This window comes from Bradyrhizobium sp. CCBAU 11357, from assembly GCF_028128865.1.
Taxonomy (GTDB): Bacteria; Pseudomonadota; Alphaproteobacteria; order Rhizobiales; family Xanthobacteraceae; genus Bradyrhizobium.
The window spans coordinates 56,745-221,703 of sequence record NZ_LBJW01000101.1 but is presented as its reverse complement, the minus strand read 5'-3'; the positions used below and the strand labels follow the sequence as shown (position 1 = coordinate 221,703).

At 60.6% G+C, this 164,959-nt stretch carries 133 protein-coding genes and 3 pseudogenes (1 of these 136 running past the window's edge); 79 read left to right on the top strand and 57 right to left on the bottom strand.

The window, feature by feature from the left end:
- Positions 1–204: 204 nt before the first annotated feature.
- Entirely contained in the window at positions 205–861 is a 657-nt protein-coding gene (locus XI05_RS19820; RefSeq protein WP_271504888.1) for a ParA family protein, read from the bottom strand.
- Positions 862–1,125: 264 nt separating this feature from the next.
- Here XI05_RS19820 and XI05_RS19815 point away from each other — a divergent pair, with 264 nt between their 5' ends.
- Positions 1,126–2,568, top strand: a complete 1,443-nt coding sequence (locus XI05_RS19815) for an exopolysaccharide biosynthesis polyprenyl glycosylphosphotransferase (RefSeq protein ID WP_271504886.1) — start codon at positions 1,126–1,128, stop codon at positions 2,566–2,568.
- Positions 2,569–2,951: 383 nt separating this feature from the next.
- Entirely contained in the window at positions 2,952–4,484 is a 1,533-nt protein-coding gene (locus XI05_RS19810) for a calcium-binding protein (protein ID WP_271504883.1), read from the top strand.
- Positions 4,485–4,622: 138 nt separating this feature from the next.
- On the opposite strand, the gene XI05_RS19805 is transcribed toward XI05_RS19810, so the two are convergent.
- From XI05_RS19805 to XI05_RS19790, 4 genes are all read right to left on the bottom strand, one after another.
- Positions 4,623–5,231, bottom strand: a complete 609-nt coding sequence (locus tag XI05_RS19805; protein WP_271504881.1) for a class I SAM-dependent methyltransferase — start codon at positions 5,229–5,231, stop codon at positions 4,623–4,625.
- A gap of 142 nt (positions 5,232–5,373) precedes the next feature.
- Positions 5,374–7,764 (bottom strand): glycosyltransferase family 2 protein, encoded by a 2,391-nt coding sequence (locus tag XI05_RS19800; RefSeq protein ID WP_271504879.1) that lies wholly within the window; start codon positions 7,762–7,764, stop codon positions 5,374–5,376.
- Positions 7,758–10,313 carry a glycosyltransferase family 2 protein gene (locus tag XI05_RS19795; RefSeq protein WP_271504877.1) on the bottom strand — a complete coding sequence of 852 codons (2,556 nt, stop codon included), beginning with the start codon at positions 10,311–10,313 and terminating at the stop codon, positions 7,758–7,760. The genes XI05_RS19800 and XI05_RS19795 overlap by 7 nt, the downstream gene beginning before the upstream one ends.
- Positions 10,314–10,318: 5 nt before the next feature.
- Positions 10,319–11,584, bottom strand: coding sequence for a glycosyltransferase (locus tag XI05_RS19790; RefSeq protein ID WP_271504875.1), 1,266 nt, complete (start codon positions 11,582–11,584; stop codon positions 10,319–10,321).
- A gap of 162 nt (positions 11,585–11,746) precedes the next feature.
- Here XI05_RS19790 and XI05_RS19785 point away from each other — a divergent pair, with 162 nt between their 5' ends.
- From XI05_RS19785 to XI05_RS19755, 7 genes are all read left to right on the top strand, one after another.
- A complete protein-coding gene (locus XI05_RS19785; RefSeq protein WP_271504873.1) occupies positions 11,747–12,658 on the top strand; it encodes a hypothetical protein in 912 nt (303 codons plus the stop codon).
- A gap of 290 nt (positions 12,659–12,948) precedes the next feature.
- A complete protein-coding gene (locus XI05_RS19780; RefSeq protein WP_271504871.1) occupies positions 12,949–15,198 on the top strand; it encodes a peptidase domain-containing ABC transporter in 2,250 nt (749 codons plus the stop codon).
- Entirely contained in the window at positions 15,188–16,537 is a 1,350-nt protein-coding gene (locus tag XI05_RS19775) for an HlyD family type I secretion periplasmic adaptor subunit (protein ID WP_271504869.1), read from the top strand. Before XI05_RS19780 ends, XI05_RS19775 begins: the two co-directional genes overlap by 11 nt.
- Positions 16,534–18,615 carry a tetratricopeptide repeat protein gene (locus XI05_RS19770; protein ID WP_271504867.1) on the top strand — a complete coding sequence of 694 codons (2,082 nt, stop codon included), beginning with the start codon at positions 16,534–16,536 and terminating at the stop codon, positions 18,613–18,615. Before XI05_RS19775 ends, XI05_RS19770 begins: the two co-directional genes overlap by 4 nt.
- Before the next feature lie 315 nt (positions 18,616–18,930).
- On the top strand, positions 18,931–22,761 hold the full coding sequence (locus tag XI05_RS19765; protein ID WP_271504865.1) for a glycoside hydrolase family 99-like domain-containing protein: 3,831 nt from the start codon (positions 18,931–18,933) through the stop codon (positions 22,759–22,761).
- 60 nt (positions 22,762–22,821) lie between these two features.
- The gene (locus tag XI05_RS19760; RefSeq protein WP_271504863.1) at positions 22,822–23,238 is read left to right on the top strand and encodes a hypothetical protein; all 417 of its coding nucleotides are present in this window, start codon (positions 22,822–22,824) and stop codon (positions 23,236–23,238) included.
- Positions 23,239–23,459: 221 nt separating this feature from the next.
- The gene (locus tag XI05_RS19755) at positions 23,460–24,713 is read left to right on the top strand and encodes a glycosyltransferase family 2 protein (protein WP_271504861.1); all 1,254 of its coding nucleotides are present in this window, start codon (positions 23,460–23,462) and stop codon (positions 24,711–24,713) included.
- A 144-nt stretch (positions 24,714–24,857) separates the two neighbouring features.
- Here XI05_RS19755 and XI05_RS19750 read toward each other — a convergent pair whose 3' ends face one another.
- The 4 genes from XI05_RS19750 to rfbA all read right to left on the bottom strand — a co-directional run bounded on the left by XI05_RS19750 (position 24,858) and on the right by rfbA (position 29,151).
- Positions 24,858–26,003, bottom strand: coding sequence for a hypothetical protein (locus XI05_RS19750; RefSeq protein ID WP_271504858.1), 1,146 nt, complete (start codon positions 26,001–26,003; stop codon positions 24,858–24,860).
- Positions 26,004–26,037: 34 nt separating this feature from the next.
- Positions 26,038–27,006, bottom strand: coding sequence for an NAD-dependent epimerase (locus tag XI05_RS19745; RefSeq protein ID WP_271504856.1), 969 nt, complete (start codon positions 27,004–27,006; stop codon positions 26,038–26,040).
- 180 nt (positions 27,007–27,186) lie between these two features.
- Positions 27,187–28,254: a dTDP-glucose 4,6-dehydratase gene (gene rfbB / locus XI05_RS19740; protein WP_271504854.1), complete on the bottom strand. Its 1,068-nt coding sequence runs from the start codon at positions 28,252–28,254 to the stop codon at positions 27,187–27,189.
- A 21-nt stretch (positions 28,255–28,275) separates the two neighbouring features.
- A complete protein-coding gene (gene rfbA, locus XI05_RS19735; protein WP_271504852.1) occupies positions 28,276–29,151 on the bottom strand; it encodes a glucose-1-phosphate thymidylyltransferase RfbA in 876 nt (291 codons plus the stop codon).
- 112 nt (positions 29,152–29,263) lie between these two features.
- Between rfbA and rfbC the strand changes: the two genes are divergently transcribed.
- The 3 genes from rfbC (at position 29,264) to XI05_RS19720 (ending at position 31,463) form a co-directional block, all read left to right on the top strand.
- Positions 29,264–29,818: a dTDP-4-dehydrorhamnose 3,5-epimerase gene (gene rfbC, locus XI05_RS19730; RefSeq protein WP_271504850.1), complete on the top strand. Its 555-nt coding sequence runs from the start codon at positions 29,264–29,266 to the stop codon at positions 29,816–29,818.
- A complete protein-coding gene (gene rfbD / locus XI05_RS19725) occupies positions 29,818–30,738 on the top strand; it encodes a dTDP-4-dehydrorhamnose reductase (RefSeq protein WP_271504849.1) in 921 nt (306 codons plus the stop codon). The genes rfbC and rfbD overlap by 1 nt, the downstream gene beginning before the upstream one ends.
- A gap of 347 nt (positions 30,739–31,085) precedes the next feature.
- A complete protein-coding gene (locus XI05_RS19720) occupies positions 31,086–31,463 on the top strand; it encodes a hypothetical protein (RefSeq protein ID WP_271504848.1) in 378 nt (125 codons plus the stop codon).
- A gap of 121 nt (positions 31,464–31,584) precedes the next feature.
- Here XI05_RS19720 and XI05_RS19715 read toward each other — a convergent pair whose 3' ends face one another.
- From XI05_RS19715 to XI05_RS19705, 3 genes are all read right to left on the bottom strand, one after another.
- A complete protein-coding gene (locus XI05_RS19715) occupies positions 31,585–32,631 on the bottom strand; it encodes an acyltransferase family protein (RefSeq protein WP_271504845.1) in 1,047 nt (348 codons plus the stop codon).
- 431 nt (positions 32,632–33,062) lie between these two features.
- Positions 33,063–34,409, bottom strand: coding sequence for an oligosaccharide repeat unit polymerase (locus XI05_RS19710; RefSeq protein WP_271504842.1), 1,347 nt, complete (start codon positions 34,407–34,409; stop codon positions 33,063–33,065).
- 51 nt (positions 34,410–34,460) lie between these two features.
- Positions 34,461–35,786, bottom strand: a complete 1,326-nt coding sequence (locus tag XI05_RS19705; protein WP_271504839.1) for an endo-1,3-alpha-glucanase family glycosylhydrolase — start codon at positions 35,784–35,786, stop codon at positions 34,461–34,463.
- Positions 35,787–35,935: 149 nt separating this feature from the next.
- Between XI05_RS19705 and XI05_RS19700 the strand changes: the two genes are divergently transcribed.
- Positions 35,936–37,039: a glycosyltransferase family 4 protein gene (locus XI05_RS19700; protein WP_271504836.1), complete on the top strand. Its 1,104-nt coding sequence runs from the start codon at positions 35,936–35,938 to the stop codon at positions 37,037–37,039.
- On the opposite strand, the gene XI05_RS19695 is transcribed toward XI05_RS19700, so the two are convergent.
- Positions 36,988–38,241, bottom strand: coding sequence for a glycosyltransferase family 4 protein (locus XI05_RS19695; protein ID WP_271504834.1), 1,254 nt, complete (start codon positions 38,239–38,241; stop codon positions 36,988–36,990). The two genes, XI05_RS19700 and XI05_RS19695, sit on opposite strands and share 52 nt — an antisense overlap.
- Positions 38,234–39,484 (bottom strand): WcaI family glycosyltransferase, encoded by a 1,251-nt coding sequence (locus tag XI05_RS19690; protein ID WP_271504828.1) that lies wholly within the window; start codon positions 39,482–39,484, stop codon positions 38,234–38,236. Before XI05_RS19690 ends, XI05_RS19695 begins: the two co-directional genes overlap by 8 nt.
- Positions 39,485–39,672: 188 nt before the next feature.
- Here XI05_RS19690 and XI05_RS19685 point away from each other — a divergent pair, with 188 nt between their 5' ends.
- Positions 39,673–40,284, top strand: coding sequence for a WcaF family extracellular polysaccharide biosynthesis acetyltransferase (locus tag XI05_RS19685; RefSeq protein ID WP_271504825.1), 612 nt, complete (start codon positions 39,673–39,675; stop codon positions 40,282–40,284).
- A gap of 17 nt (positions 40,285–40,301) precedes the next feature.
- Here XI05_RS19685 and XI05_RS19680 read toward each other — a convergent pair whose 3' ends face one another.
- Positions 40,302–41,624 (bottom strand): hypothetical protein, encoded by a 1,323-nt coding sequence (locus XI05_RS19680; protein WP_271504788.1) that lies wholly within the window; start codon positions 41,622–41,624, stop codon positions 40,302–40,304.
- Positions 41,625–41,875: 251 nt separating this feature from the next.
- Between XI05_RS19680 and XI05_RS19675 the strand changes: the two genes are divergently transcribed.
- The 3 genes from XI05_RS19675 (at position 41,876) to fcl (XI05_RS19665) (ending at position 44,851) form a co-directional block, all read left to right on the top strand.
- Positions 41,876–42,466: an FkbM family methyltransferase gene (locus tag XI05_RS19675; protein WP_271504786.1), complete on the top strand. Its 591-nt coding sequence runs from the start codon at positions 41,876–41,878 to the stop codon at positions 42,464–42,466.
- 392 nt (positions 42,467–42,858) lie between these two features.
- Positions 42,859–43,929, top strand: a complete 1,071-nt coding sequence (gene gmd, locus XI05_RS19670; protein WP_271504783.1) for a GDP-mannose 4,6-dehydratase — start codon at positions 42,859–42,861, stop codon at positions 43,927–43,929.
- Positions 43,910–44,851: a GDP-L-fucose synthase gene (gene fcl, locus XI05_RS19665; protein WP_271504780.1), complete on the top strand. Its 942-nt coding sequence runs from the start codon at positions 43,910–43,912 to the stop codon at positions 44,849–44,851. Before gmd (XI05_RS19670) ends, fcl (XI05_RS19665) begins: the two co-directional genes overlap by 20 nt.
- A 214-nt stretch (positions 44,852–45,065) precedes the next feature.
- Here the strand turns inward: fcl (XI05_RS19665) and XI05_RS19660 are convergent, their stop codons facing one another.
- From XI05_RS19660 to XI05_RS19650, 3 genes are read right to left on the bottom strand one after another with little or no spacing between them, the layout of a single operon-like run.
- A complete protein-coding gene (locus tag XI05_RS19660) occupies positions 45,066–45,638 on the bottom strand; it encodes a hypothetical protein (RefSeq protein WP_271504777.1) in 573 nt (190 codons plus the stop codon).
- Positions 45,635–46,771 carry an ERF family protein gene (locus XI05_RS19655; protein ID WP_271504773.1) on the bottom strand — a complete coding sequence of 379 codons (1,137 nt, stop codon included), beginning with the start codon at positions 46,769–46,771 and terminating at the stop codon, positions 45,635–45,637. Before XI05_RS19655 ends, XI05_RS19660 begins: the two co-directional genes overlap by 4 nt.
- Positions 46,755–47,615 carry a YqaJ viral recombinase family protein gene (locus XI05_RS19650; protein WP_271504771.1) on the bottom strand — a complete coding sequence of 287 codons (861 nt, stop codon included), beginning with the start codon at positions 47,613–47,615 and terminating at the stop codon, positions 46,755–46,757. Before XI05_RS19650 ends, XI05_RS19655 begins: the two co-directional genes overlap by 17 nt.
- Before the next feature lie 240 nt (positions 47,616–47,855).
- On the opposite strand from XI05_RS19650, the gene XI05_RS19645 reads away from it, so the two are divergent.
- Together XI05_RS19645 and XI05_RS19640 are read left to right on the top strand one after the other, a co-directional pair.
- Positions 47,856–48,251 (top strand): hypothetical protein, encoded by a 396-nt coding sequence (locus tag XI05_RS19645; protein WP_271504766.1) that lies wholly within the window; start codon positions 47,856–47,858, stop codon positions 48,249–48,251.
- Positions 48,252–48,313: 62 nt separating this feature from the next.
- Entirely contained in the window at positions 48,314–48,568 is a 255-nt protein-coding gene (locus XI05_RS19640; RefSeq protein WP_271504764.1) for a hypothetical protein, read from the top strand.
- Between the two features lie 90 nt (positions 48,569–48,658).
- Here the strand turns inward: XI05_RS19640 and XI05_RS19635 are convergent, their stop codons facing one another.
- The 4 genes from XI05_RS19635 to XI05_RS19620 form a co-directional block, all read right to left on the bottom strand.
- Positions 48,659–49,084: a DUF5681 domain-containing protein gene (locus XI05_RS19635; RefSeq protein ID WP_271504761.1), complete on the bottom strand. Its 426-nt coding sequence runs from the start codon at positions 49,082–49,084 to the stop codon at positions 48,659–48,661.
- On the bottom strand, positions 49,081–50,403 hold the full coding sequence (locus tag XI05_RS19630) for a DNA modification methylase (RefSeq protein ID WP_271504756.1): 1,323 nt from the start codon (positions 50,401–50,403) through the stop codon (positions 49,081–49,083). Before XI05_RS19630 ends, XI05_RS19635 begins: the two co-directional genes overlap by 4 nt.
- 302 nt (positions 50,404–50,705) lie before the next feature.
- Positions 50,706–51,332, bottom strand: a complete 627-nt coding sequence (locus tag XI05_RS19625) for a hypothetical protein (RefSeq protein ID WP_271504753.1) — start codon at positions 51,330–51,332, stop codon at positions 50,706–50,708.
- Between the two features lie 327 nt (positions 51,333–51,659).
- Positions 51,660–51,836, bottom strand: a complete 177-nt coding sequence (locus XI05_RS19620; RefSeq protein WP_271504752.1) for a hypothetical protein — start codon at positions 51,834–51,836, stop codon at positions 51,660–51,662.
- Positions 51,837–52,885: 1,049 nt separating this feature from the next.
- Here XI05_RS19620 and XI05_RS19615 point away from each other — a divergent pair.
- The 10 genes and pseudogenes from XI05_RS19615 (at position 52,886) to XI05_RS19570 (ending at position 62,106) form a co-directional block, all read left to right on the top strand.
- Positions 52,886–53,134 (top strand): PilZ domain-containing protein, encoded by a 249-nt coding sequence (locus XI05_RS19615; RefSeq protein WP_271504750.1) that lies wholly within the window; start codon positions 52,886–52,888, stop codon positions 53,132–53,134.
- A gap of 528 nt (positions 53,135–53,662) precedes the next feature.
- Positions 53,663–54,016 carry a hypothetical protein gene (locus XI05_RS19610; RefSeq protein WP_271504747.1) on the top strand — a complete coding sequence of 118 codons (354 nt, stop codon included), beginning with the start codon at positions 53,663–53,665 and terminating at the stop codon, positions 54,014–54,016.
- A 647-nt stretch (positions 54,017–54,663) separates the two neighbouring features.
- Positions 54,664–54,888 (top strand): hypothetical protein, encoded by a 225-nt coding sequence (locus XI05_RS19605; protein ID WP_271504744.1) that lies wholly within the window; start codon positions 54,664–54,666, stop codon positions 54,886–54,888.
- A gap of 204 nt (positions 54,889–55,092) precedes the next feature.
- Positions 55,093–55,335: a hypothetical protein gene (locus tag XI05_RS19600; RefSeq protein WP_271504742.1), complete on the top strand. Its 243-nt coding sequence runs from the start codon at positions 55,093–55,095 to the stop codon at positions 55,333–55,335.
- A gap of 178 nt (positions 55,336–55,513) precedes the next feature.
- The gene (locus XI05_RS19595) at positions 55,514–55,933 is read left to right on the top strand and encodes a hypothetical protein (RefSeq protein ID WP_271504740.1); all 420 of its coding nucleotides are present in this window, start codon (positions 55,514–55,516) and stop codon (positions 55,931–55,933) included.
- A gap of 534 nt (positions 55,934–56,467) precedes the next feature.
- Positions 56,468–59,473: a CHAT domain-containing protein gene (locus XI05_RS19590; protein ID WP_271504737.1), complete on the top strand. Its 3,006-nt coding sequence runs from the start codon at positions 56,468–56,470 to the stop codon at positions 59,471–59,473.
- Between the two features lie 181 nt (positions 59,474–59,654).
- A pseudogene (locus XI05_RS39820) lies at positions 59,655–59,729 on the top strand (hypothetical protein); the annotation flags it as partial.
- Positions 59,704–59,937, top strand: coding sequence for a cytochrome P450 (locus XI05_RS19585; protein WP_333939953.1), 234 nt, complete (start codon positions 59,704–59,706; stop codon positions 59,935–59,937). The pseudogene XI05_RS39820 and the gene XI05_RS19585, both read left to right, overlap by 26 nt.
- Positions 59,938–60,091: 154 nt before the next feature.
- Positions 60,092–60,382, top strand: coding sequence for a histidine kinase (locus XI05_RS19580; protein WP_271504733.1), 291 nt, complete (start codon positions 60,092–60,094; stop codon positions 60,380–60,382).
- A gap of 1,409 nt (positions 60,383–61,791) precedes the next feature.
- On the top strand, positions 61,792–62,106 hold the full coding sequence (locus XI05_RS19570; RefSeq protein WP_271504727.1) for a PilZ domain-containing protein: 315 nt from the start codon (positions 61,792–61,794) through the stop codon (positions 62,104–62,106).
- A gap of 622 nt (positions 62,107–62,728) precedes the next feature.
- Here the strand turns inward: XI05_RS19570 and XI05_RS19560 are convergent.
- Both XI05_RS19560 and XI05_RS19555 read right to left on the bottom strand, forming a co-directional pair.
- Entirely contained in the window at positions 62,729–62,893 is a 165-nt protein-coding gene (locus tag XI05_RS19560; protein WP_271504721.1) for a hypothetical protein, read from the bottom strand.
- 2,365 nt (positions 62,894–65,258) lie between these two features.
- A complete protein-coding gene (locus tag XI05_RS19555; protein ID WP_271504718.1) occupies positions 65,259–65,471 on the bottom strand; it encodes a hypothetical protein in 213 nt (70 codons plus the stop codon).
- A gap of 84 nt (positions 65,472–65,555) precedes the next feature.
- Between XI05_RS19555 and XI05_RS19550 the strand changes: the two genes are divergently transcribed.
- From XI05_RS19550 to XI05_RS19535, 4 genes are all read left to right on the top strand, one after another.
- Positions 65,556–65,756 carry a hypothetical protein gene (locus XI05_RS19550; RefSeq protein WP_271504715.1) on the top strand — a complete coding sequence of 67 codons (201 nt, stop codon included), beginning with the start codon at positions 65,556–65,558 and terminating at the stop codon, positions 65,754–65,756.
- Positions 65,757–66,111: 355 nt separating this feature from the next.
- On the top strand, positions 66,112–66,399 hold the full coding sequence (locus tag XI05_RS19545; protein ID WP_271504712.1) for a hypothetical protein: 288 nt from the start codon (positions 66,112–66,114) through the stop codon (positions 66,397–66,399).
- A gap of 1,996 nt (positions 66,400–68,395) precedes the next feature.
- A complete protein-coding gene (locus tag XI05_RS19540) occupies positions 68,396–68,524 on the top strand; it encodes a hypothetical protein (protein ID WP_271504709.1) in 129 nt (42 codons plus the stop codon).
- Positions 68,525–68,858: 334 nt separating this feature from the next.
- A complete protein-coding gene (locus tag XI05_RS19535) occupies positions 68,859–69,293 on the top strand; it encodes an adenylate/guanylate cyclase domain-containing protein (RefSeq protein ID WP_271504707.1) in 435 nt (144 codons plus the stop codon).
- A gap of 113 nt (positions 69,294–69,406) precedes the next feature.
- On the opposite strand, the pseudogene XI05_RS19530 reads toward XI05_RS19535, so the two are convergent.
- A pseudogene (locus XI05_RS19530) lies at positions 69,407–69,580 on the bottom strand (transposase); the annotation flags it as partial.
- Positions 69,581–72,186: 2,606 nt separating this feature from the next.
- On the opposite strand from XI05_RS19530, the gene XI05_RS19515 reads away from it, so the two are divergent.
- Positions 72,187–72,342: a hypothetical protein gene (locus XI05_RS19515; protein WP_271504703.1), complete on the top strand. Its 156-nt coding sequence runs from the start codon at positions 72,187–72,189 to the stop codon at positions 72,340–72,342.
- A 36-nt stretch (positions 72,343–72,378) separates the two neighbouring features.
- Here the strand turns inward: XI05_RS19515 and XI05_RS19510 are convergent, their stop codons facing one another.
- The 3 genes from XI05_RS19510 to XI05_RS19500 form a co-directional block, all read right to left on the bottom strand.
- Entirely contained in the window at positions 72,379–72,534 is a 156-nt protein-coding gene (locus tag XI05_RS19510; protein WP_271504701.1) for a hypothetical protein, read from the bottom strand.
- A gap of 1,510 nt (positions 72,535–74,044) precedes the next feature.
- Entirely contained in the window at positions 74,045–74,932 is an 888-nt protein-coding gene (locus XI05_RS19505) for a hypothetical protein (protein WP_271504698.1), read from the bottom strand.
- Between the two features lie 720 nt (positions 74,933–75,652).
- Positions 75,653–76,216: a hypothetical protein gene (locus XI05_RS19500; protein ID WP_271504696.1), complete on the bottom strand. Its 564-nt coding sequence runs from the start codon at positions 76,214–76,216 to the stop codon at positions 75,653–75,655.
- 320 nt (positions 76,217–76,536) lie between these two features.
- Between XI05_RS19500 and XI05_RS19495 the strand changes: the two genes are divergently transcribed.
- A complete protein-coding gene (locus tag XI05_RS19495; protein WP_271504693.1) occupies positions 76,537–76,815 on the top strand; it encodes a hypothetical protein in 279 nt (92 codons plus the stop codon).
- A gap of 75 nt (positions 76,816–76,890) precedes the next feature.
- On the opposite strand, the gene XI05_RS19490 is transcribed toward XI05_RS19495, so the two are convergent.
- A complete protein-coding gene (locus XI05_RS19490) occupies positions 76,891–77,628 on the bottom strand; it encodes a metallophosphoesterase (RefSeq protein WP_271504690.1) in 738 nt (245 codons plus the stop codon).
- A gap of 577 nt (positions 77,629–78,205) precedes the next feature.
- Between XI05_RS19490 and XI05_RS19485 the strand changes: the two genes are divergently transcribed.
- Positions 78,206–79,633, top strand: a complete 1,428-nt coding sequence (locus tag XI05_RS19485; protein ID WP_271504688.1) for an undecaprenyl-phosphate glucose phosphotransferase — start codon at positions 78,206–78,208, stop codon at positions 79,631–79,633.
- A gap of 688 nt (positions 79,634–80,321) precedes the next feature.
- On the opposite strand, the gene XI05_RS19480 is transcribed toward XI05_RS19485, so the two are convergent.
- From XI05_RS19480 to XI05_RS19460, 5 genes are all read right to left on the bottom strand, one after another.
- Entirely contained in the window at positions 80,322–80,993 is a 672-nt protein-coding gene (locus XI05_RS19480) for a hypothetical protein (protein WP_271504685.1), read from the bottom strand.
- A 10-nt stretch (positions 80,994–81,003) separates the two neighbouring features.
- Positions 81,004–82,335: a hypothetical protein gene (locus tag XI05_RS19475; protein WP_271504682.1), complete on the bottom strand. Its 1,332-nt coding sequence runs from the start codon at positions 82,333–82,335 to the stop codon at positions 81,004–81,006.
- Between the two features lie 217 nt (positions 82,336–82,552).
- Entirely contained in the window at positions 82,553–83,200 is a 648-nt protein-coding gene (locus tag XI05_RS19470) for a hypothetical protein (protein WP_271504680.1), read from the bottom strand.
- Between the two features lie 68 nt (positions 83,201–83,268).
- Positions 83,269–85,683, bottom strand: coding sequence for a polysaccharide biosynthesis tyrosine autokinase (locus XI05_RS19465; protein WP_271504677.1), 2,415 nt, complete (start codon positions 85,681–85,683; stop codon positions 83,269–83,271).
- A gap of 647 nt (positions 85,684–86,330) precedes the next feature.
- Complete coding sequence (locus XI05_RS19460) at positions 86,331–87,314, bottom strand: NAD-dependent epimerase/dehydratase family protein (RefSeq protein WP_271504674.1); 984 nt, start codon at positions 87,312–87,314, stop codon at positions 86,331–86,333.
- Positions 87,315–87,398: 84 nt separating this feature from the next.
- Here XI05_RS19460 and XI05_RS19455 point away from each other — a divergent pair, with 84 nt between their 5' ends.
- Positions 87,399–87,569 (top strand): hypothetical protein, encoded by a 171-nt coding sequence (locus tag XI05_RS19455; RefSeq protein WP_271504671.1) that lies wholly within the window; start codon positions 87,399–87,401, stop codon positions 87,567–87,569.
- 138 nt (positions 87,570–87,707) lie between these two features.
- Here XI05_RS19455 and XI05_RS19450 read toward each other — a convergent pair whose 3' ends face one another.
- Positions 87,708–87,986, bottom strand: coding sequence for a hypothetical protein (locus XI05_RS19450; RefSeq protein ID WP_271504670.1), 279 nt, complete (start codon positions 87,984–87,986; stop codon positions 87,708–87,710).
- A 468-nt stretch (positions 87,987–88,454) separates the two neighbouring features.
- On the opposite strand from XI05_RS19450, the gene XI05_RS19445 reads away from it, so the two are divergent.
- On the top strand, positions 88,455–89,525 hold the full coding sequence (locus XI05_RS19445; RefSeq protein ID WP_271504667.1) for a glycosyltransferase family 2 protein: 1,071 nt from the start codon (positions 88,455–88,457) through the stop codon (positions 89,523–89,525).
- 25 nt (positions 89,526–89,550) lie between these two features.
- Here the strand turns inward: XI05_RS19445 and XI05_RS19440 are convergent, their stop codons facing one another.
- Complete coding sequence (locus tag XI05_RS19440; protein WP_271504664.1) at positions 89,551–90,831, bottom strand: hypothetical protein; 1,281 nt, start codon at positions 90,829–90,831, stop codon at positions 89,551–89,553.
- Positions 90,832–90,969: 138 nt separating this feature from the next.
- On the opposite strand from XI05_RS19440, the gene XI05_RS19435 reads away from it, so the two are divergent.
- The 6 genes from XI05_RS19435 to fcl (XI05_RS19410) all read left to right on the top strand — a co-directional run bounded on the left by XI05_RS19435 (position 90,970) and on the right by fcl (XI05_RS19410) (position 98,511).
- Positions 90,970–92,163, top strand: coding sequence for an acyltransferase family protein (locus tag XI05_RS19435; protein WP_271504661.1), 1,194 nt, complete (start codon positions 90,970–90,972; stop codon positions 92,161–92,163).
- Positions 92,164–92,304: 141 nt separating this feature from the next.
- Positions 92,305–93,648, top strand: a complete 1,344-nt coding sequence (locus tag XI05_RS19430; protein ID WP_271504659.1) for a glycoside hydrolase family 16 protein — start codon at positions 92,305–92,307, stop codon at positions 93,646–93,648.
- 177 nt (positions 93,649–93,825) lie between these two features.
- A complete protein-coding gene (locus XI05_RS19425) occupies positions 93,826–94,926 on the top strand; it encodes a glycosyltransferase family 61 protein (RefSeq protein ID WP_260372248.1) in 1,101 nt (366 codons plus the stop codon).
- Between the two features lie 13 nt (positions 94,927–94,939).
- On the top strand, positions 94,940–96,499 hold the full coding sequence (locus XI05_RS19420) for a lipopolysaccharide biosynthesis protein (protein WP_271504657.1): 1,560 nt from the start codon (positions 94,940–94,942) through the stop codon (positions 96,497–96,499).
- On the top strand, positions 96,492–97,574 hold the full coding sequence (gmd, locus tag XI05_RS19415; protein ID WP_271504654.1) for a GDP-mannose 4,6-dehydratase: 1,083 nt from the start codon (positions 96,492–96,494) through the stop codon (positions 97,572–97,574). The genes XI05_RS19420 and gmd (XI05_RS19415) overlap by 8 nt, the downstream gene beginning before the upstream one ends.
- Positions 97,555–98,511: a GDP-L-fucose synthase gene (gene fcl, locus XI05_RS19410; RefSeq protein WP_271504650.1), complete on the top strand. Its 957-nt coding sequence runs from the start codon at positions 97,555–97,557 to the stop codon at positions 98,509–98,511. Before gmd (XI05_RS19415) ends, fcl (XI05_RS19410) begins: the two co-directional genes overlap by 20 nt.
- A gap of 92 nt (positions 98,512–98,603) precedes the next feature.
- Here the strand turns inward: fcl (XI05_RS19410) and XI05_RS19405 are convergent, their stop codons facing one another.
- Positions 98,604–99,404, bottom strand: coding sequence for an FkbM family methyltransferase (locus XI05_RS19405; protein ID WP_271504648.1), 801 nt, complete (start codon positions 99,402–99,404; stop codon positions 98,604–98,606).
- 434 nt (positions 99,405–99,838) lie between these two features.
- On the opposite strand from XI05_RS19405, the gene XI05_RS19400 reads away from it, so the two are divergent.
- Positions 99,839–100,966, top strand: coding sequence for a polysaccharide pyruvyl transferase family protein (locus XI05_RS19400; protein WP_271504645.1), 1,128 nt, complete (start codon positions 99,839–99,841; stop codon positions 100,964–100,966).
- Positions 100,967–100,976: 10 nt separating this feature from the next.
- On the opposite strand, the gene XI05_RS19395 is transcribed toward XI05_RS19400, so the two are convergent.
- A complete protein-coding gene (locus XI05_RS19395; RefSeq protein WP_271504643.1) occupies positions 100,977–102,629 on the bottom strand; it encodes a putative Ig domain-containing protein in 1,653 nt (550 codons plus the stop codon).
- 287 nt (positions 102,630–102,916) lie between these two features.
- Between XI05_RS19395 and XI05_RS19390 the strand changes: the two genes are divergently transcribed.
- On the top strand, positions 102,917–103,735 hold the full coding sequence (locus XI05_RS19390) for a glycosyltransferase family 25 protein (RefSeq protein WP_271504640.1): 819 nt from the start codon (positions 102,917–102,919) through the stop codon (positions 103,733–103,735).
- A 63-nt stretch (positions 103,736–103,798) separates the two neighbouring features.
- Here XI05_RS19390 and XI05_RS19385 read toward each other — a convergent pair whose 3' ends face one another.
- A complete protein-coding gene (locus XI05_RS19385) occupies positions 103,799–104,848 on the bottom strand; it encodes a glycosyltransferase family 2 protein (protein WP_271504638.1) in 1,050 nt (349 codons plus the stop codon).
- A 108-nt stretch (positions 104,849–104,956) separates the two neighbouring features.
- On the opposite strand from XI05_RS19385, the gene XI05_RS19380 reads away from it, so the two are divergent.
- Positions 104,957–106,153: a glycosyltransferase gene (locus XI05_RS19380; protein WP_271504635.1), complete on the top strand. Its 1,197-nt coding sequence runs from the start codon at positions 104,957–104,959 to the stop codon at positions 106,151–106,153.
- Here XI05_RS19380 and XI05_RS19375 read toward each other — a convergent pair.
- Positions 106,142–107,140: a glycosyltransferase family 2 protein gene (locus XI05_RS19375; RefSeq protein ID WP_271504633.1), complete on the bottom strand. Its 999-nt coding sequence runs from the start codon at positions 107,138–107,140 to the stop codon at positions 106,142–106,144. The genes XI05_RS19380 and XI05_RS19375 overlap by 12 nt on opposite strands.
- Before the next feature lie 249 nt (positions 107,141–107,389).
- On the opposite strand from XI05_RS19375, the gene XI05_RS19370 reads away from it, so the two are divergent.
- From XI05_RS19370 to XI05_RS19340, 7 genes are all read left to right on the top strand, one after another.
- The gene (locus tag XI05_RS19370) at positions 107,390–107,776 is read left to right on the top strand and encodes a hypothetical protein (protein ID WP_271504630.1); all 387 of its coding nucleotides are present in this window, start codon (positions 107,390–107,392) and stop codon (positions 107,774–107,776) included.
- A gap of 289 nt (positions 107,777–108,065) precedes the next feature.
- Entirely contained in the window at positions 108,066–109,049 is a 984-nt protein-coding gene (gene galE / locus XI05_RS19365) for a UDP-glucose 4-epimerase GalE (RefSeq protein WP_271504627.1), read from the top strand.
- A 54-nt stretch (positions 109,050–109,103) separates the two neighbouring features.
- Complete coding sequence (locus XI05_RS19360; protein ID WP_271504624.1) at positions 109,104–110,222, top strand: glycosyltransferase family 2 protein; 1,119 nt, start codon at positions 109,104–109,106, stop codon at positions 110,220–110,222.
- Positions 110,219–113,149, top strand: coding sequence for a trifunctional glycosyltransferase/class I SAM-dependent methyltransferase/polysaccharide deacetylase (locus XI05_RS19355; RefSeq protein ID WP_271504621.1), 2,931 nt, complete (start codon positions 110,219–110,221; stop codon positions 113,147–113,149). Before XI05_RS19360 ends, XI05_RS19355 begins: the two co-directional genes overlap by 4 nt.
- Positions 113,146–114,141 (top strand): glycosyltransferase family 2 protein, encoded by a 996-nt coding sequence (locus XI05_RS19350; protein ID WP_271504618.1) that lies wholly within the window; start codon positions 113,146–113,148, stop codon positions 114,139–114,141. Before XI05_RS19355 ends, XI05_RS19350 begins: the two co-directional genes overlap by 4 nt.
- A 50-nt stretch (positions 114,142–114,191) precedes the next feature.
- Positions 114,192–115,985, top strand: a complete 1,794-nt coding sequence (locus XI05_RS19345) for an ABC transporter ATP-binding protein (RefSeq protein ID WP_271504615.1) — start codon at positions 114,192–114,194, stop codon at positions 115,983–115,985.
- A 219-nt stretch (positions 115,986–116,204) separates the two neighbouring features.
- Positions 116,205–121,442 carry an Ig-like domain-containing protein gene (locus tag XI05_RS19340; RefSeq protein ID WP_271504612.1) on the top strand — a complete coding sequence of 1,746 codons (5,238 nt, stop codon included), beginning with the start codon at positions 116,205–116,207 and terminating at the stop codon, positions 121,440–121,442.
- Here the strand turns inward: XI05_RS19340 and XI05_RS19335 are convergent.
- Positions 121,429–122,961 (bottom strand): lipopolysaccharide biosynthesis protein, encoded by a 1,533-nt coding sequence (locus XI05_RS19335; protein WP_271504610.1) that lies wholly within the window; start codon positions 122,959–122,961, stop codon positions 121,429–121,431. The two genes, XI05_RS19340 and XI05_RS19335, sit on opposite strands and share 14 nt — an antisense overlap.
- Before the next feature lie 341 nt (positions 122,962–123,302).
- On the opposite strand from XI05_RS19335, the gene XI05_RS19330 reads away from it, so the two are divergent.
- Complete coding sequence (locus tag XI05_RS19330) at positions 123,303–124,943, top strand: hypothetical protein (RefSeq protein ID WP_271504607.1); 1,641 nt, start codon at positions 123,303–123,305, stop codon at positions 124,941–124,943.
- Positions 124,933–125,391 carry a thiol-disulfide oxidoreductase DCC family protein gene (locus tag XI05_RS19325; protein ID WP_271504604.1) on the top strand — a complete coding sequence of 153 codons (459 nt, stop codon included), beginning with the start codon at positions 124,933–124,935 and terminating at the stop codon, positions 125,389–125,391. The genes XI05_RS19330 and XI05_RS19325 overlap by 11 nt, the downstream gene beginning before the upstream one ends.
- A 52-nt stretch (positions 125,392–125,443) precedes the next feature.
- Here the strand turns inward: XI05_RS19325 and XI05_RS19320 are convergent, their stop codons facing one another.
- From XI05_RS19320 to XI05_RS19310, 3 genes are all read right to left on the bottom strand, one after another.
- On the bottom strand, positions 125,444–126,601 hold the full coding sequence (locus XI05_RS19320) for a glycosyltransferase family 2 protein (RefSeq protein ID WP_271504600.1): 1,158 nt from the start codon (positions 126,599–126,601) through the stop codon (positions 125,444–125,446).
- Positions 126,602–127,174: 573 nt separating this feature from the next.
- Positions 127,175–127,465, bottom strand: coding sequence for a hypothetical protein (locus tag XI05_RS19315; protein ID WP_220004001.1), 291 nt, complete (start codon positions 127,463–127,465; stop codon positions 127,175–127,177).
- A 306-nt stretch (positions 127,466–127,771) separates the two neighbouring features.
- Entirely contained in the window at positions 127,772–128,182 is a 411-nt protein-coding gene (locus XI05_RS19310; RefSeq protein ID WP_271504597.1) for a hypothetical protein, read from the bottom strand.
- Between the two features lie 340 nt (positions 128,183–128,522).
- Here XI05_RS19310 and XI05_RS19305 point away from each other — a divergent pair, with 340 nt between their 5' ends.
- From XI05_RS19305 to XI05_RS19295, 3 genes and pseudogenes are all read left to right on the top strand, one after another.
- The gene (locus tag XI05_RS19305) at positions 128,523–129,740 is read left to right on the top strand and encodes an acyltransferase family protein (RefSeq protein ID WP_271504594.1); all 1,218 of its coding nucleotides are present in this window, start codon (positions 128,523–128,525) and stop codon (positions 129,738–129,740) included.
- A gap of 520 nt (positions 129,741–130,260) precedes the next feature.
- A pseudogene (locus tag XI05_RS19300) lies at positions 130,261–130,440 on the top strand (UDP-glucose 6-dehydrogenase); the annotation flags it as partial.
- A 162-nt stretch (positions 130,441–130,602) separates the two neighbouring features.
- On the top strand, positions 130,603–131,490 hold the full coding sequence (locus tag XI05_RS19295) for an aldose 1-epimerase family protein (protein ID WP_271504591.1): 888 nt from the start codon (positions 130,603–130,605) through the stop codon (positions 131,488–131,490).
- A 24-nt stretch (positions 131,491–131,514) separates the two neighbouring features.
- Here XI05_RS19295 and XI05_RS19290 read toward each other — a convergent pair whose 3' ends face one another.
- A complete protein-coding gene (locus XI05_RS19290; RefSeq protein ID WP_271504589.1) occupies positions 131,515–132,363 on the bottom strand; it encodes an MBL fold metallo-hydrolase in 849 nt (282 codons plus the stop codon).
- 248 nt (positions 132,364–132,611) lie between these two features.
- On the opposite strand from XI05_RS19290, the gene XI05_RS19285 reads away from it, so the two are divergent.
- Positions 132,612–133,427, top strand: coding sequence for a response regulator transcription factor (locus XI05_RS19285; RefSeq protein WP_271504587.1), 816 nt, complete (start codon positions 132,612–132,614; stop codon positions 133,425–133,427).
- Between the two features lie 68 nt (positions 133,428–133,495).
- Here XI05_RS19285 and XI05_RS19280 read toward each other — a convergent pair whose 3' ends face one another.
- A complete protein-coding gene (locus tag XI05_RS19280) occupies positions 133,496–134,254 on the bottom strand; it encodes a lytic transglycosylase domain-containing protein (RefSeq protein WP_442869297.1) in 759 nt (252 codons plus the stop codon).
- A 49-nt stretch (positions 134,255–134,303) separates the two neighbouring features.
- On the bottom strand, positions 134,304–135,440 hold the full coding sequence (locus tag XI05_RS19275) for an alpha/beta hydrolase family protein (protein WP_271504582.1): 1,137 nt from the start codon (positions 135,438–135,440) through the stop codon (positions 134,304–134,306).
- Between the two features lie 161 nt (positions 135,441–135,601).
- Here XI05_RS19275 and pgm point away from each other — a divergent pair, with 161 nt between their 5' ends.
- From pgm to XI05_RS19255, 4 genes are all read left to right on the top strand, one after another.
- Complete coding sequence (gene pgm, locus XI05_RS19270) at positions 135,602–137,248, top strand: phosphoglucomutase (alpha-D-glucose-1,6-bisphosphate-dependent) (protein ID WP_271504579.1); 1,647 nt, start codon at positions 135,602–135,604, stop codon at positions 137,246–137,248.
- 314 nt (positions 137,249–137,562) lie between these two features.
- Positions 137,563–138,612 carry an aromatic ring-hydroxylating dioxygenase subunit alpha gene (locus XI05_RS19265; protein WP_271504576.1) on the top strand — a complete coding sequence of 350 codons (1,050 nt, stop codon included), beginning with the start codon at positions 137,563–137,565 and terminating at the stop codon, positions 138,610–138,612.
- A 3-nt stretch (positions 138,613–138,615) separates the two neighbouring features.
- Entirely contained in the window at positions 138,616–139,368 is a 753-nt protein-coding gene (locus XI05_RS19260) for a GntR family transcriptional regulator (RefSeq protein WP_172785821.1), read from the top strand.
- Between the two features lie 11 nt (positions 139,369–139,379).
- Positions 139,380–140,360, top strand: coding sequence for a PDR/VanB family oxidoreductase (locus tag XI05_RS19255; protein ID WP_271504572.1), 981 nt, complete (start codon positions 139,380–139,382; stop codon positions 140,358–140,360).
- A gap of 208 nt (positions 140,361–140,568) precedes the next feature.
- Here XI05_RS19255 and XI05_RS19250 read toward each other — a convergent pair whose 3' ends face one another.
- The 3 genes from XI05_RS19250 to XI05_RS19240 all read right to left on the bottom strand — a co-directional run bounded on the left by XI05_RS19250 (position 140,569) and on the right by XI05_RS19240 (position 144,189).
- Positions 140,569–142,530, bottom strand: coding sequence for a putative bifunctional diguanylate cyclase/phosphodiesterase (locus XI05_RS19250; protein WP_271504569.1), 1,962 nt, complete (start codon positions 142,528–142,530; stop codon positions 140,569–140,571).
- A gap of 171 nt (positions 142,531–142,701) precedes the next feature.
- Positions 142,702–143,562, bottom strand: coding sequence for a DMT family transporter (locus XI05_RS19245; RefSeq protein ID WP_271504566.1), 861 nt, complete (start codon positions 143,560–143,562; stop codon positions 142,702–142,704).
- A gap of 66 nt (positions 143,563–143,628) precedes the next feature.
- A complete protein-coding gene (locus tag XI05_RS19240) occupies positions 143,629–144,189 on the bottom strand; it encodes a TetR/AcrR family transcriptional regulator (RefSeq protein WP_271504564.1) in 561 nt (186 codons plus the stop codon).
- Between the two features lie 297 nt (positions 144,190–144,486).
- Here XI05_RS19240 and XI05_RS19235 point away from each other — a divergent pair, with 297 nt between their 5' ends.
- Positions 144,487–145,431 carry a hypothetical protein gene (locus XI05_RS19235; RefSeq protein ID WP_271504559.1) on the top strand — a complete coding sequence of 315 codons (945 nt, stop codon included), beginning with the start codon at positions 144,487–144,489 and terminating at the stop codon, positions 145,429–145,431.
- An 11-nt stretch (positions 145,432–145,442) separates the two neighbouring features.
- On the opposite strand, the gene XI05_RS19230 is transcribed toward XI05_RS19235, so the two are convergent.
- Complete coding sequence (locus XI05_RS19230) at positions 145,443–145,808, bottom strand: nuclear transport factor 2 family protein (RefSeq protein WP_271504556.1); 366 nt, start codon at positions 145,806–145,808, stop codon at positions 145,443–145,445.
- Between the two features lie 282 nt (positions 145,809–146,090).
- On the opposite strand from XI05_RS19230, the gene XI05_RS19225 reads away from it, so the two are divergent.
- From XI05_RS19225 to hemC, 3 genes are all read left to right on the top strand, one after another.
- Positions 146,091–146,681 carry a TetR/AcrR family transcriptional regulator gene (locus XI05_RS19225; protein WP_271504553.1) on the top strand — a complete coding sequence of 197 codons (591 nt, stop codon included), beginning with the start codon at positions 146,091–146,093 and terminating at the stop codon, positions 146,679–146,681.
- A gap of 253 nt (positions 146,682–146,934) precedes the next feature.
- A complete protein-coding gene (locus tag XI05_RS19220) occupies positions 146,935–148,560 on the top strand; it encodes a GMC family oxidoreductase (protein WP_271504550.1) in 1,626 nt (541 codons plus the stop codon).
- A 24-nt stretch (positions 148,561–148,584) separates the two neighbouring features.
- Complete coding sequence (gene hemC / locus XI05_RS19215; protein WP_271504547.1) at positions 148,585–149,565, top strand: hydroxymethylbilane synthase; 981 nt, start codon at positions 148,585–148,587, stop codon at positions 149,563–149,565.
- A gap of 168 nt (positions 149,566–149,733) precedes the next feature.
- Here the strand turns inward: hemC and hemE are convergent, their stop codons facing one another.
- On the bottom strand, positions 149,734–150,768 hold the full coding sequence (gene hemE / locus XI05_RS19210) for a uroporphyrinogen decarboxylase (protein WP_271504543.1): 1,035 nt from the start codon (positions 150,766–150,768) through the stop codon (positions 149,734–149,736).
- Between the two features lie 106 nt (positions 150,769–150,874).
- Here hemE and XI05_RS19205 point away from each other — a divergent pair, with 106 nt between their 5' ends.
- Entirely contained in the window at positions 150,875–151,090 is a 216-nt protein-coding gene (locus XI05_RS19205; RefSeq protein WP_271504540.1) for a hypothetical protein, read from the top strand.
- A 176-nt stretch (positions 151,091–151,266) separates the two neighbouring features.
- Positions 151,267–153,168 (top strand): diguanylate cyclase, encoded by a 1,902-nt coding sequence (locus XI05_RS19200; RefSeq protein WP_271504537.1) that lies wholly within the window; start codon positions 151,267–151,269, stop codon positions 153,166–153,168.
- 5 nt (positions 153,169–153,173) lie between these two features.
- Here the strand turns inward: XI05_RS19200 and XI05_RS19195 are convergent, their stop codons facing one another.
- Positions 153,174–153,392 carry a SlyX family protein gene (locus XI05_RS19195; protein WP_197955420.1) on the bottom strand — a complete coding sequence of 73 codons (219 nt, stop codon included), beginning with the start codon at positions 153,390–153,392 and terminating at the stop codon, positions 153,174–153,176.
- Positions 153,382–154,140, bottom strand: a complete 759-nt coding sequence (trhO, locus tag XI05_RS19190; RefSeq protein ID WP_271504535.1) for an oxygen-dependent tRNA uridine(34) hydroxylase TrhO — start codon at positions 154,138–154,140, stop codon at positions 153,382–153,384. The genes XI05_RS19195 and trhO overlap by 11 nt, the downstream gene beginning before the upstream one ends.
- Before the next feature lie 195 nt (positions 154,141–154,335).
- On the opposite strand from trhO, the gene ggt reads away from it, so the two are divergent.
- The 5 genes from ggt to XI05_RS19165 all read left to right on the top strand — a co-directional run bounded on the left by ggt (position 154,336) and on the right by XI05_RS19165 (position 160,546).
- Positions 154,336–155,922, top strand: a complete 1,587-nt coding sequence (ggt, locus tag XI05_RS19185) for a gamma-glutamyltransferase (protein WP_271504532.1) — start codon at positions 154,336–154,338, stop codon at positions 155,920–155,922.
- Between the two features lie 168 nt (positions 155,923–156,090).
- Positions 156,091–156,705, top strand: coding sequence for a (2Fe-2S)-binding protein (locus XI05_RS19180; protein WP_271504530.1), 615 nt, complete (start codon positions 156,091–156,093; stop codon positions 156,703–156,705).
- A 4-nt stretch (positions 156,706–156,709) separates the two neighbouring features.
- Positions 156,710–157,726 (top strand): FAD binding domain-containing protein, encoded by a 1,017-nt coding sequence (locus tag XI05_RS19175; protein ID WP_271504527.1) that lies wholly within the window; start codon positions 156,710–156,712, stop codon positions 157,724–157,726.
- A gap of 2 nt (positions 157,727–157,728) precedes the next feature.
- Complete coding sequence (locus tag XI05_RS19170) at positions 157,729–160,020, top strand: xanthine dehydrogenase family protein molybdopterin-binding subunit (protein ID WP_271504525.1); 2,292 nt, start codon at positions 157,729–157,731, stop codon at positions 160,018–160,020.
- Between the two features lie 61 nt (positions 160,021–160,081).
- Entirely contained in the window at positions 160,082–160,546 is a 465-nt protein-coding gene (locus XI05_RS19165) for an FKBP-type peptidyl-prolyl cis-trans isomerase (protein WP_036013901.1), read from the top strand.
- A gap of 57 nt (positions 160,547–160,603) precedes the next feature.
- On the opposite strand, the gene XI05_RS19160 is transcribed toward XI05_RS19165, so the two are convergent.
- A complete protein-coding gene (locus XI05_RS19160; RefSeq protein WP_036013900.1) occupies positions 160,604–160,822 on the bottom strand; it encodes a CsbD family protein in 219 nt (72 codons plus the stop codon).
- A 128-nt stretch (positions 160,823–160,950) separates the two neighbouring features.
- On the opposite strand from XI05_RS19160, the gene XI05_RS19155 reads away from it, so the two are divergent.
- The 3 genes from XI05_RS19155 to XI05_RS19145 all read left to right on the top strand — a co-directional run bounded on the left by XI05_RS19155 (position 160,951) and on the right by XI05_RS19145 (position 162,544).
- Complete coding sequence (locus XI05_RS19155) at positions 160,951–161,469, top strand: cupin domain-containing protein (protein ID WP_128262978.1); 519 nt, start codon at positions 160,951–160,953, stop codon at positions 161,467–161,469.
- A gap of 126 nt (positions 161,470–161,595) precedes the next feature.
- Complete coding sequence (locus XI05_RS19150; RefSeq protein ID WP_271504522.1) at positions 161,596–162,024, top strand: VOC family protein; 429 nt, start codon at positions 161,596–161,598, stop codon at positions 162,022–162,024.
- A 31-nt stretch (positions 162,025–162,055) separates the two neighbouring features.
- Positions 162,056–162,544 (top strand): VOC family protein, encoded by a 489-nt coding sequence (locus tag XI05_RS19145; protein ID WP_271504519.1) that lies wholly within the window; start codon positions 162,056–162,058, stop codon positions 162,542–162,544.
- Positions 162,545–162,685: 141 nt separating this feature from the next.
- Here the strand turns inward: XI05_RS19145 and XI05_RS19140 are convergent, their stop codons facing one another.
- Together XI05_RS19140 and XI05_RS19135 are read right to left on the bottom strand one after the other, a co-directional pair.
- Positions 162,686–163,816, bottom strand: coding sequence for a hypothetical protein (locus tag XI05_RS19140; RefSeq protein ID WP_271504515.1), 1,131 nt, complete (start codon positions 163,814–163,816; stop codon positions 162,686–162,688).
- Positions 163,817–163,818: 2 nt separating this feature from the next.
- On the bottom strand, positions 163,819–164,520 hold the full coding sequence (locus tag XI05_RS19135; protein ID WP_271504512.1) for a FecR family protein: 702 nt from the start codon (positions 164,518–164,520) through the stop codon (positions 163,819–163,821).
- Positions 164,521–164,720: 200 nt separating this feature from the next.
- On the opposite strand from XI05_RS19135, the gene XI05_RS19130 reads away from it, so the two are divergent.
- On the top strand, positions 164,721–164,959 hold the beginning of the coding sequence (locus XI05_RS19130; protein ID WP_271504510.1) for a phospholipid carrier-dependent glycosyltransferase. Its footprint extends 1,042 nt past the window's final position; 239 of the gene's 1,281 nt are visible here — the first part of the coding sequence; its start codon is at positions 164,721–164,723; its stop codon lies beyond the right edge, outside the window.

Below are 164,959 nucleotides of genomic sequence, written 5' to 3'. Positions count from 1 at the left end.
CCGCTCGGATGAACTCGATCAAGCGGCAAGAGACTTGGGCGGTCGCTCGCGTGTGCCGGTGTTCCGCGCGCGTTCTTGCAATTGATCGAGGATGGGAATGACTTCGCTCCAAGTATCCGAAGACAGTATTTTGATTTATCAGCGGTTTCACGAGTGAGATTATCGCTGTTGCTAAGAGCTGTTATCTTCCTACCAAAATAATAATTAAGTTGTCGGCAGATGGGAGGCGTCCATCGTTTGTCGGACTGCCTCAAGCACAGGCTCGCTCAGTCCGGCAAGCTCCGTCGAGATAGCGTAACCTCGGGGTAGTGTGCCAGCCGAGAAAGCGCGAACGTACGCGAGTCGCGAAGCGATTGGACCACAGACTGTCTCCCCCAGTTCGCCCAGCGCCTCCACGATTTGCTGGCCTTCTAAAGTTCGGGGATCGACCCGATTGGGAACGAGAAAGGTCGGGACGTCGGCGCCACGTTTTCCGCGCGCGAAGGCGATGGCCGAAATCGTTTCCTCTGTGGCACTCAGGTCGAGACCCGAGGGTGTACAGGGCAAGACAACAATGTCGGCGACCGCGACCGCAGCGCCAACCGCGTATTCGTGCGGCGGCGTGTCGATAATGGTGACGCTCCCCGGCGATGAGCCGATAAGCTTGGCCCAGCGGGCTGCCTCACCATAACGCAGCGGTACCTCGGAGACTCGGAAGGGAAGCCGTCCAGGCGCGGCCCATTCCGCGGCGGATCGCTGTGGATCGGCATCGATAACATCCACAAAGATGCCGCGCCGATGCAAATCGCCTGCCAAGCTTATGGCAATGGTCGTTTTGCCCGCCCCACCTTTGCGTTGGACGACTGAAATTACCGAGCGCATATGGCTTTTCTCTATGCGAGCAGAGCGCTCTTTCCGCCGATCGTTTCCCATCAATCTAACGAATGATGTTCTCATTCAAGTCCCGGCAAATTGTGCGGGAGTTTTGCCGAATCAGTGTTGCATTCTTGCCTGCTCTAGGGGCTCGGGGCGACGCCGGCGCGGCGCCCGGTGCCGCATCCCAGCAAACGACTCGCCAAACGTTAAAGTTGTCTCTATAAGGCCATCTTAATTTTTTCTAAATCTGGTTACAGTTGAGTCATTCTTGTGGCTGACATTACCGACTTTCGGCTGTCCCGCGAAGCAGGGCGTGGGGCCACGGTCTGCGGGCTTCGGCTTGGCTTTCCGGGTTATTTAGTTGGTCCTGCAGTATTTTTCGTCGATCTTTGCCTGTTGGTCCTTGCGAGTCTGGCCTCCGCGGTCGGCTATCATCGCATTATGCTGCAGGAGGTCGGGGACCTCACGACCTTCATCGGTCTGGCCTGTGCCGTAGCTTTCTATCTCTCGATATTTCTGGCCTACCGCGGCAATTATTCCGTGAGGCGGCTGATGCAGCCCGCCTTCCAGTGTCGCCAGCTCACGTTAGCATGGATCGCGGTCTTCCTCATGCTCGTTACGCTGGCGTTTCTGCTGAAGGTTGGCCCCAATCTCTCCCGTGGGGCGACCGTCGTATTCTTCCTGACTGGCTGGAGTGTGCTGGTCGGCTGGCGCGCTTTGCTCGGCGCCCGGTTGCGCCAAGCTCGCGCCATGCGCGTGATCGCGCCGCGGCAGGTGGTGGTCGTCAGTGATCGCTGCGTCGAAGAGGCGCGCAGCTACCTGCAGGATCTCGCCTTTCACGATTACGAGGTTGCGCAGTTTCGGATCATCCCGACGTCAGAAGACTTCGACGAATTCGGCCGCGAACTGATCGATGTCGCACGCCCGGAGCATCGGATCGACAGCTTCTTTCTCTTGATGGACTGGGGCAGGCCCGATCAGATCGACCGCTTTGCGGAAATCCTGCGTGCTGCGCCACTACCGGTCCGTCTATTTCCCGATCCCAAGGTCTCGCGTTTTCTTGGCCGGCATGAATTGTCTGTCGGAGGGGTCTGGGCGACCGAGATCCAGCGCGCTCCGCTGAGCCTCGAGGAGCGCCTTGCGAAGCGCGCGTTCGACATCGTTGTCTGCGCCGTGCTGCTCATTCTGGCATTGCCACTGCTGCTGGTGGCTGCGCTGCTTGTCAAGCTCGGCTCAAAAGGTCCGGTGTTGTTTACGCAAGCCCGCACTGGCTTTAGCGGAGTACCGTTCAGAATATTCAAGTTTCGCACTCTCACCACGATGGAGGACGGTCGGGTGGTGAAGCAGGTCTCGCGCAATGACGATCGCCTGACTCATGTGGGGCGTTGGTTGCGACGGACCAGCATCGACGAGCTGCCGCAGTTGATCAACATTCTTCGCGGGGAGATGTCGCTGGTGGGGCCACGGCCGCATGCTGCGGCGCATACGGATTATTACGGACAGCTGATCGCAAATTACGCTTATCGGCATCACGTCAAGCCTGGGCTGACGGGCTGGGCGCAGGTCAACGGATTTCGCGGCGAGACCACGCTCTCGCAGATGAAGGCGCGAGTCGATCACGACCTCTGGTACATCGACAATTGGAGCCTGTGGCTCGACGTCAAAATTCTGCTCAAGACCTGCATCGTCCTGCTGGGATCCTCCGCCTATTGAATGTGGCCAGTTGTTGGTAATTCTAAGTGATTCAACCAAGGGATGCGTCTGCGGCATGCTGAATAGTAAAAGTTCCGTAAAACTCCTTGTTCACCATCCGGCTAAAAAAGCATGCTCACAGATCGGGCGAGTCGCCCACCGGGGCGGCACGACTTGGTAGCAAGCATAATTAAAAGGCTGAAACTAAGAGGAAATTTTTGAGATCGCGATGCACAATTCTAGCGATTGACTCCAATACCTCGCGCCGGCTATCTAACCAATAATTAAGCATAGCTCGTGATCCGCCTCCTTTTTAGACCAGGAGGCGCCGGCGAGGGCGAGTGGCGATTTTGTGGAAATGAACCGAGGGTTGTTGCGACCTCCGGTTTTGAAGGGGCAGTTACATGTCTACTTATGACTATACCGAAACTCAGTTTAACGCGCTCATTGGGCCTCATGTCGATTCAACGACGCTTACCGAAATTGACAATTATCTGATTTCGAAGGGATTCTTTCCCACCGCGAGCGATACAATTCGAGTTCAGGGGCTGAACGGCTATCAGCCCGTCGATCCGACGGCGAATGTCCTCATCGAGGGTGACTCGCCTGCTGGCCTGACGACGGACGCCAACGATGCGCTGATCGTGGTCGAGCCCGGCGGGAGCCTTGTGGTCCGCGGCACGCAGGACGTCGGCATTGTGATTGCCGATGGTGGTCCCGCCAAGGTCACGCTGCTCGACAGCGGCAACGATGTGGTGTGGGGCAGCTCAGGCAACGATACGATCACCGCAGGCGCTGGCAACGACACGATCTACGGCGGCGAGGGCAACAACTTCTTGATCGCCGGAACTGGCAACAGCTCCATTTACGGCGGCTCCGGCGACGATGTGTTCTATAACGGCAACGGCGGCAGCAACCATTTCATCGGAGGCGGTGGCAACGACACGTTCTATGGTGGTTCCGGTAACGATACGCTTGAGGCTACCGGGAATGGCCACAACGTGCTCTATGCAGGTAGCGGCAGCCAGACCCTGATCGCGGGCAATGGCGGCGATACCTTGTGGGGCGGTGCTGGCAATGATTCGATGGTTGGCGGCACGGGTGACGACCTGATCGTTTCGCTCGGGTCGGGCAGCAACACCCTGATCTCGGGCGGTGGCAACGATATCCTGCAATCTGCTGGCACTGGCAACGATCTGCTGGTTGGCGGCTCCGGCAACAGCACCCTCACTGCTGGCGCCGGCAACGACACCCTGACCGGCGGTACGGGCAGCGAGCTGCTGACGTCGACGGCCGGTGGCAACACCACGATGACCGGTGGCGGCGGCAATGACACGTTCTACGCCTCGGGCTCCGGCAATGTGTCGATGACCGGTGGCAGCGGCAACGATACCATGTATGCCGGCGGTAGCGGCAACGACACGCTGGTGGCCGGCTCTGGCGCCACCTTGATCTATGCGGGCGACAGCTCAGGTACGGATACGTTTACGCTCAATGGCAACGACACGCTGTTCGGCGGATCTGGCATTGATGTCGTCAACATCAGCGGCTCGGGTAACCAGGCCAATTTGGATGGCGCTTCGGTGGCAATTGCGACCGTCACCGGAGGCGGTGCAAACACAATTTGGGCCGGTTCTGGCAGCGATACGATCGATGCCTCCGCATCCTCGGGCAGCAACCTCTTCATCACCGGTTCGGGAACTGCTTCGATCGCTGGTGGCTCGGGCAACGATCAGTTCGAGGTTACGTCGATCACCAACAGCACGATCGATGGCGGCTCGGGCAGCAACGTCGCCTTCATGGATGGCCTGAATTCGACCGATGTGTCGATCAACACGACGGCCGGCGTCACCACCGTAACTTATGGCGGCAACACGATGACCTTCACCAACGTGCAGGACCTCATCTTCAACGACACCGACTACAAGCCGAGCTGAGCCCTCTCGCGAGATGCTGGCAACGAGCGCCCCCGATTTCGGGGGCGTTTTTGTTTTTTCTAGCGTGCTCTTCGCTCGTCGGCAGTCGCAGGCGCCGGCGAACTCAATGCCTGTTCGCTTGGCAGATCGTCCGTCGACCTACTCGCTGAAGTCGAGCCCGCCGTTGCGCAACTCCCCGAGGATCTGAGGCTTGTCGGCCTGTGGCATCAAGGCTAGCGCATAGAAGTCGTAGCAATTGCCCTTGATCAGCAGCACCTCGTCGAAGCGCGCTTCCAACAGCAGTCGTGCCATCCGTTCTTCGGTAAAGCCCGTATTGTGGGCCATGAAATGGTTGCCCCTCTCGATCGATGCGGCGTGCCCGTAAATCATGTCGAGGGCTGTGATGGGACCGAGCGGGGATTCGTAAGCGACTTCCTCGCCGCGCCCCTGGGCAACCAGGGCGGCGATCGGCTCCAGATCCGGCGAGGTGATGAGGGCGAAGCCGTCAGGCTTGAGCACGCGGACGATTCCGCGTAGCGCCGCGCGGACGTCGTGCGGATAAAGATGTTCAAGGCTATGCGAGCAGTAGACCGCGTCAAAGCTTTTGTCGGCAACCTGACTGAGATCCTCGAGCGAGCCCACGATGTCCGGGGCTACCCGTGGATCGACGTCCATTCGCACTTCTTGCCAGCCACCGGTGCGGAAGCTGCGCTGCAGGCGCTCAGGATTGACCGGGCCGCTGCCAGCGTTGAGAACTTTCTTTACCATTGCATCAACCTACGAAATGAATGACTTCTGCAGCCATTCGCTCATTTACAAACACCTGCTGTTCCCCCGAAGTGCTCGGCGCCGCAAATCCATACCGCCTGCTGCGGCTAGAGAAGGTTGGGTTAAATTTCAATGACATCGTTCAGAATCCGGGGGGGAGTTCAACAGCCGAAGGTGGATGGTTGACGCGCGGGCCCCATCCTCGCGGCGGCCAAGCCAGGGCTGAAAACGGTACCGCGTCCAGCGAGAGGTTAGGGTTGTAATAGGGGTCCTCGAGAAGATGTTCGCCCCATTTGTTGCGGAGGTTGCGGAGCTCGCGCTCGAAGCGCGAGGCCTTGTCGCCGGCCTGATCGCGCCCACGGCTCGCCGATTCATGATGATAAAGTCGCGCAGTTGGCGTCCATACAACGCGCTTGCCTCGGCTGCGTAAGGTCAAGCAGTAGTCGACGTCATTGAAGTTGACAGGAAAGCGCACCTCATCGAGCCCGCCCGCATCGAGGTAGTCGCTGCGCCGCGTCAACAGACAAGCCGCTGTGACGGATCCGCATTCGCGCGCAACTTTCAACATGTCGCCATAGCCAGGATCGCTGGCGAGCCGGTCGTTGCCGATGTGTTGTGCGGCGAAACTCGCACCGAGCGTGACGCCGGCGTGCTGGATCATGCCGCTGGGCCACAGCAGCAGCGCGCCGACGGCTCCCACGTCCGGCTCTGCAAGTCGGCCCTGCATCTCAGCTAGCCAAACGGTGTCCGTCGCCCTGATATCGTTGTTCAGCAACAGCACGTCGTCGCTGTCGCAGGCCTCCACCGCGAGATTGTTGAGCCGCGCGAAGTTGAAGGCACCGGGGACAGTGAGCACATCCGTTCCGCTGCGCTTTAATGTTTCGAGATAATCGAGCATGTCGGCGTCACTCGAGTCGTTGTCGACGACTAGAACACGCGCTCGCGATTTGGTCAGCGCCGGCGCGATGCTGGAAAGGCACGTTGCCAGCAAGTCCTTGCGGTCACGGACAGGGATGATGACGGTGAGCGTGCGTGGATAGGGCTTCCTAGCCACGGCGGCTGCCGGCAAGAGCGCTCCGCGCTGAGCCTTCGTCTCTGCGGCAATGCCGCGCGCCATTAGATGGGTGAGGCTTGCCTTGGCTAGCAGATGGCTGTGCGCAACCACATCCAGCGGTGGCATGCGCCCGAGCGGGATTGGGACATGGACAACTTGTTCGTTGCGCGGCGCGCTATTGTCGTCGAATTGGCTGTTGAATAGACGATAGAGATTCGTTGGTCTTGCCGCGAGCGCGGCCAGTACCGTTGCGCGGTCCATGGCAAAGAACTGCGCGCAATAACCTTGCTCAAGCATCCGTTCGTAGTCGAAGGCGGGGAGGGCCAGCGGCCATGGACGAGCATCCTCGCCAGAGACCTCCAGATCGGAATAGATGACGCGGGCTCGCGGGATAGCTGCAAAGCCCTGAGCTAGCCCTTGCAGCGCAAGCTGGTTGAAGACGGTGCCGGCAGGGGCGAACACCACGACCTCCGCGTCGCTTCCATCGTGAGCGAGAAAGTCGCGCAGCTCGTCGGGATCAAAGCTTCCCGGTCCATCCAGCGCCGGCAGAGCGGCCGCGACCCAGTTGTCGTGCTGTTGCTCGTCGAGGCTTTCCAGTGAGATCTCTTCATTGCCTCCTGCGATAAGCACCACGGCCGTGGGACGATCGACGGTCACAATCGGAGAATGCGACTGAGCCCTTTCATCCCAACGCTTGCGCCAGTCTTCATAGCTTGTAAAGGGAGCAGACGCCGGCAGCAGCCGGTCGAGCATCTGACCGCGCAGGCGCTCAGACTCTGTGTCACCGAAGCTTGCGAAGAACTGTTCGAGCGCATCTGGAAAAGCCACGAACGTCACCGGCGCGACTGTCAATTGCCATTCATCCTCGGTGATGAAGTGGACGCGGCGAACGCGCCCATCCGCGTAATCCGTCGGCAAGTGAAGGTCGAAGGCCTTGACCAGATTGGCATTGTCGATGCCGCCGATATGGCTGAAGCCGCTGGCGCGCGCTTCTGCGATCGGCTCGCCGTCGACGACAGCGCGTACTATCGGCGATTCCGTTGCCGGGCAACGCACCCACCCGCGAAATCGCAAGCCCCCCATCCATTCGGCCGCGCCAAGGTTGCGGCTATCAGTTACCTCTGCGGCTTCATTGAGCTCAAGCGAAGCGCCGATCGGGCCGAGACCGTTGGCAAGGCGAGCTTCGGCAACGCGGCTGTCGCTGACAAGTTCCGGTGTCAAAGCGAATGAGAAGCCGTAGCAGGCATCGCCGATGCCCTTTGCGGCGAGCTCAGGAACGTAAGATTCCGCGCGGGCAAGTCGGACAGGCAGCCCATCGAGCAGGAGTTCGACCACGAATCGGCGGGTCACGTCCTGCGGATCATAGACGAATCCGGAGAAAGCGGTCTCCTCGTTGCGCGCGAATTCGTGGCGCAGCTCCCCGGGAGATGGGGACGACGCGCCGGCGCTGACGCGGGCGGAACGGCGCATTTTCACCATGGGCTTGCCATCCAGCCGAAAAGATCTTCTGCCGTGGCAGCGACGTCATTCGTGGGAGCCAGTGGTAAGTCGGCCTCATGCGCGCCGATATTGCCGAACGACCAGTCGAAGAAGGCCAGCGGAACGCCGACCTCGCTCAACGCCGCTTCGATCATTGGATGACCAAACAAGGGAGCGCGTCGGGCAATCAAAAGCCTATCCAATCGATGAAGTGCCGCCACGCCACCCAACTCGTCGACCGAGAGGCGTCCGGTGACCGTCACACCGCCGAGCGCCATCAGCGCCAAGTCATCAAGCGTTTCGCCCAACACGACAATTCTCGCGTCCGGGCGACGCTGCCGCACGCAACGCACAACGTCGCGCAAGAAGGCGAAGTCTCCGGTGCCGTGCCCAATGGGAAGCAGGCCGAGCGCCGTCCCCCGCGAGGCGACGGCTTTCGGCCGCGTAGGGCTGCGGTTGTCTGAACGGCCGACGAGCCGTACCCTGTGGACGAGATCTGAGGGGAGATGGCGGCGCAAGAAGGCCTCGGCAGCCATATCGGGCGCGAGAATGCAGCTCTCGCGGGACAGCAGATCGAGCCAGCTCTCGCCCGTATTGGACCTGCAATTGCAGGTCTCACCACTCAGCAGCTCCGGGCAGAGGCGGCCCTTCTCATCAAAACCGCCGCCGCGGCAAAGCAATCCGCCATCCGTCACGAGGACATCGAACGCCGCACTGCCATCAATCAGATCCCGCACAAATGCCGCCGGTATGTTAGCCGGATCGGCGAGTACAACGCGCGAGGGACCGCTCGCGATGATGGTCTCGGTGAGTGCCGCTTGATCGGCCGGAAGCTTGAAATCGAGTGATTGCGGAAAGTCGTCGCCGGCATCGCGCAATGCGAGCGTCGTGCCATTTTTGTTGAAGAGGGCAAGAAGCGCCGGTTCAGTGGCGCAGCCTGCGAACTGCTTTGCCACGTCCGCTGCGGCGCCCGGGCCGGATAATACGATTGTCCTTGGCTGGCCGGCGATGAGTTCGCGTTCGATGGCGCCGCGGCTTGACTTCAGCGGATCGAGTGCTTTGAAGGTCGCGCTCTCGCTGCGATAATCGGGGAAGCGAAGGCGCAGCCTTGCGAGGTTGAGCACCACCAGCGCGCGTTTTTCAGCCCTGAAGGACGCCGAGCCGGCATGTCCGACATAGACCGAAGGTGCGCAAACGTTGCGAAAGCCGTGCTGGCGTGCGCGCAGACAAAGATCCACGTCCTCAAGATAGCCGCGATGGTAATGGTCGGATAGTCCCCCGACCGCATCGAGACATTGACGGGTGATATACAGGCAAAAGCCGATGCCATCGGGCATATCGACAACGCGCCCGGCATTGACGCGCGCAGCGATTGCATCGAGATGCGCGACCCTTTCGATGGGGGGCAATGGATTGGCGGTAAAAGCGAGTGGCAGGCTGGTGGCTTCGCCATTGTTCGACAGCGGCGTCACCGTGCCGATGTCGGGAGCCGAGTAGGCCGCCTCGTTCAGCCGCAGGGCAAACCCCTTGGGCACCACCGTGTCGGCGTTGAGCAGGATCACGTCACCGCAAGGCGTAGCGTGCAGCGCACGATTGACGGCACCGATGAAGCCAAGATTGTGGGAGTTGCGGATCAAGTGCACGTTGGGCGCGGTTGCAACGGAATCTAGCAACGCAGCGATGCGCTCGTCCGGCGTTGCATCGTCAACCAGCACGACCATGATCCGATCGTGGTCGTGGACGGCCTGCATCAGGCATTCAAGACAACGGCGGGTCGCTTCGAAATCATCGTAGATTGGAACGATGATGGTGATGTCGGCGGCTGGGCTTCTCGTCCGGCCGATGAGATTTCCTTTAGCTATCGCCCCATGCGCTGCCCGACTGGTGGCAAGCGGCGCTGGAAACGCACTTCGCGCGAGGGCGCGCCGGCCTAGCTTCAGGCTCACGACGCGACGTGTCGTCGAGGGCGGAAACACGACGCTGAAACTTGCTGCATGCTCGGCCTTTGCGGCGAGGGCATGCTGCGGATCGCTCTTGATGGAATGGCTGACCGCTCCCGCATCAGCCTCGATCCGCAGGCTCATCTGTCCGCGGCCCTGCCAAACCGCCCAGCCGGTGAGGCCGTCGCCGACACGATGAATCGCACCGAGCGCAGTCTCGCCCTGACCTTGCAGATGCGTCACCGCTTCGCCGAGCAGGGCCATGTCGCGGTCAAGCTCGATCAGACGCCGCGCAGCAGCGGTGCGATTTTCAACGTCGCCCCATTGCATCAAGCGCCGATTGGCGGCGAGGTCGTCCGGGGCGAGTTCGAGCGCCTTGCTGATGTCCTTGAGTGCAGCGGCCGGAAAGCCGCATCGATGGGCGATCTCGGCGCGCAACGTGTAGTGGCGCGCCTGGGCCACTGGAAGAATTCGACAGCGCCGGTCGGCGAGGTGAAAGGCCTCCTCGAGTTCACCGCGGTCAAGGCTTGCAATGGCGGCCCGCTCCAGAGCAGCGGGATGTTGCTCCGGATCGAGGAGAGCTGCAGTTCGTTCGAGCACGGCGCCCATCGGCTCTAGCGCTTGCGGCTCGCCGCGGCCCTTTTCGCTCGTACGGCACGGCCAGGGGCTGCGATCCTGTAAAAGTCGATAAGGCGCGGCAGACAAACCGTATCGAGGTCGTAACGGCTGACCACGGTCTCCCGTGCGGCACGCCGCATTCCCGCGAAACGGCGCGGATTGGCCAAGGCTTCGATGACGCGCTGGGATAGCTGCTCGATGTCGAAGAAGGGCACGAGAATGCCGTTGCTGCCGTCTATGATCTCGCGCAGCGGCGTTGTGTCCGAGCCGATCATCAGGCAGCCAGCGCTCATCGCTTCCAGCAGCGACCAGGAGAGAACGAAGGGGTAGGTGAAATAGACGTGGGCACTTGAGATCTGCAGCGCCTGCAAGAAGCCGGCGCGATCCAGATCGTCGGTGAAATGAATGCGGCTGTTATCGACCTTGCCTTCGATCTCGCGGAGGAAATAGGAGCGCCAGCTATGGCCTTCCGGCGGGGATAGACCGTAAGGCGTGCCGGAGCCACCAACGATCAAAATCTGGGCCTTTGGCCGGGCCTTCATGATCGCCGGCAGGGCCCGCAGGAAGCAATGGAAGCCGCGCAATGGCTCGTGGCTGCGGGTGGCGAAGGTGACGACTTCATCCGCCTTCGTGAGCACCTTGCCAGAGCGCAGCGTCAGCGCCGCATCGTCGCGCGGGCGGATCGCCTCGGTGTCGACGCCTTCGTGGATCACTTCGATCTTGCTCTGGAAGACGTCTGGGTAGGTGGAGCGCTGCCAGAGGGTCGGCGAGAGGCCGACGTCCGCATCGTCAAGCGCCAGCAGTGTTGCGGCGTTCTTCAGGTGAATGCGGATATGACCGTCGACGCCCATGTCGGGGAACTCGGGATCGAAACCAACGTCCTGGCCATTCGCCCGGTAGTAGAATTCGCAATAGGCGATGATCCGCGCCTCCGGAAATAATGGCCGCAGGGGGAGCATTTCGCCCCAGCCGGGATGGGCAACGACAAGGTCCGGAACGAATCCCTGCTGCTTCAGATTGGAGGCCGAATAGAGCACCTGCTCGGCACGGCGGCACTCCGCCTCAAAGCGTCGTGCAAACGGATGTGCCGCTGCCAGTTCCCCATCGGGGATCATGTACTTCTTCAAGGAAACACCTGGCAGGGTGCGTGCGGTCGGCGACCCGATCGCCGCCATCTGGATGTCGTCGCGGCCGGAGAGCGCTTTACACAGCGGCAGAAACTGCGCAGGAAAATTATTATGAACAAAGAGAATTTTCTGCATGGGTCCTTCGTGGCAGCGCCGATCGCCCAGTCCTAGCACTGGAATCGCCCCCGTGCAGAGTTGACACAATTTAACGCTAAAAATCGACAACGTCTGGTCGGTATATTGCCTTAAACGCTACGCCTTCGCTATGATGTGGCGAATTTCTGGGGGCCTATCTCAATGAAATCGACATCGCTGCAGAAGACGCTTGATCTGCAGAAGGGCTTGTTTTTGATCCGTTATGATTCGGCGGAGGACGCTGCGCTGCCGCCCAAGGTTAGTCTGTCCGTGGATCCGCAAAACTCCGGCTCGGTTGAATTCCTGTTGCCTCCTGAGGTTGAGGAACCGGTGCTCTGGTCGCCGGGCGCCAATGTCGTCGTTCGATTATCGGCACCCGCTCGCCTTCAAGTTGAGCTGAGCGCCCGGTCAGCGGGCGGTTCGCTTGGCGCGCGCATCCAATCGGCACAGTTGTCGACCGATCCGCTCGGCCTTGCGGCTCTGGACGAGGCGCCGCTGGATTTTGCCGGCCTCCGTCTGCTCGGTCATCTCGCCGGGCGCGGTGATACGTCGGTGGGCCTGGGAGAATGGCTTGGGGGCCCGATGGCGCCAACCCGCATCGAGGGTGTCGGCATCGATTGGGCGGAGCGTCCTCAGAATTTCGGAGTGCGCCATTCAGTTCGCGTGGGCGGACCGGGTGAGCCGAAAACCAGCGCTTTTGTTGAGGCCGGCGGATATTCAGGAACCCGGGGGCGGGCGCTGCCACTGGTCGGGGCGACGTTCGAAGTATTTGGTTCTGCGGCCAAGCATTACGAGATCACGGCTGACGCGATCTTCCTGGGCTCGCCGCAGATGAAGGTCGCGGGACAGCGGGTGGTGGTTTCGGGGCCAACCGGCCGGGAGCCGCTCGTCGGCCTGCGGCTGCAGATTGCTTCGACCAGAGCAGCGCAGTCTCCGGCCGCGCGATCGGTGCCCGCGTCGAGCAGTCCAGGTGCCGCCTCCGCAAGCGCGACCGAGCCGGTCCCAAAAAGTCCGGCCCGGAGTGGCAGCGGGCGCGTCCGCGTCTTCAGGAGCAGGGCTGGCGTAAAGGGTTAAAACTCCAAGGAAATTTCTTGCGCTGCAGCATGGCTTGCCGCGGGGCTCGTTTCGCCTATGAAGAGGCTCGCCCGAGGGCTCCAAAACGAGGAAATTGCCTCTTAATTCAGCTGTTTATGATGTTTCGAGTTTTCCTGAAATTGCTCGCTCGCGGGGCGGAAGGATTTGGTTTTCGACACGCAAAAGGTTAAGGTTGGATAGCTGCTTCGCAACTGCACAATGAGTGTGCTGAGCGGGGTGGATGGGTCCCGGGGCGTTGATCTTCGCGGATTGCACAAGCAGAGGTTTGCATGACTGTCGATGCTTCATCCGCCGACGCAGCGGATGTCTCTCTAGCCACGGTTGAGAATGTCGAGCCCACCGGGCTTGCGGCGCTCGTCATTGTGGCGCGGCAGCACGGGCTTCACCTCACCGCATCCCAGCTCACCCACGACAACGTTCTTGCCGGCGGCGAGGTCACGGCTGCGGAGATCGTCAGGTGTGCGCGCAATTCAGGCATGCGCGCCAAGGTCGTGCGTCTGGATTGGGACGGTCTCAGCCAGCTCAAGAAAGCGCTGCCCGCGATCGTTTGCCTCAAGGACGGCAGCAAGATGGTGCTGCTGCGCCTCGAAGGCGACGAAAACAACCCTCGGGTCGTGCTGTGGGATCCGAATGTCGGAGAGGACGCGCTGCTCGTCATCGATCCCATCCGCATGGCGGACGTGTGGACGGGCGAGGTCATCCTCGTCAAGCGCGACTACGAGATTTCGGACGAGACGCAGCCCTTCAGCTTCGGCTTCATCACCGCATTGATCTTCCGCGAGCGTCGGATCGTCCGGGACGTTGCCGTGGCCGCGCTCGTTCTCGGCCTCCTGGCTCTGGCGCCGATCATGTTCTGGCGGCTGTTGTCGGACAAGGTCATTTACTACAAGGCGTTCAATACGTTCTACGTCTTGTGCCTTGCGATGGCGGTGATCATCGCTTTCGAGGCGGTGTTCTTCTTCCTGCGACAATATCTGGTTCACAACCTGACGGCCCGGCTGGATGTGAAGCTGTCGACCTATGTGTTCGAGAAGGTGCTGAATCTCCCCATCGATTATTTCGAGCGCAATCAGGTCGGTCTGATCGCACGCGACATGCGCGAGATCTTCAGGGTGCGGACGTTCCTGGTCGGGCAGTTGTTCGGCACGATCCTGGATTCGACGACGCTGATCTTCTTCCTGCCCGTGATGTTCTTCTTCAGCCCGTTGCTGACGTTCCTCGTGCTCGGGGTCACCGGCCTGATCCTGGGCTGGCTGCTGCTGATGCTGCCGGCCTACCGCAAGAAATCGCAAGCCGTGATGGCCGCGGAGGGTGCGCAAGGCGCCTTCATGGTGCAGAATCTCAACGGCATCCGCACGGTGAAGTCGCTGGCGCTGGATGCCCGGCAAAAGCACATGTGGGACGTTCACGTCGCTCGCGTTGCCAAAGCAAGATTGGCCGAGGGCATGGCCGGCGTGTCGATACAGGCCGTGGTGAGGCCGCTGGAGCGGCTTGCGGTCAGCGGGCCCTATGCCTTCGGCGTCTACCTCGCGATCTCGACCAACGACCCCGTCTATATCGGCGCTCTGTTCGCCTTCCTGATGCTGTCGCAGCGCGTTGCAGCGCCGCTGATGCAGATGGCGCAGCTGGTCAACCAGCTCGACGAAGCGCGCACGGCGGTCAACCTCGTCGGCAACCTGGTCAACCAGCCGCCGGAGGAGGGGCGCTCCGGCCACGGCGTGCGCAACCCGTTGCAGGGGCATGTCGAGTTCTCCGGCGTCACCTTCAAGTACAAGGGCGCTGTCTCGCCGGCGCTGAACAACATCTCGTTCGAGATTCCGAAGGGCACGACGCTCGGGGTGATGGGCAAGAGCGGCTCGGGCAAGACCACGATCACGCGGCTCTTGCAGCGGCTGCACTCGGATTACGGCGGGCTGATCAAGATCGACGGCATCGACGTGCGCGAATACGACGTCGATCACCTCCGTCGCAACATCGGCGTGGTGCTGCAGGAGAACTTCCTGTTCACGGGCACGATCCGGGACAATATCGCCGCGGCAAAGCCGGACGCGACCTTCGACGAGGTGGTGCGCGCCGCGCGCCTTGCCGGCGCCGAGGAGTTCATCGACAAGCTGCCGCGGGGCTATGAGACCTACATCTACGAGGGCTCGCCGAACCTGTCAGGCGGCCAGCGCCAGCGCCTCGCGATCGCCCGCGCGCTGATCGTCGATCCGCCGATCCTGATCCTGGACGAGGCGACCAGCGCGCTGGATGCGGAGAGCGAGGCGATCGTGAACGCCAACATCTCGCGCATCGCCCATGGCCGCACCATGATCATCATCTCGCATCGGCTGTCCTCGCTGGTCGATTGCGATGCGATCCTCGTGCTCAACCGCGGCGTGGTGGACGACATCGGCCGCCACGAGGAGCTGCTGGCGCGCAACGACATCTACAGCGGCCTCTGGCACCAGCAGAACAGCCACGCCATGCCGCAACGCCGCCCGCGCGCCAATCTGGGAGGGCCGACCCTTGTCTCGTAACGCCCCCGCGCTGACGACCGTCCGTCAGTTCCAGTCCGAAACCGACGCCATCCGCGAGGCGCCGGAGCCGATCGTCGCGCGCGCGACGCTGTGGGTGCTGGTGGCCTTCCTTGCTTCGCTCGTCGCCATCATGTTCCTGACGCGGCTCGACCGTGTCGTCTCCAGCGTCGGCGGCAAGATCGTGCCTCTGGACCAGATCAACGTGCTCCAGGCGCTGGATCCCTCGATCATCAAGACCATTGACGTGCGCGAGGGCGAGCAGGTCAAGGCCGGCCAGCTCTTGGCGACGCTGGATTCGACCTTCACCTCCGCGGATGTCACCCAGTTCAAGCAGCAGGTCGCGAGCCTCGAGGCGCAGGTCCTGCGCGACAAGGCCGAGCTCGCCAAGGCCCCGCTGGTCTTCCCCGACCGCCCCGACTCCGAGTTCAGGAACTACGCGACCCTGCAGAAGGCGCTCTACGAGCAGCGCAAGGCGCAATATGCCGCGCAGATCGCCAGCTACGATTCCAAGATCAGCCAGACCGAAGCCACCATCGCCAAGCTGAAGAAGGACGACGAGCGCTTTGGCCAGCGTGCCGACATCGCCGGAAAGATCGAGGACATGCGCTCCAGCCTCGCCGAGACCGGCAGCGGATCGAAGCTGAACCTCTACATCTCGCAGGACAGCCGCCTCGAACTGCTGCGCCAGATCGACAGCACCCACAACAGCCTGCTGGAGGCGCAGCATCAGCTGGAATCGCTCAAGGCCGATCGCCAGGCCTTTGCCCAGCAGTGGAACGCGCAGCTCAGCCAGGATCTCGTCACCACCCAGAACGCGCTCGATACCGCGCGCGCCTCCTACGACAAGGCGGTGCGGCACCAGGATTTGGTGCGGCTGACCGCCGAGGAGCCCTCGGTGGTGCTGACGCTGGCCAAGCTCTCGGTCGGCTCAGTGCTGAAGCCCGGCGATCCCTTCATCACCCTGATGCCGCTGACGACGCGGCTCGACGCCGAGATCAAGATCGCCTCGCGCGACATCGGCTTCGTCCGCCCCGGCGACCGCTGCACCCTGAAGGTCGACGCGTTCAATTATGCCGAGCACGGCACCGCCGAAGGCAAGATCCGCTGGGTCAGCGAGGGCGCCTTTACCGTCGATGACAACGGCCAGCCGAGCGAGGCCTATTACAAGGCGCGCTGCTCGGTCGACCGCACCGATTTCCGCGACGTTCCCGCGAGCTTCCGCCTGATCCCGGGCATGACGCTGACCGGTGACGTCCATGTCGGCACCCGCTCCGTCGCGGCCTATCTGATCGGCGACATGCTCAAGGGTCTCGGCCAGGCCATGCGCGAGGCGCAATGAGGGCGACAGCTCGCATGCGCACGCCAAAACTCTTGCGCCGCTTCAAGCCGTGGACGTCGCTCGCGCCGGCCGCTCTGGTCCAGCGCGGGCTCGCCGCGCATGAGCGCGGCGCCTTCATGGAGGCGTTCGAAGCCTGGCAGATCGCGGCGAAGGGCGGCGCGGCCGAAGCGGCCTACCACATCGGCCGGCTCTATCTGCAGGGGCAGGGCGTCGTGCGCTCGCTGCCGGATGCGGCGGACTGGTATCAGCGCGCCGCCGAGGCCGGCCATGCCGAGGCCCAGCTCGTCCTCGGCCGGTTGCTGCTCGAAGGCGCGGCCGCCATCGTCGCGCTCCATTCGCCCGAGGTCTGGCGCCAGGAAGCTGTCAAGTCAGCCGCCAAGGCCGACGAGCAGGTCCCGCTCGCCAAGGTGATCTTCCCGCACGGCCTCGCCGTCGAGAAGCAGCCCGAGCGCGGCTTCGGCTGGATCGCCAAGGCCGCCGAAGCGGGGAATGCCGAGGCCCAGGCGCTGCTCGCCGAGCTGCTGCGGCAGGGCCGCGGCTGCGCGCAAGATTTTGCCGCGGCGCGCGAATGGTACGAGAAGGCGGCGGCGCAGGGCTTTGCCGGCGGCGAGTTCGGCCTCGGCGACATTCATTTCCAGGGCCTGGGCGTGCCCAGGGATGCCGAGCTCGCGGCGTCCTGGTATCGCAAGGCCGTCGAGAAAGAACATGTCCGCGCCAAGGTGGCGCTGGCCTTCCTGCACCTCAACGGCGCCGGCGTTGCGAAGGACGTGGCGGAGGCGGCTCGGCTGTTCGCAGAGGCGGCCCGGCGCGAGGACGTCACCGCACTGTACAACATCGGCCTCTTGTATCTGCGCGGCGAGGGCGTTGCGAAATCCGTCGACAAGGCCGAGACGGCACTGCGCAAGGCCGCGCGTCGCGGCCATTTGCCGGCGATCCAGGCCCTCGGCGAGTTCTATTCCAAGGGCATCGCCACCGAGCCGGACCTGCGCGAGGCCGCGCACTTTTATCTCCAGGCCGCCGAGCGCGGCGACGTGCAGGCCCAGTTCTTCACCGGCCGCTTCTATGCCACCGGCCAGGGCGTCGCCCCCAGCGTGCGCGAAGCCGCCAAATGGTTTCTGAAGGCCGCCGAGAACGGCCACGCCACGGCCGGCTACAACGTCGCCGTGTTCTATCTCAAGGGCACCGGCATCGCCCAGGACATCGGCGCCGCGATCAAATGGTTCGAGTTCGCCGCCAATGCCGGCATCCCGGCCGCCCAGGTGCAGCTCGGCCAGCTCTATTCCGCCGGCACCGGCGTCGACCGCGACCACGCCCGCGCGGAAGAATGGCTGGCCAAGGCCGCGAGCGGTGGCGATGCCGAGGCCGGCCTTGCCTATGCGACCTTCCTCATCCAGTCCGGCAAGGACGAGGCGCGGCTCGCCCGTGCCGCCGAACTCCTGACGCCGGCGGCCGCGAGCGGCCACGCCGCGGCGAGCCTGCAGCTCGGCCACTTACGCGCCGGCCGTTTCGGCGGGGCGGCCGACTGGCCGGAGGCGGCGAAATGCTACCTGCGCGCCGCCGAGGCTGGGCTATCCGACGCCATGCTCGCGCTCGGCAGTCTCTACGCCGATCCCGCAACCGGCCTTGCCGATGCCAAGGCCGCCGCGCACTGGTTCGAGAAGGCGGCTGCGGCAGGCAACATGATCGCCCAATTCCAGGTAGGGGTGATGTATTGCACCGGCAACGGCGTCGAGCAGGATCTCGCCAAGGGCGTCGCCTGGTATGAAGCTGCGGCCAGGCAAGGCCATCAACTCGGCCAGTTCAACCTCGCCGTGATGCTGTCGAAGGGGCAGGGGTGCGAGGCCGATCCCGAGCGGGCATTCGAGTGGTTCGAGCGGGCGGCCGAACAGGGCTTAGCGGCGGCACAGCTTAGCGTTGGCGATGCGCTCCATTCCGGGAATGGTGTCGCGCAGGATCTTGACGCGGCGAGGGCCTGGTTTGAGAAGGCGGCTGGCCAAGGGAATGAAATGGCGAAGCAGAGACTGAGTGCTATCGGACTATCGCAAAGCGGTCATGCGGCCGACGCAGCGCGGGGGTGAACAGCGATCCACATTGCGGGCCTCTGAACGATGGATGAATCTTGAGCGCTGCGATACAAGTTCGGGCAGGCTGAAGCTGATTTCTGAGCAGCATTAACGTTAGCTTTCATATGCGTGACAGCAACGTTGCTCTAATGTACCGATTGCGAATAAGACCGATACTTGATCAAAGATTGTGTAGAGATGGCTGACTTCCTGTCGAAGCTCGCGCGCGAAGCGGGGCAAAAAGAGCAAAAAGGAAAGCGCGCCGGCGCCAGTAAAGTTCAACCCAAAAATGTTTCGAGACCTGGCAAGGCCAACGGAGCCACTTCGGACTTGGCAGCCCAAGCTGAGCCTCTCATACAGCCGCCGTTGCCGGACGCGCCGGCCGCAGAGAAGTCAGTCGAGGATCTCTTCGCGATCAGGCGTTACCTCGAAGGCTTGGGACTCTTCGACGAAACGTTTTATTCCGTCACCTATCCCGACGTCGTTGCAGTTGGTGCAAATCCGTTCGAGCACTTCTTTCTCTACGGATTCAAGGAGGGAAGAAAGCCAAATCCCATCTTTGATCCGATGTGGTACGTCACGACCTATCCGGATGTTCAGGATGCTGATATTCAGCCGCTGCTGCACTATGCGAGGCATGGTGAGCCTGAAGGCCGCCGTCCCAGCCCGTACTTTCAGCCCGCGTGGTACCGAGAGAAATACGCCATTCCGGCGACAGAGAGCCCGCTTGCTCACTATCTGAAGAACCGCATAGGCCCGTTCAGCCCGATCCCCGAGTTCGACGCGCAATATTATCTCGACACCTACAAGGACGTCGCGGCGGCCAACGTTGATCCTTTCGAGCACTTCATTTTCCACGGCTATAAGGAAGGCCGTAATCCGTCCGCGGAGTTCGACACCAAGTTCTATATTCAGCGCTACTTCAAGGGAAAGACCGACCAGAATCCGCTGTTGCACTATTTGGAGCATCGGCACGAAGAGGGCATTTTCCCGTCCCCGCCGGAAAACGAAGCGACCATTCCCGCGGAGATCAAGCGTTTTACCAAGCCGAGCGCACTGTTTGAGGAACTGCGCCCGCTGCCCCCGAGCACAAAGCCTCGGGCCAAGGTGCTGGCCTATTATCTCACACAGTTCCACGCCTTCCCCGAGAACGACAAATGGTGGGGAACGGGCTTCACCGAATGGACCAACATCAGCCGCGGCGTGCCGCGTTTCAAGGACCACTACCAGCCGCGAGTCCCGCGCGACCTCGGCTTCTATTCGCTGCTCGACATCGAGACGATCCGGAAGCAAGTGAAGCTGGCTCAAGCCGCCGGCATCCATGGCTTCGTCTATTACTACTACTGGTTCAACGGCAAGCGCCTCATGGAGCGGCCGCTCGAGCAGTTCCTTAAGGCGCGCGACATCAACATGCCGTTCTGCTTGATGTGGGCGAACGAGAATTGGACTCGTCGGTGGGACGGCATGGAGAGCGAGGTCCTGATCTCGCAGGACTATCTCGATGATGACGACGAGCGGCTGCTCGGCGATTTCTGCCGGCACTTCAACGACCCCCGCTATATCCGCGTGCAGGGCCGGCCGCTCCTGATGATCTATCGTCCTCGGCTCATCCCGGATACGGCCAACGTCGTCGCGCGCTGGCGCGCCGTCTTCAAGAGGAAGTTCCGCGAGGATCCGATCATCATCATGAGCCAGAGCTTCGATGATTTCGATCCGACCGTGATGGGCCTCGATGGCGCGATCGAATTCCCGCCGCACAAGATCACCAAGTTCACGCCGCAGGTCACGTCGGAAGTGAAGATCCTGGACGATACCTTTGCCGGCCAGGTCTACAGCTATGATGATGTGGTCAAATACTCGACTGATGAGCCGCGACCGAGCTTTCCGCTGATCAAGACCGTCGTTCCGAGTTGGGACAATGATGCGCGGCGTCAAGGCACGGGTCTGGTCATCCAGGGCTCGACCCCTCAGAAATATGAAGCCTGGCTGTCGATGCTCGTCGAAGAAGCGCAGCGGCACACCTTCTTCGGCGAACCCTTTGTCTGCGTCAATGCCTGGAACGAATGGTGCGAAGGCGCCTATCTGGAGCCGGACCTGCATTTCGGCTCGGCCTATCTGAACGCCACGGCGCGCGCCGCTACAGGCCTGACGCGGGATCTTTCGCAGCCCAAAATCCTGCTCATCGGTCACGACGCCTTCCCGAGCGGGGCCCAGCACCTGCTGCTCAACATCGGCAGGACGCTGCGCAGCGCCTTCAACATGGAAACGGAATATCTGCTGCTCTCCGGCGGTGCGATGGAGGCGGAATATCGCGCCTCGGCGCCGCTCACGGTGCTCGGCAAGCTTTCGGATCTTCCGGCTGCGCTGCAGCACTTCAAGGACAAGGGCTTTTCTGCCGCCATCATCAACACCACGGCAAGCGGACGAGCGGTGAAGCTCGCGGCCGAAATGGGCTTCCGGGCCATTTCGCTGGTCCACGAATTGCCGCGGATTTTGCGCGAAAAGAACCTGGAAGACGATGCGCGCATGGCGGTCAGCCAAGCGCAAAAGGTGGTCTTCGCCTCCGAATTCGTTCGTGACAAGCTCGCCGACGCGCTCGAATTTGATGAGAGCGACGAGCGCTTCCTGATCCGGGCTCAGGGCAGCTACAAGCAGATTGTGGAAGCTCCCGACGAGGCCGCCGCTATCCGCAAGGAGTTCGGGCTGGTCGCAGGCGACAAGATGGTGCTCGGGGTCGGCTATGCCGACCTGCGCAAGGGCATCGATCTCTTCCTTCAGGTCTGGAATCTCGTTCGGCAGGACCATCCGCATGTCCATTTCTGCTGGGTCGGCGGCATGGACCCCGGCCTCCAGGAATGGCTCGGACCCGAGATCGAGCGCGCCAAGGCGACTGGTCGCTTCCATTTTGCCGGCTTCCGCTCGGACATGCAGGGGCTCTATTCGGCATCCGACGTCTATGCCCTGACCTCGCGGGAGGATCCGTTCCCGACCGTCGCGCTGGAGGCGCTCAGCGTCGGCGTGCCCGTGGTGGCCTTTGCCGAGTCCGGCGGCATCCCCGGCTTCCTGCAAAAGGAGAAGGTCGGCCAGGTCGTACCCTATTGCGACGTGCCCGCCATGGCCGACGCCGTTGCGCATTTCCTGGAATGGCCGCCGTCGGAGCCCGAGCGCGAGCGTATGGCCGATATCATCGAGGTGAACTTCACGTTCACGGACTACGTCCGCGATCTGCTGCGGCTCGCCGTTCCTTCGCTTCCCACCATCTCGGTCGCGGTGCCGAACTACAATTATGCCCACTGCCTGCCCGAGCGACTCTATACGATCTTCGATCAGAACCATTCGATCGAGGAGCTCATCGTGCTCGACGATTGCTCGAAGGACGACAGCATCTCCGTCATCATGAAGGTGGCCGAGGAACGCCAGCGCGATCTGACGCTGCTGGTCAACGAGGAGAATTCCGGCTCGGTGTTCGCGCAATGGACCAAGGCCGCCGAAATGGCCAAGGGCGAGTTCCTGTGGATCGCCGAAGCCGACGATCTCTCCGAGCCGACCTTCCTGTCGAGCCTCTTGGCGTTGATGAAGGCCGACCCGAACATCGCCTTCGGCTTCACCGACTCCAAGTCGATCGACGCCGAGGGCCAGCACGTCTACGAGAGCTACAAGCCCTATTACGCCAGCATCGAGCCCGGCGCGCTGTCGAAGACCGAGGTGTTCGAAGGCCGAGAATTCGTGACCCGCTTCCTCGGCGTCAAGAACACCATCCTGAACGTGTCTTCCGTGCTGTGGCGGCGGGAAGCGCTGCTGAGTGCGCTGGCTGCTTGTCGGAAGGATCTGAAGGATCTGCGCATGGCCGGCGACTGGCGCATCTACCTGGAGTGCCTCGCCGCGCCCGGCGCCAAGATCGCCTACGTCGCCGATCCGCTCAACGTCCACCGCCGTCACGCCGCGAGCGTCACGCATTCGCTGAAGGCGCAGAAGCACATCGAGGAGATTGAGAGCATGCACCGCGTCGCGCGCGAGCGGTTCGCTTTCTCGAAGCGGGAGACCGGGGCGCAAGAAGTGTATCTGGCGGAGGTTTCGGCGCAACTTCTCGGAACGGCCTCGGACGAAGATAAGACGAAGAAGCCCACGAGGACAGTGGTCCGTACCGCAGCCAAAGCATAACTTTTCTGATCCGATCTGACGAATGGGGCAATAATGTTCGTACCTTCCGCGGAATCTCTGATGAATGCACTGAACATCAACAAATCGGTGCTGGACGGAAATGGGCAGGTCAAGGTACCTGCGCGCCTGCTGAAACTGCTGCTTCAGGTGGCGCTTGCTGCGGCGGAGTTCGATGAGGATAGCTATCTGCGCGAGAATCCGGACGTGGCCAAGGCAATTGGTCGTGGGGACGTTGAAAGCGCACATCTTCACTACATTGGTTTTGGATATTTCGAGGGTCGCCGCGGCGGCGGCCCCACAGTGGACGACGATTGGTACCTTGCTAAATATCCCGATGTTGCGGCGGCCGTTAAAGACGGGCGGGTCAAATCGGCTGAAGCTCACTTCGAGTCGATCGGTGGTGGAGAGGGCCGAAGCCCGGCTGCCGAATATGAAGCGGATGCAGCGCAGTGGAAATTAGCGATCAAAGGCACTTAGGCATGAGGGCTCACCCTGATATCCGGGCAGAAGCATTCTGATCAGATGAGCTTCTTGCACGCGAGAGGATATTGAATTTACTTTAGCCCTTGGGGTTTATTCTTATGCCGGGTTCTTTCGGGGAGGGGAGGGCAAGATACGAGATGCACCAGCTGCTAATAGCTCTTTCCGAAATGCGGACGCGCGATCCTTCGGTTCGGCGGGAGCGGCTCAGGGAGGACGTGGAAGGGCTGATCGGAAAGTTCTTCCCCGGCAGCTCGTCTTTGCCTGTTGTTGCTCAAGTACTGGGATTCCTGTTCAAGGATGCTGCTCTGGATGGAGCAGGTGCCAGCGACTTAGAAAATGTCTATCTGGCTCACATAAAGGAAATTAAGGAGTTCTCTGCGCGCGCCGAAGCACACTTGTCGCAAACGGCAGTGTTGGAGACGGGTCAGCAGGAGGATTGCCTTGTTTCAACTATCGATAGATGGGATCCCCTGAAACTCATAAACTACCTCACTCTCCAGACGGTGCCCGCATCTAACAAGCGGGCGATTGTCGCAACTGCTCGAGATGAGGGGTTGAGTATCCTCGAATGGATTGCGTACCACCGCGTCATCGGGTTCGACGCCTTCTTCATTTACACGAATGACAACACTGACGGTTCTCTAGACCTTCTTGAGCTCTTGGCGCGCCACAACGTTCTCACGCTGATTAAGAATTCGGTCGCGGCGAAGGTTTCTCCGCAGCAAAAGTGCTATGAGCATTCGCTCTATTTTCTGCCTCAGCTAAGAGCCTATAACTGGGTCGCCTACCTGGATATCGACGAATTCTTTCGACCTCTGAAGCGGGATGCCATTTCGCTAGACGGTCTTTTTGATCACATTTCCTCACTGCATCTAGAAAGGTCCCTGTCATCTGTTTTCTTCAATTGGAAATGGTTTGGCAGCGGTCTCAAATTCGAGATGGAGGACAGATTCGTCCTAGAGCGCTTCAGCGAGACTCGGGCCGACCAGCACGGCAAGAGCCTTTCTCGTCTTCGGGATATCGTTTCAATGCGGCCCGTACATTATCCGACTTTGCTTCCCGGATGCGTATTGCTGGATTCCGAATTCAAGGCGGTTACCGACATCGCAACGATGCAACCAATTTATGGGATGGGCCAGATTAACCATTACTGGAACAAGTCATTCGAGGAATTTGCCTTGAAGAAGGTTCGCGGCCTGCCTTCGCAGGGATTGGCCGGCAAGCAGCGCGATTTCGAGCAATTCTTTGCTTGGGACGCTCGAGCAGGGAACGCGTCGATCGAAACTATGCCGTCAGACCTTCTTGCAGACCTTCGGCGTGAGTACGACGCTTTGTTGGAGTTGCCTGGTATTGCCGACCAACTTGATATCATTAGGCGTGGCGTGAGAAGCAGACTGCAGGAACTTGAGCGGCAGTTTGATCTGAAAGCCGTATTCCAAAAGACCCAAGGTTTGTTCAGCAATGGATAAGTGTCTCTGACGGTGCATGCCAACGCCCAGACTCACGGCTCCAGTGTTGCCAGTTGCCCAACCAGGTGTCGACGCAAACGATTTCGGGGCCTCCGGTACTTGGAAGCCATTCATTCGTGAGAACAAGTTCTCCCTGTCAAGGATCTAGGGGATGCTACAACTTGGTGGCGGAGATATCTGGCCAGGCGCCAATATCCGATGAACCGCTTCCAAATGGCTTGTGTCGCATGGCAACGTTGGGACAAGCCATCCTCCCTCATCGTTTTCATTCCAAGCGTAAATCAAGACTGCTGGAGCGCGTAGGCCATAAGGTTGCTCCGCGATGAAATCGAGTGCTCGTTGCAAATGATGGCTTATTTCCGAAGATGTAGGTTTTTCGAAGTAGTACTGCATTCCAACATACGGTCTTTGTCCGGACTCCCAGGGTACAGGATGCTCCACACGCGGTCTCCTATCTGATCCAGCCATCACCGTTGGAACCAACGGGAGACCAAGGCTACTCAAGGAGCGCCACCGCTGCTCTACAACTTTCTCTAGGGCTGAATAGGAGCCAATACCAAGCGGATCACCCAATGCATACGCTCCGACTGCGTCGCCGCCGAGTGAACTCCACTCAGAAGCTTGGGCAAATGGTCCGGCCAGCACAATATACGGATTTCCAACGCCAGCCGAGATTGCTTCAGCACGAAATCTCGCCAATTGGCTGCGCAATCCGTCCGGGCCTTTCCATCTCTGAAAGAGGATGTTCTTGTCGATGAATCCAAGGAAGTAGAGTGGGCGTTCATCATGCACCCGAACATATTGTGGGCGCTTCATCAACTCGATATGTTCTCGCGGGATACTGGATAAATTGTCAGCGCTTCCCCACCGAGCCAGTTCCGTAAAGAAACAGAACTTTACAAGGTCCTTTATGCTACTGGACAGGTAGTACCTCAGCGCGAGAGACATGGGATCGTCAATTCCGTAACCAACGAACGCCCAATAGTCCAAACGTGCGTAAGCGGCCTGTTGTATTTCCAGATCAATCAGGCTCTGAGAGGCGTGCGGCAGTTCTACTTGCGCGTTTAAGCTAGGTGGCACCTTCGCAAAGAAGGGGGCGCGCCATTGGTATTGCGGAGGGCTCAGCGCTTTTTCGACAGCAGCCGTGACAGAGCTACCGGGTGCATACCAAGCGTCCCATCGGATCGCGCCAACCAGAGGGCGCTTGCCGCTCGGTTCGGCGCCAGGGCATGATTTCGCTAAGGCGACACTTGCGACCGTAGTCAAAAACGAGCGGCGCGTAAGACGCATCGGCACCCCTCAGGCAGTTTGCGGATCGTATACCTTAAGCGCGGAAAAAGCTGCGATACCAGGCGACAAACTGCGCCAATCCCTCGCCAAGCTTGACTCGTGGAGCGAAACCGAAGTCGCGCGCCGTAGCGTCAATATCCGCATAAGTAGATTCGACGTCGCCAGGTTGCATTGGTAGTAAAATCTTTTCGGCTGTAGTCCCTAATTCCTTTTCAAGAATGGAAATTAGATTCCCTAATTCTTCCGGTTTATTATTCCCGATATTGTAGATCCGATAGGGCAAGGATGGAGCACTGAAGACAATTCTTTCGATTGCGTCGACAATGTCGTCCACGTAAGTGAAATCCCGTTTCATCTTACCGCCGTTAAACAATTTGATTGGCTTGCCTTCAATGATTGCCTTTGTGAACAAGAAGTAAGCCATATCGGGCCGCCCCCACGGACCGTAAACGGTGAAGAAACGTAGTCCGGTCGTTGGGAGCTGGTGCAGATGGCTGTATGTATGTGCCATCAGTTCATTCGCCTTCTTTGTTGCGGCGTACAGACTGACGGGGTGGTCGACCCGGTCCTCAATTGAGAACGGCTGCTTTATGTTTGCGCCGTATACCGAGGACGAGGACGCGTAAATGAGGTGTCCGCATCCATTGTGACGACACCCTTCAAGTACATTTAGAAAGCCGGTGAGATTGGACTCAGCGTAGGCGTGCGGGTTTTCCAGCGAGTATCTCACCCCGGCTTGCGCGGCCAGATGGATCACGGTGGGGAAGCGATACTGCCGAAACAGCTCCTCCATGCCGGCTCTATCGGCGAGGTCGAGCTTCACGAACTTGAAGTTCGGATGAGGGCGCAGCAATTCCAGGCGAGCGGACTTTAGCGCCGGGTCGTAATAGTCGTTCAGATTGTCGAACCCGACGACCGTTTCACCGGCGCTCAGCAGGCGCTGGGCGACATGGAAGCCGATGAAGCCGGCCGCGCCGGTGACCAGAAGAGGGGCTCGTTGCATCTCTTAATCCACAATTGCGTCGGTGCGGTTCCATTGCTTCGCGGCGCCAAATTTTTCTGCTTTACCAAAGGGTTCCGCAAATCCGGCATGACTCGCGCGCAAAAACCCTTTCTACTGTGCATGGGGTTGTTTTCGCACTTTTGTATCGACCACCCCGACGGTGAACCCGTTACGGCGACCCTACTTGCTCAACCCCACCCGCTTCGCCTGATAGCCCCGCTCCAAGATCGCCTGCCACCAGGGCTTCTGCTCGAGATACCAGCGCACCGTCTTCTCGATGCCGGTCTCGAAGTTTTCCTCGGCGCGCCAGCCGAGCTCGGTTTCCAGCTTGGTGGCGTCGATGGCGTAGCGGTGGTCGTGGCCGGGGCGGTCGGTGACGAAGGAGATCAGGCGGCGGTGCGGGCCGGCCTCATCAGGGGCGAGGTCGTCGAGCAGGTCGCAGATGGTCTCCACCACGTGCAGGTTGGTGCGCTCGTTGCGGCCGCCGACATTGTAGGTCTGCCCCGGCTGCCCGCGCTCCAGCACGAGGCTCAGCGCCTTCGCGTGGTCCTCGACGAACAGCCAGTCGCGGATGTTGCTGCCGTCGCCATAGACCGGCAGCTTCTCGCCGGAAAGGCCTTTGATGATCATGTGCGGGATCAGCTTCTCCGGGAAGTGATAGGGCCCGTAATTGTTGGAGCAGTTGGTCACCAGCGTCGGCAGCTCATAGGTCTCCCTCCAGGCGCGCACCAGATGGTCGGACGAGGCCTTGCTGGCCGAATAGGGCGAGTTCGGCGCATAGGGGCTGGTCTCGGTGAAGAGGCCGTCCGCGCCCAGCGAGCCGAACACCTCATCGGTCGAGATGTGCAGGAAGCGGAAGCGCTCGCGCTTCTCGCCGGTGAGGCTGCGCCAGTGCCGCAGCGCCTCCTGCAGCATGGTGAAGGTGCCGACGATGTTGGTCTGGATGAACTCCCCAGGGCCGTCGATCGAGCGGTCGACATGGCTCTCGGCGGCGAGGTTCATCACCGCGTCGGGCTGATACTTCTCGAAAAGCTGTCGCAGCCCCGCGCCGTCGCAGATGCATTGCTGCTCGAAGGCGTAGTGCGGATTGCCTTGGGCGCCCGGCAGCGAGTCCAGATTGGCCGCATAGGTCAGCTTGTCGATGTTGACGACCCGCGCATGGGTGTCGCGCAACAGGTGCCGCACCACCGCCGAGCCGATGAAGCCGGCGCCGCCGGTCACGAAGATCGTCGAACCCTTGAAACGCATGCCCCGTTCTCCGATGGTGGGTCAGCGCGCGAAGCTGCGCGCGACCGATTGCAAATATTCGCCGTAGCTGCTCTTGGCGGACCTTTCGGCGACCTTCTCAAACTGCTGCAGCGAAATGTAGCCCTGCCGAAGCGCGATCTCCTCCGGGCAGGCGATGCGCAGGCCCTGGCGCTGCTCCAGGATCTGCACGAAATGGCTGGCCTCGACCAGCGAGGCATGGGTGCCGGTGTCGAGCCATGCAAACCCGCGGCCGAGCACCTCGACATAGAGGTCGCCTCGCTCGAGATAGGCTTTGTTGACGTCGGTGATCTCGATCTCGCCACGGGCGGACGGCTTGACGTTGGCGGCGATGTCCAGCACGTCGTTGTCGTAGAAATAGAGCCCGGTCACCGCGACGTTGGATTTCGGCTGCTTCGGCTTCTCCTCGATTGACAGCGCCCGCCCGGTGCCGTCGAGCTCGACCACGCCATAGGCCTGCGGCTCGTTGACGACGTAGCCGAACACGGTCGCCCCCTTCTTGCGGAACGAGGCGCTCGACAGCATGCTCGGCAGGCCGTGACCGAAAAAGATATTGTCGCCGAGGATCAACGCGACCGAATCCGAGCCGACGAACTCGCGTCCGACGATGAAGGCGTCGGCAAGGCCCCGCGGCGTGTCCTGCGTCGCATACTCAAACCGCAGGCCGATGTCCGATCCGGTGCCGAGCAGGCGCTGAAACAGCGGCTTGTCCTGCGGGGTGGAGATGATGAGGATGTCCCGGATCCCCGCCAGCATCAGCGTCGACAGCGGGTAGTAGATCATCGGCTTGTCAAAGACGGGCAGCAGCTGCTTCGACACGACGGTCGTCACCGGATAAAGACGCGAGCCGGTGCCGCCGGCGAGAATGATGCCCTTCATAGCCCCTCACATGACTTAACTATTTCCGAACGTAGCAGATGGCGTGCGCTGCACAAGTTTGTTATAAACCTAGGGTAAACCGTAAAACGCCGGGATGTTTTAGGCGCTGAATATGAATGTTGTTGCGACCGAGCTTCCAGAAGTCCTGATTGTCGAGCCAAAATTATTCGGTGACCAGAGGGGTTTCTTTTTGGAAACCTACCAGTTTCAACGTTACGTAGAAGCGGGGATACATCGTCCTTTCGTTCAGGACAATATGTCCCGCTCCGCCCGGGGCGTGTTGCGAGGCCTGCATCTGCAAAATCCCAACACCCAGGGCAAGCTGGTCAGCGCAATGCGCGGGCGGGTGCTCGATGTCGCCGTCGATGTCCGCGTCGGCAGCCCGAATTTTGGGCGGCACGTTGCCGTGGAATTGAGCGAGGAAAACCGCCGCCAGCTCTGGGTGCCGCGCGGCTTCGCCCACGGCTTTGTCGTGCTCTCCGAGACCGCCGACTTTTTCTACAAGTGCGACGACCTCTACAGCCCGAAGGACGAGGTCTCCATCCGCTGGAACGATCCGGCCATCGGGATCAAGTGGGGCATCGACAATCCCTCCCTGTCTGCCAAGGACGCTGCTGCCCCGCTGCTCGCGGAGGTCCAGAACCTCCCAATCTTCGGGCAAATCTGATGCGCATTCTCTTAACCGGAGCGGCAGGGCAGGTGGGTGGAGCGCTGCTGCCCCTGCTGCGCGATCAGCACACGGTGATCGCGCTGGCACGTCATGAATTCGACCTCTCAAAGCCGGAGTCGCTGGCCGGCAAGCTCGAGGCGCTCAAGCCGGATCTGATCATCAATCCCGCGGCCTATACCGCCGTGGACAAGGCAGAAGACGAATTGGCGCTGGCTTTCCTCGTCAATGGCGACGCGCCGGCTGCTTTGGCCCGCTGGGCTGCCGCGCACGACGTCCCAATGGTTCACTTTTCGACCGACTATGTTTTTGACGGCAGCGGACGTAACCTTTGGCGGGAAGACGACCCGACGGGTCCGCTTTCAGCCTACGGTCGCAGCAAGCTTGCAGGCGAAAGCGCGGTTCGGAGCGCCGGCGGGGCACATCTGGTGGTGCGAACCGCCTGGGTCTATGCCGCGCAAGGCGCAAATTTCATGCGCACCATGATCCGGCTCGCCAGCGAGCGCGACTCGCTGCGTGTGGTGTCGGATCAGTGGGGAACGCCCACGACGGCGCGCACCATCGCGTCGGTCTTGGTCGAAATCCTGGGACGCGGGGCAGACCTGTCCGATGTTTTCGCGCGCGCGAACGGACTGATCCACCTCACCAATTCAGGCTCGACCAGCTGGCATGGGTTTGCGAGCGCGATCGTGGAGGGGCTGCGGTCCCGAGGCGTACCGCTGAAGGCTACCGAGGTCCTCCCGATCGCCACCAAGGACTACCCAACTAAGGCCACGCGCCCAGCCAATTCGCGATTGGATCTGACGCGCCTAAAGGAAGCCTACGGGCTTGTGCCTCCAGCGTGGGAGCGTGCGCTGGCCGAGGAGCTGGATGCGTATCTGGAGACGGTTGGTGCGACGCCGTCAGCAGCTGGGGCTTAAGGTCCTAACGGCAGGAAAGGCTGACGAACTCGTGAAAAATAAGATTTGAACTTGGCAAGAAGTCGTACAGACTTACGGGTCAAATAAGGGGATTCTTGGAAGGCGTCCGAGCTTTTTCCTGCAAGACTTTGAAGCGTTCACTTTCACGTCGTCACTGCGACTTTTCGAATACGGAATGCTTTTTCTGAAGCAACGGGCCTTGGGGGGCCATCAGCATTTGATCTGGATGGCAGCGTGCGTTTCGCGCGTGTCACAACCATGTTGCTGCCGTCAAGCTATTGAGGAGTTGGCGTGAGCTTTGCTGTGTTGGGCAACGCGGGGCTTTTGAGTCATTAGGGGGCGTCTTTATGAGTAGCAGAACTGTACCTGAACGGATCAACGAATTCCTCGTCCGCTGCGCCGGGCGTGCCTATTGCGATCATTGTATTCAGGAGCGGCTGGGACTGCGCTGGCGCCAGCAGGTCCAGCTGGTCACCGCCACGCTTGCTGTTACTTCAGGTTACCACCGTAGCAGCGCGATCTGCTCGACATGCGCAGAAAGCAAACAGGTCATCGCCTATGTCGCGGCATCGCAGATCGCGAAGCCGATGCTGAAGCTGCCGATGCCTGTTGTGGAGATCTCCAAAGCCGAAAGGCGCCGATCCCGCTCTATGGTGAGGCAGATCGTGGCGGCGAAGCCGCAGCTGCGCCACGGTGACGGCGAACAGCAGAGCAGCGGCGAATAACAAACGACGCGATCGAGCAGGTGCTGAAGATCGCGCGACCAACCGCAGGTGACCTTCGGGGGAACCACTGCTGCGCAGCGCCACGGACGCCGCTGGGTCCCTAGAGCGCATCACCCGCCAGTCAAACCTCGCGATCGACCCTCCGCGGCGCGGAGGCTTGGAGCACGGGTCCGGTCGGAAAAGGCGCCACAGCGTCTGACACATCGGCGTGTTTGGACTGGCCAGCCCGCGCGGCGACCCACCGCGAGCGCAAGCGGTTAGATGGCCCGTCCACTAGCTTCCAAATGAGCCAGCTCAAGACCGCGATTGCCGCCACCGCGACCGCGACGTGGGTCAGGCGTGTCGCCATCGACCCGCTCGCCACGTCAATGAGCTGCAGCACCGGCCAATGGACGAGATAGACGATGTAGGACAGGTCGCCCAACATGCGGTCTAGCGTTGGGGTTCGCTGCTGGGTCGTGTAGATCGTCCACGGCAGAATTGCCACCGTGACTGCAATGTTGAGATATTCGTTGAACCTGAACAATGGGCCAGGATGCGCACCTCCCAGGAGGATGTCGCGATAAGGACATATCGCCAGCGCCAGCAGCGCTGCACCGACCAGGGCGACGCTGCGGAGGGCCAGGGATCGTGACGGATGCCATTGCGCCGCGAAGGCGGCAGCGCCGGCAGAAAAGAAGATCAAATAGCGCAGCACCAGGCCGGACGGCGTGGCGACGCACGCTGCGACGGAGAGACAGAGACTGGCGACGATGGTCACGCGCCAACCATAGATCGCGCAGATCGCGATCAAAGGGGCAACGAGATAGAATTGCATCTCGATGTCAAGCGACCAGGCAGGTACATTCGGCTGGATCGGCAGGCTCGCGTAGCCGAGTATGAAGATGCTTGAAAACGCTTCGGCCAACCACGCCATAGGCCCAATGACCGGTGCGTCATTGGGCACTGCAATCAGCCACCCCCCGACTGAGCAGATCGCAAACACCGGCCCGAGCCGCCAGAACCGCGAGATCAGGAACGTTACATAGGGTTGCCGACAGGCCGCGTACTTGGCGTGCCACATCGAGCACACCCAATAGCCGCTGAGAGAGAAGAAGGTATAGACGGCGGCGTGCCCGAGATTGAAGCGCGAGACATGTGTGACGACGACGATCAGCGCGAGCAGCAATCGATATTGCCCGGGACCTGCCCAATTCATCAATTCAAATCCTTCGTCGCCTATCCGAGACCCGTTTCGGAAGCGATCGTCAATCGAGAGCGACTCGGCGCGGGCGTAAGCGATCGGTACCAAGACTCACGGTTAAAATCGCAGGCAGCATAGAGGAGCCTTGCTGCGAGCGAAAGAGCGCGCAGCGGCACACGGAGATCACACGGAGATAAGGTGCAAACAACCGCCGTAACGCCTCGCATCTCGCCAGCGGTGCGGCCTAGTCCTCGGTGCGCGCCAGGTGAGTTCAGGTGCAGGCCGATACCTGCGCATTGCCAACCGTCGGGCCAATAGGTAGGCATCTTTGGCGACGGGGTCCGCACGACGGCCTTCGATCACGGCTTGATCTCGCTCGCCGCGCTGGGTACGACTGAATCGTCAGCCAAGCACCCTCATGCCCGAGCGCGATCGGCGACAACCGGCTGTCGTCCCCAAAGGATCCGCTCGATGAAGGAGGCGAAGACAATTGGACCGATACAGAACAAAAAGAAGTCAAGAATTTTATGGCTTCCGTCGCGCGCCCACTGCAGCAGCAGGCTGACCATCCAAAAATAGGCCAAGTAAAAATACACCGAAACCGAAGGCCGGCAAAAGCGTTTGAAGATTGCGCCGTAAAATGCCCCGCAAAATCCCATGGTAATGACCACGCCAGCATAACCGAGGCTGATCCAGCCATCGCCGACGAGGGAGGTGGTCCTGGAGGTAAAGCGTCCGTAGGCGTCGAGGTTCACCCACTGCACCGGTGAGCCGACGGGCTTGTCGGGCCACAACACGCGAGGGATCGGCTGCGTAAAAATACCAAGATACTGCGTGAAGTAAGAATAGGTCTGGCTGACGTCCGGAACCTTCGCGATGACATAGCTGAGGAAGTCGAAATTGGCGAAGTCTGGATGGGCGCCAAAAGAGGACTTCGCAATGTCAAAGCTGAATTCAAACTCCCCGGTGGTCAGGAATTTGACCAGGCTGTCGCGATTTTGGCCGATCGCCACGAACAACCCCAAAACGATGGCCATGCCTACGTAGTGGCTCCAGGCGAATGTGTGCCGCTTGTGGATATACAGTGTCATCATGCTCGCGACCAAAGTCGAGATCACAATTTCCCATCTCTCGCCAAGCTGCAGGGCAACAAATGCGCAGAAGAAGATGGCGAGAAAGGACCACCAGCGAGCGCGGGTCACGTGAATGAGCAGGGCTGCGAACGGGAACGCGAACTCGCGAGCGTTGACGACATACGCCGTGGTGTCACTAAAAAGTTTATGACCTGTCGCCGGATCGACCGTCATATTGATCTTTCCCAGCTCCAGAAACACTTCCACGCCGTACGTCTGACGCATGGTGAGAGCAAGGAGGAGCGAATAGGCGATCAGAGGAAACAGCAAAAGGAATGCGAGCTGAAATGAGCGCAGCTGTGTGCGCGTGAGCTCGATGAAGTTGAACGTCGGCTCTGTCGATCTAAAACCAAGCGCCGTCAAGTAGGCAAGGATGAAGCTTACCAATCCGAGGTCGGCAACGAACAGCGTCTTTAGGAAGATGCCATCGTCGGGCATGTACATCATGAATTCAAATTCGGAGCGAATATCGAACAGATACACGACGACCGGGCGTTGCACGAATACGATGAAATGGAATGCGAGGTAGATAAAAAGTCCGGAATAGATGTTTAGATAGCCGCGCGCGTGCAGACCGACGAGCAGGCTTATAAAGAAGATGACGTGAACGATTAGCGCGATTTCGATCATCCGAACCGTCGTGGACGTGGTCGCGTGGGGCGACTCAAAGAACCTTTGTTATCATGGCAGTCGGATATCACCTCCGAAATAATTAAAATTCCCGATTTGCCCCAATTTTGTGATCGGAAATTCCAGCTCTTTCTGACCAATCACGCGGCCATCCTCCAGAATCTGGATGGTGACTGGTCCCTCAGCGAGTTCAAATCGATGGTGTTGGACGCCTGGGGGAAGTGCTGCGGATTGACGCTTCCCACCGACGGCTACCTCCACCGTCAACGTTCGGGGCAAGAATGCCGTCACATAGATTCCGTCGACGAGGTTCTCCCATCCCTTAGGGCGTCCCTGATTGCCAGTTTCAGGGGAAGCGATGCCCTGGGCGAACTTGGAATGAAGCCTATAGAAGTAGTAGATCGCAGCATGATCGATCACCGGGCGGACGGAGGATTTGAACCACGCGACAAAGTAACGACTAGCCGAAAGGAAAGCTTCATGGCTGAGCAGCGGGCCCCAATGATAATTCCACAGATCTTGCTGTCGGATGTGGCCGAACGGCGCAACATAAGTCGATTCACCCCAATCGTTCCAAGTCACGATTTCGACCCAGTTTGCTCCGCTCTCAATGGCAGCGACCCATTGGGCTGCCATGCCTTCGAAGCCTCCGCTTTCGAACACACGGTAGTTGTGACTCAGGCCACGATAATAGGGTGAGATGCCGATCATTGAAACCTTGCCGGCCATTCGGCTGCGTTCGGCCACCACACGGCCGTCGCTGGGTGGAGGCGCCGGGCCAAGATCAGGCCCAAAGTTGAAGTAGCCGTCCATCTCGGGGTGTTCTCGGTACAGCCGATCAAGGAATTCCGCAGTAGGGTGGCTGTAGTTTCTCGCCCACGACGCTCCCGAGAGGTATTGATAATTGGGCACTAGGAAGGGCTTTAACCCCAACGACGACAGCCTTTGTGAGAGAGATGAGCCCCATTCCGGTACCCCCGAAAATGTACTGACGACGGGACGGCTGTCGACCCGCAGGTATGCCGGGCTGCGCGATAGTTCGGTAAGCATCGAAACAGTGTCTTCAACCGAGACATCGTCAAAGGATACGAAGAGCTTGAAGGATAGAGGGCTTGCTTCGGCGGCTGCAAAAATCCGCTGGCTGATGGTGCGGTAGATTGGCTCGCGCAGCCAACTCGGCATGTTGAGCACAAATCCGTCGATGCCGTAGGATTGGGCGGTCTGGATCTCCCGCTTGAAGTCGTCAACCGTTGCACCCAATCCGCTCGCTGGACAGCAGACCATGTAGTGCGCGAAGACCATACGAGGCACCGGCGGCCCTTCGGCATGGACGACCGTGCCGAACGTTCCACAACCCAAGAGGAGGGACGCGATCATGCGAGCTATTCTCAGCACTGTTGTCTCTCCGGCGTCAATCGACAGACATGCACTACAAGTCCCCGGCCATTGCCCGTTTGATGGCTCGAGCCGAATCCTCTAGTCTAGTCTCTTCGCATGGGTAAGACGACCGCAACGGCGAATTGGGCATGATCGGCGAAAAGCGTAATGTCGTCATTGCTGCGGCCTTTCCCCCGCCGTTACACGGACTGGCGAAGATATCCGAGGCGATTGCATCGGACCTTGCCGAGTTCGCCTACGTCCATCGTTGCGATTTGTCGTCCGGCTCTCTGCGACGTTCATGGGGTTACCATTGGCGGAGAATCTCGTCGGTCCTCGCGGCAGCAGTCGGAGTCCTGCGCAACGGGCTTCGTCCGAACCCTTGCCTTTACATTCCTGCGGATGGCGGCTTGGGTATAGTTTATACGATCCTCCTAACAGGACTGGCGCGCCTGTCGCAACAGGCGATTGTCATTCATCACCACAGCTTCTCCGCAATCGACCAGCGGCGCTGGCTGATGTCCGCTCTGGTTTTGATTGCCGGGAATGGCGCGGTCCACGTCTTTCTCTGTCAGATGATGCAACTGCGATTTCGGAAACACTATCAGGGGGACTGGAGGGGGCTTATCTCGTCAAATGCTGTACATCTGTCCGCCGCCCCGGGCACGCGCTTGCAAGGAAGTGATGAGATCAGGATTGGGCTCCTGAGCAACCTTACCGCGGAAAAGGGACTTTATCTTTTTCTCGATCTGCTGCGAGCGTGCGTGCAATGCGGCCTTCCGATCACGGGGATGCTGGCGGGCCCGATCCCGTTCGAAGAAGACCGTGCCAGAGTGCAGGCCGCCCAATGCGAGCTTGGAGCGCGATTGATCCATGTCGGTGCGCTTTACGGTCCCGACAAGGATGAGTTTTTGGCGGGGCTCGACGTATTTGTGTTTCCAACAGGGTACCGCAACGAGGCCCAACCGAATGTGGTGTTCGAAGCCATGTCGGCGGGCACGGCAGTGATCACATTTGCCAGAGGCTGTCTGAGCGAGGATGTGAACCAAGACTGTGGTCCCATCATCGATCCGTCCAATGATTTCGTGTCGGTCGCTTGCGCGCAGATCAAGAGTTGGAGCGATGATCGGAAGTCGCTCGCGGCTGCGAAGGCCGCTGCGAAGGAGCGGTTCATCGCGCTTCGGGCAACGGCCGCTGCAGATTACGGCGATCTGCTCTGTACGATTGCCGACTTGGTGTTGCCTGGCTCGTAAGCCTTATGTCCGGTGGCTTTCGGGCTGTCGAAGCGCGCAGCGTAGGTCCGACGATACGCTGCGGCGATCCGCTCTGCCGTGTCGGTCATAGTTGGAAACGTGTCGCGGCTTGCAATGGCGCCGTCGCGCAAGCTCTGCCGCAGTGATCGGGATGCGTGGATTTTGCCTATGGTATCGGCAAGTGCCTCAGGTGTACGGGGCGGAACGACAAATCCGTTGACGCCCGATCTGATGACGTCGCGGGCGCCGACATGCTCAGTGACGATCGCAGGCAGGCCGCAGGCGAGCGCTTCGGTTACCACAAAGCCAAATCCGTCCTGAACCGACGGTAGGACAAGGAGCGAGCTGGTTTGGTAGAGGCGCACGAGATCTCTGCGGCCAAGTGGTCCGAGATAGCGGAATATTCCCTCGTAAGGCTGGAGCGCTCGTTTCATCTCGTGTCTCATAGTGCCCACGAAGATCAGTTCCGAGCGGTGTAAGTTCAAGCGTTTCCAGGCCTCCAGCAGATAGACGTGGCCCTTGATCGGATTGAGTTCGGCAACGCAAAGCACCCGAAAGGGCAAATCGGCGGCAGGGGCGCGTGCAGGCACGAACGTCTCAAGGTCCGTCGGCAGTTGAATGATATCGATGGCGTCAGCCGAAAAGCCGGCGTCAACGAAGCTGTCGCGAACAAGAGTCGAGAGGCAGTAAATCCTGTCGCAGAGTTCGATTTCGGCGAGGCTATTGCTGACGTCGGCGACGTAAGGGCCAGGCGCGATCGACAAGCGCTCTAGTTCGATGCGCATTTCGCGTTCAAAGAACGCAGGATGGCAAACGATAGGATGTCCAAGGATGGCGGCGCCCTCGCGCTTGGCTCTCTGCAAGAGGCCGACGGCCTTGCCTTGAATCACGACATGCAGCACGTCACAGGGCCGCCATGCGGCATGGGCCGCCGCAAGCCATAGCGAGTCGTAGAGAGGATAGATCGTATCCGCGAAGGCGTGATTCAGGTATCGGGCATGAAATTGAAGAAGGTATTCCTTCAAGAACAGGTTCCGAGCCTGGGATCGCTCGATTTGTAGTCGCGCGGCGTTGCTCGATAGCCGCGCTGCGTAATAGACGCGGCCCAAGTCCGCGACCTTGTCCAATTCGGGAATGAGCTGAAGCTGTTTGAAGTCCCCACAGACCGCAATATTGACCCTTGGCCTCGCGATGTCACCCATTCTTGTGCCTGCGGCTGGCGATATCGACAAGTCTGGCTTCGAATTCGCTTAGAATGATCTGCTTGTCCCAGCGCGCGCATGCCAGGGCCCGTCCATGCTCGCCCATGCGCATCCGCAAGCTGGCGTCTCTCGCAAGCGTTAATATCGCACTGGATAGCGCCCGCCGGTCGGATGGCGGCACCGGAATGCCGGCGCCGTCAATTTCGATCGCGAGCTGGGTGCCAGGATTTGCCATCGCGACCGCTGGTCTTCCAGAGGCTAGAATAGGAGCGAGCTTCGAGGGCAGCATGAGATCGGAGACCTGGGCACGTTGTGGAATTAAATGGATATCCGCAGTCGCAAGTAACTCCCGCATTCGCTCGTCCGGCTGCAGATCAAGAAATCTCACGTTCGAGAGGGGAGCCGTGATCTTGATCAGATGTTTCAGCAACGCTCCGCCACCGCATAAGACGAACACGATCTCGGGCGCTGTGCTTTGGAGCTCAGCTGCGGCCTCTGCAAGGCTTTCGATGCCCTGCTTGGCAGCGATGCTTCCTGCATAGAGAGCAACGATATGGCGATCGGACAAGCCGAGCTGTTCTCGAAATCGGGTCATCCGATTCGCCGGACTGATTGCATCCGTGTCGACCCAATTCCTGAATTTTACAGTCCTTCCCGGCAGAGCGCCCTTGGTATGCAACCGATCCATCATGCGAGGTGAGATGGTCGATATTCGATCGAATTTGCGCAGAATGACAGACTCGACGGATGTCGCCGCACGGCGAAGATTGTTGCCCGCGAGCATCCCAAGTTCAAAGGCGGCATCTAGCTCGAAGTCCTGAATGTGAAGCCAATTCGGAGTTCCAAACATTCTCGACACGGCCAGAGCCATGGGCGCGATCAGGAAGGACGGTGTCACGGCCAGCAGGACATCCGGGCGCAGTTGGCGCACCGAGGCCAGCAGCTTGGGGAAGCTGGAAATTGCGAAGGAGGCGTGGCTCATGATCCGGCCACGCTTGCCGGAGGGCACAACCCGAGGCAAATAGAGCGGGCAGCGGCGGACCTTGACCAGATTCCTGATCTCATGCTGGTAGGACCGGTTGTCGTAACCTTCGGCAAGGACCCAATTGGGATAATAGGGGTGAGCCGTTACAACCTCGACCGTATGGCCGCGCGAGGCCAACCACTCGCACAGTTCGCTAGAATATTTCCCGATTCCGGTCAGTTCGGGAGCGTAATTGAGGCCGTACGCCAAAATCTTCATGAAAAAAGTCAAGTTTGGCAGCGCCACCTGCAGAGACACCCCTCAGCCTTTAGGGCTGTGCGGTCCGGACCAGAATATTGGATGATGGCCCCCAGCACCCGAGCGACCAAAGGGTCAGCGTGGGCTCATCTTTAGATGGTATGTCCCGTTAACGAAATGCCTATTTTAGAGCATCCCGAGGGATTTCGATGAGTGGTTACCAGCAGAAGAGCGTTCTCGAAATGTCAGATGGCGAGGGCGTTCCCGTTCAAGATCTCTCAAGGTATGCAAATCCCGAGGGGCTCCGCGGCCGGTCGGCCCTGTTTGTGCAAGTGTGGTGGATCGTTGAGGCGCTTCTGGTCCGGCCCACCCCGCAGATCTTCTTTGCCTGGCGAAGACTTGTTCTGCGGCTTTTTGGCGCCAAGATCGGCCCGGGCGTACTGATCCGACCATCGGTGCGCATAGTCTATCCCTGGAAAGTGTCGATTGGAGCGAATTCTTGGATCGGAGACGACGTGCATCTCTACAGTCTAGGCGAAATCGAGATCGGCCATGACGTCGTCGTCTCTCAAGGGACTTATGTGTGCACCGGATCGCACGATCACCGGGCCCCAGACTTTCCAATCTTCGTCCGTCCCATCGTCATTGAGCCCGAAGCCTGGGTCGCGGCGCAATGCTTCATCGCTCCAGGGGTCAGAATCGGTCGTGGCGCCGTGGTCCAGGCCCGCGCCGTCGTGATGCGGGACGTTTCCGCCGGAACAATCGTGGGTGGTCACCCCGCCGCTGTGATTGGCTCGCGGCTTCCGAACCGACCCACATAGATCGCAGGGGTTCGACCTCATTTCGAATGCCGCGCTATCCGAGCAAGTATCTGATTACCAGAGATCGCGCCGCCGATTTCGGGCAGAAGGAGGCAGATCCCAACTGTCACTAGGCGCCCAGTCCATGGCAGTAGGATCGCGGCGCCTACAATGCAAATGAGAAGTCCTAGTGCGTAGCCAAACGCGATCAACCCAACTTGGTTGAGAGCGCTTGCCGTAAGCAGGACGCCGTCGAAATAGCTCCCCAGTAGCGCGACGAGCGCAAGTGTAATCATGAGCTCCCACTCCAGCGGGATATGTCCTCCGGTCCACCGCGGGACAATTGTGGGGGCTAGAACTAATTCTGCAACCAGCAACAGTGCAGCGAGTAGAGTCGCGTTGCGGAGCATTCTCCGAACCATTTGACGAACGTTTTTGGTTTCGCCGCTTGCCCACAATCGACCGATTTCGACCTGGGTGGCTTGAGAGGTCATGGTCGCGAGATTCCGTGCCGTCTTGGTATAGGTGGCCAGAACGCTAAAGGTCGCCAGCGCCACCGGGCCGAGGCTGTGTGACACTAACAGGCGCGGCAGATAGACGCCCAGAATGTTGATACAGACGAAGATCAGGAGAAAACCCGCCGCCGACCGCCAGGTGCGGGCCAGAAACTCAAGATCAAAATTCGCCGGCGAAAATGAAAGCCATGTCACGCGGCGAAGCGTCCAGATCAGGTGAAACGTGACATTAAGCGCAGCTCCTGCGAGCATGATTCCGGCGATGGCGAGAGGACCAGCTCCAGCACCAAGCGCGATGGCGATGCAGACGAGCTCGATTGTCTTGGAGATTGCCGCAATTGCATTCGGCACGGCGGCGCCGAGCGCTGCCGAAAGTGTGCCGGCGAGGGGCTCGCTCAGGAACGTGATGAGGGTGGCTCCTGCAAGAACAACGACTAAAAGCGCCGGCGCAGGCATATCATCGAGCCCTATCCCGGCGAGAGCTCGCAGATCGGCAAGGGCAAGGATCAGTCCCAGGCCGAGTAGGCCAACGGCGATACTTGCCACAATCGTGACGAGCGATGTGACGACGACGCGTGATGCCTTATTAAGCTGGTTGCGCGTTGATTGCAGGACGATTTCGGCGGCGGCTGCTTGCCCAATTCCGAGATTCGCCGTTGCTGCAAAGCCGGCCAGAGCCGCGACGGCAAGCCATTCGCCATACGATTGGGCGCCCCAGCTGGACAGAAACAAAGGGACGAGAATGATTTGTTCGGCTACCCGAATGGTTCGTGCGAACAAGTAGGCAGCGAATGCGCTGCGAATCCGTCGCCGAACAGCGGCGAAGTTAAGGGCGACGGTTGTCACTACGGTTGGTCCCCGCAACTTGTTAAGGCGTTAATACAAATTCGCAAACTCGAAGAAACCACCGCGCGAGTCTGATAGGGTGGCCACATTGTCGCTCGTAGCATGTCTCTAACAGATCGCATTAGTGAACGGGAAATCTTACCTCGATGGTTAATTTGGTTCCGCCTCGTCTGCTTTCGCTTACCAAGAACTTGATCGTCCCCGAAGGCCGGAGCCCGCGGCGCGTTAGATCGGGTCTGTACAAGGATATTGTGCTCGATCTCAACCTGCATTCGCAGACCCAGATGATGCTCGGACTTTGGGAGAGGGAGACCTATGCTTTCGTGCAAGCTGCAGGGGCCAATGTCCAATGGTTGCTCGATATTGGAGCAGGTAGCGGAGAAATGACGCTCCACTTCCTGCGCCAGGGCAATTCGATCAAGGCGATCGCAGCCGAGCCGGATCCGGCGGAGGTGGATGCGCTGCGACGCCACCTGCAGCTCAACGGATTTGGGAAGGATGCCTGCGAAATCATTGACAGCCCTGTCGGCAAGGGCGAAGGGATGGTTCCTCTGGCGGACCTGCTTCGCCCCCTGCAAGGGCGGGGCTTCATCAAAATCGATGTCGATGGTGCCGAGATCGAGGTCCTCGAGAGCGCAGCAGATCTTCTCGACCAGGCAGATGTTGCATTCTTGATCGAGACCCACTCGCATCAGTTGGAAGCTGAATGCATGGCGTGGCTGCTGGAGCGCAACTACAGGACATCGATCATCAAAAATGCTTGGTGGCGACGAATTGTGCCGGACGGGCGGGTGATTGCGCATAATCGATGGCTGTCGGCCACCAGAGAGACGATCCGCTAGCATACGTCAAAGTTTACCAGGGCGAGTGCCACAAAGGCAGCCGTTGATTTCGCCGTCGTCCTGCCATGGCTGACGCTGGGCAGGGTTGCCAACAGACTGCGGTGCGCCCCATTTGATTCTACGCTAAATCCGAATTCGTAAGACCAGACACAATGCACACCGAAACAATAGGGAACACGGTGCATCGCGGCTAGTTCGGGTTGCCGGCCCGGCAGCGCGAAGATCAGGGGGGCGATCGCGCTGTTGATCGTCCGCGAGGACCTAGCCCGGATGTTGAGGGTTGACCCTGGGCAGCCGATATGGCCAAGAAGGAGCGGATTTCGCTATTCTTTACGTAAGGAAACGGGGCTCAGTCTGTCCGCCCGACGTGTTTGTTAGGAGCAAGGCTTGGGATGAGAAGTCGGATTGCCTTGATCACAGGCGTCACCGGCCAGGACGGCGCCTACCTTGCCGAATATCTGCTGTCGCTCGGCTACGTCGTGCACGGTATTAAACGGCGTTCGTCCTCGTTCAACACCGCACGGGTCGATCACCTCTATCAGGACCCGCATGTCGGCAACGTGCCGTTCCTGATGCACTACGGCGACATGACCGACTCGACCAATCTGATCCGCCTGGTGCAGCAGATCAGGCCAACCGAGATCTACAACCTCGCTGCACAAAGCCACGTCGGCGTTAGCTTCGAAAGCCCGGAATATACCGCGAATGCCGACGCGATCGGCGTGCTGCGGCTGTTGGAGGCGATCCGCATTCTCGGCATGGAGAAGGAAACACGGTTCTATCAGGCTTCCACCTCCGAACTGTACGGCCTGGTGCAGGAAGTCCCGCAGAGGGAGACGACGCCCTTCTATCCGCGCTCGCCCTATGGTGTCGCAAAGCTCTATGGCTACTGGATCACGGTGAACTACCGTGAGGCCTACGGCATGTTCGCCTCCAATGGCATTCTGTTCAACCATGAGAGCCCGATCCGCGGCGAGACTTTCGTGACCCGCAAGATCACGCGAGGCGTTGCCCGGATCGAGGTCGGACTGGAGGAGATGCTGTATCTCGGCAATCTCGATGCCAAGCGCGACTGGGGCCATGCCAAGGATTACGTTGAGGGCATGCACAAGATCCTGCAGGCTGACAAGCCCGATGATTTCGTGCTCGCCACCGGCGAGACGCGTTCGGTGCGGGAGCTGGTCGAGTTTGCCTTTGCCGAGGTCGGCCGCCAGATCGAATGGCGCGGCAAGGGCGTCGAGGAGACCGGCGTCGATCGGAAAAGTGGCAAGACTATCATCAAGATCGATCCGACCTATTTCCGTCCGACCGAGGTCGATCTGCTGGTCGGCGACGCCGCGAAGGCGCGCAACACGCTCGGTTGGACACCAAAGCGAACGTTCGCGCAGCTCGTTCGGGAGATGGTGGCGAGCGACCTCGCCGAAGCCAAGCGGGACGTCGGCGATGGCAAAAGTTCCCTTTGAGTTAAAGGGTAAAAGCGTTTACGTCGCCGGCCATCGCGGCATGGTCGGCGCTGCGCTCGTGCGCCGGCTTGCACGGGAGGACGTGCGGCTCGTGACGATAACACGAAGCGAAGTCGACCTGCGTGACCAGGCCGCGGTATTTTCCTGGTTTGCGAAAGCGCCGCCTCAGGTGGTGTTCCTCGCCGCCGCCAAGGTCGGCGGCATTGTCGCCAACAACACGCTGCGGGCGGAATTCATCTACGACAATATCGCGATCGCGGCGAACGTGATTCACGCCGCGCATCAAAATGGCGTGCAGAAGCTAATGTTTCTCGGCTCTTCCTGCATCTACCCGAAATTGGCGCCGCAGCCGCTGCGCGAGGACTCGATGCTCACCGGCCCCCTGGAGCCGACCAACGAGCCCTATGCCATCGCCAAGATCGCCGGTATCAAGATGGCAGAGGCCTATCGCACCCAGTATGGGAGCGACTTCATCAGCGTGATGCCGACGAATCTTTACGGCCCTGGTGACAATTATCATCTGGAATACAGCCACGTCGTCGCCGCCCTGATCCGGCGCTTCCACGAGGCCAAGATCGCCGGCGCTAAGAGCGTGGTGGTCTGGGGCACCGGTACGCCACGGCGCGAGTTCCTCCATGTTGACGATATGGCCGATGCCTGCGTGCACCTGATGAAGACTTATACCGGTGCTGAGCTTATCAATATCGGGACCGGTGAGGATATCACCATTGCCGAATTCGCGCGCGTGGTGGCCGAGGTCATCGACTATCGCGGCGAGATCACCTTCGACACCTCTCGTCCGGACGGGACGCCACGCAAGGTGCTTGATGTCAGCCGTCTCGCAAGGCTCGGCTGGCGCGCGACGACGTCACTTCGAGACGGATTGAGGCGTACATACGAGGACTACACAAGAGGTGTATGACCTTAGATGGTGCGGCGACGCACGGCTGGATCTGTTGGCGGTACTTGAAATCGTGTGAACTCTGCCTCGTTCGTTGCCTCGTCAATTCGGTCTTTGAGCCGGTAGAGCGCGCTCATTATCAGAGAGCGGTAGTGGCTTGCTCGCGTGGCCTGTGCGATCGAACTTAACAATCCTTGAGCGCAAGCCGTCGCACTCTGGATCGCGTTGTGATCCTTCAGCGCGGCCGGTGCAGCGGCGCACCGAGGCGCTGATTCCTGATCTCGCGGAGCAGCAGCATGCGTTTGGTCTGAGCGGCATTGAGCAGGCCGTCAAATAAGATCAGGACCTCGCGCGCCTGGACGTAGACTTCGGTGGTGACGGCGTCTTGATCGAAGCCATAGGCGGCAAGGCGCGCCTCGATCTCGGTCGCGGCGATCGGGTCAGTGCGCCAGCTCAGCGCATTTTGCTGCGTGTAGTATTCGGCCTGGTGTTCGAAGTCGGGATCGATTCCCGCCAGGTCGATGCGCCGCAGCGCTGCCTCGATCGCCTTGTGGCGATAGGTCTCGAGCAATTTGTGCCGCAACACGCGGTAGCGCTGGATCTCCCAGGACAGTTCGGCGACATCGATCGCGAGCAGCCACTCGATGGCGGACCGGGGCGCAAGTTCGGCAAAGATGGCCTGCTGCAGCGCGTGGTAATGGTCGAGGCGTTCGCCGGGCAGCAGCAGGGGCGGCGGCGCCAAGGCCGCAAACTCCGCCGGTAGCGCTGTGGCGGTCACTTCGCGTGCGGTTTGGAAGGGGCCGTTCATCGGGATGCGGCCTCCGCGCCCAGGTTGGCGAGGACGGCTGCGGCCGCGCTGTCGGCCCGACCATGGACCGGGCTCGCCGCCCACAGCTCCTGCGCGAGCGGCAGTGGCGCGATCTGCAGGTTGGCCCACCACGCCCGTTCGTTGCCGTGCCGATGCAGCTCCTGATGATGGGCGCGGCATAACGGCACGGTGAACTCATCGCTGACCTTGCGCCCGAGCGCCCGGGCTTGTGCGAATGTCAGATGATGGGCATCGCATGGGGTTTGCCGGCACACCAGGCAGGGTTGCTCCCGGACAAACAGCAGGTGTGCCTTGCTGCGCTTGCGGGGCGGCTCCTTGGGATGCGCGAGCCCAGCCTCGGCGAGCGCGGGCTGCAGCGCGGCGTCGGTGTCCGCAGCAGACGCCGCTGGGCTTGGGGCGCCATCCAGGACGGCGGGTTGCTCGGCCTGAGTCCGGGCAGCGTCCTCAAGCTTGGCCTGATAAGCCGCCTCGACGCGCCGGGCATCCGGCTCCTGCAGGCTGTTCTTGAGCGGCAGGCTCGCCCTGGCCCAGCCGAGCAGATCGGTGCTGGCGGGCAGCGCGTCGAGCTGGCGCAACAGCTGCTCCCGAAGTGCGGCGGACTCGCCCGGCCGCAGCACCGGGGCACGGTTGAGCGCGCCCTTGCCGGGCGCGGCCTTGAGGCTCCGCGCTGCGGGGGGACCGGCGACCGTATCCGGGGCGTCCAGATCCTCCTCGCCGGTAATCCCGACCAGCGCGAACAGGGCGTAGCGTCGGGCGTAGGTCAGGGCCGCGCCCATGCGATGCGGCGCCTCGATGTCCCGTGCGGCGCAGACCGGCCAGTCCGAGGAGATCCACTCGCCGGAGGAATGGGCGAGCAGGGTGGTGAGGTGGATGTGGCCACTGGTTGGCTCGACCCGGGTGGTCTGAACGGTGGCGATCTCCTGCTGGCTGAGGGTTTTGCGCACGATGTCGAGGCCGCTCGCCAGCGAGGCGTAGCGAAAGGTGCGGTCGTCATCGCGCAGGAACGGCGAGCGGATCTGAGCGGTCAGAGTCTTTTCCGGGTTGGTCAGCTCGGCTTGGGCGCGGGCCAGGGCCGCCGCGATCGCGCCGACGTGCTCACTGGCCTGATGCATGGACGCGCTCCATCTCAACCGGATCAAAGCTGACGGCGCCGGCTTTGGAGCGCTTGGCGCGAACGCCGTGGCCAAACGCCTCCTTGGCATCCTCCGGCAGCAGCTTCTTGAGCTCGGTCTTGGCCAGCTCGTGCTCGGCATGGGCGTCGCGGGTGCGCAGATAGATCGCCGCACATTCGGCCCAGACATTGGACGCGCTCATGTCGACGACCTTGACGGCGGCGAGCCGCGGCCGCGGGGTCTCGATGCCAAACAGCAGCGGCGGCTCGCCGCTCTGCACGCAGCGCCAAAACTTCTTCTCCGCAGTCAGCAGCAGGTGCTGATAGAGCGGGTCGGCATGCACGGTGATTTCGAGCCATTTGCCGCCGCCGGTGATGATCGAGAGCACGGCCGCGCGCGCCGCGACCACCCACATGTTGTGCTGCAGCTGCGCCATGTGCTTCTCCGCCGCCGCCTCTTCGGTAAAGCCCCAGGGCAGCATGAACTTGGCCTCGAACACCGCGCCGGTCTGCTCGACGATGCCGTCCAGCGTGGCCGCCATCCAGCCGTGGACGGAATGCCGCACCCGCTTCTGGATGTCGGTGATCACGTGCCCGGTGGCGCCCTGGTACCAGGCGCGGTTGAGCGCTTCGGTGGCGAGGCCGACCTGCACGACCAGGTTGCGCGACAAATCTTGCGGCGCGATCTCGCCGCGCTTTTCCCGCCACAGGCGAAGCAGCGCGTCCTGATCGTCGCCAATGATGATGCGCGCGTCCGAGCCGCCAATGAAGGCGCGGCGGTCGTGGCGGTTCAAATTAATGACGGAGCGGGGCGCCTCGGCGCCGTCGGTTGCAATTGTGGTCACCGGTCTCTCCTTGGCTTGACGCGGCTTGCCGCCGCACCGCCAAAACCCCCGCCGCTGCGAGGGGAAAGACCGGGGCCAAGGGCCCAAGGCCGGTCCGATGATGAACGCTCCTTTTGCGCGGGAATGCCAGTGCTTTCTGCAGCATTTTTGCTAAAAGAGCGGGCCAAAAACCTTGATCTGTCAATGCGTTGGAGCCAGCGTTCGGGCGCCACAACCGGCCCCCGGCCGAGGAGCTTTGACATGACGTCAGTTCGACAAATCGAAGCCAATCGCAGCAACGCCAGGCGCAGCACGGGACCGAAAACGGCGGGTGGCAAGACGAGGTCCAGCCGCAACGCGCTGCGTCATGGGCTGGCGCGGCGCGATCTCAGCGATCCTGCCGAGGCGGCGAATCTTGCCGTTGCGATTGCTTCCGGGCTCGGGCATCAGGTCACACTGGACGCGGCGATGGCGCTTGCACGGTCCAAACTCGCGCTGCTGCGCATCCGCAGCTTGCGGCAGGCAATGTTGGCTGCGCTTCTGACGGGTCCACTGCCGTCAGATTTGAAAGGGCTTCAAGGGCTGGAGCGCTATGACCGGGCTGCTTTGGTGCAGCAGAAGCGGACACTTCGCTTGCTAAGCCGCGAGAGCGAGTAAGAAGGCAGTTGGCTTCGTTCTGAAAATTGGCCGCACCGCCGGATTGCTGCGGCAAACCCTTGTTGGCCGACCTCGAGCTGGAGCATGCGGTGATCAACCAACGGGCAGCAGTTCAGGTCGAGTCTGCCGGCAGCCAAAAGACTTTGGATGCCTATATCCGCCGAATGGACGCCACCGAGCAGTTCGACCGGTTCTTCTTCATTTGTCCTTCGCCGTCGGGGGCGCTGAGCGCCCCCGACGACCGCTCCGACATTCACGTCTGGACCGGTCGCGAGCCGGTTCGACCATCATGCGGCTGGGGCTGCACGATTGGGTGATGGAGAGGCTCGCCTAGCCAACCGCGATCGATCTGAGACGACTCCAGCGCGAGGCTACCCGGACAGCCATGCAACTGGATCTTCTCCGGACTACGGGAAAGAATCGGCAATCCCCCTGGCGCGGGGGAACTCGGCCAGCACGGTGTCCCGTAGTTGAACGAACGCGGCCCTTGCTTCCTCTATCGACATCGCGTCATAATCGCGCTCGATCTTTGCACTTTCGATTTCGCGAATTTGTTCGATCAGTTTCATTGTCATCGTCAAGACTTTCACATTGCCCTTGACCGCGAGATCGACCACTCGCTTGACCAGTACCTCGTCTGTCTGGATACGCAATCGCTGTCCATCTTCTACAATGGGTCGCGTCCGCTTCATCTCGCGCGCAAAAAGCTCGGTCAAAGAGAGACATTTTTTGGGCCTACCACGTGGATTGCCGGACTGGCCGGGTTTAAAGCGCCGCGCTTTCGGAGGTTTTCCGTAGCCAACTGAATAGTTTTCAGATTTGCGCTTGGTCATTGCGCGCACTCCCGTTGCTTGTCTGCGGCGATTTCGTCGAACAGGCGTGCGGTTGGGACATGGACCGCGCTTTGGCCGGTGTGGCGTTGCCACCGCCTTATCGCAACGTCAACGTAACGCGGCTCGAGCTCGGTCGCATAGAGGCGCCGGCCGACCCTTTCGGCAGCCAGCAAGGTCGAGCCGCTGCCCAGGAAGTTGTCCAAAACGATGTCATTGCGTTCCGTGCAGTCGAGGATCGCATCGGCGAGCAACTGAACCGGCTTCACAGTAGGGTGTAAGGCAAGCAGGTTACCTTCTTCGCCGCTCCGTTCGAAGCTATTGCATCCGGGATATTGCCATACGTTGGTTCTGAAGCGGCCATGTCGGCCGAGCTCGACATTGTTGCGATGCGGCGCTTTGCCGTGCTTAAAGACAAAGACCAATTCGTGCTGGCTGCGATAGAGTGAACCCATGCCAGCGTTTGATTTGACCCACGCGCAGATGTTCTTGAGCTCGAGGCCAATTGCCTGGCCGGCGGCAAGAATCTGAGCGGAGTGACGCCAATCCATAAAAATGTAGAGGAGGGCTCCCTGGAAGAGGTGCTCGGTCGAGCGGCGAAGATAGCCGCTCAGGAAAGCGGTAAACTCCTCATCGGACATTTCGCCGGACGCCATCGCAAACTCGCGGTGGCGAATGTGTCCTTTGCCGGAGACGTGCCCTTGAATGGGGACGTTGAATGGCGGATCGGTGATCACGGCGCGGGCGCGCTCGCCGGCCATGAGGGTGGAGAATGAATCGGACTGAAGCGCGCTCTGGCACAGTATCCGATGTTGCCCGGCTTGCCAGAGATCGTTGACAGCCGAAACCGGGGCCGAGACAACCGCAGGAACGACGTCGGCCGGGTCCGGAACCGGCTCGAGCTGCAGAGATTCGAGGCTCTCGATGCGAAAATCGATCTCTCCCTGGGAGAAGCCGGTGACCTCGAGACTAAACCCGAGGTCAAGCTGAGAGAGCTCCTTGAGGGTTTCTGCGACGGCGCGATCGTCCCAGGGCGCTAGCTCGCCGAGCCGCTGCTCCGCAATCCGATAGAGTTCGAGTCGCTCGGGCGTGAGATGCGTGACCCGGATGACCGGGAGGTCGCGCAAGCCAAGCTGCAGCGCGCCAAGGTACCAGATCAAACCGGCCACGATCACGCCCGCGGGATCGATGATAACAGGGGTGATCAAGCCTAAGGCCTCGATGCATTTCGCATATTGTTTCTTGTCGCGATCGGTGTGCTTGCGGAGCAATCGCTTGGGCGGCTTGATTGCTTCGATTGCAACATGCTCGACCGGTCCCACTTGCGTGAAGACCTCGTTGGTAGGGTGCGGTCATGGTTTTCTCCTTCGTGACCTTGCCGGCGCCGCAGCGCCGATGTTGGCTCGGGGGCGAGCCGGTTAGAAGCGTCGATATAGGTTTCAATTGGACGTGGGTGCATCGTCGTTGGCCCTTCGGCGCATTCGGTCTGCGCGCCCTATGCGCGCTTCAGTGGCACGCCGTAGCTTCAACCACCTATGCACCAGTCGCGCCAACTCTGGTTTGAAGCGTCGATATGGGGTTCAATTAAATGTGAGAGGTGCGTGGTCCGTATTTTTTCGGCTGGTTAGCTGCGTCCTCGCTTGCGCGGTCGCGTTTTGGCGAGCTGTTCTGATAAGGCGTGTGCGGAGCGCGTGAGTTCGATCCAGGTGGTGGACCGGCCCGGCTTTTCAATCCCGCGGTGGAATGCTGCGCTATAGTCCTCGAAAATCTCGACGGCCGGGGCGGGGTCTTCCGCTGTCCGTTGATCTGACCAAATCAACAAAAATACCGGCGAGCGCGTCGCCAAAGCTGGACTCCCGGGTTTAGCTTGCAGCGGGATCTGATCCGGATCGAACAAGTTGGCGGGATCAAGCCTCATGATCTTTTTATGCTGGCGTTGCAACGCAGGCCTGATGCGCCGCAACGATTCGACGACAAACTTCTGCGGCCATCTGTGATTGAGCATGTGCAAGCCGATCAGCAAGGCAAAGCTCTCATATTCCGAAAACTGAATCTCGCCGCCCTTGCCCGGAGCATCGCCACTCACAAACGCGTAGTTTGCCAGTTCGGGTTGGTTCGATTGGGGACGCACCTCCAAGGCACGGTCGGTGTCTAACAAGCGCTTCAGGCGCGTCAGCACGTTCGTGTCGTCATTCGCGCCGAGCGTCGCCACAATGGCGTCCTCAACCTGGTTGCGCTTGTACGCTTTCATAGAAGCATGGTATCAGGTTACATGTAGGAGTTCCAGGCATGTTGTCCGCTGGAAGCTATTAGGCCCCAAGACCAACGTGAGGCTCAGGCGCTTAACGCTCAATCCATAGCGCTACGGTGCTCGTTACAATCACTCGCGCCGACGCGGTGAAACGGTTGCCCGCCTGTTTGGTATCTTCTAACGGCCGCTATACTGATGCCGCATCAGGTGATGCGCGAGATCGGCCGCGGGTTTGGTCTATCGGCCCAGGCTCATTCCGAGAGGCAACGCCAAGACCCTGCGATCGAGGCCACGCAGTTGGCTGATGTGAAATGCGCGGCGGCAAGGCTATTCTTGCGGTTGCCTGCCGGCCAATTCGCGAGCAGCCAAATTGAGCTCTAGCTCGTTGAGCTGCTCGAGGAGTTGCTTGACGATCGCCTCATAATCGGAGGGCGCCAATGTATGCACGCCGCGCGATGCGAGTTGGTTCTGAAGGATCGTGGCCATTAGGGCTTTGACGCTCATGCGGTATTGTCCAACAAGATTAGCTGGTCACAAAAATCGATGGCAAAGTAGACGCTGAACATCTTGCATGCGCACTCCGTAAAGTTACGGAGAGTCCAATGCGCTCGGAGGGCGCTACTTCTTCACCGGTATTCCCATTGTTCGCGCCATCCGCCGCACCGAGCCGGCGTGGCGGCCCAGAACGGCAGCGATCTTCGATGCGCCAATTCCCTTTCGGGCCAGTGACCAATCGTCGGACCTCCTGCTCAGTCCGTTGCTGTGGCTTGGTGCTGTCATGGTGGGCGCGACCTGAAGAAGTCGGAGAAGGTTCGCCGGCGGTCCATCGTTCGTCGAGCGAGGAGATATTTAGCTTCGGTCTAAAATGGTCGGTCTGGCCGCGCCGCTGCGAACCGATTTGGGTGGATGGGTCTCACGTCGGCGTTCAGTTCGTGACAGCAAGGACGAAGGCCAACGCCCCACAGAAACGTCTTGTCGGTTCAGGATGAGACGGGCTCGGATCAACCCATGATCACTCAGAGGACTGACAGGTTTGTTGTCGGCGCCCGTTTCAAGATGCGCGAGCGTGGGATCGTTCAGTTTCCAGACTTGGCCCGCAAGACCGGTACGGTTGTCGAAACCAATATGCGCAGCCCCGGCATAGCGGTGCTATTCGACTTGCGGAAGGTAACAGGATGCGCCTGGTACGGAGCCGGTGTCTGGGTCCCGCTTGCCGGCACCGAGCCGAACGGCTCGAGTGTAACGTTTTCGCAGGGCCGGCGGGGTAGGATGTAGCTTTACTCGCCGACAGGCCCGCCTTGGGATTGCCCATGACCTCACATTGCGACGATGAGTTGACAACTATCTCCCGAGAAATTGCAGCCAAGCAACTTAGCATTGAGAACCAAGCCACCTTGATCGAGGTGCTTGAACGTAACGGACACGACATTGTTGAGGAAAGAAGCAGTCTCGCCAAGGAGCGATCGAACTTGGCAAGGCAGATCGCGCGACAACTGCGGCTGCTCCAGACCCGGTGCACATTGGACGAATGAGTTCGTTGTGGGCAGCACAGAATGATCGAGCGTCGAAAGTTTGAGCGCATCGAGGTGGACGAGGTCGCCTTCGTGTTCGGCGACGGCGCAAGTTTGCGTTGCCGCGTGGTCAACATGTCGGATCAAGGCGCAGCCATCGAGCTTCCGTCGAAGCAATACATGAACTCCACATTCAAACTGATGCTTGAAAGAGATCGCAGCATTCGAAGTTGCCGATTGATCTGGTCGAGTGGCAATCTGATCGGCGTCGCGTTCGAGGAACTCTGGTAACCCCGCGTGCGCAGGGATCATCTGTGCTGTCGCTGGATGATTGGCGATGTCCAATAATAATAGACTGGAAATACGTCCGTGGTCGCCCGAGGAAGAGGCGCATTTCCGTGCGCTCATCGAAAGCGGTATGACTGCAACCGAGATCGGCCGGCAGTTAGGCCGCACGATGAGCCAATGCTGGCCTAGTAAACGCACTGTCGGACCCAGTAGCCACCGCTCACCCGTATCCATTGGCATGGGCTCGGCGGGGGCTCTTTGATGATCGGCCAGCCATGAATATCGATGTCAGTTGGCGCGGTGATGCCCCGCCAAAAGACAGCATTCGCCTCGGACGAATGGAAGACCAAACCTCCGGCGAGGCAGACAGCGGCTACACTGCACAGCAGGAAACGGCTCATTTGTCTGATCCCGGTGAGACGTTAAACCTTTGCCGATGCTGCGCGAGCCGCGGGGTTTCATCTTCACCCACGAGGAGAAGTATACCACTCGGGGGGCGCTCCCCAACGTACAACACGGGGAGTTGCCGCTATGTTGCGTTGCGAAGCGCGCGTTTGTGAGATCAGGCGCCTCGCTCCTAATTTCGTGCTTCGAAACGGTTCATTAGCTTTCACGTGGCTTGCTAAGAGCGTGCCGATTGCCGCCGATTGCGGCACACTGGAATGGGAATGCCGGCCCCGGCTGTTTCTCCCAACCTGCGGCTGGGGCCGTTTTGAACTTTCGCTGTATCGTTCAACCCGGTCCACAACTATGTTTAGAGGCATTGCCATCGCGCTATTTGGAATGGGCATCTTTTCGCAGCTTGATCGAGCGTTCTTCTATGGCCGCCATACCGAGGCCGCGCTCAAGCTTGCGCGGGAGATTGGCCGAGGCTTTGGGCTGTAGGTCCGCCGCGCTGCGCTCAACACCGCTCGCGGGGACTACTTCTTCAACAGCAGTCCCGCGTTCGTGCCATGCGCCTCACCGATCCGGCGTGGCGGCCGAGTTCTGCGGCTCACTATGCGTAAACTTCGGACAATCGGCTGCATCATATCGGAGCGGCGCGGCGCGTTGGAGGTCCATCGAACGCGGGTCGAGAACGTCGCTTGTGAGTGGCACGACGTGATGCGCCAAAGGATCGCACGGATGGATGAGGAGGAGCTGAGCTCCCGAATGTTTCGCATCTGCAATATTCCCCCCTTAGTTCTTCTTGCCCAGCGCGTTTCAACGAACTAGCTGCGCAGCTCTCAGAATCGGAAGATCTTCGAAGACGTGTCGAAGAGGCTGCGCGGGGCGCCCTCACCGGCACCTCAACAACTCCGGAATACTCTAAGAATGCTCTCCATTCCTCCGCGGGTGAGGCGCTCGAGGTCGGTGAGGAGATCGAGGGGTGGCAACGCGCGTTTCGGAGTTCCGCACGACAGTTCTATTAGGCTGCTCTCCCTGAGGGAGTACCGAAGAATGAACAACCGGGCGAAACCTACGATCGCAATTTAATTGATTTATTATATTTAATGTTATTTAATCTGTTTGCCGGCCCCCGGGGAGACCCCATGACTGACCAGGACGATGACCGCCGTGAATTTCTGAAGGCCTGCGGAAAACTCGCCGCCGTGACACCTCCAGCGATGACTCTGCTGCTCTCGACCTCCCCGACGTCCAATGCAATTGCCAAGTCCGGCGCCGGAGCGGTTCACCATCATCACCACGGCAACAATGGCTGGGACAATAGCGGTGGCGATGGCAGCCCGAACGGCAACGACGACAGAGGTCGCTGATGCACTCTTCCCCAACCGTGGCCGGAAGTTCTAAGCGACCGGCCTTACATCGATCAGGGTTACAACTTATCGGCTAATCGAGGCTCAGTTCGGCTTGGGTCCAGCAACCTCCAACGGCCCCGGCATTTACGATTCTAAGGGGCCGTTCTCGGCAGCGAGCTTACCAGGGCGAGGTTTGACAAAAATACTTCGATCGGGTGCCTCATGATCAGAATACTGATTGGCGCTTCGATGGTTCTCGGCAGCTTGGTCATCGCCGCCGAAGCGCAAAACTGCAGGCAATATCCGCGAGGACCGTTCCGCTTTCAGTGCAAGGCCGAGAAGCATCCGGAAATCGTCGAGAAAAAGGAAATGTGCCGCGACGAGGCCCGTGCGATCGGCCTCGTCAAAGCTAAGAAAGATCCCGGCTTTAAAGATTACGTGCACGCGTGCATGCACCGTCATTAGAATGCGAGCTCCGCCAACCTGGGAATCGCCTTTCAACACCAGACGTATTAGCGGTGTCCGAGTGCCCATACCAAAAGTCATACCGGCCCACAAGCAAGCACTTTCGACAGCTCTCTGTCGTGCTACATTTGTGTTTCGTAGCCGAGAAGGTGAGGGTCTCGTGGCTCCGAGATTGTGCATGGCGGCCCTGCTGGCAGGGTTGCTGGCGTCACCTTCGCAAGCCGCAGAATTAATAACAGCTGTGGAGGCTAAACAGGCGCCTCCTCGGGGGGCGGTCATCGATGATCAGCGCGGTATTCTGCGTGGCCCGAAAATAGCGCTGAACTCTCCTGCCGACACGACTCCCTCGCCATTAAGGCTTCATCTTACGTTTCAATCTTTTGGGGGGACGAAGATCGATCCTGAATCCATTAGAGTTACCTTGCTTCGATCCCCGAACGTGGATCTGACTCCTCGAATCAAACCGTTCACGCTGGCGACCGGCATTGACATGCCGAACGCAGAGGCGCCTCCCGGCGAATATTTGCTCAGGATCGATCTGAAGGATACCGACGGTCACCCCGGTACCACGATAATCGTGCTGCGGGTCTCACCATAGACAACCATAGACAATGGAATATTGCGAGGCGCGGCTGAGGTCGTCCCGGCCAAGCACGCTTGAGAGATGGGTGAGTCACCTTGGCTTGACGGCCGAATGACGTGGGACATAATCGTGCGCAAATTGCTTCGCAGCAAAGGTCGATTTTCGGAAGGAATATCATCTCAGAAGGAAGCGATTATGCCCGCGCGTATGGTTTGGGCGGTTCTTCTCTTTCTGCAGGCGTCCTGCCTTTCTGCTGTGGCCCTCGAGCTCAACCAGGCGATAGAGCGTTGCCGCAACTCAGTGGGGAGGCCGATCGTCCTCGAGTGCATGCGCAACGGAGGCACTCTTCAAACCTGCCGCGCCGGCGCAGGACCTCGGGTCAAAGCCTGTGTTCAGAGCGCCATGCTTGCATCTCGGCCGAAAGCCGAGTTGTTCGATCCGGCTAAAGCCGCCAGCAGCCCGAAGCCCGAGGACGTAGCTGCCGCAGCCGCTCTGCTCGCTAGTAAAGCTCCAGCGAGCCTGGTCGCGCCGCCGCGCAAAGCGTCTGAGATGACAGCCATTCTGGACCAGCAGGCACCGGACCCATCAAAGATTGCGGAACTCACGGCCGCTGCGGACGCCCCAGTCCCGGCGGGTCTCAAGAGCACTGAACTCGCCGCGTTTTACTACAAGCGTGGAGTGGCTCGAACACAGCTCGGGCGCAACGACGAGGCACTTGCCGATGCCGAACTCGCGGTCGGTAACATGCACGGCGTGGATTATACCAACGTCGGCAGCCGTTACGAGCAGCTATTGATCGCAAGGCTACGTGATGCAGGCCAGAACCAACGCGCCAATGCCCTGCTGTCAAAGCAGGTGGTTGCGTTCTCCAGCCACGCTAAGGGAAAGTTGTTCGGGTTGAACTTGGCGTTAGCGGTGGGACAAATAAGAAATGGCGACATAAACTCGGCTGAGACGTATGTCGAGCGCAATCGGACGCTATTGCTGGAGTCGCGTCGGTGGCCGAACTTCGCCATTTACGGCATGAGCTGGCAGGCGATTGTTGAGGACGGGAACGCGCGCGTCGCGGAGGCGCGCGGTCGGTATGCGGAGGCCGAAAGTAGTTACCACAAGGCGGCGCTGCTCTACGCAGCTACCGTGAAAACGTTGCCGAAATGGCAAAGCAAACCTCCTGATGGACAATTCGAACGATCGTCAGATTGGGCGCTAGCGCTTGAAGGTCGCGCCAAAGTCTCGCAGGGCCGCATCGGCGAAGGCGAGGCAGACGTCCGGAGAGCGCTGCTCAACAGACTGAGCAATTCCGGCAAGTTCAGTGCAGACACGGGCGGCATCCTTAGCGTGCTTGTTTACGTGCTCCAGGAGCAGGGACGTTACCGCGAAGCAGAGCAACTGCAGCGACAAGTCATCGGCATCTTTCAAGGGCTCGGTTACGGCGTCGATTCGGCGCAAATGATTGCAGCGCAGGTCTTTCTTGCGCAGATACTCAATCTCGAGCGTCGGTACGACGACGCCAGCCGGCTTTATGACCAGATCGATGCCTGGACGGCCAAATGGGAGCCGTCGCGCCGAGAAGCTGTGAGCGGCGGCTTGGCGCGTGTCTCCGTAATGCTGGCGAAAGGGAATAACGAAGATGCGCTGGATATCGCTCAGCACGCCCTAGAGCGCGAAAGTACTAGATCGGGTAGTGCGAGCTTCAATACCGCAACGGCTCGCGGCTTTGTCGCGATGGCGCTCGCCCGCAAGGGCAAGACAGCAGAGGCGCTGCAAGCCTTCAATGAGGCATTGCCGATTCTGCTGTCCAAGTTCGGAGGGGGCGCCGATGAAGATAGCGGAAGCACCGCCGCGGCGCGTGACGCGCGCGTCCGGTTTATTGTCGAAGCATATATGCGCACGCTCGCGCTGAACCCCGCCCTCGCGCCCGCCGACGTCGCGAACACGACATTCGGTTACGCTGATGTGTTGCGCGGCCCGGGAGTACAGCGTGCACTTCAGGCCTCGTCTGCGCGGGCGGCGGTCAATAATCCCGATCTGGCAAAGTTGGTGCGCTCGTCGCAGGATAGCGAGAAGCAGATCGGGGCGGCGCTCGGGGCATTGAATAACCTGCTCGCCCAACTTCCATCCGAATGCGACGAGAAGGCCATAAAGGCGACTCAGATCGAAATTGAAACCCTCAAGGCGGCGAGGGCGCAGACACTTGCTGATCTTGCGAAGAGATTTCCAAGTTACGGCAACCTCATCAATCCCGCCCGGGCTAACGCGGTTGACCTACAAAGTCAGCTTTCCGAAGATGAAGCGCTGCTCTCGTTCTATTTTGGCCAGTTTGACAGCTTCGTGTGGGTCGTAAGGAAGGCGCGCTCGGTCAACTTCGCTCGCATTAATACAACCCTTGCCAAACTCGATCGCACCGTTATGAAGTTGCGGGAGGCACTTGACCCAAAGGCGATGCTGATATCGGATATTCCGGCGTTTGATCTGAAGCTCGCGTCGGAGCTTTACGACCAGTTACTGAAGCCGATCGAGGGCGATTGGAAGTCGGCCAAAAGCTTGATTGTCGTGACGAACGGGGCGTTGGGTCTGCTTCCACTGTCACTGCTCCCGACAGCGCCGACGAACATCGATGCCGACGCTGAACCGCTGTTTGCACGCTACCGAGACGTGCCTTGGTTGGCGCGCACGCACGCTGTGACGATGGTGCCCTCCGCTTCTGCGCTGGGTACGCTGCGGAAGCTGCCGCCTGGAAGACCAGACCGTCGAGAGCTTGTCGCGTTCGGAGATCCTTATTTCAGCAAGGAAGAGGCTGACGAGGCGGAACAAGAGCGTGCCAACCCGGCTGTCGCCGACGCGGCGACCCCCACACGTGGCCAGCCGTTACAACGTCGGAATATCCCGGACATCAAAGCAGGCGATCATACCGAATTGGCCTTGCTTCCGCGGCTACCGGATACTGCGGACGAATTGAAGTCGATCGCGTTGGCGCTCAAATCTGACCCGTCCAAGGTTCTGAATCTTGGTAAGCACGCCAACGAGCAGGCGGTCAAAACCATGGACCTTTCTCGATTCAAGATCGTGGCGTTCGCGACCCACGGGCTTATACCCGGTGAGCTCGATGGATTGACCCAGCCAGCGCTCGCTTTGTCGGCGCCGTCACTGACGGGAACTGATGGCGACGGGCTGCTGACGATGGAGGAGATTCTGTCGTTGAAGCTCGATGCAGACTGGGTGATCCTGTCTGCTTGTAACACTGGGGCCGGGGCGGGCGCCGGTGCCGAGGCGGTATCGGGTCTCGGTCGAGCGTTTTTCTACGCTGGCACGCGCGCATTGTTGGTCACGAACTGGTCGGTGCATTCGCGATCGGCACGACAGTTGATTACGGATCTGTTCAAGCGCCAGGCCGACGATCCGAAACTGGACCGCAGCGAAGCACTGCGGCATGCAATGATTGCTCTGGTGGATGGTCCCGGCTATCTCAACAGCGACGGGAAGACGGAGTTTGCATATGCGCATCCACTGTTCTGGGCGCCTTACACGATCATTGGCGATGGCGGTGCGCGCTAGCGACTGGCGCGCCGAGACGTCTTGAATTGATGGAAGATTGCGATTGCCGTCTTGAAGGCGGCCATCGAATGATCCCGCGCCAGACCGAAACCGCGAGGCAGCGAACCCAAAGGCAGTTATAGAAGAAGCGCTGCGCTCTATCCACCGGTCGCCGCACTCAGCCGGGCTGCGCTAGAGGCTGATGTGTTGGGTGATAGTCAAAGCAGGCTCCCTGATCGAGATAGCGCCGTATGTTCTTCATCGACATCGCGCGTTGTGGAGCCGCCCCGATGCATTCGACCCCTTACGTTTTTTACCGGAGAATCGAGGGGGAATTTCACGTTGCCTATCTGCCCTTCGGAATTGGGCCTTGGACTTGTATCGGTTCGTCTTTTGCCGTGCAGGAAGCTGCAATCGTTCTTGCTGTCCTAACCCGCCGCTTCGAAATGAGGCTGCTGCCGCACGCCGAAGTCAGGCCCCTTTAGCGCGTTACGTTACGCCCGAAAAGGGCTGCCGATGCGGTTGGTTCCGAGGAGAGAGCTTTAACAGTTCGAAACGTTTGCCGAGTGGAGGAGGCACGCGGCCGGACAGAACGGAGCTCGGTAAGGATCGTGGCGTGACCGGCCGACTTTTTCGAGCTTGTCCGCCGAACAAGCAAAAGGCAATGGAGGAGAAGATGTGCTGCGTTCAGTCTTGTTAGTCGCACCGGCGGCCGTGATGATAACCGCGACCGCGGCACTGGCGGACAACAAATCCGATTGTCAGAAGGGTTTTGGGATGATCAAGGCAGAGCTCCGGAAGAAACATCCGGCGCCAGTGATCGCAACCTTGCGCAAGGCGTTTAGCTGTGCCCAGACCGAGGTGATAGAGGAAGATTGGCCTGAATGCATGGACTACATCAAGATCGCCCGTGCTGCGCTAAAACGATGAGCAAACAAGTAGGGGTCGCCCCCAAACGAGAGAGTCACGCAGGCCCGCCAACCTGGCGGCGGCACTTATTATTGGCCCATAGCGACCTTCAACGATGTCTGCTGTTTGTGCGCTGTTGAAGGATGAGCGGACATCTGAGCGCCCAAACCTCGCGTTGATAGGCGGTACAGCACGACAGTAGCGACCGAACGTAGACGCAAACCCGATCATAGCTCAGTTGCTGCTGCACACGGTACTTCGCCTACCCCAATGCTTCTGTTTGCCCCGGTGGGCACGCACACGTGCCGCTCTCACCGAGCTCCAGCCAGCCTCGCTCCTTTACCAACGCGACTGCGGTGCGGAACTGATCGCCGGTCCTGCTCTGCTTCAGGACGGGCACATTGATCAGCTTGATGGAGATGCGTCGCGAAGCGTTGCAAATTTGCAACCCGCGCTGCCGTGCAGGCTAGTAAGCTCGTCGACCGGAATGACGAAACATATTTCGCTTTGATGTAATCGCGGGGACGAAAAATGTTTGATGTTTACCGCAATGGCAAGCGTGAAGTGCTCGTTCTCAGCACAGGCTCCCCAATACCACGCGCTTTTTCGACAAATAGGTGGCGCAAGAGCAGAACAAGAATTCTCAAAGTCAGCGAGGAGATTCGATCAACGGTTCAGCGACAAGGATATTACGTCCGCAGCTTGCGCGTCGCAAAAAAGGGAGTGATCTAGTTTGCAAGCATCGGGTAGGTGGAATCTTGGCGGCATCATTGGCAAACAGCGCTCTACTTTCGCTTTCTAGGTCTTTCCTGAGCCAACGTTGCCGAATTTCGATGGCGTCCCCGACGCAACTTGCATAGGGCAATAACGGCTGCTCGCAACCTGATAACTGTTTGTCAATCGCTTTGGCGTAAAGTCCTGGGGCATTCGACGGAAAATGAGCGCGTGGTCGTGATGGCCAGGCTTGTCCGAGTTGGCCTGGCTGGATGTTCTCGCGCATAGCTATAGTTCTATTCGTTTCGTTTCTTTTCTTCGATTACTTTCGGCGCAGCAGGTCACAATGGCCGGCCCGCACTAGAGATTTGTGACGATGTCGTCAGTGCTCAGATTTCGACAGCCTCACAAGGCGAAGTCTCGGACAAGATTTTCGAGGCAAGAACTGCCTGACGTTGTGGCGAACGTTTCCGTTCTGCTGTCGCAAGTTCAAGCGCTCGACATTCAAACAACAGACGATATTGGGCAGGCTATCTTCCTTCTTGAGCTCGCGAATGGCTGCATCCGGTTGATCGTGAGGCAGACGAGATTGAATGCAGCAGCCAGGGCGGTGCTACTGGCTCACTCGGCGAGGATCGATTCACTCATTGCACAGACGCGCATGGAGGCGGCGCATTTATTTGGAGAAACTGCTTTGAAATAGGGAATCGCGGACGATGGAAGACAATCGAAAAGCCTACCGTGTCCGGTTTGAACATAAGCATATGGTCAGCATCATGGGTGTCGATGGCACCTGGCGACGAAGCTGCATTCTCGTCGACGCCTCCGCAAGCGGTGCCAAGCTTGAGGTTGAGGGCTCGACGGACCCCCTGAAAGCACAGGAATTCTTCTTGGTTCTGTCCTCCACGGGTCTGGCATTTCGGCGTTGCGAGCTGATTTGGGTGGATGGATCTCACGTCGGCGTTCAGTACGTCACCGCAAAGCCAAAGGGTAAGGCGAACGCAGAAAAACGTCGGCTCGGTCCGCAATGAGACGGGATCGGACGATCGCTCAGACGACTGGCGAGCTTGTTGTCGGCGCGCGTTTCAAGATGAGCGAGCTTGGGATCATGCAGTTCCCGGAGCTAGCCAACAAGACCGGGACGGTGGTCGAAATCAGCAGTCGTACACCCGGCATCACGGTGCTTTTCGATGGTGCCACCAGACCGACCGTCCTGGACCAAAGTTACATAGCCTCTCTGTCGGAGTAACCGTTACCGAGGAGAACCCTCTTCGATTTGTGCAGATCACGGGCCTGCTGCGGTGAAGTCTTCAGTGGGGGGATGACCAGGATGATTGTGCGTGCTCTCGGTGCTGCTGCCGTATTGCCGATCTCTCCGAGCTCCGAAGCGTTCGCAGCGCGCAATCACAACCCCAATGTGGCGAAGTTCTCAGCGCCCGTGACCGAGATGTATGCCCGAAGTCGCGGCGCCACCGACGCACAGATCGAGCGGGCACGGCACTGTTTGGCGTCCAACCAATCGGTCGAAACCGAGCGTCACCGCTCCTACACCGAATGAGCCCGATGCGATCGCCTCCGCACCTAAGGCCCGGCATCGGTCGAACGCGGACGGGCGTTCTCTCTTGCAGTAGATCGATGAAATTTGTCCAATAGTCATTTTTTCAGAAGTAACCCCATTTCTCGCGCCATTCGCTTGACTGAGCCGACATGCCGGTGCAGAGCAGCGGCAATCTCCGCCGCGCCGTACCGCCGGCGGATCATCGCCGAAAGCTTTTTGCGTTCGAGGTCGCTCCATTCCTTGGGCTTCGAGATTTTCATAGGTGTCATCTTCCCGCCGGTCCGAGGCAGGCGACATTGGGAAATTTACGGGTGCCATCCTGAGTTGTGCCCGGAGGCCGAGGAGAGGGTGGTTTGCGGACGCGTGCCGGGGGTCTAGGTGTATGCTTGTCCGCGCATGACCTCTCGCATGCCGAGCCAAGCCGAAACCTTGCGGTGGGCTTCGCTGCCGCGGAGGTAGCGGCGAACCCGAACGGGGTGACTCATTTCTGGACCTCTCCCAGCTCCGAGATCCGGGCCTTTGCCGTCGACTGCCGATACAACAAGGCATCAGGGACAAGTCGGCCGGCTCGCGCGCTTCGCTACACCGGCACGTGCAACGGGCCCGCCACGAAGACGAGCGTCAGCGGATCGAGGTGGCGACCAGCACACCTGCGATTTGATCGCAGGCGGCGAGGCCCAAGTGCAGCGGGTCGGTTTTCACGCCCTTTAAGGAGGGGGGGCGGCGAGTTCAATCGCCACGACCTACGACCAACCCGCCTCCTTGCGCGAAGACACGTCCGCAAATGCGGCTTGCTCGACCTTGCTGCTTGCGGACGACCGCCAGGCGAGTGCGCCCTAACGGTGGCCTACTTGCGGTCACAGTCCATCGGAAGCCCGAGCCCGCCGCTCGACTGGCGCGACCGCGCAGACAGAGTTCGCCGCGCCCGATTAAATATTAAACATAAAATTAAATTAAATAAATTAAATGCTGGAAGAGATTTAAATTTGGATTAGGATGCGAATGCTTGGCGCCGGACGCACGCGTCAAGGACCTCCTTGGAGCGGCCCCATCATTCTGCCCCCTGCTCACGCCGTCCAAAGGATGTAGGGGCCGCTTCTTTGGCAAATTCGGAGGCGAATCATGAAGTTCCTGTCATTAGGTGATTTGTGTTTCATCTCCGCAGCAACGGGTACGCTCCTATTGGTCGAGCTCGGAGTTTTGATCATTGTGGGCGTGATCTGAGCCAGACGTGTTCCGGTCAATGCTCCGAGCGCGCGGACTGCATTTATGCCCTCCACAGAGTTTACACACTTCAGCACAGAGCCTTCCGAGCAACGCTCCCATCGTCGCGGGCGTGCGCCTGGTGCGTGCCTCTCTTGCACTCGTACTGAGAGGGGATCGCGTGGGCGGAGAACCATCAACGTCATGCCTGCGGTCGCGAATGATAATGCGGGCACCTGGCCTCTACCACCGTTTCCGGATGGCTGGTACGCTACCTGTTGATCTGTGATGCGGCTCGGTCCTGAGGTCCTCAGCACGTAGCAGGCAGGCGCATTTTTCCAAAATTCGGTTGCGCGGCTGCCGCTTGCTGTTGTTGGTGGTGAAGCCCTGTGCCTGACGTGTATGCCACCAGGGCGACGTTGTACGCCTGCCAAAGCGTATGCCGGTCGATATCCGGGAAACACTTCAGCACGAGCGGTTCAACGCTAGCGACTTGATTTGTATCCAAGCATTGAAGAATCACGCAGCTGACGTCGGCGATGCTATGGTGTTGCATTGCGCTCGCTCCCGGTTATGGACATTAGCTGGTTCTGGGCCGCGGTCTTGGTCTATTGCCTGGACGACACGTGCAGCCACAAGCTGAAGCGACCGCCGGCAGACATTGACCGATGGCCGATCACCTGTGTGGAGCACAAGGTGTGCGGCTAGCGCGACGCCCTCCTCAGAGCCGGTCGCGTCCCAATGATGATGCGCGGACGCTGAACTCTGATGAACCGCCAGGTCCGTTGCTATGGTGGAGTTGTTCGAGGCGCCTGTCGAGTTCTTGCTTTTTGGCAACGATCCTCGCGGCGAGAACCTGATCGACGTCGGTGTAGAGAGCCCACAACTCATCGGCGGACATTCTCTCAAATTGCGGTCGGTAATCACGAATTTCCAAAGTCCTGCCCCCCGGTTGGGGCGGGTAGCAGCTATTCGGTCGTCAAAGCCCGGACGCTTACGCTGATTCAGATGATCGCGTTGCTGGCCGGGCCCACCGCGCTGCCCTCGCAAACCGCCTTCCTGGCTCTAGTTTCGCGTGCCACACTGACGATTCTGCGCTCGGCCTTGGCTATTCGGTCTCGAAGGTCCTCAAGTTCGGATACTTGAGACGCGAGTGCCTCATAATGTTGGCGCAGAGCGAAATGACGATCATCCAGTCGCGCACGAACGTCCATTGCACGCCCCTCTATCATACTGCCCCAGAACAGATGGCCCGCGATTGGGGCCACCTCCAGACTAGTTTAACTGGGCCATCGGTCTGTTCGCTTTCGCACTTTGGCCGTATGGTTTTCTCGGTGGATCGTCCCGCGTCGACGGCTGAGAGCGGCAAGCAGCTACACTTGCCGCTCGGGCCTCACGGTTTTCGGAGGCAAAATGGACAGCTCAGGGCGACTGCCGCCCGAAGGCAAGGCCGCCCTTGGATCTCGCCATCGCACAAAGTACCGCCAGCAGCTTACCGGCATTTAGGGGTGTGCTCTCTCGCTCCTGTGCCAGCGCGACTGCGGTGTGGAACTGCTCGCCGGTCCCGCTCTGCTTCAGGAACGGCACATTGATCAGCTCGATGAAGATGCGTCGCGAAGCGTTGCATATTTGCAACCCGCGCTGCCGTGCAGGCTAGTAAGCTCGTCGACCGGAATGACAAAAACATATTTCGCTTTGATATAATCGCGGGGACGAAAAATGTTTGATGTTTATCGCAACGGCAAACGTGACGTGCTCGTTCTCAGCACAGGCTCCCCAATTCCAGGCGCTTGTTCTACTAATAGGTGGCGCAAGAGCAGAAAAAGAATTCTCAAAGTCAGCGAGGAGATTAGGTCAACGGTTCAGCGACAAGGATATTACGTCCGTAGCCTGCGGGTGACGAAAAAAGGACTGATCTAATTCGCGCGCGGAGCCCGGCATCACTATCACCCGGCCGTTATGCTTTGCTTTTCTGGGTGTCACCCTGGTCTAGTCTCCCAGGCGACGGCAGATCGTTGATTATACAGCGAAATTTGTGGGAACGGTTGCGTGGCCCTGCATCGCGGTGGCAAGATTTTTCACCGGAATTGTAAACCAATGGGACGGCCTAACCGGCTCGCGCGCTGCCCGTTCACCCTAGTGCGGAGACACCAGCGCCGCCGAGAACTGTCGCACGGCAGTTCTCCACACCGACGACCCGCAGTAGCTCGCGCTCGTTCCAAGCCACCAGGAATCGATAATTTGACTCTCGCGAGCGGCGCGCTTCGATGGCGGCATGCCTCGCCCGAAACGCCACACACCAACGCACGCAGACGGCCGTCCGCTCAAGATCACGTTCGGCGCGATGCGCAGCATGGGCGTCCGCGGCGTGCTCGTTTATTGCCACTGCGGTCGTCACATTGCTCTAGACGCCGATCGCTGGCCGGATGAGATGCGGCTGTCTGATATCGAACTACAGTTCGTCTGTCAGGGCTGCGGGGCCCGCGGTGCTGACGTGCGGCCTGACTTCGATCGAGGCAACCCACGGCTTGCCATCACAGGCGTGAAAGGGGCCGCCAACTGAGGCCGCCTTAAGCTCGCGACAGCTATCACCTTGCACCGCAACTCGACTGCAAGCCAGCGATACTTGTCAGCAACTAGTCGGTTGCGCGCTCGCGTGGCTGGATCTGACGCGGGCAGCATTTCTGCGTCATTTCCTTGCTGCTCCAGCAGTTCAATTTGCTTTTGAAGGTTGGTCATGAGGCTTTCCCCTGTTGACGGGGAAATAGTGTTCCACGCCCTATCGTGACGTGCTGATCAATACAGACCAAACCTCGGAAAACTAACGGACGCGAGAACCGACCCATCGCCAAACGCGCGTTCGGACGACGGGCCGTCCCGGGTGGATGTCGCAACACCTGGAGTGTCGCGCCACAGACCGAAATCTCAATTCTTCCGGCTGGAGAGTCGTTCCTCGTCAGATACTTCACTCAGTACAAATAATCTAAAGAGAAACGAAAGGGCAAAAATTGGGTTAGACTGCTAGCGCACTCGCGAGATGCACCAAGAGCAATCCAACGCGCACCGCTATCGTCAACGCGGCCCAAAAGACCGTTCAGGACTTTCACCACGAGCTCGAGTTACTTCGTGCAGTGGCGGCTCGGTCTCGCGAAATCATCGCAGAAAGCCGTGAGCTTTTGGCGGGCGGCCCTCCCAGACCAATTCAAGCCAAGGACACCCCGCCGAGGTCGGAAGCAGGAGGCCCGCCAGCGTGAAATGGAGCCGCCAGCTAGCCGGCTTACTCATGGAAAAAACGCCACCCACTTAATCCGTGTCGCGGGCAGCGGCTTCCCAGTCCCGGGTAGGTTTGCAAAACCCCGGTGTGGTCACGCTTGCATAACCGGAGGGTCTGATCTGAGCAAAATCGCTCACGCCCCGCGCCAACCTCAGGCCTCAGTCGCGTCGTTCCTGTAGTTTGTGCTCTAGCAACTCAGCCATCTTGCGATATTCGTCGGCCATCTCTTCAAAAGCTTTACGTGTTTCGTGATTGCTAGTGATAACGGCTTGTCGTTCACATACGAGCTGTAGGTGTCGAAAGTCTGGGACCGTTCGATAGTCTGGGGCCATTGGGTCCAACCCGTGCCATGGCCGATCGTTCCTGACGTTTCGAAATTAAGCCATTGCGAAATTCAGCTTAGCCCACTAGGGACCTGGCCGGCACCCCAAAGGGCATAGGGCAATCCGAGAAAATGACAAGGCCCGCAAGAGCGAACCGGGGGACGGCTTGTCACTGCCTCAGTTGTTTCGGGGCGGCACCAGCTGCTCCAGTCCATCCTCGATCACTCGCAGATCCTCAACTAAAGCATCTTGAGAGTGGGCCGGGTTCACATCTGATGTGGACTTTAGCTGTTCGAGCAACTGGCGCCGAAGGTCTCGCATAGCCTCCAAGGCTTGCCGATTATTCAAACGCACATAAGCCGAAACGATCGCTTTAATACTTGAGGGCAATGGTAGACTCGAACGAAAAACTCTAAGTCAGGTTGTATAGTAATCCGTGCGAGATAACTTGCAAGCGGCCGCTGCCGACAGGAAAGCCTGGAAAGTCGAAGCGCTTAAAACTGAAGGGCCCGCCAGCGTGAACCGGCGGGCCTTCCTCCACACCCACGACTGGTAGTGTTGCACAGCCGCCGCAATTCGGTAGTTGAGACGTGCCTACCCTGCCACAACTTGAACAGTACGGATTCGTTCGGCGCGTTTCCGTTCGAGAAAATACTGTACAGTTAGTCCAATTATTCCTTGCAAAAACTGCGACGATCGGAAAAATTTGGAAACGCGCGCCTAATTGCGGGCTGCGCCGAACGGCCTCAGCATCCGAGCCAGCCCCGGAACTGCTTGAGGCCGTTTTGCTGTCTTCGTGCCGCTCCATGGCACGGCGTTTGCTTAATCGAAGCCAACTGGGATTTCAGCGCTCAGTTTGAGAATAACACACTGCCGGGACAGGTATTTCGAGCCCGGCAGCGTGCTATTTCGAGGCGAGCAATCCGATACTCTGATGGTAACGACCATTGCGGGAGGCTCAAATGCGTAGCCTGATTTTCGGTACGGCCTTCCTGACGCTGGCGACCATCGGATGCTCCACGTTTATTTCGGCTGTGCCGCGCGGGATGCAAAGGCCGCAACATTCTCAGAACGGTTCGCGCCAGCAATGAAGGCTCTCCCAGCTGGCTAGGTCCGCCAGCGTGAACCGGCGAGCCGATTGCGACCGCCTTAATGGGGAGCTTTGCCTTCTCGGTTGAGCAGCTCCAGTCGTCGTTCTAGCTCTTGCTTCTTCGCCGCAAGCCTCTCCGCCAGAATATTATTTACGACGGTGTGGAGTCGCCACAGCTCTTCGAGAGACATGCTCTCAAGAGGCTTCCGATCCATGAATCCCCCCGACTCACGTATCGCACAAGGTTAGCTCCATTAAAGAGACACTGCCACTTTCTCCCGACGAGATTCACATATGCGAATGAAGGTACAAAGGTGAATGCCCCCGGCGCGGAGATGGGCAATCAAGTCTGGCGTCGGCTACTGGACAATCACGACCAACTGGCGAAACAGATTGTGGATAAGCACCGCGGGAATTTAATCAAGACCACAGGTGACGGCATTCTCGCGACCTTTGATGGACCCGGCCGGGCGGTGCGTTGCGCGCTGACATTTGCGGGAGCCGCCAAGCAGATCGGCTTGTCGTTGCGCTTGGGTCTCCATACCGGAGAGATCGAGGTCAGAGGCGGCGATATCGGCGGGATCGCGGTCCACGCAGCGGCCCGCGTTATGGCAAAATGCGGGGCCGAGGAAGTGATGGTATCGCGCGTCGTCACCGATCTCGTCGCCGGGGCGGGATTGAAGTTCGATGAACGGGGAGTACATGAGCTCAAGGGACTCCCCGGTCGATGGGGTTTGTTTGCAGAGCGCATAGGGGCTAGTTTTAGCTAGGTTTTCACTGCAGCCCCATAGAGGTCTGCTTCTGGCCGATTTCGTTGAAAAAGGCGGCAGTAGTCCGATGTATTGGCGCCAGCTCCGAAGCAGCCCAGCGCTTGGGTTCTCCGCTATGCGGACCTGGGGATTTGCATCGGGATTAACTTGGCCGTCTTGCGAAGGTTCTGAGCGGTGGCTGCGAGGGTGAACTCATCACGCGCGCCGTTCGGGCCTCTTAGTCGCAGGCGATCGAGCTTGAGAATGCGTTTGAGGTGCGCGAACAGCATCTCGATCTTCTTTCGGTCGGCCTATACTACTGTAGAAAGGCGCAAGCTCCTGCCTGACCTGTTCAAGGTCGACAAATCTATCGATCGACCGGAGCAAGTGGTCGGCCGGGATATGCCGTTCGAGCGAGAACTCATAGAACAACGCAGCCTGTTCGACTTGCCGATGTCCCATCATGATCTTCAGTCCTGCCAATTAGACAGACTGAGCAGCGATGTACTAGACTAGTTGCCTTCAGTCGGCGCCCGGCCGTTCGCGAGCCAACGTTTGCCGAATTTCGATGGGGTGTCTCGACGCAACCTGCATACCGCGGCTGCGCGCAACCTCCTGGCTGTTTGTCAATCGCTTTGGCGTAAAGTCCCGACTACGGACATTCTCCGGGAGGTGCGAGCATGGTTGTCAGAGTTGGCCTGTCCAGATGTTCGCGCCCAACGTCCGCCTAGGGCGTCGAGATCAATCCGCTGGCTGTGGCAACTATCCAGCGATTCCCCCAGCGCACGATAGAGTCAATTCGCCCGATGCCAGGGACCACGTCACCGCGTGCGGCCATCCGAATTCCGTCGGGCCCTTCCAGCACCGCCGTTCCCCCGCGAACGTCCAGCACGGCCCAACCTGCAATGGTCGTTGGTCTTGTCTCGGCCGCCGACAGGAGCGGCCCCGCCGGCGTGAGCGAGCCAGTCACAGCCGCGTCCGCGCCGCCAGCCGAAGAAGCTGGGTTCGACGTTTCCGCGGATTGCGCCCCACTTGCGGTTGTGGCCAGAGGCCTCGCAGCAACGCTCGCGATGACTGTCGAGGGTTGCGCCAAAGCAGGCGCTGTTCGCGAGGCCGATGCTGCCGCAATCTTTCGGGCGCTTTCGGCCTTACCGCCTGACTTTGTGTCCGGCATGCGGCGCGAAGCTGTTTCTACCTGAGCAGTCGGGCTGAGAGCCGAGAGAGCTGCAGGACCATACCAAGCACCAACCCAGCCCAATCCGAAGCCCCCAGCCAAAGCGACCACGACGAGCCAAATGGTTGATTTTGAGGGTCCGCTTGGTGCCAGTAACGCCAGGACCTCATCTCGCGTAGAGGTCGAGAAATCCGATTGGTCGAAAGTGACGGGCCGTGCCGCGACCGCGCCATTGCCGTGATTGGCGACGGTCACGATCCTTTCCAAGGTATTCGCATGGTGCAATTGCATGCTCGGGTCCCTTGCGGTCGCCATGATCGCGCCGGGAGCTAAACCAACCCTTAACAGCCGGCGCACTCAGCACTGGTACGAGAGCCGTGGATCGAAGGGCTACCCAAGCGATACGAGCGTCACCCCTGCTAGCAGCCGTCGCGCGAGTAAAGGGCAGAATGGACCACCAGCCTGAGAGATCGGGGCGCGCGTGAATGCTGCGGTACCAAGCCTGTAGCTTTGCCGAACAGGCCGAACTTGCGGAACGAAGACGACCCGAAAGACAAGCGAAAGGAATGCGCTGTGACAACGGTGTAGGGACCTTTGCATGGCCCCATTTTAATACGGTCGTCATTTATGGGTTAATACCGTCGTCATTTATCGGTTGTATGTTCCTACCCTGGATTGCATATTTTTCCCGTTGTCGACCGCCTATTGCTTTCAACAATCATGGTTTGGGCAGTAATGAGTAATCGAGGTCGGGTTTACAATTGTTCGACTATGCTGGGCGAGCGGGTCGAGGGACTGCTCGCACTGTTTCGAGAACTGCAGACTCTCCGGCGTCGCCTACGAGCCGCTCAGGCGAGAACGATTGCGAGCACCAGCCGTATCCCCAAAGCCCGTCGTAGAAGGCGAGTGCTTCGGCGGAGATAAGCTATTGCGAGCTCGTAGAGCCGTTCAGTGCGATGATCGAACTTGCCACTTCCGCTTTCTGGGAAGCTCGCGCCAGATCGCTCGACCGCGACCTCACTATCCGGTACGCGCGCAGCACCGAAGCATTGGAGCAACAGTCGCACAGCTCTTTGGATCGGTGCACGATTGTTAATTTGCGTCGCGTGCGCGATTCAGGCCTGCTCTCTGCTAACGAACCAGACAAATAGATGGGGGCGGGGAGAATGATCGTACGGGCCGGGGCTATTGTTGCTTTGTTGCTGATCTCGGTGGGGTCCGAAGCCCTCGCTTCGCGTCACCACAGGCCGACGGGGCGCATCTCGTGCAGCGAGGTCAGATACTACGTCGCGAGATATTCGGCACCAGTGGCCGAGAAGTACGCACGCAATCATGGCGCTACTGACGCACAGATCGAACGGGCGCGACGTTGCTTGGCTTCAAACGAGACTGCAGAAACCGAGCGACCACGCGCTTATACCGATTAAGGTCGTAGATCGGCCCCCATGGAAGTGCTCTTGTGTGTCGTTTGCGACACAAGGATGTAGGGCTGAGTGCTAGCATTGCCGAATGGATCATGCTGCGCATGCTAAACGGCTCAGAGATCGGCCGAAGAGTGCCGGGTACTCGCCGAGATCATGAAGGGCTAGGTGGCCCGCGACAGCTACTTAAACCTCGCTGAGGCTTGCGAAGTTCTGGCGCAATAAGCAGGTCGGCACCTCTTTCGCCACATCCCGCCGGGAAAAGTGGCTCTAATTCCTGTTTCGCGCTAGCCTTGGCGACATGTGAGTCGGGGGATTCATGGAACGGAAGCCTTTCGAGAGCATGGCTCTTGAAGAGCTCTGGCAACTTCACACCGTCGTCAATGATATTCTGGCCAAGAGGCTTTTGGCGAAGAAGGAAGAGCTAGAGCGACGACTTGAGCTTCTCAAGCGAGAAGACAAATCCCGCCATTGAGGCTCGCAATCCGCTCGCCGGTTCACGCTGGTGGGACTAGCTGCTTGAGGGAACCTTCATTGCTGGCGCGAATCGTTCGGAGAACGTTGCCGCTTTTGCATCCCGTGCCGCGGAAAGGGCAGCCGAAATAAACGTGGAACACCCGATGGCTGCCAGCGCCAGCAGGGCCGCACCGAAAACCAGGCTACGCATTTGACCCTCCCTCAACAGGCGTTACGATCATCACAGCATCGGACTGCATTGTTTCAGCTTCGCTTCGTTGGACGCCTCAAATGGCTTCGTACACGCGGCCGTGAATGCGCCGCACGTGCACGCTAAAGTTCCCGATCGATCGCCGGGCGGCTAGCGGCCTGGTTGTTCATTGATCTATCGCAAGTACCGCACGTGCTCCGGATGCAGCCTCTTCCAGTGAGGCAACGATGCAGCTTTGGATCTTGGATGCGCTGGGGTCGCAGGTATCGAGAATGCGCGGTTGGCAGGATGCTGCAGTGTTCCCTCCGGGAACAACTCGAGCTGGCTGGGACGCGGTAGTCGTCGTTTAAATTTGTTAACGACCAGGTTCGCCCAAAAAGGAAGACTCCGAGCGGGTGCCAACGGCGGCCCCAAAGAAGAACAAGTTGGGGGCGTCCATGAGCACCCGCGGTCGAGCGGTGATTCCTGCTGCAGCAATTCGCGAACGTCTTCAGAGCATCGTTTCTGCACTGGTTGAATTAGAGGAAATCCGAGCCCGAGTTCTCGCGGCTGAACAGAGCGAAAAACCAACAAGGTCTAAGCCGAAGAAGCGCCGCCGCCGAGGCAAGCCCACTGGCAGGAAGCGCTAGCCGCCCCTTGCCCATGGCTTGCGACCGCGCCAGGGCGGCTAGAAGCCATCGTGCCTGCTCTCAGTTCGACTGTCGGTCTTGCGTGACGTCCTTCGCACGACCTGTTGCCAGCTCGTTCCCCCACGGGCTGAGTATTCCATGGAGTCGGATTCACAAAGTTGAATCCCAAGTGGACGATTTCTTGGGATGAAGCTGTGTTTGCCAACTAGACAGCGGCAGACCTCTCGGTCCCAGCTCGTTTTTCGATCCGGAAAAACCTCCAGGCTGGGGCCGATGTGGTCTACTCCGGAAGCGAGCCTTTTCCTTCTAGCAGCCGCACATCGAGTGCAGCTCGAGCCAATGTCCGGCCCATACACGCCGGCCGATGATGGGGCCTGCTCATTGATCTATCGCAACGGTCTCCTCGGACCGCGAGGGATGGTCGGTTGGGAGCTTGCGATGGGCATGGATTACATGGCGGAAGCCGCCCGGCATCGGCACGTAGCCGAGGAGTACCGAACCATAGCGTTATGTACGTCAGATGAGGGGCTGCGTGGGATCTACCTTAGACTTGCAGACGATTACGATCTGCTCGCTGCAAACGAAGATAGGATTGCCAGCAATCGCAAGCTCGTAAACTAGAGGTCGCTCGATTGCGACTTCATGCCAACGTCGGCGTATTGACCATCTCGGATTTCTAGGCCCTTATCCTTCGACCAGTGCTCGCGCTCGGGAGATGCCCACACTTCGACTGCTGTTGGAGCTTGAGCGGGACATCAGCCGGCAAGTCGATCATGAGTACGCAGGCCCAATTTTGGGCTATGCGGCGCCTCTTTCTGAGGTCGCGATGATGCACTCAACGCCGGGGCGGGACGCAACCATGGCGCCCCGCCGCCCGCGGATCACAGGACGCATCCGCACCGAGCCGATTGGGCATAGGCCGACAGGCGCGGGTCGATCCCGGAATGCACCTCGCAGAAGCGATCGATGATGTGGCTGACCTTATTGCTGTAGTCGCGGTGCCAGTGTCCAAGGCCGTGTAGAGCACTTTCCTGACAGGCGATCGATTCAAGCTGAAGGATGCGGTCCATGGTTTGCAGCGCGCAATCGTGGAGCGTTGGCAGGTCGGGGTCGCCGGCAAGAGCCAAGCTCGGAAACGCATCCCACCACATATAGCAAACACCGTTGAGTGCTTTGCTCGCGGCGTGGCTGAGGTGAGACAGGCGAGGCTCGCAACGAGGCTCGAACAATTTGGCAAATAGAGCAGCGACAGACCGGACGCAGCGAACACGACCTTCGACCGGAACGTCAGTTGAACAGAGCCACCGGCGATCGCCGGCGGCGTTGGTATTCACAAGGTAGGTTAGGCCCTGCGCGATTTGGCTGTCGGCAAATCCCTGTAACGCTGGCTCCGGGTCTTCAAACAGTCGAGTGAGATAAGATACGGCTTCAAGCGCCGGCGGATCCCACCAATCATGCTCGGGATCGAAGTACCAAGGTGCTTGCTGAAAGCGAACCTCGCGTCCAAATGCGTGCTCCAGCCAAGCATCGAAGCTGAGGTATTGAAGGCGCCTAGTGCGGCGGCTCGAAGAAGCAAGTGGATCGGCCGAACGACGTCGCGGCCGGATAAGCCCTATCGAACGAAGGGTGCCGGCCGAGGCGGTTTCGCCTTGAAACGAACCTAGGCGAGATGCGGCATGAAGCCAAGCCGCGAGAAATCGCGACCGCGTGCCGCCTGCAAGGTCATCGCCCGCTCTGGCTTCTACCGTCGCAGAACGCGGCAATGCCATAGCAGCGGGGTTGTCGCAGCCCGTACTCGCTCCGTCTTGGCCAGCTTGACCAAAAATCCGGCGTTTGTCCGTCTCGCTGAATCGTCGTCTTGGACGCGTCCAGAGCGGCCGCTGCTACGCATCGATCGGCCGCGTTCTGCACCATGAAAGCAGAGCGGGCGATGACCGTTCTCCTCATCTGCAAATCACAGCGAGAACGGATCGTGCTTGCCGAACCACAGGAAAAGTGCGGGAGCAATGGACGCTTACGGCCGTTCCCTGTTCGGGCGCCGCCCGCTCCCTGATCTTCAGCGAAAATTCCCTGTTCTGTGGTGGCCCCGACCGCCGCGACACGCTTGTATTTAAAGGCGTTTCTGTCGTTTCTTACGTTGCGGCGGCGGCGATTGCGCTGCGGATTCCCTGTAATATTCCCTGTTACCAGGGAATTGAACGTCGGCGGGGCCTTTCCGCGCCCGAAACAATGACCCGGCGCTTTGAGACAGACGAAGCGTGATCAGCTCCGGCTGGCGGGGTGCCCGGCGCTCGTGAGAGATCGAGTTGAGGTGATTTGCGGAGCCGTTTAGGCACCGAAGTGGTCCATCGGACTGTTGCAAGCAGTGCGTCAGTAGCCGTCGGGACTAGATGGCGCGGCCCCAAATGAAAACGCCGCCAGCGGTTGCCCACATGGCGGCGGTTCACGATTAAGCGAAGCTCGGCTCTCGGCCGATCGCTCCGGCGCGTCTAGCGCACGTACCAATATCCCCACCAGCGCTCCGACACCGGCCGGGCCTGTGCCTTCATGGCTGCGACTTCCTCCACGGAGCGCAGCTGCGGGCCATAGATCGCGGGCGGGTAGACGTCGTCCCAGAACACAAGTCCGCCCTGGACGGCGGCCGCCCGGTGTGCCGGGGCAAGCGCGAACTCGGCGGCTGAGGTGGCGGATGTCGCCAGGGTGAGGCCGAGAGCAGACAGGGCAATGGACGAAACAACGGCGCGGAAGTTCATTGGATTGAATCCCTCATGAAATGCGATGTGCGATAATGCGACGGGTTCCGGATGGTTGCAAGGGTATGGGCTCACCGGCTGACGCCGAATTTCCAGTTGCAGGGGCGCATGGTCTCGCCGGCGCGCGTCGGCTCGACCGCGACGGGCCTGGATGCATCGGCTGCGAGGACGTCTCTTAGGATTGTGGTCGCCATATAGAGAGTGTTCGATGATCACCACCGGCCGAGACGAGATCAGGAAGAGGTCGGCCGCTTTGGCACGCGCGCGGCATGCGTGCAAAGCAGGCCGAACCTTGAACATTTTTTCGGCGCTCCTGACTCCTCAAGAACCATGATGTCGACACACTGCTCACTCTTCATAGGAGGCGCACGATCCAGGACGCTCCCATGACTTCTACGTTTGTCTCCGCTTTCATTTTCGGCGCTGGCCTCCTTTTCGGATACGCGCTGCGCGCTTGGCGCGTCGAACGAAGAGCTGTGAACTCATACAGCGGCGCCTCGCGCCGGGCGTCGCGGCCCGCTCCGACCTCGACGTTCGGCCACGCCCGGCGAGCCTTCTAGGCACCGTCCCATTCGATGGCGGCATCCAGCTTCACACTGAACCTGATGGGACATGAAGAAATGAGTGAGCCCAAGAACGATGCGCCGCGACGCTATATCGTGGACGGCGCCGGGCAGCGCGTGCTGGTCGGTCTGACGATCTCGGAAACGATCGAGTTCGAAGCGCTGGACAAGCCGGACACCCGTGCCGGTGCCGACATGCTCGGGGAGGCGGCGCGCGTCCGCGAGGCCAGGCATGGCGAACGTTGGGTGGAGCTCTATGTCAAGCACGAACGCGCCTGGAGTGACTGGATGGCCCGGACGCGAATGCGGCGGGAGAGAGCGCTGCGGCTTAACTAGAGGTTGATTGGAACTGCGGGCCATTCCAAACTTGGAAGGCGTCTCGCGCGTCGGTGGCAAGCGGTTGTCGCCATGTCACACCGCGAGCATGCTGCTTCCCTGGATACTCATTAGCGTGAGATTGCCGGTAACATAGGCGCCCGTGTCGATGTTGGCGCGATTATTTCGTACATCGGCGCTGCGCACCGGCGTGTGACCGTGCACGACATATTTTCCAAAATGCTTTTTGCTCTCCAAGAACTCCTTACGAATCCACAAAAGATCGTTCTCCTGCTGTTCGGATAGCGCCACGCCCGGTCGAACGCCCGCGTGCACGAAGAAAAAATCCCCGCACGTGAAGCTCAGTCGCAGATTGTCCAGGAATTCCAAATGCTCAGTCGGCATTGCGCGAATCAAATCACGCAAGATCGATGTCGGCTCGTCGCGCTTCAGATCCGGCGGGGCGAGCCCGTAAGACATCAATGTCTGGGTCCCCCCGACGGCAATCCAGTCCTCGAACAATGAAGGGTCTTCGAACACGCTTACCAGAAATGCCTCGTGATTACCCTTGAGGAAGACCGCATTGCCCCGGCGACTACGCTCGACCAGGATGTCGAGGGTGGCGCGCGTATCCGGGCCGCGATCGATGTAATCGCCCATGAAAACCTCGATCGCATAGCACGGGCGACTGCGAGCAACGTCGGCGTCGATCACCCGCAACATCGGCTGGAGCAGATGCGCACAGCCGTGAATATCCGAGATCGCATAGATGCGAACTCCCTCCGGCAGGTGCGGCTTGTGGATTGACCGACGTCGTCGGGCGAAAGATATCATGGCGCACAATCGATCAGGTGGTCGACATTTCCCCAAGTCCGGCACCTGAGCACTCCCCATCTGATGCGAACAATGTGCGGTGGATGAGTAGCGTCCTCGTTCTCCGGCTTGATCACGCCAAAAGAAGGGCGGAACTTGGTGCCATTCCTGTCGCGACGGGTTCCAAGAAGAAATTGCAGCGCTGAGCTGCGTAGCGCGGCAAAGATGCATGCCTCAGTGCAAATTTCGTGAAGCATCCGCAGGTAGAACATGCATGTTCCCGCAAGTGTCTCGCGCTCTTCGCGGCAGGCCTCAAAGATGAGCGAAGACGCGGTCGCGTGGCTGTAAAGCATCATTACAGTATGGAACTTGATTCCAAATACGGCAGGCCGTCGCTGATATGTGAGCACTGTGACGAGATTTTCAGCGCGTCGAATTGTCGATCTTCATTTCGACGCGACAGGTCATTCGTGCATCGCAAAAGTTTTGCATGCAGCGCCACAATGTCGCTGCGATCACTTAACACTCTTCGTTCGGGAAGCGGTAAATCGTCAGCATCACAATGACCGCCAGGCACTCTCCACACGTAGAGGATCGAATGGTTGTTGCCACTTATAGCTCTGATAGCACGTATGTGTCCTCCGCACGGGGCACGGCTCTTCAGAAGCCTTTTCAGCTCCTCGTCATCGCAGCCGACGTTTTGCTGATCTTGCTCTGCTACGCGCTGGCGTCGGAACTCTACAAAGTCGCCACGCCGTCATCTGGAGACGGAGCGCCCATTGGTGCCGGACTGATCGTCAGCGCACTGTTCGTTGCAATCGCCTATTTTCAGGGTGTGTATGCAACGCACCGCTTGCTTAGTCTGGTCTGGCAATTGCGCAAAGCGGTGATCATCTGGCTGGTATCACTGACACTCCTTGCGGTTGCTGCGTTTCTATTGAAATCGTCGGACAATCTGTCCCGCGGCACGTTCCTCATCTTCACCGGAGTCGGCGGCGTTGGGTTGCTCAGCCTGCGCTTTGCGTGGCAGTGGGTGCTCGGGACGAGCTTTGCCAAGGGTCGATTGGTCGATCGCAAGGTTGCCCTGCTCAGCCTGAAGCCGCTTGATTTCACCTCGAGCCGTTTCAAGGACCTGCGCAAGAACGGATTCGACGTGGTTCGCCATTTCGTGCTTCCCGCCAACAGCCATGGGACCGACTGGGAGAGGCAAATCCGCGACGTCATTGTCCAATCCCGTGCAGCAGATGTCGAGGAGTACCTGTTGGCGGTTGATTGGAACGAGCTGCCATTGTTGCAGCAACTCGAACTGCACTTGCGCGCTGTCCCACAGCCGATCCGTCTCCTGCCGGATAATTCGATCGCTGATCTGGTATCGCGCCCGTTCTTGCCGGTCAGCGGCACGGTGGCAATCGAGATTCAGCGACCACCGCTCAGTGTGTTTGAACGTCTCCAGAAGCGCTGCCTCGACATCGGTCTGGCGTTGTTTTCGCTAGTGGCCCTGGCCCCGGTGCTGATCACCGTCTCCATTCTGATCAAGCTGGATTCGCCTGGGAGCGTGATCTTTCGGCAGTCGCGCCGAGGCTTCAACGGCAAGCCGTTTGACATCTGGAAATTTCGCAGCATGTACGTGTGCGAAAATGGTCATTCGATTGCTCAGGCAACCAAGAGGGACGCGCGCGTCACGAGGATTGGGCGCTTCCTCCGGATGACCAGCATTGACGAGTTGCCCCAGCTCTGGAACGTGCTGCGCGGCGACATGTCGTTGGTCGGACCGCGCCCACATGCGCTTGCCCACGACAACTATTACGACGAGATCATCAGCAATTACGTATACCGCCACCACATGAAGCCGGGCCTCACAGGCTGGGCTCAGGTTAACGGTTTCCGGGGCGAAACGCCGACTATCGACCTGATGGAAAAGCGGGTAGAGTATGACGTTTGGTATGTAAGGAATTGGAGCATTTGGCTCGACCTGAAAATCATGGCGCGCACGGCAGCTACCGTCATTTCCCAGGAGGCGTACTAAGTCAGCGCATGCGGCCGTGACGGCGCGGCGCAGACTCATAGCGCTGAGCTAGATGCGGATTGAGGCGAGAGCTCCTTTTGGAGCCTTCGAATCAGGCGTCGCCCCAATCACCAAGTCTTAGGTCTTATGCCTACGCATCCTGTTCCAGAACCGCACGACGGTCTCCCGTAGCCGGGGCATCAGGACAAAAATGACTCCCGTTGCGAGTGATCCGAGAGCGTGGCGAAGGGAGAATTGTTCGTTGTGACCGAACTGGTCTTGATGCTTTTCGATCGGGGCCGGCGCAAGGATTGTTCCTGACCTGTTGAGCCGCGATCGCGACCCGCGGGGAGGAATCACGATGAGCACGAATAAAACGTTGAGCAGCAGCCAGATGCTTAATATGGCAAGTACCGTCATCCAGTCCCACCGAAATGCAAGTTCAAGTATGGGGTTAAATTAACCCTCGGAACCTCAGAAGGGAAGGGTGCACAACCCGGTTGGCGCGTCGGCCGGCGTCTTCCAGCCGACGAGCTCCCGAGATACTCGATCTCGATCATCTCACGCGCTCCTTCGTCAATCCGTACAACATCGCTACGATAATGTCGTCGTTTGTGGACTCCGTACGACTACGGTCGGATCGCGCGAGCGCAAAGCCGCAGGAAGCGCCTTGCGCAGGATCGCTCGGCGTTCGAGGCGAAGCGGATGTTCAACTGCGCAGTGTCGCCAGGAAGGACGGGTCGATCGATTCAACTGCATCTTCCAGGAAACCCTTGCCCAGTTTTGATGCCCTCCGATAAGCGGACACGAGTGTCGATCTCGAACCTGGTCGGCGTATCAGGATGAGCCGAACGTCATTGCCTACGAGGTCCTTGACATCGGGAAGGGCGAGTGCGTCGAAGCGGGTCGCAATGTCGATCCGCATCGGCATCAATCGTGCGTCGTTTGGTGCGACGAAATACGCCATCTTCAGGGCCTCGGCCACGACCGGATCGTGCGGGTCGCGCTGGACCTGAAGCAGCGCCAGCGCAAGCCATAGCTCAGGATTGTAAGGAGAGGTCGACAGCGTCCGCCGGACCCGGCTGAGAGCGTCGGTATGCGCTATTGATCGCAGGATCGTGGACCTTTGCTGACCGGACTCAATTGTCTGCAGCGCGCCGATGAAGGCATGGTTGCGCTCCAGCTCGGATCCAAACGGCGAGCGCGTTCCCAACAATGAGGGCGCGTCTCCAGTCCATCGCGCCCCAATCTCGGCCGCATCTGCGGGAAATGTTGTCCGCCCCAGCGCCGTCACCTCCGCTACGGCCGACACGATCGCATAGGATCCGACCGTCACGGTCAACGCAATCAAGAGAATGCGAAAGATGCCCGATGAACTCATTTTCGATGCATTAGTTCAGTGTAAAGGCGCGCGCCGAGCCGCCGCGTGGTTGGGCGCCGCTGGTCCGTCCCATCGATTGCGCAAGTCCAACTCCGACCATCACCGCCACGATCGCTTGAATGGTGGGATTTGAGAGGCTTGAATCAAGAAAGCTCTCGCACAGAACAACGACCACCGCGGCGGCCGCGGCGGCCGCAAAAAAGGAATCGCGTCCTCGCCGAACGGCGCCGCGAAAGCTAACGAGGAAGAACTGGGCGGCGAAGACTGCCAGGATGGCGCTCGCCAATCTTCCCGCCTCGACAGCCATCAAGACTGCGGTGGAGGGAGGGTCCGCCAGCGCAGCGCCGAACTCCTGATAGGCTCTCGAAGTCAGCCTAAAGGTTCCGAGACCATTCCCCCACGTCGGTGCATCAGAGAGCAGGTGCTTTGCCGGCGAAGCTGCTTCCGGGGGGAGGCTGACGAATCCAAGGAGGCCCAAGCCTCCGGATAGAGAGTGCGGCACAGCCATCGCGCTGGTCATTGCTGCAAGGACAAAGAGCAATAGCGCCGAAGGCCAAGACCGAAATCCCAAGCGCCGGACAGCGGCTATGAACACGAGGACTATCAATCCGCAGCCAGTAACCACCACTAATGTGTGTTGTTTGAGGGCCGCAAGTGCGGCGAATGCGACTGCAATGCCTAATAGGCCACAGAAAACGCCGACCCACAGTCGGGGCGAGGCCAGATTGTGGATGTTCTGCTGGTGCAGGTGGCGTTCGAGTGCCCGGGCGACGAGCGCGCCATTTGTCAATATCGCAAGAGCGGCTGCTGCCGGAAAGAGATTCCTCGTGCCTGTCGGGGGAATGATTCCGGCGAATGAATCTAGCCGGCCAAGTAGGAACTCGACAGATATGAAGGTCGTCACTGCGCTCAAGACGAACAGGATCGTTTCGGCCGTACGACGATCCCTGGTGATGATGACGGTCGACACCAGGAGCGACACATTAACCAGATAGAGGAACAGGCTTTGCAACGTTGCGCCGGGATCAACGCTGATGCGGCCGGGCAGCAATGGCTGATTCAATGCGATCGAAGTCGCGGACCAGATCGGGTTCGCCAGCGAAGAAGCAGATAGCGGAAAGATTTGCAACGCCATCCAGACGACCGGAAGCAAGATTATAAGGAGAAATTGCTTCAGCAACTGCGCGGCCGATGCGATTTGCGCCTCCGGACCTCTTATTACCATGGCCATCATCATCGCAGCGGCAAGTGAAATCACATGCTGTGCGAAGGAGCCGCTTGTGATGGCCAAGATCGGAGTCGCGGCCAGCAATGCAATCAAAAGCCAGGAAGCGATGAGCAACCGAGGAACCGTGAGATGTGGGAGCGGGAATGGAGTGCAGCATTGCACAAGCGGGACATCATTTCGTGTTGCATAGCCGAGCATGCAACATCACCGTCGTCTCGGTGATGGATGGCCGGATAGTTGCCACTATGACGCATCATCACAACGCGGCTTGCCAACTGGTCACATGCAATCGATTTGCGAGATTCACCCGGCATGACAGTTCCGTGACCGGCTAAAACTGTCGAGCATAACAGTACTGCGACAAGTAACGCAGAGCCGTCGCCAGTCCGGCCATCGGCACCGCGCCGCGGATCGCGCTCGGTGTGGTCCCAATTTCAACCACAAGCTCGTTTGCGGTTTGCCAGTCGCTTGCAGCAAGCTTCGAGGCGTCGGCGGGTAGTAGGAGCGACACGCCGCCCTGGACCACGGATGCCTGGAACTCCGCGCGCTTCTCTCCTGCTACGAGGGCTACGTTCGGTCGCGCCGAGCGCGACAGTGGCTCGAGTACAATGAGGACAATTTCGATGCCACCCTTCCCGCACTGCAAGCTCAGTCCAGCAAGGCGCGTATCCGACTTGGCACTATCGACGACATGCATCACCGAAATGGCATCGGCTCCGCCGTCTGGATTTTTGCTTTTCACCAGTCGCCATCCGCCCTCAAGCTGTGTCGATTGGCTGCCGGACTCTATCTGTTTGAACGCCTCTTCGTCGCAACGTCGACGCTGCTCGGCGCTGATGCCAGACCCGCAGTTCAGAATGCCCGGACGCACAGGCTCGGCTTGGCCGGGAGCCGCCGTCATCACGAGACCAGCACCGAGCAGAACTGAGTGCGCCATCAGAAGCGCTGACCTAACATGCGCTAGCGCCAAATCATTCATGTTTGCATCCAAGGGCCCTGCCAAAAGTCGTGCAAGCGCTGCCCACCGCTCCGGACAAGCATCTGTCGTCAATCTACGTAGCCATACCTCTTGTAGTATCGATTGCGATAGTAGGCTGCGCCGTACGTATCGTAGCGGCTCATCACCGACACGTTCACCTTGTTAAGAACCGCACCGAGCATCCGCTCGCGCACAACCGGGGTTTCGCCCAGCACGCGCTCGACGATATCGATTTTCGACTTCGCCCATTCGATGACGAGGATATAGGAATCAGCCAGGCCCCTGGTCGCCCGAACGTCGACCACCGGCGCCAGCGGGCTAAGATCGAGGACGATGCGATCAAAGTGCTGCCGTAGTTGCTGGAACAGCTCTTCCATCTGTTGCGAGGCCAGCAGGTCGCTCGAATTCGAGAAGCGGGATGTGATGGCACAGGGAAGAAAATGTAGATTTGTCTGCGGGTCGATCCAGACCACGTTCCGCCAGTCGGCTTGACCGATGACGACATGGATCAAGCCGTCCTGCGCAGCCGGCGTAAGCCTTGCAGTGAGGCTTGGGTTGCGGATGTCGCCATCGATCAGCAGCGTACGGCACCCGCTTTGCGCTAAGGTCTGGGCCAGCGCTTCGCTGACGGTTGACTTTCCCTCATTCGGAAGAGCGGAGGTAATCCCCAGGACCTTGTTGGACCCTGCACCGAAATTCGCAAAATCGCTGGCTAGCTTGATCGACCGAAATCCCTCTGCGAAGCGTGAAAACGGGGCATTGATCACGTGCCGCCCGACGCTATCCTCAATTGAAAGCAGACGGCCGTGATGCGACTGCTGGTGGCTGAACCCGGGCGCGGACCCGTGGAGTGGCAACGTCGTGCCGGATCCCCCGTGACTCGGTGAGGCCCGTTGCGGTTTGAGCTTGTCGCGTTTGCCGAATCGCCAGGTTGCTTTGCCCGATTGAGCGGAACTCGCCTCAATGGCACCCTGTTCTATTACTGGAATTGAAGCGAGACAGCGGGTATCCACGAGCTGCTCGACCTGCGAAACGGTACGGAACACGCGATCCATCATATCAAGCAGGATTGCGACGAGAGCTGCGAGAATGGACCCGCCCACGATCGCCGCAAGCAGGATGAGTGTCGTTCTTGGGGACGTCTTGTTGGGAAGAGTCGACGCGGCCTGGCTGATCACCCTCGCTTCAGTAATGGGGAACGACTGCTGCTGAACCGAGACCATGTACAGTTGTAGGAAGTTGTCAGACAATGCGCGGGCGCTCTGAGCATTGCTTTCCAGATCTCTCAGGATGATCTGGGCCTGGCTGGTATTATTCGAGACCGCGATCGTATCGTTCAAGCTCTTCTGGCTGGACTCTTCGCGCGCCTTGGCAATTTCAAGGTCACTCTTGTAGACCTCGGCCGTGCGTCGCAGTTCGTCAATGATCGAGCGTCGGATTTCACGCATCTGGTTGCGTAAATTGACAACCGCCAGATGTGTCGATCCATACCGGTTCGACCAATCGGCCTGCTTGGCCGCGTACTCGAGATAGGTCTGGCGCAATTTGGTGATGACCGGGTTCGCCATCGTCTCGCTCACCGTCGCCAGGTCATTCAGAATGACCTTGGAATCGTCGCTGTCCGCATTCAAGATCGCGGTGATACGTTCGAGCTTGGCTTGTGCCTCCGCACGCTGGCTACGCGCGGCCGTCAGCGAAGTGTTGATTTCAGCGAGTTGCTGCTCGGTGAGCAGTCGCCCGCCGGCGTCGACGATGTTGTTCTTGGCCTTGAAATCCGCAACGGTACGTTCAGCGGAAGACGCCTGCGATCGCAGTTCCTTCAATCGGTCCTGCAGCCATACCGCCGCCCGTCTCGAGGCCTGATATTTCGATTCCAACGAGTCCACGATATAGCCGTCGGCGACCGCATTGGCGATCCGCGCTGCCAGCTCCTGCGATAGTGCCTGAAAGGATATCTCGATAACATAGCTCACGCCGACGCGCTTGATGCTGAGGCCGCTCGCAAAGCGGGCGAGTGCTGCGCGCAGTATCTGCTCTTCCGTGGGCGGGGTGGGCTCGGAGAATATTCCGGTAATCGCGGTACTTATGCTGCTGAGCAATCCGCCACCGTCGCTCATGAAGTCTGATGAGTCCGCAAGTTTCAGGTCCTTGATGACTTTGGAGGCGATCGCTTCGGACTTGAGAAGTTCGACCTGACTGTCGACCATCGCCGAGTCGATCGGGTTGTCTGCGCCGCTCGCGGGCGCTTGCGTCTGCAGGCCTTGCATCTTGCGGCTGTCGATCATCAGGATGGCCGTTCCGGTATATCGCTTCGGGGCCGTGAACACGTAAACGCCGGCAAGACAGATGCACAGGAGCAGCGTGAAAATCATCACTGGATACTGGCGGCTTACCAGCGCAAGCGCAGAGGAGACGGTCTGCTCCAGCGATGGAGTCTCTGGCGCAGCGGTTTCAATCTCGCGAGATGTGATCTTTTGAAGCATCCGGCCCGCCTACCTAAATCTCTGTGAATGCGGCATCAGGCTGGCCTTGCCGCCGCGATGAATTCGTGAATTGCAAATTGCCGTGTAGAAGTTGGACGTTGGCAGAATTCGACATGCCGGCTGCGTGATCGAGATCGCGACGCTCGAGAGTTGACCATTGCCATCGAAGCCTCGGCGAAACACCTAGTCGGATCGTTCGGCACGTTCTTGTCAGAGAAAGTTTCAGCAACCCTGCTGGGCCATTGTCGGTGCCGCTCGCCGCAAAACGTCATAATGCCATCTCCGTCAACTTTGCCAAAAAAAGCGACTTTCTAGACCGACGCAATTTACGCCGCCTGAGAAGATCATTGTTCGCCCACAAATTGGGCAGGTTGCCAGGATTCCCGCGTGCCGACCCGGTGGAACAGCGCCCGACCGGCTGCGAATTCTGCGATGCAATATCGGCCTGAGTGTGACGGACGAGCATGGGGATCGAGCAACTGCCACAGGCAAGGCGATCACGCTCTCGCGGTTACGACCAAGCCCGATACGCCGGAACGCAACCAGTCTGGTCTCAGCGCATCCGCTATGGCGGCGAGGGTCGGCTTTGGAGTTCAAACCGATGAATCTCCGCTCGATTGGGCACTCGAAAGATCAAGCACGAGACCTCAATCAAAATCCTTGATGGAGGATTCCCGATTCCAATCCACCAGCGAGCTTGCGAGATCGTAGTCGAACTTGAACCCGCTTGCGATCAGGTGCTTCGGCAGAATGTTCGTAGAAAACCACAACTTCTTGATCCGATCGCGATTGATGCCAGTCTTGATCCCGACAGCCTGCAGCACCTCGAATGGAAGCACGGCGAGATTCATGAGCCACACCGGGATCGTCGTTGTCGGCGTGGGGTATTTGGCAGCTTGCGAAAAGGCGGAGCAAATCTCGCTGATGGTGTAACGGTGCTCATAGCAGAAATTGTAGATCGACAGGCTGTCGTTGCGAGAGGCCATGAAGAGCATCGACGAGACCAGGTCCTTCACGTAGCCGCATGACTTGATGGTGTCGGTTCGGCCGGGATAGACGAAGGCCCGCCTCTCGAGAAGCCTCGACAATCGCGTGAAATTGCCTCGCTCGTAGCGCCCATAGATGACGGCGGGGCGCACGATGGTCAACCGCCTGTCCGGGTCCTCGGACTGCCACAGACGATGGATTGCTTCGGCCGAGAGTTTGGAACGTCCATAGGCACTGACCGGGACCGGCGTCGCATCTTCGGTAAGTGGGGTCTCCGTCGGACCGTAGACCGATATCGAACTGGTAAAGACGATATTCCGGCTGCCAGTTTCTTTCGCAAATCGACAGACGTGCACCGCACCTAGCACGTTTGTGTAATAATAGTCTCCGTCCGGATGACCCGGGGTGACATGGACCGCGGCCAGGTTGAAGATGTCGGAAGGCACCCCGGCGCCGAGCTTCGGCTCGATTGGCTCACGGACATCGTGATGGACATATTCGACGCCTTCGACATGAGCCCTGGGCTTCCCGATATCCACCGAGACGATCCGGTCGTAGCGGCCGGAAGCGAGCATCCGCGTCATCAGATGTGTACCGATGAAGCCTGCGCCTCCGAATACAATAGCCTGGGTGGGATGGGACATGTGCGCGAGGGTCAACGTGAGTGAACGTGGTGAATCAACTGCGACGAACTTTGGTCAAGGCTTGCTGGTGATCGAGTGTGCGCATTGGAAGAACTGCACGAGCCGTCGTTGCAAGAGTTGTGCCCGCCAGACAAGGGATCGCTTGAGGCGCTGCACGCCCGCTCGCGCCCGCCAGCGTTTTCGCTGCTGGATATCAATGAAGCGGCCAAATCGGGGCAGCAATTGGTTAGTCGTGCGTTTTTGATACGGCGATAACAAGATCGTTTAGGCAGCGCGTGCGAATGCGGAGTCATCAGTTCCATCTTGGCGATCCCGAATGCGGTGGCTTGGTTCAAGCGGCAACGCGCACATGTCTTGTGAGCGTTCAACCAGAGGATGTTCGTCTGAATGACATCAATAGAGCTCGCGATACTCAAATTGAAAGCTCGTCGATCCGGCCGCAATCCCCAGTACGCGTTGCAGCTTCTGGTAGCCTGCGAGCGGAACGACCACGCAATCGGAACTTCCCGCGTAGCAAACCCGAACCCTGATCGATTGACCGCAAATGTTTTGAACCAGCACAATCTGCTCGATGATCTTGGGGTTGTTGGCTTGTGGATGCGTCAACGGGTTGACTGATATACAAAGCTTTCCGTCCACTGTCGTGTGGTTTGGCGCGAAAGTACCTTCCATCGGTCGAATCGAACTCGAAGGCCGAGTCGAAATGCCGGAGCCGCCATACATCGGAGGAGATGTACGACCGAAGCCGGAAGTTTGAGCATCGGCCGTCGTTGCGAGGAGCGATGAAGCGATCGCTGCACATATCGCCACATAACCGTCTGCGGGCCTAGATCGGTTATCATGCATCTTCACTGCTCTGCACATCCATGATGGTTGGGGCCAGCTCTCGAATGAAGCCGCGATTGTTGGCGGCAGGATAGAGTTGCAGTTGCGGCAACAGAATGACAGGTGAAATGGTTCCCGAGCTTGCAGGGGGAGAATTGCCTCTTCCTTGCGCTTGAAAAGACGTGCTAGAGGCTGCACGTTCGGGGATTGGATGACGTCCGTCGACTGTGATGTTCTGTCGACCGTCGTGCGACCTACTTACAACGAGAGTATTCTAGGCGGCGAATGTTGAAGGAGATACCAAGACACGCTGTGTTGCCGGACGTCGAACTGGCAATTCTGCCGCGCCTCTCGGTCGTCATTCCGAACCACAATTACGCAGCTTACGTGGGATTCGCGATCCGCAGCGCGCTGAACATACGATGGCCGCAGGTCGAGGTGATCGTCGTCGATGACGGGTCGACGGACCATTCACTCGACGTCATCAACGAATTTGCAGGCGAAGTCACAATCATCAGCCAAGCGAACGCCGGGCAGATGACCTCCTGTGTGAACGGCTTTCGCAGATCGTCCGGCGATATCATCATATTTCTCGACTCGGACGATGCCTTGCATCCTGATGTCATGACGGAGATAGTATCTGTCTGGTCCAAAGCCGCGAGCAAATATCAGTTTCAGATGCGCGTGATCGATGCCGACGGGCAGCCGACCGGAAATGTCCTGCCGCAGTACTTCTCCTGCCCTTCCTCGGAGGATGTCCGCAAGTGGATGGCAACCACCGGCGCTTATCCGACGCCGCCCGGGTCAGGAAATGCCTACCCGAAATGGTTTGTCGAGCGTGTCTTCGGCTTTGAGTCCAACTTCGTTGATCGGGCTCCGGACAGCTATCTTTTGGCGGCCGCTCCTGCCTGTGGCGAGATCGTGACGATCACCAAACCGTTGGCGGATTATCGCGTGCACGGCCTCAATCACGGGGCTTTCCTTCAACTCGACGATACCCGCTTTGCGAGAGAGATCGACCTCACGCGGAGGCGGTACAAGTTCTTTTCCGAGGTCGCGCGCATGGAGAAGCTGCCGGTTGCGCCCGATGCGCTCAAGAGCAATTTGATATTTCTTTGTTTGCGGATAGCGTCCTTCAAGCTGCGGCCGGACCTTCATCCAATCGCGGCGGATAGTTCATTGAGCATCGCTGTCGATGCGCTTGGGGCGGCTGCGTCGCCGCAAGGTTTCTCAAGATCGCAGCGCATATCGCTGCTGGCTTGGATCTTCTGCATCCTGGTCAGTCCGCAGTACTTCCGTCGGGCCCTGGTGAGTTTGCGCTACGTGCCCGCCCAGCGGCCGAAATGGTTACGCGCGTTGCTCGGCCGATTCCGCATCACTCGATGATCAGGGCAGGGCCGGGACACTTCGGTCAGACGGCAGCTTTGCGACAGATCGACGTCAGGCCGGCGCCTGGCGGCTGCGACCATACGCACAGCATCGCCATCATGATCAGGAATGGAGCCATGGCGAGATTGCCGCCGCCGAGCTGATAGCAGGCAAGCATCGTCAATGCGAGCATCGAGTTGTCTTTCCTGAATATCGAGAGGATGAGATAGAACAGGAAAATCACTAGCCCGATAATCCCGTAATCCGCGACGAGTTTGAGAACGGGATTTCCGCTGCCGCCAAAGTAGGCGGGCGAGCGTTCCAATCCGCCGGGCCCCGAGCCGATGAGCACTCTGTCGGTCTGAAAGAGATAGTCCCACGTCTGTAGTTGCGCCACGTAGCGAGCATAGCCGCTCGACTTGGTTGAACTGAATTCATCAAGCCTGCCAACGATGGGATCAAAAGGTTCCGGCGCAACGAGGTACGTTGTGCCGATCAACAAGGCAACGGCTGCCCCGATGGCGATAACCCGCAGTGATTTGAGCGGAGCGATCAGGGGATAGACACCGAGGGACACGACGAGCACCAGGAGGCCCGATCCGGACCGAGTGAGCACGTACGAGATGGCATATAGCGGAAGATAGGCAAGTCGCCGCAAAATGAACACATCGACGACCACACCTACAGCGAGCAATTGGGACAGCGCTCCGGGCTCCATCGGGAAAAACCCGTTCGCGCGCCGATTCAACGACCCATAAAATTCCACCGCGTTTTGATTGTAGGCGGACTCGACGAGGACCGGATCGAGCGCCGGGATTGCATCCTTGAACGAGAAGATGCGTATTCCGCCGAATTGAAGAATGATCTGGACGATCGCCAGAACGGCGCACAGGCGAACATAGAACAGGAAGACGGGAAGGACCGCCTGGTTCGAGAATCTCGTCGAAGGTCCGAACAGGAAGAGCGAATTCGTGACAAGAACCATCGCAAGTGATGCCGGGCTGGTCTCCACACCGCGATCGGGAGATTCGGCTGCGGCGACCGCGCTGAAGAGAAACCAGACGACGACGAGTCCGAATGCGAGAGTCTGCGGCCCGCGAATGCTCACCAGGCCAACCCGCCATCCCCACGCGACGAGCGCGAAGAATCCGAACAGCGAAAAGAAGATCTGTCCGGTTCCGATGAGGAGTCCGAAGCGCTGCATACAAATGCACAGAATGAAGGCGATATGCGCGAAAATGACGCTGTTGGTCTCGTCGCTTGACGCTACTGCAGCGCGCTTGTTAGACGAGGTTCTGGCTGGGAATGTGTCGAGGCTCACCATGTTGGGACTCGTCGATTACTGTTTCTTGGCGCCTCGGTTGGTGGGTGCGTCTGGGCACAGGGGAACGATCGCGATCGACCTTGGTCTCCCTCGTGAGGCTGTTCACCCTCTATACTAGAGCCTGTAGCGACTTCCCACATGGAACACAACGCCAGCGCCAGAATTAACCCTTACGTTCATGGTGCCAGAGGTTTGTTTTGCCTCATGGTATTCGTCTATCACGTCGTTCATTCCGGACTGCCCACGTTCGATCTTTTTGCCAAGGGGCTGTTGGGAGAAGCGCTGCAGACCGGAAAATTCGGTGTCGAGTTCTTCTTCGGCATCAGTGGAATCGTGATTCTGCCAAGCCTGTATCGGGCATCCTCGGTCGTGACCTTTATTCTTGATCGTTATGCCAGGATTCTTCCTGTGCTCTGGGCGACCGTGATCGCGATCGCGATTTTTGGCTGGCTTTCAGGAAAGGGTCCAGGTCTGCTGCTGGTCGCGGCAAATCTGTTGGCGCCGCCTCCATTCATCGACATCATCCAGATCAATCCAGCCGCGTGGTCGCTCGGATACGAATTCCTGTTCTATGGAGTATGTGCCATCGTTTTCCTGATCAGCGGCGTCAATCGGCCGCTGGCGCTGGCATTGGCCGTCAGTTCGCTGATCTTGCTCGTGTACTATCCCCGCGCGCTCCTGATGATCGGTGGCGTGCTCATTGCGGAGAAGTACCTATCGTCGACCTTGTTGCAATCCCTGGCGAAGTACCCGGCGATCTTCTTCGTGCTGTTCCTGACTGTCTGGAGAGGCCTCGAGCTTGCCAGCGCAACAGACTACGTTGGCTTTGTCACGCCGGCATATTTGTCATTCCATGACTGGATCTCTGCTTTTCCATTTGTTGTCCTTGGTGGCGTCTTCGGGACAATTTTCCTGCTTGGCATGTCCCGAGGAAACGGGCTGTTCGGAAGAATGCTGCGTTGGCAGGTGATGCAATGGCTGGGGACGATCAGCTTCAGTTTTTATCTCTGGCCGCCGATCGTCATGGCCGGGGTCAAGCTAATCATGTATCGAACGGGCATCGTCGACGCATTGGGGAGCGGATCGCAACTGTTTTTCCTCCTGGTCTCGCTTCCGCCGTCGCTTATCCTTGCGACGATCAGTCATCGCTTCCTTGAAGTGAAGGCGACGGGACAGATTCGAAAGCGGCTCGACAGGACCTCTCAAGCGAAACCGGCAGTCCGGCCGATCAGTCAAGCACTCGACGGCACCCAAGGAGGGAGCCCGATCGGGGAACAGTCAACTGTTCTTGATTGTTCGACAAGTGACCGCCCCAAAACGATCGCAAGTTGACTCTCTACTCGGGAAAAGCCGGCAGAGCCGTGGGCTCGATTGTGGCGGCTTGCGGCGTGACAGCGTGATCGCTGCCATCGTCTTGCGCCGGCACAGCGTTTCCCAGCCGGGGCCAACAGCCGAACCGAAAGGATCTCGTTGATGATCGCAGTGTGCAAGCAAGTCCTTTGTGTCACCTCGATAATCGTTGCACTCGGATCCGCAACGCCGGCCTGGTGTGCTGGCTGGGAGCTGGTTTTTTCGGATGAGTTCAACGGCGACAAGCTTGATCGAACCAAATGGGCCACCCGGTACATCTACAACAATGAGACGATGGATCGGTTCAACGACGAAAAGCAGCGCTACCGCGACAACCACGTGTTGTCCGAGGGTGCGCTGAACCTGACTGCAAAGAAGAATGAGGGGACCGACACGTTCGATTCCGCGATGATCCGGAGCCATCAGACATTCTACTACGGCTACTATGAAGCGCGGGTCTTTCTTCCGAATGCGCGGGGATCGTGGCCGGCATTCTGGCTCGAAGCCGATTACGACATCGATGGAAAGTTCTGGCATCCGCCGGAGATCGACATTTTCGAGTACGTCATCAATGGCGTGGAAGACAAGCCGAACATGCTGCACTCGAATGCCATGAGTAAAGATAAGTGGACGCCGCAGTCCTATACTTATGTGGACAGCTCGTTCGTGCTCCGGTTTCAGGACTTGGTCAGCAAGGAGGATCTGAATAAGGACTGGCATATTGCCGGCTTCGTTTGGGCTCCCGACCGCATTTCGTTCTTCTGGGACGGCCGTCTCGTCTACACGCGCATGTACCAGTGGCTCAGGAAGGACGGCCAACTGGGGCCGCCGGCGCACATCGATCTCAATTACGCCATCGGCGGAGCAGCCTGGGCCGGCCGGCATGGGATCGATGACGCGGCTTTCCCGCAGACGTTCAAGATCGACTACGTTCGCGTCTGCCAGTTCACGTCCTCCGAGCGGGGAAGCCGACAATGCGGTCCGAGCGACATGACGCCGGACCCGAATGAGTTTGGATATAGGGCAGCGCTCAACGACATGCCGAAGCCAACATTCCTCAACGTTACGAATGTGGTAGCGGACAAAAAGCCGAATGCGGGAGTATTGCCGCTGAGCACAACCGATCCGCTTAAGGTCGAAATTCCGATCAAGATTCCGGACGACTACCCGACAAATCGAACGCTTCATGCGTACGTCTTCGACGCAACAACCGGCGCTATGGTCGCATCGGCAAAGAAGCCGCTGCAACAGGTCTCTCGCAAGCAAGGGGAAGATGGCGTCAGCGTGATCGAATTTGGGCTGCCGGCTGTGCCGCGGGAAGGGAACTATCTGCTGGGCAGCAAACTGACGGCTGAAGTCGCGGGCGAGATCGGCCCCAAAGAAGTCCCAGTTGCTTGCGACACCGCGATTGTCCAACCAAAAAAAGCCAGATCTTGCCGTCTATTGTCGCTACATGTGCGCCGCTGATCGCAGGCCTGCATCCAGCGTGAGCACAACTCGGTGTGATCTGGGTCAAGCCGAGTACCGCTGATTGCGATCGGCGCGCTGTCCGAAGGTCGGTCTGAATTTTGCTTTGGCTGTGGCAGGTGAGCTGTCATGCGGCTTGCCAGTCACGGTCGGTGTCTCTTGCATGGGTAGTCGTCCATGAACTCAAAGGTTCGCGCCGTCAGGCAAATCCTCCGTGGTGCGTTGCGCGGCAGCCCGAGCCGGCTTTGTGATCATCGCGCGTGGCGAAGTGAACATCCGCATACTTGGCTGACTGCCGTCGAGGAAGAGGTCCTGGCGCGGAAGGCGCCGGTTCGATTCGGCAGCCGCGACGCAGGTTTTGGTGAAACTGTTGAAAACAGAATGCCCGAGCTGGGCATTCTCCGCCTGGACAAGGCTCGCATCCTCGGTCCCGACGGCTGGCTCGTGACGGAGGATGGATCGCTGCTGTACGAGAGCACCTGGTACGGATCGTCGTTCTCGCGCCATCCACGATCAATTGCCTACGGGACGCCGCTGCCGCTAGGTGGCACCTGTCTCTCGCTGGCGAGTGATTTCGCCGGAGGAAACTATGGGCACTTCCTGCTCGATTGCCTGGGACGATTGGCGCTATTTCAGAAAAGTGGCCTGTCGCTCGACGACGTCGATTATGTCTATTTGCCCAAGCCTGCGTCCGACACGGCAACCAAACTCGTTCGCCGGCTTGGAATTCCAATGCACAAGTGCGTGTGGGCAGGCCAGGAGGATATCCAGGCCGATCTCGTGATCGGCACTTCGTTTCCAGGCTTGCGACGGAATTACGCGCCATGGCTTACGGAGTTCTTCCGCTTGCAGGTCGCCAAGTCGCCGCTTCGTCACGACAGACGCGTATACGTTCCACGCAAAGGGCAAAGGAAGGTCGCCAATGAACAAGAGCTGATGCCTACATTGAAGAAGTTCGGCTTCCAGATTTACAATTTTGATGATGTCGAGGATGAAGCGGCGTTTTTCTCCGAATGCTCGATTGTCGTTGGCCCACATGGTGCGGGCCTGACCAATCTCGTATTCTGCTCGCCTGGAACCAAAGTGCTGGAACTGATTCCTTCAGACCACGTGCACCCCTACTACTACACGATCGCAACCTCCGCGGGCGCGGACTATTCTTACATCGTGGGGGACAGTCACGGGACGCGCCCGCAGGGAGCGTTTGGGCCAAGTCCATTCGATTTCAAGGTTGCGCCTGACATTTTGGAGCGCGCACTGGAGGCCATCTGTCAATGAACGAGCATTGAAAATGGTCGGTATTGGTGCGCGTACGGCGCCTCCTTTGTCGAAAAATTCAATCGCCATCGGAGCTGCCTGGATCGGCGTCAGCCGGCTGGTGGTTGCCATTCTCGGCTTCCTGAACACCCTCATATTGGCGAGAATGCTCACGCCGGAAGATTTCGGCCTGGTTGCCGTCGCGACGGCCATCATTGCTGTTCTGACGTCGATGACGGAACTGTCCCTGGCATCGGCACTCATTCACCACAAGGATCCAAGTGAAGATCAATTCCACGCCGCGTGGACGTTGAGCCTGGCTCGCGCCTGCTTGCTCGCACTCTTGCTGTCGTTGCTCGCCTATCCGGTGTCAGTGTCCTACGGCGATGAACGTTTGATTCCGATTCTGTTGGTCCTGAGCTGTTCGATTGTGATATCCGGCCTTCGAAACCCGATGCTTGCGATGATGCAGCGTCAACTCGTCTTCTGGCAGGAATTTGTGACGAGCAGCAGCCGGGCGCTCGCTACCATCCTCGTCTCCTCCGGGATCGCTATCTGCTTCAGGAGCTACTGGGCGCTGATCGCCGGAGCCGTCGTCGCCAACTTCATCGATGTCGTCGCCTCTTATCTGATCCAGCCGTTCCGGCCGAAATTCCGGATAAAGGGCAGCCGCACTCTATTCTCGTTCTCTGTGTGGCTATCGCTCGGACAGGCCGTCAGCACGCTGAACTGGCGTTTCGACCAGATCATCATCGGATATTTCCTCGGGAAATCCGCCCTGGGTGGATATGTGCTGGGCAGCGACCTGGCCGCGACGCCGACACGCGAAGCAACAAATCCGCTTGCCGGGACGCTGTTTCCGGCGTTCGTGAGGCTGAGGGACGACAAAGCCGCCCTTCAACGAGCTTATCTGTCGGCCCAAGCAATGCTGTGTGCGATCGCCTTTCCGGCCGGGTTCGGTTTCGCGTTGATCGCCGATCAATTCGTTCCGCTCGCGCTGGGTGAGGCCTGGGCAGGCGCGACAATCGTGATCCAGCTCCTCGGTGGTGCAATCGCGTTGCATACGCTCAGCGCGACCGTCCAACCCCTTGGTCTGGCGCTTGGGCAGACGCGCAGGTTATTTCATCGCGACGTTGCGATCCTGATCGTGAGGCTGCCTGTCATTGTTGCGGGCCTGTGGGTAGGAGGGTTACTTGGCCTGCTGGTCGCTCGCGTGGCGGTTACGCTCGGCGGTGTCGTCTACAACATGGTCCTGGTCCGCGAGTTGATCGACACCTCTGTCTCCCGGCAATTTCTCGTGAATCTGAGGACCGCTTTGTCCACCTGCACGATGATCATTGTCGGTCTTCTGACCAATTGGGCCTTCACCACATCGGTTGGCCATGAGTCTCACGTCTATGCTCGATTGGTCGCTGTTGTTCTTGTGAGTGCGCTTGCCTATGTCGGGTCACTCTTTGGATTCTGGCGAGCGGCAGGCTCGCCGGCCGGGCCCGAGCGTGAGATCCTGCGTATCCTCGGCGCAATCGCCAACAGGTTCGGGAAAATGGGAAAATCGTCGATGACAATTAAGCAGTCGGGTGAGCAATATGAATGAAAGGTCGAAGCGCCGCGTCGCGCTGATTACGGGCGTCACCGGTCAGGACGGTGCCTATCTCGCCGAGTATCTGATCGGCCGGGGCTACATCGTCCACGGCATCAAGCGGCGGTCGTCGTCCTTCAACACGGCCCGTGTCGATCATCTTTATCAGGATCCGCATGCCGGCGATGTGCCGTTCCTGATGCATTACGGCGACATGACGGATTCGACAAACCTGATCCGCCTGATGCAGCAGATCCGGCCAACCGAGATCTACAATCTGGCTGCACAGAGCCATGTGGCGGTCAGTTTCGAGAGCCCGGAGTACACCGCGAACGCCGACGCGATCGGAACGCTGCGGCTTTTGGAGGCGATCCGCATTCTTGGCATGGAAAAGGAGACGCGGTTCTATCAGGCGTCCACCTCCGAGCTCTATGGCCTCGTGCAGGAAGTCCCGCAGAAGGAAACGACTCCCTTCTATCCGCGCTCCCCTTACGCGGTGGCGAAGCTCTATGCCTATTGGATTACGGTGAACTACCGCGAGGCCTACGGCATCTTCGCCTCGAACGGTATTCTCTTCAACCACGAGAGCCCGATCCGCGGCGAAACCTTCGTCACCCGCAAGATCACACGTGCCGTTGCCCGCATCGAGACCGGCCTCGAAGGGACGTTGTATCTCGGGAATCTCGAGGCCAAGCGCGACTGGGGCCATGCCAGGGATTATGTCGAAGGCATGCACATGGTCCTGCAGGCCGACCGGCCCGACGATTTCGTACTGGCAACCGGGGAGACCCGCTCGGTGCGCGAGTTCGTGGAGCTCGCCTTTGCCGAAGTCGGCCGCAAAGTCGAATGGCGGGGCAAGGGCGTCGAGGAAACCGGAATCGACAAGAAGTCAGGCAGGATCGTCGTGCGAATCGATCCGACCTATTTCCGTCCCACCGAGGTCGATCTTCTGATCGGCGACCCCAGTAAGGCGCGCGAGAAGCTCGGCTGGAAATCCAGAACCCCGTTCGCGCAACTCGTCAAGGAAATGGTGGCTTCCGATCTGCTCGAGGCCAGGCGAGAGGTCACCAATGGCAAGCAATCCATTTGAGCTGGCCGGCAAGACCGTCTTCGTCGCCGGCCATCGCGGCATGGTTGGCTCCGCGTTGGTGAGGCGGCTGGCGCAGGAGAATGTCGAGCTGCTGACGGTGTCGCGGAGCCAAGTCGACCTGCGTGATCAGGCCGCCGTCGATAGATGGTTTGCTGAAAGGCGTCCGCAGGCAGTGTTCCTTGCTGCCGCCAAGGTCGGCGGCATCGTCGCCAACAATACGCTGCGCGCCGAGTTCCTCTACGAAAACCTCGCGATTGCGACCAACGTTATTCACGCTGCGCATGTCAATCGATGCGAGAAGCTGATGTTCTTTGGCTCCTCCTGCATCTACCCCAAACTGGCAGTCCAGCCGCTGCGCGAAGAGTCGATGCTGACTGGCCCGCTGGAGCCGACCAACGAACCCTACGCGATCGCCAAGATCGCCGGCATCAAGATGGTCGAGGCCTATCGCAGCCAGTATGGTTCAAACTTCATCAGTGTAATGCCGACCAACCTTTACGGTTCCGGCGACAATTATCATCCCGAATACAGTCACGTCGTCGCGGCGTTGATCCGGCGCTTCCATGAAGCCAAGTCATCAGGGGCGAAGAATGTCGTGGTGTGGGGCACCGGCACGCCGCGGCGCGAATTCCTCTTTGTCGACGATCTTGCGGACGCCTGCATCCATCTGATGAAAACCTATTCGAGCGGCGAGCTCGTCAACATCGGCACCGGCGTGGATATTGCGATCGCCGAATTTGCCCGTCTAGTCGCGGCGACCGTCGGCTATTCCGGCGAGATCAGCTTTGACACCTCGCGCCCCGACGGCACCCCGCGCAAATTGCTCGAGGTCAACCGGTTGGCGAAACTGGGTTGGCGGGCCAAGACCTCGCTCGAGGATGGGCTCAAATTGGCCTATCAGGCATATCTTAGCGAGAACCGTCAGGCGGGGGAGTAGGGACCCCGCCTCGTCATTGCGAGCCAACCATCGCGCATCGGCGCGCCCGTTTTCAGCGGCTGGCGCGATTCATCGGTGCGGCCACGGGGCGATCACTCTGGAGCGACCCAGCATTTCGGCAGCACGACATCATCCCTGTCGGCGACGTTTCTCCTGTCGAGCTCGTGAGGAAACGTTCTCGCAGGGGTCCGTTGAGAAACGCGATCCTTGCGCAAGAACGAGAATTCCATGATCGGCGGGACCTTGAAGCCCCTGTACTCGATGGGTTTGAAGTAATTGTTTGGATGAATGTGTACGACGTCGAAGTGCTTGGTGATCTTCTTGAAAACAGCGCCGATCAGCGTGAGACCGATCGGATTGAGAATTCTGTCCAAGGAATGGAACTCGATGATTATGATCCTGAAGCGCTTCAGGTTGTCGCAGCTCGTCTCGATGAGAACCTCGTATTCGCCGCCTTCAATGTCCATCTGGAGGATGAGATCGCCGGTCTGAGGGCCCTTCCTCGACATCCAGTTCTCTAGAGTCATGAACCTGGCGTTGTTTTCGTTTCCGAGGAATTTCTTTTCGAAATCGAGCAGGTCATTGTGGATCGCGGGTGCATCCACCGAGAAGTCAGCGAGGAAACACGGGATGCCGCGTTCGGCAAGGCCGAGCTCGAAGTCAGAGACGTTGTAGACGCCGGGCGAAAAGCAGCCGACGCATCCATCCAGATCGTCCGGAACCAGATAGCCGCCATCAGCCGATCCGCCCAATCGAATCAATTTCTTGTCCGTCACGACAGGAAAAAGGTCCCGGAAGAACTCCCTGAGTTCCTCCTCCTTTGAGGTGCCGGATATCATAAAGTCGTTATCGAGCAGGCGAGCCTTTACGTAGTCTTTCAACAAACCGATCATGCGGTTTACTCCGAGCTCGCTAACGCACCCGGGTGCAGGCTTGCTGCCAGAAGCGGCATTCCCCTAGGCTCGCTGCCTATGTACGTTGCGATCAACTCATTTGCCTGCCTTAGGACTTCAATAGATTCGATTTTTGTCATGAATATGTGCGGTGTTGTCGCTAATCGGCAGCGCTGCCGAGACTTGCCTTTTGGCTGCTAAGCCGATCTATTCCGTGTCTGGAACCCGATCAGCTTTCCGCATCGGCGAGGGGGACACCCAGAGAGGCACGAGAGCGTGAAAGAGGCAGAAGCCGGCTGAGCGCAAAAGATCGAATGACTGGCGCGGGAAGCTCGCAGCAAACGTCCGGCGTTCTCGCTGCCGGCACGCAGATGCGTCGTTCGCGCAACCGTAGCGCGTCCTTGGCGCGGCAATGGCAGAAGTGGATTAGTCGAATGAGAAGTTTTGCCGATGCATCGGAAACCGTTCGATGCTGTGATGCGACCGACGGGACCGAACTCAGGACGATGGCCGAAATTCCCATGAAGGATTCTCGTACACTCATTGCGGAAATGCAGGATGAGATCGAAAAGGTCATCGGGCCTCATCTGGAGGGTGTCGAGAAGTTTGCGCTGGTGGATTTCCCCAACCACTCAAATGTGGGCGACAGCGCCATATGGTTGGGTGAAGAGACCTATCTGCAGAAGAAGCTAGGCCGAGCACCGTCCTACGTCTGCACCTATGACACCTGGTCAAAGGAAGAGTTTGAAAGAGCCGTTCCTGCCGGACCTATCCTTATCCATGGTGGGGGAAATTTCGGCGACCTGTGGCCCAGCCATCAGGAGTTTCGGCTCAGGCTTCTGTCGGAGTTTCCGGATCGCCAGATCATCCAGTTGCCGCAAACCATACACTTCTCCTCGGCCGCAAGTCTCAAGCGCGCCGCGGAAATCATCAACTCGCATAAAAAGTTCCGGATTCTGGTCCGCGACGTGCAAAGTCTGAATATCGCGACAAAGGAATTCACGGCGCCCGTCGATCTCTGCCCGGACATGGCGTTCTGTCTGGGGGCGCAGAACTCGCCAGCGGCAATAACCAGGAAACTGTTGCTGCTGCTCCGAACCGATCACGAGAAGGTGGAGCAGAAGCGTTTTCCGCCGCTCCCAAACTTTGCAGTTGTCGAGGACTGGCTGATCGAACAGCGAGGCTTGGGAAAGTGGTTATTTGTCAAGGCGCTGCTTGAGACGGCGCTCCTCGTGCTCAAGGGCAGGACGCCGTCGGAACTCGACGTGCGCATTCGGTGGTTTCACCTTCTGGCGTCGAACCGTGTAGCCCGTGGCATGAGGCAGGTTGGATCGTCGGCCTACGTGATCACGGACCGGCTTCACACCCACATCTTTTGCGTGTTGTTGAATGTTCCGCACTCGGTCCTTGACAACAACTATGGTAAAATCAGCACGTTCGTCGACGCGTGGAGCAAGCCCTTCGAAAAGCTGCGCCGGCCATTGAGCACCAGTGTGGACGACGCCCTCGCAAACTTTCTGGACATCTGCCAGGGTAGTTCGGCCCCGCCGGATCGAGGTTGAGGGTCGAGTATCATCCACCGTTCGGGTGGCCCGCCGGATCGTGCGCGTGGACGGTCAACGTTGTGGTCGTGTTTGTGGTCTGGCCCGCATTGTTTGCGCAGGAGATTGTCAGGTTGCTCACCCCTGTTGCGGTTGGAGTGCCGCTGATCAGTCCGGTGGAACGGTCGAAGGCGAGCCCCTGCGGCAGGCCTTTGACGGAGAAGATCTTCGGCATCATGACTCCGACATCGCACTCCTTATAGATGTCGTGGCGGTAGCTGTCGCCTGCGGCTGCTGAAAGAGAGCGCGTCGTCACGTGCGGGCCGCGATTGATGGAGAATCGCAGCGGCTCCATCGTTGAGCCGTCAGGTTTGTAGCCATAAACGACGACATGAGACCGTCCGGCATTGCCCTTGCCGGCGGTGAAGTCCGCGTTGATCGTGCGGGACGCCGGATCGTACGAAATTCCTTCCGGGAATTGCGTAAACGTCGTCTGCTCCGTCATACCCGGTTCGGAGCTGTCATAGGGTACGGCCTGGACGAATTCAGTAACGCTCGCATCACCCCAGAGCGCCTTGGCGCTCGGTAGCACAATCGTGCCGTTGCCGTCGTAATCGATATTGAGATCTGCGACCGAAACCAGCGGCTTCCAATGCTTGACGCCCGTCGTCCGCCAGCCGCGGATCCAGTCGACATCGAGATAGGCGCCGGTCGCCGAGCTGGCCCACGCTGCAGCGTCGTACGCCTCGCCCGCGAACGTGTTATTGAATATGTGTGACGTCAGCAGCACAAATGAGGGCATATTCTTGGTATTCGAATCCACGCCGGCAAACTGGGATCGAAGCGCGCCATCGACGTAGAGTTGGGTGTTCCCACCGTTTCGAAAGACAAAGCTGAAGACGTGGAACGTGCCGTCCATATAGTCGAATGGTCCGGCGCTGTTGTCGGTCGAGATTGCCCCCGAGGTATGGACGATATTGCTGAAGTGCATCCCTTGGGAGTTGCATTCCAGATCCCACTCGTTGCCGGTTGGATTGAGCACGGGTGCGACCGAATAGGTCCAGAACGCGGGATGAAAGCCGCCCGGATTTGTAAGCCTGGGGCTGAACCGGGCACGGATCTCGATGATGACGGCGTTGGTGGTCGGGTAGTATGCAAACGCCCCGGCGGTATGAATCATCGCGGAGAGGTGCGGCCGCACGCCTTCGTTGATGGATCGGTCGGTCGGCGTAAGGAATGCCTGCTCGCGCGCTGTTGCCTTGCGCGCTCCGAGGCGCAGCACCGAGCCGGAGACCGACATATTGTCGAAGCCGACCGCGACGCCGCGGTTGCGGTCCTTGTAGCCTGTGGTCAGCGGGTCCGCATCAAAAGCCGTCCCGAGCGACGTGGTATTGCCGCGGATGCCTGGATGATAGGCGCCAGTCGGGAAGAACTTGCCGCGAGGGTTTGCCGGACCCACGATATCCAGAGTGTTGAATTCATCACCCCACGACAGCGTATAGCCCGCATACAACCCGCTGCCGTTCTGGCCGATGACGGCGCCGCCGACGACCTGGCTGCGTTCCTTAAACAGCGGGACGAATTGCAGGCGCTGTCGCAAACCATCGTTGCTCAGGCCAAGACAAATTACTGAGCCACCGACAACCAATGATGCGACGAACAATGCTGCAATGGTGCTGTTCATTCGACGCTTTGATGGCATCCACGCCTCTCTTGCTTGAGACCGGAGCGACTTTCGCCAGGTACATGGTCACTCGTCGGTGAGGAGCCGTTGGTTCGATCCAAGGCGTCCGAATGCGGGCGGCTTTCGGTATAGCCGCAGATTTCGCTGTGCTTACGAGACAAGAATATGAAATGGTCACCAGCATGGCAGCCGTGCCGCGTCCTTGTCAGCAGAGACAAGTTCGCGGTAATCGTTTGGAGATCACATGCAATACGGTTCCCAATCAAGGATGTCGGACTGATCAATCCATGGGCAGCAATCTCAAAATTGTGGCGATTAGTTTGGCGGGCTCCGCGCGCCGCGAGCGCGCGAGTGCAAATCTGGAGTCGCTTGAGATTCCATGGACTTTTTTTGATGCTTTGCGTGTGCCGGCCAAGGGGCTCCCGCAATATGATGAGGCGCTGGCCATCCGCTTTTGGGGCAGGGGCCTTTCACGTGCCGAGATCGGCTGCGCAGCCAGTCATATGAGTGTCATGGCGCAAGTGGCAGCTTCAGATGCCGACAATTCATGGACACTTGTGATCGAAGACGACGTCATTCTCGATGCCGGGTTCAGCTTCCGATCGCTTCCGGACATCTGCAAGGCTGCTGAGATCGGCTATCTCCGGCTGTATGGGCGACACATGGCGTCATGCAAGCACGTGGCCTGGCTGGATCAGCGGGAATTGGTGCGGTTTGAGCGTGCGCCAATGGGAACGCAAGCATATCTGATCTCCGGCCATGCCGCGCGTCGGTTCATCGACAGCGTGACAACGATTCATCGGCCGATCGACTGGGAGATGGACCGCTTCTGGGCAAATGGCCTCCACAATTATGCCTTGTTTCCTTTTCCGTGCCTTGAGCTGACGCTGACATCTTCGATCGCAAAGGCGGCGGAGTCGGTCCGCGAGCCTACTGCGTTTGACAGGGCGGCTCGGTTTGCGTGGAAATCAAAGGAATATGTTCTGCGCCTGTCGGAAAATATCCGCCTTCGACAGTCCGACAGGCGGATTCGCGTCCGCCTCGCCGGCGCAAGCAGTCTTTCCGCGCCAATGCCGGAGACAATTCGTACGATCGAAAGCATGTGATTGACGCCTTGAGGGCGCGGCACGAGATTTGACGAGGCGGGTTACGTTTGCCCCGTGGCCCGCTCAGGCGGGCTTGCGCCGGATGACACTTCCGAACTTGACGAGCGGCCTCAGGAGTTCTGCCCTGTTGAAGCGGAGCATGATCAGCTGGTACGCAAGCCAGGAAGGGCTCAAGAACAACCCTGTGAACCAGACGATATGAGAGGCGGCGGCGCGCCAATGTGTGGTCGTGGTCAGCGCAAGCCATATCCCACGGCGCAGAAGTGAACTCGACGTGTCCGCGTCCTGCCCAACATAGCGCAGTCCCAGTTTACGGGACGCGAGGCGATAGTTGACAAAGACGATCTCGTTATCGATCGGCCGTGCCGCTTGCACGTGCATGGACTTCCTGTCGCAATGTGCCTTCAGGATGTCGAACTCTGCGATGCGGAACCCGATCTGCCTGGGAAAATCCGGAAACCGCTGCGCCCGGCCCTTCGCGTCATTTCGGCTGATGTTTTTGCCATGGAGCCGATATTGCCCGAGGGTTTCCTGCACCGTGACCACGTCTCCGTAAAGAGGCGCGATCGTGTTGAGGGCGCCGTCGTATCCCACGGGCGGATTGAGCGGGATGACCTGTCGAAGAAACTCTCGGGAGTACGCATTTCCCGACATGACTGGCCAGATGTACGTTCCCGACCGGCTAAATTCTGCGTGCACATCGTCCGGCGCGTAGGATTTGGGAAACGCACAGAACGAACGCCCAAGTCGCCTGCCGGCGTCATCGATGATATCCAGATTGAACTGAACTTTCGAAACACCTTCGCGGCAGTGCGCAGCAACGTTTTCGACCGCCGTCGGCATCAGGATGTCATCCGCATCGAGGAACAGCAGTACGTCGCCTGTCGCTGCGCGATACCCAACTTCGAATGCTGCGATGTTGCCCTGATTTGCCTGAAATATGGCTCGAATCCTGTCACCATAGCCGGCAATGATCCGGCGGGAACCGTCGATCGATCCGTCGTCGACGACGACGATCTCGTCCGCCGGACGGGTCTGATTCAACGCGCTGTCGATTGCCAATCCGACATACCGTTCGTAATTGTAGACTGTTATGACGATGCTAATCTTCAACGCGTGTCGCTCACAAATTTGCAGGTGGCAAAAGAGGCTATCAATCTATGCCTTGATGAGCCAGAAGTAATTTTACGGTCCGCAAAGCATGCTTGGTGAGGCAATCGCATGAAAATCGCTCTGATCGATCCGTCACTGTTTACGTGGCCATATGATCTCAAATTAGCCAAAGGATTGAACGATATTGGGCATGCAGCCAGCATTGTCGGGCGCCAGCTTGGGCAGAAGCCTTCCGTTGATGAGGACCTGTTTCTTGACCGGCATTTTTATCCGGGTTTGCAGTCGCGCTTTTTCAAGAAACTTCCGCGCAACGTGCAGCTGGGGCTGAAGGGACTCAGTCACGCGGAATCAATGACACGGCTGATCAGGCGCTTCAGGAAGACGCCGCCAGATGTGATCCATTTTCAATGGGCACCGCTGGCGATCGTCGACAGCCAGTTCATTCCCAAGTTCAGGAGGGTCGCGCCAACGGTTCTGACCGTTCATGACTCGAATCCGTTCAATAACAATCCGAGCTCGCGGATACAGCGAATCGGCGCGTTCAAGATTCTGCATTGCTTCGACCATCTTATCGTTCATACGACCGTTGCACGTGATCGCCTGCTGCGCGTTGGTATTCCGGAAGAGAAGATTTCCGTTATCGCGCACGGATTGCTGACGGATCACATCGCCCGACCTGTCGACGAGTCCGCGGCCCCGGACGGGCGCGTTCAAATACTCTTGTTCGGCAAGATAAAGCCCTACAAGGGCGTCGACGTCATGCTTCGCGCGCTTGCATTGCTTCCCCGAGAGGTCAGGGCACGTTGCGTGGTGAAGATCGTGGGCTGGCCGGAAATGCCGATGGAGCCGCTGTTTGCGATGGTGAAGGATCTGCAGCTCGAGGACCATGTCGAATTCGACCTGCGGTTCATTCCGGAAGACGAAGTGACCTCGCTGGTCGCGCGCGCTGACATCCTGGCTTTTCCGTACCGGGATATCGACGCATCCGGTGTGCTGATGCTGGCGATCGCGGCGGGACGTCCGATCGTCGCTTCGAACCTTGGAACGTTTTCGGAATGGCTGAGCGATCGGGCGGAGGGGACGCTCGTTCCTCCAGGTGATCCCGCCGCATTGTCCCGGTCGCTCGAGCGCTTGATCAGCGACCCCGACTATCGGAACGCCAAGAGTCAAGGAATGCTGGATCTGCGCGACTCCGTGCCGACGTGGACCTCGATTGCCCGCCTGACCGAGGCCGCCTATGCGAAGGCCGGCCGGCGTGTGGGCGCGCCTGCCAGTGCCCAGGTTCTGAAGCGTTCAGGAAACTGAAGGGGTCATCTGCCAGGTGGTCTGGCGGATCGACAGGATGCCCCAGAAAAAGCCAAGTGCCCACGCGAAGTGCATCACGACGGCGGCCGGCAGTGCAAGCAGCCCGCAAATTGAGTGATGTTTTACTGCAATCATCATTGCGGTGAGGGCCAGTATCGCCAGATAGGCCGCCGGCCAGGTCAACAGCAGCGGCGCAGCCGGCGACAGCATGATGGCGCCGAGCGTCAATGCAACATGGGTGGGCACCAGGAATTGACGCAGTCGCAACGATCCTGGATGCCGTCTCACCGTTCTCGATCGACCACGCCCGTAGTTGAAGTACTGCTTCGCCAGGCTCGAAAAACTCGACCGCGGTCGATATGAAAGGCGGATGTCCGAATCCAGAAAAATCCGGCCGCCGAGTGCACGCAGCCTGCAGTCAAACTCTGCATCTTCATTGTGAGTGAAGGTTTCGTCGTAACCACCGGCCCTGCGAAAGGCATCGATGGTCATCGCGGCATGGTGCCCGTGATCGACAAAGCCGCTTTGCTTTCCGCCGCGATGTGCCGATCCGCCCGAACCGACCTTGGTGTCAGAGACCCAGGCGACGGCTTTCTGCAAGCAACCCTCGCCACGAGAGTCCATGGGGACCACGACGGAGTCCGCCTTGCGATCGTCCAGAGTCTTGAGGAGGCTCGAAACATAATCCGCTGGATATTCGCAATGGGCGTCACACCGCACCAGGACCTGCGCCGCAGCACCATAGACTTGTACGGCTAGATTGACCCCGGCACTCTGCAGCCGCTGGGGATTGCGCAACAGGTGGACGCCGCGAATCTCCTTGCCGAGCTGGCGAACAATCTCAGGCGTCCCATCGGTGCTGCCGCCATCTGCAACCACTATCGTGCGATCGTCGTCGAGACTGTCCCGCGCCAGATTGCGGACAACGGTCTCGATATGGGAAGCCTCGTTCAAAACGGGTACGACGATCAGGACGTTTCTGGACACGGTTTAGCTACCACTTGCCCTTGTTTGCTCAATCCGTTGGCAGGCGCGGGAATGGTCGTTGATGCACGCCAAAGGAGGTCCCGACGATCCGTCAAAAAAATGGCCAACTCGTGGCTGCTTCTTTTGATGCATCGGTTGCAGTGGGCTTACCGATGGCGCCTTAAAATGGGCGATCTATTCTGCGTAAATCGTGAATAGTGCGTGCCCCGATCGCGCGAAGATCGGAAGCGAAACTGATCGGAGCAATATGTGAGAGCTGTTGTTGTTGCCTTCCCTTTGTTGCTGGCGGCCTGTCATCCTGCATCGGCCGATCCGATGACGTTGGATTTTTCATGGCGCGGGGTACGCGGCTGTGTCACGCTGTTCCCAAATCCGGAGATGCGCCTGCGCAATATTCCCGCCGGTGCCACGTCGGTGACGCTCACACTTGCAGAAGGCACTCGCGAGATGGGAGGCCAGAACATTCCGGTTCCGAGCAATGGCGTCGTGCCATCGGGGACGATCCGGACATTTGGTCCTTGCAAGCCGGGTGTGTATGAATGGACCGCCCTCGTGAAATCATCGACGGGACAGGTTCTATCCGAAGCGCATCAGGCGCGTTTCTATCCCGCGGACGAGACCGCGGCGAAGCAATAATTCGCAACATCAATCCACGGATTGCACCGTTTCGGTCCTTTACAACTGCGCGTGGCAGCTTCACGCGTCTGCGCGCCGCCGTTCGATCGTACGAATGAAGCCACAATCCATCTAGATATGAATTGATGGGTTTGGAAGGTTGGAGATTAAGAACAAGTTCATGCTTCGGGACAAGGAGTCGAGTGTTGTTGGCGCGAAGGTTGATAAGGAAGCGTAACGATTTCGCGGGCCCGACAAATCTCGGCAGTGTCCCAGCTCCGATCGAAGCGCAACGCGCGGGCGCGGCGAGATGAAAAAGACCGTTCTGGTCACCGGCGGTGCCGGCTACGTCGGCTCGCATTGCTGCAAGGCGTTTGCAATGGCGGGCTGGAATGTCGTGACGCTCGACAATCTTTCCCGAGGCTGGCGCGATGCGGTGCGCTGGGGACCGTTGGTCGAGTGCGATATTCGCAATTCAGCCGGCGTTCGCGCAGCGCTGGACACCTACAAGCCGGATCTTGTCGCGCACTTTGCGGCACTGGCTTATGTCGGCGAATCCGTGGCTGATCCCGCCATCTATTACGACAATAACGCGAGAGGAACGCTTGCACTGCTGGAGGCAATGCGAGCGGCCGGCTGTTCGCGCGTGCTCTTTTCCAGCACGTGTGCCAGTTACGGAATTCCCAAGCAGACCCCGATAGACGAAACACATCCGCAGGCGCCGATCAATCCCTATGGTTGGTCCAAGATGATCAGCGAGCGCATGTTGGAGGACTTTGGCCGCGCGTACGAGATGTCGTCGGTTTCGCTGCGCTATTTCAACGCGGCGGGCTGTGATCCGGACGGAGAGATCGGCGAGCGCCACGAACCGGAAACGCATGCCATTCCGCTGGCGATCGAAGCTGTGCGCCGACCCGATCGGCCTTTCACCATTCTGGGAACGGACTTTCCGACGCCGGATGGCAGTGCAATCAGGGACTATATCCACGTCAACGACCTGGCGCAGGCGCACCTTCTCGCAGGTGACATGCTGGTGGCGCGAGGCGGTACTCACGTCTTCAATCTCGGTACAGGGGTTGGCACAAGTGTGCTCGATCTAATAAAGGCCGTGAGGCGTGTCTCCGGAAACGATCCGGTCGTCTGCCGCGGCCCACGCCGCGCGGGCGACCCGCCCACGCTCGTCGCCTCCTTTGCCAAAGCCAAGCGGGAGCTCGGTTGGAGCCCGCGGCAATCCGAGATTGATTTCATTATTGAGACTGCACTGAGGTGGAGCGATAGCAACCCGCCGGCATAATTTCGCACGAAGATGATCGATACCCCATTCGCAGGAATTGGACTGGGAAGAGGCGTGGCGCATGTCTCCGTGACGTCGGCGTCCGATGTTGCGGAAACGACATTGAACGAGGGCATGACGGTGTTCTGGCGCGCCGACCGGCCGATCGGCCATGTGCTGATGCATGAAGGCCAGATAACGGACGCCAGGATCGATCATATCGACGACACCTTCCTGTCAGCCGTCGATTCCCAAGTGCGAACCCCGACGAAAGTGAGGCTCTCGGCGAGCGTGGTGATCTGCACGCGCGACCGTCCGGACGAGCTGAGCAAATGCTTGTCGTCGCTGCCGCAGCAGACCCATCCTCCGCGAGAAATCATTGTCGTAGACAATGCATCGCGCGATCGGCGGACCCGGGATGTCGCGTTGGCCGCGGCGGCAACCTATATTCGGGAGGACCGACCCGGCCTGGACATTGCGCGCAATGCCGGCGCGCTCCAGGCGACTGGAGATATTGTCGCCTATACGGATGACGATGTGCTGCTTCACCCGCGCTGGCTGGAGCAACTGACATGTGCGTTTGACTCTCCCGAGGTCGGCGCGGTGACTGGGCTTGTGCTTCCCGCCGAGCTCGCGACCGAGGCGCAACGGCACTTCGAGACGTATTGGGGATTCGGCAAGGGCTATCGCGAACAGGATTACGACAGCGCAGCCTTCCGATCGCATCACGGCCAGGTCCTTCCCGCGTGGGACCTCGGCGCCGGAGCGAGCATGGCGTTCCGGCGTGAGGTGTTTCAGGCCGTCGGGCTCTTTGATGAGCGCCTGGACGTCGGTCAGGCCGGCTGCTCGGGCGACTCGGAGTATTGGTATCGATTGCTGGCGGGCGGCTACACGTGTCGTTACACTCCGGCGTCAGTCGCATTCCATTTTCACCGCAGGACAATGGATGGACTGGCCAGCCAGATCTATCATTACATGCGCGGTCATGCGGCCGCACTTTTGGTGCAGTATGAGCGAACCGGGATCTCGGCGAACCGGCGTCTGGCTTACTATCACAAGCCGCGTTGGTACCTCGCTCGGCTGCTCCGGAAAGCAATGGAAGGAGACAGCATTCGCGACCGCTTCCTGAAGGAGGAGGTGACCGGATATCTCGCCGGATTGCTGTTCTATCATCGCCAAAGATTTCGCAGATGACAGCCCATCCGCGTACGTCCGTCGTGATCGCCGCCCGCGACGCTGCAGGAACCCTTGCTGAAACGCTTGACAGCCTGCTCGCGCAGAGCGCCCCCTCCTGGGAGGCGCTTGTCGTGGATGACGGTTCGATCGATGCCACGGCCGAGATCGTTGCTGAATACGCGGCGCGGGATTCCCGCTTTCGGGTTCTACAGTCTGACGGAGCAGGCGCTTCCGGTGCCCGCAACAAGGGAATTGCAAGCGCGCGCGGCGAACGAATACTGTTCCTGGACAGTGACGATTGGATTGATCGATCCTTTCTTGCGCAGATGAATGCTGCGCTGGATCGCGACCCCTCGGCGGTGGCGGCCTACTGCAATTGTTGCCGGGTTATGCCTGACGGCAGTGAAACTCCCGTTCGCTGCGATCCGGCCATCCAGGACAACGCCTTCGAGCGTTTCGCTCGGACGTGTGCCACGTTCATCCATGGCGTGCTCGTCTTGAAGAGCGCGGTTGCAAAGGTCGGCGGCTTTGAGACCAGCCTCCGCACGTGCGAAGATTGGGACCTGTGGCAACGGATCGCCCGCTGCGGCGGCAGGTGGATCCATGTCGACGAGAAATTGAGCTATTACCGGACAAGCGACCGTTCACTGACGCAAGATGTCAAACGGATGCTGGCCGACGCGCGTGTGGTTATTGCACGCGGATTTTCGAGTGACGACCGCGTCAGCGAGCCGGCACCCGCACATCAAGCTGGAGCGTCAACTGCATCCGGCAGCGCCGCGGCGGCGTACGCGTATTTCGCCCTCTGGTGTGCCGGATTTGACTGCGGCCGCCAGAATGCCAGCGATCCATCGCCGGAAACGCTCAGCAACATTCCAAACACCGAGACAACGGCGGACTTCGTTGCCTCTGTTTTGCTCGATGCCGTGATGGTCGGGGCAAGAACGGTGCCCGCCAGGCTGGCGGAACGATGGCCGCAATACGGGAAGGGCGTAACCAGCCTCATTTCAGCAATGGGGCACGCATGGAGCGACCCGGCGGCAGGGCGAAAGTGTCAATACCGCTTTGAGCGAAAAGTGCTCGACTATGACGACCTTTCGGCGCCCAGGGTCCTCACGTTGACGTTCGGCACGCGCGTTGACCTTCGCCGTATCGATACGATCAGGCCGATCGGGACTGTCGATCGATTGTATGTCTATCTCTGTGACGGGCCTCGCATCCTGACGCTGCTCGATATTGGTGCCCTCGGCACTGTCAACAACCGCTTCTGGATCGCGCTGGCCGCCCATGGCCTCGTTCATTTGCAGGTCAAAGACCAGATCGGAAGGCTGGTTCGGGCAAAAATCGCACTCCACAAGCGGACAGAACGACTTCAATCCTTCATGCGAGACGGCCGAGATACTCACCGGGGGCGGCTACGCGAGTTGGCCTCGCGGGCCTCACGTGAGGCGCGGTCGCGAGCCATCTCGGGCATCTCCGCTTCGAGCAGTCCTATGCCATGTGTCAGAAGATCTCGAGACACCGCGCGCAAGAAATTTTGGGAGGGTTTCTTCGAGCAAGAGGATCCCTGGAACTACGGTTCGCCGTATGAACAGGAAAAGTATAGCCGGCAGCTCGAGCTCCTGCCTGACCGGCCAGTGGATCAAGCGCTTGAGCTTGCGTGTGCGGAGGGACATTTCACATGGCAATTGGCACCCAAGGTCAAGCGCCTCAGGGCCGCCGATATCTCGACCAAGGCGCTCGATCGCGCCCGTATTCGATGCAATGGCCATCAGAATATCGAATTCACTCAATTGGATTTGTCCGCCGATCCGCTCCCACAGGACATTGATCTGATCGTCTGCTCCGAGGTCCTTTACTACCTTAATGACGAGGCCGAATTAGAATCGGTCGCGAAGCGACTGGTGCAGGCGCTGCGTCCTGGCGGTGACCTGGTGGCGGCCCATGCCTTTGTGCTGAAGGACAACATGTCGCGAACGGGCTTCGACTGGGAGAGTCCGTATGGGGCGGAGACGATTAGGCGGATTCTCCAGGGCGTGCCCGGGCTCGCCCTGGAGACATCGATCGAGACGGAGCTGTACCGTATCGATCGGTTCAGGCGGTTACTCCCGGGCGAAGCTGCCCCTGACATACAGGTGAAATGCGCGACTATCGACGCGCCGATTGAGGTCGAGCTTGCGCGATCCATCGTGTGGGGCGGGGCCGTGGCGCGCAGGTTTGACGTCGCGCAATGCGAAAGACGAACGCACGCTCCGGTCCTGATGTATCACCGAATTGCGACAGAAGGACCAGACGAACTGGCGCGGTACCGCTTGTCTCCGGATGCGTTCGGGCAGCAGATGCTGTGGCTTCGCCGCAATGGCTACCACACGATCAATTCGGATCAGCTCGCCTGGTTCGTAGCAAGCAATCATCCGTTCGTGGGCAGGCCGGTGCTGATCACCTTCGACGATGGCTACCAGGACTTTGCCGAGTATGCATGGCCGATCTTGCAGGCAAACGATTTCTCGGCGGAGGTGTTCATTGCGACCGATTTCGTGGGAAGGCGGGCTGAATGGGATGCGCCGTTTGGAGAGCCGGCTTCGCTGCTCGATGCGGCCAGGATCGCCGGGCTTGCCGCCGAGGGCGTATCCTTTGGTAGCCATTTGGCGAGCCACCCGCGCGGCCAGGAACTTGCGACCTGGACTCTCGCCGAGGAACTGACGCGATCCCGTGCACAGTTGGAGCGATGGCTTGGGCGATCGATAACCTCGCTTGCTGCGCCTTTTGGCTCTACCAATCAGCGGCTTGGAATCCTCGCGGCCGAATGCGGCTACAAGACCGTGTTCAACACGGTCAGCCGGGCCGCAACACTGAAGGATAATCTGTTGGACCTGCCGCGAATTGAGGTCAGAGGCGATTTCACGCTGGACACATTCGCGCGCTGCCTGGAGCAGTATCAATGAGTAGCGGTGCGCTGCTGGTCAGTGTGGTTATTCCCGCCTTCAACGCCAGTGCAACGATCGATGAGACGCTTCGCAGCGTCAGATCCCAGTCGCACCGCGAGCTGGAAATCATTGTCGTGGACGACGGCTCCACAGACAACACGGTCGCAGTTGTCCAGCGGCATCTGGTTCAGGATTCTCGCGTAACAATCATAGAGCAGCGTAATGCAGGGGTGGCAGCCGCCCGGAATGCGGGCTGGCAGGCCGCGCGCGCGGACTTCGTCGCGTTCATTGATGCCGATGATCTCTGGACGCCTCGCAAGATTGAGCAACAGCTTCAAGCCTTGCTTGATGCAGGGGAGCGGACTGGTCTGGTCTACAGCTGGTATGACTGGATCGATGCCGATAGTCGCGTAAGTGCCAGGTCCGACCCCGTCTTTCATGCAGGCGAGGTGCTGGACTATCTCTGTCAGGGAAATTTCATTGGCAACGGCAGCTCGGCGCTAGTTCGCCGGGAAGCCCTCACAGCTGCAAAAGGTTTCGAGAGCGGACTCAGGGCGTCGGGGGCAGAAGGCTGCGAAGATCTGCTGTTCTATTGCCGTGTCGCGGAGGCGTACCACTTCGCGGTCGTGCCCGAGTACCAGATCGGCTACCGCTACCTTCCGAACAACATGTCAAGCAACATGCCCCGGATGTTCCGGTCGTGGATGCTGGTCGCCGATGAGATCATGGCGCGGCACCCAGAGCGCACGGCGCTCCTCGACCTGGGCTTCAGAAACTATGCGCGTTGGCTGCTTCGGAGAGCTCTGACGGGCGGTCAGTTGTGGTACTTCGTCTCAATCCTTGGACAGCTTTGCAGACGGAATCCCTTGCTCGCGCTCAGGGTCGCCGTGCACGATGTGCCGCGGGATACCGTCTTGGAAGTCCGGTGGAAATGGCGTCATCAGCGTCGCAGGGTGGTCCGACCCCCGGCTTCGTTATTTGCCATCGGCGATCCGAGTCAATCGCGATGACAGAGCACGCGAACAACACACGAAGTCCGAGAGGTGCTCGCCGCGCTGCATTGGTCGAACTGTTCAAGCTGCTCAAGCTTGCTCCACTGCCCGGCTGGGTGACGCCCGCGCTGATCGTCCTTGGCCTGGCGACATCGTTGGCGGAGACGGTCGGGATTACTCTCGTGCTCCTGTTCTTCTATTTCGCCATGGGTCAGGTGGAGCTTGCAACGTCGACCAGCGGCCTGCTGGGCGAAGCGCTTCGATATGCGGCGAACTGGTTTCACAGCTCGACCGAAACTGCCCTCGTGCTGCTCCTTCTCATCATTTCTCGTGGTGCTCTTTCCTTTGTCAACACATTGATCAGTGCGCGTGTCGGAGAGAAGATCAATGAAGTCGCGCGCAACCGCGTTCATCTGCAATATCTGTCAACTTCGTATTCGTTCTTCCAACGCCATGACGAAGCCTATCTCATGGAGGTGTTGGGAACCGAGACATGGGTGATCTCCGGGGCATACGCCAGTCTGACCCGCATTGTCGTGAGTTCGTGTTCGGTTTTTCTCTTCGCGTCTTTTCTGTTGGCGCTCTCGATCAAGGTAACGGTCGTCGCCCTCGTCGCCTCGATGATCATATCGGCGGGATTGCGCCATCTTTCGCTGCCAATGCAGCGATTGGGTGCCGGCGTAAAGCTGGTTCATCAAAAGCTGGGTGAGCATATGCTGATGACACTCCAGGGCATGCGAACGATCCGCGCGTACGGCCAGGAGGAGATTCACCAAAAGCGCTTCGAGCAGGCTTCGGCGCAGGCCCGACAGGTCGCGCTGCGCCTTGCGCGCCTATCCGCCCTGGTCTCGCCTCTGACGGAGGTGGGGTATCTTTTCGTGCTGTTTCTCGTAATCGCGTTCGCTGATCTATGGGGAATCGGCTTCGCGACCAGCCTGACCGCGGTCGCGTTGCTCTATCGATTGCAGCCGCATATGCGAGATCTGGAAGGGAACTTGCTGTATATGGCGCAGATCGAGCCGCAGCTTCGGTCCATCAGACACATGCTCTCGACAGGTGACAAGGAGTACCCGAACGCCGGGCACGTCGCCGTGGCTAAACTGGAGAACGGCATCTCATTTCGCAACGTGACGTTCCGCTATGATGCCGGTACCGACCCCGCTCTTTTGGATGCTTCGTTTGACATTCCTGCGGGCAAGACCACTGCGCTCATCGGAGCCAGTGGAGCGGGTAAGACCACGATCGTAAATCTATTGTTGCGACTCTATTCGGCAAACGAGGGTGTCATACGGGTTGATGGGCGATCCATCGAAGACGTTCGGCGAACCGATTGGCTCGGCATGCTCGCGATTGCGGGGCAGGATGTGGACCTGATCGAAGGCACGGTGATCGAGAACGTTCGGATGGCCAAGAACGACGCCTCCGAGGAAGAGGTTCGGCGGGCGCTACAGGTCGCGGGCGTTTCAGAGGTCGTCGAGGCCTTGCCGGACAAATACGACACCTGGATCGGACAGCACGGCCTGCGCTTCTCAGGCGGTCAGCGGCAGCGCCTTGGTCTTGCCCGAGCGATCGTGCGCAATCCGAAGTTCCTCATCCTGGACGAAGCGATGAGCGCCCTCGATCTGACGCTCGAGGACAGCATTCGACGCGCGATCCAGCTACAATTCAAGAGCCGAACCTTGTTGCTGATAACACATCGCCTGGATTCAGTGCGCGATGCGGACCACGTGGTGTGCATTGAAAACGGCCGGGTTCGCGCTGAGGGTCCTCCGGCGAAAGTCCTGGCGAGTCGAGGAGCGTGCGTAACAGGCACTTCGCAAGATGAAGTGCTCACATATCGGATGCGGAACACGGTTCCATAGCCGGAACCTGCTCGCCCGGTGAATGACCGGTACTGCCCTGAGCGTGCTTGTTGCAGATCAGCGCGGACTTCACGTCAGCCCGTAGCACTACGGTGTCTCCGCAGAAATCTCCAGGCCGTCAGCTGATTCTCGCGTCATGGGTCAAATTGCGTCGAATCCATAAGGCTCTTTTGAACGCGTGCATAGTTGTGTGCACGTAAAAGGAGCACGCAATCCATCATGACCATTATCAATGGAAGCGCCGGTACTGACGTTCTGTTTGGCGGTACCGGAAACGATGTTCTGACCGGAGGCGCAGGCAGCGATACTTTCGTTGTCTCGAAGGGATACGGCTCCGATACCGTCACTGATTTTCAGGCGGGCTTGGGCGGCGATGTGTTGCGATTGCAAAACTACGGCTTTGCGACGTTCGCCAGTTTGCTGGCAGCGGCCACCCAAGTGGGCTCCGATACGGTCGTAACGCTGTCGTCGACCGAAACCCTGACGCTGCAGAACGTTGCGCTTTCGACGTTGGTTCCAAGCAATGTCGCGCTGGACAATCCGCTGCCAGCGAGCGGAACGGCATGGAACTGGGCGGGTACCGTCGCCGCGGGCGGTACGCTGACGACCGGTGTGACAAATGACGGCATGGAGGCCGGCGGCACGGGCGTCACGCTGATCGGCGGAGCAGGTGACGACACCTACTATGTCTATGACCACAACACCAAGGTCGTCGAGCAGGCCGCAGAGGGTATCGATACGATCCGCGTCTGGAACATTAACGGATACAGCCTCGTCAATGCGCCGAACGTCGAAAATCTTGTCCTGACAGATAGCGTTCCGTCTCCCGCCACCGGCAATGATCTCAACAACTTCATTGCCGGCAATGCCGGCGACAACGTGATCGACGGCGGGCGAGGCAACGATGTGCTGACCGGTGGGGCCGGTCGCGACACTTTTATCGTGAGAGCGGGCAACGGCAACGACATTGTCACCGACTTTCGGGCCGGCGCGGGCGGGGACATCCTGCAGCTCAACAACACCGGCTTCAAGACGTTCGCCGACGTCACGGCGGCCATGAAGCCGGTGGGCACCGACCTTGTCCTGACGATCGCTGGCGGCGAAACGATAACGCTTGAAAACACCAGCCTTCAGAATCTCACGGCCGCCAATATAAACATCGTCAGTCCCCTGACCGGACTGGTCCAGACCTTCAACGACGACTTCAACACGCTCTCCGCCGGTCAGGATCCGAGCCTGACCTGGCGCACGAGCTATGCCTGGAGCGGAGCCGCAGGGTACGGGCTGGCCGGCGAACAGGAGGTGTATGTCGATCCCAGCTTTTCCGGGCTGCCGGCCGCCCAGGCATCAACGTCGCTCGGGCTCAATCCGTTCTCGATTCAGGACGGTCACCTCGTCATCACGGCGCAACCGTTGCCTGCGAGCGCAACGCCCTATACGGGCAGTGCCATATTTTCGTCGGGCATGATCTCGACCCAGAACAGCTTTACTCAGACCTACGGCTATTTCGAGATGACGGCCACGCTGCCCAGCACGAGCGGCGCGTGGCCGGCGTTCTGGATGCTGCCCAGCACGGCCAATAACCTCAATACTGAGATCGATGTGCTCGAAGCCTTTGGTCAGGATCCTGACCAGGCGCATTGGGCCATTCACTCGCCCTACGCGCCGGCGACCAATGGGGGCTGGGCAAATACAGCCAACCTGACCACTGGAGAACACACGTTCGCGCTCAAATGGACGCCTTACGACTTGACATTCTTCGTCGACGGGAACGAGGTCGCGCAGCAGGCCACGCCCGCCGACATGAATACGGCGATGTACATGATCGCCAATCTGGCGATGGGCGGGAGCTGGCCCGGCAACGCCGCTCCAGGATCGACGGCGACGATGACCATCGATTCGATCAAAGCCTATCAATTGCCGGAGTACACGCTTGCGAACTACACCCTGCTCACGAGTGGCACGCCGACCAACACGATCGCGGGAAGCGCAGCTGCGGACACGCTGAGCGGCACGTCCGGCAATGACCTGATCGGTGGTGCAGGAGGCAACGATGTCATGACCGGCGGTGCCGGCGACGACACTTATGTCGTCACCGATTCCGGTGCGAAGGTTATCGAAGCCTATGGCGGAGGCATCGACACGGTAAACGCCTCGGTGAGCTATACGCTTTCGAGCTACGTCGAGAATCTGACCCTCACCGGTTCGGCCGCCATCAACGCCACCGGCAATATTCAGTCCAACATCATCATCGGCAATGCCGCGGCAAACGTGATCACCGGCGGGCTCGGCAATGATATCCTGACCGGCGGCGGCGGTGTGGATAGTTTCGTGGTCAACTCCGGCGACGGTTCGGACATCATAACCGACTTTTCGCCGGGATCAGGCGCCGGACACGATGTCGTCCAGCTCAACGGCTTTGCCTTCACCTCATTCGCCGACGTGCGGGCGGCGATGACCCAGGTCGGAAGCGACGTCTGCCTGAAGTTGACCAGCCAGGACACCCTGGTGTTCCGCAACACGACGGTCTCGGCATTCACCAGCGACGATTTCCAATTGCCAGCAACACTCCCGGTCGGCGGGACGATCACGTCGTGGATCAGCGGGAAGGCGAGCAGCCGCATGGTGTACGGCACCGCGGCCAACGACAAGCTCTCGGCGGTCAATATCGATGATACGCTCGTCGGATGGAACGGCGACGATACCTACGTCATCGGAGGCGCGAACCAGAAAATCGTCGAAAATCCCGGCGGCGGCGTTGACAGCGTGGAGGCGTGGACGTCGTACACGTTGTCGGCAAACGTCGAAAACCTGACGTTGATGATGGGCGGGCTCGCGGGCGTCGGCAACCAAACGGCAAACCGTATGGTCGGCTCGAGCGGCGACGATTTCCTGGATGGCGCGGGCGGGAATGACTGGCTTTCCGGAGGAGCCGGAAACGATACGTTCATCTACAATGTAGCCAGCGGCAACGATACGGTCGCCGATTTCCACGTGTTCACGAGCGCGACTGCCGAACATGACAAGCTGATTCTGAAAGGCTACGATAGCGGCGCCTATTTGACCCATGTGAACGACGTTTGGACCGTTCACTACGCGGGTGGAGCGGACACGCTGCGCATCGCGGGCGTAACCAGCTTGACGTCGGCCGACTATTCATTCGTTTCCGCGACGAATTCGCCGATGGCGATGACATCTATCGCCGTGCCGACGATCTCGGCTGTCAACGACAGCGGCGCGATCGTGTCCGGCCTCACCAATACAAATCATCTGATCCTCACCGGTCGCGCGCAGGCAGGTGTAACCGTCAAGGTTTTCGACGGGACAACTCAGATCGGCACGGCGATCGCCGACGGTAACGGCAACTGGAGCATGGCGACCACAATGCTGGCCGAAGGCGGCCACGCCTTTGCCGCCGCGGCGATGGACGGTGTCGGCAATCTCACCGCGCTCTCAGCCGGGGTGAATGTCACCGTCGATACGGTCGCCCCGAACGTGCCCAAGCTCGCGTCGTTCTCGCCAGACAGCAACGTTGCCGGCGATGGCGTCACCAATGTCAACCACGTGAGTTTGACTGGAACCGCGGACGCCGGGAGCACGGTGCAGGTCTTCGACGGCGCGACGATGATCGGAACGGCGATCGCCGATACCAACGGAGCCTGGTCCTTTGCCACCGCAACGTTGGCGGACGGCAATCACATCTTTACCGGCAAGATCGCGGACGCCGCCGGCAACGTCAGCGCTTCCTCCGGTGCGTTGAACGTCACGGTCGATACGCGTGCCCCGGTTGCACCTGTCCTGACCTCGGGCGCACCTGGAGCTTCGAGCGCGACAATCGTGTCCGGCACGGCAGAAGCCGGAAGCACTGTCCGGCTGTACGAAGGCTCGACCTTGCTCGGCACGGGCGTCGCGGCGACGAATGGGGCCTGGAGCGTCACCACCGGATCGCTGACGGCAGGGCAACACAGCTTCACCGCGACCGCCACCGACATCGCCGGCAATTTGAGCCAGCTTTCGAGCGCTTTCAGCTCCGCCGTCGGTACGGTGATCGAAGCGACCGGCACGACAGCGCTCATCAAGTCGGGAAGCAATTTCTACCTTTCGACGGCCGGCTCATCGGTGATCTTGAAGAATGGCGGAACGGCGGTTGTTGCGGGGCAGCTTGGCGCATGGGTGCCGGTGGCTGCGGAAGCGTCGTCGAACGGCTATCTCGTCGGGTGGAAGATCTCCTCGACGGGCCAATTCGCGGTCTGGAGCACGGACAGCAACGGCAATTTCGCATCCAACTATCTGAACAAGGTGTCCGGCACCGACCCGGCACTTGAGTCGAGCGAGACCCTATTTCACCAGGATCTCAACGGTGATGGCGTGATTGGTCTTCCACCAACGCCTCAGAAGGTTTCAGGCACGACAATCGAGGCGTCCGGCTCAACCAGCCTGGTTCAGGTCGGCTCGAATTACCTGCTCGACGCGACGGCCAGCGGCGCGGGACCGACCTTGAAGTACGGCGGCGTAGCGGTTGTGTCGGGACAGTTCGGCGCTTGGACGCCGGTGGGCGTGGAGCAAACGACCAGCGGCTATGACGTGGCCTGGAAGATTCCGGCCACCGGCGAACTCTGTGTGTGGACGACGGACAGCAAGGGCAACTATGTATCGAACGTCCTGAACAAGGTGTCCCCGACCGATCCTGCTCTTAAAGCGGTCGAGACGACGTTTTATCAGGACCTGAACGGCGATGGTGTAATCAATACGTCATCGACTATCCTCAAGATCTCCGGAAATGTCGTATTGAATCTCGGCAATATGTCACAGGCCGCGGCGGTCGACCCCGGCGCCACGCTCGAATTGTCCGACGCCGCTTCCGGGTCGATCACCTTCAAGGCGTCGACCGGCAATCTGGTGTTGGACCACGCGTCGCAATTTACGGGAACGCTCATCGGCCTGACAGGTGACGGCACCGCGTCCAATTCCAACCATATCGACCTGAAGGACATCGCGTACGGAGCGGGAACGTCGGCGTCCTTTTCTGGCGATACAGCCGGTGGCGTGTTGACTGTGGTCGATGCTCAAAATCACACGGCACATATCTCGCTCGTTGGTGACTATACCAACTCGACCTTCAATCTCTCGAGCGACGGATCCGGGGGCACGCTGGTCATCGACCCTCCGAAGGCCGGCTTTGATTTTTCGACGGTTGCGCCGTCGCAGGCTCCTCTTACCGCACCGGCCGTCGGCACCGCGCGCCTGGGAGACGACGGGTTCGTGTTCGAGCAGTCCGCTATGCCCACCGCATATGAGGTAATCAACGAGGCTTTTCATGAATCGGCCAAGGCAGGGCTCCTCGTGGCCACCACTTATCCCGATGTTGACTCGATCCTTCATCCGGTCGACGCCGTTCACGCGGTAACCCCGATTGATGTCCATCGGGCGGAGTCGCATGACTTCATGCTTCGCTGAAGGTCTTTGCCTTTCGAACAACGTTGCGCAATGCGCGTTTCGCAAGTTCCCGTTTCCGCGCGAAGAAGATCATGGCGAGGAGATACGATGCATAGGCAAGCGCCAGCAGCGTAACCAGCCCAGCGAGAGAGTTTCCATCCAGCAATGAGATCATCGAAATCCTTGTGACGGCCGCCGCAACGCCACAACCGATCCAATGTGGGACAGTCGTCTTGACCAGGCTCCTCGTCGTCACCGGGCCATGACGACCAATAGATATCGCGTAAAGCGGCAGCACGACGGTGCAATTCACCAGCGTGTACGCCGCCGCGACGCCAAGCGCGCCCCAGGGAAGACCGACGAGGAATGAGGTCACGTTAATCAGGGCGGTCCAAACGCCTAGCCTGAAGTACTCGTGGCCACGGCTTTGACTGAGGAACAGCCAAGCTGCCGTCGCGGTTGCGACCTGGCTCAAGCCCGCAACACCAAGCCAAGAAAAAATCGTGGCTGCACCCACCCACTGCTCGCCAAGGAGAACTCTGAAGAGCGGCTCCGAGAGCAGGATGGCGAACACGATGCCCGGTTGACATATGAGCATAACCATGGAAAGGGCATCGTTGTAGGTGCTGAGATATCTCTCCTTATCGAAAAGAAGCCGCGAAAGCAGCGGGACAATCACCTGGCCGATCGGGTTGTGCAATTGGACGATCGGCAGCAGCAACAGCTTATAGGCCCGATCGTACAGGCCGAGTTCGTCGCCGCCTCGAAATTTGCCGATGAGAATGTTATCAGCATTTCTCGAGAGATAGTTGACGAGGTTGAATCCTGACACGTGCAGGCCAAATCGCGCCATGTGTCGCGTCTCGCTGTCCAGATGGGGATATCCAGGGCGATAACCGGAATAGGCCCAGATCCCGATTGTCGAAATGACCGTGAGAACGAGCGTGGACAGGTAAAGTGCCCAATAGTCTCTCAAGATGATCACGGCGGCGATCCCGGTGCCAACGGAAGCGGTTGTCGCAGCGACATCCAGGATTGCCAGCGCCTTGTACCGGGATTCCCTTGCAAGCAGCGCCGCCGGAACGGTCGGAAGGCCAGCAATGAAGCTTAGGCCGGCAATTGCGATCATGAGCTGTTGAAGCCTCGCATCGCCGTAGAACAGCGCAACCGGATGCGCGCTCAACGTCAGAACGAGAGCAGATGCCGCGGAAGCGAGCACCGACAGCCAGAACAGCGCATCGATCTGGCCCTTGGCGATTTCCGTGCGTTGAATGATGGCCTGTCCAACGCCGACGTCCTTGATGAGCCCGAGGAACGTTGCAGCCGTCGCAGACATGGCGAGCAGGCCGAAGTCGGACGGGGCAAGATTCCGGGTCGAGAATATCGTCAGGACAAAACCGGCCGACAGTTTCCAGGCCTGCGACCCGCTCGTTATGAGGATGTTGGTTACGGCCCGTGACTTGCTGTCTTTGTCCAACGAGCACACCCCCGCGATCTCAAACACCTCTTGCGCGGTCTTGCGCCTGCCAGCAAATGTCACGGGAAATCCAGCGCGCTGCACGAGGGAGATTCCGATCGTTTCCGGCTTTTAGCTTGGCCTCGACACGAACGGAAGACGTGATTGGACGATGTGGGATCGGCGAGCCTGCTCGAAACTCATTTCAGCGATGGCGGGACGTGCCAGTGTCAATGCGGACACTTGCGGTCACATCAATGCCCGCAGTTTGTCACATTTCGGTTCGCAGTGCTGAGGTTCCGTGAGATGATTTTGTGAGCACTCACACCAGCAGAGCAGGCTGCGCTTGCGATGTTTGCAGACCGCTAGTCATTCTATAAAGTTCGGTGGATCTCGATGGCGAAGCTCCGGAGGTCCGAGACGGGATGACGTTGTATACTGTTGCATCACGGCAAGGAGCGCGGTCTGGCATCGCGTCGCTTGCGGGACCTCTCTTCCTCCTTGCAGTAGCCGTCATTCTGTCTGCGATTTCGCGGCGGGCCGTCACGCATCTCGCGCGCTGGTCCGACATTTACGCTCTGGTGCTGGTTTGCTCGGCATTTGCCGGCGCGCTCGCCTTCAGCTCCATTCGCTACCGTGATTTCTCGCCGCCATTACGGATCACCGCCTTCGCGATCGGAATGACGATCTTCGTGCAGTTGCTGTTCGATTCATTGGGGCCCTTCGCAGGGCCGCCCAACATCCTGTTCGGTTCGGGCGACAAGATTCTGTTCTTCCGCTACGGTGCGGTGCTTGCAGTTGTGGCAGGAATAGCCGCGATCTGGCGTCCTTCATTTCTGGTGCCGCTATTCTACTTCTATCATGCGTGGCGCGAAATGGTGAGCATGGTGTCCGGCATCTTCGTGACGGAGACCGATTATCTCGGTATGCTCGACGTCGGTAACTTCGCCGTCCTTGGCGTGCTCGGCACGATCGTCCTTACCAGCGCCTGGGTGATGGATCGCGTGCCGTGGCTGCGGACCCTGTTCGCTTCCGCAGATAACGTGAAGCAACTTCGCGACCGCGCCTATGGGTTGATTTGGGCGTGCGCCGTCGGGGCGCATGTCGGCAGCTATTTCTGGTCGGGAATCGCAAAGCTGCAGGCTGGTGGCGAGAAGCCATGGACCTGGCTGTTCGCAAATCCCACGCAAACCTCAATCCTGATGGGACTCGAACGCGGCGACGCCCCGCTCGGCCTATGGCCGGGCGCGTTGCAGACGATCTGGGACGCGATCGTGAGTAACCAGCTGATTTTCAACGTCTTCGTGTTGGGGGCTCAGCTCCTATCGCCCCTGGCTGCTGTCTCGACGCGCGCGCTGTCGTTCTTCTGCTTGCTGTTCGACGTCTTCCACATCGGCGTGTACTTCACTCTCGGGGCTCTGTTCTTCTTCTGGATTGCGCTCAACTTGTTCATCGTAGCTGCGGCACGCACGCTGCCGCGTGATGGGTTCACCCCGGCGATGAAGGTTGTGATGGTCGTGACTGTCATCTGTGGCCGGTTCTTCTTCTACACCAATCACCTCGGATGGCTGGACGGGCCGAAGCTGGCAAGCCCGCGGCTTTTCGTCGAGACTCGCGATGGTCGCCAGGTTCTCGCGCCTTCCACGTATTTCGGCATCTACTCGTACATGATCGGGACCGGAACCATGTACATCCCTGAGAATCATTTCCGGGCTCGCGTTGGCGGCAACAACCACGATCTTGCGACTTGGCACGATGCGACCACCTGCGGCCCGGAGATCCTTCCGCGTCAGGACACGGGCGTGGCCATGGAGGCCGTGCAAAAATTGGTCCGCGAGACGGATCGCTTTTTTCGCATCTATCCCTGGGTGAAGGACAACAACAGCTTTTATGCCTATCCGCACCACATGCTGTCCAATCCATGGCTGTATGGCGAATTCAACAAGCTGACCATGGACGATATCGTCGCCTATCACTATGTGGTGGACTCAGTGTGCCTCGGCCTGGCGGAGGGCAAGCTTTTGCGGGACGTTCGGAAGCGAACGGATTATCGGATTGACCCATAGTGATGACGAGATCTGGGTGGTCTATGACGGCGACTGCCCACTATGCAGCCGCTATGTTCTGCTGTACCAGTTACGGGAGCGTGGGCAGCGCATTCACCTGATCGACGCGCGTTCGGAGCATCCGCTCGTCGGCGATATCCGCGCTCGCAACCTCGATCTCAATGAAGGCATGGTGGTTCGCAGGCGTGGGCGGTACTACCATGGCGCCGATGCCATGCATCTGCTGGCAACGCTTGCGGGTGAGGCGACTGTCTTCAATCGCCTCAATCGGCTGGTGTTCTCCCGGCCACGCCTCGCAAGGGCACTTTATCCGGCACTGGTACGTGGAAGGAAGCTTCTCCTTCGGCTTCTCGGCCGCAAGCTGATCGATGAGATCAATGCTCCGGAACACCGGATAACGGTCGGTCCTACCGACGAAAACATCAAGCACAACGACGGAGTCCGGTGACGATTGGAGGCAGGCTCCAGCGCCCCCTGTGTACAAGAAGCGGTGGGGCAGGTTATCGCATCGCGGCCTGATAGGCCGGAGAGAGACGCATCAGGCCGCAACGGACAAGGTCGTCGGATGATTGGTAGATCAGGCTTTTCGGATAGATGAGCTCGAAAGACCGATTTTGATCGAGCCGCTCTGCGTAGCGCTTATACTCGACCGATCCGAGATAGTAGTTCCCCTCGCTAACCGCGATTGCGACCTTATCGGTGAAGTCGTGGAGGAATTTGAAATGGAGCAGGGCGCCTGTGACATCGCCTGGCTTGCCCGGAGGAGCCATCAGGTGACCGGCGGCGATATAGCGCCGGCCGGGCAGCCAGCGCGCGAGCGGCACTTTAGTGAGCAGCGGTGGCTGCCAGCGCGTGATGTTAATTGTAGGCAGCAGCCGCGCCAGCCCGTATGGCTCAAGCAACTGTACAAGTGCGTCATAAACGGCGATCTTCGGCGGTATCGGTTCGTCATAAAACAGCCTCGCTCGCGCACCGCCCACCAGGTAGCTGTTCGGAAAGCCGCGCCGTCGGCGCTTCACATAGGTGTCTGAATCGAAGTAGGGGCAGAACGCGACGAGGCTCTCACCGGCTTGGTAGCGCTCCGGGCGTCCGAGCCAGCGTGGATACATATCGACCATCTCCGCCGTCATGCAATCGGCGCCGGTGCTCTCCAGATATCCGCACAGCCATCGAAGATCAAAATTTTCGCAACCGGGATAGACGAAGAGTTCGTCGGCGTCGAGCGTCAGCGCCCACCGTCCTGGCGCGAATTGGTCGAGCACGGCGCTGGTCCAACGCGCGCCACCACTTGATTCTGCAAAGGGTTCGCGGATCTCGAACACGTGAACGTCCGGCTGATCGAGCAGGAATGCTCGCGTGCCGTCATCCGAACGGTCATCGATCGCGAGGAAACGTTGGACCCCAAGCCGGCGATGATGGCGCAGGAATTCGGGTAATCGCAGCATTTCGTTGCGGAGCTTGCCGACAGCCACGATCTCATCGGGGCCGTAGTCGAGCGGGCGGGTATCAATCCGGTGAACGACCGGATCGGGACGCTGCTTGGCCCGTGATCGCGTTGGCGTCAAAAGCGCGACAGCCGCTTGACCCCTTACGATCAAGTCTTGCAACGCGTTCCGCGCGCCGTTACCGCCTGCCGCTGCTCTCGCCAGCACTTCCATTTTAAATTTCCAGCCAACCGATCACATCTGCATTGTCTACATAAAGACGGCGAATATAGGTGCTATGGAGAGTCATGTTGTCTCAGCGGGTTGATCTAGCATCATAAACCCGTGGGGAATATCGGCCGGCGGCTTCGCATCGGTTCCAAGTAAATTGCATTGCCATTTATTCCCAAACGTCCTGAGCTGTGTCGCGTCAGCTTGTCGCGGATTCGTCTCGTCTAAATGCATTTGGCCCGCTCGACTTGGTGCAACACAGCCATTCCGCTGAAGTTTCAACGAGCCGAAATCAAAATCAAAGAAGAAGTCTCCGCCACGCATTCACACGCGTATTCAGTCGGGTGTAGCAGATATTGTCGTTGAGCAGATTGGAGCTGCGGCCAACAGCGTCAGCGGAGCATCACGCGCGCAGGGGGATCATGCCGCGTAAACGACGCGCTCACAAACACCGGCAGGAATGCGGCCCTGCGGGATGGTCTGCATGAACTAAGCAGGTGCGGCGCTTCTACGGGAGGTTGTCACAGTGTACGGGCCTGCGACAACATTCTCGGTCGCCGCTCAGGAAGAGGTGTCTTAGGCTGCGATTTGCGATTCAGGCATCTGCGGTGATGCCTCCGACTGCACCTGGTCCAGCACCGAGAGGTTCGCGATGAGCAGATAGATCAGCAGGCTCGCGCAATAGACGACTTGCAAGACCACCGCGCTAGCGACGAATGCGATCGCGCCCGTCGCGAAACCCTGCTCGAGGCCCAAATACCATGCTGCAGCCAAGATTAGCATCGTTGCGGGAATAAGAGCATATGCGCGAAGAAAACGCCCCAGAAGAACACCCGCCACGGCGCTTGCGATCATCAGCACAACCAAATCTGCCCTCCTGCTCTCCGGACGCGTGACGGGCCGTATTGTAGCCACAGAACCGCTAAAAACATACCATTTTTACGCGGCCCCGGCCAGTCTTTACCTGCCTATGCTGCGGGCGGGCGGTTCCGCCGTAAAACGTGCTCTGTCATCGACCCGGTGCCCTGGATTCCCACCGGGATCCCGGAGCTCTCCTGCTGACAACCCGGTGCTTCTCGGTTCCAGGGGCTTACTTCCCACCCCGTCTCGGCAAGAGGCTGACACGTAAATGCGGTAAGAGGCTTGTGACCAGACGCTTCGGAGGAAAGGGCCCTAATCGCCCTGTTTTTTGCGCAGCAGGAGTCCGACCAGTTCTTCGAGGCTCTGCTCAATGTCCACGGACTGCAAGGATCCGGTATCGGGCTTGGAGGAATGCGGCTCGATCAAACGCAAGCTTGCGCCGGCAGGCCCGGATTTCACTGGCTTCGGCTCCCCAATTGATACGGGTCTAAACGACTCAAGCATGTCATAGTTCGCCTGCTCAGTTATTGCGGGTTGAGGTGTGGCGTATCGCGTCCTGGTGCTTTCATCGGAAGATGGCCGCCTGGTTCTGAGCGCAGGCGAAACGTAGGGCTGCAGGTTCAAGTACTCGGCGTGGCGCTTACGAGAGATCAGCTCACGCGTGCCGTAGCCGGCCGCGAAGCCAATCGCGAGCAGAACAGATATGATGAGGAGTCCAGCCATCAAACTACCAGCGCCCACGCATAATTCTGCCTCAGAGTTAACCTGTTACCGTCTATATCCCGTAGTTGATAGATGCCGTAATTGACGATTTGAAGGCACGTCGTTCGCCGTGTCCGGGGAGGGCTGCGCTCGCGTGAGGATCGCTTCCGACGAGTCGTGAGGTGTTCGCGATACGAGATATCCGCTGCATCCCTAGCGATGCGGAGACTTGCCTACTTGCTGGTCAATGCGCCTTCGGTTTGGCATCGCACTGTCGTGAGTGTGACGGCCGTCGGTTGACAGCTCGCTCAACGTAGCGAACATCGTAAAAAGGAAATCACGAAGTACCGAGATCGCCGCCTTGTCGTTACAATCTCCAGGTTCCGCCATCAAAGCCGATCGTCGCGCGGAGAAGATCGGCGCGGTCAACGGTTTTCGCGGACTCGCCATCTTGATGGTGATCCTCTTTCACTTGCTTGTTCCGTTTACATCCAGCGCGCCGGCGTTTCCCGGCGAACTTGATCCGAATGGTCTCCTAGCCATTGTCGCCAAGCACGGCTTCCTGGGTGTAAACATCTTTTTTGTGCTCTCCGGATTCGTTCTGTACCTGCCCTATCGCACAAAGAAGCGAGCCATCGGTCGGCTCGCCGACTTCCCGCATTTCTATTGGCATCGCGCAGCCCGGTTGCTTCCACTTTACTATACGGTCGTCCTCGTGACGGTTGCACTACATGCTAAGTCGCCCGCTGGATCGCACTCGTGGTACCTGGAGCTCGGCGGAATGTTATCTACGCTTTTCATTTTTGTGCCGCACGGGTTTATGCCCCCCTCCAATCCCGTATTGTGGTCCGTAGGCGTTGAGATCTGGTTCAGCCTTTTGTTTCCGCTTCTGATTCTTCTCACCGCGCGCTTCGGCCTCCGAAGGCTGTTGCTGTTGAGCGTCGTCATCTGCTCAGCTTTTGTGGTGGCTGGGCACCTTATCGCGGTGGATCGGATTGGGATGTTTCGCCCGTTTGTGGGCGGAATATTTGGGTCGTGTTACCAGTTCATTTTCGGAATGTTGGTGTGCGATCTCTTCGTCAAGTCCAGCGACAGCGCTTCACTCAGGAGATTTCACTCGCGCTGGCTGCTGCCCGGACTGCTGCTGATGATTGCCGCCATATATCTCAAGGATAACGGCCCCTGGGCGGTGAGCATTCTCTACGCCACGATCTTTTGCGCCGGGTTTGCCATGGTGCTGCTGGCGGTGTTGTGCGGGGCATGGTCCGCAAATCGCTTGTTCGAGGCGTGGCCAATTCAAGTCATTGGATGCATGTGCTACAGTATTTATGCGTGGCATTCGATCATCATGGTTGAAATGATTCCGCCCGATACGTCTCCGTTGCGAGACACGCTCCGACTTTCATTTCCGTATCTTGCAATAACGATCCTGCTAAGTGCCCTGAGCTACCGCTATATCGAATTTGGCCATCAGCGCGATTGGAGGTCGTTGTTCCTGTTGCGCAACTCCAATTCCGACGAACTCGCCGGCGCTGGGGTATCGCATCAGGGTGAGTCCAAACCGGTTGCTTCGTCTTGAGGCAAATTCGGAGCATCTAGCACTGCGAGTCGCAGGTATGTTCGGTGGTCCCGAGTTGACGGCAAGCTTTTGGTGCGGCCGCGCCTATCACGCCCCTCTCTTCTCGAACCTTTGCAGCTGACCATTGCGCCTCCGCAGAGCTGGGGCGCTCGCGGAAGGGCCGGTCACGGGGGGAGCCTTCAAGATTGAGACGTGGGGGGACGGCCTCACTTAAGAGGCCGGCGGCGCGCGGGCCACCGTCGGGCTAGCCTCCCACAATTCGAGCGCCACCCGCAATGGCGTGATCTGCAGTTTCGCCCACTAGGCGCGATGCCAGATCGCGCCCGCAACATGATAGCTGAGCGGGGCCGCGACGGCGCGTAGGCCATGAGCAGCGAGGCCAGTTCGTCCGAGAGCGGCCAGATACAGCGCAAATCATCAATCACGACAAGTTCGGCAGGTATATCGATTAGGATCTGCGCCCCATGGCCTCGAGCCGCTGCCAGTGATCGCGAGGCGTTTACGGCCGGCAACCAGCCCGCCCGAGTGCATCGTGGTCGGCACCTTCGACGAGCGGCCGCAAGATAATGGGCGACATCTATCGTCCGCTGTCGCTGAACCAGGACCTGATGTTTAACGCGCGCAGCACCGCCGAGGGGATCAGGTATGCCGCCAACGCGTTCCTGCCACCAAGATCACCTTCATCAACGAGGTCGCTGACCAACGAGGGCATCGGGCGTTCGTCGCAGGCTACCAAATCATGCGAGCTGATCGTCGCCCGCCTCATGCAGGGGCGGGCGAAATCATTTCCGATGCGATATGATCCGCTCGCGCGAGGACGTCGAGCTTGCCTCTCCACCTCGCTGCTGTGACGGAGAAAGTCATGACTGACGATACGCACACGATCCGCAGCGGCTCGCTCACCGCGACCGTCAAGGCGCACGGCGCCGAGCTCTGCTCGCTGAAGGGCGGCGGCACCGAATTCCTTTGGCAGGCGGGGCCGGAATGGCCGCGTCACGCGCCGCTGCTGTTTCCGATCGTCGGGCGCCTTGCCAACGACGAATTGCGACACCAGGGCAAGACGTATCGGATGACGCAGCACGGCTTTGCCCGCGACAGTCGCTTCGTGTGGGCGGAACGCGGCGAGAGCCGCTGCACCCTGGTGCTCGAGGACAACCAGACGACGCGCGCGCTCTATCCATTCCCGTTCCGGCTCACGGCGGCCTATGCGATCGATGAGTGCGGCCTCGATCTGACGCTCACGATCGCCAACACCGGCAAGGAGACGTTGCCGGCGTCGATCGGCGGTCATCCCGCGTTCAATTGGCCGCTGCAGCCCGGCGCGGCCAAGGAGAGCTATGCACTGACCTTCGCGAGCGCCGAATCGTCTCCGATCCGCCGTCTGGAAGCTGGATTGCTGCGCCCCGTGGCGGAGCCGAGCCCGGTCAAGGGCACGTCGCTTCCCTTGTCGGATTCCCTGTTCGTCGACGACGCCATCATCTTCGACCGCATCGAGAGCGGTTCGGTCCGCTATGCCGCGGCGGGTGATGCGTCCAACGGGCCACGGCTGAAAATGTCCTGGCGCGGATTTCGCGAGCTCGGCGTCTGGTCGAAACCGTCAGGCGCGCCGTTCCTCTGCATCGAGCCCTGGCGCGGCTATGCCAGTCCCGCCGGCTTCAAAGGCGAGTTCACCGACAAGCCAGGACTGATGCACATCGCAGCTGGCGCGGAAGAGCAATTATCGTTCCGCATCGAGGTCGGATCGTCCTGAGGCCGGCGAGCTGATCGACGATGCCTAGACCTCGATGCGCGTGAGATCCTCGCCGAGCACGACCGGTCCTGCATAGTCCCGCCTGACGTCATCGAGCAATGCGGTCAGCATGGCGTCGTCGGTGCGCGGACGGTGATGGGTCAGCGCGAGCTTCTTGACGCCGGCCTTGGCCGCGATCTTCCCGACGGTGTCGCCGCAGGCGAGCGTGTGTTTCGCAAGCCGGCGGAAGTGCTCGTTGTTGATCTCGGGCGTTGCGAGAAAGCAGACCTGGACCAGCAGGTCGGCGCCTTCGGCCAGGCGCTCCAGCCCCGGGCAAGGGACCGTGTCGCCGGAAATCGCAATGACCTTACCCTCGGCCTCGAAGCGATAGCCGAGACACATCCAGCGCGCCAGGAAGGCCGGCGACATGTCGAGGCCGTCGCCATGCGAGACCAGTTCGGCGCTGATCTTCCAGCGACCGGTATCGAGAACGGGACCCGGCACGATGTCCGTTGCGGCGACAGGCTTCCAGCCGCCGAAGGTCGGCTCGCCCTGGTCGCGCCAGGCGATGTCCTTGTCGTAGACCTGGGTGACCAGCGTGTTGACGAGCCGCTCGGTGTCCGGCGGTCCATAGATGCGCAGCTCGTCCTTGCGCCCGTGCATCCACGAATTCAGCATCACGTCGTAGAGATCGCCGATGTGGTCGAAATGGTGATGGGTGAGGAAGACCGTGTTGATGGCGCCGAGCGGCACGCCCGCCTTGTGAAGCTGCACCATGACGCCACGGCCGGCGTCGAACAGGATGTTCTCCTCGCCAAGCCTGATCAGCGTGGTCGTCGCCATGCGACGCGGGTCTGGACGTGGGCCGCCGGTGCCGAGCAGTATGACCTCCATAAGCCACCTCCGAGTGCAGGCTTTTTTGGACGCACAGTAGATGCGAAGCTCACGGGGGAGCAAGCCGCCGCGGGGTGCCCGAAGTGCAATCTGATTTCCGAAAATCGGAAGTCGGTCGTGCGCGATGGTGCGCGAAATGAGAATTGTGGGCCAATTCATACTAAATACGTTGAGAGCAGACCAATATTGTTTGCGCGTGACAACGCGCCTAGTATTGCGGCAGGCAATTTCGGGGGCTCGAACAGGCTGTGAATGTCCGTTCACATGACAGCGCGACGCGCGGCGACTTGACTTCGCAGGTCGGATCGCAGGTCCACGGGACATCCAGGACCGTGACGGTTTCCGCACGTCAGGAATCGCGTCCGGCCGGCCGCGAGCGGCTGATCGTCGTCGAGGACGATCCGGTGACACGGACCATGCTGGTCGACTATTTCAGCGACAACAATTTCGATGTGGTCGGTGCCGGCTCCTGCACGGAGTGCCGTCAGGCGCTGCGCGCGCGCACTGATCTCGTCTTCCTCGACGTGCAACTGCCCGACGGCGACGGCTTCGAGCTCGCCAAGGAGATCCAGGCCGCCGGCAACGTGGGCATCATCTTCGTGACGCGGCGCGACACCGATGTCGACCGTATTCTCGGCCTCGAGGTCGCCGGCGACCATTACGTCACCAAGCCGATCAACCTGCGCGATCTGCTCGCGCGTGCGCGCAGCGTACTGCGGCGCCGCTCGATCGACCGCAAGGCGGCGCGCAACCACAATTCGATCGCCTTCGGCGACTGGATCATCGACCTAACCCGGCGCGAATTGCTCGGCAATGACGGCAAGCCGGTGGCGCTGACGCGCGCCGAATTCGACCTGCTCGCGGCGCTCGTCGGCGCCGACGGCAGGCCGCTCAGCCGCGACTATCTGATCGAGGTCGTCAGCAACCGCCAGGCCGACGTCGACATCCGCACGGTCGATGCGCTGGTGGCGCGGCTGCGCCGCAAGCTGGTCGGCAGCGGCACGCCCGTGATCGCGACCGTCACCGGCGTCGGCTACAAGCTCGCGCTCAGCGAGCGGCTGTAGAACATGATCCGGACAAGTGTGCAGCGGTTTTCCGGTAAGATCACGCACAGACCATAGCAACATCGCCTTCAGCGCGATGCGACGCGCTTCCAACGGGCTTCGATGCGCGCCTTGATCTGGCTGACCCTGGCCTCGTGGGCGGCCCAATAGGCGCGGCTGGCGGCTGCGGTGCCTTGACGATAGCGGGCATAGACGGCTTTGGGCTGCACCGGCATCTTCGGGCGACTCGTCGGTTTTGCGGGCGCCGCAGCCGCGGCCGCAACCGCGGGCGTCGGATCCGGAGCAGCCGCAGCTTCGGGGCCTGCAGGCATCGCGCTCATCGCGACAAGCCGGTTGCGGGCCCGGTTGCAATAGACCTGCGACCGCGCGGTCATCTCCTCTTCGCCATGACCCGCTCGGTATTTCATCAGGGCGCGGCAGAGGTCCCCGCCCGAAAGACGCCAGGCCTGGCTGAGATAAAGCACCCCGTAATGGATGTTGACGTCGGGTTCGGCCAGCTCCGCGTTGCTGCCGTGGAAGCCCAGCATCGCCGCCGTCTCGGGACGCACCTGCATCAGGCCGATTTCGCCCGCGCCGCCGATGATTGCGGGGTTATAGCCGCTTTCGACGAAGACGACCGCCTCGGCGATGTCGGCCGGCAGATTGGTGCTTTTGGTTTCCCGCTCGATGATCTTCCGGATCATCGCGCGCGACGACGGCGTTTCGCCGGCGCCAAGTTCGGTCCCCCCGTCGCCCGCATGCGCGCCGATCGGAGCCGACACGAGCAGGACGACCGCGATATGCCTCCATGTCGCGCCGAGAATGAAGCGTGCCAGATACCGCAGCATGGGCTTGTCATAGAGCTCCGGAGTTAACAAACCGGCTCTGGCGCGTCTGTCACTGCCGCGCGCGGGCGCTCTGGTCGATGGATCTGGCCTGCGATGGCTCGGCCAGCTGGTCATCGACCGCATAGAGCGTGCAACTGGGCGACCATTTCATGCAGGCCGCCAGCGAGTCGCGCCGGGCCTCCTCAGTCGTTGCGCGGCCGGTGCGCCAGCCGTAGCCGCCGTTCGGCGACACCGCGAATGCCTTGTGCGGCAGCAGGCTGGCGAGATAGCGCGCGAACTCGGCCCGCGCGGCCTCGTTGAGCTTTGGCGGTGGCGGCAGCGGATCGGGCAGGCTCAGGAGTTCACCGCCGAGCCCGCGCTCGCGCAGGAAGGCGTCGAGATACGGTGTCCATTGCGGCCGGCCCGCGACCGAATAGAGATAATGGCCGTCGTCGCCGTAAGCCGGCGCCGCCACGAACCTCGCATTGCCGCCACCGGCGCGAAACCCGTCATGGAGGCGGCGCGCGAGGTCGGGACCGAAATAGGAGTCGTTGCTCGCATAGACCCACAGCATCGGCACGCGCGAGCTCTTGCCGAAGGTGGCGAAGGCCTGCACCAGCCCCTCCTCGTTGCAGACATCGTCGTCGTCGCGCGAGCCGCGGCCGCCGGCGAAGTTCATTGCGGCGACGAGACCGGGCGGAGCCTGTGCGCTCAGCGCCACCGTGGCGAGGCCGCCGGCGGAATGGCCGGCCGCGATCATACCGGAAATCGTGACGTCGCCCCGGTGCGCCATCGCATCGATTGCGGCGCGCAGATCGGCAACTGCGACGGCGGCCGCCGGCAGGTACGCCGCCTTTGCGCAACCGCCGACGCTGTCGACGCGCCCGCCGGGCGAGGTGCCATAGCCGCGCCGCATCACGATCAGCGCCGCAAAGCCGCGCCGGGCGTATTCCAGCGCAATGCCGTAATATTTGTGCGCCGACATGGTGGCGCGGTCCTCGAACTTGCGCGGCGAGCCGTGGCTGAGCAGCGCCAAGGGATAGCGCTTCGTCCCCGCAGGTCGGACCAGGAAGGCCTCGAGCCCCTGCGGTCCGGCCTCCGCCATCGGGATGCGAAGGTCCTCGGTGTAGAACTCCGCGGCGCGCGCCGGTGCGCCGGCCAGGATGAGGCCGGCGATCAACACGAGCAGCTTGCGCGAAGGGATCATGAGACGATTCGACGGGTGGTGGTGCCGAGCATAGCACGAACCCGCTACACCGCCTTCACCACCCCCAAGGAACGCCTTCCCCCTCGCGCGTGTTGTGCCCTTGGCGGGGGCCGGGCCGATGCTATGGTGTCCCGCACTCACGACAGGACGAGGATATTTCAGTGGCAGAAGTCGATCCCGCGGCGGGCAAGCAGGCCTCGCCGGACGTGCTCACCAATATTCCGCGGCTGGTGACGGCCTATTTCGCCAACAGACCGGATGCATCGGATCCGGCGCAGCGCGTGGCGTTCGGCACGTCGGGCCATCGCGGCACCTCGTTCAAGAACACCTTCAACGAAGGCCACATTCTCGCGACCACGCAGGCGATTTGCGATTACCGGAAGGAGAAGGGCCTGACCGGCCCGCTCTTCATCGGCATCGACACCCATGCGCTGGCCGAGCCGGCGCTGGTCAGCGCCGTCGAGGTGTTCGCCGCCAACGGCGTCGAGGTCATGATCGACAAGGACGGCGGCTACACGCCGACGCCGGTCATCTCGCATGCGATCCTCACCTACAACAGGGGCCGCAGCAGTGGCCTCGCCGACGGCGTCGTCATCACGCCCTCGCACAATCCGCCCGAGGACGGCGGCTACAAATACAATCCGCCCCATGGTGGCCCGGCCGATACGGATGTGACGGGCGTCGTCGAGAAGCTCGCCAACGCCTATCTCGCAGGCGACCTCGAGGACGTGAAGCGCATCGACTATGCCAAGGCGCGCAAGGCCGCATATGTCCACGCCTACGACTTCGTCACGCCTTACGTCGCCGATCTCGGCAATGTCGTCGATCTCGACCTCGTCAAATCCGCCGGCGTCAAAATCGGCATCGATCCGCTCGGCGGCGCCGCCGTGCATTACTGGCATCCGATCATCGAGCGCTACGGCCTGAAAGCCTCAGTGGTGAACGAGGCGATCGACCCGACCTTCCGTTTCATGACGGTGGACTGGGACGGCAAGATCCGCATGGACTGCTCCTCGCCTTACGCGATGGCGAGCCTGATCGCCATGCGCGACCGCTTCGACGTCGCCTTTGCCAACGATACCGACGCCGACCGCCACGGCATCGTCACGCGCACCGGCGGGTTGATGAATCCGAACCATTATCTGGCGACCGCGATCTCCTACCTGTTCGCGCACCGTCCGGATTGGGGCAAGGATGCCGCGATCGGCAAGACCGTGGTGTCGAGCTCGATCATCGACCGCGTCGCCAAGAAGCTCGGCCGCAAGCTGGTGGAGACGCCAGTCGGCTTCAAATGGTTCGTCGATGGCCTCGTCACCGGCGGCTTCGGCTTCGGCGGCGAGGAGAGTGCAGGGGCCTCGTTCCTGCGCCGCGACGGCGCGGTGTGGACCACCGACAAGGATGGCGTCATCCTCGGCCTGCTCGCTGCCGAGATCATGGCCAGGACCGGCCGCGATCCCAGCCAGATCTTCAATGAGCTCACCGCCGAGTTCGGCATGCCTCATTACGCGCGCATCGATGTCGCCGCCACCGGGCCGCAAAAGAACATCCTGAAGTCCGTCACGCCGGAGCAGCTCGGCCTCAAGGACCTCGCCGGCGATCCGGTTCGCGCGACGCTGAGCAAGGCGCCCGGCAATGGCCAGCCCTTCGGCGGCATCAAGGTCGAAACCGATTTCGGCTGGTTCGCCGCGCGGCCGTCCGGCACCGAAGACGTCTACAAGATCTACGCCGAAAGCTTCCGCAGCCCCAAGCACCTGAAACGGATTCAGGAAGAAGCTCAAGCGGGGTTGGCGAAGGTGTTCGCGGCGTAGCTCTCTGGCGCAAGCGCCCCTCTTACCCCTCCCTTGGAGTCCCTTGAGCGCGGGCCGCATGCTCCGCTTGGGCCGCAGTCACCGCTGTCATTCCCCGCGAAGGCGGGGAATCCAGTACTCCGCGGCGGTCATTGGTTCAGGCAATTTCCGCTGCGGAGTACTGGATCGCCCGCCTTCGCGGGCGATGACCATGAGAGTTTCTGTATACAGAAGATGGTATAGAGGTATCATATTAGGTGCACTTTTAGCCTTGAATAATTCCATCCCTCAGTTATTGTATACATAACGTATTCATAAGCCGTGGGAGCGAGACAATGACAAAACCCTTCCCCATGAACGCCTGGTACGCCGCGGCGTGGGACGCCGACGTCAAGGCGTCGCTGTTGCCGCGGACGATCTGCGGCAAGCATGTCGTGATGTATCGCAAGGCCGACGGCTCGGTGGCCGCGCTGGAGGACGCCTGCTGGCATCGCCTGGTGCCGCTGTCCAAGGGCCGGCTCGAGGGCGACACCGTCGTCTGCGGCTATCACGGTCTGAAGTACAACGCGCAGGGGCGCTGCACCTTCATGCCCTCGCAGGAGACCATCAACCCGTCGGCCTGCGTGCGCGCCTATCCCGTGGTCGAGTGTCACCGCTACATCTGGCTCTGGATGGGCGATCCCGCGCTCGCCGATCCCGCGCTCGTCCCCGACATGCACTGGAATCACGATCCCGCCTGGGCTGGCGACGGCAAGACCATCCACGTCAATTGCGATTACCGACTCGTGCTCGACAATCTCATGGATCTCACCCACGAGACCTTCGTGCACGGCTCCTCGATCGGCAATGACGCCGTCGCCGAGGCGCCGTTCGACGTCACCCATGGCGAGAAGACGGTCACGGTGACGCGCTGGATGCGCAATATCGAGCCGCCGCCGTTCTGGGCCAAGCAGCTCGGCAAGCCCGGCCTCGTCGACCGCTGGCAGATCATCCGCTTCGAGGCGCCGTGCACCATCGCGATCGACGTCGGCGTCGCGCCCGCGGGCACCGGTGCGCCGGAAGGCGACCGCTCGCAAGGCGTCAACGGCTTCGTGCTCAACACCATCACGCCGGAGACCGAGAAGACCTGCCATTATTTCTGGTCCTTCGTCCGTAATTACCGCCTCGGTGAGCAGCGCCTCACCACCGAGATCCGCGAGGGCGTCTCCGGCATCTTCCGCGAGGACGAGCTGATCCTGGAGGCGCAGCAGCGCGCGATGGACGAGAACCCCGATCGCATCTTCTACAACCTCAACATCGACGCCGGCGCGATGTGGACGCGCAAGCTGATCGACCGGATGGTGGCGAAGGAGAACGCGCCGCAGCACCTTCAGGCGGCGGAGTAGGACATGGCCGAGCGTGAGGTCGACCGCTCCATCTCGCAGACCGTGAAGGCGCAGCTCGCGCTGCGCGACCAGATCCTGTCGGGCGCCTTGCGTCCCGGCGAGCGCATCTCCGAGCTTCAGGCGGTGGAGACGACCGGCGCCTCGCGCACGCCGGTGCGCATGGCGCTGGTGCGGCTGGAGGAGGAGGGTCTGCTCGAGGCCATTCCCTCCGGCGGCTTCATGGTGAAGGCGTTCTCCGAGCGCGACATCTCCGATTCCATCGAGCTGCGCGGCACGCTGGAAGGCCTGGCGGCGCGCTTTGCCGCCGAGCGCGGCGTCGCCGCACGCGAGCTCGAGCCGCTGAAGGAATGCCTCGCCGCAATCGACGAGCTGCTGCGGCAGGTGCCGATCTCGGTCGATGCTTTCTCGTCCTACGTCACGCTGAATGCGCGCTTCCATGCCCAGCTCACGGAACTGTCGCGCAGCCCGCCGCTGATCCGGCAGATCGACCGCGCCTCGGCGCTGCCGTTTGCCTCGCCGAGCGGCTTCGTGATGGCGCAATCGGCGCTGCCCGAGGCGCAGCAGATCCTGATCATCGCCCAGGAGCACCATCGCGTCGTGATCGACGCCATCGAGAACCGTGAAGGCGCGCGCGCCGAGGCCGTCATGCGCGAGCATGCGCGACTCGCGGTGCGAAACCTGCGGCTCGCGCTGCGCAACCGGACCCATCTCGACCTCTTGCCGGCGCTCGCGCTGATCAAGACCGCAACCGATTGAGGGCAGTCACCATGCGCTTCATCGAGACCTGGACCCCCGCAACGCTCGTCGCCACCCGCGATCTCACCCCGAACGTCCGTGAATTCCTGATCAGGCCGGATCAGTTCGAGGCCACGGCCTATCCGGTCGGCAGCCACATCAATGTCAGCGTCACCATCGACGGCCTGCCGGAGACGCGGTCCTATTCGCTGGTCGGCGAGGCTTCGTCGCACGGTTTCAAGATCGCGGTACGCCGCACTGACGATTCCCGCGGGGGCTCGCGCTACATGTGGTCCTTGCAATCGGGCGCGCGGCTCGACATCACCCAGCCGGCCTCGCTGCTCGCGGTCGACTGGACCCGTGACACTTATTGCCTGATTGCCGGCGGCATCGGCATCACCCCGATCCTCGGCGCCGCGCAGGCGCTGGCGCGGCGCGGAGCGGACGTGACCCTGCATTATGCCGTGCGCTCGCGCAACGAGGCCGCCTATCTCGACGATCTCGCCGCGATGCTCGGCGATCGTCTCGTGGTTCATGCCAGCGACGAAGGGCACCGGCTCGATCTCGACGCACTGTTTGCTTCACTTCCGCAAGGCGCGCTGGCCCTGTTCTGCGGCCCGATGCGCATGCTGGACGCCGCGCGCCATGCCTGGATCGGCGCCGGCCATCCGCTTCCCGATCTCCGCTACGAGACCTTCGGCTCCAGCGGCACGCTGCCGACCGAAACGTTCCGCGTGCGCCTGAAGGACTCCGGTGTCGAGCTCGAAATCCCGCGCGAGCGCTCGATGCTCGACGTGCTCAATGCCAGCGGCCACGACGTGATGTATGATTGCAAGCGCGGCGAATGCGGACTCTGCGCCATCGACGTGATCGACGTCGAGGGCGAGATCGACCATCGCGACGTCTTCTTCAGCGACCACCAGAAGCAAACCAACCAGAAGATCTGCGCCTGCGTCTCCCGCGCGCGCGGCACGATCACGGTGGATACGCTACTGCGGGCGGATGCGGTTTGACCGAGGCCGGAGCGGGATTCTCTTAGGAGGAAGCGGACGACGCCGCGGGCTCACCTCTCTCGCTTCCGGGAGAGGTCGCGCCGAAGGCGCGGGTGAGGGCTCTCTCCTCTGGGGGAGTCCCGCCGTGGAGACAGCCCTCTCCCCAGCCCTCCCCCGCAAGCGGGGGAGGGAGCTCACCGTCCTTGTGGTCGGCAGTTGGACTCATCACCTACGCCGCGTAAATCGCCCGGTACTTCCTTGTGTCGAGCAGCGCCATCACCCCGTCCGCGGCCACCGGCCGGCTGATCAGATAGCCTTGCACCTCGTCGCAACTGATTTGCCGGAGATATTCGAGCTGGTCGGCGGTCTCGACGCCCTCCGCCACCACGCCGATCTGCAAATCGCGCGCGAGCGAAATCACCGACTTCACGATCGCGGCGCAGTCCGGCTGCACCAGCATGTCGCGGATGAAGGACTGGTCGATCTTGATGCGGCTGAACGGCAGCTTGCGCAGGTAGGTCAGCGAAGAGAAACCGGTGCCGAAATCGTCGAGCGCCACGGTGACGCCGAGCTCCAGCAGCGCGTTCAGGACCGTCGCGGCCGAGCCGTATTTCGACAGCAGCATCGATTCCGTGATCTCGATCTCGAGCCGATGCGGCGCGATCCTGGCGTCGGCGAGCGCCTGCACGATGGTCTGGAGGATGGCCGTGTTGTGGAATTGCGCGGCCGAGAAATTCACGGCGACCCTGATCTCTTCCGGCCATTCCGCAACCGTCGCGCAGGCGCGGCGGATGACCCATTCGCCGATCTCGTGGATCAACCCGGTCTCCTCCGCGATGGCGATGAACTCGCTCGGCGATACCAGCCCGCGCGTCGGATGCTGCCAGCGCAGCAGCGCCTCGAAGCCGGTGATGCGGTTGCTGCCGAGGTCGAGGAACGGCTGGAACACCAGGAACAGCTCGTCGCGCGCGATCGCGCCTGCGAGGTCCGCTTGCAGCGCCTTGCGCTCGCGGGACGACCTGTCGTCTTCTTCCTCGAAGAAGCAGACCGTGCCCGGCCCGGCCTTCTTGGCGCGGTAGAGCGCGGCATCGGCATTCTTCATGAGGTCGAGCGGCGCGTTGGCGTCGCGCGGCGCCAGCACGATGCCGACGCTGGTTGCGCCGACGATCTGACGGCCCTCGACCTGGAACGGCTCAGTGAAGGCCGCGACGAAGCGTTCGGCGATCTCCAGCGCATCCTCCGGCCGCGCCAGATTGGCCATCACCAGCGCGAACTCGTCGCCGCCGATGCGCGCGACGTGCTCGGCGGCGCGCGTGCAGCGTTGCAGGCGGTTTGCGACCTGGACCAGGAATTCGTCGCCGGCGGGATGGCCGAACTGGTCGTTGACCTCCTTGAAGCGGTCGAGATCGAGCAGGAGCACCGCGAATTCCTCGCCCGTTAGCGTCAGCCGCTTGAGTGCGGCATCGAGCGTTTCGTTGAAGGCGACGCGGTTGGGCAGATGGGTCAGGGGATCCCGCCGCACCGTGCGCTCGGCCTCGATCTGCCGGATCAAGCGCCGGGCGAACGAGAACGAATTGACGAACACGCTGCGCAAAAGGACGCTGCCGTAGACCACGACGAGAAAGGCTATGAGGAGAAAGGCGAGATCGCCGTTCCGGCCGAGGCAGATGGCGATGCCGAGGAAGATCGGCGCGGTGAAGGCGATCGCCGCGATCGGGATGGTCGCGAAGGCGAGGGCGCCGCCGGCCAGCATGCCCGCGCACAGGCAGGTGATGACGAGCTGGCCGCCGCTCGAAGCGCCGGTGAAGAAGGCGACCGGGACGATGCCCCAGGCGGCGCCGAGGATGAAGGCGTTGCGCACCAGCCGCTGCATCGCGCGACGCGAGACGAATTGCGGCTTGGTGATGCGGCGCGCGGCGTGTGATTGCAGGCCGAACCCGATCGCAGCGCCGGCGACGGCAGCCGCCCAGATCAGGGCAGGGATCCTGTCCGGCGACGACCACAGCGCGATGGCGAGGACGACGGCGTTGCAGGCATTGGCCAGCATGATGCCGACCGAATAGCCCAGCACCAGCGACATCTGCTCGGCGCGGATATGCCCGGCCACGGTCTCGTCGGCTGCGGGACCGCCAAAGGCCGACAGATCGCCGGCGAACAACCGTGCGACATAGCTGGTCGTTTGAGTCCGCATTTCAGAGCCTAGCACCACGGGCCGTTCATTTCGGCTCGATCCGGAGAATTCGCCGCAAATCTTTGACGAACTATGAATTATCCCCGTTTGCCGCGCCGGCCGCGACCACTTCTGCGTGTTCCTCACGCAGTATCGATAACAAATCGATACAAATGCCCGACAGGCCAGACATCAAACGGGGCGAGGGCGCGGTCTCAGCTGGGTGATGGCGACCCCGGAGATCGCGAGCAGTCCGCCGACGATCAGCTTTGGCGTGAGTCGGTCGCCGAGAAACAGCACGCTCGAAAGCAAGGCAAACACCGGAAGCAGCAGACCGAAGGGCGCGACGCGCACCATCGAGCAACGGGCGATCAGCCAGAACCAGAGGCCAAACCCGACAATTCCCCCTGCGAAGATCGTGTAGGCGAGCGCCAGCCAGCCAAGTTCGCCCGCCGTCACAAGGCTCGCCGCTTGTCCATGTTCAAGCAGCAGCGACATCAACATGACCTGCGGTACCGTGAGCAGCGAGGACCACCCCATCAGCATCAAGGGATCGAGGGGGCCGTAACGCTTCGTCAAGACGTTGGACACCGCGAAGGCAAAAGCGGCGCCAACCACAAGCAGCAGCGGAATCAGGTTGGTCGACAGGCCCGGCTCCGCCGCGAGCACGGTCACGCCCACGAATGCAAGCACGACTCCGGCAGAGGTGGCGAGAGACGGCCTCTCCGCCAGAATGGGCCAGGACAACAGGATGGTGAAGGGCGTGGCGAGCTGGTACGCGACGGCCGATATGCTTCCCGAGCCGAGTCCAAGGCCGACATAGAAGAGCCCGAAATTCAGTCCGCCCAGGAACAGCGAAATGGCCGCAACAGGACCGAGTTGTCGACGCGTGGGCCTGTCGACGAAGGGAACGAGCAGCACCGCGATGGCCAGAAAGCGTAGCGCGAGGAAGAACAGCGGCGGAAACTCGGCGACGCCCACCTTGATGGCCACGAACTGATATCCCCAGATCATGGGAACGGTGATGGCGCAAACGATCTGGATGCCAGACATGGCTCACCTTTTCAAGACCGATCAGTCCATATATGGATGCGCCGATACGCCAAGGCATCCATGGGATTACTTTAGGAAGCGGCCGACGAGAGCGTCGGCGGCGGCTTGCGATGCGACCCGTGCCGGAGCTGTCTTGCCGACTACACGCAGTCCTTCGACGAAACAGACGAGAATGTTGGCGGCGATCGCGGGCTCGACACCGTCGGCCAACTTGCCGGCCGCTTTCGCGCGGGACAGTGCATCCGTCACCTTGGCTTCCATGGCCCTGAAGAAGCTCGCAACGCGGCGACCGACTTCGGCATCCCGGCCGGCCAATTCCATGGCAGTGGCCACCAGGAGGCATCCGCGCCGACCGTTGCTCCCGCTGGTGCGCTCGACGTAGCCGGCAAGGTAGGCCCGCAGGCCCGCCACCGGATCGTTGCGAGGATCGAATTCCCCCTCCATACGCCTCAAGGCATCCGCGATGTAGCGATCAAGCGCGCGCAAGAACAGCGAATGCTTGTCACCGAAAGCGGCGTAGAGGCTGCCCCGCGACAACCGCGTCGCACGAAGCAGGTCGGGCAGCGCCGTGGCATGATAGCCACGCGACCAGAACACCTCCATCGCGCGCTCGACGGCGATCTCCATATCGAAATTTCGCGGCCGGCCGCGAGGCACCCGCGGCGGTGTTGTCTGCCTCATGCCAACATATATAGACCGATCAGTCCTTAAATGGCAAGCGGCGCACGGGACTTGCTGATGGCGCCCGCAATTCAGCCCTTCCGAATGGGTGTAAGGTCAGGCCTCATGCGTCGCTCGATCGGCTTTTTGCCGCACTTGGACCGATCGAGACGCCTCCCTCTGTGGCATGATACGTTCGGTGGACCGACCGGCACCGCGCGCCGCGTCGGCACTGCATGCATTCGAGATCCCGAGGGCCTGTCCATGAGCGAGCCTTCAGCCGATGTTTCGGCAATTGTCGGATACACGATGGACAAATGGCGGATGGACCGCCTTCCCTGGGCCATGTGGGCCTGCGTCGCCGGCCTTGCGGTCGCGCTGCACGCCGAGAGCCGCGGCCAGAATGGTGCCGTTTTGGCCGTCGTCTATCTGGCCCTGTTGGGTCTGGCGTTCGCAGGCTATGCACTGACGACCCTGATCGGGCGGTCCGGCCTGCCATTGCTTCTTGAATTGTTGATCGGCGTCCTTGTCCTGATCATCGTCGCCGGCGTGATCGGTGTGATCAGCGTGTTGGTCGGCGGGCCAAGCGGCCGCTCCAGCTATGTCGGGACCGTGCGCAGTCTCTATTGGAGCCATCTCGTGAATCCATCGCTGAATGTTTTCGGCTGGATGATGCTTTACCTGGGATTGGGATGGATCGCGTTCTCGTCCTACCGGCACTTCTATTCGGACCGGGCCGTCGTCTCCATGTCTTCCGCGGGCATCCACTTTCACAGGCCGTGGCTCAAGGGTCTCTTCATTCCCTGGCAGGAGGTGCGTGGGGTGGGCCATCTCGTCGTTCCCGGCATCTCGGGGGTGCCGTACGTCAGTCCATACGCTGCGGCCGTCACGGTCGGTCAGGATTTCTATGAGCAGCATATCGCCGCGAAGCGCAGCTTCTTCTCGCCACCGGGGGCGGAGGCCATGTTCCAGCCGAAAGGCGAGACGATGCAGGTGGTGCTGAACAGCGCCGACATGGCGGTCAAGCCGGAAGATTTTCTCGGGCCTGCCGAGGCGCGGTGGAAGGCATTTCGGGATCAACCGGCGTCGCCTGCCCAACGCGGCGGCACCGTCTTCTACGGACGCTGGTCGATCGATGGCTCGCGGTGGCAGGCCGTTCAGTTTCTTGCGCCTCTCGTCGGTCTGGCTGTGGTGGTGCTGTACCGATAGGGCATTCCGGGTCAGCGTCCGAGCTGCTTCGGATCGTAGAAGAAGCGCTCCTCGACGATCTCATTGCCGCGCCAGGTCTGCCACGCGATCTCCTCCAGCGTCCGCGTCACACCATCGGCGCCCGTGAAGGAGAATTTCCAGCGGCTGGCGACGACGTCGCCATCGATCAGGCTCGGGCCGAGGCGCACGGCAGTGACCTCCTTGAACGCCGCCAGCACGCCGCGCTCCTTGTCCGCGAGCTTGTCGCGTCCGACCACGGGCGCGGCGAGGTTCTCATAGGTCGCGGTATCAGGGGCGTAGTAGTCGAGGATCGCGCCGACGAAGTCGCCATCCTCCAGCCGCTTCGCAAAGGCTTCGACGATCTCGCGGCTCGGCATGGGGACCTCACAGGTTAAAACCGACTTGTAGTCGGTAATTACCGACCGATGGTCGAAAAGTCAACTGGCCGCCTGAACTGAATTCGACTAGACGGGAAGGAAGATTGAGTCGATGTGAGCCAAGAACTCGAAACACCTCTCCCGTAGGGAGAGGTCGGATCGCATCGCAGATGCGATCCGGGTGAGGGGTTGCAGTCTTACCCAACGCTGCAGCGCAGCCCCTCACCCGGATTGCTGCGCAATCCGACCTCTCCCCGGTGGGGAGAGGTGGAGACGAGACCCATGGCCAAACAGGCGGAACGGCGGGCGGCGACATCGGAGGCGATCCTGACGGCGGCGCGGCGCCTGTTCGGGACGCACGGCTTTGCCGCCACCACCATGGACGACATTGCCGAAGGCGCCTCGGTCGCCAAGGGCGCGGTCTATCATCACTTCAAGACCAAGGAATCGGTGTTCGAGGCCGTGTTCGATCAGGTCTCGCGCGACCTCGTTGCCGAGATCGACCGCACGGCACGCGCCGAGAAGGACGTGCTCGCCGCCATGGTCGCCGGCACCCAGCACTACTTCGCAGCGACCGCCAAGGGGCCGACCGGCCAGATCATCCTGCGCGATGGCCCGGCGGTGCTTGGCTGGGAACGCTGGCGCGAGATCGATGCGCAGCACTTTGGCGGCAAGATGCCGCGCGCGCTCTCCGCCGCGATGGAGGCCGGTCTGATCGCACGGCAGCCTGTCGAGCCGCTCGCGCGGCTGCTGCTCGGGGCGGCCACGGAGGCCGCGGTCGCCTGCGCCGGCCGCGCCGATATCGCCAAGGCGGGCGCGGAATATGCCCGTGCGTTCAAGTCGCTGGTGGAAGCGCTGCGGGTCACGCCATGATCGTGCTAATGCGGAGTTAGTGATGTGGGCGGTTGACACCGCACTCGGATCACCTCTCCCGTAGGGAGAGGTCGGATCGCATCGAAGATGCGATCCGGGTGAGGGGTTACGGTCTCGCTTGCCGTTGCGGCCCCTCACCCGGATTGCTACGGACGATGCTTCGCATCGCCGCGCGCAATCCGACCTCTCCCCGTCGGGCAGAGGTGAAGTGACGAACTGGAAACGCCCACGCCAACAAGAAGAACAGTAGCGCATGAACGCAATTTCCTCCCTCGCACACACCGATCCCGAATTCGACTACATCATCGTCGGCGCCGGCTCCGCCGGCTGCGTGCTCGCCAACAGGCTTTCGGCGAACGGCAAGCACAGCGTGCTGCTGCTCGAGGCCGGCCCGAAGGATTCCAACATCTGGATCCACGTTCCGCTCGGCTACGGCAAGCTGTTCAAGGAGAAGAGCGTCAACTGGATGTACCAGACCGAGCCGGAGCCCGAGCTCAAGGGCCGTCAAGTATTCCAGCCGCGCGGAAAAACGCTGGGCGGATCGAGCTCGATCAACGGCCTGCTCTATGTCCGCGGCCAGCACGAGGATTACGACCGCTGGCGCCAGCTCGGCAACACCGGCTGGGGCTATGACGATGTGCTGCCCTATTTCAAGAAGGCCGAGAACCAGTCGCGGGGCGCCGATCATTATCACGGCACGGGCGGGCCGCTGCCGGTCTCCAACATGATCGTGACCGATCCGCTGTCGAAAGCCTTCATCGATGCCGCAGTCGAGAGCGGTCTGCCCTACAATTCTGACTTCAACGGCGCGACGCAGGAAGGCGTCGGCCTGTTCCAGACCACGACGCGCAACGGCCGCCGCGCCTCGACTTCGGTCGCCTATCTCGGTCCTGCGAAGGCGCGCAGCAACCTCAAAATCGAGACCTCCGCACACGCTCAGCGCATCCTGTTCGAAGGGCGCCGAGCGGTCGGCGTCGAATACCGGCAAGGCGCCTCCTTGCGCCGCGCCCGTGCGCGCAAGGAGGTGGTGCTGTCGAGCGGCGCCTACAATTCGCCGCAGCTGCTCCAGCTCTCCGGCGTCGGCCCCGCCGACCTTCTGCGCCGGCACGGCATCGAGGTGGTGATGGACGCGCCGGGCGTCGGTCACGATCTGCAGGATCACATGCAGGTCCGCATCGTGATGCGCTGCTCGCAGAAGATCACCCTCAACGACACCATCAATCATCCACTTCGCCGCACCATGGCCGGCGCACGCTATGCACTGTTCCGGAAAGGCTGGTTGACGATCGCCGCCGGCACGGCCGGCGCGTTCTTCAAGACCAATCCGCGCCTCGCCTCGCCCGACATCCAGGTGCACTTCCTGCCGTTCTCGACCGACAAGATGGGCGAGAAGCTGCACGCCTTCTCCGGATTCACCGCCTCTGTCTGCCAGCTCCGTCCCGAGAGCCGCGGCACCTTGCGCATCAAGAGCGCAGACCCGGCCGTGCCGCCGGAGATCCGCATCAACTACATGTCGACCGAGACCGACCGCACCACCAACGTCGAGGGCATCAAGATCCTGCGCAAGATATTGAACGCACCGGCGCTGAAGCCGTTCGTGGTGGACGAGTACGATCCCGGGGCGAAGGTATCCACGGACGCCGAGATCCTGGACTATTGCCGCGACCGGGGCAGCACCATCTATCATCCGACCTCGACCTGTCGTATGGGCAACGACGCGCTCGCGGTGGTCGATCAGCGGCTGAAGGTGAGGGGTCTCGAAGCCTTGCGCGTCGTCGACGGCTCGGTCATGCCCGACCTGGTGTCGGGGAACACCAATGCGCCGATCATCATGATCGCCGAGAAGGCCTCCGACATGATATTGGAGGATGCGCGATAAATTCGCCCTGAAAGGACGTTCGACTTGGCTAATCGATTTCGGATCGGCACACGCAAGAGCGCCATGGCGCTGGCACAGACGGAAGAGATTGCGCACCGTCTGACCGCCGCCGTGCCGGGCCTCGACGTCGAGATCGTCAAATTCGACACCACGGGCGATCTCGACCAGACCAGCAAGCTGTTGCCGCATGGCGGCAAGGGCGGTGCCTTCGTGGCTCAAATCCGCGCCGCCGTGCTGACCGGTGAGCTCCAGGCGGCGATGCATTCGCTGAAGGACATGCCCGGCAACGAGGACACGCCCGGCCTCGTCATCGGTGCCACGCTGTCGCGCGATCCGCCGAGCGACGCGCTGGTGCTGCGCGAGGGTGTGACGGTGGAGGCGCTGCGGCAGTCCCGCGGCAAGGGTTTCAAGATCGGCACCAATGCGGTGCGCCGCGCCGCCTATGCGCGGCGGTTATTCCCGGAGGTGGAGGTGATCCATTTCCGTGGGGCCGCCGACACAAGGGTGCGGAAGCTCGACAATGGCGAGAAGCAGCGCCTTCCGGATGGCGGCGCAGTCGGGCCGGCCGATGCGCTGATCATGGCGCGCTCGGGCCTGGATCGCGTCGGGCTGGCGCATCGCATCGCCTACGAATTCACCGCGGCGGAGATGCTGCCGGCGGCAGGGCAGGGCATCGTCGCGGTCGAATGCGCCGCGCAGGACTGGCAAACGCGACAGATCCTGTCGTCGATCGACGACGCCTCCGCGCACGCTTCCGCCGACGCCGAGCGCGAGGTGCTGTGGGTGCTCAACGGGCACTGCAATTCGCCGGTGGCGGGCTTCTCGACCATCACAGGCGATCAGATGTCGCTCACCGCCTCGGTGCTCGATCTCTCCGGCAACACCATCATCGAAGCTTCGCGCAAAGGGCCCGCCAACCGCCCGCGCGAACTCGGCCGCGCGGTGGGATTGGACCTGCTGGCGAAGGGTGCAGCGGAGATCATCGAGCGCAGCCGGCCAAGGTAAGCCCTGCCGAAATCACGATCTGCGATGATGCCATTCTGCGCCTGTTTTGCCCGACAAGTCAAAACGCACAGGCGAGTCATGCAAGTCCAAGGTTTTCAATGACTTGGCTACTGTGCATGGGGTTGTTTTCGCACTTTTGTTTTGCCTCGCCCCAAATGGCGAAACAAATCAGCCGCGCACGCGCCTGATCATCTGCTCGACATGGGCGATCGGCGTTTCCGGCTGGATGCCGTGGCCGAGATTGAAGATCAGCCGCCCGGCAGCAAAATTGGCCAGCACGTTGTCGACGGCGCGGTCGAGCGCGGCGCCGCCCGTGATCAGCACCAGCGGATCGAGATTGCCCTGTACGGCGACCTTGCTCTGCACCCGCTCGCGGATGAAGGCCGGCTCCGCGGTCCAGTCGATGCTGACCGCGTTGACGCCAGTCGCCTCGACATAGGCCGGTAGCAGCGCGCCGGCGCCGCGCGGGAAGCCGATGATCTTCGCGTCCGGCACCTTGGCCCTTACGCCCTCCACGATGCGCCGCGTCGGCTCGACCGACCAGCGCGCGAACTCGGTCGGCGGCAGCACGCCCGCCCAGGTGTCGAAGATCTGCAACGCGTCGGCGCCGGCGGCGAGCTGTGCCAGCAGATATTGAATCGAGTTGTCGACCAGCACGTCGATGATGTCAGAGAAAGCTTCGGGATGCCGGTAGGCCATCATCCGGGCCGGCGCCTGGTCCGGCGTGCCGTGGCCCGCGACCATGTAGGTCGCCACCGTCCACGGCGCGCCGCAGAAGCCGATCAGCGCAACCTTGGGATCGAGCGCGCCGCGCACGATCTTCAGCGCCTCGAACACCGGCTCGAGCTTGCCGAAATCTGCGCGCGGTGCCAGCGTCGCCACCTTGGCCGGATCGTCCAGCGGCTCGAGCCGCGGGCCCTCGCCGACCTCGAACCGCACCTCACGTCCGAGCGCATAGGGGATCACCAGAATGTCGGAGAAGATGATCGCCGCGTCGAAGCCGAACTTTCGGATCGGCTGCAGCGTCACCTCGGCCGCGAGCTCCGGGTTGAAGCAGAGATCGAGGAAACCGCCCGCCTTGGCGCGCACCTCGCGATATTCCGGCAGGTAGCGCCCGGCCTGGCGCATCATCCACATGGGCGGCACGGACTGGCGCTGGCCGGAGAGCACGTCGATGAAGGGTTTCGTCGAAGACTGGGGCACGAATGGTCCTGAACAGGGTTGTGCCTCCTGATACACCGCCGCGGCCCTCAGCGGAACAGGGGAACCTGGACGATCGGGCCGCGTTGACCAGCCAATGGAGGAGATCATGGCTGAGACATTCAATCCGGCGCCGCACGACAAGCACGCCGAAGACCTGCGCGAGGCGCTCGCTGCCGATCGGCAGTCCAAGCTCGACAACGGGCTGAGGGACACGTTCCCAGCCTCCGATCCCGTGAGCGCCGCGCAGCCGACGCCCTCGAAGGCTGATGCCGACGCCGAGCATCCCTCGTTCTGGGCCAAGGTTAAGGCCATCTTCAGCTAGCGGCGTCGGGCGCGCCGGAATCCGCTAGGCCCGCTAATGTCCTGTTAGCGATGCGCCGATTGTCGCGTCCGTAAGACTACTGGAAAGGGCGGAAACCGCCGCGTATTCCGGTAGGGATTTCAGGATTAAATAACAGAAGCGGCAGAGGTTTCCGAACGATCGGAGGACCCTGTCGCATGAGTGCTACCCAACGAGCCGGATGGAGCCGCCTGCCGCTGCGCGCGGCGGCTTTCGTCGCGCTGACCTGCGCGACCATCCTCGGCGTCAGCGGTTGGCGCGAATGGACGGCACGCGAAGCGGTGCTCAAGGGCGCCGAGACGGAGATGGCGAACGTTGCGCGTTCGCTGACCCAGCATGCCGAGGACAGCCTCGATCTCTTGGATTCCGGTGTCGTCGGCGTGGTCAGCCGGTTGGAGATGGACGGCACAGCGCCGGCCACGATCGGCAAGCTGCGCACCTTGCTGGACGCGCGCAAGAAGGCGATCGCGCGCATTCACAGCCTCGCCATCATCGACGATCAGGGCAACTGGCTGACCTCGCCCGGTACGACCGGCGCCACCTTCAGCGACGATGCGTTCTTCAGATATCACCAGCTCTCGCCGAAGCGCGAGGCCCATGTCGGCCGTCCCGTGAAGAGCCTGCTGGACGGCGAATGGGTCGTCACCCTGTCACGCCGCTTCAACAAGCAGGACGGCAGCTTCGGCGGCGTGGTGCTCGCGAGCATCAGCTCGAAATATCTCTCGCACTTCTACGAGCAGTTCGAGATCGGCCGCAACAGCTCCGTGTCACTGGCGCATGGCGACGGCCTGATCGTCGCGCGCAATCCCAGCAACCAGACATTCGTCGGGCGTAGCGTCGCCGACAAGCCGCTGTTCCGCGAGCCGAGCCTGCAACGGCCGAGTGGCGCCTATCATTTCACGTCGCCGCTGGACGGCGCCGAACGCGTCAGCTTTTTCAATCGCAGCAGCCGCTTCCCGCTCCTCCTGCTTGCCACCGTCGACAAGGACGAGCTGCTCGGGCCCTGGCGCGCGGCGGCAGTCTCCCGCATGCTCTACGTGCTCGCGCTGGTGATGCTGATCGCGGTGATCGGCGGCGTGCTGGTGCGGCAGTTGCAGCGCGGCCAGCGCATGGCCGTCGCGCTGGCCGAGACGGAGGCGCATTTCCGCCTGCTGGCCGAAGGCTCCAGCGACATGGTGACCCGCATCGGCCTCGATGAGCGGCTGCGCTATGTCTCACCCTCGTCGGTCCGCGTCGTCGGTTGGCGTCCAAACCAGCTGATCGGTTCGCCGGCCCTCGCGGGTGTCAATCCGGAGGATCTGCCGGAGGTCCAGGCGATCGTCGACGCCATGAAGCGCGGCGAGAAGGAGGAGGCGCGTCTCACCTACCGCAACTCGCACCGGCAGAACGGCGAGATCTGGCTGGAATCGACCATGCGGGTGACGCGCAAGGACGATGGCCGCGTCGACGGTGTGGTCGCGATCTCCCGCGACATCACCGAGCACAAGAAGCTGGAAACCAGACTCGAGACGCTGGCGATCGAGGACAGCCTCACCGGCCTTGCCAATCGCCGCCGCTTCGACGAGCGTCTGAAGGAGGAATGGGCGCGTGCCTATCGCGACCGATCCAGCCTTGCCTTGCTGATGATCGACGTGGACCACTTCAAGGCCTACAACGATGAATACGGCCATCCCGCGGGCGATGCGTGCCTGCGCCTGATCGCAAAGATCATCGCCGCCGAAGCGCAGCGCGCCGGCGATCTGGCGGCGCGTTATGGCGGTGAGGAATTCGCCATGCTGCTGCCGAGCATCGACGCCGCCGGCTGCGCCCGGATCGGCGAACGGATCCGCAACGCCATTCACGAGGCCGGCCTCGCTCATGGCAGCAACCTGGCGGCCGGATGCGTCACTGCCTCGCTTGGCGGCGCAGCCTGCCGGCCGGCGTTCGAACGAACCGCGGGAGTCGCTGCGCTGGTCGAAGCTGCCGACCGGGCGCTCTATGCCGCCAAGGCCGCAGGCCGCAACCGCCTGGTGATGTCCGGCGAGGTCATGGACCTGCTGCCCAAGGCGTCCGGCCAGTAACCCGCTCAATAATGCGGCGGAGGCTCGTTGGCCGGCCCTGGCGCATTTGCCTCGGCCTCCTGCAGCCGAGCATTGAGCTCCGCGATCTGTCGCGTCAGCCTGTCGATCTGCTTCCACTGCGCGGTGATGGTCTGGTTCAACGTCTCGATCGTGTCGTCCTGATAGGCGAGGCGCGTCTCCAGCGTGTCGATGCGCTCGCTCAGCGTCTTGATCTCATTCGTCACGCGTTACGTCCTTGTTTCGCTCGCGCAAGCCGTGGCCGAGCGCCACGCGCTCATCGAACACGAAGCATTCGCCGCGCCAGCGGCTCTGCGCCTCCGGCACCTCTTCCAGATATCTCAGGATGCCACCCTTGAGGTGATAGACCTCGGCAAAGCCGCGCGCGAGCAGATGCGCGCTCGCCTTCTCGCAGCGAATGCCGCCGGTGCAGAACATCGCGATCCTGCGGTGCCGTGCCGGATCGAGCTGCTCGGCGGCAAAGTCCTTGAACTGGCCGAAGCTCTTGATGCCGGGATCGACCGCGCCCTCGAACGTCCCCATCGCGACCTCGAAGGCGTTGCGGGTGTCGAGCACGAGCGTGTCGGGTGCCGCGATCAGCGCGTTCCATTCGCGCGCATCGACATAGGTGCCGACCTGGCGCGTCGGATCGGCGGCCGCATCGCCCAGCGTGACGATCTCCCTCTTCAGCCGCACCTTCAGCCGTCCGAACGGCATCGCCTCCGCAGCGGAGAATTTCAGTTCGAGATTGTTCAGCCTGCCGCCGAACATGTCGCCGTGTGCGAGCTCACGAGCGAAGGCGTCGATTGCCTCCGCTACGCCGGCGATCGTGCCGTTGATGCCCTCCTGCGCCAGCAGCACGCTGCCCTTCAGCCCAAGTCCGGCGCAGCAAGCGCGCAGCGGCTCGCGCAGCTCGCGGTAATCCGGGAGGGCGACGAATTGATAGAAGGCGCAGACCTTGTAAGCCGTTTTCATGGCCGCTCGTTTAGCAGGCGGCCCGCGCCCGGAAAACCCGCATCGCGAAAGCCGGAAAAAGGTCTATACGCCCAGCGGATGGCTGCCATTTTCCTGGTATGCCAGCATTGCCCCGCCGGGCGGGAATGTGTCATGTAGACGCGTTTTCGAGATGGCGCGCCCATCGCGCCGACGGCCAAGAGAGCAAGACATTCGATGAGAAACTTCCATTTCCCCGGCAGGTCCACGGTCCACGCCACCAACGCGATGGTGGCGACCTCGCATCCGCAGGCCTCGCTCGCCGCGATCGAGGTGCTGCGCGAGGGCGGCACCGCGGTGGACGCGGCGGTCGCCGGCTCGGCCCTGCTCGGCGTGATCGAGCCGCAATCGACCGGCATCGGCGGGGATTGCTTTGCGCTGATCCAGCCGCGGGGCGAGGGCAAGATCGTCGCCTATAACGGCTCCGGCCGCGCGCCGAAGGCGGCGAATGCCGACTGGTATCTCGAGCGCAAGATCAACTCCGTGCCGCTGACCTCGGCGCATGCGGTCTCGATCCCCGGCGTGATCGACGCCTTTGCCACAGTGCTGCGCGATCACGGCAAGTTCGGTTTCGACCGTTTGCTCCAGCCCGCGATCAAGGCGGCCGAGGAAGGCTATGTCGTCGCGCCCCGCATCGCCTTCGACTGGAAGAACCAGTTCGAGAAGCTGAAGGATGGCACCAACACCGTGCGCTATCTGTTGCCGGGCGGCCAGCCGCCGGTCGCAGGCGACGTCATCCGCCAGGCCGAGCTCGGCAAGACGCTGCGCGCGATCGCCAAGAACGGCCGCGACGCCTTCTACAAGGGCGAGATCGCGGAGGACATGGTCGAGACCCTCAGGGGCATCGGCGGCCTGCACACGCTCGACGATTTCGCCGCGCACACGACCGAAGTGACCACGCCGATCGGCACCATGTACAAGGGTTACGACGTCTGGCAGTGCCCGCCGAACGGCCCGGGTGTCACCGCGCTCTTGATGCTCAACATCCTGTCGCGCTTCGATCTGACCAAGTATGCGCCAGTGAGCGTCGAGCGCTTCCATCTCGAGGCGGAAGCGGCACGCATCGCCTACATGAACCGCGAGATGCATGTCGCCTCGCCCGAGCACATGAAGATCAACGTCGCCGAGATGCTCGAGAGGGGCTTTGCCGACGAGTACATCAGCAAGATCCGCATCGACGGCATGCTCGACCTGCCGAACGTCGCGCCGCCGATGAATCCCTCGACCATCTACATCACGGTCGTGGACAAGGACCGCAACGTCTGTTCGTTCATCAACTCGGTTGCGCATTCCTTCGGCTCGGCGATCGTCTCGAACAAGTCCGGCGTCTTGTTCCAGAATCGCGCCGGAGGCTTCCGCATCCAGCCCGGCCATCCCAACTGCATCGAAGGGGGCAAGCGCCCGCTGCACACGATCATGCCGGGCCTGCTCACCAAGGGCGGCCGTTCCACGATGTCGTTCGCGGTCATGGGCGGCCAGTACCAGCCAACCGGCCAGACTCACCTCCTGACCAACATCCTCGACTACGGCTGCGACGTGCAGGAGGCGATCGACATGCCGCGCGGTCTGCACTACGAGGGCCAGTATCAGCTCGAGGACAGCGTGCCGGCCGCCATCGTGGAGGGCCTGAAGAAGCTGGGCCACAAGACCACCAGCGTGGTCGGCCCGCTCGGCGGCGCCCAGGCTATCTGGATCGATTGGGACAAGGGCACGCTGACCGGCGGCTCCGATCCGCGCAAGGACGGCTGCGCGCTGGGTTATTGATCGCCCGCGCAGTTCCCCACGCGAGATCAGGAAAAGTTGACAAAGGGCGGCGCGGCATTTGCTGTGCCGCCCTTCTCTCATTCGGAACTGCACTCATTGCTTCCGGTTAAGGGGCGATGAGCGGTGCAGGCGTGCGCTGCTTTTGCAGATCAGCGGCGGAGGCCTGCCATGCCCGACCAACCAGGTTCCAGATCATCCGGATTCGACCGACGCGCCTTCATCGCCGGTGCGGCGGGCAGCGCGCTGATACCGATGACGGCGCGCGCGACGCCCGAGGACGCGCGGGCGCCAGCGGCGCAGGATCCGTCGCTTCCCGTCGACGTCACGCTGCGCGTCAACGGCACGGACAAGCGCCTGAGCATCGATGCGCGCACCACGGTGCTCGATGCCTTACGCGAACATCTCAAGCTCACCGGCAGCAAGAAGGGCTGCGACCACGGCCAGTGCGGCGCCTGCACGGTGCTGATCGACGATCGCCGCGTGGTGTCGTGCCTGACGCTGGCCCTCGCCGCCGAAGGGCAGGAGATCACGACCATCGAAGGCCTCGCCACCGACGACCGCTTGCACCCGATGCAGCAGGCCTTCATCGACCATGATGCGTTCCAGTGCGGCTATTGCACGCCCGGTCAGATCATGTCGGCGATCGCGTGCGTGAAGGAGGGCCATGCCGGCAGCGAGGCCGACATCCGCGAATACATGAGCGGCAACATCTGCCGCTGCGCCGCCTATCCCAACATCGTCGCCGCCGTGAAGCAGGCCGCGCCCGAGATCATGAAAGGCTAGGCGCATGCGACCGTTTTCGTACCAGAGAGCATCAGACCCCGACATGGCCGTGCAGGCGCTCGGCGCCGCCGCGGCCGCCAACGATCCGCTGACGAAGGCGGCGGCGCAGCCGCTTGCCGGCGGAACCACGCTGGTCGATCTGATGAAGCTCGACGTGATGCGGCCCACTGCGATCGTCGATATCAATCCGCTGGCCAACGTCTGGTCGGCGATCGCGCCAGGCGGGGATGGCTTGCGGCTTGGCGCGCTGGCAAGGATGTCCGACGTCGCCGCGCACACCGAGATCCAGCGCAGCTATCCGGTGATCGCGGATTCGCTGAAGCTCGCCGCCAGCGCCCAGCTGCGCAACATGGCAACGCTCGGCGGCAACGTGATGCAGCGGACGCGCTGCAACTACTTCCGCGATGTCTCCTATGAGAACTGCAACAAGCGCAATCCCGGCTCCGGCTGTGCCGCAATGGATGGCGTCAATCGCATGCATGCGGTGCTCGGCGTCTCCGAACATTGCATCGCGACCTATCCCGGCGATTTCGCGCAGGCGCTGATCGCGCTCGATGCGATGGTCGAGATCACCGGCAAGGCCGGTACGCGCAGCATGCCGTTCGCGCAGCTTCACAAGGCGCCGGGCAGCACGCCTGACATCGAGACTGCGCTTCAGCCCGGCGAGCTGATCTCGGCGTTCTCGATTTCCGGACGCTGGCCGCGCTCGGTGTATCTCAAGACGCGTGACCGGCAATCCTTCGAATTCGCGCTGTCCTCGGCCGCGATCGCGCTCGACGTCCAGGACGGCACGATCCGGGACGCGCGCGTCGCGCTCGGCGGCGTCGCCACCGTGCCCTGGCGCGCGCGTGAGGCGGAGGCGCTGTTGAAGGGACAGAAGTTCGATGACGGCCTCGCGCAACGTGTTGCCGATGCAGCTTTTGCAGACGCCCGCGGCCGCCGGCACAACAGCTTCAAGATCGCGCTCGGCAAGCGTGTGGTGGCACGCGCGCTCCAGCAGGCCGTAACGATGGAGATCTGATCATGACCGCTGCAGCTCCCGGGCCCAAGACGAATATGGGGCAGCCCGTGCCGCGCTATGATGCGGCCGTAAAGGTCACGGGGCGGGCGACCTATGCCTCCGACATGCCGCTGGACAATCCGGCCTACGCGTTCCTCGTCACCAGCGCCATCGCCAAGGGCCGCATCGACCGCTTCGAGTTTGACGATGCCAAGCGCGTCCGCGGCGTGATCGACATCGTCACGCACGAGAACGCCCCGAAGCTGAAGGACTCGAAGCTGTTCAGCAATGGCGGCTATGCCGGCACCACGATCCAGCCGCTGAAATCGGCCGAAATCGCCCATGACGGCCAGATCATCGCCGTGGTGGTCGCGGAGAGTTACGAGGCCGCGCGCGAGGCGGCCAACCGCGTCAAGGTCAGCTACACGGCTGCTGCGCCCAGCGCGACCTTCGATTCGCCGGGGACGACGACAGCCGCCGCGAAAGGACAAAGTTCGCAGTTCAAGGAGGACCCGAAGGTCGGTGATTTCGCCAAGGCGTTCGATACGGCCGAGGTCAAGTTCACCGCTTCCTACGACACGCCGACGCAGCACCACAATCCGATGGAGCTGTTCACGACCAGCTGCGCCTGGATGGGCGACAGTCTCGTCATCTATGAGGGCAGCCAGTATGTCTATGGCCTGAAGAACGGCGTGGCCGAGCAGCTCGGCATCGACGCCGACAAGGTGCGCGTGGTCAATCCCTATGTCGGCGGCGGGTTCGGCGCGCGCGGCTCGATGACACCGCGGACCGCCATCATCGCCGCCATTGCCAGGCGCCTGAACCGCCCCATCAAGCTGGTCCCGACCCGCGACCAGGGCTTTACCATCGCGACCTACCGCGCCGAGACGCGGCATGAGATCAAGCTTGGTGCCAGCCGGGACGGCAAGCTGGTCGCTTTGAGGCATGAGGGGGCTGAAGTCTCCTCGCGCCCCGATGCCTATTGCGTCGGCGGCACCAAGACCACGACACGGCTCTATGCCTGTCCGAACGTGGACAGCCTGGTGTCGATCGTGCGCGCCGATCGCAACACGCCCGGCTTCATGCGGTCGCCCCCGGAGGTGCCGTATCTGTTCGCGCTGGAGAGCGCGCTGGACGAGCTCGCCGTCAAACTGAACATGGATCCGGTCGAGCTTCGCCGTATCAACGACGCCACCAGGGATCCCATTGACGGCAAGCCCTACACGTCGCGATCGCTCATGGCGTGCTTCGACGAAGCCGCCAGGGCGTTCGGCTGGTCGCAGCGATCGCCACAACCGAAATCGACGTCCGATGGCGACTGGTTGATCGGCTACGGCTGCGCCGCCACCTGCTATCCGACGGCGATGGCGCCGTCCGCCGCACGCGTGCGACTGCAGCGTGACGGCCGCACTCGCGTCGAGATCGCCGGCCACGAGATCGGCACCGGCGCCTACACCGTCATAGCCCAGACTGCGGCCGAGCGGCTCGGCGTGCCACTGGAAAAGGTCGCGGTCTTCATGGGCGATAGCGACCTGCCCCCGGCGCCGGTTGCCGGCGGCTCCAACTCGACCGCCAGCACCTGCTCGGCCGTGATGATGGTGTGCGATCAGATCCGACAGCGCCTGCTCAAGGCGGTGATGCCGAGCGACAGCCTCGCCGACAAGGCGAAGGAGACCGTCGGCATCAGCCCGGCACCGTCGACCCAGGCGGTCAAGGGCGATCGTCCGCTCGATATCGAGAAGGCGTTCGATGCGCTCGGCGTCGGCGTGGTCGAAGAATATGGCGAGTGGAAGCCGGAAGGCGCGCCGATGGACTCCTTCCGCGCCATGCACAATGGGCAGGTACGGCTGGTCGGCGGCCACCAAATGAAGGACAAGATCGCCTACGCCTTCGGCGCCGAATTCGTCGAGGTCCGCGTCAATCGCTTCACGCACGAGATCCGCTGCCCCCGCCTGGTCGGCGCGTTCGCGGCAGGCAGGATCATGAATCCGCGCACCGCACGCAGCCAGCTCATGGGTGGCCTGATCTGGGGCATGTCCTCGGCGTTGCTGGAAGCCACCGAGATCGATGAGCGCTATGCGCGCTACGTCAACGACAATCTTGCCGATTACCTCGTGCCCGTGAATGCCGATGTGCCCGGCGTCGAGGTGATCATGCTGTCCGAGCAGGACGATCATATCAATCCGGTGGGCGCAAAGGGCCTCGGCGAGCTCGCCAATGTCGGCACCAATGCGGCGATCTGCAACGCGATCTATCACGCCACCGGCCAGCGCATCCGCAAGCTGCCGGTGCGGCTGGAAAATATCGAGGTCTAAAGGGGTGGAAACGGCGACCGCCTTGGGTTAGACACCTCCCGCCTCAAACGGAAGGTGTTTAATGCAGCGTTTCCAGCGCGCGCTCCTCGCCCTGATGTCGGCACTCGCGATCACCGTGATCGCCAGCGTGTCGCATTTCGTTTCCACCACGGCCTCGGCCCAGACCGCAGGAAAGACCATGACCACAGCTTCAGGCTTGCAGATCATCGACTCCACCGTCGGCACCGGCGCCTCGCCGCAGCCCGGTCAGATCTGCGTGATGCACTATACCGGCTGGCTCTATGAGAACGGCCAGAAGGGCAAGAAATTCGACAGCTCGGTCGACCGCAAGGAGCCGTTCGAGTTTCCGATCGGCAAGGGCCGCGTCATCGCCGGCTGGGACGAGGGCGTCGCCTCGATGAAGGTCGGCGGCAAGCGCACGCTGATCATCCCGCCGCAGCTCGGCTACGGTGCCCGCGGTGCCGGCGGCGTGATCCCGCCGAACGCGACGCTGATGTTCGACGTGGAATTGCTCGCGGTGAAGTGACGGCACAACAAAAAGACCGGCCTTGCGGCCGGTCTTTTCATTTCAATCTTACGCGCGTCACTCCGCGGCGCGGCGAGCCGCAGCGGCGGCGCGATCCATCGCATCCTTCGCGGCGTCCTTGGCATCGCCCATGGCCTGCTGGCCCTTGCCCTTCACTTCCTGCACCACGCCCTCGCCCTTCATGCGATCGGATCCGGTGGCTTCACCGACGCCCTGCTTGGCCTTGCCGATCGCCTCGTTGGCGGTGCCCTTGATCTTGTCGGTCGTGCTGCCCATGAAAATCTCCTTTCGAGTTGCTTGGAACGACAACGCTGGGCGGCTACGAGGGTTCCGATTTTGGTATGGCTTGCGGCTGCGGCTTTGGGTTAGTTTGCCGCGCACGGAACCAACAGAAAGCAAGTCCAATGACCGGCCATGACCATTCGCATTCCCATCATGACCATGGTCATCATCATGATGACCGCTGGAAACATGACGGCGTTCGCGTCATTCCCGGCAATCAGCTCGATACCAATGTGCCGTCGACAGCGGGCATGGACCGTGCAGCCGCGATCAATTTCGCCCGCGTCGGCGCCCAGAAATTGTGGGCGGGCACCGTCAGCATCAAGCCGGACGCCAAGACCGGCGCGCATCACCACGGCCATCTCGAAAGCGTCATCTACGTCGTGAAGGGCAAGGCGCGCATGCGTTGGGGCGAGAGCCTGCAGTTCACCGCGGAGGCCGGCCCCGGGGATTTCATCTTCGTCCCGCCTTACGTGCCGCATCAGGAGATCAACGCCAGCCCGGACGAGGTGCTGGAATGCGTGCTGGTGCGCAGCGACGGCGAGGCGGTGGCGATCAACCTCGACATCGAGCCGGTCGAGAAGCCCGAGACCGTGCTGTGGATCGACCCGGTGCACCGCGATCCCAACGAGAAGAAGTAAGACCCTTCAGGGGGCGGGGGCGGTGCGACAGACCCCGCGGATCGGGGTCCAAAAATTTGTCGGAAGCGGTGTCGGATAGCGGCCTGGCCGTCCGTCCTTGGGCAGAACCCCGCCAAGGAGCTTCCGATGCCCAAGATGATCTTCGTCAACCTGCCGGTGACCGACCTCAAGCGCGCGACCGCCTTCTATGAGGCCGTCGGCGCGGTCAAGAACCCGCAATTCAGCGACGACACCGCGAGCTGCATGGTCTTTTCCGAGACCATTTTCGCCATGCTGCTGACCCACGACAAATTTCGCCAGTTCACGCCGAAGCCGATCGCGGACGCCAAGACCTCGAACCAGGTGCTGTTTTGCTTGTCCGCGGACAGCCGCAACGAGGTCGACGAGATCGTCGGCAAGGCGGAGGCGGCGGGCGGGGTGGCCGATCCCGGCCCGAAGGACGAATACAGCTTCATGTACGGCCGCAGCTTCGAGGATCCGGACGGGCACATGTGGGGGGTGAACTGGATGGATCTTGCGGCCGCCCCTCTGCAGCCCGACTTGGCGAACGCCTGAGCAGATACCAACCTCACGAGGAGCATTCATCATGTCCAAGCTCGTGCCCTGCATGTGGTTCAACGGCGATGCCGAGGACGCTGCAAAATTCTACGTCTCGCTGGTCCCGAATTCGGCGATCACGCACGTTCAGCGCAACGTTGCGGATGGCCCGTCCGGCAAGGAAGGCTCCGTGCTCGTCGTCGAGTTCACGGTGGCCGGGCAGCCGCTGGTCGCGCTCAATGGCGGCATGAAGATGGAATACACCCATGCGATCTCGCTGATGATCCACTGCGACGACCAGGCCCAGGTCGACAGCGTCTGGAAGGCGTTCCTCGCCCATGGCGGCAAGGCGGAGCAGTGCGGCTGGCTGAGGGATCGCTGGGGCGTGGCCTGGCAGGTCGTGCCGAAGGTGATGTTCGAGTTCCTGTCGAGCCCCGACAAGGCCGCAGCCGCGCGCGCGATGCAGGCGATGATGAAGATGGTGAAGCTGGACGTCGAGGTGTTGCGGCGCGCGTTCGAAGGCAAGTCGGCGGCGTGACGTCAGCACAGGTGGCTGCCCCACACTCACTGCCGTAGGGTGGGCAAAGCGAAGCGTGCCCACCACCTTTCGCAAATAGAGACAGATGGTGGGCACGGCGCTCTTGCGCCTTTGCCCACCCTACGAAACTGTGCCCGCCGGCTAGTAATTAATCCGTAGCCCCACGCCGCCATGGATCGTGTTGCCGACCGGCTGCGGGCCGAGCGTACCGTTGGCGAAAAGGTCCACGATCCAGCCCTTCTGCACGCGGAAGCCGAGCCGGCCGCCATATTCGAACCAGCCCTGGTTGCCCATGGTCGGCACCACCGTGCCCTGGCCGGTCACGGTGGCGACGATGCCGCTGTGGCTCGCAAAGGACTGCACCCAGCCGCCATTGATGTTGGTCTCGATGTTGCTGCCGAACAGATGCGTCCACTGGCCGCCGATCTTGACGAGGCTGGTGCGGTCGGTGCCATCAGCGATGCTGGCGTCGAACGGATTGAATGCCACCGCGCTGTCGCTATAGCCGGAGACGCGTTGCCAGAGCTGCCAGACCTCGATCGAGGCCGCGACCTCGTCGCGCGGCGAGAGGCGGCTCATCCAGCCGGCGCGACCGTAAACGGCGTAGTTGGACGCGTTGGTCGAGCTCGTCACGCTCACCGGGCCGAGACTGGTGTCGTAGCTGCGCGTGTAGCGAGCCTTCTCCCACGGCGTCAGGATCGCGCCGACGTCGAAGAACGGGCGCGACGAGCCCCAGTCGGTGAAATCATAGCGCAGCGCGAAGGCGCCGATCGGTGCGCTCGTGATCTTGTAGCCGCCCTCGTTGTAATGCGTGTAGGCGATGCCGGCGAGCAGCGACAGATTGTTGGTCAGTTCCTTGCGGCCGTGGATGCCGGCCGAGAACGAGCCGGCGGAGCCGAACGCGCTGATGCAGTCGTTGCAATTGACCTGCTCGTTGACACCGAGCAGCACCGTGCCGAGCACCCGGTTGGTGATCATCTGGTTGAAGCGCTGATTGGCGAGACCGCCGATCGAATTGCCGCTGGAATCCGCGCCGGTCGGTGTCGGGCTCGGCGACGGATACGGGCTTGGCGTGGGCGACGGATAGGGGCTCGGTGACGGGGAGGGCGAAGGTGAGGGAGAATGTGTAGGCGTTGGCGTCGGCTGGGTACACTCGGACTGGCACGACGCTTGGGCTGTAGCCGGACTCGCGTTGAGCGTCGCGAAGGCAAGAACGGCCGCCGCCATCAATGCGCCCGAGAGGATGATTCGTCTGAAGCCGGGGGGCGCCATCGTCACCGCCCGCACAGCATGCCGTCGTCCTGGACGGCAGGCGTGATGGTCGGCGAGGCGCCGGCGTACTGGTTGACCGCGCATAACCCGGCGCTCGCGGCGCAATTGGCGGCGAAGGTCCAGGGCGGCGCGTTGGTCCTGGTGATGCTCACCTTGCCGCCGGTCGATGTGATGATGGCGGTGTCGCCGGGCTGCGTGAGTTGCACGCACTGGCCGCTCTTCGTGCAGACGCTGGCCGCGCCGTCCTGAAGCACGACGACGGAGCGCCCGCGCTGCGAGAGAATGTCGAGGGTGGTGCCGCGCACGCCGATGGTGGCGAGTGGCGTCGTGATCTTGTAGGCGGCCTTGTCGGAGCGTCCGGTGACGAAGCGGAAGGCGCCCGTGGTCATGCGGATCGCGACGTCACGATAGCTGTGCTCGTCGTTGAAGACGGTGCGGTCGAGCTTCAGCGTTGCGCTCGGGCCGAGCGACAGGTTGGTGCTGTCGGCCATCACGAAACGCGCCGCGCTGTCGGCGCCGGTCCGCACGGTCTCGTCGCGCAGCATGCTGTCGCCGACATTGATCGGCGTCGTGGTCGCGGCGACGCGCACCACTTCGTTCTGAATCACGACGGCCTCGCCGACGCGCGTCTGCGCCTTGGCGCCGGACGCCGCGCAGATTGCGGCCGTGAGCAGTGTGGGTAAAAGCCAAAAACGCAAATTCATTTCGCAACCGATCGATGTGTCCCTGATCGTACCGGATCGCGCCCGCTTCCGATGTGGCGGAATTATCACAAGCGGCGCAGGACGTGCGTCATGCTTAGTGACAGTTGCGGCAGAATGCGTTCAATGACGAGAAGCAGTTTCTTTTTCTCCGCGGTGCAGCCAATTTGCCACGCAAGACAGTCCCACAAAAGACGCGCGAATTGCCTGCGGTTCCGGCGGTGTCGCGGAGCGCAGTGATCGCTGTCGCGATCTTCCTGATCGCGCATCTGGCGCTGCTGATCGGCGTCACCACGCCGGAAAAATTCGTCTTCGACGAGGTGCATTACGTGCCGGCGGCGCGACAGATGCTGGCGCCCGCGATGTCGCAGCCGACGCTCAATCCGATGCATCCGCCGCTGGCCAAGGAGCTGATCGCGGCATCGATCGCAACCTTCGGCGA

What these genes read in the sequence shown, in the direction of transcription:
- XI05_RS19625 (WP_271504753.1), bottom strand. Translation starts at nt 51,332, where the DNA reads ATGAAAGCGTACAAGCGCAACCAGGTTGAGGACGCCATTGTGGCGACG.
- XI05_RS19430 (WP_271504659.1), top strand. Translation starts at nt 92,305, where the DNA reads ATGATCGCAGTGTGCAAGCAAGTCCTTTGTGTCACCTCGATAATCGTT.
- XI05_RS19820 (WP_271504888.1), bottom strand. Translation starts at nt 861, where the DNA reads ATGCGCTCGGTAATTTCAGTCGTCCAACGCAAAGGTGGGGCGGGCAAA.
- XI05_RS19515 (WP_271504703.1), top strand. Translation starts at nt 72,187, where the DNA reads ATGGAACGGAAGCCTTTCGAGAGCATGGCTCTTGAAGAGCTCTGGCAA.
- XI05_RS19480 (WP_271504685.1), bottom strand. Translation starts at nt 80,993, where the DNA reads ATGAGTTCATCGGGCATCTTTCGCATTCTCTTGATTGCGTTGACCGTG.
- XI05_RS19395 (WP_271504643.1), bottom strand. Translation starts at nt 102,629, where the DNA reads ATGAACAGCACCATTGCAGCATTGTTCGTCGCATCATTGGTTGTCGGT.
- XI05_RS19440 (WP_271504664.1), bottom strand. Translation starts at nt 90,831, where the DNA reads ATGGTGAGCCTCGACACATTCCCAGCCAGAACCTCGTCTAACAAGCGC.
- XI05_RS19145 (WP_271504519.1), top strand. Translation starts at nt 162,056, where the DNA reads ATGTCCAAGCTCGTGCCCTGCATGTGGTTCAACGGCGATGCCGAGGAC.
- fcl (WP_271504780.1), top strand. Translation starts at nt 43,910, where the DNA reads ATGGCAAAAGTTCCCTTTGAGTTAAAGGGTAAAAGCGTTTACGTCGCC.
- XI05_RS19610 (WP_271504747.1), top strand. Translation starts at nt 53,663, where the DNA reads ATGTTGCGTTGCGAAGCGCGCGTTTGTGAGATCAGGCGCCTCGCTCCT.
- XI05_RS19330 (WP_271504607.1), top strand. Translation starts at nt 123,303, where the DNA reads ATGACGTTGTATACTGTTGCATCACGGCAAGGAGCGCGGTCTGGCATC.
- XI05_RS19690 (WP_271504828.1), bottom strand. Translation starts at nt 39,484, where the DNA reads ATGAAGATTTTGGCGTACGGCCTCAATTACGCTCCCGAACTGACCGGA.
- XI05_RS19795 (WP_271504877.1), bottom strand. Translation starts at nt 10,313, where the DNA reads ATGGGCGCCGTGCTCGAACGAACTGCAGCTCTCCTCGATCCGGAGCAA.
- XI05_RS19535 (WP_271504707.1), top strand. Translation starts at nt 68,859, where the DNA reads ATGGGCAATCAAGTCTGGCGTCGGCTACTGGACAATCACGACCAACTG.
- XI05_RS19260 (WP_172785821.1), top strand. Translation starts at nt 138,616, where the DNA reads ATGGCCGAGCGTGAGGTCGACCGCTCCATCTCGCAGACCGTGAAGGCG.
- XI05_RS19175 (WP_271504527.1), top strand. Translation starts at nt 156,710, where the DNA reads ATGCGACCGTTTTCGTACCAGAGAGCATCAGACCCCGACATGGCCGTG.
- XI05_RS19240 (WP_271504564.1), bottom strand. Translation starts at nt 144,189, where the DNA reads ATGGAGATCGCCGTCGAGCGCGCGATGGAGGTGTTCTGGTCGCGTGGC.
- XI05_RS19605 (WP_271504744.1), top strand. Translation starts at nt 54,664, where the DNA reads ATGACTGACCAGGACGATGACCGCCGTGAATTTCTGAAGGCCTGCGGA.
- XI05_RS19590 (WP_271504737.1), top strand. Translation starts at nt 56,468, where the DNA reads ATGACAGCCATTCTGGACCAGCAGGCACCGGACCCATCAAAGATTGCG.
- ggt (WP_271504532.1), top strand. Translation starts at nt 154,336, where the DNA reads ATGAGAAACTTCCATTTCCCCGGCAGGTCCACGGTCCACGCCACCAAC.
- XI05_RS19390 (WP_271504640.1), top strand. Translation starts at nt 102,917, where the DNA reads ATGGGCAGCAATCTCAAAATTGTGGCGATTAGTTTGGCGGGCTCCGCG.
- rfbB (WP_271504854.1), bottom strand. Translation starts at nt 28,254, where the DNA reads ATGCGTTTCAAGGGTTCGACGATCTTCGTGACCGGCGGCGCCGGCTTC.
- XI05_RS19770 (WP_271504867.1), top strand. Translation starts at nt 16,534, where the DNA reads ATGAGGGCGACAGCTCGCATGCGCACGCCAAAACTCTTGCGCCGCTTC.
- XI05_RS19485 (WP_271504688.1), top strand. Translation starts at nt 78,206, where the DNA reads ATGGTTGTTGCCACTTATAGCTCTGATAGCACGTATGTGTCCTCCGCA.
- XI05_RS19340 (WP_271504612.1), top strand. Translation starts at nt 116,205, where the DNA reads ATGACCATTATCAATGGAAGCGCCGGTACTGACGTTCTGTTTGGCGGT.
- XI05_RS19545 (WP_271504712.1), top strand. Translation starts at nt 66,112, where the DNA reads ATGCCTCGCCCGAAACGCCACACACCAACGCACGCAGACGGCCGTCCG.
- rfbA (WP_271504852.1), bottom strand. Translation starts at nt 29,151, where the DNA reads ATGAAGGGCATCATTCTCGCCGGCGGCACCGGCTCGCGTCTTTATCCG.
- XI05_RS19405 (WP_271504648.1), bottom strand. Translation starts at nt 99,404, where the DNA reads ATGATCGGTTTGTTGAAAGACTACGTAAAGGCTCGCCTGCTCGATAAC.
- gmd (WP_271504654.1), top strand. Translation starts at nt 96,492, where the DNA reads ATGAATGAAAGGTCGAAGCGCCGCGTCGCGCTGATTACGGGCGTCACC.
- XI05_RS19290 (WP_271504589.1), bottom strand. Translation starts at nt 132,363, where the DNA reads ATGGAGGTCATACTGCTCGGCACCGGCGGCCCACGTCCAGACCCGCGT.
- XI05_RS19750 (WP_271504858.1), bottom strand. Translation starts at nt 26,003, where the DNA reads ATGCGTCTTACGCGCCGCTCGTTTTTGACTACGGTCGCAAGTGTCGCC.
- XI05_RS19595 (WP_271504740.1), top strand. Translation starts at nt 55,514, where the DNA reads ATGGCGGCCCTGCTGGCAGGGTTGCTGGCGTCACCTTCGCAAGCCGCA.
- XI05_RS19540 (WP_271504709.1), top strand. Translation starts at nt 68,396, where the DNA reads ATGCGTAGCCTGATTTTCGGTACGGCCTTCCTGACGCTGGCGACCATC.
- XI05_RS19320 (WP_271504600.1), bottom strand. Translation starts at nt 126,601, where the DNA reads ATGGAAGTGCTGGCGAGAGCAGCGGCAGGCGGTAACGGCGCGCGGAAC.
- XI05_RS19380 (WP_271504635.1), top strand. Translation starts at nt 104,957, where the DNA reads ATGAAAATCGCTCTGATCGATCCGTCACTGTTTACGTGGCCATATGAT.
- XI05_RS19645 (WP_271504766.1), top strand. Translation starts at nt 47,856, where the DNA reads ATGACGTCAGTTCGACAAATCGAAGCCAATCGCAGCAACGCCAGGCGC.
- XI05_RS19265 (WP_271504576.1), top strand. Translation starts at nt 137,563, where the DNA reads ATGACAAAACCCTTCCCCATGAACGCCTGGTACGCCGCGGCGTGGGAC.
- XI05_RS19705 (WP_271504839.1), bottom strand. Translation starts at nt 35,786, where the DNA reads ATGATCGCGTCCCTCCTCTTGGGTTGTGGAACGTTCGGCACGGTCGTC.
- XI05_RS19140 (WP_271504515.1), bottom strand. Translation starts at nt 163,816, where the DNA reads ATGGCGCCCCCCGGCTTCAGACGAATCATCCTCTCGGGCGCATTGATG.
- XI05_RS19660 (WP_271504777.1), bottom strand. Translation starts at nt 45,638, where the DNA reads ATGAACGGCCCCTTCCAAACCGCACGCGAAGTGACCGCCACAGCGCTA.
- XI05_RS19550 (WP_271504715.1), top strand. Translation starts at nt 65,556, where the DNA reads ATGTTTGATGTTTATCGCAACGGCAAACGTGACGTGCTCGTTCTCAGC.
- XI05_RS19435 (WP_271504661.1), top strand. Translation starts at nt 90,970, where the DNA reads ATGGAACACAACGCCAGCGCCAGAATTAACCCTTACGTTCATGGTGCC.
- XI05_RS19310 (WP_271504597.1), bottom strand. Translation starts at nt 128,182, where the DNA reads ATGGCTGGACTCCTCATCATATCTGTTCTGCTCGCGATTGGCTTCGCG.
- XI05_RS19200 (WP_271504537.1), top strand. Translation starts at nt 151,267, where the DNA reads ATGAGTGCTACCCAACGAGCCGGATGGAGCCGCCTGCCGCTGCGCGCG.
- XI05_RS19160 (WP_036013900.1), bottom strand. Translation starts at nt 160,822, where the DNA reads ATGGGCAGCACGACCGACAAGATCAAGGGCACCGCCAACGAGGCGATC.
- XI05_RS19355 (WP_271504621.1), top strand. Translation starts at nt 110,219, where the DNA reads ATGACAGCCCATCCGCGTACGTCCGTCGTGATCGCCGCCCGCGACGCT.
- XI05_RS19460 (WP_271504674.1), bottom strand. Translation starts at nt 87,314, where the DNA reads ATGTCCCATCCCACCCAGGCTATTGTATTCGGAGGCGCAGGCTTCATC.
- fcl (WP_271504650.1), top strand. Translation starts at nt 97,555, where the DNA reads ATGGCAAGCAATCCATTTGAGCTGGCCGGCAAGACCGTCTTCGTCGCC.
- XI05_RS19220 (WP_271504550.1), top strand. Translation starts at nt 146,935, where the DNA reads ATGAACGCAATTTCCTCCCTCGCACACACCGATCCCGAATTCGACTAC.
- XI05_RS19180 (WP_271504530.1), top strand. Translation starts at nt 156,091, where the DNA reads ATGCCCGACCAACCAGGTTCCAGATCATCCGGATTCGACCGACGCGCC.
- XI05_RS19420 (WP_271504657.1), top strand. Translation starts at nt 94,940, where the DNA reads ATGGTCGGTATTGGTGCGCGTACGGCGCCTCCTTTGTCGAAAAATTCA.
- XI05_RS19780 (WP_271504871.1), top strand. Translation starts at nt 12,949, where the DNA reads ATGACTGTCGATGCTTCATCCGCCGACGCAGCGGATGTCTCTCTAGCC.
- XI05_RS19470 (WP_271504680.1), bottom strand. Translation starts at nt 83,200, where the DNA reads ATGAATGATTTGGCGCTAGCGCATGTTAGGTCAGCGCTTCTGATGGCG.
- XI05_RS19710 (WP_271504842.1), bottom strand. Translation starts at nt 34,409, where the DNA reads ATGATCGAAATCGCGCTAATCGTTCACGTCATCTTCTTTATAAGCCTG.
- galE (WP_271504627.1), top strand. Translation starts at nt 108,066, where the DNA reads ATGAAAAAGACCGTTCTGGTCACCGGCGGTGCCGGCTACGTCGGCTCG.
- XI05_RS19425 (WP_260372248.1), top strand. Translation starts at nt 93,826, where the DNA reads ATGAACTCAAAGGTTCGCGCCGTCAGGCAAATCCTCCGTGGTGCGTTG.
- XI05_RS19585 (WP_333939953.1), top strand. Translation starts at nt 59,704, where the DNA reads ATGTTCTTCATCGACATCGCGCGTTGTGGAGCCGCCCCGATGCATTCG.
- XI05_RS19295 (WP_271504591.1), top strand. Translation starts at nt 130,603, where the DNA reads ATGACTGACGATACGCACACGATCCGCAGCGGCTCGCTCACCGCGACC.
- XI05_RS19685 (WP_271504825.1), top strand. Translation starts at nt 39,673, where the DNA reads ATGAGTGGTTACCAGCAGAAGAGCGTTCTCGAAATGTCAGATGGCGAG.
- XI05_RS19275 (WP_271504582.1), bottom strand. Translation starts at nt 135,440, where the DNA reads ATGATCCCTTCGCGCAAGCTGCTCGTGTTGATCGCCGGCCTCATCCTG.
- XI05_RS19510 (WP_271504701.1), bottom strand. Translation starts at nt 72,534, where the DNA reads ATGCGTAGCCTGGTTTTCGGTGCGGCCCTGCTGGCGCTGGCAGCCATC.
- XI05_RS19620 (WP_271504752.1), bottom strand. Translation starts at nt 51,836, where the DNA reads ATGAGCGTCAAAGCCCTAATGGCCACGATCCTTCAGAACCAACTCGCA.
- XI05_RS19500 (WP_271504696.1), bottom strand. Translation starts at nt 76,216, where the DNA reads ATGTTCAAGGTTCGGCCTGCTTTGCACGCATGCCGCGCGCGTGCCAAA.
- XI05_RS19150 (WP_271504522.1), top strand. Translation starts at nt 161,596, where the DNA reads ATGCCCAAGATGATCTTCGTCAACCTGCCGGTGACCGACCTCAAGCGC.
- XI05_RS19635 (WP_271504761.1), bottom strand. Translation starts at nt 49,084, where the DNA reads ATGACCAAGCGCAAATCTGAAAACTATTCAGTTGGCTACGGAAAACCT.
- XI05_RS19135 (WP_271504512.1), bottom strand. Translation starts at nt 164,520, where the DNA reads ATGAATTTGCGTTTTTGGCTTTTACCCACACTGCTCACGGCCGCAATC.
- trhO (WP_271504535.1), bottom strand. Translation starts at nt 154,140, where the DNA reads ATGAAAACGGCTTACAAGGTCTGCGCCTTCTATCAATTCGTCGCCCTC.
- XI05_RS19170 (WP_271504525.1), top strand. Translation starts at nt 157,729, where the DNA reads ATGACCGCTGCAGCTCCCGGGCCCAAGACGAATATGGGGCAGCCCGTG.
- rfbC (WP_271504850.1), top strand. Translation starts at nt 29,264, where the DNA reads ATGAATGTTGTTGCGACCGAGCTTCCAGAAGTCCTGATTGTCGAGCCA.
- XI05_RS19235 (WP_271504559.1), top strand. Translation starts at nt 144,487, where the DNA reads ATGAGCGAGCCTTCAGCCGATGTTTCGGCAATTGTCGGATACACGATG.
- XI05_RS19225 (WP_271504553.1), top strand. Translation starts at nt 146,091, where the DNA reads ATGGCCAAACAGGCGGAACGGCGGGCGGCGACATCGGAGGCGATCCTG.
- XI05_RS19490 (WP_271504690.1), bottom strand. Translation starts at nt 77,628, where the DNA reads ATGATATCTTTCGCCCGACGACGTCGGTCAATCCACAAGCCGCACCTG.
- XI05_RS19280 (WP_442869297.1), bottom strand. Translation starts at nt 134,254, where the DNA reads ATGCTGCGGTATCTGGCACGCTTCATTCTCGGCGCGACATGGAGGCAT.
- XI05_RS19450 (WP_271504670.1), bottom strand. Translation starts at nt 87,986, where the DNA reads ATGGAAGGTACTTTCGCGCCAAACCACACGACAGTGGACGGAAAGCTT.
- XI05_RS19165 (WP_036013901.1), top strand. Translation starts at nt 160,082, where the DNA reads ATGCAGCGTTTCCAGCGCGCGCTCCTCGCCCTGATGTCGGCACTCGCG.
- XI05_RS19255 (WP_271504572.1), top strand. Translation starts at nt 139,380, where the DNA reads ATGCGCTTCATCGAGACCTGGACCCCCGCAACGCTCGTCGCCACCCGC.
- XI05_RS19560 (WP_271504721.1), bottom strand. Translation starts at nt 62,893, where the DNA reads ATGAAAATCTCGAAGCCCAAGGAATGGAGCGACCTCGAACGCAAAAAG.
- gmd (WP_271504783.1), top strand. Translation starts at nt 42,859, where the DNA reads ATGAGAAGTCGGATTGCCTTGATCACAGGCGTCACCGGCCAGGACGGC.
- XI05_RS19230 (WP_271504556.1), bottom strand. Translation starts at nt 145,808, where the DNA reads ATGCCGAGCCGCGAGATCGTCGAAGCCTTTGCGAAGCGGCTGGAGGAT.
- XI05_RS19655 (WP_271504773.1), bottom strand. Translation starts at nt 46,771, where the DNA reads ATGCATCAGGCCAGTGAGCACGTCGGCGCGATCGCGGCGGCCCTGGCC.
- XI05_RS19570 (WP_271504727.1), top strand. Translation starts at nt 61,792, where the DNA reads ATGGAAGACAATCGAAAAGCCTACCGTGTCCGGTTTGAACATAAGCAT.
- XI05_RS19800 (WP_271504879.1), bottom strand. Translation starts at nt 7,764, where the DNA reads ATGGTGAAAATGCGCCGTTCCGCCCGCGTCAGCGCCGGCGCGTCGTCC.
- XI05_RS19245 (WP_271504566.1), bottom strand. Translation starts at nt 143,562, where the DNA reads ATGTCTGGCATCCAGATCGTTTGCGCCATCACCGTTCCCATGATCTGG.
- XI05_RS19745 (WP_271504856.1), bottom strand. Translation starts at nt 27,006, where the DNA reads ATGCAACGAGCCCCTCTTCTGGTCACCGGCGCGGCCGGCTTCATCGGC.
- XI05_RS19700 (WP_271504836.1), top strand. Translation starts at nt 35,936, where the DNA reads ATGATCGGCGAAAAGCGTAATGTCGTCATTGCTGCGGCCTTTCCCCCG.
- XI05_RS19790 (WP_271504875.1), bottom strand. Translation starts at nt 11,584, where the DNA reads ATGCAGAAAATTCTCTTTGTTCATAATAATTTTCCTGCGCAGTTTCTG.
- XI05_RS19785 (WP_271504873.1), top strand. Translation starts at nt 11,747, where the DNA reads ATGAAATCGACATCGCTGCAGAAGACGCTTGATCTGCAGAAGGGCTTG.
- XI05_RS19695 (WP_271504834.1), bottom strand. Translation starts at nt 38,241, where the DNA reads ATGGGTGACATCGCGAGGCCAAGGGTCAATATTGCGGTCTGTGGGGAC.
- XI05_RS19600 (WP_271504742.1), top strand. Translation starts at nt 55,093, where the DNA reads ATGATCAGAATACTGATTGGCGCTTCGATGGTTCTCGGCAGCTTGGTC.
- XI05_RS19805 (WP_271504881.1), bottom strand. Translation starts at nt 5,231, where the DNA reads ATGGTAAAGAAAGTTCTCAACGCTGGCAGCGGCCCGGTCAATCCTGAG.
- rfbD (WP_271504849.1), top strand. Translation starts at nt 29,818, where the DNA reads ATGCGCATTCTCTTAACCGGAGCGGCAGGGCAGGTGGGTGGAGCGCTG.
- XI05_RS19495 (WP_271504693.1), top strand. Translation starts at nt 76,537, where the DNA reads ATGAGTGAGCCCAAGAACGATGCGCCGCGACGCTATATCGTGGACGGC.
- XI05_RS19250 (WP_271504569.1), bottom strand. Translation starts at nt 142,530, where the DNA reads ATGCGGACTCAAACGACCAGCTATGTCGCACGGTTGTTCGCCGGCGAT.
- XI05_RS19350 (WP_271504618.1), top strand. Translation starts at nt 113,146, where the DNA reads ATGAGTAGCGGTGCGCTGCTGGTCAGTGTGGTTATTCCCGCCTTCAAC.
- XI05_RS19465 (WP_271504677.1), bottom strand. Translation starts at nt 85,683, where the DNA reads ATGCTTCAAAAGATCACATCTCGCGAGATTGAAACCGCTGCGCCAGAG.
- XI05_RS19205 (WP_271504540.1), top strand. Translation starts at nt 150,875, where the DNA reads ATGGCTGAGACATTCAATCCGGCGCCGCACGACAAGCACGCCGAAGAC.
- XI05_RS19810 (WP_271504883.1), top strand. Translation starts at nt 2,952, where the DNA reads ATGTCTACTTATGACTATACCGAAACTCAGTTTAACGCGCTCATTGGG.
- XI05_RS19615 (WP_271504750.1), top strand. Translation starts at nt 52,886, where the DNA reads ATGATCGAGCGTCGAAAGTTTGAGCGCATCGAGGTGGACGAGGTCGCC.
- XI05_RS19760 (WP_271504863.1), top strand. Translation starts at nt 22,822, where the DNA reads ATGAATGCACTGAACATCAACAAATCGGTGCTGGACGGAAATGGGCAG.
- XI05_RS19155 (WP_128262978.1), top strand. Translation starts at nt 160,951, where the DNA reads ATGACCGGCCATGACCATTCGCATTCCCATCATGACCATGGTCATCAT.
- XI05_RS19720 (WP_271504848.1), top strand. Translation starts at nt 31,086, where the DNA reads ATGAGTAGCAGAACTGTACCTGAACGGATCAACGAATTCCTCGTCCGC.
- XI05_RS19505 (WP_271504698.1), bottom strand. Translation starts at nt 74,932, where the DNA reads ATGGCATTGCCGCGTTCTGCGACGGTAGAAGCCAGAGCGGGCGATGAC.
- XI05_RS19400 (WP_271504645.1), top strand. Translation starts at nt 99,839, where the DNA reads ATGAGAAGTTTTGCCGATGCATCGGAAACCGTTCGATGCTGTGATGCG.